Here is a 195,678-nt window from a genome sequence, read left to right on the forward strand (position 1 = left end):
GACATGGTAGGCGATCCGACAATAGCCGATGCCATTCTTGACCGCATCATCCATACGGCGCGTACCATAGAATTATACGGTGAAAGCATGCGTAAGTTAAAGGCAAAGAAAAACCAAAGTATCTAAAGGGGTAAAATAAAATTGACCCCTGCACAAGGACTTTACAAGGGTCAAATATACGGTACCCAAGATGGGCAAATTTTGTTTGGCCAAAAGGGTCAAAGTTGAGTGGCTTTTCCAGTAGGGCACTTCCCCTAAAAATCCGTGAAAAGAAAAACCTTAAAATTATCAAACAGAAAGTATTATGACACAAATGACATCCGTACACATCAAGCCCTGCAATATCGGACAAAGTGAAGCACATAACCAAAGAACAAAAGTGTATCTCGACCATATCAATGCGGAGAAACTTTATATCAGAAAGGATCTGATGCCACAGAACCAATCGTGGACATCTGACTTGCAGGGACAAATGACCTTGCAGCAGTATTACGATGCCATCGGCAGACTGGTCAAGGAAAAGACGGGCAGAGCCATGCAGACCAAGGAACGGGAACGGGTAAACAAGAAAACAGGCAAGGTGACGAAAATTGCCGGATGCACGCCTTTGCGCGAGGGCGTAGTGATCTGCAAGGAAGATACCACGATGGAACAACTGAAACTTTTTGCCAACCTTTGCCAGAAGCGTTTTGGTATTACAGCCATACAAATACATATTCATCGAGACGAGGGGCATTGCACGGATCCAAGCGATGCTTCTACATGGAAATCCAATTATCATGCCCATATCATTTGGGATTGGATGAACCATGATACGGGTAAGTCCTACAAACTGGACAATGAGGACATCAGTCTCATTCAGGATTTGGCAGCGGAAGCATTGGAAATGGAGCGTGGCGTTTCTAAACTGGAAACAGGCAAGCAGCATCTGGAAAGAAACGATTACATCGTTGCCAAACAGAAGCGAGAGCTGGAAGATGCGAAGAAGCAAACGGAGAAGTTAGCAAAGGAACACGAACAGAAATCCCTTGATTGTGAAAGATTGAACAAGGAAATCCACGACAAGCAGGAGAAAGCCAATCGGGAGAATGGAAGTGCTATTCTGTCGGGGCTGACTCATATTGCAGGGAAGGGCAAGTATGCACTGCTTGAAGCAGAAAATATAGAGATGAAGAAGAAATTGGCAGCAATCCCTCAAGTCATTGCTCAGCAGGTGGAGAACTTGACTGTTCCCTATAAAAAGGAGATAATGAAAGAGCGGGAACGTGCTGATTTTTGGCTTGCTGAATATAATAAGTAAGAGTGCATTTACAAAGGTTTGCTTACAAAAGCAAAGAACCGGGAAGAAAGTTTCAAGAAAGAATTGCAGCAACGTGATAACATTATCGCTGCAATGAGGGGTGGGCTAACAGATTTCCTAAAAGGTTTCACGGTTATTTGTCAAAATGCCATCAATGCTGTCATAGAGTTTGCCCATGACACCAAATCACAGCGTTTTACCTTTACTCAGGCTACAGCCATCAACGAATATCTTACTAAAGAATCAAGCGATAGGCATAATGGTGCCACCATTCTGGCTCTCCTCACCCGTCCCTTTCTCAACTTATTTGAGCATCAGAAAGGAAAGGCGGAAATCAAGAATGTGGTTGATAACTTTGACTGGTATACGGAAAGTCAAAAACAGAAGCAGCATGAGAAGATAATAAATGGACAGAGGTTCAGGAGATAGGTAATAGAAATTTGATACTCTGCATCAAAATTGGCCTTATGCAGAGTACCATCATTTAATCTGTACTTCTGTTTAACTTATTTTTGCTGTTTTAGCCACTCATTCATTTCTATATTAATAATATTTGCTTGATAAATATCTCTACCATAGTCTTTGGAACAGAGTTTCTTATTGTCCTCGTTTAAATTATTATATATGACGTTTGACAGGAAAATCCTTTTGTCATTGAAGCTACTATTTGACTTTTCACATAAATGGCATGCTTGGTTTACGACATCACCCATCCAAACAACATCATTGATCGTAGAACCTAAGTGACCAGCTTTAATCATTAGGGCTCTTCCATAATCTATACCTACCCCAACCTGATATGTTTGGTATCCTTTTTTGTCTAATTTATAATTCAGGATATCAACTAAGCTATATACTTGGGCTGCGAGTGAGAATACGCCATCTATATTGTCTTTGTATGGTGTATCGCAAACACACCATACACAATCACCATTAATATTTACCTCCCTACATGAGTCATGCCCATTCATAAGGGCAACCATCTCTGAGATAAAGCTTCTATAGATTTTTGCAAGAACAGGTCTTTTTTGTTTTGTTGTAAGTAAACTACTATCAATAATATCGACAAAAAGTGCCGTACAATTGACATAGAATCCATTTGTAAATGTCAAATCTGACCGACTGGGAATAGAATCTTTTTCTTCAAAATGAGAATCATTTTCTGATAAGATTGCATCAATACGTTCTATTGAACGCTGAAAATTATATTGTTTATTCGTGGCTTCCATATTATATTCAATTACATAATCATTATAGAAATAAATAGCATTACTGTAGGTATTAGTAGAACTTTAAGCCAAAACATGCCTCGTTTGTAATTCTCAAATTTGTTCGTCGCTATCTTAGAATTTACATAGATCTGTGCCTTTAGATCCTCTTTGATATCAATGTTGTCATCTTGAAACTGTCTGTAGCTCATTCGGGAGATAGTGTTGAAGAAAAGGTGTGACTGTTCTGGTAATTGAGGATTTGTATTATACATCGCTGCATAATCAATATTGGCACCAATCGTCTTAAAGAGATAGTAGCAAGATTTTATAAGAAAAGAAACAGCTAACAGAAGTAAAATAAACACACAAAAATTTCCAAAAGAGAATTCCATATTAGTCTCCTTTCCTGTCCAATATTGAATGAAAGGCGCAAATATTATTTGCCTTAGCTTTATGACAAAGTAACTAGACAACAAGATTGTGATAGCCATTCCCATTATTGAAAGGAGAATGTTGGTTTTTTGATCACAATTGTTTACCCAAGAGTTTACCGTCTCTAAGGTATATTTTAAGTCTTCTTTGTCACGCATATTATCTTCTTTCCCACTATTTAGATGAGATGATTCACAAGAAGGTTCTTGGCTGGTATCTCCTTCTTTAATGTTATCTTGTTCTTTTACTTGGACGGAAGGATTCTTTTTAATCTTTATATAGAGAATACAGCAACATACTGCTAAATAGACGATTCTAATTATATCCATAGTATAATGTTTGTTGTATGAATTATTTTTTGCCATATACCTTGAATTCCACATCGCAGAAATTGGACTTGGAAGTAGGAGTGAAATCCTTTATCAATGATTTCTTTGCCCTTTTAAAGATCGCTTCAGATATTAAAATATGGGGAATAGAATCCTTCCCTGCTTTATCTGTTAATCGTGAAGCAAGATTCGCAGGCTCACCCATCCATACCATATTTTGATATTCCTTATTTTCTTCACCTTGAAGAGTGAGTCCAACTTTAATAATATTCATTGTTCCGTAATGGATGCCAATACCACAATCAAAGTCTTCATCGGGTGATCTTTTTTGCATAATATCACAGATAAAATGCATAATTAGATTAGCACAGTTCAGAGCGTGATTACAACAGTCTTTCTTGTCAAAAACAACCATAACTCTATCTCCAATGATATTTCTTACATGGCCATGACAAGTCATAGCACACTTCAATACACCATAAATAAAAGAAGAATAAATATTTGCTAAGGCTTGAATGCAAAATTCCTGATTCTTTTTTACGGAATCTCTAATATCAATAAACAAAGCACATGATTTAAGCTCCTTAGCCTTTCGATCTTTGCTTCTTATAAATGTTAGATCATTAAGACTTGGGACAACCTTTATTGGTTCAAATGTTGTTTTATGGCTGTTTATGTCATGAATTTCTTCCTGAATCTCTTTCAGTAGTTTTTCATTTTCAGCGTCTATTCTTGATAGACTATTATTATCGTCTATTAGAATATTTGCATGGATTTTTTCCTTTATGAAGTCAGGAAGTTGCTTTATTGGATTACCTTTCAAATTAATAGTTTTTATTGACTGTAGCTTCGTAACACCATTATGCAGTTCTTGAATTTTATTGTTTTCAAGATTGAGATACCTTAATTTCTTCAGCACCCCAATATTTGCTGGTATTTCTTGAATATTATTATCAGACAAGTTTATGCTGACAATATTCTTATCATCAAATACAAAAGATGGGAATCTATTAAGCTTCTTGCAGGATAAATCCACTTTTCTTGACTTTTTCCTTTTTAATTTCATTGTTATTTTTTATATTTGCACTGCTGTAGGGAACAGTTAGTTATACATGCCAATGTGGAGGGTGAAGAAAGCAAACTCCAAGCTATAAGTTAAAAGTGTACCGATAGTAGAAAAACTGTGACAAACGGAAACGGAAAAACCGGGTACGGATCGGGACAATTTTATCAATCATTGGAATCCCTGTTTCAGGTCATCTTCAGGGATGACCTTTTTCTTATGATTCTCATCCCTTCCCGATTTTACATTTTAATATTTCACGGCTTAACTTAAAGATATTCTACTTTTTTTATACTTCAGTCCTTAAAGACTTGATCCAAAAATTCCTCCATCGTTCCGTTCTTTGCAGCCCGAAGGCTATCTGCCTGTCGCAGGTGATGCTCCGAAGCAGGGATATGAATGGTATCATCAAATCCAAGGATATAGCGTAGGGCAATACGGTAGATGCACTCGGTTGGTGCCAAACCGTAGATTTGATGCTTGAAGATGTGGCGAAGTCGTGCTTCTGAGTCGGGGTAGGCACGGCGAAGTCCCTCACTGTTATAAAGGCGTTTCACAATCTCCGTGATATATTGTCCCGACTTCATATAGAGGTCGGCAAAAGTCTTGTCGGGATCATCGAAACAGCCGGGGTTCTCCTGTTCCAATAAGTCAACCATCTGCTTCACAGTCTTTTTCGGTGTAAAGATCTGATTGGTCTTCTGGGGCGGAATATAGTTGAAGATATCTTCCTGAATCTTTGGATCAAAATAGTTGGCAAGGCGTTTGCGCAATGCCATAAACTCTCGCACAGAGTCATTGAACACCACTTCGTCGAAGAAATGCCCCGGACTGTGTTCCGTCTTGCCCGTCTCTTCGTTGATATAGTCACCCCCATCGCGCAACAGGTGAAACTGCTCTTTGGTCACGCTTGTCACCTCTAAGAATACCTCGTCGGGAACATTGCTGTCGAAGTTCTGCAATGTTGTTTCTTCGTCGCCATAACCCATAAGGAATGAGGGGATGGTACGCGAGAAACCGCGCAAGTGGTCGCGAATGAGTTCGTCCGTGTAGCCTTTCTTTTTGTCGATGCGTTGTTGCTCGTAAGTGTCGGCGATAATCTCTGAACCTTTATCCAATAAGTCCTTTGTCTTTTCTTGAATGGTCTTAGTAAGGTTATTGTCAATCGCCCGCTTCTGCTCTTCTGCCCCTTGCTTGATGTCTTTTTGCTGTTGGGTAGTCTTGCCTTGACAATCCAATTCACACTGATGGTCAATCTTTTTCTTTTCAATAGAAGCCTGATAGCAATGAGAACCCAACTGTTCATTTATCGCTTTCTTGATACGGATAGACGCCACACCTTGATTACGTTTCGTGAGTTTGTCCTCCTGTGCCTCTTCTGCTCCTTTCTCGGCAGCAGAGAATAGAACGGTTGTAAGATGACTGCTCACCTTGTCAATCATTTGTTCCTCGGCACTCTTCCCCTGATGCTCTTTAGCCTGACTGTATTTTTGTATGCTTTCAGCGATAAAATTATCCAGTTCCTCTTTGGGTTCACCATAGATTTTATTGCCGAACAGATTTTCTTTCAGTGCTGTTACCTTTTCAGAGTTGGGTTGTGCGTTGCCCTCCTCGTCCATATTGTGTGCAAGTTCCTCTACCTCGTCAGCATTCACCTCGTTGTTCTTGGGTGCTTTTACAGAGTCAAATTGATTGATAATGTTGATGATGCCCGACGAACAAGCGTAAATACTGGTAATGTTGGCAAAGAGGAAATTGCTCATGAAGCCGTTGCGTACCACTTCCTTGGAGCGAATCTTGCGCGGAATGAGCATCACTTGCTCGGCATCGAGCGGCATCATTTCACCGTCTTCGTCTTCACCAATCACGGGGAAGAAGTTCAGCAGTTCACGGATATGTTGCTTTCGTGTGTCGCTGTCGCCGTTGCCCGAAGCCGTGTCAGCAGAAAGTCCGTTTGCCATCTCTTCATAGTTGGTCAATGTTCTTGCCGGGTCGAAGTCGAAGATATACGCGTTCTCCTTGCGATGGTAGACCCCGTTAGCATCCATATACAGGTAGGGTGTCTGCGCACGGAATGCCGCCTGCATGTACTGGGCTGGACTTTTCATGTTGCTCAGTATCAACACTGCAGTCCATTCAGGAATGGTTACGCCCGTAGTGAGCTGCCCCACAGAGAGGGTTATCGTTCCTTGTGGGTGTTCCGCAATCGCTTTACGCACACGGTTGAGCGAACTCTCGTCCTCTATGATTTCATCATTGTCGGTTTTTCCGTCGCCTGCGGCAACAACGATCTCTATATCGACAAACTCCGGGTGCCGTTGTGTGTCTCTCAGCTTCTCTGCCAGTTTCTTTGCAGCGTCCACGCGGTTGAGCAACCAGAAAGTATGGCGCAGCTCTTTGCGCAATTCGGGTGTTGAGAAGGGGTAGCATTGCTGACGACTCAAAGCATCGATCCACTTGTCTACTGCATCATCGTGTACGAACCGCCCGCGTTCTACTCTGAAAAACTCGTTCAGGTCGAAAGCATAGGCTTCTGTGTCGCCATCAATCTCCACACCCTCACGCACCTTTTCCGTGACGATGTCGCTCATGCGGTAGGTGTACATGTTGAGGCGGGGCATCTCGTCGTAAGGATTATTGCCACGGCTTTCGTCCCATTCGGCTTTAGCCTTACACTCATCAGCGTAGGTCCAGTTGAAGATAGCGTCCTGCGGGAACTTCTCGTTTGCCAACGCTTTGAAGGGCGTACCACTGAGGTGAAGGGTGTGCTTGCGCTTAATTTGGTCGAAGGCTACATCGGTCTTATACGTATCTACTCCCTCGTGAGCCTCGTCGATAACCAGCAAGTCCCATTCCAATCGTGCAACTTCTTCCAGTTTATCGTGGCTACCGCCAAAATAAAGCGAGCCTTTCAAGTCTTGCAAGCTGATAAACTCTATACAATTCTTTACCCTGTCGGGCTGTTTGATGTATTCCAGATATTGCTTGCGGGTGAGGCAAGGCATATCTTTCCGCTCAAGGAGTGCAGACACACGGCTGACAAAGAGATAGCGTTCTTGCCCCACAAACCGCAGATAGTCATTATACCATGAGTCGGCAATGGCAGGACGGTTGGTAACCACCAGCACATTCTTGAACTTCATGCGCAGGCAAAGGTCGTAGACAGCCAGTGTCTTGCCAAAGCGGGGCTTGGCATTCCAAAGGAATTCGGTCTGCGGACGATGAGTGAAGCTCTCAACCGTGTTGCTTACAGCCTGCTCCTGACTGTCGCGGAGTTGATATTGTTGTATGGGTTTACCCTCAATAATGCCACGGTTGGCACGGAAATCATAAAAGTGGTTTCGAGACTCATTGGTACCAATGCGAAACCATTCGGTATCCGGCTGCTGTTCATAGCCCAGCTTACCCAAGTAGGCATGGAACGTTTTGTCGTGAAAGGCCTCATGAGACCCTTCGTAGACCGCATTGCCATGCCATTCCAATATCCATGCAATGTTTGCCGTGTGGCATTGCTGCTTAATGCGATCTTCTACATGTTTCTGTTCAGTATAGCCTATCTTCACCCAACCATTGTGACGGGCTATCTCTGGCGTGGTGTAGGCATAAATCTGTGGTATAGCCACACGGGTGGTTTGTATATGCGGTGTTTTCATTAGTCCATCTCCTTTACATGGGTCTCAATAAAGTTGCGTTCCTCGGCTGTCAGTCCGTATTTGTCGTAGAGTTGCAGGTCTATCTCGTGTACGCTCCTGCTCCAATCAATATCAGAAGAAGAAGTGAAGTCTTGGAGAGGAACATACTTCCATTTCTCTGGCGGATTGTCTTGTGTTATCTTTAATATACCCAACATTGTTCGAGCAAACTTACTTGTAACATATTTATATGCAGCTTTTGCTTCGTCCTCATTTTCAAATGCGCCAATTCCAAGGAACGTTTGTGTATAGCCGATTAACGGCTCGCCGATTAACGGCGTAGATAATACCTCTCCTAATGCTCCAGAGCCGTTAGACTTTGGTACAAGTACTTTCCATTTTCTTAAGTTTGTTTTACTTAAGTCTAAGAATTTTATGTCAATATACCGACGGACTCGTTTGTTGTTGATGACTCCTATAATTGCTACGCATTTGTCATTGTCCTTGGTCTCCTTGAATAAATCTAATTGATAAAGGATGGAAGCCGTTAATCTTCTTTCTTTTCCATCGCTTCCTATTATATTTTTATATTGGGGGTAATCCTTATAAAGTATGTCTAATTTAAATTTGTTTTGAGTATAGAATAAATCACACAGTGATTGTTCCTTTACAGCAGGTGCAACTTTATGGTATATGGAGTTTAGTTCCGGATAATTTGTAAAGACATCAATAGATCCAAAATCTTTTGCTTCATCATGGTAAGTAATAGCTACACCACCTTTGATATCGGTGTTACTGAACACCTCACTACTCACTTGATAGTAATCGGAAACCGTAAGGTGTTTGTCAGCAAGCATCTTTTTATTCCAACTTGAGGGAGTCTTACCTGCATTGAAAAGAAATCGTGCAGGCGTAATGAGTAGAACTTTAGGAGAAACTTGGTATGCGCTATCCATAAAATAGTTATAGACAGGCTTATCTGATGTTCCCACGGTTTCTTCTTGATACGGTGGATTTCCAATTACAAAATCGAATTTCATAAGCCATTTGATTTTATGATGAATTTTATATTTCTTGGTTATAAAGTCGAGGTATAGGCAATCAAAGTGGTCGGGCATGTCGGCATCGGACGGAATCCAGCGGCGAAGATGGCAGCGCAAGCCATTATGTAGCAAGATGTCGTTCTTGCTGCAGCCCGGGCAAGGGGTGGTAGTAGTGGTGGTATTGCCGAAGAGGTCTTCCTCGGTTTGGTGTTCATCATGGCAGGAGTCGGGTACAATACCTTTCAGTCCGTCCATCTGCCAGATGTTCCATGAGATAATCTCTGCAGCTTTGAATATCGTTGCTTTATCAGCTTGTGTGCCAAAACGCTGTTCGTGATAATCATTGAAGGTGGCAAGCAGGGATTCGCGCGCAAGGAGCAGATTGTCACCTTGCCACTCATAGCCATACACACTACCCAAAGCTAAGAGTGCCCAGTGCGTCCATTCGCTCTCTGCACAGTTCTCATTGACCATACGTAGCTTGCGGTCGAGCATGCCTGCCCGCTCGGCAATGGGAATAGGATCGCCCGTAACCGTGTCGTAGCGCGAAGTAAGGAACGGCGCTTCCCCGCAGGTAATCTCCAGTCGGGTGGTAAGCACGTAGTCCTGCCATGCTTCTATGCCTTCGTTTTGCCCCTGTCGGTGGCTATCCCATTCCTCGTCAGCGACATGATTCATTTTTCTGACGAGCCACAACGGCGTAAACACCTCAGCCATTTGGCGGGAACGGCGCAACTGCTCATCGCGGCTCTTCATGGTACGTGGCATGATGACATTGCCATGGCTCCCGGTTATTGCTTCTATTGTAATCGGGGCATGCCATTCATAGCCCTTGCCATAGTCGGCATAGCTGTCTGTTGCCCAAAAGATATTCTTCCGGGTGGTATGGTCGAACAGGAGCACTTCGAGTAGCCCCGGCTCATCTTGCAGTAATTTGTTTTCGAGTATATCTATAGGCTCAGACATATTTTAAACGATTGTCCCTCGCAAATTTACAAAAAAATATTGGATATGTTGAGCTACTACCTTGAGAAATACCTTTCTTTACGTAAGTTTTCTTCAAATGGCTTTTGGAGAACTGAATATTTTCATTGTATTGTTAGATTGTTGTTCCATATGATTTAATGTAATTCAGTAATATTGCAGGTACAGAGCCGTTTTCTTCAAAAAGGTCACTTGAAGGTCACCAGCAAAAGAAAAAGCACCTACAAAAACTTTGTAAGTGCTTGATTGTCAATCGTGGACCAGCCTGGGCTTGAACCAGGGACCTCCAGATTATGAGTCTGTTGCTCTAACCAACTGAGCTACAAGTCCGTTTTTACTGACAATACATGTTAGCGGATGCAAAGGTAACGTCTTTCGTGGAAATAACCAAATATTTTCTAAAAAAGTTATTATGTTTGCCGTATTGTCCAAACACAAAAAGTAGTAATTATAATGAAAATACGTGGAATCAATAACTATCTATAGTTCCACGTATATAAATTAAAAAGTTGCAAGAAGCAAAAAACTAATCATCGCTATTTGGCATTCTGCCTTTTATTCCTCATACCATTTATCCCAAGAAGAAATATGATACGGTTTAGCAAAACTTTTATCATCGATCGGATTATCAGGATTTTCATCAACAACAGGAGTTCTGCCTTGTCCTCCTTCACCTTTTACTTCCCACGACATAACAAGTAGTTGCTGCTCAATCTGTATATGTTCACTACTCGGCAACGCCCATTCATATATTCTTTTCATAATTATCTCTCCCCTTTTTATTTCAGCACATATTTCTTTCCATTCACAATATATAAACCGCGAGGTAACCGATCTATCTGGTCATAAGTGCCTATACATTGGCCTGAAAGATTGTAAACCTTATCTGTATTACGATGGTTTTTCATATCAGCTATATGGTTAATAGACGTTACTCCTCCATCATTAATATTAATGAGTTCCATAAAACTTTTAGCACTACCAGATGAAGTAGAAGAGTTATCAACAATCCAGCAACGGAAACCATAGATGGGATGAGATGTATGAAGACGAGTTAAATTGCCATCAGAAGTAAACACATAGGAGCTTTCTGCTGCCCAACCGTTATTACCATTATTCTGCTTTACAAGCGTTCCATAGAAACTTACTCCGTCTCCTTTCTGCGTACCATAGGTTGATGTCGATAGCTTGCTCGCATTAACACTTCCTATTTGAGAAGCACTAAGTGGCATGTCGTCTATAACATAATTAAGGAGCTGCAACATTAACCGTCTCTCCTTTAGCGGTAACATAGCTTGTGGGAGTAGTATATTCTTTTGCCATCTTACTTGTTGAACTTATGTTACATCTCTAAATGAAGTGTCGGGTTTATTGTTCAATATCATAAGGCAGGTTTCAAATTTCTATGTCATATTCTTTGTACAAAGCTATATAATTTCAGCATTTGTATGTCCGAATAATCATTGTGAATTACGTTAATCTTCCAAATTTCTGCAATTTTTACATTGATTTTCGATAACTTTGCATCAAAATTTTATGAGAATGATGGATGAGAACCGTACCTCAAGCATTGACGAAACAAAAGGACTGACTGCCAAACAGATAGTGGAAAGTAGGCTACAGCATGGGGAAAACGTTCTTACACCGCCCAAGAAGGTTTCCATTTGGAAACTTTATTTAGAAAAATACCGTGATCCTATCATTCGAATACTGCTTGTTGCAGCCCTTGTTTCGTTGGTTTTAGCATTCATAGAAAATGAGTTCGTCGAAACCATCGGTATCTTCCTCGCCATTTTCTTTGCCACAACAGTAGGATTTTATTTCGAAAGAGACGCCGCCAAAAAGTTCGAAGTACTCAATACTTTGGATGAAGAACAGCCGGTAAAGGTACGGCGTGACGGCAACATCATCGAAATCCCGCGCCGACAGGTGGTCGTGGGAGACATCGTACTCATAGAGGTTGGCGATGAAATACCGGCCGACGGCACGCTTATCAGTGCCACCGACCTGCAGATCAATGAGTCTTCACTCACGGGAGAACCCATCTGCAACAAGGCCGTTGCGGTCGACAAGCATTCTCAACAGAACGATAACGAAGTCACATACCCCGCTGACATGTTGCTCAGATCGTCGATGGTGATGAACGGAAGAGGCATTTTCCGCGTAACAGCCGTGGGGGATAAGACCGAAATAGGCAAGGTGGCACGCAAATCTACCGAACAGACAGACGTAAAAACTCCGCTCGACATGCAGCTCGACCGCTTGGCCAAGGTCATATCGAAGGTAGGAACAACGGTGGCGGTTGTGGCTTTTATCGTCTTTCTCGGGCACGATATACTTACCAACAGCGCAGTTTGGCAGAGCGACAACTATCTGAAGATGGCGGAAACGGTGCTCAATTATTTCATGATGTCGGTAACATTGATCGTCATGGTGGTACCCGAAGGCTTGCCGATGGCCGTCACTCTCTCTCTTGCACTTAACATGCGACGCATGTTGAAGAGCAATAATCTCGTGCGAAAGCTACATGCTTGCGAAACTATGGGGGCCGTTACGGTGATTTGTACGGACAAAACGGGCACACTGACGCAAAATAAAATGCAGGTAAACGAAATGTTCGTAACCGACGAGGAGAACACCGACTTACTGTACAATGCGCTTGCACTCAACACTACCGCCGAGCTCAACGGCGACGAGAGTATCGGGAACCCCACAGAGGCTGCCCTCTTGTTGTGGTTACAACGTAAGGGTAAAGACTATAAAGCGCTGCGCAGTGCCGCCGAGATAACAGAACAATTGCCTTTCTCTACCGAACTCAAGTTCATGGCTACGGCAACAAAAGATTATATTTTCGTCAAAGGGGCTCCCGAAATCGTACTCTCGTTTTGCGAAATTCCTACAGACAGGCAACGTATGATACAGGAAAAGCTGCGTTCTTATCAGCAGAAAGCCATGCGAACACTGGCATTTGCCTACGTTAGACGCAACGGACAAGCTGCCGAGATGCCGCTACGCTCGCTTTTCATCGACCGTACATCACCGCTACCCCGTTTTACTTTACAGGCCATTACGTCCATCAACGATCCCATTCGCGAGGATGTGCCGGCGGCGGTAAGGCAATGTAAGGAAGCCGGAATAGAGATAAAGATCGTTACAGGCGATACCTTAGCCACAGCATTAGAGATAGCCAAGCAGATAGGAAGTATCGACGAGCAGGAACAGGTAGCACAAACAAGTTCGGCAGGCCATACATCTACCGCCGATACATCTGCTGTCTGTCGGGATTATAGCCATGCCCTAATCACGGGACCGGAATGGGCTGCCCTCTCCGACAATGAGGCCTATGAGCGGGCAAAGGCCATTAAAGTGATGGCGCGTGCGCGCCCTACCGACAAACAACGGCTCGTAGAGATGCTGCAGAAGCGCGGCGAAGTGGTGGCAGTTACGGGTGACGGTACCAACGATGCCCCCGCCTTGCACTATGCACACGTAGGTCTGTCGCTCGGATCGGGTACAAGTGTGGCAAAAGAAGCCTCCGATATGACCTTGACCGACGACTCTTTCAGCTCGATAGCCAAGGCTGTTATGTGGGGCCGATCGCTGTATAAGAACATTCAGCGTTTCCTTTATTTCCAACTGGTTATCAACCTATCGGCGTTGTTGCTCGTTTTGGGCGGCTCGCTCATAGGTACCGAGATGCCTCTTACCGTGCCCCAAATACTTTGGGTGAACCTTATTATGGATACATTTGCTGCAATGGCTTTGGCTTCACTGCCTCCCTCGCGCGAGGTAATGCACGATAAACCGCGCAAACAGTCCGATTTTATCATCAACAAATCTATAGCCACAGCCATCATTACCACAGGTCTGCTGTTCTTCCTGCTGCTTCTCGGCCTGCTCATCTGCGGCGAACGGCAAGCCGCAGGCATGCAGATACACGAACTTACCATATTTTTTACTGCATTTGTCATGCTGCAATTCTGGAACTTGTTCAACGCCAAAACGCTGGAATCTCATCATTCCGCTTTCCATCGGTTGTATGCCGACCGCGGCTTGTTGCTCGTTCTGGCAATTATATTGTGCGGACAATGGCTCATCGTTACGTTCGGCGGAAAGATGTTCCGCACGTCTCCGTTGTCGTTGTCCGAATGGTTGCAAATCATTGCGGCCACATCTTTGGTGCTGTGGGCGGGCGAACTGTGGCGATTTTTCAAAAGAATAAGAGATAACAAAGCAAAATAATAAAACCGACAATGGAGTATAATAACAAGCATATCGAGAACATTATCTTCGATCTGGGCGGCGTTCTGACGGGATTAGACAGCCAAAGGTGTATCGATGCTTTTAAGAAAATTGGTGCGCACGACATAGCTTTTTATGTTGAAGAGCACCGCACGGAAGACCTTTTCCTCGGCACCGAATTGGGTTATATGACGCAGGCGGAGTTCTGCAACGAGGCACGCAAGCTCGCCAAATGCACAGCCTCCGATGACGAAGTAATATGGGCGTGGAACGAACTGCTCACAGGTATCGCCGACGAGAAGAAACAACGATTGCTCGAACTGCGTAAAAATCACCGACTGTTCCTATTGAGCAACACCAATATCATGCACTGGGAGAAGTGCAAGAACGATTTTTTCCCATACCGAGGATATGGCACCGACGACTATTTCGAACACACATTTCTCTCTTATGAGATGCATTTGGTCAAACCGTCTGCCGAAATCTTCGCCGAAGTATTGCGCTTATCGGGTATCAAGGCAGAGGAAACGCTCTTTGTAGACGATACGAAAGAGAACTGCGTAGCAGCCGAACAGCAGAGCATCAGTACGCTTCTTGAAACATCGGGCCATGATTGGCTCGCCATTTTGAAGTAAGAACAAATATGAAAACAATTAGGTTCAGTCTCGACAACCAGCCGCTGCAGACACCCCGCGTGGCTACGATAGGCTTTTTCGATGGTGTGCATCGCGGTCATCAATATTTGATAGAACGCGTAAAGGCGGAAGCCGCAACTGCACAAATGGTATCTGCCGTCATCACTTTCTCGTGCCATCCGCGCCAGATTTTGCATAGCGAATATGTGCCGGAACTGCTGACCACGCTCGACGGGAAACTCATTCAATTGGCTAAAACGAAGGTAGACGAGACGATAGTGCTGAACTTCGACAAGGATATGGCGGCTTTGTCGGCACGCGATTTTATGGAGAAAATACTGCGAGACCGGCTCGATGTGCGGAAACTTGTCATCGGTTACGACAATCGTTTCGGGCACAATCGCTCGGAAGGTTTCGAGGATTACGCGAGATATGGTAACGAACTCGGCATAGAAGTCATACGTCATCCGGCTTTCATGTTGCATGGTGTCAACGTCAGTTCGTCGGTTATCCGCACATTTCTGCACCAAGGAGAGGTTGAAATGGCTGCACTTTGCTTGGGATATCCCTACACCATCAGCGGAAAGGTGGTTCCCGGAGTGCAGGAAGGGCGTAAAATCGGTTTCCCCACAGCCAACCTCGATACTTCGCATTACGGTCAACTAATACCGGCAAACGGCGTGTATGCCGTAAAGGCTCGCTTGGAACAATCTATCGCAACGCTGCCTGCAATGATGAATATCGGCATGCGTCCCACGTTCAACGGTACCGACATCACCTTGGAAACACATATCCTGAACTTTAGCGACGACCTGTATGGCAAGACTCTTTCGGTATCGTTCATGCACCGTATACGCGAAGAACAGAAGTTCGACAGTCCGCAAGACCTCATGAAACAGTTACAACACGACCGAAAGATGGTTGTAGAACAATTTGAAAAAGATCAAGGCAGAGATGAATAAAAGAACGCTTAGTATTATCGACATTGTTATTTTCCTCATGGTTTTCTTCCTCATACAGTTGGTAACCACGTATCTCGTAGTTTTTGTTTCTATGTTTTCGGGCGGTTTCGATGTGCATTTGATTTTGCAAAAGTTGCAATCCGGCGACATCGGAATGGGCAGCAAACAGCTCGTTGTGGTATCAGCATTGGGCAGTATCGTTACGATCGGTTTGTTCGCATGGCGTAAATGGTCGCCCTTTTCTCGGGCTTATATCAAGTCGAAACCGTGGGTAACGCTCATTTGGGTGGTGCTTCTGTCGATCGGGACCATACTGCCTTCCGAATGGATACAGGAGCAGATGGACCTGCAGATGCCCCGAAGTATGGAACAAATGTTCTCGGCTATTCTGAAAGAACCGTGGGGCTATGCCGCCATAGGCATATTGGCGCCTATTGCAGAAGAGATGGTTTTCCGCGGTGCAGTGCTGCGCAAACTGCTCGACATGTTTAGTCCACGGCAGCATTGGATGCCGATCGTGATTTCTGCTCTTGTCTTCGGAGCCTTTCACGGCAATGTGGCGCAGCTTCCGCATGCCGTGTTCATCGGTCTTATTCTCGGGTGGATGTATTACCGCACGGGTAGTATCGTACCGGGAGTGGTGCTGCATTGGGTGAACAATACGGTAGCCTATCTGCTTTTCCACTTAATGCCACAGCTGAACGACGGCAAACTGATAGACTTATTCCACGGCAGTGAGCGCATGATGGTTATGGGGTTGCTATGCAGTCTGTGCATTCTGCTGCCTTCGCTCCTGCAACTTTCCCAGCGTCTGAAGCGTCCGTAACAGCTGCAGATATCCTGCCTGCCGGTCTCAAATCATAAAGATATCCGTCTTAAACAAAACATACCGGTAAGTTATAAGCAATAACTTACCGGTATGTTTCATTGTATGAAGCGCCTACTTGACACGGCTCAAAACATCTTTGCACAATATACGCCCCACATAATTCCAGTAAGGTATCTTCTTGAGCGTGCTGCGCACCGGCTGTAACATCGCAAAGCAGCAACAACAGAAAGAACACACAACCGTCTAAACATACGTAGCCGAACATCTGTTTTACGCTGACCATCATGCTCTGCATAGGCGTGTACGACAGATGACGCATCATATTATCGGCCATATGGTAGCGCATTCCGTAGCCGAACAGACCGCTGCCAAGGTAATAAAAGGGTAGTGGCAGAGATTGTGGAATACATGTTTCTACGAGGTATCTTGGACAAATTGTAAAGTTAAAAACCGGACATACCCCTAAGACTGTTATCAATCATTACGTGATTATGCAACTGAAATTACTGCTGCGTACCGGAAAAGACCGTATTAAAGAAATTGCTTGGCAGTATCATTTCAATGATGATTCTTTCTTTTGCCGTTATTTTAAATTTCCTACAGGCGTCAGTCCGCAACAATTCAGAAATCGTATTACATAAATAAACGATTATGTCATCAAAAAAAGAAAGGCTATCCATCATAACGATGAACAGCCTTTTTCTTACGTTAGTATGTTATGAAAAATTTGAGAGAATGTGAAACTTCACAGTTTCATTGTTGTTTTACTAAACATGATTTATAGAGAAAGCATAGAAATATATCTACTTTAAAATGGCTGTCGATGTAGCCTCCGATGCCTCGATACTGCTGTGATGCAGGGTATCTATCACCGCCGAATCGCTCATAGCTACTGATGCGCCGTGTTGTGTCTTGCCGTATTCGGAGACATTCCCCGACGCTGTTGGCGCTGAATTGAACGGAACCTGCATGGCATTGCCTAATGTAAGGATGATGGCCACAACGGCTGCAGCCTTGAAAAGTGGCATCAAGCGTTGTGCCATGGTAATTGTACGGGCTTTTACTGGTGCCGGTTCTTCGATCACTGCCAATATCTTTTCATCGAAATCATCACCCAAGCAATCATCGTTCTTATGCTCTTGCTGAGCAAAGACGAACAAATCGCGATATTCCAACATATCTGAAGGAATATCCTTTTGGCTAAAGAATGTACGAAGAATTTCCTCTTCTTCGAGAGAGGTTTCGCACTTCCAATAGCGTTCCAATAGTTGTTTGATGTATTTATAGTCCATAATTGTCGAGTTTTTGAAACTTTTCTTTGACCGATTGCCGTGCTCTGAAGATGTTTACTTTTACCTGTTCTTCCGAAATATCCAGTATCTCGGCGATTTCCTTATAGGACTTTCCTTCGAAATCTCGCAGTTGCATGCAACTTCTTTGCTTCTCCGGAAGCCCGTTTACGAGCTTTCGTACCAATTCCATCCTATCTTTATGAATGGTATCTTCGTAAGGATCCGATGAAAAATCGACTTTTTCAAGATTTGTTTCGTCCAAAGAATCATTTTGATTACCCATTCTTTTGATACGATCCAATGCAAGATTGCGACATATCGTCAGGCTGAAAGCTTCTATAGACTCTATTTCGTTCCACCCATCTCGCTTGTTCCAAACCTTTATCAGTGTATCTTGTACGATGTCTTCCGCCTCTGCGCTGTTGAGAGTTATGCGTAGAGCGAGCCGATAAAGGATATTCTTCAGCGGCAACACATCGTTACGGAAACTGATATTTTTCATCTTCTCTCTAAGTAAATGACGATTGTACGATATGAAAGTTACAGATTATAATACGATCTTCCTAAATTTAAACCTTATTAACGTATTGTTGTGCCGTGCATACCATCTATACTCGTTGAATGCGTAATAATAACTTCAGTCACACCGGCAGCAATGGCAGCAAATGCATTTTCAAGTTTCGGTATCATTCCACCGGCTATCACGCCGCTGTTTACATAATGAATAAAGTCGTCGTGCGTGATAACTGGAATGACATCATCATCGTTATTACTTGCCAAAACGCCCTTTTTCTCAAAACAGTAAATAAGTCTAACATCGAAAAAAGGTGCCAATGCCTTGGCTGTTTCTGCTGCAATGGTGTCTGCATTGGTATTTAGAATGTTGCCGTTTCCATCGTGTGTGAGCGGTAAAAGTACAGGAACGATGCCTTCTTCGATAATCTTTCGCAGCGAATTGCCGTTTACAAAGTCTATATCCCCTACGTATCCGAAATCTATTCCGTCCTTTAAAGGACGCTTGTGCGACAGAATTACATTCATATCCGCACCCGACAGTCCCAATGCATTGACACCTTGCGCTTGTAAACCGGCGACAATTTTCTTGTTGATCAATCCTCCGTAAACCATAGTCGCCACATCGAGCATCGCTTTATCGGTAATGCGTCGCCCGTTCACCATACGACTTTCGATACCCAGCATTGCGGCTATCTTCGTTGCACTGCGTCCTCCGCCATGGACAAGAACCTTTTTCCCAACGATGGCAGCAAAATCTTTCAGCAACGGTGCCAATTGCTGTTCATCTTCTACAACTGCACCGCCGACCTTAACAATCGTAATTTTTTGTTTCATACTGTCACTATGGAGAAAATAGGAGAACAAAATTTCTCACTCCAGATACGTGTATCCGTAAAGTCCGGAACGGTAATTAGAAAGAAATTCCTTACCTTCTTCGAGTGAAATCTTACCTTGTTTCACACTCTTGGTTACCCAAATCTCGAGTTGGCGCACTAATTTTTTAGGATTATACTGTACGTAATCGAGCACTTCTTCTACAGTTTCGCCGTCGAATATCTGGTCTACATGATACTTACCGTCTTTCACCGAGATATGAACAGCATTGGTATCTCCGAAGAGATTGTGCATATCACCGAGGATTTCCTGATATGCTCCTACCAAAAAAACACCCAAATAGTAAGGTTCGTTGCGCCGTAAAGTATGCAAAGGCAATACATGTGACACATTTCGATTGGTCACGAAGTTACTTATCTTGCCGTCGCTGTCGCACGTAATATCCTGTAAAGTGGCGTTACGTGTAGGACGTTCATCGAGTCGCTGTACCGGTACGATGGGGAAAAGCTGATCTATTGCCCAACTGTCAGGCAGGGATTGGAAGAGCGAGAAGTTACAGAAATACTTGTCGGCAAGCAGTTTGTCGAGGTTTTTCAGTTCATCCGGCACATGTTTCATCGACTTCGCGAGGCTGTTGATCTCATGACAAACGCTCCAATACATACTCTCTATCTCTGCTCTTGTCTTCAAATCCACCAGTCCATGGCTAAAAAGATCAAGCGCTTCTTCACGTATTTGCTCTGCATCATGCCAGTCTTCCATCATCGAGCGCGGGTTCAAGTTGTCCCATATCTCATACAAATCTTTCACCAATTGATGGTCTGTCTCTTTTGCTTCGAACTCTTCCGGCATTTCCGGCAACGAAGCGGTCTCCAACACATCGATTACAAGCACGCTATGATGGGCAGCCAACGACCTTCCACTTTCGGTAATGATGTTAGGATGGCTTATTCCGTTCTTATCGGCAGCATCTACAAAGGTGTATATACAGTCGTTTACATACTCCTGAATGGAGTAGTTGACAGAACTTTCGCTATGCGACGAGCGGGTTCCGTCATAGTCTACACCCAATCCTCCGCCACAATCAACGAAGTCGACATCGTATCCCATCTTATGTAAATTGGTATAGAATTGGGCCGCTTCGCGCAGTGCGGTCTGGATACGGCGTATCTTTGTAATCTGACTTCCTATGTGGAAATGGATCAATTTCAGTGAGTCGTGCAGTCCTTTCTCATCAAGTATGTGCAATGCCTCGAGCAATTCCGAACTCGTCAAGCCGAATTTAGAGGCATCGCCTCCGCTGTCTTCCCATTTTCCCGAACCGCTCGATGCCAGTTTAATACGTATGCCGAGATTGGGTTTTACATTGAGTTTCTTCGACGCTTTGGCAATGATATCCAGTTCGTTGAGCTTTTCAACCACGATAAAAATCCGTTTACCCATCTTCTGTGCCAACAGTGCTAATTCTATGTAGCTCTGATCCTTGTATCCGTTGCAGATAATAAGCGAATCGCTTTGGCACTGTACGGCAATTACAGCGTGCAATTCGGGCTTCGAACCGGCTTCAAGGCCGAGATTGAACTTGCGTCCGTGAGAGATAATCTCCTCTACCACAGGTTGCATTTGGTTTACCTTAATGGGGTAGATGATAAAGTTTTCGCCCTTAAAACCATATTCTTCTTTAGCTCTTTGGAAACAGCTTGATGTTTTCTCGATACGATTATCGAGGATATCAGGAAAACGAAGCAACACCGGAGGAGTAACATCGCGCAGCGAAAGCTCGTCCATAACCTCGCGTAAATCTATTTGTACATCGTTTTTACAGGGAGAAACGTAGACATCGCCTTTATCGTTGATGCCGAAATACGAGGTTCCCCAACCGTTTATATTGTAGAGTTCCTTTGAATCTTCGATAGTCCATTTTTTCATAATGGTGATAAAAGAAATAAAAAATTACAAGTTCTATTATTATAATCTGAGTAACTCTTTAACCCCACTTACCGAAAGTTTGATCTTTTCGTAGTTATCCATGAGGTTAACATCGAGCGTATGTTTTGCCTTAGCATAATGGTTTTCGCGCCTTGCGAGCTGTTCTTTTATGAACTCCTGCACTTCTTCGCCTGTCTTGTCGAGCAAAAGAGGGCGCACCGTCTTGCCCATCTTCAGATGACCATACAGCACTTCAGGCGTAGCCTTAAGGTAAACCGTCTCGCCTTGACGATTCATGTAGTCCATATTATCGAAGAAACAAGGTGTACCGCCTCCGCAACTTATTACCGTGTCTTCGAACTCCGCGACTTCATGGAGCATATTATGTTCTATCTTTCTGAAGCCCTCTTCGCCCATTTCATCGAAAAGTTGTTTCACCGTTTTGCGCATTCTGCTCTCGATATACCAATCAAGATCATAGAACGTTAGGTTTAACTCCTTGGCCAATGCCCTGCCTACAGTCGTCTTACCCGAGCCCATATAGCCAATGATGATTATTCTCTTCATTTGCGTTTCGGTGCCTTTACCAATGTTGTGTCTACGATTTCTTTACATTGTTCGTAAGTAAGTTCGTCCGCTTTGGCATGCAATGCTTTCGGCAAACGATAATTCTGTCCGTTGTAGGCGATATATGGGCCATAGCGACCATTGAGCACTTCCATCTTCGTATCCTCGTTGAAAGTCTTGATGTGACGTGCCTTTTCCTGCTTACGTTTTTCCTCTATCAGCGCTACTGCCGTTTCATAGCCCACGCTTAAGGGATCTTCGTGTTTCGGAAGCGATACATATTTCTTATTATGGAGTATATAAGGGCCGAACCGACCGGCACCGATAACAACAGGAGTTCCCTCAAATTCGCCTATGGTACGGGGCAGTTTAAACAATTCCAACGCCTCTTCGAGCGTTATGGATTCCATACTTTTATCAGATGGGAGTTGCGAGAAGCGTGGCTTATCATTATCATCAGCCGAGCCAATCTGTACCACCGGCCCGAATCTGCCTATCTTCACGAACACGGGTTTGCCGCTTGCGGGATCGGTGCCAAGCAGACGTTCGCCCGCTTTATGCTCGCTACGCGAGTTCATCACCTTATCTACAACAGGCTCGAAATCTTTATCGAAGCTCTTCATCATGGCCTTCCATTCGGTTTTGCCTTCGGCTATACGGTCGAATTTTTCCTCTACATTCGCCGTAAAATTATAGTCCATAATCTCCGGAAAGTTCTTTATAAGAAAGTCGTTCACCACGGTTCCTATATCCGTAGGCAAGAGTTTTCCCTTTTCATTGCCCGCCATTTCCTTTTTGTTGCGCGTGGTTATCTTTGTTCCTTTGAGCGAATCAATAGTATAAGCACGCTCCTCGCCTTTCTTGTCGCCTTTCTGTACATATTCTCTTTGTTGGATAGTGCTGATCGTAGGAGCATATGTAGACGGACGGCCTATACCGAGTTCTTCCAATTTATGTACCAAACTGGCTTCGGTATAGCGTATAGGACCTTGTGAAAAGCGTTGGGTTGAAATGATTTCACGGCGGTTGAGGCAATCGCCTTTTGTCAGTTTAGGCAACATATGACTAAAGTCGTCTTGCGGATTATTATCATCTTCGTCGGTCGATTCGCGGTATACTTTCAAGAAACCGTCGAACACCGTCACCTCTCCATTGGCAATAAACTTCTCGTCGGCGCCGCTCACATCGATGGTAACCGTAGTCTTCTCGATCTCTGCATCGGTCATCTGCGAGGCTGCCGTACGCTTCCAAATAAGTTCATAGAGGCGACGTTCCTGTGCTGTTCCTTCTATCGAAGTCTCGCTCATATAGGTAGGACGGATAGCTTCGTGTGCCTCTTGCGCCCCTTTTGCGCGGGTATGATAGTTACGGGGATGGCTATATTCGGCGCCATAAAGCCGTGTAATCTCTTCCTTGCTTGTGTTCAATGCTAACGAAGACAGGTTTACGCTGTCGGTACGCATATAAGTAATACGACCGTTCTCGTAAAGATGCTGTGCTACCATCATGGTCTGCGAAACCGTGAAGCCAAGTTTGCGGGCGGCTTCTTGTTGGAGTGTAGACGTTGTAAAGGGCGGTGCCGGCATACGTTTTAGCGGTTTTTTAGCGATAGATGCTATAGTAAACTGCGCATCTTTGCACTTTTCGAGGAATGCAACGGCCTCCTCGTGGCTACGAAAGCGCTTATCGAGCTCGGCTTTTACCTCTGAAGCGGAACCATCTGCATTGGTTATCGCAAATATACCATTCACCCGATAGTACGATTCGGTCTTGAAAGCCTGTATCTCTCTCTCTCTTTCCACGATAAGTCTTACGGCTACGCTTTGTACACGTCCGGCCGAGAGTGCCGGCTTTACCTTTCGCCAAAGCACCGGCGACAGTTTAAAGCCCACAATGCGGTCGAGTACACGGCGTGCCTGCTGTGCATTCACGAGATTCATGTTAAGATGGCGGGGCTTTTGTATGGCTTCGAGGATGGCCGGCTTGGTAATTTCGTGGAATACGATGCGGCTTGTTTTCTCCTCATCCAATCCGAGTACCTCGCACAGGTGCCACGAAATAGCTTCACCCTCGCGGTCTTCATCGGAGGCAAGCCATATCTTTCGGGCGCTTTTGGCATTCTTTTTAAGCTCATTTACAAGTTTCTTTTTCTCCTCAGGTATCTCGTAATCCGGTTCAAGCGTCTTGGTGTCGATGCTTAGTTCTTTCTTTTTAAGATCACGGATGTGCCCGTACGAGGACATCACTTTGTAGTCTTTACCCAAGAATTTTTCTATGGTTTTAGCCTTGGCGGGACTCTCTACAATTACTAAATTCTCTTGCATAGCTTCGTAATGTACATTTATTTAGGGCGCAAAAATAAACAAAACTTTCGCTTTCACCTTATTATATAGTAAAAATTTCAACTTTTTTAAGGAATAAGAGGCGATAAGCAAATAATACATACAAAGAAAACAATTTCGATAATCAGGCGTATAAAGAATAAAAAAATAAGAATATACAGTTTTAATGTTATCTGTTATCTGCCATATAAAATGCTATATATCAATAAAGTACAACCGATTTCAGCATAATGGTATGATAGTAATATGATGAAAAAAGCGATGCGAAAAACTGCCGTATGTAAATCGTATATAGCACAAGGCGATAGATGATGAAGATTATTTGCACTATTTAATTATGATAGGAGTTTCGTTTAATTGCGATACATGAGCGGTGTAATACACAAAAACCTACAAGGAATGAATATTTTTATGCATCTCTTTGCATAACGAATAAAAAGTTTTACTTTTGCAGAACAATGGTACTCAATTACATTTGGATAGCTTTTTTCATTATAGCCTTCGTGATTGCTTTGGTGAAACTGACCGTTATGGGCGACACAACGGTGTTTCCGGCCATGATGAATTCTGTATTTGAGTCTTCTAAAACGGCATTCGAAATCTCTTTGGGGCTTACCGGAGTGCTGGCATTCTGGCTCGGTGTTATGAAAATAGGCGAGAAAGGCGGCATTGTGAATGCTATGGCACGCCTGTTGAGCCCTGTGTTTTCGAGGCTTTTTCCCGACATTCCGAAAGGACATCCCGTAACCGGAAGCATCTTTATGAACATTGCAGCCAACATGCTCGGGCTGGATAATGCCGCTACACCGTTGGGGTTAAAGGCTATGGAGCAGCTCCAAGAGCTGAATCCCAAGAAAGATACGGCCACCAACCCTATGATTATGTTTCTTGTGTTGAATACTTCGGGGCTGACACTCATCCCTATCAGCATCATGGTATATAGGGCCCAACTGCATGCGGCGCAGCCTACAGATGTGTTTATCCCTATACTTCTCGCTACTTTTTTCTCAACCTTGGCCGGTATTATCATTACTTCGATTTATCAGAAAATCAATCTATTGAACCGAGTGATGCTCTCTACACTCGGTGGAATGCTCGCCGTGGTGGCGTTGATTATCTATGGGTTCGGACAGTTGGATAAAGATACGATGAACGTGGTGAGTACCAGTGTGGCCAACATCTTGCTCATGACGATTATAACGGCTTTTATTCTTGCCGGCGTAAGGAAGAAGATTAATGTGTACGAGGCGTTTATAGAAGGTGCGAAAGACGGCTTTACTACTGCCGTGCGCATCATTCCCTACCTTGTGGCCATACTTGTAGGCATCGCAGTTTTTCGTGCTTCGGGCGCTATGGAAATGCTTGTCGACGGCGTGGCATGGGTTGTAAATGCCTGCGGCGGCAATACAGACTTCGTAGGGGCACTGCCTACTGCTCTTATGAAACCTCTTTCGGGTTCGGGTTCACGTGGTATGATGATCGATGCTATGACGACTTACGGCGCCGATTCGTTTGTCGGTCGGCTGAGTTGTATCTTCCAAGGCTCTACAGATACTACATTTTATATCCTTGCCGTGTACTTCGGCAGCGTAAGTATCAAGTACACACGCCACGCAGTTGCGTGCGGTTTGCTTGCTGATCTTGCGGGTACGGTCGCTGCAATAGCCATTGCATACATGTTCTTTTAGGAAAGGTAAAGAGGTAGGAAGGTAGAAAAAATAAAAAGTATGGGGAATTTAAAGTCATTGGCAAAAGATACTGCCATTTATGGATTGAGCAGTATCGCGGGAAAGTTCGTAAACTATCTGCTTGTTCCGATACAAACGTTCAAGTTTGCTGCCGAGGGCGGACAGTATGGAATTATTACCAATATTTATAGTTATATAGCCATATTGCTCATCATTCTGACGTATGGCATGGAAACAACATTCTTCCGTTTTGCCAACAAGCCCGGTATGGATGCACAGAAAGTGTATTCCACCACGCTCAGGATGGTGGGATTTGTGGCTTTGGTGTTTGCCGTATCTGTATTGATATTCCTTCATCCCATTTCCACAGTGATGGGGTATGGAGACCATCCCGAATTTGTGGGTACGATGGGCGTGTGCATTGCTGTCGACGCATGGACGGCTATCATGTTCGATTACCTTAGATATGAGCATCGCCCCGTTAAGTTTGCAATGCTCAAGATAATCAATATCGGCATGAACATTGTGCTTAATATTCTCTATCTGATTGTTCTTCCGGCACTGAAGATAAATCTTTTCGGAATTTACGACAGCGAATTTCATTTGAATGTGGCGTTCGTGTTTTATATAAATTTGATATGTTCGCTGGCTACCTTGCTCATGCTTTGGAAAGAAATGAGTGGTATAAGGTTCGGGTTCAGTAAGGATATTTGCAAAAAAATGCTTGGCTATACATGGCCGATGCTCATTCTGGGCTTGGCAGGACAGCTTAATCAGAGCGCTTCGCCCATCCTTTTTCCGTACTTCTTCAGCGGATCGAGTCACGAAGGCAATATACAACTCGGTATTTATGGCAGCTGCATCAAGATCGCGATGATAATGGTAATGATCACACAGGCATTCCGTTACGCTTACGAACCGTTTGTCTTCGGCAAGACGAAGGACAAAAACAACAAGGAGGCCTATGCTAAAGTGATGAAATATTACCTGATTTTCACGTTTTTGGCATTCCTCTTGGTCATGGCATACATGGATATATTGCGGTTTGTCGTAGCTCCCGACTATTGGGAAGGGCTGAAAGTAGTGCCCATTGTGATGGGGGCAGAGATTATGTTCGGCGTGTATTTCAATCTTTCTTTTTGGTACAAACTTACCGATAGGACCATTTGGGGGGCTTATTTCTCGGGGTTAGGCTGCATAGTGCTTATTCTTACCGATGTTTTGCTTATTCCCCGTTTCAGCTACATGGCATGTGCATGGGCGGGATTTGCCGCTTACGGGGTTTCCATGCTTACATCCTATTTCGTCGGACAGCGCTATTATCCCATTAAATATCCATTGAAAGAGATTGGTATTTACCTGCTTTTGACATTGATATTGTTCGCCGGTATTATCGTTTCCAATGCAGTTCTCCCCACATGGGCATCGCTGCCGGTCAACACATTGCTGGTGCTTATCTTCCTCGCATACATGGTCAAAAAAGACTTCCCGCTGAAAACTCTGCCCGTAGTGGGTAAGTATTTCGGGAAATAAAATGCTAATACCGATAATTATATGACAAAGAAAGAGGCGATGAAACTGATTGATGACAAGAAAGTCCGTGTAGTTTAGGACGATGAGACAGTTTTGTTGAATAATAAATAACAATTAAATAAAAGTATGAAGAAAATTCTTTTACCGTTGTTGATGACATTTTTTCTGCTTGTACCTTCATCGTTAAAAGCCGACGAAGGTATGTGGACGCTCTACAATCTGCCACAGGCCGTGTATGAACAGATGCGGGCCGAAGGCTTTCAGCTGCCTTACAACGATCTTTATTATGGGCAGAATGCCATAAAAAATGCAGTGGTTAACTTCTCTGGATATTGCTCCGGAGTGGTCGTTTCGCCCGACGGACTGGTGTTCACCAACCATCATTGCGGGTTTGAAGCTATCAGAAGTCATTCCACAGTGGAACATGATTACATGCTGAACGGCTTCTGTGCCAAGAGTTATGAGGAAGAATTGCCCAATAAGAATATGTTCGTGTCGTTCATGATCGATCAAAAAGACGTCACTCCACGCTTGCAACGAATGGGTTTCGACTATAAAACGAAAGCTCAAAAGGAGGTGCTTATCGATTCTCTGCAGCGCCTGTTGACCGATTCGGTGAAGCGTATAGACTCGACACTTCATGTGGATATCGGCGCTTTTTACGAAGGTAACAAGTATTATGCCACCACCTATCAGGACTTTACCGACCTCAGACTGGTTTTTGCCGTACCAAAATCGATGGGTAAGTTTGGCGGAGAGACCGATAACTGGATGTGGCCGCGCCAGACATGCGACTTCTCTGTGTTCCGTATTTACGCAAATCCCAAGACTAACGGGCCTGCCTCGTACAGCAAGGACAACGTTCCGTATCATCCGAAGCATTGGGCTAAGGTGAGTATGCAGGGTTACAAAGACGGCGATTTCGCCATGACGATGGGTTATCCGGGCTCTACGAGCCGCTATCTTTCATCGTATGGCATCCGTGAAATGCGAGATGCCGAGAACACACCGCGTGCCCAAGTGCGCGGAGTGAAGCAGGCAGTGATGCAAAAGCATATGCGTGCCGATGAAGCAGTGCGTATCAAGTACGACTCGAAGTATGCTCAAAGCGCCAATTACTGGAAGAATTCCATCGGTATGAACAAATGTATCGACTCTATAGGCATCATCAACCAAAAACAGGAGTACGAACGGCGTATACGGGAATGGCAGGATAAGACCGGTTTTTTGAGAGGTAAGCTCGATTTCAATAAGATGCAGCGGCTTTACAACAAGCGTTTCGACGCATTGCGCACCTATATGTACTGGCGTGAAACGTTCATTCGTACCAACGAGTTTACCACCCGTGCCATGAAGTTGTTGCAGGTACCGGTGGAAGGTCCGAAAGATAAGCCTAAAAAACAGTACATCGTTTTCAAAGACAATAGCGATGAATGGGATGCATCTCTTGACAAAGAGGTACTTGCAACCTTGCTCAAGAACTACAAGGAGCATGTTGCGGCAAAGGATTTACCGGCATTCTACAAGGACATCGAAATTAAATTCGGCGACGATTATGCCAAGTTCGTGGACTTTCTTTATGAAAATTCTTTCCTCATGAAGAGCGGTGAGCGCATTTACATCAACAAGAAAAGCTACAAAAAAGATCCGGGCGTGCAGTATAGTCTCGACCTGCTCGACTTCATGAGCGAGCATGCAGAGGTGCTTAACAGTGTGTCCGACAGCATTAATGAGCAGGAAAAATATCTTTGTGCAGCCAAACTGCGCATGGAAGAAGACTTTCCGCATTACTCGGATGCCAACTTTACCATGCGTTTGAGTTACGGACAAGTGGGCGGTTTCAGCCTCGGAGGTAAACCGTCCGGCTATTATACTACCGCTGAAAGTATTGTCGAAAAGATGAATAGGGGCAATGAAATCTATGAATATCAAGCTGAACCGATCATGAAAAAGCTGTTATCGGCTAAAGATTTCGGTCCTTATCAGGACAAGACGAGTGGTAAGATGCAGCTATGTTTTCTTACCAACAACGACATTACGGGCGGAAACAGCGGTTCTCCCATGTTCGATGGATACGGAAACCTAATAGGTTTGGCCTTTGATGGTAACTGGGACAGCCTTTCGAGCGATATTAATTTCGACAAACGTCTTGCACGTTGCATCGGCGTAGATATTCGCTATGTGCTCTTCATGATGGATAAATGGGGGCATGCCGACAGGCTTTTGAAAGAAATCGACGCGAAATAAGATACACATTCGCACGCAATAAAACAGCAAAGGCAAGTTTGCAATCCGCTTGGAGACGCAAACTTGCCTTTGCTGTTATGCCGTTTATCGGGCATCGTAGTCTTGGGGAGGTATATCGGAAGCCATGCCTTCTTGAAAATCCGTGCCATGTTCGTAGAGATATTCCGGTGCGATATCGGCGCCGTTGTACCAAAATATAGTATGATCTAACCCGAACTGTTCGAATTTCTTTTTGTCTTTAAGCTCTTCAAACATCGGAAAACGCAACAAAGGTTCCAAGTCTACTTTCTTTGTTTCCCCGTTATTGAATGAGCAGAGGAGCGTATAGCCTCCCAAATATTCTACTTCTGTTACTTTCAGCATATTCTATCTCTTTATTTTTTCTATTCGTTCACCACGTTGAGCTTTATCTCATATTCTCATAATTTCGTCCATGTTTCGGTCGATAAAGTCATTGACGATCTTAACAGCCCTTGGCTTTGCATCGCCTTCTATGGCTCTATCCGAGAGGGTTATGGTAAATTCGCCGTCACCGCTTCTTACATGTAGGTGCGGCGGATTATGATAGAAAGCATAGATATAGATTAATATACCCCTTATAACGAATACTGCTCCCATTACAAAACACTGCTTCTGCAAATATAAACGATTTATTTTAAAAGCCAAAATAATTAGGGTGAAAACGCGCAGATTGGTACAGAACGAACGATTTCTTATTCATATATATGAGGCAAGACATTATAATGTCAGGCATGTTATGTATGAATATACCCATTGAAATTACAAGAAGGTATTGCCCGACATACAATGTCAGACAAATGTCGGCATTTATTTGCAGATAATAGCATATTATTTCGCTAACTTTGCAAATAAATTTTTTATTAGTAAACGTTATGCGTCGACTTCTCATTCTGTTTGTTTTCTTTATTCTGGCAGCGTTTTTTGTAGATACGCTTTGCCCGTGTATAGACGACAGACCTCCCGAAGTGAGGTTTGAAGAGCGCCTTAAGAGAGCATATTTGCTTACTTATGACAACGATGATTTCGACTTCAGTGTACAATATCCGAGTTTCTTTACCGTTCAACCCGACTCGCTGATCGACTGCGCAGGCTGTGTGCAGTTCTGTTATCGGGCCGATTGGGCGAACATAGTGCTCGAATATCATGTAGCCAAACCCGTCGAAGGAGTGAGTGCGAGAACCTATGCAAAACGTGTGGCCCAACGGAAAAAGGCCGATAAATTACGCCTGCACGGCGGTTCTTTCATTATTTCCGGCCGCCTGTACGAGGGGTACAGATACCACGAAAAGCATATATTGAAAGATACACTGTGGCATGTATATGCTCTCTATTACCCGGAAAGTTATCAAACCCACATTGCGCGTTTGTTTCGCATGATAGACCGGTGGCAAATAGAAACACCTGAGAAAACTCCGATAAAATCGCTTTGTTGTAAAAAAATGCATGACTGAATGTCACAAAACAATCTTTCGGGTGTTTATATAGTAGTACCCTGTAAAAACCGAGTACATTTACTAAGGGCCGTATGTCGACTTCATGAAAATAATGTTTCTTCTTTTTTGAAATAATATCGGTTCCATCTATGTCTCATATAGTAAACAAGAATTTAATGAAAAAACTCTTTTTGCTTTCCATGATGTTGCTCCTTGTAACGTGTATATGGGCTCAAAACATCACCGGAACGGTGGTAAATGAGAAGTTATCCCCCGTGTCTTTTGCCAACGTATCGCTGCTTCGTGCCGATTCTTCGTTCGTTTTAGGCGCAAAGACCGATGTGCGAGGAGCGTTTCGCATATCGAAAACCGCCGGTGCAAAGTTCCTCAAAATCTCGTGTGTGGGCTATCAAACTAAAGTAGTGGCGTGCGACAGCACCGTTATGGGCAACATCATCTTGAAGAGCGAAGTAAAAACATTGGGCGAAGTCGAAGTGATTTCTCAACAACAACTCATTAAACAAGAGGCCGACAAGTTGTCTTATGCTGTAGAAAAGGATCCCGATGCCGCAACCGTAACCGTGATGGAAATGCTGCGCAAGGTGCCTTTGGTGTCGGTAGACGGGCAAGACAACATCACCGTAAAGGGAAGCAGCACCTTTAAAATCTATAAGAACGGTCATCCGGATGCCAGTCTGTCTACCAACCCCAAGGAGGTTTTGAAAGCTATACCTGCCAACATGATCAAACGCATAGAGGTAATTACCGAGCCGGGTGCCAAATACGATGCCGAAGGAGCTACAGTCATACTCAACATTGTGATGAAAGAAAACAGTCAAGTCAAAGGTGTTACCGCTACTGTTACGGCAAGAAGTTCCTCACGGAAAGGCGCTATGGCAAGCACATATCTTGCTGCCCAGATCGGCAAACTCGTGGTGTCGGTGGATTACACTTTCTCCCGACAGAGTAAAGAACAGACACGAAGCGAGTCCGAAAACACGCAACAATTCAAGAATACGGGCAATACGCTTGCCGTAAACTCGCAAGGAACGAACGCAGGCAATGTACATTTTGCAAGCATTATGGCCAGCTACGACATCGATTCGCTCAACCTGATGACGCTGTCTACCGACGGTTACGGTTACACTTTCGATCTGAACCGCACTTCAAACACATCGATGACCGGCGCAGACGGCCGTCTGCTTTATAGATATGCAAGCGATTACCGTTCTCCGGGTTACAGCTTTGCCAATTGGAACGGCCGCTTCGACTACGAACACCGTACACATCTTAAAGACGAAGTGTTCACTTTCTCTTACATGCTCTCCACCACGAAGCAAACAACAAACTCGAATACCGCCTACAGCGATATGATCAACATGCCGGTGAGTTATAGCGGATATGCACAAAACAGTAGGGAAAGATTCTACGAACACACGTTGCAGACCGACTACGTGCGACCTATCTCTAAGTTTCATAAGATAGAGATGGGGACTAAGTACATATGCCGACTGAACAAGAGCCATACGATGCTTGCCTACAACGGCACTGCCAATAACGTCGACCGGCGTTTCGACCACAACACGCAGGTAGCTGCAGCCTATCTGTCGTATATGTTTACTAAAGACAAATGGTCGGCTCGTGCAGGCTTGCGCTACGAATACAGTTATTTAGATGCCCGTTATCCCGATGGCACGGGTACGGATTTTCACCGTCATTTGAACGACTGGGTGCCTTCGGCCAGCATTACGTACCGCATAAGTGCGGCTAACAGTCTGAAAGTAAGCTATGCCACGAGCATCAACCGCCCGGGTATATCTTATCTTAATCCGGCGGTTATCAGCACTCCCACCTATGTATCGTATGGCAACAGCGACCTTTCAAGTTCGCGAAACACCTCTTTCGGCGTCACTTTTATGCATATCGGCCCAAAGATAACGTGGCACCTGAACCCCTTTTACGAGTTTGCCGACAACCGTATCTCCTCCATGAGGTTCGCCAAAGACGATGTTGTGTATTACACATACGGCAACATTTTGCGTTACCGGAGGGCCGCTCTTTCGTTCTACACCCGCTGGCAAGCAACGAAAACCACCACGCTGATGCTCAACAGTTCGCTGAACTATCTGTATAACAATAACCCGAACGAGGGCCTTACCATGCATAAATGGTACGATGAAATGTATGCCAATCTTTCACAGAAATTGCCATTGGGGCTACAGCTTGGCGTGTATGCGGGTGGAATATTGGGACATCAAGTTAGCGGGGTGTATGGTTATAACGACGGATACCGCTATCATGGCGTCAGTTTGCAGCGCTCTTTCCTCAAAGAGGATCGCCTTACGGTAAGGTTGATTGCATCGGATGTGCTTGATGGCAACCGCATTCGTTACCGAACGTTTACCACGCAGGGCGACTATACAGGGTTGAACTGTTCGTATCTCCCGGGAGCAACAGTATCTCTCAGCGTATCGTATCGCATCGGTAAACTGAAAGGACAGGTGAAGAAAACCGAGAAAACGATCGACAATAACGATGTGGTGGGCGGTCTGTCTCGCAATGCCGATAAATAAAAGGATTTGTACATAGAACAGACAGATGTTGCATCTGTGTCCGGCAGATGCTCCCTCTAAGCCCCTTATATTGCCCATCTGTCTGCCTTAGATGGTATACCTGTCATCGACAGACCGTATATCTGTAGAGAGCAGGCGGTATATACGAAAAACACATGGACGGGCAATGCGCAATCCATGTGTTTCGGTTGTTTTAATAAAACGTGCTTCTTGTTACTTCTTCTTGGGATGCCTGCGTGCCCAACCTTCTTCGGAAAAGTCGGGTTCCTCGCCTTTCAATTCCGTGTTGTCATGGCGGAAGAACTGCTTCCAATCGTCCTTTTTGCCACTTTCTTGGAACTCCTCTCTGCGACGGCTGCGCGAACTGTTGCGCTTAGACGGCTTTTCGAACTTTTCGAAACCGCCCTTGTCATCATTGCGTTTGCGCCCTCTGCCCGCAGCAGCACCGCGCCCTTTCTCGTCTGCATCGTTGCACCGCACTTCACGGCCCTTGTAAGTGGTGCCGCTGAGTGCCCGCATCACCTTGTTTGCATCGGCTTCGGGAACCTCGATATACGAGAATTTGCTGAGCAGGTCTATATGCCCTATCTCTTGTCGGCCGCGCATATTCTTGTTGACGAATTGCATAATTTCGCCCGGATAAAAGCCGTCTGCCTTGCCAAGGTTGATGAACAACCGGCGGTATCCTGCCTCTGCTTTGTGCGAACGCGAACCGCGTGTGCCCCGTCTTTCGCCTTTTGTCGCCCTTTCACCGCCTTTCTTGGTCGAGGGTTTCTTTATTTCAGGGGCATCGGCATAATAGGCTAAGAACTTTCCGAACTCCAAACTCACGATCTTTTTGATGATATCTTCCTTATCGATATATTCGAAATGTCGGTTTATGTCTGCCATGAACGGTGCTATTTCCTCCTCGTTAACGTCGATTTTCAGTATCTCGTCCATCGTTTTATAGAGCTGCTTGGTGCATATCTCCTTAGCTGTAGGCATAACGCCCTCTACGAATTGCTTGCCTATCACTTTCTCTATAGCACGCATTTTAGAACGTTCACGCGTATGAATGATAGAGATCGACGTTCCTTTTTTGCCCGCCCGTCCGGTACGTCCGCTGCGGTGTGTATAGCTTTCTATATCGTCCGGCAGTCCGTAATTGATAACATGTGTCAGGTCTTCTACGTCGAGACCGCGCGCAGCCACATCGGTTGCCACGAGAAACTGCGTCATGTGTTGGCGGAATTTCTGCATCGTGAGGTCGCGTTGTTGCTGGCTAAGGTCGCCATGCAGTGCTTCTGCGTTGTATCCGTCGTGTATCAATTTGTCGGCGATCTCCTGTGTTTCGCGCTTGGTACGGCAGAATATAATGGCGAAAATATGCGGATAATAGTCTACAATGCGCTTCAAAGCAAGGTATTTGTCCTTGGCATTCACCATATAATATATATGGTTCACGCTCTCTGCACCCTCGTTACGGCTACCGACCACTATCTCTTTTGCATCGTGAAGGTAGTTCTGTGCAATCTTTTCGATCTCTTTACTCATGGTAGCCGAGAAGAGTAGCGTGTTCCGATCTTGCGGTATGCCCTCGAATATCTCGTTGATGCTTTCGGAAAAGCCCATGTTCAGCATCTCGTCAGCCTCGTCCAATACTACATTGGCTACCGAGTCGAGTTTGGCGACTCCACGGTGCATCAGGTCTATCAGGCGCCCCGGAGTGGCCACGATGATTTGTACACCGCGCTTAATCGTGCGGATTTGCGCCTCGATAGATGTGCCTCCGTACACCGCAACCACATGCAGACCATTGACATACTTGCTGAAATCGTTCAGATCATCGGCAATCTGTAAACAGAGCTCGCGCGTAGGGCTTAATACAAGTGCCTGTGTTTCTTTCTTTGATGTGTCTATCTTCTGCAGAATGGGAATGCCATAAGCGGCGGTCTTCCCTGTTCCCGTCTGTGCGAGAGCTACTACATCGTTACCGTTACCCAATAAATAAGGAATTACTTCTTGCTGAACCGGCATCGGAGTTTCGAACCCCAATTCGGTGATGGCGCGGCGAATCTCTTCGCTAACGCCCAATTCTTCAAATGTTTTCAAACTAAAATTAATAAATTAAAACCTGTTCAAACCTCCATTGCCCCCACCAAATAACGGCAACATTTGTGTTTGAACGGGTGCAAAGATAGTGAAAATAAATGGATTGCATTGTTGTTTTTTAGTTATAATTACTTAATGGTTGGAAAAAAAGAAGGCATCTCTATGGTATGAAAGAAAAGTTTTTATACCTTCGCTCCGGCAGTTGTTCTGCTGTTTGACGTGGCAACTGTTTATGGAGAATTGAAGAAATAATGACGATAGCTATATTCTGTTCGGCAAATAACAATATCGATGCCGAATATTTCAAGTTGACGGAAGAGCTGGGGAAACGGCTGGCCAAAGAGGGGCACAGTATAGTTTTCGGCGGATGCAACATGGGACTGATGGAATGTGTTACCAAGGCTATGCATGATGCAGGTGGCAGAACTATCGGTGTAATACCGTCGATGATTGAGAAATATGGGCGACTTTCCGACTATGTAGACGTGGATATTCTTTGCGATAACTTGAGTGATCGGAAGGAAATCATGCTGTCTAAGTGCGATGTGGCAATAGCTCTCCCGGGCGGCATCGGCACTTTGGATGAGATATTTACCGTGGTGGCTTCGCATACTATCGGGTATCATCATAAAAAGGTGATACTTTATAATATGAAAGGCTTTTGGGGCGGTCTGATTCTTTTGCTGGAAGACTTGCGACAACGCGGCATGATACGCGGGAATTATACGGATTATATTCGTGTTGCAAGCTCGGTGGACGAGATTATGAGCATGCTCTGAACAGCATCGGTCGTAACTTGTTATAGGGGTATCTCTCGTACTTTCCGCGAGTTACGTCGGTAAATAAAAAAACTAAATTATTCGATTTTTATTCTTTTATTAATTTGAAATTAGGTATCTTTGCGCAACTTATTATTTTAAGATGTTAGTCAAAACAATAAAGTTTTAATTTTTTAGATGAACGTAATTACGAAAACAGTTCAATTGCCTGATGGCAGAACCATCAGCATTGAGACCGGGAAAGTTGCAAAACAGGCTGATGGTGCTGCGGTACTCCGCATGGGCAACACAGTGTTATTGGCAACTGTTTGTGCAGCAAAGGATGCAGTTCCCGGAACAGATTTTATGCCTTTGCAAGTTGATTATCGCGAACAGTATAGCGCAGCAGGGCGTTTTCCGGGCGGATTTACCAAGCGTGAGGGGAAAGCAAGCGATAGTGAAATCCTTACTTCGCGTCTTGTAGACCGCGCACTTCGTCCGCTTTTTCCTTCAAACTTCCATGCCGAAGTCTACGTACAGGTAATGCTACTTTCGGCAGACGGCGTAGATCAGCCCGATGCCTTGGCCGGATTTGCCGCTTCGGCGGCTATGGCGTGCTCCGATATCCCATTTGATGGTCCGATATCCGAGGTACGTATCGCTCGTATCAATGGCGAATATGTAGTCGATCCGACTTTCCAACAAATGAAAGAAGCCGATATGGACATTATGGTTGGTGCAACCAAGGATAATATCATGATGGTGGAAGGCGAGATGAATGAAGTTTCAGAGCAGGATCTTATTGATGCTTTGAAAGTCGCAGCCGATGCCATCAAGCCGATGTGCGACCTTCAAACGGAACTTTCTAAAGAACTTGGCACCGACGTAAAGCGCGAGTATTGCCACGAGGTGAACGATGAAGAACTGCGCGAGCAAATCAATAAGGAGCTTTACCAGCCCGCATACGATATTACTAAGCAGGCTCTTGATAAGCATGCTCGTCAGGATGCTTTCGATAAACTCATTACCGATTTCCTCGAGAAATACGATGCGGCATATGCAGAGAACCTCTCTGCCGATGAATTGGAGGAGAAACATGCCGAAGCAACACGCTATTATGAAGATGTAATGCGTGATGCTATGCGCCGTTGTGTGCTTGATGAGGGCAAACGTCTCGATGGTCGAAAGACCGATGAGATACGTCCTATCTGGTGCGAAGTGAGCGCTTTGCCGATGCCTCACGGCAGTGCAATCTTCCAACGTGGCGAAACAATGTCGCTTTCTACATGTACACTCGGCACGAAAATGGACGAGAAACTTGTGGATGATGTACTGGAGAAAGGTTATCAACGTTTCTTGTTGCATTACAACTTCCCGCCGTTTTCAACGGGAGAAGCTAAGGCTCAGCGCGGTGTCGGCCGTAGAGAAATCGGACATGGGCATTTGGCATGGCGCGGACTTAAGGGACAAATCCCTGCTGATTTCCCCTATACGGTGCGTTTGGTAAGTCAGATATTAGAGAGCAACGGTTCTTCTTCTATGGCTACAGTATGCGCCGGCACTCTCGCTTTGATGGATGCAGGCGTGCCGATGGCGAAGCCTGTCAGCGGTATTGCTATGGGATTGATTAAGAATCCGGGCGAAGAGAAGTACGCAGTGCTTAGCGATATCCTCGGTGATGAGGATCACTTGGGCGATATGGACTTCAAAACAACGGGCACAAAAGACGGTTTGACAGCCACACAGATGGATATCAAGTGCGATGGATTGAGTTTCGAAATCCTCGAAAAAGCACTGATGCAGGCGAAAGCCGGCCGTGAACACATCCTCGGAAAGATGATAGAAACCATTTCGGAACCGCGTGCAGAGTTGAAACCTCAGGTACCTCGCATCGTTGCATTCGAGATCCCGAAAGAATTTATCGGTGCTGTAATAGGCCCGGGTGGCAAAATTATCCAGCAAATGCAGGAAGATACCGGCGCTACTATTACTATCGACGAGGTCGATGGGGTAGGAAAAGTACAGGTAAGTGCTCCCGATAAAGACGCTATCGATGCCGCTTTGGCCAAAATAAAGTCTATTGTAGCTGTGCCAGAAGTAGGCGAAGTGTACGAAGGAACGGTGCGTTCGGTGATGCCTTATGGCTGTTTTGTCGAAATTATGCCGGGTAAAGACGGACTTCTCCACATTAGTGAAATTGACTGGAAGCGCCTTGAAACTGTTGAAGAAGCGGGCATCAAAGAGGGCGATAAGATACAGGTTAAACTGATGGAGATCGATCCTAAGACCGGTAAGTATAAGCTCTCGCACCGTGTGCTTATGCCGAAACCCGAAGGATATGTAGAGCGTGAGCGCCGTCCGCGCCGTGAGAATGGCAATGAAAGGCGCCCCCGACGCGACGGAAACGGTGACTATCGCGACAATGATCGTCGTGGAGGAGACCGTCAGCCGCGCCGTTTCGAGCATCGAAACAATAGCTTCGGGCAGCGTGATGATGAATATCGTGATCCGTCGATGAACGATGAACCGAAAGATTTCAATGATTCTTTGGACCACGGAAACGATATCGATTAACCACGAAACTAACGAATATTAATCATATCCCCGTTCCGAAACATTATCGGAACGGGGATTTTTTGTTAGCATACATTAAAAGAATAGAACGATATCGATACTTTTTACTATCTTTGCCGAAAATAGAAAGCGCCTCAGCAATATCAAACAATTTTGATAACTTTCTGCTTTTGCAGCCTTTACCCATATGTATACAACCTTTTAAAAATCAGAATAAACAGAAAATCTTTAATGAGTATGAAGCCGATACGTTTAATTTTGACGGCGTTCTTGTCGCTGTTGTCCGTAACAAGCGTGGTACAAGCCCAGACGAAAGAGCCCGTAGACTATGTGAATCCCTACATCGGAAACATCAGCCACCTACTGGTTCCGACGTTTGCAACCGTGCAACTTCCCAACAGTATGTTGCGTATTTACCCTGCACGTGCCGACTATACTACCGAATATGTCAACGGATTGCCTGTGATTGTTACCAACCATCGCGAGCGATCAGCGTTCAGTATCAGTCCTTATCAGGGCAATAAGCTCGTTCCGGTGGTAACAATGAATTACGATCATGAGCGCATTACGCCTTATTCTTTCGACATCGAATTGGACGATAATACGATGAGAGCCCGCTTTGCAGTGGCACATCAGAGTGCTGCCTATGAGCTTTATTTCCAGAAGAGCAAGCCTGTATATGTGATAATCAACTCACAAAAGGGCGCTATCAAGGTGGATAAGAACATCGTGAGCGGTTATCAGGAGATATATGGCAATACGAAAGTTTATATATATGCCGAAACTGAGGAAACTCCTCTTGCCTTCGGTATTCTCGATAACGGCGCTCTGAAAACGTCGCAGACTTCAGCCAGCGGCAATAACTCGTGCGCCGTGCTGCGATTTACCGACGGGACAGAGCGTGTACACCTGCGTTACGGCGTGTCTTTCATCAGTACCGAGCAGGCCAAGAAAAACCTTTACCGCGAACAGAACGGTTACGATATAGACGCACTTGCCGCAAAAGGGCGTGCTGAATGGAATAAAACGCTCTCGGAAATTACCGTGGAAGGCGGAACAGAAGACGAGAAAACCGTTCTTTATACCTCATATTACCGCACTTTCGAACGCCCTGTATGTCTGAGTGAAGACGGGCGTTATTACAGTGCTTATGATGGAAAAGTGCACGAGGATGGTGGAATACCGTTCTATACCGATGACTGGATTTGGGATACCTACCGTGCAGCGCATCCTTTGCGGGCATTAATTCAACCGAAAAAAGAGGAAGATATCATCGAATCATACCTGCGCATGGCCGAACAGATGGGTACGAAATGGATGCCGACTTTCCCTGAAATCACCGGCGACTCGCGCAGAATGAACGCCAATCACGGCGTGGCAATGGTGGCAGATGCCCTTTATAAGGGACTTAAAGTAGATGCCAAGCGGGCTTATGAATATTGCCGAAAGGGCATAGAAGAAAAAACACTCGCCCCGTGGTCGGGTAATAAGGCCGGATGGATAGACGAATTCTACAAGAAACACGGCTATATACCCGCTTTGCGTGAGGGAGAGAAGGAGACCGATCCCAATGTTTCGGGCTTCGAGAAACGCCAACCGATCGCCGTATCTTTAGGAACTGCGTACGATGAATGGTGCCTTTCGCGCATTGCATCGTACATGGGAAAGAAGAAAGAGGCCGATCTATATGCACAACTTGGCCGTAATTACCGCCATGTATTTAATTCCAAGACCGGTTTCTTCCATCCCAAAGACAAGGAGGGCAACTTCTTAGAGCCGTTCGATTACCGCTTTTCCGGCGGTGTAGGGGTAAGAGACACCTACGATGAGAACAACGGATGGACGTACCGATGGGATGTACAGCACAATGTTGCCGACCTTATCAACCTTATGGGCGGCAGAGAACAGTTCTTGAAGAACCTCGATCAGACCTTTGCAGAGCCGATGGGGCGCGGTAAACGCGAGTTCTATACCCAGCTGCCCGACCAGACGGGTAACATCGGGCAGTTCACTATGGCCAACGAACCGGCATTGCATATTCCTTATTTATACAACTATGCCGGCGCACCTTGGAAGACTCAAAAGCGTATTCGGCAGCTCTTGAAGACATGGTTCCGCAATGATGTGATGGGAATACCCGGAGATGAAGACGGTGGAGGGCTTACCTCGTTCGTCGTGTTCTCGTCGATAGGCTTCTATCCCGTAACCCCCGGCTTTCCTGCATATAATATCGGCAGCCCGCTTTTCAAGCATGTAAAGGTGACGCTCGGCAATGGTAAGGTGTTCGAAATTATAGCCAACGACTGCTCCGACGAGAATAAATACGTTCAAAGTGCTGTGCTCAATGGACAAACATGGAATAAACCGTGGTTCAGCCATGACGATATAAAGAACGGAGGAGTACTTGTTTTGCAGATGGGCAGGCATCCCAATAAAGCGTGGGGAGCCGATAAGTCGGCCGCACCTCCATCGGCCGATGCCGAGAAATAGGCTTCTCTCAACACACTGTTAGCACAAATTCAACGAATAACAAATAAGTTCTATGTGGGTAGGCAGATGTCTTTCCCTGCATAGAACTTATTTGTTATTCTGTTTTCTTACCATTCTATCGTAGACAGATGTGCCGTTTTGTCTCGTTTACACCGTTCGTCTATCGTCGATAGCCTACCCGCCTAATCGGCTTATATAGCCTGTCTATCGGTGTTACAGAGCCTGTCTGTTTTTGCCGGATTATTGCTTGAAGCGCGATGTATCCACCTCTTCGCGCCTCTTCTCGCGGTATCCGCCGAAGCGATAGGTAAGCGATATGCCGAATGTGCGGTAACAGGAGAAGTCCATTCTCATATGTTGATGGGCGTAATCGATACGGGGATCGATTGATGAAGTCTCGAACAAATCGTTACAGAATAATTTAACGATGGCGCGTTTCCGTGCAAATTTGTACACCAGAGAGGCATCCAAGTTACCCGAAGCAGGCAGGTCGTAAGTGGCCTGTATGGCTTTTGTGCGTATCATCCCGTCGAGTGTGAGCGTTAGGTCGGGCTGTTTGGCAATCATGAAAGTATTGTTCATGCGCGCCATGCAGAACGCAATGTGGCGGTTGAAAGGTATGTCGTAGAAGTCGGATGCTTTCTGTTGCATCAACACGCCGATAAGATTTATGCGCGTGTTGTACCACGAACCGAGCGCAAACGGTACCGACAGCTGCACTCCTGCCTGCCTGTTGAAGTCGAAGTTCAGATATTTGTATTGTACAGCGAGCCGGTCTTGTCGCTGATAAGGCGTCTGTACAAAGTAGTCTTTGTGGTAGTTGTACCACGTAACCAGCTGGTATTTGCCCTTCAGGATATACACCAATTGCAGCTGATAGTCGTTCGAAGGCTTTAAAAGCGGGTTGCCTGTCACCTCGTTATAGCCCCCATGACCGTAGGTAATGAAGTTGCTGATCGTCCAATAAGGCGGGAATTTCTTGTCGCTACTCATGCTCAACTGCAGCAAATGGGCCTCTGTAGGCTTATAAGAAAGGTTGAACGTGGGGTACAGGTTCCATTGGTGCCATGCCGAGGAATGGTAATATTCGGTGGCAAGCGATACCTCTGCCGACAGTTTCTCTGCGAACTGTTTGCTCGTTCCCACGTATATATTCACGTTATCTTCGCGTTGTTTCACCGTTTCATCGGCAGGTGTCGCACCCGAAGTGGTTGCTGTATTCGTGTAATATTGCGTGCTATGGTCGCTACTCGCGGTGTATATGGCACCGTAGTTGATGTTCCATCCGCCATGCAGCCGGTGTTCTTGTGCGACAAACACCTTCCATCGGCTTATTTTCTGTGTATTTTCCACACGGTAGTCGAGGCTTCCCGTGGGCATAGTGCTGTGGAGTAGCTGTGTTTCGGGCGTCTTGTAATAGGTGTATTCGGTGCCTGCGTTCAAGCCGAACGGCGTTTTGTAGTCCATACACAGGTTGTGCAACCGGTGCGTAAAGTCGATGTTGAAGTCGGAGGTGATATCTCCGTTTACGTTCTGTCGGGCATGATTCGTCTCGTAGTTGCCCGTGTAAACGAAACTCACGCTATGTTTATCGCCGATATTGCAGTCTATACCGAGCCTGTAGTCGTGCCCTCGTTCCCTATGAAGGGCCGTTTCGCGCGAACGTATGTTATAAACGTTTCCGCCGTTTTGCGAGTGTTGAGCCGTTTCTTCGGTGGTGTAGTACTGCGATCCGTGGTTGTATCGGTACATGAAATCCATGGATAACCGCTTCGAAGCGTAGGTTAAGCTCAAACGTTCGGCGAAACGAGCGTGGTGTTCTTGGTTCCATGCAAGGTTTGTTTCTCCCTGTAAACGTGGCGTTTCGCCTTTTTCGTGGTGCAGGTTGATATTGATAACCGCCCCGCGCAGCTGGTATCGTGCCGGTGCATTGTACATCACTTCGGCATTGGCGATACGGCTTGTGGGCATACTCCGTAGCAGTGCGCCCAGTTGTTCGGCCGTCAGAGTGGTTACTTTGCCGTCGATAACGATGCTGACCGGCATGCCCGACAGTGTGATGCTGCCGTTCTGTTCGCTCACACCGGGCAGTTCTTTCAGGGCATCGTAGGCGTTATCCACTTGTTTGCTGCCTATAAGTCGCTGCAAGTCGTACATCAGAGCGGCTCCGTTTACCTTGACTACGGGGCGTTCACCCTTCACCATCACGTCGGGCAGCGTATGTATAATGCTGTCGATCCGTGCAGAATCGCTTTGCGCACGGACATTCAACGATGCGAACAACATACAGATAATTGTGACGAATGCTTTCATTGTTTCCGGTATTTATTGGGCAAAGATAAGTTCTTACGGCTTTTTGTGCAAGCAAAAGTGCTTACCAAGTCTTAACAGAAGTGTTATTTAGTCTTATCGTTTTATCCGTTCTCCGCCTGAAAAAACTATCTTTGCAGCATGAAGATACCTCTTAAATACATGTCGGTCTTGGTGGTTGTATCGCTTACGGCTATCTTTCTGTACCAGACTTACTGGCTTGTAAACCTCTATAATACCATGTACAGCTCTATGAAACGCAGCATCAACGAGGCTATTCATATGAGTGATTACGAGGAAATGATGCATCGTGTGAAGGCTCTTCGGGCCGATAACAACGGACAGCATGGCACTATAGAGTTCTCGGCCGGCAGTTCCGCCAACAGCAGCATGGTATTCGGGGCTACATATATCAAGGGCCAAAAGCCGAAAGAGTATATGAATGTGGTGAAGAAAATGTCGGAAAAAGGCAACAAAGTGATTGTTATAGACGACGGGAACGAGCACACCACCGTGAATAGTCCCGACTCCCAAGTGTCTGCACTGAACGTTAATCAAGACTTTTCCACCATGCTTAAAGACCGTAACAATATGGAGGAATTGCTCAACTACCTACAACGGGGGCTGCATTCGGGCTTGGATGTGATGAGCGATCCCGATGCAAAGTACTTCGACAGTCAGCTTACAAAGCACCTGAATGATTTGGGCATAACCGCTGCCCACAGGTTGTTGTATCTCGAAAGCGGCAGCACGCCCGACTCGTCTTATACTTATACCGATACTGTAGCGGCCATCGGAACGGGTATTAAAGGTAAGATGGAGACCTATCGCTATGCAACCGACCTGAACAGCCATCGCACATATCTGTTGCAACTGCCCCCAATACAGCGGGTAGTGCTCCGGCAGATGGCGGGTATTCTTGCTACTTCGCTCTTCATTATGCTTATTCTCGGCTTCTCGTTCTACTACCTTATGCGTACTATTCTGCGCCAACGTACGCTCGATGAAATGAAGACAGACTTCACAAACAATATGACACACGAGCTCAAGACGCCCATCTCTGTGGCTTATGCAGCCAATGATGCCCTGCTGAATTTCGGGGCTGCGACCGATCCTCGCCGCATGCAAGAGTATCTGAAGGTGTGTAAAGAACAGTTAGAACGACTAACTAATTTGGTTGAACAGATACTCTCGATGAGTATGGAGCGCCGTAGAACGATGAAACTCGATGTGACTGACGTGCCTGTAAAGCCGCTTGTCGATGCCGTAGTGCGCCAACAGCAGCTGAAGGCAGACCGCGAAGCGGAGATAACCGTCGTAGTGGAGCCTCCCGATATGACGGTACGTGCCGACCGGCAGCATCTTTTTCATGTGATAAGCAATCTGGTCGACAACGCCGTTAAGTATTCACGCGGCAAAGCTATGGTGGAGATACGGTGCACGGGAAGTACGATTTCCGTTGCCGATCATGGCATCGGCATACCGCAGGATAAGCAGAAATATGTTTTCGACAGGTTCTATAGAGTGCCCGATGGTAACCTGCATAACGTGAAGGGCTACGGTCTCGGACTGTATTACGTAAAAAGTATGATGGATAAGTTCGGCGGACGTGTCGACGTGGAGAGTAAGGTAGGGCAGGGAACCGTATTTAATTTACATTTCAATGGATAGGATCAGCGTACTTTTAGTAGAGGATGAGCAGACGTTGGCGATGATCATAAGAGACACGCTCAATGCGCAAGGCTTCGATATTGCCGTAGCCTGCGACGGACAAGAGGGGCTTCGGCGGTTCGCAGAGGTGCATCCCGACGTGGTTGTGGCCGATGTAATGATGCCGCGTATGGATGGTTTCGAGATGGTACACCGTCTGCGGCGTATCGATAAACATACGCCGGTGCTCTTCCTTACAGCCCGTTCGGCGGTCAATGATGTTGTGCATGGCTTCGAATTAGGGGCCAACGATTACTTGAAGAAGCCCTTCGGAATGCAGGAACTTATAGTGCGTATCAGGGCTTTATTGGGAAGAGCCGCCGTTAGCGATGGCATGCAACGGCATAAGAGCGGGTGGGTGGAGATCGGAAAATATGCATTCAACCCTGTTTCGCAGTGTCTGCAATATGAAGATACGGTAGAGGAATTATCGCATCGCGAGGCGGAAATCCTGCGTAGGCTTATCGAAAAGTGCAACGAGATGGTACTTACACGCGACATATTGCTCGATCTGTGGGGTGATGACAGCTTTTTCAACACCCGCAGTCTGCAGGTATTCATCACCAAGCTACGCCATAAATTGGCCAAGGATAATAGTCTTCGCATCGTTAATGTGCGCGGTTTCGGTTATAAACTCATCCAATCATAGCTCGTTAAGGCAGGGAGTAGGCAAAATAATAAGAGAAAACAGAACAGATATACCCTTTCTAACTTATCCCTGTAGAAGGAGGATAAAAAGAAAATAAGTAGCCTCTTGATTTGACGTCTATAATTCTTTGGTGATAGACATATTGCAAATGAATTCCCGTGAGTGCCTATCTAAGGCGGACAGACGGGCAATGTAAAGTGCTCAGATATGCCATCTAAGCATTTTAGATGGGACAACTGTCTTTGCCGTATGATATGCCTTGCAAAATAAGGGAGGTTTTATAACCATAGAACGAGATAAACATTGCGCTCTTTATTTGCCTTTCAAGCTGTGCAAAGCCTGCCGGGCAGAGGTGGCAATGTCTGCGTTTTTACTGTTTGCAAGGGCTTGGTAATTCGCGATGGCATTCTTCTTATCGCCCGTCTTTTCGTAGCATATCGCAAGATTAAAGGCAACGATATCGTCTTCGGGAGCGTCTTTATGGATGGAAGCAAACAGGGGCAACGCTTCCGCATAATTGCCCTTCATGGCTAAAAGAGAGGCTTTGTTAGATCTGAGACGGATGTCTTCAGGGTATGCAGCCAACACTATTTCGTTCAATTCGTATGCCGGTTTGTTGTCGTTTATATCGAGTAACTGGTTAAAATAGTCTTGCATCGTGTCTATAAGGAACTCTTTACCGTCGGCAAAGGGTTTGTTCAGCGTCCATAACCATTGGTTACGATTCGTTTTCGAGTGCTCTATAACTTTGCTAAGTTGACTTAGAGCGTCGTCATACAGCCCTTGTTTCAGCAACATGTGTACCTTTCCGAAAGGCAAGTCTATGCGGTCGGGATACTTCCTTATGCCCTCATCTATTTTTGCATAGGCTATTTGCATGAGTTTGTCGTTATATTCGGTTTGCCCAGACAGGTAGCCGACAACATTTTTCGTGGTATCATTCTGCAATTCCAGATATTGTTCCCCGTCGGCAGGCTTAACGGTCGACAGACTTAGAACTTCTTCCATTGCGCGTTTCACATAATAGTTGTACCACGCGGCAATAACGTCCGGCGAATTCGGTTCGGCCTTCTCCCACTGGTAGATGCAGTCTTTCAGCGCGATAGTATCGCCGTCGTTCAGCAGTTTCTTGTACTTGTCGAACCATTCCTGCTGCGCATTGAGCGTGCCGGTTGCTAAGGCAACGAATGTTATTGCAAGAAATAATCGTTTCATATACGGATGTTTGTTGGTTATACAAGGCGAAGATAATATAATATTTCCATACATGGAGCATTTGAAGAGCGGAAATATAAAAAGAACAGAATAATTTTCTTTCTTGTAAAAACGTTATTTTTAATTCTTTGTTTCCGTGGTTCTGTTTCCCGAACCGATACACTCTGTTTGCAGAAACTCGTTGAAACGACTGTGATATCCGTTGAATACGCTGATATCGACTTCGCCGTGTATGCCGCTCACTCGTCCGTCGGGGCACAGCTGCCAGTACACCAGATGCACGTTGGGCTTATATTCTCCGTAGCGTGCAATCCATATATTGTAGTCGCGGATGATATCGGGAGCTTCGGGAAGATGCTTGTTTACGAAACTTTGACTGATATAAAGAACGGGACGAACGCCCGTATGACGCCTTACGATACGCAACCAAGTGCGCACAGAAGTAAAGAGTACCGCCGTTCCACCCATCTTTCGAATTTGTCGGGGCGACGGTTCAACGTCTAAAACCGGTGGGAGATCGCCTGCAAGAAACCGCGAATTTTTCAGGAAGAAACGGGCTTGAGCAGCGGCATCCGATGTGGTTGAGAAGAAATGATAAGCCCCGCAACGAATGTTTTTGTGCCGTGCAGCGGCGTAATCCGCATGGTAATATCGGTTTTTAACGGTAATACCTTCGGTCGATTTGATATAACAAAAGCTGACAGGATAGTCGACAGTGCCATTTACGCGTTTGTTACTGATGGTTCCTAAGTGGGTTATACGGATATTATCCCAACGGATTGTGAAACGTTTACGGCCTTTTTCGTGCTGAAAACGCGATATGTCGATGCCATAGATGCGCTCTGTAGTGTACTCCAACCGTTCACCTTTATATATATTATGGTACCACTCGCCCAAACGCAGGTAGGCTCCGGGGGCAACAGAAAAGCCGAAACCCGTGCGCATGTTGTCTTTCCAATGACCTTCGTAGTACTCTCCATCGAATGCAGTGTAGGTTCCTGTGCCCGATGCCGTGCAGTTTCGTTCGAAATCTCCGCGGTAGATACCTGCGCTGTCTGTCCTTATACCGCCGATAAGCGTATCGGCTTGCCATGTTCCCACAATGCGATGTCCTTCACGGTCGGTACATATACCGTGCCCGTATCGCAATCCGTCTTTCCATTCTCCCTCGTATATCACGCTGTCTTTGTACTTCAATCGGCCGTAGCCGTTGTATTTACCGTTGGAATACCCGCCCTGATAGCAGTATGCGCCGGCTTTAACGATGGTCTGTTGGGGATGTTCTATTTCGTTGCAGGCACAGAAGAACAATGCTACAGGCAGTAGACGAAGAAAATAAAACGTTCTTTTCATGGTCGTTTTTGGTTGTTGAAAAGATCGGAAAGGGTGGTTCTGTCAACGACATTTCCGCCGAGCAGGCAGCCCATGAACCATCCGTGTGCGGTGAAAACAGGCGATCCGTCGCCGGCAAGTATGGGGGATATGTCGCATGCATTCCCCGTTTTATCGGCCGGAATAATGGTTGCATGAGTAGAATAGGTGGCAAATAACGGCTCTTGAAGGCCGCCGAAGCCTGTTACAAGTACCTTCCCGTCGTCGTTGGCATGCCATGGAAGCCATCTGAGAGGACTCACTCCCGCGGGTGTTTCTTTGTCCTGTGTTTGCAAAAGATATAGTTTTCCATCGGCAGATATACTCTTTTCTTTGCATATTTGTTGCTGAATACGACCATTGTCATTACGGTAGAAGACCTTGAAAAGGCGCTTGTGGTGCAACGAGAGGGTACATTTTGCGGTATCGATGCTATCGATCAAAGTCGCAAGGCGACGGGTATCGCGCAGCTTGGAGGCAATCCCGACTTCGAAATTTGCTACCATTGCGTAGCCTTCATCCTGTACCCCGTGGGCACGCAGGAAGTATCTAAGCTCGGCATCCTGCAGGCGTAAGCCTTTTAGAAGTCGTTTTAGCCTTGTTTTTTCATGGCTCAATTGCCGACGGATATCGGTTATCACCTTTTTCTCTGCACCGGCGAATGTTGTTATGACTCTTCCCTTGCACGACGGAAAGAGCCACCAACGGTCTATCCAGAAACCTGTCGATCGCCATAGTGTAACCGAAGAGTCGCGATGAACCGATAGCCTGTCGAGCACGGAATCGCCTTTTTCGTCGCTGAAATAGAGCATTGGGCGGCCGTTGACGGCAATTTCGTACCACAAAGACCGTTCGACAATTACTGTCGACTGCACCATCTGCCGGCCCGAAAACCGCCAACTTCTCCATGCACCCAGTAAGGCTGCGGCAATTGCAAGTACGATTATGGGCGGACACAGACTCTTTCTTGCGCAAATACAAGATAACAATCGTTTCATCACAACGCAAAGTTACGATAATTTTTATTGATTGCCAAGGCTTCCGTTTATTTAGACTATCATTATTTTTCGGGGATTGAAATGTGGATTTAATGCCGTTTTAACATCTTTTTATGGTTAAAAAAGCGATGCTTTTATATATAATAAGTACCTTTGTCAACACTTAATACCGTTGCTATTTTACTAAACTGTGGATTATTAAACTAAACAATATTATTGTATGAATAGAATTAAAGTGTTGTTATTTGCCCTGCTTGTCTGTGGTACAACGTATGCTGCAACAACGAAGTACAACAATCCGGTGATTAAAAGAAGTGTTCCTGATCCTACTGTTATAAGGGGCCAAGACGGTTATTTCTATCTTTATGGTACAGAAGATATACGCAATACGCCGATTTTCAAGTCGAGGAACTTGGTTCGTTGGTTATATGTAGGCACGGCATTTACCGATGCAACGCGCCCATCTATGGTTCCCGGCGGCGGTATATGGGCACCCGACATCAATTACATTAATGGGAAATACGTAATGTATTACTCTATGTCTGTCTGGGGAGGGCTTGAAACCTGCGGTATAGGTGTGGCTTATGCCGACAAGCCCGAAGGCCCGTTTACGGATCATGGTAAACTTTTCATCAGTAAAGATATTGGAGTGCTGAACAGTATCGATCCTTTTTATATAGAAGATGGCGGGCATAAGTATCTTTTCTGGGGGAGTTTCCGCGGCATTTACGGCATTGAACTTTCCGAAGACGGCCTCTCTGTAAAAGACGGAGCGGTAAAGAAACAGATCGCGGGATGGTCTATAGAGGCGACATACATTATCAAACACGGCGATTATTATTATCTCTTCGGCTCTCGCGGTACGTGTTGTAATGGTGCAGAAAGTACTTATGAGGTGGTTATGACGCGCTCGAAAGACCTTTTCGGGCCCTATCTGGATAAAGATGGCGATAACATTTTGAACGGTTATAACTTCAGTTGGTTCCTGAATGGCAATGATGTAGTGGCGGGACCCGGGCATAATTCCGAGTTTATACAGGATGACAATGGCCAGTATTGGGTTTTGTACCACGGTTATACCAAGGAAAATCCGGGGCTGGGCAGGCAGGTTTTCCTCGATAAAGTGTACTGGGGAGACGACGGATGGCCATATATAAAGAACAATCAGCCTTCGGCCGAGGAAGACAAACCGGTATTTTCGACTACTGCTATCGATGAGATAGAAGGCGAAAGTGCACTGAACGGAGACATTACAATTTCGCCGCGAATGGTGAAAAACGACTTTACGATCGGCGAAAACGGTACAAAAGGCTTCGCTTGGAGTATCACCGGTCTTAGCGGGGAGATAGTTAAAACGGGAAAAGGCAAGGGCCGTATCGTTGTTGACTGCTATGATGTGCCCGAAGGAATGTATGTGGTAACAGTGAAAAACCACGCAGGCAAAAGTACTGCCAAGATCATTAAATATTGATAGGGCCGACGCCTCTTAAATACGGATGCCTTTCAGACGGATTGCAGGCCTGAAAGGCATTCTTGTTTTATGTCCGTTCCGATGGCGCCGACCGAAGCTCTCGTCGCATTTATTTGCGGTTGTAAGTAATGCCGGGCCAATCGTCTGTGCGGAACGGAGATGCCGGCAATCCTGCTTTGTTCTGCAGGTTACACACGGGATTATCGGCCCATGCGTAGCGTACAGCCACGGGAAATGCTACATCGGGACATGTTACAACTACGTTATTACCGTCGATTACGGCTGTTGCCCAGTGGAACACTCGGTCTACACCGGCTATGCTGAAACCTTTGAGCGCACCGTCTGCTGCTTTCAGACCGCCGTCTGCATGGTCGAAGAAAATACGAATTTTATTTCCCTCCATACGGTATGAGCGGTATATGGGGCCCGAGTAAGCAATTTGCTCGCCATATATAAGCGCCCTTGCCGGCAATGCAAGACGCCTGCCTGCCTCTTGTTTGTTCTTCGGATGTATGTCTTTCGCATCGCCTATATCGATAAGAACTGCCATACCCGTATTCTCCACGTTCAATGCACGCAGCTGAGCCTCGCGCAATTCGGCCCATTCGGAGGGCGCAGGCTCGGCTTTCGTATCCATATAATTGGCCAGCTGTGCAATGTAGAACGGGAAACTATAGCCCCATCTCGTGCGCCAATCGTTGATCATCAGTGGCAACAACGATCGGTATTGGTAAGCCCTACCGGCATTATATTCCCCTTGATACCAAATAACTCCTTTAATCGTAAAAGGTACAAGCGGGTTGATCATGGCGTTGAAGAGTGCCGTAGGTTCATTACCCTTAACGGGCGTTGCTGCCGAAGTCTCGGTGGAATGGGCGAAAACGTCGGTCATTCGCTCCTTATAGTCGGGGTGTGTGGCAAGTGCTCTGCCGCTCGTCCATGCTTCGATAGGCGTTCCGCCCCAGCAACTCTGTATAAGTCCGATGGGTACATGGCAATATTTCTCCAGTTCTCTGCCGAAGAAATAAGCCGTAGACGAAAATTCTTTAATGCTGTTCGCATTGCATACCTGCCATCCGCGGGCCACTGCCGAGAAGTGTTCGGCGGGCTTAGCGGCGGTAACTTTATCGAGTTGCAGCAGTCGGATATTGGGATGTTGCTGCGCTTCCTGCTCTTCGTCTTTGTAATTCATAACCTTTCCCCATCCTTCAATGGGCATCTCCATGTTCGATTGCCCCGAACAAAGCCACACTTCGCCTATCAATACGTTTTTTAGGTCTATGGGTTTTCCGTCTGTAATACGTATGTCGTAGGGGCCGCCTGCCGCGGGTGTTTCTATTATTACCTGCCATTTGCCCTGCTTGTCGGCCTTGGTAACGTAGGTTTTACGGTTCCACGAGGGAGTTACTTTAACGATTTTTCCAGACTTTGTTTCGCCCCAAACGGGCACCGATGCCTGCTGTTGCAGCACCATGTTGTCGGTGAACAGCGGTTGTAACCTTACTTGTGCCCGCACAGACAGCACGCAGACAAGTAATAGGAATGCAATTTTGTTTCTCATGCGTTTATGTTTTATAATGTTTTAAATGGCGGTTTACGGTTACAAAGATACGACGTTTTTCCGATATTCGTAGCAAATGTTTCGGATAAATGGCACTTTTATGCGAGACAGATATATCCCATAAGGTGCATAGACGGTGTGTCTGTAGGACATATATGTATCATCTATCCGAGACAGAAATATGCACTGTTTCGTTTTTTTTACTATCTTTGCAACGTGATGGTGCCCAAAAGCATACTTTATGTGGCATTTGGAGGAGCCTTAGGTGCGGTGTTGCGCTTCGTTGTATCGCGGTTCTTGCAAGAACATGCAGCCACGATATTTCCCGTAGGCACCATGATTGTGAACCTTGTGGGGTGCCTGTTGATAGGTGTTGTCTGCGGTTTTGCCGATGAAAAGGCTTTGTATGTGAAATCTAAATATATTATTTACATCATGAAAAAAACATTATTTATCGCATTATTGCTCATGGCTTCGGTCGGCACATGGGCACAACAGTTGTCGTTCAGCCGGCTGAAAATCCACGAAGGCGATAACCCTGAATGGAAAAATCCCGATTTCAACGACAGTAATTGGAACGAGGTGGATGTACAAGGTTCGGCAAACAGGAATATTATCGATAAGCCCGACAGCTACAGTTGGTACCGAGTAAAGTTTGTTTTGCCGTCGGCCATGCTCGAAAAATCGACGCTTAAAAAGGTGTTGCAGTTGTATCTCGGTAAGATAGACGATGCGGACGAGGCTTATCTGAACGGGCATTTCATAGGCTCTACCGGCCGTATGCCGGAGCAAACGGGAGGATATGTTGGCGCTTGGGAAGAGGAACGCCGTTACGAGGTAGGCGCACAAAGTCCGTTTGTACATTGGGGTAAGGAAAACGTGTTGGCCGTAAGAGTGTACAATGGCGGCGGACAAGGCGGCATGTATGGCGGTCCGATAATATTGAAAGTACCGGATTTGATCGATGGAATGGGCATAAATTTCTCTGAGACCAAGGCTAAAAGAGGCATGATGTGCCAGTGCCGTTTGGACAATGCTTTCAAACAGCAGCAAAAGGGAGTGCTCACATTGACGCTGTTCGATCCGGAAAGCGGTGCTATCTTGGCTACAGTTACTCATAAGGTAGCCTTGAAAGGAAATACGAATAAAACGTATGTCATGGCTTATGATACTGACCGTTTGCTGCGTATGAAAGCTGTGTATCGTGATGACGCTACGGGTAAGGAGGCTGTACGCAGTTATACGCCGAAATATATCCTTACTCCGAAAGCGCCGGCTGCACCGCGTATAAACAGTGCAGAGCGCTTCGGAGTACGACCGGAGTCGCCTGTAATCTACCGTATTCCTGCATCCGGCGAGCGTCCTATGGTATTCTCGGTGCGCAATCTGCCCGAAGGACTTGCGCTCGATGCCGAACATGGCATTATCAGCGGTACGCTGAAAGCCGGCGGGGAGTACGAAATGACGCTCGTGGCCGAGAACAGCAAAGGTGCCGATGAGCGCAAATTCACCATTTGTGTGGGCGACAAAATAGCGCTGACTCCACCGATGGGGTGGAATAGTTGGAACTGCTGGGGCCTTAGTGTGTCGCAGGAAAAGGTGATGTCTTCCGCTCAAGCGATGATAGACAAGGGACTTACCGATTACGGATATGCCTATATCAATGTAGATGATGCATGGGAAGCGCCGCAACGCAATACGGATGGCACCATTGCAGTGAACGAGAAATTCCCCGATATGGCCGGATTGGGCAGATGGTTGCATGGTAACGGGCTGAAGTTCGGTATATATTCTTCTCCCGGAGACCGTACCTGCGGCGGCTATTTGGGCTCTTTAGACCACGAAGAACTCGATGCACGAACGTATAACAGTTGGGGTGTGGATTATCTTAAGTACGACTGGTGCGGCTATTCCCGCGTGTTCGATGCGGAAAAGGATCATAGCACGGCTGCTTATGTACGCCCCTACCTGAAGATGGAGCGCTATCTACGCCTCATGCCTCGCGATATATTCTACAGTCTTTGCCAATATGGCATGGCTAAAGTATGGGAATGGGGCCACGCAGTGGATGCTAATTCGTGGCGAACAACGGGAGATATCACCGATACATGGGAGTCGTTGTACGACATTGGGTTCGTACAACAGGCGGAACTTTATCCATATGCCGGCCCCGGACATTGGAACGATCCCGATATGTTGATAGTTGGAAAGGTGGGATGGAGTGCGAATTTGCGCGATACACGCCTTACTCCCGACGAACAGTACACACACATAAGCCTGTGGACTCTACTGTCTGCCAACATGTTAATAGGCTGCGACATCAGTCAGATAGACAATTTTACGCTAAATCTTCTTTGCAATAACGAGGTTAATGCCATAAACCAAGACGTTTTGGGCAAGCAGGCAAGGCGCGTAGTCGTAGATGGCGACATTCAAATATGGGCAAAACCTTTAAACGATGGCAGCCATGCAGTAGGCATATTCAATGTGGGAACCGACGACAGGAGAGTGGATTTCGCGAAATACTTCGATGAAATGGGCATAAAACAACAGAAAACCGTGAGAGATTTATGGCGGCAGAAAGATCTGAATCCGGCACAAACAACCTACTTCATACCTACACATGGGGTGAAATATATTAAGGTAACGTATTGATACTCGTACCGAGCTGTACAGGAACAACTATCGGGAGCGGAGCGTAGAACGTGCGGTTTATGCTCCGCTTCGTACTGTGCGGTTCTGCAACACAATGCATGTATGCAACAAAAACACGGTTTTATTTTGTCTTCTCAGCTATTTACAGTATTTTTGCACATATAACTCGAAAATGCAACAAGCATGAAAATTTCCAATTTCTTTTCTATTGTAGCCATCGTACTGGCCGCAATAACTGTAAGTTCTTGCAACAGCCGTAAGTTTCAGGTGGGCGGTACGATTGCAGATGCCAAGGATTCTACGCTCTATTTTGAGAACATGAGTCTGAATGGTCCGGTAGTTGTAGACTCGGTAAAACTCGATGCAGACGGCACATTCCTATTTAAGAGCGATGCCGGGGAGGCGCCGGAATTCTATCGTTTGCGCATTGCAGACCAGATAATCAATATATCTGTCGACTCTACAGAGACAATTACCGTAAAAGCAGCTTATCCTTCGATGGCTTACCAGTATGAGATAAGCGGATCGGAAGACTGCTCCAAAATCAAAGAACTGGCACTGTTGCAAATGCGGTTGCAAGGACAAATCAACGCAATAGCGCAAAATCCCGACCTTGGAGTAGATGCCATGAACGATAGTATAGACAGGATAATGCAGGCATATAAGGCGAACGTGAAGATGAATTATATCTATAAAGAGCCGATGAAAGCCTATGCATACTTCGCATTGTTCCAGACTGTGAGGCTTGGAAATACCGTTTCGCTGATATTCAACCCGCGTAGTAGTGCGGAAGACATTAAGGCTTTTGCTGCCGTTGCTACCAGTTGGGACACGTATTATCCCGATGCAGAGCGCGGAAAGAACCTGCACAACATTGCCATAGAGGGCATGAAAGATGTACGCATTATACGTAATAAGATGGCACAGACGCTGGATGCTTCTAAAATAAATACCAGCGGCGTGCTCGATATCGTACTGCAAGACAATAAAGGAGTTACTCGCAAGCTCACCGACCTGAAGGGGAAAGTGGTGTTCCTCGACTTTCATCTGTTTTCGGGCGAGGGCTCTACCAAGCGTATTATGATGTTGCGCGACCTATACAACAAATATCATGCGGCCGGATTTGAGATATATCAGGTGTCTATAGATCCCGATGAACACTTCTGGAAGACACAGACAGCGGCGCTGCCATGGGTGAGCGTGCGCGATGAAAACGGTGTTAACAGCCGGTATCTTATAAGTTATAACGTACAACAGCTACCTACTTTCTATCTTCTTGGGCGCGATGGCGTGGTATATAAGCGCGATGTGCAGATCAAAGACATAGATGCCGATATCAAGGCATTGCTCTCGCGAGGCGGCTAAAATAAGGATCTTTTTATGGCAAACGCAGTGCATGAACGAAACAGTCTGTACGTTGCGTTTTCGTTTTTCGATAAAATATAGAAGATAGAGTACCGGTTTATTGTCTTTATTTCGTATATTTGTCGATGATGTTCTATACATGTAAGCTCGATAAACGGATGGTTTAATTTGGGAAAAACCATGTACCGCAAACGGTTACTGTCATTCATACCTCTTATTCTTATGGGAAGTACCTGCCATGCACAGCAGTTCTGTCTTGAGAAAAAGACCGACAGTTTGTACATACTTGTATTGACCACCGATTCTACCCCTGATGAATGGCGCCTTCCATACCCCGTCTATCGGTTTTGTACGGGCGATGTAAACGGCGATGGCAGTATAGATGCTATAGTTGGAGTTGTCAAACGTACGCGTTTTTATAAAGATATGGGGCACCGATTGTTTATTTTTAAGAACAAACGAGGCTATGTCCGTCCGCTTTGGATGGGTTCTAAATTGGGCGGAATACTACAGGATTTTCGTTTTACGGATGGCAAAGTGCGCAGTTTGGAGACCACTGTAGACGGCAAATATGTGGTGGCCGAGTACAGTTGGTTATCGTTTGGTCTGTCGTTCGAACGTTTCTTGTGTAAAGAAGTCGGACGTAACAAAGCAGTTAAAATATTTAATCGTTAAAAACTACGAGGAAATTAATTACTATTATCTTATTGCTCTTCGCGGCATACAGCGTTTGGGCACAAAAGAAAAGTATTATCATTTCCGGTAACGGACATATCGATGTAGAGAAACTTAACAAGCCTATTGATCTTAATATGGACTTGTCTAAGCTCACTATGAGCGAGCTCCGTGTGCTACGTAATTCCTTTGCTACGCGGCAAGGTTATGTGTTTATGGAAGCCGACCTGCGCAGTTTGTTCTCACAAACATCGTGGTACGAGTCGTTGATGTGGAAACGTTTCGAACCTAAAGACCGTGAAGTTTGGGGCTTTTTTGATAAAGAAGGAATTTATAACGAGGCTCTTATTCATTGTACAAAGGAAGAGTTGCAGTTTATTAATCGCATTCAAGAACGCGAAGATGAACTCGTTAGAAATGATGGAAATATAAGAGAAGACGGTTCTGTGAATATGAGAAACCTGATAAACCCATATCAGGTGGAGCGTTTCGATCCCAAATTAAAGGCCGCTTTGGGCGAAAAAGGCTTCGCAATCGTACCGTCTAACGGGCTTCAGCTGTTCCATGTGTACGAAAAGAACGACTATAGTAACTTCCCAAGTTTTGTAACTACCGATCTTTATTTACAGCTTTTCCATCTTTATTTCGACTCAGTGTTACGCGAGATCGAGGAAAACAAATTCCATGCTATGCTCATGCAATTGAGTCAGGATATGTATCGGCACTTTTCGATTATGGCAAACGACAGGTCTACTCCGTCTGTTTTAGCTGATAATACGGCATGGTGTCAGGCGTATTTCGGTGTAGCTGTCGGTCTTCACTTCTCCCGCTTTACAGCAAAAGATAGATGCCCGACGCATCATAGATGCCGGTGCCGACTGCATGATATGCCACCATACACACACCTTACAGACTATAGAAATCTATAAGAACCATACGATTTATTACAGCATAGGTAACTTCATATTAGACCAAAACAAACCGCTGAACACCGCTGCATGTATGGTGAAACTGGAAATAAGCAAGCACTCGGCACAGTTGGAAACCATTCCCATCAAGTCGGGGTTATGCGTAAAACTGGCTAAGGAATAACAACTTTCTTGATTGCTCCGGCAGCACGTATGATATAGATGCCCTTGCGATCGATCTTAACCGTATTTATTCCGCTTGCAACAGTGGTGCCATCGGTAGCGTAGACAACAATTTTGCCTTGCGCAGAGACCAAACCTTCCGATGAAACCGTGATATTTTGATTGGGATATACCAATTCTTCGATCCCGTTTATTACGGCTTCCATCATCTTAAAACGGAAATTATTTTCAATTAAGGTATTGATAACATTTAGTCCAGACACTTTGTATTTGCCCGATACATCGACGCCTGCGTAGTCCATCATTACCATTCCGGCGGGCCCGGTGTGGTTTCTATTGGCGAAATAATCAATCACTGTTTTGTTTGTAACCGATGCATTATGGCGATATCCATCGGATAAAGAGACGGTATTTCCAAATATATTCTGCATAAGCGAATAGCCTGATGTATGATTGATTACCCATGGAGCCTGCTTTCCGTTATCTGTATTGCGAGCAGTAGAGAAGTCGAGCATCGTTATAATGGCTTGCACCTTGGTTTCCAACGCACCGTTTGCAGAGGTGTCATAAAAGTCTTGCACATAAAGAGAGCCCGAAGACGACGCCCCTGAGATACTTGCTCTGCCCTGACTTGGGAAGTCTGCTGCATGACTCCAGCCCGTAACGTAGCCTCCGATGGGCACCGAATTATACGTATCGCGGCTCAATACGAGGATTTTTCCGCGCAGATTGCCCACGGTGAGGTCAGGTTTATAGTCGGCAAACAGCCCTTTATAGGCATCGGAAGTAAGAATTTCTCTCATCATATTGCCCCATTGGGGATGGTTTTTGTCGGCATCGTTTTCGTGACGCATAATGACAATAGCAAATTCCGTAGGGTTCTTTGCAAGTTTCTCGCGCAAAATATCGATGGCATCGGTAAATTTTATTTTCGTTTGCATGATGCCATGAAAGATATGCAAACCCTTAATTTTGCCAAAACGTGTATGTACTGCCGGTCGAAGATCGAATGCCCGAACGCCGCAGTCCCATTGTTCGGCGAGCGTTTTATCCTGTGTTAGGGCATATAGGTTGCCCAGAAGTGCAACGAGGGGGGTAAACCCTTCGCCGGTAGAAGCATCATGTGTGCCCGGTATAGATAACTGCGACACGTATGTATTGTCGCTAATGCGTGCCAACCAATTATCTGCAAGCAGATTGTGAGAACTTATCAGGCACGCGATAAGAACGGTACAGATTTTTCGAGTCATAGAATTTATTACTTTTGTTTATGTTTTGATAGATTATAGTTTTTACGTCTTTGTCAGAAACTTTGCAGCCATGATTTCAGTTCAAGTAGCATTTCGATGTGATACTTGAACGAACTATTCATGCCATATCCATGTCCACCGGAGGGATACACATGCAGCGATGCCGGTACATCGTGCTTGTAAAGCTCCATATAATAGTTTACGCCGTTGGCAGGTTGCACTACATGATCGTCATCAGATAGAACTATGAAAGCTCTCGGAGTGCTACGTGTCACCTGCATGTCGTTGCTATAGTTGCGTTCATCCTTCTTTTGAGCCTCTTTCCCGAGTAAATTGTCGTGCGATCCCTGATGTGTAAAGCCCGGTTGCATGGTAATTACCGGATAAAAAAGTATCTGAAAATTGGGCTTTGCATCGCCTGTACTGTGGGTAGCTATGGTAGATGCGAGGTGTCCGCCGGCAGAAAATCCCATGATACCGATATTGTTTGCATCGATATGCCATGCGGCTGCGTTTTTTCTTACTAATTTAATGGCTTGTTCGGCATCGCTGACAGGAGCCATAGGTATGCCATGCGGCAGCCGATACTTGAGCACTATTGCGGCTATTCCCATATTATTAAAGAAGGAAGACCAATCGGTTCCTTCGTGTATCATGGCAAGACCTTCGTATCCTCCGCCCGGGCAAATGACCACAGCACGCCCTGTTGACTTCTTTACATCGGGCAAGAACACTTTCACTTTAGCCGTATCGGCACCGAAACCTGTATCGTATGGGGCTTTTCCGCTCCATAAATTCAGCTCGAAAGTATTCTGTGCACCAGTGGTAAGCGCCAGCATCAATAAGCTAAGAATAGTAAATGGTCTTGATAATTTCATGTCGATATTTTGATTGTTTATTGGTTATTTTAATAACAAAGACAGTGCAAACCGAACACAAAGAAGCCTGCTTCTATTTGTTGAGGTGCGGTTTATTTTATGCAAAGATACATTATTTTTTGTATATTCGAATAAAAAGTTGTTTTTCTTTGTGCAAAATGTTGGGAGAAGACCGGCTTGTTTAATAAATTAAAGCGAGTTTTCCGTTCCTTTCTTGTTGTGAGATATATTTAATGGAGTTTTGGCGCAACCAAAATACACCGTATGTGTATCTTCGATAAACTGCACTCCTGTCTTGTTTACATATACCTCCTGATTTGCTTAAAATAACAGTCTGTTGTTTCATTTTATTCGGCTTTTGTTTCTTATACTTTTATTTAAATTCAGCTTAATTGTATGATTATTTCAAATTATTGTACTTTTTTACGATAATTTGCATTATCTTTGTCATCATAAAAGTGAATACTTGTTATGCATTTATTGGAGAAATTTAAGTATTGTCCGGCATGTGGAAGTCATCATTTCAATGCCTCTACCGAGAAAAGCAAGAAGTGTGATAACTGCGGTTTTGAGTTCTTTCTTAATCCAAGTGCTGCATGTGCGGCCTTTATATTGAACGATAAGGGGGAACTTCTTGTAGAACTACGGAAGAATGAGCCTGCAAAAGGCACGTATGATCTGCCCGGTGGTTTTGCCGATGTGGGCGAAACAAGCGAGGAAGGCATAAGAAGAGAGGTGGAAGAAGAGACTGGTCTTGAGGTTACAAGTACGAAGTATCTGTTCAGTTTGCCCAATAAATACCGCTATAGCGAGATAGATATTCCTACACTCGATATGTTTTATCTCTGCGAGGTGGCTGATACGTCGAAACTAAAGGCTGCCGATGATGCCGCCGAATGTATGTGGATGAAGCTCGAAGATGTCCATACAGAGCAATTCGGACTGCGCTCTGTGCGCCAAGGACTGTATCAGTTTTTGGAATACATGAAGAAATAAATTCTGCCGCTCTACAGAGAAAAATGCCATAAAAATACTGTCTGCCGAAATTCAGTGTCGTTTGTAAACCCCGAATTTCGATAGAATACTTGTCAATATCAACGGACCGAAAAGCAAGCATACTTGTAAAGGTATGAAATATAAGGCAACGGTATGACACTGACAATATCTTTTTCGTCATGCTGTCACGGTATTATGCGCTGAATAACTCTTTTAATACATGGAACGATTTGAGTTCGGGAAAGTTTGGAATGTGGAGACTGTAATAAGAGAGAATAATTTCGGCACAGCGGTTTCTCTGTTCTCGCGTCATTTTGAACAAGTGCATGGATTCATAATTCATACGAGTAAGAGTGTGGATGCGTGCAGCCTCTTCAGGGTGAAGAAAGTCGGGGTGAAGCGGTGCTGAAGCGGTAAAACATGCATTCCTCAGATCGAAATAGATATTATGGTTGTGATTGTCGAGATTTGGAAAGAAGCCGATAAACTTCGAAAGTCTCATCATGAAGACAAGGTGGAAGTTGGCAATGTTGCCTTGTGAGGCATCGAGCCACTTAATACTTGCCTCGATATATCGGAATAAAGGCTCGTTCTGTTGCTCGCTTCGAGTACTGTAATTCAGAAAATCAGCAAGAAAAAGCAATATCGTTAGCTTATAAGGATCGACTGGGATGTTGGAAAAGGGAGTCTCTATTCTTGCATTTTTAAGTCGCTGAAGTTTGGCGTTCTGTCTGAAGTCGAATTCTATATCGAGTATCGTCAATGGTTGGAAGAATTGTTTTTTTATTTTTGCTTTCGGATTTTTGGATATCTGTTGAATGAAAGATACGCGACCACAAGCTTCTGTAAATAGGTCTACGATCAGTTGGGCGTCGCCGAATTTCAGCAAATGGAATACTATAGCTTTGGTTTTTATAAGCATGAAGAATAATTTTAAAGCGAAAATATAAAAAAACGGCGATATAATAAAGATTTATTTGATAAAATTTGGCAGGTAAAGAAAAAACATCTAACTTTGCACCCGCAAATAAAATCGCATGGTCCCTTCGTCTATCGGTTAGGACGAGAGATTTTCATTCTCTAAAGAGCAGTTCGACTCTGCTAGGGACTACATAAAATATAAGAAGAATTTAAAGATGGCAAATCACAAATCATCACTTAAAAGAATCCGTCAGGATAAAGTTAAGACTTTGCACAATAAATATTATGCAAAGACTATGCGTAATGCTGTTCGTAAATTGCGCGCGATGACTAATAAGGAAGAAGCAGTAAAGTTTTATCCCGAAGTTCAGAAAATGTTGGACAAATTGGCTAAGACCAATATTATTCATAAGAACAAAGCCGCTAACTTAAAGTCGAGTTTAGCTCTGCATATTAATAAGTTGGTATAATTTCCAACTTGGTATAATTAGTACGAAGGTCGTACTCCAGTAGGAGTGCGACCTTTTGTCATTTGTGCAGAATTATTGTAGTGTTTTTTTCTTCTTCGATATTTATGAAAACTGCTATTGCAGAATGGTAGACAAGTGTGATGAGGAACTGAACGGAAATACGAAATGCGAATAATTTTCCGAGTGCGTATAAAGATGACAGGAAGTGATAGGGTTTCATTTTGTTTTACGCATTTTTAGTAACAAATTATTTCGTTATATGTTCTTTTTTTATTATCTTTGCAAGAAATATATAGTAAAGAAAATGGCAGATATTCAAAACAACGAGAATAATTATTCGGCCTCCAATATCCAAGTACTTGAAGGACTTGAGGCGGTGCGTAAACGCCCTGCAATGTATATTGGCGATATCAGTGAGAAAGGCCTTCATCATTTGGTGAACGAAACCGTAGATAACTCTATTGATGAAGCCATGGCCGGATATTGTACCGACATTGAGGTAACGATCAACGAAGATGAGTCGATAACGGTTCAGGACAATGGTCGTGGTATTCCCGTTGATGAGCATAAGAAATTGCACAAGTCGGCACTCGAAGTTGTTATGACGGTTCTTCACGCCGGTGGTAAGTTCGATAAAGGCTCTTACAAGGTCAGTGGTGGTCTTCATGGTGTAGGTGTGAGTTGTGTGAATGCACTTTCATCGCATATGCTTTCGCAAGTGTTTCGCGATGGCAAAATATATCAGCAGGAGTACGAAAAGGGGAAAGCGCTGTATCCCGTTAAAGTAATGGGCACGACAGACGAGCGCGGTACGCGTCAACAGTTTTGGCCAGATAAGACAATCTTTACAACAACCCATTATCAGTGGGATATCATTGCCCGCCGTATGCGTGAGCTTGCTTATTTGAATGCAGGTATTAAGATTACGCTGACCGACTTGCGTGCCAATGAAGAGGGAAAACCACGCGTGGAAGTCTTCCATGCTAAGGATGGATTGAAAGAGTTCGTGCGTTACGTAGACCGGCACCGTACCCATCTTTTCGACGATGTTATTTATCTGAAAACCGAGAAGCAAGGAATTCCAATCGAAGTCGCTATTATGTATAATACGGATTACTCCGAGAATATACATTCATATGTAAACAATATAAATACCATAGAGGGAGGAACTCATCTTTCGGGTTTCCGTACAGCACTTACTCGTGTGTTGAAAGCATATGCCGATAACGATCCCGTTATTTCGAAACAAATCGAGAAAGCCAAGATAGAGATTGCTGGCGAAGACTTCCGTGAAGGACTTACGGCTGTAATCTCCATCAAAGTTGCCGAGCCCCAGTTCGAGGGACAGACGAAGACTAAGTTAGGCAATAGCGAGGTGTCCGGAGCGGTGCAACAGGCGGTGGGAGAGGCCTTGACCAATTATCTTGAAGAGCACCCTGCTGAGGCAAAAAAGATTTGTGAAAAGGTAGTTCTTGCAGCAACAGCACGTATTGCCGCCCGAAAGGCTCGTGAAAGTGTGCAGCGTAAGAACTTCATGTCGGGAGGAGGACTGCCCGGCAAGTTGGCTGACTGTTCCAACAAAGATCCTAAAGACTGTGAGATATTCCTCGTTGAGGGCGACTCTGCCGGTGGTTCTGCCAAGCAAGGACGCGACAGATATACACAGGCAATTTTGCCGTTGCGCGGAAAGATTTTGAACGTAGAGAAGGTGCAGTGGCATAGAGTGTTCGAAGCGGAGTCGGTAATGAATATCATTCAGAGCATCGGAGTGCGTTTCGGCGTAGAAGGAGAAGACGATCGTGAGGCGAATATCGACAAACTACGCTACGATAAGATTATCATCATGACCGATGCCGACGTCGATGGTTCGCATATCGATACACTGATCATGACATTGTTCTATCGTTTCATGCCGAAAGTTATCGAAGATGGGCATCTTTATATTGCCAATCCGCCGCTCTACAAGTGCTCTTATAAGAATAAGGTAAGCGAATATTGTTATACCGAACAGCAGCGTCAAGCATTTTTTGATAAGTATGCAAACGGGGATGAGGATGCAAAGAGCATCCATACACAGCGCTATAAAGGTCTTGGTGAGATGAACCCCGACCAGTTATGGGAGACTACAATGGACCCGAAGTCGCGTTTGTTGAAGCAAGTAAATATCGAAAATGCCGCTGAGGCAGACGAGATATTCTCCATGCTTATGGGTGACGATGTTGAACCACGCCGCGAATTTATCGAGCAGAATGCTACTTATGCAAATATTGATGCTTAATTCGGTATCTTTATATTAAAGGAAATATCAGAAAATATCCAACCGCTTTCGAAAGTATTTAAAACAACTTTCGAAAGCGGTTGTTTCTTGTAAGCAAATTGCATGTTTTGCAAAGTCGACAATGGCATTGTGTATAAAATCTGTTTCTCTCTCTTCTCTTATCCATAATTATTCCATCATTGCTTTCTTCCATTTTCTTATCTTCATTTTAAATATACAGAAAGGAGCGACAGTATCAATGTGGATAAACTTGTAAACCTTCCATACAGTCATTTGGATAGCTCCATCTGCCTATATTCTTTGGTGTGGACGAAAGAGTTTATTCTCTGATATAGTATCAATAAGTTTGCAAATAGCTTGAACATTTTGAAGCCATTGGTAGGCGTATACATGGCCAATCAACTTGTTCGTCAGCTGAGAAAATGGATCGTACAGGCAGTTTGTAAGGACGTTATTTCTCTACGGTAGTTATTTTAATTGGTGTCCTTATTTTTTCATCATCACTTCTACGGCGCGCTTTAGCTGTTCATCGTTACCGTTAAGATAGTCTTCCGGTGTGTTATAAACTTCAATGTCAGGATCGAGTTGGTTATTTTCGCCGAAATTGCCACGCATATCCCGACAGCCTACCTGCGGTATGCCGAATACCATGCTGTTATCCATAAGCGTCTCCCACCATACAGCTGTCATCGTTCCGGCAACGGGGGTGCCTATCAATTTGCCGATACCGAGCTCCTTATATATAAAGGGGAAACCGTGCCCGTTGCTGTAATCGTCTTCGCAGATCATAACACAAGAAGGTTTCACCCATTTGTTCCATGGATCATAACCTATATATTTACCGTTCGGAACGAAGCTCTGATATTGCTTACCGCTTAAGAGCGTGCACAAATCATCGTGTAACCAGCCACCTCCGTTATGGCGTTCATCCACGATAACAGCATCTTTCCGGCGGTTCTTATCGCTTAGCAGTTCGCTGAATACAGTACGATAACTTTCACTGTTCATCGCTTTAACATGCACATAAGCCAGCTTTCCGTGCGACAGACTATCCACAATCCGGCGGTTGCGGTCTACCCATCTTTTGTACAACAGTTCTTGTTGAGCGCTTTTGCTAATGGCCTTCACCGTTACATCGAAGCGTTTTTTCGTTGAGGGGTTGAAAACAGTAATACGGAGCGGTTTGCCTGCTTTACCGTCGAGTATGTAGTTATAATCCTTTCCGGCAAGTATTTTCTCACCATCTATCTTTTCTATTACGCATCCGGCATCTACTCCGGTGTTCTTAACGGCAAAAGGTCCGCGCTTGATAACTTCTTCCACTTTCAGTCCGTCGCCCATGTATGCAGGATCGAAGAACAATCCCAACGCGGCAGTATTCAGGTTCGTCCCATTCGGATAATAGCGGGCACCGGTGTGAGAGGCATTCAATTCGCCGAGCATCTCGCTAAGCATGTCTCGAAAGTCGTAATTATTGTTGATATAAGGCAGGAACTTGGCGTAAGTCTTCTTGCAACTTTCCCAATCTATACCGTGCAAATCGGGTTTGTAGAATTTATCCTTTACCTGTTGCCAAATATGGCCGAAGAGATATTCGCGTTCCTGATACGGCCGATAGTTGAAACGTGCTTCGAAGTCGATGTTTTTGGATGAACCTTTCGAAATGTCTATCTGTTTTATGGAATTGCCTGTACAAAGATAGATATTCTTAAAGTTTTTATCGGCAAGAAGGTCGCCCCTTCCCACATTCTTCATCACAATTTCGGTTTTGTTTTCCTTTAGATCGTGCTTCCAAAGGTCGTATCCCCCTTCGAAAGCGGCCTGATAATACAACGTATCGCCCCCCGGACTGAGCAAAGCATCACCGAGTCTCGACGAATTTACCGTCAGTCGGAGCACTCGGTCGCGGCAGTTATCAAGGTCGAACTTCAATATTTCTTCTTTCTTCGGTTTCTTTTTCACCGTTACGTCTACAGTCTTTTGCTCCTTGGCGGCAGCCTCTTCTTTCTTAGTTTCATCGTAAAGAGTCTTTTCTTCTTTCGACATCTTGAAGCGTTCGTAAGCATCGAGGTCGAAGAACATAATATACATGTCGCTTTCCGATCCCCAACTGCCATGACTTCTGTACCCTGCACGGTCGCTTTCGAATATCATTGCCTTGCCTCCGAGCACCCATTTGCCGTTTCCATCGTTGTATCCGCTCTCGGTAAGGTTGTGTATTTCGCCGTTACCCGAAGCACTTACCAGCGCAATATCCTTATTGTTCCATCCGCCGTAGCCGATATAGCTTGCCAAGAGCCACCTGCTGTCCGGGCTCCATGTGCACCATACGTCGCCATCGGAATAGGAGTAGTTGTATTTGCCGTCCATTAAAGTACGTACGTTTTTGCTTTTCAAGTCGACTGCACGCAGGGTGTTGCGGTTTTCAAGGAAAGCTATACTCTTGCCATCCGGACTGTATAACGGCTGAAAAGAGGTAGAGTCCGACTTTACGAGCTGTGTCTCTTCCAAATCGGTGGCATAGGTAAACTGTTTTTCGCCTTTGTTCTTAATCGTTGTTTGATAAATCTGCCACAATCCGTTGCGTTCCGAAGCATACGCGATACTACGCCCGTCGGGAGCAAAATCAATGCTACGTTCCTGTTCGGGAGTATCGGTAATCTGCTTGGTTGTGCGGTAGTCTATTGACGTAACATACACATCGCCGTGCAAAACAAAAGCTATTTCTTTACCAGAGGGCGATACTTTGATTTCGGTAGCTCCGTTGGTCTTTATCTGACGTATCAGGTCGGCATCGTTCTTATCGGCGGTAATGTTGATATTTACCTTTGTTGGCTCGCCTCCTTCGCGAAGCGTGTATATTTCACCATCGTAACAGAAACACAATGTACCATTTTCAGCGGCGGTAAGGTAGCGTACCGGATTGTCTTTAAAGCGAGTCAGCTGCGTTTTATTGGCACTTTCCACATTTCTGCGATACACGTTGAATGTGCCGTCTTCCTCGCTTAGGTAATAAAAAGACTGCCCATCGGCCGCCCAAACGGGATTTCTATCTTCGCCGTTGAATGCGGTCAGCTTGGTAAACTTGCCATTCTTGTTCAGCCATATATCACGTGTAATGGGCGAACGATGATGTTTGCGGAGCTCATCTTCATAGCCTTTCTTATCATGATAGAGTATGTCGCCATTTTTGTTGATGCTCATGCTCTCCATTGTCACGGCAGATACCAAGCGTGGGCGGCTTCCTTTCACATCCGTTTCGTACACCTGTGGGAACTGGCTCGAAGCAAAATAGATAGATTTTGCCGTAGGCATGCCGGTTGTTTCGAATAAAATGTGTTCGTTATCGCGCCATGTCATCGGTATTTCATTACCGCTGTCGGTAGTTAGTCGTTTGGGTTCGCCGCCATTTTTGCTCATTACGTAGATATCGTAACTGCCTTCTCGGGTAGATACGAATGCGATGCGTTCCCCGTCGGGATTCCATATCGGGTAAGATTCATAGGCAGCATTCGATGTAAGTTGTCGTGCATTACCGCCCTGAACGGGTATCGTAAAAATATCACCTTTATAGGAGAAAGCAATCGTAGTGCCGTCCGGAGAGATAGAACTGTAGCGCATCCATAACGGATGTTGCTGAGCTGTTACCGATAAGGCGAACATTATGGATACGAACAATAAACATATTTTTCTCATGTCGACATGGTTTGTGCTAAATACAAAATATTGGCTGCAAATATAAGTAAAATATTCTATATAATAAGGTGTATTGGTTAAAAAATGAACATAGAACAAGTAATGATACCAATTCGCAGGTTTTTCATACGAATAAGACCGGGATATACCGATTTTTGTAATTATCTTTGCATGGTTTTAAAAGCATGTAGGGATGAAGAAAATTGTTTGTATCTTGTTACTGCTATGCTCCTTGGGTATACGGGCGCAAGAGCCATTGCATCCGAATGGCGAAAATATTTACGATCATTGGGTAGGCACGTGGGCTTGTGCACCGCAGCCGGTGGTAAAATCGTATATGCCTTTCAACAACGAAATGACCAATCGTTCGGTTCGTCAGGTTGTTAAAATTTCGATAGGAGGCGATGTTGTGCGCTTGCACCTGTCGAACGAATATAGCACCGAGCCTGTAGAAATACGTTCGGTATATATCTCCGCATCTGCAGACTCGTTTGCCATAGAGCCTAAAACTACGGAATATCTGCGTTTCGGTGGGCATCAACGCGTAACGATAGAACCGCGGAAAACAGTTGTCTCCGATCCATTGCGCTTTCATCTGAAGCCTTTGCAGCGCATAGCCGTTACCATTAACTACAAAATAGCGCCGAAAGAGCCCACTGTACACATGGGATCGCGTACCACTTCCTATATTCTGAAAGGCAATTCCGGTCCACGCACCGATTTTGAGAAGGCCTTCCGTGAAGACCACTGGTTCAATATTTCGGCGATAGACGTATATAATGTGAATGCCGATGCCGTGGCTATTATCGGCAATTCTATTACCGATGGCAAGAACAGTACTACGAACCGGCAGGACAGATGGCCCGATGTAATGTCGGAAGAGTTGTATCGCAAAGGGCATGGCAGGGGAGTGTTGAACCTCGGCATAGGCGATAATCGTGTGCTGACCGTGGGGCTCGGTGCTCCTGCTATGGAGCGATTCGACCGAGATATATTGCAGCAATGTGGGATAAAAGAGGTGATTGTTTTCGAAGGCATCAACGATTTGGGCACGAGTAAGGACGCCAAAAACACGGCACGTCGCCTGATCGAACAGTATGCCATTATGATACGAAAGGCGCATGAGCACCATCTGAAAATATACGGCGGTACGATTATGCCGATGAAAGGCAGTGCATATTTTACGGAAGACCATGAAGAAGGGCGGCAGATAGTAAACGAATGGATACGTAACTCGAAGGAATTCGACGGAATACTCGACTTTGATGAGCTGATGAGAAGCACAGAAGACCGCCGTTCGTTGCGCAAAGAATGGCAGAGCGATTGGCTTCATCCCAATGCAGAGGGGTATGCCGTGATGGGCAGATATGCTGCAGAGTTCTTGTTAAGCGCAAAGTAGTCGGCGGAACATCGTGTACCTGTGAATGTCTGATTGCCGGTTTATTCTTTCAGATTATGAAGTTTTGTGCAGGCAGGCCTTAAGAATAATGTGCTTAGAGTGCACATGTAACAATAATATATACACCCTTTAAGTGCATTGTTCGTTATGTATATTTATAATGTGTGATGGGGATGTTCTTGCCGCTGGCTGCACATGGGGGTGGCAGGCATTACAGAAGACTTAAATCGAGCTTCTTCCCGAGCCGGCTCTTGGTAGAACGTATGGCTTGTTCAGAGCAGCAGAACGACTGCGCTTTGTGCCGATCGTCTTTGCCGTTTCGCTCCATAATACAGAAAAACGTTTCTTTTGGTGTAAGTGCATAGGCCGGATTGGCAATGATTTCGGCCAAACGGGTGTCGATAACACGCATGATGTTTGTAACAGCCACCTGTTCTTTCTTTCCGAACTGGCTGATGTTCTCATCGTGGAGTATACTGTAAAGCACATCGATGCCGAGCTTCGTTTGCGATATAGAGTCGTAGTCGGTGCCCGTGGTCAGCTGTGCAGGCAGCCTCTTCTTCAGCTTTTCTATCTCCATGAGTTTGGTGTCTGCGGCCTGCTTCATCTCTTCGATGGTGATATTTCGGGCTGTCAGTTGGGCTGTCATTTCGTCCTTTATAGCAGAAATGCGGTCGTGATAACGCTTGTACAGTTGTTGCGTGCGGCGAAAATACCAGTAAGTGAGCCCGAAGATGATAAGCAGAAGCCCGATGATGGCTACCGAGAACCCGAATTTTTGTTCGGCCTTTTCGCGCTGCATCACCTCTTTATCGTATTGATTTTGTATTTTCACAATGTCGAGATGCTTCTGTTCGGCGTTCAAAGAGTCGTTGAGAGCTTTGAGTTTCTTCATGTCTTCCAGTGCTAAACGGTAGTTGCCGGTGCGTTCGGCAAGCCCGCTGCGAATAAGAAGTCGGTTGTATTCGAGTGTTGCACTGCCGTTTTGGGGCATGATACTCATAAGCATTTGCGCCTTTTCATCTTTGTTTTGCCTGAGATATATTTGGCACAAGAGCGACATGGCATTGCCTATAGCCGACGAGTCTTGCGCTAACATTACGGCTCGATAAGCATGCTGTTCGGCTTGGCCGAGCGAGTCGTGCAGCATGTCGTAATAGGCTATGTTTTTCTGAATAACCGACTGTTGGCTTTTGTCGGACTGTTTATAAAACTTGGCGGCCTCGTTGTTTGCCTTCAGAGCGCTGTCCGGCAGGTTCATATCGAAGAAAGTGTTGGCCTGATTGATAAGAACATCCACCACATATTCGGGCTTTCCGTATGCTCGGGCATACTTCAAGGCCAGCCGCTGGTAGTGCAGAGCAAGCTCGCCGGCACCGTTATTCTCGTTTATCCAACCTATATATTGGCAAATGCGGTAGCATGTTTTTGTGTCGTTCAGCTGTGGAAGCAGCTTTTCGGCCTCTTTTAATTGCAACATGGCGGGGTGATAATCCTTACGGTCTATGTAGATAACGGCGCTGTCGAGGTATTTTCGGGCCATCGTTTCGGCATCTTCGGCCGATGAACGGTTACCGAAAAGCGTACAACCGCTGCATAGCAATAGAATTGAAAGGGCGAAGTAAAAGGTTTTTCTCATTCGTTCGTTTAAGTGCAACCTCGTGTTATGCAAAGATAGTGCAAGCCGAATACAAACAAGTTTGCTTGAAATTGTTGAGGCGAGACCTATCTTATGCAAAGATACATCAAAATCTTAAAAATGCAAATAAAAGTCTCTGTTTTCATCAGATATTCGGCCTGTTGGTCTTAAATAGACTTCTTTCGGGGGTAGATATACGGTCTGTATGGTATAGATGCCGTATCTGTTGAGGATAGATGACAGGTATGTTTGTGGTAGGAAATATGTCAGGTGGACCTGCCTTTTGTTTGTTAATATTTTGATAATTAATTATTTAGGTGTTGTGTGTTGTGTCAATCGTAAATAGGGTGTTGACAAGGATGCCTTTTTCCTTTATCTTTGCTCCCGAAACCAATACTCAAATCTGCAAAGTGCAATGCGTATGTGGTTCGTTTTCGTCGTACGAACACATGCCATTGCACTTTCGTTTTACGAATGTTCCTTTAGAATGTAAATAATAATATGAAGAGATTGTGGGCAGTATTATTGATGATGGCAGTCGTAGGGGGTGTTGACGGGCAGTCTGTGCGTGACCGGTCTGTTTGTTTTAGCCCCGTTGAACAAATGCCGGAGTTTGTGGGTGGTTCTCAAGCATTGCTGCAATATTTGAGAGAGAACGTGGATTATCCTGAGAAATGTATAGAAGACGGCATTCAGGGAAAGGTGATTATTTCGTTTGTGATAGATAAGAAAGGATGGGTAACGAAACCATGTGTCGCCCGATCCGTGCATCCTTTGTTGAACAAAGAGGCTCTCCGTGCGGTGAAAAATATGCCCCGATGGAACCCCGGAATACTATCCGGTAAACCTGTCAAGGTAAAGTACTGTGTTCCGATTGTATTTAAATTGCCGATACCTATATGTTGCGAATAGGACAAAATGTCTTCGCGTTGTGACAATTTGGCATGATTATTCCTTTGGTATGCTTGTTGTAATGTTATCAGTGGATTCGAAAAGAGTCCGAGAACATTAAATAAAAGGATTTTAAATAAAACTGGAGGAATGATTATGTTACCGATTATGCACAGAAATTCATGGTTGCCGAGTGTATTCGACGATTTCTTTAACACAGATTTTATGCCACGTGCAAATGCTACTGCGCCTGCTATTAACGTGATAGAACACGATAAAAGCTACGTTGTAGAGTTGGCCGCACCCGGATTGAAGAAAGATGATTTTACCGTAAACATCAATGATGAAGGCAATCTTACCATAAAGATGGAACAGAAGCAGGAAAATAAAGATGAGAATAAAAAGGCTCATTATCTGCGTAGGGAGTTCAGCTATTCTAAGTATGAGCAAACTCTGCTGCTGCCCGACGATGTAGATAAAGATAAAATCTCTGCCAAAGTAAACGACGGCGTACTTACTGTAGAGTTGCCGAAGTTGGAACAATCCGTTCAAAATGTAGGCAGACAAATCTCTGTCGAATAATACTCAGAGAAGAAAAAGATAGGGTAGTTTGTTGATAACGATACCTATCTGCGTTTATAAACCATAGGGAGATGAACAGATTATGGTCTGTTTATCTCCTTTTTTCGTGTTGTTTACCGCATGTTCGAACACTTATATCGCTCATCATTCATCCCTTATCTTTTATCTATCTAAATCGATAGCAGATCACAGGTATAACTTACAGTTCGGAAGCAATATCTCGAAAATACTCCTATATTTATCAATCGGGCTTTGTGCATCGCATATTTATAGCACTTCGTTAATAAATGTTTAATTCTTCGTCTGTTTAATAATTTTATTTGTTGATATAACAAAATTATACTATTTTTGCAAATATCCATATTTGTGATGGAAATAGTTTCGTCTCGTTTGGAGAAACGGGTAAAATAGTAATAGATTGTAAGTAAGAATAATGAAACTTCCAATGATATTAGAGAAAATTTGTTGAAACAGTATGAAAATGATATAAAACAGTATTTCGAAAGATAGATAATTTACAAATATATTAATTTTTAAGAGAGAGATTTTTATGGAAAAAAGACTAACAATGATTCTTGCGTGCCTCTTCTTAAGTGTAGGAGTGGCATTGGCGCAGATGCGTGTTACCGGAACCGTAGTTTCTTCGGAGGACGGGGAACCGGTTATCGGTGCATCTGTTAAGGTTGTTGGCACGAATACTGGAGCGGCCACCAATCTGAATGGTGAGTTTACGCTGACTGTCGCTGCCGGTGCCAAGATTTCGGTTTCTTATATTGGCATGCAAACACAAACGCTTACGGTCAAGCCAACGATGAAAATCGTACTCGAACCGGACGACAGAACTCTCGACGAGGTGATGGTTGTGGCTTACGGTACACAAAAGAAGTCGGCTTTTACCGGTTCTGCTGCTGTTGTAAAGTCTGATGATATCAGCAAAGTACAGGTTACCAGTCCTGTAGAGGCGTTGAAGGGTAAGGTGTCGGGTATCCAGATGTCGCAGGCTTCAGGCCAGCCCGGAGGTACCTCCAATCTCTATATTCGTGGTATAAGTTCTATTAATAGTGGTAGAACCCCGTTGTATGTAGTCGACGGTTCTCCCTTCGATGGCGATTTGAACACTATTAATCCGCAGGATATCGAGAATATCACGGTGTTGAAAGATGCGGCTTCGGCAGCACTCTACGGTGCTCGCGGTGCTAATGGTGTTATAATGATAACAACGAAGAACGGGCGTACCGACCATTCGTATATAACGGTCGATGCTAAATGGGGTGTCAATTCGCGCGCTATTCCCGACTATGAATATATCAATGATCCCGCGGGTTACTACGAAACATGGTACAGAGGTTTGTATAACTATGCCAAAGGTACTCGTAAGTATTCAGATACTCAGGCAATGGAATTTGCTAATCAGCACCTTACAGCAAACGATGGTTTCGGCTTGGGATATAATGTATATAATGTTCCGCAGGGCGAATATATGATCGGCTCTAATGGGAAACTCAACCCGAAAGCTACATTGGGTAATGTAATTTCTTATAATGGAAACCAGTATATGCTCTATCCGGATGATTGGACCAAGGCTACTTACAAGCATAGTCTGCGTCAGGAGTACTCTGTAACGGCTAATGGTAGCACGGAGAAGTCTACTTTTTACGCTTCTGCCAATTATCTGGACCTCGAAGGTATTACCAAGAATTCGGATTATAAGCGCTTTACAGCTCGTCTGAAAGGTGATTATCAGATTAAACCTTGGCTGAAAGTGGGTGCCAACATGAACTATGCGCACTATACGCAAAACTCTATTGCCAATGACGGCTCAGCCGGTAGCTCTGCTAATATGTTCTCTTTAACGAAAGTGGCGCCGATCTATCCGCTGTATATTCGCGACGGGCAAGGTAATATTATGTGGCATCAGGAGTCAGGCATCCGCCTTTATGATTATGGAGACGGCAAGATCAACGGTGCTCAACGCCCTTATTTGTCGCAGGCAAATCCGTTGTCGGACGCGCAAGTAAACCTGCGTTACAATGAAGGGAATACTTTCAATGGCGTCGGAACCATGGAGATACGTTTCCTGAAAGACTTCAGGTTCTCTTCTACCAATAGTGTATATTTGGATGAGTACCGTAAGAACCATACGACGAATCCTTGGTTCGGGCAGTATGCAAGTTCTAAGGGGATTGCCGTAGTGGGCCATGGACGCAGATGGTCTTATAACTATCAGCAGTTGCTCAATTGGCATCATGTGTTCGGACAGCACGATGTAGAGGCGATGGTTGGTCATGAATATTACCGTACAAGGGTGTATTCTCTGTCTGGCAATAAGAGTAATATGTTCTCTAATGATTATCCGGAGCTCGATGGCGCGGCTATTACGCAAGGTGCTTCGTCGGGAAAGACGGATTACAATACGGAAGGTTGGTTCGGTAGAGCACACTATAGCTATGGCGATAAGTATTTCGGTGAGTTTTCTTTCCGCCGTGATGCTTCCTCGTATTTTGATCCTTCATGCCGTTGGGGAAACTTCTGGTCGCTCGGAGGAGCATGGATTATCTCTAAAGAAAAGTGGTTCAACGCACCATGGGTAGACGAGTTGAAGTTCAAAGCCTCTTACGGTGAGCAAGGTAACGATGCTATCGGTGCTTTCAATTATATCAATACTTATACGATTACTCCTTCTGCCGGAAATATTTCTCTGCTGCCTCGAAGAAAAGGAAATACTAAAATTTCTTGGGAAAAACAGGGTATGTTTAATACCGGTTTTGAATTCTCGTTCTTCCGTCAGCGCCTAACGGGTAGCATTGTTTTCTTTAGTCGTCAGACCAATGATATGCTTGCTTGGTTCACACTTCCACCTTCTTTCGGTTGGACAGGTTACTATGCTAACATCGGAGATATGCGGAATACAGGTGTAGAAGTTGAACTTAACGGCGATATACTCCGTACGAAAGATCTTGTGTGGTCTGCTCGTATGAACCTAACTTCATATAGAAACAGGATTACACGGCTTGCAGATCAGAATAAGACGCTTACTATAGAAGGTAAACGCGGATATACTAATGGCAATTACTTCTATGGAGAGAAACTTCCTATCTATACATATTATATGTACAAGTATGCCGGTGTAGACCAAAATACTGGCGAGGCGCTTTATTATAAAGATGTGTATAAGACAGATGCCAATGGTAATCGAACCCTATCCGGTCGGGAAACAACCAATACAACCTCGGATGCGACCATGTATCTGTGCGGTACGGCTCTTCCCGATGCTTATGGCGGTTTCGGTACATCATTAGCGTGGAAAGGACTCGACTTTTCTGTAGACTTTACCTACCAGCTAGGTGGACAGGTTTACGACGGTGACTATGCCAGCTCGATGAACCTCGAACGCGGTCATGCATTGCATGCAGATATATTGAATGCATGGAGCGCAGATAATAAGGGTTCTAATATACCCCGTTTACAATTCAATGACAAGTTCATGACGGCACGCAGTGACCGTTTCTTGACAAGCGCTTCTTACTTGAATTTGCAGAACGTAACGATCGGATATACACTGCCTAAGAGATGGATACGAACGCTGGGTATCGCAAAGGTGCGTGTGTATGCTGTGGGAGATAACCTATGGCTGTGGTCGAAACGTCAGGGACTCGATCCCCGCCAGAGTATTTCAGGATCCGTATCCAATGAATATTACTCTCCTATTCGTACGGTATCAGGCGGTATAACAGTTACATTCTAAGGTGTTTTTAAAAAAAGATGATGTTTATGAAAAAGATAAATCAATCGATATTAGGTGTGGCATTTCTCGGTTTGGGGATACTGTCTCTTGTGAGTTGTATCGATGAGACCGAGCCTATGAACGGTACTGCTACGACGAAGCAGATAGAACGTTCGCCTTCTGCTACGAGGGCTTTGGCGAATGCATTGCCCGCATATTTCAATCATATATGGGATCGGGACGTGCATTATTCATTCGGATATGGTGCTATAATGCATATACGTGATGTGATGACTGCCGACATGGCCATTGTTGAAAGTAATTATGACCAGTTCGATCAGTATGAGAAGAACACTTATTTGGGCACGGAGTATCGAAGTGTACAGTTTATTTGGAACTATTATTATGGTTTTGTACTTGCCGCAAACAACTTGATTGGCGGCGTAAATCCGGAAAGTGCAACCTCCGAACAGTTGGGCTATCTCGGTGCCGGTTATGCGTTTAGGGCGTTGTGTTATTTGGATTTGGCGCGTATGTACGAGTTCTTGCCGAACGATAAGTTTACTGATGGCAAGAATGAAGTGGGTAATACGGTAACCAACCTTACCGTTCCTATCGTAACGGACCAAACTTCCGAGCAAGATGCCCGTAACACCCCGCGTGCTACACGCGACCAGATGAAAGAGTTTATCCTTAGCGATTTGAATAAAGCCGAGCAATATATCGGTAAATTAACCGATACTTCGGGAAAGATCCTGCCCGACTCGGCATGTGTATTGGGGTTGAAAGCACGCTTCTATATGTGGATAGAAGACTATCCTCATGCCCAAGAATATGCGCGTAAGGCTATCGATGCAAGCAAATTGTCGCCCATGACGCAGGAGCAGGCATTGAATACTACAACGGGTTTCAATGTAAACGATCCTTGGATGTGGGGTGCTAAGCAAACTTCCGATGATATAAGCGTAAGAACGGGAATCATCAATTGGACTTCATTTGCCTCTAATGAAACGAGCTTCGGCTATGCCGGTGGTGGAGGAGTTTATAGTATGATAGGCAGAGCCGTATACGATCGTATCAGTGATACCGATTGGCGTAAGCTCGAATGGAAAGCTCCTACCGGTTCTACATTGGCCGATAAGGTTTCTTTCTTGAGTTCAACTTACAAGCAACAACTTCCTACTTATGCTTCTGTGAAGTTCCGTCCGGGTAGTGGAAACGACAGAGAATCATCAGTTGCTGCAGCCACTTGCTATCCGATTATGCGTGTGGAGGAGATGTATTTCATAGAAGCCGAAGCTGCCGCACACCAAAATGCAGCAACCGGCAAGCAATTGCTCGAGACGTTCATGAAGACTTATCGCGATCCGAGTTATACCACATCGGCAAGTACACAGGATGAGGTTATCGAAGAAGTTGTATTCCAGAAACGTGTAGAGCTATGGGGCGAAGGTCAGTCGTTCTACGATATCAAACGTCTGAACTACTCGGTTACCCGTTCATATCAAGGAAATAACTTCTATGAGTTGTGCCGTTTCAATACGAACGGTCGCCCTGCATGGATGAATATTGTTCTTGTGCGTAACGAAACGAATAATAATCAGGCTGTTGTAGGTTATAACAATCCGAACCCTTCTGATAAATATCAGCCCATTCCATAGTATGAAGTAACTTTTAAAAAAGCCAAAATGAAAAAGATTTCTAAATATATTTATATGGCATTGGCCGGTGCTTTCATTTCGATAGGTGCAGCATCTTGCACCGATGAATACGAATACGCTCCGGCTGCAGCGTCTAAAGGTAACGCATACATCAATGCAGAGGGTTCTACGGTCTTAGGTTTTTTGCCTACTGCAGACCAGACTTTCAATGTCAAAGTGGTTCGTTCCGACTCTGCACAGGCCGGTACCGTGCATCTTACTTCGTCGAATACGAAGTTTCAAGTACCTGCGGAAGTAACTTTCAATGCAGGAGAAAAAACGAAAACAGTATCTGTTAGTTTCAATATAGCAGAGGCTTCTACAGATACTGTCGTTATCTCTGTAGCAAGCGATGACGCCTATGAATACGGACCGACCGGTCTTACATACGTGGTTACACGTTATCAGAAGTATGAGGGAACGTATGTTTCGACATTGTTGGGAACCCAGTTCGATACTCCGATCTATAAAACCGGTGAATATACTTATCTTATTCCCGCTTCTAAAGATGGTTGGGATTATGACATCACGTTTACAATTAACAAAGATAATTCGGTGGTTATTAGCGGACAGCGAGCATTCAACCATCCCAGATACGGAACGGTTTACATGATCGGGAATGCCAAGGGTGACGCTAAAGTTACGGCAGAAGGCGTCGAAGGTTCGGGTGTTGCAGGTACTTATGATACCGCCTCGAAAACCGCTACACTGAAAGTAGCGTTTATGGTTCCCGGGGTTGGTTCTTTTGGAACAAAAAACGAAACAATCGTGTTTACCGATTAATCAACGACAATTATATTATATAAGCCGGATCGGAACATCCTGATCCGGTTTTTTCTTACATCAACAATCGGCGGTTTTGCAGGGCATTGTTACGGAAAGATAAGTAAGTAATTGACTTGCAGAGTGCTTCTTAAAATTGTAAATGTTATGAAGAAAATTTTTATTTCTTTGGTATTAATTGGGCTCGCGGCAGTTGTACAGGCAACAGAACGCACCCGTTCGGCGAAACTTTCGGCAGCAGTGGCCGTTATTCAACATCCTGCAAGTGCGAAAGGAACATGGGGCACCGATGACGGAATACAGGAACTACATGCCGAAAAGATGCTCTCGGTCTTCGGATATGCAGGTGGCGGTTTCGCCATCATTGCCAACGACGATGCTTTTCCGGCCGTTATAGGCTATTCGGACAGCAAATTCGACTTGCAAGGCAATGGAGGTTTGGCTTGGTTTGTACGCACCGCAGCCAAATCGATGGCTGCCATGATAGCCGAAGGTAATGCCCGCAAGGCACCCGTCATTCCGCAAGGGAACTTCAAACAGACCGTTGCACCGCTGTTGAAGAGCACATGGAACCAAGATGCTCCTTATAACTCGCAGTGCCCTACCACGGCAAGCGGTGCGGCATATCCTACAGGTTGCGTGGCTACGGCCTTGTCGCAGATAATGTATTATCACCGTTATCCTGTGCATGGAAAAGGTTCTCATCAGTATAGTTTCACCCCCACAACGGGCGATGGACGCATATTAAGTGCCGATTTCGGGGCTGCCACTTATGATTGGGACAATATGTTGGACAATTACGTAAGGGGAAATTATACGCAGACGCAGGCAACCGCCGTTTCAACATTGATGCTCCACTGCGGTGTTGCCGTAGACATGCAATACACACCCAACGGTAGCGGCGCCTATTCATCGGAGGCACGAACGGGTATGATCAACTATTTTACTTATAATGAGAACATCGATTTGTTGAATAGGGCTTTCTATTCTGTTTCGGAATGGATGAAACTGATTTATACGGAACTGAACAATGATCGCCCCATTTACTATGCCGGTGCCGATGCAACGCAAGGAGGACATGCCTTTGTGCTCGACGGTTACGATGCAAACGGACTGATACATGTGAACTGGGGATGGGGTGCCGATGGTGGAAACGATTACTACGATATTGCTTTATTGAACCCTACAGGCTTTCAATTCAGCGAAGGACAAGACATGCTGATTTACATTTCGCCCGAAAAGACGGGAGAGTATCAATCGCATATAATAGCAGAAGAAGCGTTCGATGCAAGGCATCTCACCAAAAAGATGGTGTCCGTATTCACCAAGAACTTATACAATCTTTGCGGAGAGCCTTTTTCCGGCACTGTTGCCATTATCTTAGACGGCAATGGCAAGAAGCAGGTTTTGAAAGAAGCTGCCGTAAACAACATTGCCAACGGGCATTTGATAAATGTTCAACTTGCCGGCGTAGTAACCTTACCGGAGTCGTTGAGCGATGGCGACTACCGTGTCTATCCTGCTTCGAAGACTGCCCGTGACAGCGATTGGCGCTTGGTTCGCCGCCCTGAAGGCATGGTCAATAGCGCTGTTTTGCATGTAAAGAACGGCGATTATACCGTAACGCTCGACAAAGATGATGCATGGACAACTACCACGGCGATAAAGCATATCGAGTCTGTTGCCGGAAAAAAGAACCAAAAAATTTATACTGTCGACGGTCGTTTTGCAGGTTATGATATGAATTCCCTTCCTCGAGGCATCTATGTCGTAAATGGCAAGAAGGTGAGCAAGTAACGATATCAGGCGTTTTACATATTGTCAAAACTCTTTGCAGGCTATCCTATTCGGGATAGCCTGCTTTGCTATCCATGCTTCCCGTACTGTTTTCTGTCTTTATGCTTTGCCAATCGGCGATAATATCGTATCTTTGCAACGATAGCATTTGGAACGAAAATATCCGTATTTATATGAATGTTAAAATAGAAGAAAGTTGGAAACAGCATATTGGTACCGAGTTCGATAAGCAGTATTTCATCGACCTAACACGCTTCGTTCGCGAAGAATACATGCAATATCAATGTTTTCCGCCCGGAAAATTCATCTTCAACGCCTTTAATCTTTGTCCGTTCGACAAGGTAAAGGTGGTCATTATCGGTCAAGATCCCTACCACGAACTCGGACAGGCGCACGGTCTGAGCTTCTCGGTAAACGATGGTATCCCCTTTCCGCCATCGCTTGTCAATATTTTTACGGAGATCAAGCAAGACCTCGGTACGCCTATACCTGCCACAGGCAACCTTACCCGCTGGGCCGAACAGGGCGTGTTGTTGCTCAATGCCACGCTTACGGTGCGGGCACATATGGCAGGCAGCCATCAGCGAAAGGGTTGGGAAGAGTTCACCGATGCGGCTATAAAGGCGCTGAATGCCGATCGCGAACATCTTGTTTTCATACTTTGGGGCGGTTATGCCCGCAGCAAAGCATCGCTTATCGATGCCTCCAAGCACCTTATTCTACAGTCTGTGCACCCTTCTCCTCTGTCGGCCAATCGTGGCGGATGGTTTGGCAATCACCATTTTTCGCGCTGTAATGCCTATCTGCAACAGCAGGGTATCGAGCCTATCAAATGGTAAAGCCTCATGCAGGAACGCGAACTTCATATTCTACAGGTGGGAAACGTGCTGGTTTCGCCTGATATTCTTACCCAGAAATTCTGCTGCGATCTTGATGTATGCAAGGGAGCTTGCTGCATTGAAGGCGATGCCGGTGCGCCTGTTACCCTCGATGAAATCGGAGAAATTGAAGCCTCTTTAGATCATGTGTGGAGCGAACTGTCGGCTTCGGCGCAGTCGGTAATCGACATGCAGGGCGTGGCTTATGCCGATAGGGACGGCGACCTTGTTACCAGCATCGTAAATGGAAAAGACTGTGTTTTTACTTGTTACGAAGGCGGAATGTGCCTCTGTGCCTTGGAACGTGCCCATAGAGCCGGTAAAACCAAATTCTGTAAACCCATTTCCTGTGCGTTGTACCCCATTCGCGAGAAGCGTTTTTCGAACGATCTTATAGGCATCAACTATCATAGGTGGGAGATCTGTAGCAGTGCAGTACGGAAAGGAAACGAATTGAACCTGCCTGTCTACAAGTTTCTGAAAGCCCCTTTAATTCGTCGTTTCGGCAAAGAATGGTATCAAGAGCTATGCCAAGCGGCGAGAGAATTGGGTATTGAAACCTCTCCCTCCCCCTCCGAAGAAGGAGAGAATAGGGGAAATGATGAGGGAAGAGTGAGGAGTGAAGAGCGATGAACTGTGATAAAATCTCTTTTTAAAACTAGCCATTTGCCATTTTATTTTTTACCCTTCTCACGTTAAAACGTTGCAATAAGTGTGGTCCATCTTTTTATAAGAGGGCGACTGAGGGCACTCTTTTTCCATTTAGCTCCTCCTGTACTCCGATGGAGAAGTCCCCACATGTTCCTTAAAATATTTACCTAAAAAACTTTGGTTCGGGAAATTCATGTCTTGGGCAATTTCTTTGATATTTTTTGTTGAATTCTTTAGTTGTACTCTTATCTCTAAGGTAACGTAATTATCTATCCATTCGTTGGGCGTACGACGACTAATCTGCTTGATTGTTTCCGATAGGTATTTGGGCGTAATACCTAATTGAAGGCCGTACCATCCCACACGTCGTTCCCGTCGGAAGTTCTGTTCAACCAGTTTGATAAAGTCTCTAAAGATGGTTTCCGCACGTGTTTGCTTCTTATCTTTTATATTCTGTATACGGTAGATGGCGTTGCTGATGTCATAGATCATCGTAGTAAACAACGATTGTACCGTTTCTTTCCTGAAATGATGGTCGGTATCGTTCACCCGTTCCTTAATCATGTTGAAGTAGGTGATAAGTGTTTCGGTCTCATCTGCATGAAGTGTGCATACCGGATGGCTTCTTGAGAACAGAAAAAGCGACGACAATTCGTGGATGCCCTTGATGATTTCGTTGAAAAATTTATAAGAAATGAGATATCCTATACCGTTGCAGTCGCCACTGAGCATATAGTTATCGACCACTTGCCCCTCACTTATAATGATTATATCGTTGGGTTTCACGGTTTGTTCTTCGGTATCCACGGTGTACCGCGCACTTCCGTTCCGACAGAGCGCCAAGAGTAAACAATTCATACGTCGCGGTTCGTTGGGTAAGGGTATCTCGGCAAAGTTGTCGAATATTACCAAATCGTTGTCTATACAGCTGGCATGGGTGATCCTTTTTACCGTTTCGATAGTTATTTCGTTGATAGGTTTTCTGTTCATTTCTTGTGTATTTTGGTTACAAAAATACGAAAAATCTTTGAAATAGTTTGTAATTCATGGAAAAAGAGTGATAATCTATGTCGCGTAAACGATATGTCTGACAAACTTGCTTAGCAGGGGTAATGCCGGTAGAGGGTATGTCTGTGGTAACTGCCTGTGCAAGGTGGGGGAAAGAGATAAGAGAATGAGCGGTGATAAGAGGATTTAAAAAGAAAAGGCATCGTGGGTATAAGGCACTATTTCGATGGCTTCTATCTCCTGTATCTGTTCTCTGCTGAAGCGGTTATCGCCATATACGATGATACGGCGGCATTCGGGCAATGTGAATTTGCGATAGGCCTGTTCGTCCATTTTGCCGTTACAGACGTATTTCATGCCTCCTATATCGATGTTCTCGCCTACTTTTGCATTGCGCAAAGTTACTCTTATCCAGCCGCGGAAGGCTGTTCCGAATTCGTAAAGTGTGCTGTCTCCTTCGGTATCGAAGTAGTTCTGATGGCGTATGCGGTTCACTTTGTATGCCGGATAGCAGCCTTTGTAAACCTTTGTTTCTTCTTGATGAGTGTTGGGAATGCTTATGGCACTGAGCCAGCATGCTGCATCTATGTCTTCCGAATTCCACTTCAGCGGGTAGCAAGTGTTGTCTAAAAGTTCTCCGCCTGCAGGCAGTAGCCGGCGATTGGCTTTGTGGCATAACCAACTTTCGTCGGACACGTGGGCGAAGCGTCTGCCATCTTTCGTCTTTCCGCTGTATGTTACGGATAGCTGTCTGGGGTTGATATGCGGGTAAGAGGGCGAATACCACACGGCTATGGTATTGTTGCCGGAGCAGAGAAAGCGCGTGATATCGTACTCGGTAGTTATGCTGTTGTCTGACATTTCTTCACGGTAAGGCGTAAGAACATCGGTACTTATATTGCGTTCGTTCACGAATAATTCGAACCTTCCGGTAGTCTTGATGCTGATTGTGGCTTGTACGGGGCGTTCACGGGTAGTATATGTGCGGCGAAACCATATCTGCGATGTGCTGTCTACCGTGGGGTAAGCAATCCAATGCGTATCGAATTCTTGCGCTACAGTGTGGCTGCCTGCCAGTAAAAACAGACAGGCAAGTATGAAATATCGTAGTTTTGTTACGTCCATAACCGATACAAAAATACTGTTTTTAGTGCGTATTCTTATACAATTTTTGCAAAAAATGCGGTAAACCGCTGTGCAGTATTCGCTTTTTAAGCCAACTCTGCTATCGGTATTTGCAATCCTTTGATTTAAAAGGATAATAAAAATGGAGACACGAATGGTGTCTCCATCTTGCCGGTATGGCTGTATATCGATTTAAGACAGTAATTTTTTGACGATTTCAGATATCATCCGACCGTCGGCTTTGCCTGCCATTTGTTTGGAAGCCATACCCATTACCTTGCCCATATCCTTCATGCTTTGTGCACCGGTATCGGCAATGATGGCTTTCACTGCCTGCTCTATCTCTTCCGCAGAAAGTGCTTTGGGCAAGTATTCCTCTAATATGTTTACCTGAGCCAGTTCTTCTGTTGCAAGATCTTCGCGGTTGTTATTCTTATAGGTCTGTGCGGTTTCCCTACCTTGTTTGGCGAGTTTCTGAATTATCTTCAGCGCATCGGCGTCTTCCAATGTGTCGTTAGCGCCCGGAGCTGTCTTGGCTTCGAGGAATACTTTCTTGATGTTTCGGAGCGTTTCTAACCGAACTTTGTCGTGAGCCTTCATGGCTGACTTGATGTCTTCGCTTATTTGATCGAATAATGCCATTTTCTTTTTGTTTTTAGAATGTATCGGCAGGATGTTTATCGATTTTTGCCGTTGTAAATGTTTTATTGTTTTTATGCAAAAGAGATGACTCCCTGTATAGGTTCTCCGCTGTCTTTATTTTCGGAATTCCCGTTTCTTGCAGCTTGATTGCGTATCTCTTCGAGCATCTGTCGGGTACGCTTGTAGGTGGGAGTATTCTCTACTGCGAGGATTATATCTTCATTGTCGAGGTCTTCGGGACGGAACAAAAAGATGTGGGGGCGCCGTTTATACTGCGTATTGTTACTGTCTTTGCCGTAATAACGATTGCGACGATCCTGCCGTTCGGCCGCTTTTTCCTCTTCTTCTGCTATACGGTTTGCCTCTTCTTGGGTATGCTTTCGACCAAGATGCGAGTTCATACCGTCTACATTCTCAATTCCGAAACCTGTTGCAAGAATAGTTACCTTGACGCGTTTGCCCAATTCGGGATCGATGGCAATACCCCATTTGATTTCAAAATCGCTGCCGAATTTGGCCATGAAGTCGTTAACATCGTTCATTTCTTCCATCATCAGGCCCGATTTATCGTTCTTCTCGTTGCAGAAATTGATGCTTAGAAGAATTTTTTTCGAATTGAATATGTCGTTATCATTGAGAAGCGGCGAGTTTAAAGCATCGTCTATAGCTTTTCTTACACGCCCTTCACCTTCGCCATACCCCGTACTCATGATAGCTACTCCGCCATCTTTGAGCACTGTTTTTACATCATTGAAGTCGAGATTGATAAGTCCGTGGTTAGTAATAATCTCGGCTATGCTCTTTGCGGCTATGCTCAGTGTGTCGTCGGCTTTGCCGAAAGCATCGAGAACCGTAAGCTCCGGATAGATTTCCCGTAAGCGTTCGTTGTTGATTACCAATAAAGCATCGACATGCTTCGACATCTCTTCCACACCATCGAGTGCCTGATCGATTTTACGATCGCCCTCGAAACGGAAGGGAATTGTTACAATTCCTACGGTTAGGATGCCGAGTTCTTTGCTGACTTTTGCAATGACAGGGGCTGCACCTGTGCCGGTGCCGCCGCCCATGCCGGCTGTAATGAATGCCATTTTGGTGCCGTCGCTCAGCATTTTGCGTACATCTTCGATGCTTTCTTCGGCTGCCTCGCGGGCTTTAGCAGGTTTGTTACCGGCGCCGAGTCCCTCTTTTCCCAATTGTAAATGCACGGGTACGGGGGAATCGTTGAGGGCTTGATTATCGGTATTGCATAATACAAAACTTACATCATGAATGCCTTCGCGGTACATGTGGTTCACTGCATTGCCACCACCACCACCGACACCGATTACTTTAATGATGCTGTTTTCCTTTTCCGGTTCTCCGAAATCCAGAATGGAGGGTTTGTTATTATCTTTGTCAGGCATAATGTATTTGGTCTAAAATGGTTCGTTAATAATATTCTGTTGAGTAGTATGGAGTATTTCGAACTATGTTTGTTTCGATTGAGGCGGTTGCTCGATAGGCGGAGGAAGTTATTCTTCCTCTTCTGTAATCTTCCTCATAAAGTTCTTTACGCTCTTCATAAGTTTGTGCATGCTACTGTTTTCTTTTTTTATTTGGGCTTCTCGGCGTGCCTCTTCTTCTGCTATACGGCGTTGCTCTTCTTCCTCTTCTTCCTTTTTACGGCGTGCCTCTTCCTCTGCCTTCATCTTTTCAGCTTCGGTTTGTACTACACCCGTGCCGAGCGTTGCCGTCATCGGGCGCGGCTCTTTGTGCAGGTCGGCGGTGGTGGAAACAGGCTTTTGTTCGCCTGTACGGAATAAGTCGTTGGTGATTTCGTCGCCTGCACAATTCATATCTCCTTTGGCTAAAAGACCGAGGATGGTATTCATGGTGCCGTCTTGAGCCGTTATTTCAGGATTTGATGAATTGATGGTCTGCGTTACAAACTTCGCCGTTCTGATTTTTTCGATATGTGTATGGTTGCGGAATGCCCTTTCTATTTCTTTCAGATTGGAGCCGCCACCAGTGAGAACGATACCTCCGAGCAGCTTGTCTGCAAACTCATTGGGCACTTGGAACCATACATTTTCAATGATTTCTTCCAATCTTCCTTCCACTATCTCTATGAATTTGCGGCTTTCTATGCTGCGGTCTTGATCGATAGGCAATTGCAATGTGTTGTCTATATCGTTATTATCGGTGTATGCGCAGCCATAATCGAGTTTCATCTTTTCAGCATCTTGCTCGTCTATTTGCAGTGTGGCGATGTCTTTGGTGATATTGTTTCCGCCCAATGGGATAACGGCAAGGTGACGAAGGATATTCTTATGATATACCGAAACGGTGGTAGTGTCGGCGCCGAGGTCTACCAATACGCACCCCGAACGTTTCTCCGCTTCAGTCAATACGCTGTCGGCAAGTGCCAATGGCGCTAAATACATTTCGGCAATAGCTATGCCCGCCTGATCGAAGCACTTATTAAGATTGCGGTAAAATGCCCTACGCCACAGGATATTAAGGAAGTTCCCCTCCAAACGGGTGCACTGTATACCAACAGGATCTATTTGATATTGCGCATCTACCTTGTATTCTTGTGTGGCTGCATCGAGTATTTCTTGTTCAGGATAAGTCATGCTTCGATTCGCATCCATGAGCTCATTAATCATCTCTTGGGTAACGATTGTCTCTGTTGCCAAGTCTTTTACAATTACATTCTTGATACTTCGTATGCTCTGTCCTCCTACACCTACGTAGACATGAGCTATCTTTGTTTTGAGCGCAGTCTCCAGTTTATTGATGATATTACCCAGACATTGTACCGTTTTGTCTATGTTGTACACTACACCTTTGCGTATGCATGAGGTGGAATCTTCCTTGACAACAGCAAGTACAGATATACTGCCGTCTAAGTTTTTCTTTCCTGCAATACCGGTAATCTTTGATGATCCCAGTTCAATAGCTACTATAAATTCCATTGCCATACGTTATTCTTTATCTATCTAATGTTCGTTTTTTGCAAATAATCTGATTGTCAAATTCCAGATTGATGTATGAGTATTTATTCCAGCCGGCTTGAGAAAGCCCGTATTTATAGAAGTTTTCCAGCCTTTCCAACTTCTTGTTTATGAAATTGGTGATACTTTTCTCTCTTTCGTTTTTATTCTTGGTTTCCGGCAACTGTCCTATATAGATGATATGATCGCCTACGCGAGGGATCAATTCTATACCTTGATCGGGCAATACATTGATTTGTTCGATTTGATTTCTCCAAAGGTCATCATTCATAAGTGCCTTGCCAAGCCATGATATATATTGGGTTGCGAACCATCGCGAAATCATTCCGGTAGCGATGATCATATCGCTCGTGTAGTGGGAATTGGGCATAATACAGTTCTTATCGTCTATATAATAGTCATCTCCATTCCATGCCTTAATTCTGATTGTGGGCATACGTTGGGTGACACTGATATTGACATGCCCGTCTACAGTCTTAAAACATTCCGCCGTTTTTACAAAAGGACTTCTCTTCAAGGTTTCTTCTATCTTCCTTGCATCTACATATCGCATAGGTTTTTCCAACGGATAAAGTCGATTAGCTTTTAATCGATTTTTGATTTCTTGGGTGTTGATGAACCCGTTGGTGGCCTCATCAGCGATATTAATGCTTACTTCTGTACATACTTTAGCCGTTTCATCGGGTTTGTTAAACGCCGTGAAAGCCAACACAAGATAGATGCCAATAACGAAATCAAGTGTAATAATAAAAGTCTTTTTCCAGTTTATTCTCACTTACTTTCAAGTATCTTGGTTATTTGCGGTACATAGTTATCGAGGTCGCCTGCCCCCAATATCACAAGAACATCGAAGTTGCGTTGTTTTATCAGCGGGATGACGTCTTCTTTATGTATCATGCTCTTTTCTACTCCTTCTTTCAGATTGTCGTAGATGAGCTTACTTGTAACGCCGGAAATCGGCTGTTCGCGAGCGGGATAAATATCGCATAGGATTACTTCATCTAATTGACTGAGTGCTTCGGCGAACTCTTTATAGAAGTCACGTGTCCTTGTGAAGAGGTGCGGTTGGAAGATTGCCGTGATTTTTCGGTCCTTGTACAGTTCACGGATGCTCTTTGCACTCTGATAAATCTCTTTGGGATGATGGGCATAATCTGATAAGAAGACCAACTTGTCGGTCTTGATTTTAAAGTCGAAGCGCCGTTCCACGCCATGATAAGTCTTCATTCCATACCTCAATTCCTCTGATGTACAGCCGTTGAGTTGTGCCATTGCCATGGCTGCAATGCCGTTTTCGATATTGATAGGGATAGGTTGCCCCAGCCGTATGTCTTTGATATTTTCGATCGGAGAGATAAAGTCGAATGTGATTTCACCATTCTCTATCACAATATTTTCGGCATGGAAATCACCTTCGTGCAGGCTATAGTCGTACACCTTTACGCCCTCTTGCACGTTTTGTTTCATCTCCAAATCACGATGGATAATCAGTGCACCGCCCTTTTGTATCAGGGTTGTATAGTGTCGGAAACTCTCCAAATAGGCTTCTTTGGTACCGTAAATATCAAGATGGTCGGGATCTGTCGAGGTAATAACACTCATCCAAGGACGCAACCAATGGAAACTACGATCGAATTCGTCTGCCTCTATCACTACGAAGTCGCTGGTATCCGACAAAATATAATTGGTTCCGTAGTTCTTGGAAATACCGCCCAAGAATGCATTGCAGTCTAAATGACTCTGGTGCATGATATGGGCACACATCGTAGAAGTGGTGGTTTTGCCGTGAGTACCTGCAAAGCAAAGTCCTTTGTGGGTACGTGTAAGTCTGCCGAGTACTTGTGCACGTTTCTCTATTTCGAAGCCATTGTCTTTGAAATACTGCAATTCTTGATGTTCGGAAGGTATGGCTGGCGTATAAATTACGAGGCAACTCTTCTTATCGCGGCATGCATGAGGAATTTCGTCCACACTCTCTTCGTAATGTAGGAGCATGCCCTCTTTTTCCAATTGACGGGTTAAATTGGAGGAAGTCTTATCATATCCGGCCACTACAATGCCCTTATGAATGAAATAACGTGCGATAGCGCTCATGCCGATGCCGCCGGCACCGATGAAATATACTGCTTTTATCTCTTTTAGTTCCATTATCTATTTGCGATATTCATTACTTCTGTTGCGATTACATCGGCAGAATTATTCAATCCTAATTTAAGGATGTGTTTGTTGAGGTCTTCGAGTTTGGCATCGTCTTTTACCGTCTTTATGGCCAATGGCAATAAAGTTTGTTCGGCCTCTGCGTCTTTTACGTAAATTGCAGCATCTTTATTAACCAATGCCATGGCATTCTTAGTTTGATGATCTTCTGCGACATTCGGGCTTGGAACAAGTATCGCCGGCTTTCCGATGAGGCAAAATTCGCTGATAGAGCTTGCTCCTGCGCGGCTTATTACCAAGTCTGCCGCTTTGTAGGCTGCTCCCATATCGCTGATAAAGTCGGTTACTTTCAGTTGTGGAATTTCCGGTTGATGCTTTAATTGTTCGCAGATGGCGGTGTAATAATATTTTCCGGTTTGCCAAATAAATTGTACATCGCTGTCTCTAACAAGGTCGAGATGTTGCGAAATGCTTTCGTTTATAGTTCTTGCCCCTAAACTTCCGCCAAGGAACAGAATGGTTTTCTTGTCGGGATCGAGTCCGAATGAGCGTCTTGCTTCTTCTTTTGTTACCGATATATCGAGCACATTCTGCCTTACGGGGTTACCTGTCATGATGATTTTCTCTGCAGGGAAGAAGCGTTCCATGCCTTCATAGGCAACGCATATCTTTGTAGCTTTTTTAGCAAGCAGCCTGTTCGTTATGCCCGCATACGAATTTTGTTCCTGAATGAGGCAAGGAATACCTTTCTCGGCACATACGTTTAGCGTAGGTCCGCTGGCATAGCCGCCTACACCGACGGCAACCATAGGTTTGAAATTCCTGACGATTTTCTTGGCCATACGTTGGCTTTTCCATATTTTGAACAGTACAATGATGTTTTTAAACAAATGTTTTCTGTCAAATCCGCATATAGGAAGTCCTTTGATTTCGTATCCGGCTTTGGGCACGCGCTCCATCTCCATGCGTCCTAAAGCGCCTACAAAGAGTATTTTCGCGTCGGGGTGTTTTGCCCTGATGGCATTGGCTATTGATATTGCAGGAAAGATGTGTCCTCCCGTTCCGCCGCCGCTGATGATAACTCTTAACTCTTTATTCATAAATAGATGCAATATTTAATGGCAAAATTAATCAAAAATTTCCTTATTCGGTAACTTTTATCCTTTAATTATTCTATATCTTTATCTTCAGACAGTTGCCAATGTTTGGGCGGTTGTTTTTTCGTTTTCCGCCTCTGTTTTTTTCTTGGCAGTACGACTGACGCTAAGTATTGCTCCGACATATATGCAATTAATGATGGTAGATGTTCCGCCTTTGCTTACTAAAGGCAACGGCTGGCCGGTTACGGGGGCCAATCCTACGGCTACGCACATGTTGAACAGTGCCTGCGTTACGAGCAGCAAAGCGAGTCCCATTGCAAGAAATGCGGGGAAATTATTCTCGCATCTGTTGGCTATCCTCCCTGTACGAAAGAGCAGGATGATGTAAAGCAGTGCCACGAAGAATGCGCCTAAGATACCCATTTCTTCTATGATGATGGCATATATAAAATCGGAAAAAGCTTGAGACAGGAAATCGCGTTCCACTGAATTGCCCGGTCCTTTGCCGATAACGCTCGACGAAGCAATGGCAATATTGGCGTGTGCCACCTGTGCATCTTTATCGAGGTCTATTTCATTGGGCGATATTTCCTTGCCATTCACGAATTTATTGATGCGCGATTTCCATGTGTCGGCACGATGGAACACCTTTTCCCAAGCACCGGTATCCTCTTTTGTTTTCGGTACTACCTGCTCGGTCATAACTTTATTGGTGTCTTCTTGCGACTTGTCGGTTCCGAATGTCATGATAAGTGTGAAGATGAGGACGATACACAGCATCACTATACCGAGAAGTTTTCCTAATTGTCTTGCCGGTACTCTTCCGATTAACATCATGAAAAAGATAACGACACAGAGGAGTATTGCCGTAGATAAATTCTCAAGCATAATCAATGGAACGGTGAACAAGCATACGATAAGTATGTATTTGAAGGCATTTTTGTCGGCTCCTTTTTCTGTCTGCATGGCACTGAGTATCTGGGCAGTGGCGAGAACCACGGTGCCTTTGGCAATTTCTGATGGCTGAAACTGCAGTCCCAATATACTTATCCATCGCTGTGCCCCGTTGGTTGATTGTCCTGCAAGGATTACCCAAATGAGTGTGACTATTGAGAAAATAATCAGAAAAAGTGTGGTAATCTTGAAGTATTTGCACTCGATATTCAGTGTAACCACCATGAAGAAAATGCCTATGAATAGTATGCTGATATGCTTGATTACCGGTGCCCAGTAATTGCCTCCTTTATATGTCAGCGATGAAGATGCGGAAAAAACCTCTACGATGCTGATGATACATAGGAAGAAGAATATCATCCATACCACTTTGTCGCCTTTAAAAATGTTGCCAAGCGTTTTGTTCATCATAGGTTCCTGACTAAGTTTTTAAACTGATTTCCTCGATCTTCCATGTTTTTAAATAAGTCGAAACTTGCACAACAAGGACTTAATAGTACGGTATCGCCGGGCTTTGCCATGTCGTAACAGGCCTTTACGCAGTCTTCCATCGAGTGTGTATCGCGTACAGGTATGCCTAAACTATCAAAATTTTGGTGCAGTTTCGTATTGTCGGCCCCAAGATATACCAGTCCTACACATTTCTTTCTGACAAGTTCTTTAATAGAGCTGTAGTCGTTCCCTTTATCCTTTCCGCCGAGAATGAGAATGGTTGGAGTCTTCATGCTCTCCAATGCGTACCAACAGGCATCTACGTTTGTTGCTTTTGAATCGTTGATGTACTGCACACCACCGACTTTACAAACCTTCTCCAAACGATGTTCCACTCCGGGGAAATCGCTCAAACTCTTGCGGATGATATCCTTTTTGATACCGGATATATTCGAAGCTATGCCGGCTGCCAGCGAATTGTATATGTTATGTTTGCCCGTAAGCGAGAGCTCTTCTTGCTCCATATTGAAAGGTGTCGGCTTCTCTATCTTGTATTGTCCTTCCTCAATATATCCGATAGAGCCCTTTTCTTTCAGTTCTGAAAACGGGCATTTCACAGCGTGGATATCATATTTTTCGAGTTCATGCTTGATGATGGGATCATCATTCCAATAGATGAAACTGTCTTGTTTTGTTTGATTTTGAATGATACGCATCTTGGCATCTACGTAATGTTGCATGCAATATTCGTATCTGTCGAGATGATCGGGTGTGATGTTCAGTAAAATTGCGATATTAGCATGGAATTTGTACATGTTATCGAGCTGAAAACTGCTTAGCTCGATAATGTAATACTCGTGTGGTTCTTCGGCTACCTGCAAAGCGAGACTTCTGCCTATGTTTCCGGCAAGTCCGACATCATATCCTGCCGTCTTGAAAATATGATAGATTAATGATGTTGTTGTGGTTTTCCCGTTGCTTCCCGTTATACATATCATTTTGGCATGAGTGTACCTTCCGGCAAACTCAATTTCGCTGATGATATGGGTGCCTTGCGCCATCAGTTTCTGGACTATCGGTGCCTCTTTGGGTATGCCCGGGCTCTTTATGACCTCATCTGCATCCAGTATCTTGTATTCTGTATGCCTGCCTTCTTCCCATTCTATGGCGTGTTCATCGAGCTGTTTCTTGTATTTGTCCTTGATGATAGACGTGTCGGAAACGAAAACTTCGAATCCTTTTTTCTTTGCTAATACGGCTGCACCGGCACCACTTTCGCCGGCTCCCAATATAACTATTTTCTTCATATTATCTTTTACCTGATCTTTAAAGTAATGATTGTGAGCGCTGCAAGAATGATGGTGATGATCCAGAAGCGTATGGTGATCTTTGCTTCGTGCTTAGCTGAGTGGGGTATTCTGATAAGATAACTGCAATCGGGATCGAGCTGACTGTCTTGAGTGCGGAAGTTATCGTGGATCGGAGTACGCTTGAAGATGCGTTGTTTGATGCCTTTACGCTTACCGATTTTATAAAACCACACTTGCAGAATAACACTTAAACTTTCTACAAAGAATATTCCACAGAGTATAGGCAATAGCAATTCTTTATGAATGATAATTGCCGAAACGCCGATAATGCCGCCTATGGTCAGCGAACCGGTATCGCCCATGAATACTTGAGCGGGGTAGGCGTTGTACCAGAGGAAACCGATAAGGGCTCCGATAAAGGCACACATGAAGACCACAAGCTCTTCTGAGCCCGGAATATACATAATATTGAGATAAGCGGCATACTGTATGTGTGAACTTACATAAGCAAGTATGCCTATTGCAACCCCTATGATGGCCGAGTTACCGGCACACATACCGTCCATACCGTCATTTAGATTGGCTCCGTTCGATACGGCTGTCACCACTAATATGGTCATGATAACGAACAAAAACCATCCTGCAGCAGTCTTATATTTACCGCAAAACGACATTACCCGTGAGTAATCGAGGTTATGCCCCTTTACAAAAGGGATGGTAGTCTTTAGTGATTTCCGCGCTTCTGTGCGATGTTTCACCACTGTTTCTTGCCCCTGTCGTTCAATAGCAAGGTTCTCATTTACCTTTACATCGGGTGATGCCCACAGTACAAGGCCTACAATAAGCCCGATACTAAGCTGTCCTATGATTTTATATTTTCCTTTTAAGCCTTCTTTGTTTCTGCGGAAAATCTTGATAAAATCGTCCATACCGCCGAGAAATCCCAGCCATATGGTTGTAATAATCATCAATATCAGGTAGATATTGCGTAGTCTTCCGAGCAATAGCACCGGTATGAGAATTGCAACAATGATGATGATACCTCCCATTGAAGGTACACCTATTTTATTTACACCGAACGGATCGATGCTTGCATCGCGTTGTGTTTCGGTTATCTGTTTACTCTTCAGATATTTTATAAAGTGCTCTCCGAACCACGCAGATATGGTAAGAGCCAAGATCAGTGCCAGTAATGCGCGGAAAGAAATGTACCCCCATAGGTGAGAACCGCTGATACCATACTGTTCCAAGAACCTGAAAAGATAGTATAACATGTCTGTATATTTTTAATTGCCGAAAATGTTGTTTAATATTTCCTTATCATCAAAGTGGTGTTTTACCCCTTTGATTTCCTGATAGGTTTCGTGCCCTTTTCCGGCAACGAGTATTACATCGCCTTTTTGAGCCATCATACATGCCGTGCGGATGGCCTCTTTACGGTCTACGATACTGATAACTTTCTTGAGTTGTTGTGCGTTTAAGCCATCGAGCATATCGTTGATTATGTCTTGTGGTTCTTCAAAACGAGGGTTATCGCTGGTTATAATGACCTTATCACTTTGTTTAACTGCTTCCTGTGCCATCAGCGGGCGTTTGCCTTTATCCCTATTTCCACCGGCCCCACATACAGTAATTAACTTCCCTTTACCATTCAATACTTCGTGGATAGCTTTAAGTACATTCTCAAGTGCATCCGGCGTATGAGCATAATCAACGATTGCTGTATAGCCTTCAGGACTATGTATTGGTTCAAGTCTACCGCTTACACTGTGCAGCATACTCATTACAAGAAGGATATCTTCAGGCTGTTTTCCGAGCATTCGGGCGGCACCATATACGGCGAGCAAGTTACTTACATTGAACTTACCTATAAACTGTACTCCTACTTCATGGCCATCTATGTCCAAATACATACCTTCGAAATGGCATTCCAATATACGTGCTTTGAAGTCGGCAGCACTTCTTGTGGAATATGTTTTAATGGTGGCCTTGGTATTCTGTACCATTATCATGCCGTTTTTATCATCGGCATTCGTGATTGCAAAGGCCCCTTTAGGCAATTCATCGAAGAATGCTTTCTTGGCATTACGATAGTTTTCGAACGTTTTGTGGTAGTCCAAGTGGTCACGGGTGAGGTTGGTAAATACGCCACCCGTAAATTTCAAGCCGCTAATACGTTTCTGTGCAATGGCATGTGAAGAGCATTCCATGAATGCATACTCGCAACCTGTGTCGACCATCCTGCCGAGCAGTTCGTTCAATTCTATGGGATCAGGGGTGGTATGATCGGCAGGTATGGCTTCATCTTCTATATAATTACATACTGTAGATAGCAATCCGCACCTATATCCCATCTTCCGAAACATATTATATAATAAGGTGGCGACTGTCGTTTTACCGTTAGTTCCCGTTACCCCTACGAGTTTAAGTTTCTTAGAAGGATCACCGTAAAAGAGAGTTGCCACCTTACCGGCGGTATCTTCTGTAGATTCTACTTTGACATATGTTACGCCTTCAACCTTCATTTCGGGCATATCTTCGCATAATATGGCTCCTGCGCCCTGTTCGATAGCTTTCGGTATGAACCGATGGCCGTCTACCTGCGTTCCTTTCATGGCAATGAAAAGATGCCCTTCTGCTATTTTTCGGGAATCGATATTCACTCCTTTTATGTCAATACTCTGTTCGCCGATAACGGCAACAGGTTTGATATTTTTCAACAACTCATTTAGTTTCATATTATTTGTTGTGTTATTATTCCAATGTAATTTGACACTTTTCGCCTTTTATTATCCTATGGCCGGGCTCGAGACTTTGCTTTACAACCTTGCCTCTTCCTGTGATTCTCACTTTCAGTTTATGACTCTCAAGCATAAAAACGGCATCTCTTGCTCCCATACCGATAACATTCGGCACATATCTGCTGCCATAGTTCTTGCTGCGTTTTAGTAATAATGTCTTGTTGTTACACCTCTCTACCCGTCCCCAAACAGGATTACCGTCGGCATACGAACCGTTCCAGCCGGCATTGGAGTTAATGCCTAAGTGGTTCAGAACATAGTCAGCTGCAAGTATATTGCCGTTCTTTACTTCCGGAACGAGTATCGATAATGAGTCGCGAGCATCTTTCACATCGAGTTTCAAGTCTTGTGCCATAATACCTTCAGCAATATGATGAAATACTACACCGCTCATTCCACCTCCCGAAGCAGGGAGTCCTGATTTCTGTATACATACGATGCAACTGTAACGGGGAGCGTTTGCAGGGAAGAAGCCGGCAAAGCTGAGAAGGTAGTTCGTTTGTCCTATTTTATATCCGCCAACCCCCTGTGATATTTGTGCCGTACCTGTTTTTCCGGCTACCTTAAATGATGGCGAGCCTGCTTTTTTGCCCAATCCCTGACTAACCACATGTTCCAAAATGGTTTGCATTTCGTGTACGGTTTTATCTTTACAGATGTGAGCACGCATTACCTGCGGAGGAAAATTCATAATCACTTCTCCGTTTTTTATTACTTCTTTTACAAAGCGCGGGCGCATCATTCGTCCGTTATTGGCAATGGCATTGTAGAAAGTAAGTGTAGATAGCGGCGGAACCTGTGTTTCATACCCTATACTCATCCAAGGTAGGGCGGTTTTGCTCCAATTTACGTATTGTCCTCGTGCATTCTTCTTAGGCATACGTATGTGAGCAGGGGAAGATCCTACCAACGGAATGCGCAGGTTGTCGGCAATACCGGTACGGTAAATGCCACGAACGAACCTTTCCGGATCGTTTCGATAGTGGTCGTCTATGATGCGACTTATACCTACATTCGAACTATACATCAGTGTTTGTGGCAGCGTAAGCAGTCCGTATCCGCCACGTCTCCAATTATGATCTTTCATATCTCTGCCGTACATCGGCCATACTCCGCTGCCTGTCTCCACACGATAGGTGGTATCGACTACACCATCATCTAAAGCCACCATGATTGAAGCAGTTTTAAAAACCGATCCGGGTTCAAGCAAATCGCTGATAGCATGGTTCTTTATTTCGCGATATTCGCCATCTACGCACTTTTCCATGTTAACGATAGCCTTTACGTCGCCTGTGGATACTTCCATTACAATGGCCACGCCGACATTTCCGTTGATCTCTCTAAGTTCGTTAAGAAGTGAACGTTCCGCAAGATCTTGCATGCTCACGTCGATGGTTGTTACTATATCAGCACCGTCGATAGGTGGTGTGTCCATGATGTTAAGATACTTGTTGAGCGTTTTGCGACGGTGTACGATGCCATTCTTTCCGCGTAGTATGGAATCGTATGATAGTTCAAGACCGCAACGTGCCGTATCTTTTGCACCGAACATCTCGCCTACCGTGCGCCCTGCCAGTGAGCCATAGGGGCGTTGGCGAGCATTATATTCTTCCACATGGAAGCCGCTTTTATAAGGTGCCAAGTTAAAAACGGGCAGTTTTTTAACCTCCGTATAAGTGTTATAATCCACGCGCTTATCCCATATAGCCCAATGACGGCTCATCTTGCGGTGCCCTTCTTCGAGTTTAGACTTGAAAGCCGATACCGATCTATCAGGGAAAATCTGGTGCAAGCATAGGCATATAGAGTCTATTTTTGTACTCCATAGCGAATCGTTCTCGGCGTTATGTAAGGCTTGAAAGTCCATAAACATCTTGAATTCAGGTAAAGAACTTGCCATTAGTTGCCCGTCGCAGCTCAGAATATTGCCTCGTGTAGGTTTCACGCTCACACTGTCTTTTTTCACGCGATTGGCCACCTGTAGCCAGTAAGAGCGCTTGGCAGTCATCACATAAGCGGCTTTTACTACCACGGCAGCGGCAATCAGCGTCATCATAATGGCGATGGCACTGTAGCGAGGCATTATTTTTTTATGGTCGAACTTACTCATTTATCAGGTACGTTTATGATGTATGGCGGCTGATTGGCTATTTTAAGTACACTGTCTTTGTTGCTTTTGAGCAATTCAAGTACATGGCTTTCGCGGCTTTTTTCCGTCAGTTGGCTATTACTCGACAAAGCTCTATATTTGGCATCTTGCAGTTCTTTCTGCAGATTGTCTATCTCTATCAGGTCTTGCTGACAGCTGTAACGGTTCGAAATATAGACAATCATAAAGAATGTAATCAGCATGAACACCCATATTTGGCGGCGCATGGTAGAGGTAGTCAGTATATCTCCGCCCAATATCTTGCGCAAAGTGAAGTTCTTCGACAGCGGAAGTTCGTCTTCAGTGGCTTGTTCTCTGATGATTTCTTTTAGTGTCGGCGCCTCTTCTTCGGGCCTTCTTTGTTCCGTAGTTTCTGCCTCTTGCTCGGTTCTTTCGGTATCCGGAGCGTTCTCGATGGTTAGTTTGGACCGGCTGTTTTCTATATCTTTATCTTTACTCATTTCTTTTCGGCAATTCTAAGTTTGGCACTTCGGCTTCGTGGATTTTGTTCCTGCTCCTCGTGAGAAGGTGTGATAACCTTGCTGTTAATAAGAGCGAACGGTGTTTCTATGTGCCCATAGAAGTCTTGATGCAGTTTTCCTTCGACGTTACCTGTCTTCATCATGTTCTTTACCATGCGGTCTTCGAGCGAATGATAAGTAATGATAGACAGCCTGCCACCCGTTCCGAGACATTCGGATGCGCCTTCCAGCATTTCTTCCAGTGCCCTCATCTCGTGATTTACCTCTATTCTGAGTGCCTGAAACAGCTTTGCCATGTCTTTTTTTTCGCGTTCTCGTTTGAATAGAGGTTCTATGGCATCGATAAATTCGCGGGTGGTACCTATTTCGTGCGTGGCTCTTGCTTTTACGATAGCGGCTGCAATGCGACGCGAGTTTTTCAGTTCACCGTAGAGATAGAATACGTTTGCTAGCGTTTCTTCGTCGTATTTGTTCACGATATCGGCAGCTGTGGTGCCGGCACGTTTATTCATTCGCATGTCTAAAGGGGCATTGAAACGGAACGAGAACCCGCGGCTTTCGTCGTCGAAGTGATGACTTGATACTCCTAAATCGGCAAGTAGCCCGTCTATATGGTCTATTTTGTAATAACGCATCCAGTTTTTCAAGTAACGGAAGTTGCTTCTTACGAACGTAAAGCGACTGTCGGCCACTATATTTTGTTCTGCATCGGCATCTTGATCGAAGCTATATAGCCGTCCGTTTTTACCTAATCTGCGTAATATCTCGCGCGAATGTCCGCCTCCACCGAATGTTACGTCTACGTAAACGCCTTCGGATTGTATGTTCAGACCGTCGATACTCTCTTTTAAAAGTACGGGTATGTGGTAGGTATCTATAACTTTTATCATCGGCATTCGGTCTTGTTTGGGATATCGTTGCTCGGTGTGTTCATGATATCCTGTAGAGCTTTGCCGAACACATCGGGTTCCATAAAGGGTTCGTCGCCATTGTCGTTACTCCATATTTCGATGGTATCGCCCATACCTATCAGTTTGATTGCTTGCGAGATGTGCGCCATCTTCATATAACGCTTGGGTATAAGAAAGCGCCCGTTACCGTCTAAAGTGAGTAATTCTACATCTGAAACGAATTGGCGGAATATTTGCTGGTGGTCGGCGTTCCATCTTGAAAGGCGAGAGCGCAGGTTATCCATCTGTACATTCCATACATTTTCGGGATAGATGACCAAACAGGGCTGGAATACATCCTTTCTCATGACAAGACTTTCTTCGCCCGATGCTTGTAGAACCTTGCGGAAAGCCGCCGGAAGGAATACCCTTCCTTTCGTATCTGCCTTGGCTTCTATGTGTCCGAGAAATCTCATACGTACATCTTTAATAATGTTATTGTTGCCAAAATTACATAATTTTCTCCACATTCCCCCACTTTTCTCCACAAAAATGTACTATGTATCTCTTTTTTGTTATTTTTAACCAATAAACAGGTGTTCCGAACAGAGGAGACGTAAGTACTTTCCGGAGGTGCAAAGAGCAGTGTAGAGGTGGTGCAAAGTATAGCAGAGATGGCCAAAGAAAGTTGCCCTATGGCAGTTGGAAATATTGTAAAATTACCGATGAAATGGACTCTTTTTAAACTATATATGCCATCTTAGCATTATATTTGTACCGTCTGTTGGCAATAGATGCCATGTCTATCGCTGTTATATGTTGCGCCTGTTTCCGATGAAGAGTGCAGTTTGCGTAATAAAACTATTCTGTAAAAGGCATTGTCGGCATTGCCTATCGGTAGCCAAATCGTTACCTATGGTCTGGAAAATATGCCAAATGCATCTTTATTTTATTCATTTTTGAACATTTTTTTATAAAAACGTAGCCGTTTCCAAAAAGTTATGTTATTTTTGCATACTGTTAGTATTATATCAACCATGATTGGTAGAGAAGAGAAAACAATCGATATAGATAAAATATTGCATAGCAAGATGGGGAATAAGGCGCGTTTCGTGCCCCGTTTTCTTATATCTTGGCTAAAGAAAATCATACATGAAGACGAGGTTAACCTGTATCTTTGGGAGTCTCGTAATAAGACCGGAACGGAATGGCTTGAGGAATGTGTGCGCTATTTGGATATGACCTTACAGGTGGAGGGCATGGAAAATCTTCCCGCAAAGGATGATGGCAAGCTCTATACTTTTGTTTCCAACCATCCTTTGGGAGGTGCAGACGGGGTGGCGCTCGGCTCGATTATCGGGCGTCGTTATGATGGCCGGTTTCGCTATTTGGTCAATGATCTGCTGATGAACCTGCCGGGTTTGGCTCCTGTTTGTATCCCCATTAATAAAACGGGCAAGCAAGGACGCGACTTCCCCGCTATGGTTGAGGCCGGTTTTCGGAGCAATAATCACATGTTGATGTTCCCTGCAGGCTTGTGTAGCCGTAAAATCAATGGCAAAATACACGATATACCTTGGAAGAAAACCTTTATAACGAAAAGCGTAGAGTTTCGGCGTGATGTGGTTCCCATCCATTTCGGAGGGCAGAATTCCGATAGGTTTTACCGTATTGCCAACATGTGCAAGGCGCTTAACCTAAAGTTCAATTTGGCGATGATCTTCCTTGTAGACGAGATGTATCGAAATGTACACAAGACATTCCGTGTGTCTATCGGTAAACCAATACCGTGGCAAACGTTCGACAAGAGTAAAACGCCGATGGAATGGGCGAAATTTGTCGAAGACGAGGTGTATAAACTGTAGTTTCCGAAGGTGTTTCGATGAAAAGTAAAGTAAACAAATAATTGAGAGAATATACGGTTTCAGTGAAATTCAGTCCCGTAATCAGTCGAATTTCATCTGATAAATTTTCAGATTAAGAATGGAACAAGAGATTATTCAACCGATAAACAAGGAGTTGCTTAAGAGTGAGCTGACTCCGGAAAAGCAATTGCGTATGACGAACAAAAGTCATAACGAGATTTATATTATTACGGGTAATGACTCTCCAAACGTAATGAAAGAGATCGGTAGATTGCGCGAAATTGCTTTCCGGAATGCCGGCGGAGGAACAGGAAAGGCCATGGATATCGACGAATTCGATGCAGGCGATAATTGCTATAAGCAGCTTATCGTGTGGAATCCCGAGGCAAAAGAGATTATCGGAGGGTATCGCTATATGCTCGGAAGCGACTGGAAACTCGACGAGAAAGGGCAGCCTATGCTCGCTACGAGCCACATGTTTCATTTTTCTAACAAGTTCTTAAAGGAGTATATGCCCTATACAGCGGAGTTAGGCCGTTCGTTTGTTTCGCTCGAATACCAGAACGTGCGCAAGAACAGTAAAAGCATATTTGCTTTGGATAACCTTTGGGACGGCTTAGGAGCACTGACTGTGATCAATCCCGATATCAAATATTTCTTCGGAAAGGTAACTATGTATCCGTCGTATATCCGTCGGGGGCGCGATATGATACTTTATTTTCTCAAGAAACACTTCGATGATAAGGACAATCTGATAGTTCCGATGAAACCGTTAGTAATAGATGCCGATCCTAAAGAGTTGGAAGAGCTTTTTTGTAAGGACGATTTTAAGGACGATTACCGTATATTGAATGCCGAAATAAGGAAGTTGGGCTACAATATACCGCCCCTTGTAAACGCTTATATGGGCCTTAGTCCGACCATGAAACTCTTCGGTACCGCCATCAATTATGGTTTCGGAGATGTAGAAGAGACGGGTATATTGATAGCAGTAGATGAAATTCTCGAAGAAAAACGGGTGCGGCATATAGACAGTTTTATAGATGAACACCCCGAAGCACTGCATATCACCAGCGGTGTAAATAATGTAATCTACAAGGAAAAGTAAGCACTTGCGGTGCTGCAGATTGCAAATGGGGGGAACGGAACGCCGCTTTCCGCTTGAAACATATAGACTATTAAACTAATAACCAACATAAGAATTATATGGAAAAAGTAAAATTATCTTTGTTATCTGTGTGTTTATCATTGGCTTTTGCCCAGTATTTAAATGCACAGACACCGCGTGAAGAGTATCCGCGTCCGCAGTTTGAGCGTGCTGAATGGGTAAACTTGAACGGAAAGTGGTCGTATTCGTTCGATTTCGGGCGTACCGGAAAGGAGAAAGGATGGCCGAACGCGGCCGGTTTCGATGGCAGCATAACAGTGCCATTCTGTCCGGAGAGCTCCCTTTCGGGGGTGAAATATACCGATTTCATCAATACGATATGGTATCAACGCAAGCTGGATATCCCTGCCGGATGGAGAAATAAGAGCATTATGCTTAACTTCGGTGCCGTTGATTATGAGGCTCATATTTACATAGACGGTAAAGACGTGGGGACTCATTATGGTAGCGGTTCGTCGTTCAGTTGCGATATAACCAAGTTCGTAGTACCGGGTAAGTCGCATAACCTTGTGGTTTGTGTGAACGATAACTTGAGAGACGGCAAACAGACAGGCGGTAAACAAGCCAAAGAACTTAACTCTAACGGCTGTATGTACACCCGTGTGACGGGTATTTGGCAGACTGTATGGATGGAAGCCGTAACTCCTGAGGGCCTTAAATCGGTTTATGCCGTGCCTGACATAGATCAGAAGCAGCTCGTTATCCATCCTCTGTTTTATCGAGAAAATGCAGGTAACAAGCTCGTCGTAACACTCTACGACGGAAAGAAAGCCGTTGCAAGTGCTTCGGTTCCCTGCAGCAATAACGGTGTGGTGGTGCTTCCGGTGAAGAATATGAAGCTTTGGAGTCCGGAATCTCCATTCCTTTACGATATTACATATAAGGTAATGAAGGGCGGGAAGGCCATCGACGAGGTGAAATCTTATGCCGGAATGCGCAAAGTTCATGTTGCCAACGGTTATTTTTATCTGAACAATAAGCCTTATTACCAGCGTCTTGTTCTCGATCAGGGCTATTATCCCGACGGTATTTGGACTGCCCCGACCGACGAGGCATTAAGAAAAGACATAGAACTTGCTAAGGCTGTCGGCTTTAATGGGGCACGTTTGCACCAGAAGGTGTTCGAAGAGCGCTATTACTATTGGGCTGATAAGCTGGGATACCTAACATGGGGCGAGTCTGCAAGCTGGGGATTGAATGTGAATAACGAGGAGGCAGTGCGCAATTTCATATCGGAATGGGCCGATATAGTGGTGCGCGATCGCAATCATCCATCACTTGTAACTTGGACGCCTGTCAATGAAACGTGGGACGCAAACGCTTCTGGCGTATATGTACGTATGATGAACGATGTGTACAATATTACTAAAGCGATAGACGGCACACGACCTGTGAACGACGCAAGCGGCGATTCGCACGTGAAAACCGATATATGGAGCGTGCATAACTATGAGCGCGATCCGCATAAACTGATGGAACAGCTCACATTCGAGCATGGTAAAGAGCCTTATCGCAATATACGCGACAGGCATTTCCTTGCGAACTATGAGGGACAGCCCTATATGGTAGATGAGTTCGGCGGGCTTCCTTGGATCAAAGAATCGGAGCGCAACAGCTCGTGGGGATATGGTGGCAATATCGATAACATGGAGGAATTTTACAAGATATTGCAGGATGAAGTGGACGCATTGAAAGCAAGCAAGCACGTTACAGGTTTCTGCTATACACAGCTTACAGACGTGGAACAGGAGAAGAACGGCATCTATTATTATGACAGAACGCCGAAGTTCGATACGAAGCGTATCAAGGCAATCTTCGAACGTATCCCTTCTTATATAAAAAAGACGGAAGATTTAAGCTATTGAAAAAATAGTTTGTTCCATCAATAAAAGGCGTGTCTTTAAGATACGCCTTTTTGTATGTTTGCTTTCAGGATATATCCTTTCCCGATAACCGTTTCGATGATGACCGACGTATCGCTTTTCAGGGCCCTGCGAAGGTAGGTAATCTGCACGTTGAGTGCCAAGGAATTTGAATAAGAGTCGTCTCCCCAGACCTCTTCCAATATACTCTTTCGAGCCACCATGTTGTTGGCATTATCGACAAGCATGCGCAGTATTTCCGCTTGTCGGCTGGTGATGATCACCGTTTCATGCCCATGAAGCAGCTCGTTTTGCGAATAAAAGAAAGTTATGTTACCGATGTATACCGCGTTGTTCGTTCTCTCATCTTCCGGTAACGGTTGTTTCATTTCGAATATCATATTTTTCATGAACTGACGACGTATCTTGTCGATGCGCTGTTGTATCATGATCGTCTTGATTTGATATACCAAACAGAAAGCGAGAATGAATATGAAAAGAATGCTCAGTGCCAGTTGTGAGGCCATACTTTTGATAATGGAATTGATTGGAACGGTAACTCTGAACTCAATATTTTCATACTTTATAGGGTTAGAGGAATAGCTTACAAGGACTGTTTTTTGCTGGCCTCCCGCAACCAAATAATATGGATTTTTGTAAAAGTGCTTACTTTTAATTACCTTAAAATCATTGATTCCATCATATCCTTTTATTTTAAACAACGAATCTATGATATGTGCTTGGAACGATTTATATTTGCTTATGTTATATAGGTTGGCAATTGTAACTCCGTCTTCGGGCCGTAATCCGGGGATATCGATAATACGCGGTTTTCTCATACCGGTTTCCACAAACTTGAAAGTACATCGTGCAGTTCCTTTCATTGTATTGGAGTCGGTGCTTATTTTTATCGTATTCGAAATGCGTATCAGGCTATCAACCCTTTTCCCGTATTTTTTTGTAAGCTTTCTAACGTCCGTTTTCGCCGGCTTTTGATGATGTTTGTAGCTTCCATCCTGCCGTATTTTTTGTTCTTGTTCTATAATGTCTTCGCAGTCTTTGTACAGACTGTTCAGTTTGTCAGCATAGCTTAATTGATATTGACTGTAAAGCCAATATGCTTGTCCGCATGTGATAAACAGCATGGTGAGTATGCTTAGCGCCCATACTGTTTTAATTCGTTTATCCATGATGATGTATCTTTTTTGTACAGATGTAGCATATTTAAACGCAAAGGTAATTATTTTTCGATGTCCCGGCAGGTTAATAATAAAATAGTAATATAGAATTATGGCTGTTAGAATATTTGTGTAATAGCTTTATAAGTACCGCATAATGCCGATAGGCTATCTTTGTAACAATAATAAACATATAAACTAATTCGATATGAAGAAATCTTTTCTCATTGTGTTGTTAATGTGTATGGCGCTTACTATGCGCGCTCAGTTTACTTTCCGTTCCATAAAAGAACCCGAACAGGGTATGAATTGCGGTAAAATAGCGTTCATGTTCACTTACAATTACCGCTATGTAGAGGATGTGAACCACCGTCCTTATTTCTTTAAAGACGACAAAATGTTGCTCGAAGTGGGCGATCAAAGGTCGCGTTTTTGGAGTTTATCGCAGTTCCAGACCGACTCTATCAATGCCGAACGCAAGAAACAAGGCGAGAACAATTTCCTCGGAAACGGGAAAGTGGTATGGCAATTGTACCGTAACTGCCCTGAGCAAGGCGAATATGTGTATCTCGATGAGCTAGGAATGGATAAGTTTTCGTATGCCGAAAAGGTGGTTTTCCCGCATTGGAATATTGAAGAAGACAGCGTTATCGTATTGCTTGGCTATACTTGTCGTAAGGCAACAACAGATTACTGTGGGCGAAGATGGAGAGCATGGTATACAGACGATATTCCTTTAGATGAGGGGCCGTGGAAATTGAAAGGCCTTCCGGGAATGATATTGAAAGCTTCTGATAGCGAAGGACAGTTCGTTTTTGAGGCAATCGGCATGCAACAAAACGTAACGAAGCGTAATCTTGTTTACATAGGTAACGGATATGAGCGTATCGGAAGGGCCGATTTCTTGAAGACTTGCAGACGTTATTATGCCGATCCCATCGGGTATATTACTACAAAACCTAATGTGAAGGTAACCATAACCGACGGGAATGGCAATCCATTGCCTAATCCTAAGGATCAACCTTATAATCTGTTGGAAAGATGAAACGACTGCTTGTTTTATTTTTTACCTTTATGCAAGTAGGCTCTATGTATGGGCAAGCGGAAATTTACGGTACGGTTGAAGACTCTCTTAGGTACGAACCGCTGGTAGGTGTAACGATTGTATTGTATCGAAATCGTAGGCCTGTTTCTTTTACCTGTTCCGGTGAAATGGGGAATTTTAGATTGCCGGTGCAGATATTGCTGCCTGATGATACGCTTCAGGCATCGTTCCTCGGCTATAAGAAAAAGCGAATGGCGATTGCAGGGACTAAGGATGGGATAAAAATAAAGTTGGCACAAGAGACTTTCTCATTGAAAGAAGTGCAGGTGAATGCCGGGCGTATAACTGGTCTTCAGGATACGATTACATACGACTTGACGCGCTTTGCCGATGCACGTGATAACTCTTTGAAAGACGTTTTGAAGAAATTGCCCGGTGTAGAGGTAAATAAAGAGGGACAGATCAGCTATAATGGAAAGACAATCAGTAGGTTTACCGTTGAAGGACTGGACCTTTCGGGCGGACGATATAATCAGATAAGCGATGCATTACGAGGAAAAGATGTAGAAAAAGCCCAATTCATCGAGCATGATCAGCCCATTAAAGCATTGCAGGGAAAGGTTCTTACAAACGATATTGCCCTGAATATCGGACTTAGAGAGTCTGCTCGAAACAAATTTTTGCCTACCTTGAAGCCTTATCTTTGTATAGGAGAACCCACCGGAATGGGCGGCGAAGCTAATATTTTGCAGATCGGAAAGAAAAAACAGATGATGTATAACCTTGTTTACGACCGTACCGGAGCTGATATTTTTGCACCTGCACGACTGTTGGCTGCATCGAATATCGAAGTTGCGTCTGCCGATTTGCCACGGTGGTTGGCCGTTCCAACGCTCATGGCCCCGATAGATGCGGGGCGTGTTCGGTTCAACACTTCACAGAAATACCAAATAAATAGAACTTCGAAAGTAAGGAATGGGACTGAATGGCGTATCTCTTCAGGATATTATCGCGAAGTTGTAAGGCAGACAACAACGGACTTTTCCAACTATTATTTAGAAGGTGCATCTCCGGTAAAAACCGATGAAATGGAGGATTTATTGCTAAAAACAGACCGTTTGAATGTAGAGTTGGAATATAAAGTGAATACGGATAAGGTTTATGGGAACGATATTTTTCAGGCGAATATGAATAAGTCGGATGCGTTATCATGGCTGCAAAGTACCGTAAACGGTATGTTGCAGCAGCACATGAAAGTACCGTCGATCAACGTATCTAATCGGCTTTACCGCATGATTGTTGGCGAAAAAAGCTCTCTTTCCATACAATCGGTTTTGGATTATCATCATTCTGTTTCGCGTCTTTTTATTGATGATTTCTCACAGAAATTTAATACGAACTTGTGGCATACGGATAATAATGTCGCTTGGTTATTCAGGCATCGCTTTATTACCCACCGATATATGGCGGGATTTGCGGCAGAGAACCTTTCCGTAGTGGCCGATTATCCCCGATATGCTGTTTATTTTACGCCCTCGTGGCAGTATCGTAGGGAAAACGTTACAGTGTCTTTGCAGTCGCGTATGGCGTATGAAAGGTTGACATGGCAGCGCTATTCCGCCTTTCTATTCCGTCCCCACCTTTCTTTGAATGTTAAGAAAGGGTATCATGGTGAGTGGTTTATTTCTGCATATTATAATGAAAATATCGATGAAACGGGCAATTTTGCCTTATCGGAATACCGGTCCGACTATCGTACAACATACGGAAACGAGGGTTTTGTTCCTCAAATGCGCCAATTAGGTTCTTATGTTGCCTACTATTACAAGCGTCCTGTGCATGAACTTTTTGGTAATGTAAGTGTGTCGGCATCACGCTCTTGGTGCAATACCTTGACCGATTTGCAGATACGGAACGGCTTCTATCGGTATAATATGTACCGATTGAACAACCGGTTTTCTACATTTAGCGCAAAAGGCGTTATATCCAAAGGGTTCTTCAGATTACATGCGAAAATGAAATTAGGTGTGTCTTACGATTATAGCAGTGGGAACCAATCGTCTTCGAGGGCTTTATTGCGTTATTATTCCCATGTTGTAAGCCTGCAACCCGATATGGAGTTTTCACCAAAATGGTGTGCATTGAGTTATTCGGGTAGCTTTACATGGAGCCGTTCTCAAATAGATAATGCCGATATATCTGCACTTTTAAATTGTCGTCAAAGCATTGTACTTACGAAAACTTTGTCGAATATCGATATTAGTTTGTCGGCAGTTCATTATTATAACGAGCTGCAAGAGAGTAATAATATAAACACTATGTTGGCCGATGTGTCGGTTGTATGGAGATTGAAGAAAGTAAGATTGTCGATGGAATGGCGGAATATCTTCAATAAAACCCATTATGCAGTTACCTATTACAATGCCGTAAGTTCATCGACGAGCCGGTATGTACTTCGTCCGAGGGAGTTCTTGACGTCTTGCCAAATTACACTATAGGCAACGAAATGCCGTTGATTTTTTGATAGATGTCGAGTGCGTAGATGTCTGTCATGCCGCTTATGTAGTCTATAACCGCCATTATGCGGGTTTCCAAGTCATTGCTTTTGATGTCGTATTGACTGCTAAAGCGGTTTATCAACTGTTTGGAGTGAAACCTTTCCGGCATTACAGCTGCTTCGACAAGAGCATCCATCAGTGTTTCCATAATCTTGTAACCGCTTAATTCCACATCAAGAACCGGTTTGCTTTGGTAAATTTTTTGTTTTGAGACCTCGATGCAGTGCTTGTAGGCATCGTGCTGTAACGGCGATATATGCTTGATTAGACTGTCTTCGAAGGTGCCGTTAAGAATTTCATCCTCGTGGTTTACGAATACTTTTACGCATTCATTTTCGAGCTTTCCGATAACACAGGCACGCATGTATACCACCTTTTCATTTTCATCACTTACGCCCTCTTCCTTTATTCTCTTAAGGATACCTTCCTTGGTTTGGTCGTCGAAGAAAGCAAGAAGCAAGTCCTCCGTTTCTTGGAACGACAGAATTTTCAGCTTATGCGAGTCTTCTATATCCATGATTTCGTAGCATATATCGTCGGCAGCTTCTACCAAAAAGACCAGCGGGTGGCGGGCATAGCGCAAAGGTTCGTTAGGTTTGGACTTGCAAATTATGCCCAATTCATCGGCTATTTTGCGATATGTGTCTCTTTCTGTGGCAAAGAAGCCGAACTTTCCATGGCTTCCGGCAAGTATGGATTCAAAGGGATATTTGACTATACTGGCAAGAGTGGCGTACGTCATGACAAATCCACCGGTTCTTCTGCCTATGAATTGATGCGTAAGAAGACGGAAAGCGTTGGCATTTCCTTCAAAATGAGTGATGTCGTTCCAAAGGTCTTCGCTCACTTTCTCTTTGAGATAAGCGCCGCGTCTCTCGCTAAAGTAGGTTTGGATGGCCTTTTCACCGCTGTGACCGAATGGGGGATTTCCCATGTCGTGTGCCAAACATGCTGCGCTGACGATAGTTCCGATCTCCTCGAACCGTGTGTTTTTTAACTCCGGATATTTCGTTTTTATCAGTTTTTGGGCCACATCATTGCCTAAAGACATGCCCACAGAGGCCACCTCAAGGCTATGGGTGAGGCGGTTGTGTACAAAGACTGAGCCCGGAAGAGGGAACACCTGCGTCTTGTTTTGCATTCGTCTGAAAGGCGCAGAGAAGATTAATCGGTCGTAATCCCGTTTGAATTCGGAGCGATCATCGTGCCTTTCAGCGTGACGTATTTCCTGTCCAAGGCGCTTATTCGATATAAGTAACTGCCAATTCATATCGCAAAAGTAATGTAATTTTAGATAAATAGTTTCATTTCTATAGTAAAAATTGAGTTATATGCCGATAATTCGTTATTTTTGCACCATATTTATTTTATTATGGTGAGAATAAAATTGATCAACAAGGGGCACCATCCGCTGCCGGAGTATGCCACCTCTCTGAGTGCCGGAATGGACCTGCGTGCCAATATCGAAGCACCGATAATTCTCCGGCCCATGGAGCGCAGGCTCATTCCGACAGGCCTTTACATGGCTCTTCCCGCAGGTTTCGAGGCTCAAGTGCGGCCTCGTAGCGGTCTTGCTCTTAAGTATGGTATCACCGTTTTGAATACTCCGGGAACGATAGATGCCGATTATCGTGGTGAAATCATGGTATTGCTTATCAATTTTTCGCAGGATGATTTTGTGATAAACGATGGCGAACGTATCGCTCAAATGATTATTTCTCGCCATGAGCAAGCAGACTTAGAAGTAGTAAAAGAACTTGATGAGACAGAACGAGGTGCCGGCGGTTACGGCCATACAGGAGTGAAATAGAAATAAAACCCGATTATAACGTTGAACATTTTTTCCAAATATACTGCATTCTTTACGGTCGCATTTGTGTTAACAATGGCGATTGTTCCTTCTTTTGCTTTTGAGAACGGCAGATATGCCGATAAAAAATCGGATGTAAATCGTCTTTCTCCGAATGACAGGAAACGTTACGATTACTTGTTTCTTGAGGCTATGCGTCAACAAAATGCCGGTCATTTCGATGCCGCATACGATCTTCTCAACCATTGTCTTGAGATTGATTCTACTGCAGCCGAGGCATATTATATGCTTGCCATGTATCTTACCGAACTGAAGAAAGATACTCTTGCCCTGCAGAATATAGAGAGAGCCGCCGCTTTAGACTCGACTAACGAGACTTATCAGGAGCGTGTAGCTCAATATTATATCAGTATGGGCGATTACGACCGTGCCATTTTATCTTATGAGAGGCTTTATGCAGCGAACCATGAACGTACCGATGTGCTCAATATCCTTGTACAATTGTATCAACAAAAGAAATCTTATTCGGATATGTTGAATACAATCAATCGGATCGAACAGGCCGAAGGAACCAGCGAGGAGATTACCCTGTCGAAGATGAGAGTGTACGAAATGATGGGTGACAGCAAGGCGGCGTACAAGACTTTGAAGAACTTATCGGACACACATCCTAATGATTTGAACTATAGGATTATGCTTGGTAATTGGCTCATGCAGAATAAAAGGCAGAAAGAGGCTTATAAGATATTTATAAGTGCTTTGAAGGAAGAGCCCGATAACTCGTATGCACAGACATCGCTTTACGATTATTACAACACTGTAGGTACTAAAGAACAAGCACAGACGTTGCGTGATGCCATACTGTTGAGCAAGAAAACTCCTTCTCAAACTAAGATGTTGCTTTTACAGGAGGTTATTAAAAATAACGAGGATCAGACCGTTAGCGATAGTACACAGATACTGAAACTTTTCGATAGGGTAATGGCAGCCGACGTTCACAATGCGGATATCGCAACTTTAAAGGCAGCTTATATGACGTTGAAGAAGATGCCGCAGGCAATGGTCGACAGCGCTTTGCAGCATGTTCTTGATATCTCTCCCGACAATGCCGGTGCCCGAATGCAACTTATCCGTTCGTATTTGGATAAAAAAGATTGGGATAAGATCATCTATCTGTGCAAACCGGGCATGCAATACAATCCGGAAGAGATGGCTTTCTATTACTTCATGGGGTGGTCTTACTTCCAGAAAGGCGACTCAGATGCCGCACTCGATGCATTCAGGCGGGGGGTAAGTGAGATCAATTCGCAGAGTGATCCCGATATAGCCAGTGATTTTTATGCAATGATGGGCGATATCTTGCACCAGAAGGGTAATCGTGTAGAGGCCTTTGCTGCATATGATAGTTGCCTCCAATGGAAATCTGACAACATTTATTGCTTGAACAACTACGCATATTACCTCAGTGAAGAAGGCGAAAACCTACAGAAAGCCGAACAAATGAGTTATAAAACGATTAAGTCGGAGCCTAAGAATTCGACGTTCCTCGATACGTATGCATGGATTCTTTTTATGGAGCAGCGCTACGCCGAAGCCAAAATATACATCGATCAAGCCATACAAAACGATACCGATTCGGTAAAGAACGCGGTTGTGATAGAGCATGCGGGCGACATATATGCTATGAACGGAGATACCCGACAGGCACTACAGTATTGGCAGGAGGCCGTGAAAGCAGGAGGAGACAGTGCTCTTTTGCAGCGTAAAATCAAACTGAAAAAGTATATTCCCGTAGAGAATAAGAAGAAATAGACTAAAAATAATTGAATTATGAGGATGAAGATAACGAAAATATTATTCTTTTCAGTAATTGCATTGCTGATGGTTTCATGCGTTTCAAAGAGAGTGTTGGTCGATCAGACACCTAAGAGCAGCACGCAAAAAAGTATGCCTTCTGCACAGTCTGCTGCTGTTCAACAGCTCACTTTTGTGCAGAAAGTGTCCGATAATCAGATATATGTCAAGAATATCGTAGGCAATATGTCGTTTAATTTGCAGGCTGCAGGCAAAGATATTACCGTGCCCGGTTCTGTTCACATGCGTAAAGACGAGGTAATTCGTTTGCAGTTATTCATACCATTGCTTGGAAGCGAGATCGGAAGATTGGAGTTTACGCCCGATTATGTACTCGTTATCGATCGTTTGCACAAGGAGTATATCAAGGCAGATTATAATCAATTGGACTTTTTGCGCAATAACGGACTTACCTTCTACAGTCTGCAAGCCCTTTTTTGGAACCAGCTGTTATTGCCCGGAAAGCAAAAGGTATCGGAGTCGGACTTAAAGAGTTTCAGTGCTCAATTGGCCTCCTCGGGGGATAATATACCTGTTACATTGCAGAATGGCAATATGAAATATCAATGGAATGCCGATAGGAATACCGGTCGAATTAATGAGACAACGGTAACATACACCAGTGCCGAGCACGGAAATTCTACGCTCAACTGGGCTTATTCCGACTTCCGAAGCGTGGGAGTAAAGCTCTTTCCCGCAAAACAAGTGTTCCAATTCTCTACCGATGCTACTAAAACAACGCAGAAAGCCCGTATAAGTATCTCTATGAGTGATGTGAGTACGGATGCCAAATGGGATGCTCATTCTGCCGTTTCATATAAATATAAAAGGGTTGAGGCAAAGGATGTGCTTGGTAAAATATTGAACATGTAAATGAGAAGAAGTGTAGTTATAGGGACAATATTGTTGTTTACCTTTACTTTGTCTGCCCAGAAAAGGCATACGACAAAGAGAACCGTTGTGCGTAAAACAGCTGTTGTCCGAAAGAAAACAACGCCTAAAAAAACAAAGTCTGCCGCAGTTTACAGCAATGCATCTATCAGAGGATTGCAAAACCAGCGCTTACAAATACAGAAAAAGATAAGACAACAGGAACAAGCATTGCGTGCCAATCAGGCCGATGTGAAGAAAAGACTGCAAAATCTCATGCTGCTTAATACCGAAATCAGTGAGCGACAGAAGAGTATTGAGGGCATTGAAGAAGAAATACACCATATAAACGGTAATATCAACATACTTAAAACTCAACTTAAAACACTCGAACAACAGCTTGAAGAGCGCAAGGCCAATTACGTGAAATCCATGCGCTACATGGCACGTCATCAGCAGGTACAGGATAAACTGATGTTTGTTTTCTCTGCTAAAGACCTTGCCCAAATGTATCGGAGGTTACGTTTTGTGAAAGAATATGCGGCTTATCAGAAGGTACAGGGCGAGATCGTGAAGAATAAACAGGCGCAAATTACCGACAAACACCGACAATTGCAGGCCGTAAAGGGGCAGAAGAATAATCTGCTTTACCAAGGACGAAAAGAACGGACTGCGCTTCAAGGACAGCAAACCGAACAACAAAACGTGGTAAATACGTTGCAGAAGCAGCAGAAGACGATACAGAAAGTTATTGCAGAGCAACGGAAAAAAGATGCTGCCCTTAATGCTCAAATCGATCGGCTGGTGGCTATAGAAGTGGAAAAAGCCCGTGTCCGTGCCATTGCGGAGGCCAAACGTAAGGCCGAAGCTGCCGCCGCTGCCAAGCGTAAAGCCGAAGAATTGGCCCGCCGTAAGGCTGCTGCAGAGGCCGAAGCCCGTGAAAATGCACGGAAAATAGCTGAGGCCAAAGCACGTGAGGCACGGTTGAAAGAGGAAGCACGTGCGGCAAATGAAGCCAATGATAAGGCTCGTCGTGAGCGTACTGCACAAGCTGCAAGAGAAGCGGAGGCCGCACGTATAGCTGTAGAACGTAAGGCCGCGGCAGAAGATAGCCGTAACAAAAAGGAGATAGCTGCGGCCCGTAAAAACGTAGAAGATGCCCGACGGATGAGTTCGGCAGACCGTATGATGAGCGGAGGTTTTGAGGCTAACCGAGGCAGACTGCCCATGCCGATCACCGGAAGCTACCGTATAGTGAGCCATTATGGGCAATATAACGTAGAAGGATTGAAAAACGTAACGCTTGACAATAAGGGAATTAACATCTTGGGAGGCGCCGGATGCCAAGCACGTTCTATATACGATGGCGAAGTTAGTGCCGTTTTCGGCTACAGCGGATCAATGGTAGTCATGGTACGTCATGGTGCTTACATCTCTGTATACTGCAACTTGCGCTCCGTGAGCGTCAGTCGTGGGCAAAAGGTGTCCACCCGACAGGTGCTTGGTGCCGTGGGTGCCGATAACATCTTGCAGTTTCAGTTGCGCAGAGAAACCGCTAAACTGAATCCTGAAGTATGGCTCGGGCGATGAAGAGCTACTTACTTCTTCTGCCGCTCTTATCCTTTAAGGTAATGGAATAGGGGGGCAACAGGCGGAAGCAGTTTCCTTTTCTTTATTTTTTCTTATGCAATATTCGGGCAATAAAGTTTCTTTTGCACTCTTTTTTGTAAGGGGAATAATATTTAAACAGAGAAAACAAAAAGAGAGGTGATAATTTCCGAGATATGAACTATAAGAATTTGGTTTATTTAAATCCTCCTTATAAAATATTTGTTTGGTTTAAAATACTTCGATAGACCTATGGCTTATGCTACGTAGGCCTATAGCTTGTTGGCGTTAGGTGTACTGTTTATCGAAGCCACTCCTTATAAACGCTATGAACGAGTGGACAAAAAGTGAAAGACAGAAGCGGCAGATAGCTTTACAATTCGGCACCGTCGAGTAGTTTTATATACGTGTCTATCGCCGTCGAAATCTCGCTTATTTTGATATATTCGTCAGCTGAATGTGACCTCGACGACTCGCCCGGACCAAGTTTAAACGATGGGAAGGGCATTAAGGCCTGATCACTGAGGGTGGGAGAGCCGAAAGGTTGCATGCCCATAGATACTGCCTTGCGGATAAGCGGATGATGTGTGTCGATGCAAGACGGACTTAAACGGAGCGAACGTGCACTGACTTCGCTCTTCAGATGGCTCTTTATAATCTCGTACACCTCTCGATTGGTATAACATTCGTTGGTTCTAACGTCTACAACCATAGTGCATGTATCGGGTACTACGTTGTGTTGTGTGCCCGCATTGATCATGGTAACGTTCATCTGCGTGAGCCCTAAGAAGTCGCTAACCTTGCTGAAGCGATAACTGTGCAGCCATTCAAGGTCTTCGAGCGCCTCATAGATGGCATTCACTCCTTCGCCCCGTGCTGCATGGCCGCTCTTGCCGCGGGCGATAATATCGAGCACCATCAGTCCTTTTTCGGCAACTGCCGGTTGCATGCCTGTGGGTTCGCCCACCAAGGCAGTACTTATAAGCGGCACGAAAGGCAATACACGGCTGATACCATTAATTCCTGATACTTCTTCTTCGGCCGAAGCAAGGTAAATAACGTTATATCTTTGGGGCTTGGATGTCAAAAATCTGAACGTCTGAAGTAAAGATACCAGCCCTCCCCCGCAGTCGTTGCTGCCCAAACCATACAGCCTGTCGCCTTCGATCGTGGGGACAAACGGCTCTCGAGTCCACGAATTTACCGGTTTCACCGTATCTATATGTGCATTGAGCAGCAGCGTTGGGCGCATTGTATCGAAGTTCGGATCGGTTATCCATACGTTGTTGCCCTCGCGTTTGTGGCTGAAACCGTAACTACGGATAGCTTCCGCCAGCACTTCTGCCGCCTTTTCTTCCTGCCGGCTGACGGACGGAGTGGCTATAAGAGCCTTGAGCAGTGCCACTGCATCGTCTGTATATTCCTGATATTTCATCATGTTACAAAGATAAGTATATAATCCAATTAAAAGAATACAATTCGTTCTATTTTTATAATTTGGGCTTAAAATAGAACAAAAAGATACTTTTATTGCTGTTTTCCCGTTAAATCGGTATGTGCAGGGCCCCCGTCCGTTCTTCTTTATAAATACGTTTATAAACGCAAGAATAGCGAAAAAAAGAAAGCAGTAATTTTGTGTTTCTGCCAAATTAGCTTATCTTTGCATCAATAAAAGGATAAACTTATGCAGACAAAATGTCATCTTTCGGTGCTCATTCATGAACAGGCAAAGAAATATGGTATGCGTGATGCCATCACGTTCAGGAACTTCGGAAGCCTTAAGTGGAAGACTGTGTCGTGGAATCAGTTCTCTCTTCGGGTGAAACAAGTGTCGAATGCCATGCTCAACCTTGGCGTCAAGCCGCAGGAGAATATTGCCGTGTTTTCGCAAAACTGCATACAGTATCTTTATACAGACTTCGGTGCCTACGGTATAAGGGCCGCCTCGGTGCCTTTCTATGCCACAAGTAGCGAGCAACAAATACAATATGTCTTGAATGATGCTAATGTTCGTTTCCTTTTTGTGGGCGAACAAGAACAGTATGATAAGGCACATCGCATATTTGCACTATGCTCCTCGTTGGAACGTATTATTATTTTCGATCCGAGTGTACGTATCAGTACTCACGATCCCAACGCATTGTATTTCGAAGATTTCATTGCTTTAGGCGAGAATTTTCCACGGCAGGCCGAGGTTGAAAACCTCTATCGTCAGGCTAACGATAAAGATATTTGCAACATACTTTATACGAGTGGCACCACCGGAGAGAGCAAAGGAGTGGTTCTCACCTATGGGCAATACCGCGCAGGGCTCGATGCAAACGATAAATGTGTGCCGGTTAGCGAGAAAGATCGGGTAATCAATTTCTTGCCTTTTACCCATATATTCGAACGGGCTTGGTCGTATCTTGCTCTTTCAGAGGGTGCACAGCTCATCGTGAATACCTATCCAAAGGAGATACAACAGTCTATGCGGGAAACACACCCTACAAGTATGTCGAGTGTACCGCGCTTCTGGGAGAAGGTTTATATTGCTGTAAAAGACCGAATGGACCGTTCCGGCAGCGTTCAACAGAAACTTTTCTACCATGCTTTGGCCGTTGGAAAGCGGCATAATATAGACTATTTGAGTAAAGGAAAGCGTCCTCCGTTGCCTTTGATGCTTGAATATAAGGTGTTGAACAGGTCTATTTTGAGCATTGTCCGTAAACAGCTCGGACTCGAAAAGCCCAATATATTCCCGACCGCCGGTGCTACCGTGTCGCCCGAAATCGAAGAATTCGTGCATTCCATCGGGCTGAATATGATCGTAGGCTATGGCCTTACCGAGAGTTTGGCCACAGTGTCGTGCGATCATGCAGGCAAACCGTTTACGGTAGGCTCTGTGGGTAGGATTATTGAAGGTGTTGAAGTGAAGATATCGGATAACGGAGAAATCTTGCTGAAAGGCCCAACCATCACCCCCGGGTATTATCATCGTGATGCCGTTAACCTAAAAGTATTCGATAAAGACGGCTATTTTCATACGGGAGATGCGGGGTATATCAAGAACGGAGAGTTGTTCTTGAAAGATCGTATTAAAGATTTGTTCAAGACGAGTAACGGAAAATACATCGCTCCGCAGCAGGTGGAAGCCATGCTCTTGGTAGATAAGTTTATTGATCAGGTTGCGGTCGTGGCAGATAGACGTAAGTTCGTGTCGGCATTGGTGGTACCTGAATTTCCGTTACTCGAGGAGTTTGCGCGCGAACATCGTATCCCCTTCGAGACACGTGAAGACCTTTGTGCGAACCAACAAGTTTATGATATGATCAAAACCCGTATCGATACGTTGCAACAGCCGTTGGCTTCTTACGAGCAAATCAAACGCTTTACGCTTCTTGCACACCACTTTTCGATGGAATCGGGGGAGCTTACAAATACGCTAAAGCTCAAACGAACGGTCATATATAAAAATTTTAATAAGGAAATAGAGAAAATGTATGAAGAGTAGGCTGCCGCTCTCTCAGGAAAACAGATAAGGAATGATAACAGCAGATCAGCTGAAAGACGTGTTAGAACGTGCAGATGCCCTGCACAGATATCTCGATATAGACCGAAAGATGGTAGAGTTCGAAGAGGAACAGTTGCGAACTCAGGCTCCTGATTTTTGGGAAGATCCGCAACGTGCGCAAGAACAAATGAAACTGGTCAAGGGTATTGAGAAGTGGATCAAGGGCTATAAAGAGGTACGTCAGTATGCTGATGAGCTGCAACTTGCCTTTGATTTCTATCATGATGATATGGTCAGTGAGGAAGAGGTGGATGCTGATTATGCGAAAGCTATTAAAGCTATCGAAGATTTAGAGCTGAAGAACATGCTCCGTCAGCAGGAAGATCCGATGGAATGCGTACTGAAAATCAACAGTGGAGCAGGCGGGACGGAGAGTCAGGACTGGGCTCAAATGCTTATGCGTATGTATATGCGTTGGGCTGAAGCTCACGGCTATAAGGTTTCCATCAGCAATCTGCAGGAGGGAGATGAGGCAGGTATCAAGAGCGTTACTATGGAAATAGAGGGTGGAGAGTATGCCTATGGCTTCCTTAAAAGCGAGAATGGCGTGCATCGTTTGGTACGTGTGTCGCCATTCAATGCGCAAGGTAAGCGCATGACAAGCTTTGCCAGTGTGTTCGTTTCGCCGCTTGTAGACGATTCGATAGAGGTTTTCGTTGATCCGGCCCGTGTGTCTTGGGACACTTTCAGGTCGGGTGGAGCTGGCGGACAGAACGTTAATAAGGTGGAATCCGGTGTGCGTTTGCGCTATATGTATCAGGACCCGGACACGGGGGAGGAAGAAGAAATACTGATAGAGAATACCGAAACCCGCGATCAACCCAAGAACCGTGCCAAGGCAATGTTACTTCTAAAGTCGCAACTTTACGATCGTGCCATGAAAAAACGCTTGGAAGAGCAGGCTAAAATAGAGGCCGGAAAGAAAAAGATAGAATGGGGAAGCCAGATAAGGAGTTACGTTTTTGATGACAGGCGCGTGAAAGATCATCGCACGAATTACCAGACATCGGACGTAGATGGTGTGATGAACGGTAAAATAGACGATTTTATCAAGGCTTATCTTATGGAGTTTCCCGTTAATGACGAGCAATAAATCAATAAAACCTTTATAATTTTAAAATCATAGAGCTATGAGTGAAAAGAGCAAAATCAATCGTGCAGCCCGTCAAGCCAAGCAAGAACGGCAGGCCAAGAAAGTGATTCATTGGATTTTTGGCGTATTGGTAATTCTTGCAGTTGTATTTATGATCTGTTTTATGCTGACGTAAATGAGCGGATGGGAGATAGAGCGAAAGTTCTTGGTGCGTAAGGGCGATGCATATAAACATGCTGCCTTTTCGAGCAGTCATATCCGTCAGGGCTATATAGCTGCCGATGGTGCCACGGTTAGAGTGCGCACGCGTGACGATAAGGCCTATCTGACGATTAAGGGAAAATCCGTAAACGGCGGTATAACGCGTTACGAATTCGAAAAAGAAATTACGCCCGAAGAAGCCTTACACTTATTGGAATTATGTAAAGGAGGCGTCATCGACAAGCGACGTTATTTGGTGAAAAGCGGCGAACATGTATTCGAAGTCGATGAGTTTTACGGCGACAACGAGGGACTTGTCATAGCGGAAGTAGAATTAGAGCGTGAGGATGAGTCTTACGAAAAGCCCGATTTCATCGGTAGAGAAGTCACCGGCGACCGACGTTTTTATAATTCTCACCTGCTTTGTTATCCTTTCAATCTTTGGAAAGGTACCTTACCGGAAGAATATCGGTAAGGAAAAACTGCGATTTCGATATCATTTGGTTCTTGTTTAGTACTATAACTGCGTATTTAGTTGTGGTATGTATATAAAATAGAATTATTTTTTATATTTTTGCACCCGATATTCTATTGATATATTATCATGCAAACAGAAAGAGGAAGCTTCGGTACTAAGCTCGGTATCATACTTGCCACGGCGGGTTCGGCAGTAGGTTTAGGCAACGTATGGCGCTTTCCTTACATGACAGGACAGAATGGCGGCGCCGTTTTCATACTCTTATATATAGGCTGCGTGTTGCTTTTGGGCATTCCGTGCATGGTGTCCGAGTTTATTATCGGGCGCCACGGAGCCTCGAACACGGCACGTGCTTACGCTAAATTAGCCAATGGTACGCCGTGGAAATGGGTGGGCTACATGGGTGTGCTTACCGGTTTTCTCATTACAGGCTATTATGCCGTGGTTGCCGGTTGGTGTCTGCAATATATTTATGCTTCGGTAATGGGCGAGCTGAAAGGCAATCCTGATTTCATTACACATTATTTCCAAAGTTTTTCAGAGAACCCTTTACGTCCGATATTTTGGACTGTAGCGATGTTGCTGCTTACTCATTATGTTATTATTCATGGTGTGCGCGGCGGCATAGAGCGGGCTTCGAAGCTGCTGATGCCTACGCTTTTCGTACTTTTATTGGTCATTGTAGTTGCTTCGTGCCTGCTCCCGGAGGCAGAAAAAGGTATCTCTTTCTTGTTTAAACCGCAGTTTTCCAAGGTCGACAGTAATGTGTTCCTCGGTGCACTGGGGCAATCGTTCTATTCGCTCAGCATTGGCATGGGCTGTATATGTACTTATGCTTCTTATTACAGCCGGCAGACGAATTTGCTGAAGTCGGCTGTTCAGGTTGCTGTCATCGATACCTTGGTGGCCATTCTTGCCGGTCTGATGATATTCCCTGCTGCGTTTTCCGTGGGTATAAATCCGGATAGCGGGCCTTCTCTTATCTTTATCACACTGCCCAACGTATTCAATCAGGCGTTTGCAGGTATGCCTGCCGTTGGTTGGGTGGTTGCCTTGATGTTTTACTCCTTGCTTTCGTTGGCGGCGCTTACCTCTTTGATATCGCTACACGAGGTAAGTACGGCGTTTTTTTATGAGGAATTCCACATCACAAGGAAGAAAGGAGCCCTCTTGGTTACTGTGTTTACCTGCATTATAGGTATTTTTTGTTCCCTTTCTCTCGGCAAACTGAACTGCTTGCAGATAGGAGGAAAACCGCTGTTCGAACTGTTCGATTTTGTTACGGGGCAGATATTCCTTCCCGTCGGCGGACTGCTGACTTGCATATTCCTTGGGTGGTTCGTGCCTAAACAGGTGGTAAAAGACGAGTTCACCAATTGGCAAACGCTTCGAAGCACACTGTTCGGCGTTTATTTGTTTGCCGTGCGCTTTATCTGCCCCATTGCCATTTCGGCGATATTCCTGCATCAGTTCGGGGTTATCTGAGCAGTGTTGCAGGAACAGATGTGTTTGCCATACCGGTTAGATGCTGTCTGCTATCTTCTTATACCTTAATTATATATAGCCATGTTCCTAAAAGAATTTTTCTATTTTACCAAGTCCGACCGTAAAGTTATTCTATTCTTATTGGTATCGGTAACAGTAGTTTCCGGCTTATTCTTTTATGTCGGAGGCGATAAGCGTACCACCGAACTCACTCGTGAAGACAGTCTGACGGTGGCACATCTCCCTCTGTCTTCGGGAGAATATGAGCATGATCACATTACCTATCGTATCGATGGCGGACAGAAGGCAGAACTGTTCTCTTTCGATCCCAATACAGCCGACAGTACGGCACTGCTCAAGCTGGGATTAAGACCGTGGCAGGTACGCAATATTTATAAATATCGTGCGGCAGGTGGGGTGTATCGTCGCCCTACAGACTTTGCCCGTCTTTACGGTCTTACGCAAAAACAGTACAAAGCCATGGAGCCTTATATCCATATCGGTGCCGATTATCTGCCTGCTGCATTGCTTGCAGCCAAAGAACGGATACCGGAACGCGATACCATACAGTATCCCGTAAAGCTGAAAGCCAATGAAAAATTGCCGTTGAACACGGCAGATACCGCTGCTCTTCGCAAGGTTCCGGGCATAGGAAGATACTATGCACGCGAGATAGCATGGTATCGCGACCGGCTCGGAGGCTTCTATCGTGTGGATCAACTGAAAGAGATAGAGGGCTTTCCCGAAGAGGCGTTGGCTTATTTTACAGTGTCTGGCGGTGCTATCCGTAAGCTGAATGTGAACAAACTTACGCTTAATCAATTGAAACGTCACCCGTATATCAGTTTTTATCAGGCCAAAGCAATCGCCGATTACCGCCGTTTGAAGGGCCCGCTTACGAGTCTTAACGATCTTAAACTGCTCAAAGATTTCACACAGACAGACATCGAACGCCTATCGCACTATGTGGAGTATTGAGGAAAAGCGTAATTTTACAGTCTTTCTGTGCGGGGAGAAAATGGTTTGTCGATAAACGGTAATTTTGTAAGTAGGGTGATATAGGATAGACAGGTGTGCCATTTAACCGTGTTAGATAAATCATTTACAGCGGTTAAACAGACGGTTTAAGAAAAATACTTGTAATATGCTTGTGGCCGATAGGTTATAAATATCGTGCCGTCGACGTACTCCTATCTTCTTCGAGGCGGGGTTATGAATAGAGTTGTTTGTTTAAATTCTCCTTTTGCCCGATGCTTACAGCAGTTCCGGAAGCTGCGAAAGATGAAGACCGTTGCTGCCTTTAATCAGTATGTAGCAGCCTTTAGGCTTGTTGGTTTGTAGGGCTGTTTTCACTTCTTCTATGTTGTGGAACTTTCGGAAGCCAGACTTCGTGTTGTAAAACTCTTCGCCTACGAGCCATACATTGTCGAAATCGGCAGTTTTCAGCTCGTCTGCAATGCGCTGATGTTCCTCTTTACTTGCGTTACCCAGTTCGCGCATGTCGCCCAAAATGGCTACCTTCGGCGAAACATGCATGGCTTTGAAGTTCTCGATGGCGGCATGCATGCTTGTCGGATTGGCATTGTAGGCGTCTACAATCAGTTTGTTGTCGTTTGTAACGGTCAGTTGCGAACGGTTGTTGCTCGGGGTGTATTTGCTTAAAGCCTCATCTATGTCTGCTTCTGATATTCCGAAATGCAGTCCTATACAGGCCGCTGCGAGCATGTTGTCGATATTGTAAGCGCCGATCATACGGGTATGCACCTCGTTCCAATGGCCGGCCTGTGTGTTGTACCAACGGAAGTCGAGGAACGGGGAACAGCCGGTTACCTCGCCTTTTACTGACAGTTCGCAGTCGTCTCTCTTACCATATTTAATTAAAGTAAGCCCTTGCGAGATGTTCATCAGGTAAGGATTGTCGGCATTGATGAAGACCTTATTACTGCCTTGTTTGGCACGTAAATAGTCGTAAAGTTCTCCTTTAGTACGGATAACTCCCTCGAATGAGCCGAATCCCTGCAAGTGTGCCTTGCCCACATTGGTAATGATACCGTAATCAGGTTCTACGATTTCTACCAATGTCTTGATATCCCCCCTGTGACTGGCACCCATTTCAATGACGGCAATCTGATGTTTTTCTGACAGTCGGAACAACGTCTTTGGCACGCCCACATCGTTGTTAAAGTTGCCATCTGTATGGAGTACGTTGTATTTTTTGCCAAGTACGGCCGATACAAGTTCCTTTGTCGTGGTCTTCCCGTTGGTTCCGGTGATGCCGATAATGGGGATGTGGAAGCGTCGCCTGTGTTCTCGTGCAAGTTGCTGATATGTTTTTAGGCAGTTATCTACTAAAATATAGCGGCTGTCATCGGGCTTTTGGTACTTCTGCTCATCCACAATAGCATATGCACACCCCTTTTCTAATGCCGTTTCGGCAAATTTGTTGCCGTCGAAATTCTCACCTCTCAGTGCGATAAATATGGAGTCTTTGGGACATATACGCGAGTCTGTTGTTATTTGGGGATGCTTCAGATAGAGTTCGTACAACTTGGAAATTTCCATCATTCAGTCTTTTTGTTTTGGTTAAAATATTGACTTATGTGTGCAAAAGTAATCATTTTCCGGATAAATGAATTGAATTTATTTTCTTTTTATACTATAAATTAAATAATGTTGCATCTTTTTTAAAGAAACCAAAATATATGTCTTGAGAAGAAAGAATTTAAGTCTTGATAACATAAGCGTAAATCTTATTTTTATTGCATATTTTTATCAAAAATGATACTTATTGCGGAAAAATAATATTAAATTAGAAGATTTTTATACTATTTCTTGCATTTTTGATAAATAATACTTATCTTTGAACCCGTTAAATTTTATGATTTTAAGTGAAAATATTAAGAGAGAGATTTTATGGTAAGGAAATTAACAATGCTTTTTGTCTGCCTCTTTACGTATTTCGGAGCGGTAATGGCGCAAACACAAGTTACAGGTACCGTTGTATCTCAAGAGGATGGAGCGCCCGTTGTAGGGGCTTCAGTTCAAATTGTCGGTACGAAGACCGGTACGGCAACGAATGTCGACGGACGTTTTTCACTCCTTGTTCCGCAAGGAGCCACTAAACTTCGCATTTCTTATTTGGGCATGGTGCCCAAAGAGGTGGCCGTGGCACCAAATCTGAAAGTTGTTCTTAAGCCGGATAATCAGTCGCTGAATGAAGTCGTTGTTACGGCTTTAGGCATCAAACGTTCCGAGAAAGCCATCGGTTATTCGGCCACAACGGTGTCGAGTGATAAGCTTACAGCGGTGCGATCTGCAGATGTTGTCAGCAGTATATCCGGTCAGGTAGCCGGCGTACAGGTAAATGCAGCGGCGGGAGATCCGGGTGCTTCTCAGTCTATAGTAGTGCGTGGTTTCACATCTTTATCGGGTTCTAACCAGCCATTGTTCGTGGTTGATGGCGTTCCTATGGACAACCGATCCGTTACAAGTACGGATGGACTTAACACAGGATACGATTTCGGTAATGGTGCCAGTGCCGTCAATCCCGACGATGTGGCAAGTATGACTATTTTGAAAGGTGCTGCCGCGACAGCTCTTTATGGTAGTCGTGCCGCCAATGGAGTTGTTATGATTACGACTAAGAGCGGACGAGGACACGAAAAGGGGCTTGGTATTGAGTATAACGGTGGTGTACAATGGTCTGTGGTCGGTCGTCTTCCGGAGATGCAGAATGATTTCGGTATGGGTTGGAATGCGGAAAAGACCGAGATAGAGAACGGTTCATGGGGCCCAGCTTTCGATGGATCGCAGCAATTGTATGGACAAATCTATAATAATTCGCAGAAGTTAAAGTCGTATAGGGCTATTAAAAATAATGTACGCGATTTCTTTGATACCGGTGTGCGTTATAACAACAGCCTTTCGCTCAATAATGCAAATGAGATGGGCGAGTATTTTCTCTCTTTATCTCAGACGAGTGAAGACGGCATTCTCCCTACGAATGCAGACATTTATGATAAGTACACGTTTTCTTTCCGTGGTACTCGTAAGGTGAAGGATCTTACTTTCGGAGCTTCGGTCAACTATTCTTCGCAGAATAACAAGTTCTCTACCACCGGTCAGGGATTGAGTATGATTAACGATATTTACCAGTTGCCGCGCGATATCAGTATTGTGGAATTGGCCGATCTGGACGATCCGTTTAATCAACCCGGGTATTATTTCACTCCTTATGGCGTGACTAATCCTTATTATGTATTGAAGAATTATCAGTCTACTTATAAAGCTGAGAAGATTTTCGGTAAGTTCCAATTAGATTACGAATTCCTGAAATACTTCAAAGCTACCTATCGTATCGGTCTTGATGCTACCAACAGCGAGCGTCATTATGCCACCCCGAATATGAAAGTTCTATTCTCTGGAACTCCTAATGATGTGTTGGGAGTGTTCAATAAGGCTACAGGCGAGGTGAATGAAACGATTGCCCGTCGCCGCGAGATTAACCAAGATTTTATGGTAAACTATAATCAGAACATTACAAAAGATATCAATCTCACGGCTTTGATAGGTCTTAATTATTCGGAACGCAAGTATCATCACCTCTATTCACAGGTAACTAATCTCACGATACCTACTTGGTATAACCTCAGTAATTCGGCAGATACGCCGACTACAAATACCTATTCAACCCGTCAGCGTAGCTATGGACTTTACGGAGAAGTCGATTTTGCGTGGAAAGATATGGTATTTATTACCGGTATGGCGCGTAACGATTGGTCTTCTACATTACCTAAAGCCAACCGATCTTTCTTCTATCCGGGCGTTACAGGCAGCTGGTTATTCTCTCAACTGTTCGATGAAAGTACGAAATCTTGGTTCAGTTTCGGAAAAGTTCGTTTGGCATGGGGCCAGACAGGTAATGATGCAGACGTCTATATGGTAGATCCTTATTACTCTTTAGCAACGGCCAATGCCACCGGATGGGGCGAAGTAAAGTTCCCGTTGAATGGAGTTAATGCGTATTCTGTAGGCAATGTCTTGGGAAGTAACACCTTGCAACCGGAGATAACCACCGAGTTCGAAGTCGGTTTAAATATCGCCTTCTTGAATAATCGTATTAATCTTGATGTGGATTACTATAATCGTAATTCCGATAAACAGATATTCCAATTGGCTTCCGATCCCGCAACAGGGTACACATATCAGAATATGAACTTAGGTAAGATACGTAACCAAGGCATCGAGGCACTGCTGACTGTTAAGCCTATTGTTACGAAAGATTTCGATTGGACGACAAGTTTTAACTTTACAAAAAACAAAAGTAAGGTAATCAGTCTGCCCGAAAGCCTTGGCGGTAAGTCCTCTATAGAAGGAATTAGTGGTGGAGCCAGTTTGTATGCAATTACCGGAATGGAGCTTGGGCAGTTCCTTGCACAGGTGTCAGAACGCGATCCAGAAGGGCATATCGTGGTGGATGCGAATACCGGATTGCCTGTTGCGAAGTCGTCGCAGGAGGTTATAGGTTCTATGAATAATAAGTACACCTTAGGTATTTCTACGAATCTTCGTTATAAGAATGTATCGTTCGGTTTCGTGTTCGATATCCGTCAGGGCGGTTTGATGTACTCTCGTACGAAGAGTATCAACTACTTCGTGGGCAATGCGATACAGACTACGTACAATCAACGCCACACTTTCATCGTGCCGAACTCGGTAAATGCGTCGACAGATGCCAGCGGGAATGTGACCTATGTGGAGAATACGACGCCGATATCACAAGCTGATATGGATGATTATTGGAATGCCGGTGGCGATCAGATGAACAGTGCATGGCTGATCAGCAAATCATTTGTCAAACTTCGCAATGTGTCTTTGTCATGGGATATTCCCAAAAGTTGGCTTGCAAACACATTCCTTACCAGTGTAAGGTTGTCGCTGTTCGGTTCAAATCTCCTTTGCTGGACACCATCGGATAATACGTTTATCGATCCTGAAACCAGTTCTTTCGGTAACGATATTAAGGGTAATTTCGGCGAATTCTCTGCAAATCCGTCTTCAAGGAAATTCGGTTTCAATGTTCAGGTTAAATTTTAATTAACGTTATTTCGGATATATGAAAAAGATATTATTATATGCGATGGCTGTCGTAATGACGGTATTCACCAGTTGTAGTTTGGATATAAATGATGATCCGAACCATCCTTTGTCGGCAACACCTGCGTTAGTCATGCCATCGGCACAGAATGCGATTGCAACTGTTATCGGTGATGGCATGTATAATCCTGCCGGTTTCTTTGTACAATATTATGACCAAATGCCGGAATCCGAGCAATATAAAGATTTAGTTCGTTATATGTTCACGCAGTCTTCGGCTGTTCTTGACCGCAGTTATGCCATGTTATATGCCGTAGCATTAGAGGATTTGGAAGATATATTGAAGTCGAATGCCACTACAGGTGCCGATAAATTTATGGCAACCACGTTGCGTGCTTTGTGTTTTCAGCTTGCTGTAGATAATTGGGACCAGACTCCGTACACGGAAGCCCTAAAGGGTAATGGAAATACAGCGCCAAAATGGGATGGCGGACAAGGCGTTTATGAGGGTATACTCAATGAGATGGATTCGGTAGAAAGCCTGATAACCGACGAAACCATTACATGTACCGACATGATTGCGGCCAAGAACCTTGCCCAGTGGAAGGGTTTTGCCAACGCATTGCGCCTTCGGATGTACTTACGTTTTATAGATGCCGGTATTAATGCTTCCGAATATACTGCCAAGGCTAAGGCTTTAGTAGCGCAGAATGAGTTTTTTACGGGTGATTTCAAGTTCGATAACTATAAAGATGAGGCCGACCGTCGCAATCCTTGGTACTCTACAAACAAGGTAAATCTCAATACAACCAACCATTGTGCCGGCTATGCCATCGTTAGCTATCTTACTAAGACCGGCGATACCCAGCGTTTGGCTTACGGATTTGCCAAGGCTACCGCTTCCGGATCGTATGCCGGTGCGCTTCCTGCTACCAAATATGCGTTCAATGACATTAAAAATAAGGATGTCAGTGAGTTGAACTATTATGCCACGAAGCCCGTTTATTTCTTTACGCAAGCCGAACTTCAGTTTCTTATTGCCGAGGTGCAGCTACGTTTCAACAGCAATGATGCGGCGGCAAAGCAGGCTTATGAGGACGCTATAAAGGCCGATTTCGAGGCCAGAGGGTTAACAGGAGCCTCCGATTTGTATAATGGAACAGTGGCATGGTCTACTGCCAGTACCGTTACCGACAAGCTCAATCTGATATATATGCAGAAATGGGCGGCATTGTTCTACATGGATCACATGGAAGCATGGAGCGAACAGCGCCGTACGGACGTACCGAAAGTTTCTACAGCTACGGCAGCCGAGATTAAAACAGATCCCTCTGTTTATACCGCAGGCGAACTTATTTCGCCCGCAGTCAATGCCCTTGGCGCAGGTGTTTTGGTAAAACGTATGTATTTCCCCTACAATGCATCGCAGTACAATCCCAATACTCCGGCAGCAATATCGGCCGATAAGCCAGTATGGTGGGATGTGAAGTAACGAACATAATAACAAGATAGCAATATGAAAAAGATATTATATAGCGTGCTTGCAGCCTTGGTGCTGCTTTCTGTAGGTGCGTGTGGCGACGATGAATATACCGACTCCCGTATCACCAACTATGTAACGATAAACCTGAAAGGAGGAAGTGTCTATACCGTATCTGTGGGAAGCAGCTACACTGATCCCGGTTTTACGGCTTTAGAAGGTACGACGGATGTTACTGATAAAGTGAAAGTGGAGGGCGAGGTAGATGCTACGAAGGTCGGAGTTTATCCGGTTACCTATTCTGCAGCAAATACAGACGGCTTCAGCAAGTCGGTAACACGTACGGTAATTGTGTATAATTCCGCCATTACTACCGATCTTTCGGGCACTTATGTGTTACAAGAAGGCTCATATCGTCTGCGTAGGGGCACACAAACTCCATATAGCGGTTACAAGATAGAGATAAGTAAAGCCGCCGATGGTGTATTCCATATCAGCGATTTCCTTGGCGGATACTACGATCAGCGATCGGGATATGGTGCGGCATACGCCCTTACCGGCTATTTCAGTCTGAATGCCGATAACTCGCTTACGGCGCTTTCGAGTTTCTTAAGCGGCTGGGGCGACTCGCTCGACGACGGCTTCAGTGGAACCTATACTCCGCAAACAGGCGTTATATCTTACATGGCTCCTTATGCCGGAATGGAATTTCATGTAATACTTAAAAAATAGATAAATCATGAACAAGAAATATTTAATGACGTTTTTCGCAGCTTTTGTATTCTCTCTTTGTATTGTTAGTTGCGATAATTCCGATACTGATCCGGGAGCAACTCAACTTGTCGACATGGCCGGACAGTGGGATGTGGCGGCCTATTCCATAGATGCAAGCGGAACAGTGTTGACAAAAGAGGCCGATACCTTTACTTTAATTACCTATAATACGGCTGCCAATAATACCACGGAGATGTGGATAAACGACAAAGGGAACTTTTGGAACTTTAAAATGAAGGTCAATGTAGACCTGCAGAACATGGCTTTTTCCTGCGTAGACACTGATTATAACGCCTCTGATAATTCGGATGCTACTGCCGTTATTACGAACGGAAAGGTCTTAAAAGGAGCTGCGACCAATCTGCATGGAGCTCCCAACGACAGCATCGTGTTCGAAGTGAAGTTCAGCGACGATACTTCAAACAAGACATACCGCATAGCCGGACAGCGTTATACGGGCTTCTTGCGCTGATAAACGTTGTGAACACAGGTGGATAAAACTCTGATAATCCTGCATTTTGTAAATATATAAAATCAAGACATCAGTTATTTATTTTAAATCTCTCTCGTCTGAAGGGTGTTTGCGTGTGAATGCCGTCACCCTTTTTTGGCGAGAGGATTTCTTTTTATAGTCCTGATTGCTTTGCCGATATGCCGCCTTTTTGTGTGGTATGTCGGCATTTTTTCATTACAGAACATTTCTTTTTCTTGGCATAGGTATAATGTCTATGCACGATATCTTGTGTGTGTAACACCGACAGATGTACCATGTATGAGTATCGGATAGACGACCTGTTGCTGACCGGTGCAGCGGGTATCTTTTACGTAAGATAAACCTCGCGCAGGCGAGTGCAACCTGTTTTTAGGTTATTTAATCCGAAAGACCGGCATATACTGTTTTTTTTTCGTATCTTTGCCTATCGAAGAAACGCGGAAAAGTGATATGACGAACTACACGATTAATGTGCGCGGCCGGCTTATAAGTTTTGAAAAGCCGTTGGTGATGGGTATTCTGAACGTAACGCCCGACTCGTTTTATGCGGGTAGTCGCAAGCAGACGGAGCGGGAGATTGCCGACAGAGCGAACCAAATTATTGCCGATGGCGGTGCTATGATCGATGTGGGAGCCTTTTCCACACGCCCGGGAGCGGTCGAAGTTTCCGAGACCGAGGAAAGCGAAAGGTTGTGCGAGGCGCTTCGTATCGTACGTAGGGAGCAACCCGATGCCGTAATTTCCGTAGACACTTACCGCCCATGTGTGGCACGCCGGTGCGTAGAAGAGTGGGGAGCCGATATCATCAACGATGTTTCGGAGGGTGGCTTGACGGGTATTGTGAATACTCCGATCCACGAAGATGGTAATATGTTCGAAACTGTAGCCCGCTTGCAGGTGCCTTATATCTTGATGTCGGTGAAGCCAACACTCGAAACAATGATGATATCCTTTGCGGATGAAGTTCAAAGATTACGCGATTTAGGTGTTAAGGATATCATTCTTGATCCCGGATTCGGTTTCGGCAAAACGCTCGAACAGAATTACCGATTGCTTCGGCAGATAGACCGACTGCAGATATTCGGGTTGCCCGTGCTTGTTGGGATATCGCGCAAAAGCATGATTTATAAACTTCTTGGCGGCGATCCTGCAACGTCTCTTAACGGTACATCCGTGCTTAATGCCATATCTTTGATGAAAGGGGCCGGCATTTTGCGCGTACACGATGTGAAAGAAGCTGTAGAATCGGTGAATTTGTATTATAAAATGTCGACGGCAGATATGTAGGCCGGCAGCACTGCCTCTAAAACTTTACAACGATTAAAAATAGAACGATATGCCTTTTGATTTTGGAATAAAAGATGTTATCGATATTTTTCTTGTAGCTTTAATGCTCTATTACATCTATCGTCTGATGAAAGAGAGCCGCTCGCTCAACGTCTTTATCGGTATTATGGTATTCGTATTGGTGTGGCTCTTCGTAAGTCAGATACTCGAAATGCGCCTTTTAGGATCGATAATGGATAAACTTGTGAGCGTTGGAGTAATCGGACTCATCATTCTCTTCCAAGAAGAAATACGGAAGTTTCTCTATCAACTGGGCGCACATCAACGTTTTAAGGCGTTAACTCGGTTCTTTTCTTCCGAAACAAAGGAGGAATTAGAGGACAAGGAGACCATTATGCCCATCGTAATGGCCTGTATGAGCATGGCAAAGAATAAGGTTGGGGCGCTTATAGTGATAGAACGTGGCGCTCCGCTCGAGGATATTGTCGACACAGGCGACCTGATTGACGCCAAAATAAACCAGCGCCTCATCGAGAATATATTCTTTAAAAACTCACCGCTTCACGATGGTGCCATAATTATAGCCAAAAAACGTATCGAGGCGGCGGGATGTATTCTGCCCGTATCTCATAATCTCGATATTCCTAAAGAACTCGGTTTGCGGCATCGTGCAGCCATGGGAATATCGCAAAGTTCTGATGCTATCGCTATCGTGGTGTCTGAAGAGACCGGACGCATCAGCGTTGCAATTAAGGGAGAGTTCCGTTTACGCCTGTCGGCCGAGGAACTTGAGAGCATTCTTACTAAGGAGATGTATGCTTAGTTGAGCATCAGGTTCATTTCGGCATGCTCGTCTTTGAAGATGAAAGATGCCAATTGGCGGATATCCATCTTCGTGGCAAGTTCGTCGGGCTCATCGGTTTTCGTTACTTTACCTTCTGCCAATCGGTAATAGGCATTGTTCATCGGGATGTCGTCATCATCTTGTATGCGGATAGAACATGCCGCCTGCGGGTGCTGCAGAGCATAAAGAGCCAATGCTTTCTCGGCATTTATCACTCTGATCATGGCTTCTATGGACATTGTGGCGGGCTTGTAATCGGCACCGGCGATGCGGATATCTTCTTGAACCGTCTGCCATTGCTCTTCTGTATGGAGAAGTATGCAGTCTTTTTGGCGTTGCCATCGGTCGTATTGGGCAAACGGCATGCCTTTAACGTCGTCGATAGGCGGCGTACATGTAATCTCTTGCGCATATCCGCACTTGCCGTACCAGTCGTAGAGCCATTTCTCAGCAGGGATGAGCGAGGCAAATACCACGCCTTTATGGAAAATGTCGAAGTGCATTTGGTGCATCAGACTGTTACCGACATCCTGTTTTCTGTGTGCTGGTTCTACACTTACGCCGCTTATATAGGCTGTCTTTACCTCGTGCCCGTGGTAAAGCAGCGTGTAAGGCAGTGTTTGCAGGGCCGCCACCACACGGCCTTCTATCTGACAAGTGGTGTTGTATTCGCTTTTGAATACCCGTTCGAAGTACATATCCATAAACTCTTCCGAGTCGTTGAATACCGTCTTCCACAGTTGTTTTGTCTCTTTCTTTATCCTTTGCTGGTCTTCGAACTGTGCCAAAGGATATTTCTCGGTGACGTTGTTCTTCTCTAAAAGAATGTCGGGTTTGTAGGATAGCTTGGCATAACGCAATCCCTCTTCGCCCATATCCTCCTCTCTGTTGATGTAAAAATACTGCTCCGGCAGGTGTTTAACAAACTCTTGATTGATGATGGCAAAGGCTCCTTCGTAGGTTGTGTCGGCCTTTTCTACGCATACATCGAAAGTTGATTGGTTAATGGGGCACCCGAAAGTGAAAGCAATCAATTGTCCTTCCACCCATATTGTGCCTCCCGTCAGGTCTAATCTGTCCCATCTGTGGAAAGCGCGTGTCATCGATCGCAGCTCCGAGTCTATGCTCTGATCGAAACTCCTGTTGTCTTGAGCCTTGTTGCGCCATTGCTGTTCGAGCCTTATACATTCCGGAATCATCTCTTGAGTAAGGGCTCTATATTCGTAATTAGGGTATAATGTCTTGAATTTATTGATATGGTTGCGCTTACTTTGCAGCTTCTTACCCGATAAATTCGTCAGTTTATCGCGGGTATATATATAGTCTGCATAATCTCTGTCGGGCTTTATCTCGAAGGTATCGGGGAATGCATCTTCGATAAGGTCTGTCATATAGTTGCATACACCCATCATCAGGAACGGATGCCCCATGGCAATAGAGTCGTTGCGTATGGCTTTGATAACGTTTACAGAGCATTCGTCGCAGGGCACAACCCTAAGTGTGCCGTCTTCGGCCCGTGTGGGTTTCGGTATTGGCATCATGTAGGCAAGATGATGACCGGTATAAAAGCGGAAGACAAGATAATTGTCTACGATGGCAAACTGGGTACTGTAGAGGAATTTCCAGCTGATGAGATTTGCGAAAGAAAGGTCGCAATTTTGCCTTTCGCCGTACAAAGTATAACTTTGTATGGTATCTTTATCCGCCGTAGATAGGTCTTTAAACTTTATCATATAGTATGTATAACCTTGATAGATGGGCAAAATTATAAATTTTTATCGGATAAACAATTACGATGTCGATTTAATTTGTTACTTTTGCAAGGTACGAATTACAATTGTCTTCTTTATAGATAATTATACAATAATATAACAAACGATGGATTTATTACAGCAAATAGTTGCACGGGCCAAAGCAGATAAGCAACGCATTATACTCCCCGAAGCAACAGAAGAACGCACTTTGAAGGCTGCCGACCGTGCATTGGCCGACGATATAGCAGACATTATTCTTATCGGGAACCCCAATGAAATTCATAAACTTGCCGAGGCTTGGGACCTTAAAAATATCGGTAAGGCGACTATTATCGATCCTTTGAACAATCCCAAGAGCGAGGATTACGCCGCTCTGTTGGCTGAGTTGCGCAAGAAGAAGGGCATGACGATCGAACAAGCTCGTGAACTTGTGAAAAATCCTTTGTACCTCGGGTGCATGATTATCAAGACTGAAGGGGCTGATGGACAGATATCCGGTGCGCTTAGTACTACGGGCGAGACGCTGCGCCCTGCCCTTCAGATCATCAAATGCGCACCGGGTATCACCTGTGTAAGCGGTGCTATGTTGCTGATAACCGAGGCAAAACAGTACGGTGAAGACGGCATCATTGTTATGGGAGACGTAGCTGTAACACCGATGCCCGATGCGGATCAGCTTTCTCAGATAGCTATCTGCACGGCACATACGGCACAGTGCGTGGCGGGATTTGCCGAGCCTCGCGTGGCTATGTTGAGTTTCTCGACCAAAGGGAGTGCCAGTCATGAGGTGGTAGATAAGGTGGTTGAGGCTACCAGACTGACCAAGCAACGGGCGCCGGAACTGAAAATAGACGGTGAATTGCAGGCCGATGCCGCTCTTGTTCCGTCGGTAGGGCAGAAGAAGGCCCCGGGAAGTGCCATCGCAGGCAATGCCAATGTGCTGGTTGTTCCTAACCTCGAGGTGGGCAATATCGGCTATAAATTGGTGCAACGCCTTGGTAATGCCGTTGCCATCGGGCCAATTCTTCAGGGAATAGCGCGCCCTGTAAACGATTTGAGTCGCGGGTGTTGTGTCGACGATATATATTATATGGTGGCAATTACAGCCTGTCAAGCGCAAGAAGCAAAGAAGTAATCATTCCTTATTTCAAAGAAACAGATATGAAGATATTAGTATTGAACTGTGGTAGCTCTTCCATCAAATACAAATTGTATGATATGGAAGACGAATCAGTGTTGGCACAAGGCGGCGTTGAACGCATCGGACTCGACGAGGCTTTTATCAAAATAACGTTGCCGAGCGGTGAGAAAAAGATCATTATGCACGACATGCCCGACCATAAGGAGGGCGTAAATTTCGTGTTCAAATGCCTGCTCGATCCTGAAATAGGTGCCATTAAAGACCTTGAAGAGATCGATGCAGTGGGCCATCGTGTAGTGCAAGGCGGCGATTTATATGAGAAGAGTGTCATCGTGGATAAGCAAGTAGAGGCGGGAATAGAAAGCCTTTGCGACCTTGCTCCCGTACACAATGCGGGACATCTGCGCGGTATTCGTGCGGTAGATGCCCTGATGCCCGGCACTCCACAAGTGTGCGTGTTCGACAATGCGTTCCATGCAACCATGCCAGACTATGCATATCTCTATGCTGTACCCTATGAATTATACGAGAATTTCCACGTTCGTCGTTACGGTTTCCATGGTACAAGTCACCGATATGTATCGCATCGTGTATGTGAAATGCTTGGTCGAGACATAAAGACACAACGCATAATTACCTGTCATATCGGTAACGGCGCTTCTGTTTCTGCCGTTAAGTTCGGCAAGTGCGTAGATACGTCGATGGGACTTACCCCGCTTGCCGGTCTTATGATGGGCTCTCGTTCGGGCGACATCGATCCTTCAGCGGTGACATACCTGATGGAAAAACTCGGCAAACAGCCGCAAGAGATGGCTGAGTTCCTAAATAAAGAGAGCGGAGTTCTGGGAATTACCCATATTTCTTCGGATATGCGTGAGATCGAAGATGCCGCTAAAGAGGGTAATGAGCGTGCAATTTTGGCGCTTAATATGTATAACTATCGCATCAAGAAATACATCGGAGCTTATGCGGCTGCCATGGGTGGCGTCGATATAATAGTATGGACGGCCGGCGTAGGAGAAAACCAAATCGGCACACGTCTTGCAGCTTGCTCCGATTTAGAGTTCATCGGAGTGAAGATGGATGCCCATGCAAACGAAGTACGTGGCAAAGAAGCGATTATATCCGCGCCTGATTCCAAGGTTACAGTATGCGTGGTGCCTACCGACGAGGAGATTGTAATTGCCCGAGATACCATGGCTTTGGTTAAGAAATAGTCCACCTTATTCAAAAAAAGAGGCGGTCCGTGTTCCGGATCGCCTCTTTTTATTCTCTTTGTTCAGAGGATATTTTTAATTTATTTTCCCTCTTTTCTTGCTCGATACACTGCTTCTTCCGCTTTCGTTAAGGAGTAGAAAGTAGATTAGGGCTTGCTTTCACCCTCGATATATTGTTCTAAGAACATGTGTTCTCCGTCGAATACCGCGTATGTGAACTGCCAAATCCAGTCGCCGAGTATCAGTATACGGCTCTTACGGCTTAGCATCAAGTCGAGTTCTATGTGGCGGTGTCCGTAGATAAAGAAGTCTATATCGCGATGAGTCTTCATGTATTCCTTCGTATAACGCACCAGATATTCCCTATTTTCGCCCAAATACGGTACTTCTTTGCCGTCGGCACGCTTCAATCTGCTGTGCTTTGCCCAATTCAGACCGAGCCACATGCCCCAACGGGGATGTATGGCATTGAACATACGTTGGCAGATTCGGTTATGAAAAACCTTACGCAAGAACTTGAATTTATTATCCGGATCGCCCAAACCGTCACCATGTGCAAGATAGAAAACCTTATCATAAATCTCCACTGTGACGGGTTTACGGTGGAGTATCACCCCGCATTCTTCCTCCAGATAGCCGTAAGTCCACAGATCATGATTACCTGTAAAGAAATGAACCTCTACGCCCATATCGGTTATTTCGCTAATCTTGCCCAAAAACCGCGTAAATCCTTTCGGCACAACATACCTGTATTCGTTCCAAAAGTCGAACATATCGCCGAGCAGATAGATAGCTGCAGCCTTCCCCTTTATACTGTCCAAGAAGCGTACCAAGCGTCTTTCCTGCGTGCGCCTGTGCTCTACGGCCCAAGAACCTAAGTGGGCATCCGAAAGAAAATAAATATTCTTCATAATTTTGAGTTAGGAGTTAGGAGAATTAGGGATTAAGAGTTATGAATATTGAAAAGTAGCTTTGCGATCGTTGAATTATGAACTATGAATTGTGAATTACGAATTAATCTGTCGCGAGGCGATAACTTATGGCCCCTAAGTCGACATTCAAAATTGGCAATGCCTATGCGAAACCGAGTTCCACCCGCGCTTCTTCGCTCATCATGCTCTGGTCCCATTCCGGTTCGAACACAAGATTAACGTTGGCAGACGTAACGCCTTCCACGCTTTCTACTTTCGAACGCACGTCTTCGAGTATGAAGTCAGCCGCAGGACAACTCGGGGATGTGAACGTCATATCCAAGTCCACGTTGCCGTTTTCCTGCACGTCAATCTTGTAAATCATGCCGAGATCGTAGATATTTACCGGTATCTCGGGATCATAAACCGTATGCAGAACGTCTGCGATACGCTCTTCTATTGCTGTTTTTTCTTCTTGTGTCATTTGAATTTGGCTTATATTTATGGGATAACTCCTTTCCACAAAGATAACATATTTATGCTGTTCTCCAAAGAAAACGGCGTTTTATTTTAGCTCAACACCACATCGAGCACCATCATCACTACGAAGCCGATGGCAAAACCGATGGTGCTGAGGTTGCTATGCTTGCCTTCCGACGCTTCAGGAATGAGTTCTTCCACCACTACATAGAACATCGCACCGGCTGCGAACGATAGCATATAAGGCAGAGTGGGCGTCATTATGGCCGCAAGAGCAATCACCAAGCCACCGCCGATAGGCTCTACGGCACCGCTCAACGAACCGATGATGAACGATTTCAGCCTGCTGTTGCCCGCCGCCCTCATAGGCATAGAGATGATAGCCCCCTCCGGTACGTTCTGTATGGCTATGCCCAACGACATCGCCATGGCCGCTGCAGCAGAGATACCCAGTCCGCTTTGCATGGCTCCGGCTATCACCACGCCCACCGCCATACCCTCCGGAATGTTGTGAATTGTTACGGCAAGCATCAACATAGTGGTACGCGAGAGGTGCGTCTTTGGCCCTTCAGGGGTGGCATTCCCAAGGTGTAAGTGCGGTGTAACGAAGTCTATGAGCAGCAAGAAGCCTATGCCGAGCATGAAACCCAGTGTGGCCGGCAGCACTCGAGCCCTGCCCATGGGTGAACACATATCCATGCTTGGTATGAGAAGCGACCATACCGAGGCTGCTACCATGATGCCCGAAGCAAATCCGAGCAAGGTTTTTTGAAGCCTGTCTGGCATCTGTTTCTTCATAAAGAATACGAATGCCGAGCCCAATGTGGTGCCGATAAAAGGAATAAGCAGTGCGAGTATTACTCCATCCATTTATTTATTGTATTTTTATTATTGCGACAAAGATACGAAATTAATCTTGTGCAAAGTCTACAGAGGTGGATAATTTTACCGAAGTATATAGGAAAGAAACAGTTTCTTCGGTGCTTTACTTCATTCTAATTCTCCCCTGTAGAGCGAGAATAGGTATTGGAAAGGAGGTTTGTTTGGATGGAGGAATAATAATTAGTGGTGAGTGATTAATAACTATAGCGTAGGTATTCGGCCTGTCTGAATCCTCATTGTCGGAGGCGGAACGGCGAAGTAGTAAAAAAACTGAACAGGTGTTTCAATGTTCCTTTAAGGGGTTATCTGAAATAGAGGTATTGACTGTTTCTGGCAGAAATGAGATTTATATTCGTTAGGGTGCCCGTTTAAACCTCTTAAACATATCGTCTAAGGCTGTTAAGTGTGTAGTCTGGGGGAAATGGCCGTAGTGCGTTTATAGGCAATAGGTTGCAAGCAGCACTCCGAACTGTGCTTCTGTTTTCAATAGTTTGAGGCGGATATGCTTTTACAACCGTTGGTATTGTGCCGGTGTCATGCCCGTCAAGCGCTTGAAATACTTACAGAAAAAGCTGTCGTTCGCAAACCTCATACGGTCTGCAATCTGTTTTATCGACAGATTACTATGCTTTAACAGCACCTTGATGTTGGCTATAGCGGCGCGGTCTATCCATTCTTTTGCCGTTACATCGCTCACTTTATTGATAATAGTGCCCAGATAACGCTGCGAAAGGTACAGTTTATCGGCGTAATATGCCAGTTTTCGCTCCTCTCCGGCGGTAATGTTGACGAGCGAAATGAACCGGTCGAATACCTCGCGCTCGCGCGATTTCTCTGTTGCCCCGTAGTGCTGGCAACTCTTGTATATGTGTTCGTACAGATGAAACAGGGCGCTTAGCAAGTCTAATGCTATAGCCGACTCTTCTTGATAGCTGTTGCTGATGTCGGAGGCAAGGTGCAACAGCCGGTCGAAGTGGCGCAGCTGTTGTTCATCGGGGCGGAAAGTATATGCCTGAATGCGTTGGTCTAATGGTGCCGGAATGCTGCCGTGCATGATTACTTTCAGCAGATCGTCGGTGATGGCAATGCCTTCGAGATTGAAATCATCTGTCTTCCGCTTCACTTGGAGGATGGTTTCGCTGCCGATAAACACGAGTGTCCCCACCGATACATGGTGCGGTATCAGGTTCAAAATAACGTCGGCCTCTCCGCTTGTAATAATACCTATGCGCATGTCGTCTATCCTCATCGGCTCTCCGTTTTGGGAGATATTGGCCACGGCACGTACCATGTCGAGCGCAATGGCGTAGTCTTTACCGAAATACAGTCGCGAGGGTGTCTTATCGGTTGCTTGGTGTACAATCTCTCGAAATAGCTCGAAAGTCATTCGTTTGGGGGCTGTTTTATCCATAAAATACTTGGTTTTAGGTTGTAAAGATAATGAAAACTTTCATATTTCGGTGTATTTTTCGCATTTACCGTACAAAAAGAACATAAACGGCTACTTAAAGATAATGCTTTGTTTGGTATTTCGGTCTATCTTTGCAGCATGATAAAATGGAGACAAATGTATATGAAAAGATCGATGATGATTGCGGTTTTCGTGGCTACAGCCGCCGGATTACAGGCGCAGACCTCGCTCGACAACTGTCAGAAGGCAGCTATAGCCAACTATCCGCTAATAAAGAAGTACGATATGATTGCCCGCTCTGTAGACTATTCGGTGAGCAATCTTGGCAAAGGGTGGCTGCCTCAGGTGTCTGCCACGGCACAGGTAACGCTGCAGAACCGTGTTGCAGCCCTGCCGGATGCCCTTGCCGGCATGATGAGACAGAACGGTTACACCGTTGAGGGGCTGAAGAAAGATCAATATAAGATAGGTGTAGACGTAAATCAGATGCTGTTCGACGGTGGTACCATACGCAACCAAAAGAGTGTGGCGCGCCTCCAAGGCGAAGTACAAGGCGCCCAGACAGACGTAGATATGTATGCTGTGCGCGGTAGGGTGAACGAACTCTACTTCGGGGTGTTGCTTTTAGATGAACAACTTAGGCTGAACGCCGACCTTCAAACGGTGCTCTCGTCGTCTGAAAAGAAACTTTCGGCCATGTATAACCGCGGTGTAGCGGCCGAAAGCGACCTGAACAACGTGCGTGCCGAGCAGCTCAATGCCCGTCAGCAGCAAACCTCGTTGCAGTCGTTGCGCCGCAGTTATCTGCTCATGTTGTCTTCGTTTTGCGGGAAAGATATCGACGGAGTGGTGAAACCTGCCAGCACCGTGATGCCCGAAGGCAACGATCGCCCCGAATTGAAGTTGGTGGAAACGCAGTTGCGCCTTGCTTCTTCGCAGGAAAAACTGCTTGTTTCGAACCTTTTGCCCAAGCTGAGTGTGTTCGCATCCGGCTATTACGGTTATCCCGGGTACGACATGTTTCACGACATGATGAGCCGTGAATTTACGCTGAATGGACTTATAGGGGCGCGTCTTACATGGAATATCGGTAGTCTTTATACACATCGTAACGATAAGGCGAAGGTTCGGTTGCAGCGAGAGCAGGCAGAAAACAACCGCGACATATTTCTCTTCAACAATCGTCTGGAGCAGATACGCGGACAGGAGACCATTTCCCGATACCGTAAACTCATGACCGACGACGAGCAGATTATCTCTTTGCGTTCGCAGATACGTAAGTCTGCCGAGGCTAAACTGGCTCACGGTATCATCGATGTGAACGACCTTGTGAAAGAAATCAATGCGGAGAATGCGGCTAAGATACAATGCTCGTCGCACGAGATAGAGATGCTGAAGGCCTTGTACGATCTGAAATATACAGTCAACAAATAATTATAAGATATGAAACTGAAAAGTATAGCATGGCTCGCAGCTACGTTTGTGCTCGGTGCATGCGGAAATAATGAGAATAAGTATGATGCCACGGGCACCTTTGAGGCCACTGAAACGACAGTATATGCAGAACAGAGCGGTCGTCTGTTGCGCTTCGATGTGACCGAGGGTGCCGATCTTGTTGCGGGAAATGAGGTGGGCGTGATAGATACAGTGCCGATTGCGCTGCGTATCAGGCAGCTCGGAGCCGCTAAGGAGGTATATGCAAGTCAGAAACCCGATATGCGTAAACAGGTCGCAGCTACGCGCCAACAGTTGGAAAAGGCACGACTCGAGCAGCGTAGATATACCGAATTGGTGCGCGATGGAGCCGCTCCGCGCAAGACACTCGATGATGCCGTGAGCAGCGTAAATGTGTTGGAACGGCAGCTGGAGGCACAAATATCGACCTTGCAGACCACCGATAAGAGCCTCGACCGGCAGATGCATGCCACCGATACGCAGGTGAGCGAGCTGGCAGACCAACTTCGTAAGTGTCATATCTCGTCGCCCGTTACGGGTTGTGTGCTCGAGAAATACGTGGAAGATGGCGAATTTGTAACAATAGGTAAACCGCTTTTTAAGGTTGCAGATACCAAACAGATGTTCCTCCGCGCCTATGTTACGTCGGAACAGTTGCAGAACGTGAAGATCGGACAGCACGTAAAGGTGATGAGCGACTATGGTAAAGGTCGGACGAAGACCTACGACGGCACCGTTACATGGATATCCTCGCAGTCGGAATTTACCCCGAAAACCATCCTTACAGATGATGAACGTGCCGACTTGGTGTATGCTGTAAAAATATCGATTCGCAATGATGGTTATCTGAAGATAGGCATGTATGGCGAAGTAAAGCTATGATCGATATGGACGGGAACGCTATAGAAGTAAATCATGTATCGAAACATTACGGTTCGCTTGCCGCACTCGACGATGTTTCTTTCGGCGTAAAGCGGGGCGAGGTATTCGGTCTGATCGGCCCCGACGGTGCCGGTAAGACTACTATGTTTCGCATTCTGACTACTTTGTTGTTGCCCGAAGTTGGCACGGCAAGTGTAGACGGTTTCGATACCGTGACCGGAATGGAGGGTATCCGCCAACGTGTAGGTTACATGCCCGGCCACTTTTCGCTCTATCAAGACCTCTCCGTGCAGGAGAATTTGGTATTCTTCGCCACGCTGTTCGGTACTACGGTGGAAGAAGGTTATGACTCTATCAAGGCTATTTACTCGCAGATAGAGCCTTTCAAAGACCGTAAAGCGGGAGCGCTTTCGGGAGGTATGAAGCAGAAACTCGCCCTTTCGTGCGCTTTGGTACACCGTCCGAGCGTGCTGTTTCTCGATGAACCGACGACAGGTGTCGATCCTGTGTCGCGTAAAGAGTTTTGGGAAATGCTCTCCATGCTGAAAGAACGCGGCATAACCATCATGGCTTCCACGCCTTACCTTGATGAAATACGCCGATGCGAGCGCGTTGCGTACCTCGATCATGGCCATATACGGGGCATAGACACGGCAGATAACGTGCTCGACCGCTTTGCCGACGTATTTAATCCGCCGCCTTTGGCGCACGAAGAACATCGGAATAAGTCCGGAAACGTTATAGAAGTGGAGCATTTGGTGAAGGCTTTCGGCACGTTCCATGCCGTGGATGACATCTCTTTCTCGGTAAAACAAGGCGAGATTTTCGGCTTCCTCGGGGCGAATGGTGCCGGTAAAACCACCGCAATGCATATGCTTACAGGCCTTAACCAGCCCACAGAAGGGCGCGGAACCGTAGCGGGGTTCGACATTGCAACGCAATATGAGCAGATTAAAAGGCATATCGGTTACATGAGTCAGCGCTTCTCGTTGTACGAAGACCTTACGGTGAGCGAAAACATACGCCTTTTCGGCGGCATTTACGGCATGAAGGAAAAGGTGATAAAACGCCGTACGGAAGAGCTATTGGCACGACTTGACTTCGCTGAACATAAGGACACGGTGGTAAAGAGCCTGCCTTTGGGCTGGAAACAGAAGCTGGCTTTCTCGGTCAGCATATTCCATCGTCCCGATGTGGTGTTCCTCGATGAGCCGACAGGCGGTGTGGATCCCGCCACGAGACGGCAGTTCTGGGAGTTGATTTACGATGCCGCAAGGCAGGGAATTACGGTGTTTGTGACTACGCATTATATGGATGAAGCCGAATATTGCGACCGCATATCGATTATGGTCGACGGAAAAATCCGGGCTATGGGCACGCCCCAAGAGCTGAAAACGGAGTTCCGCCAGCCCGATATGGATCATGTGTTTACCTTTCTGGCACGACAATCCACCCGAAAAAGCGATTAACGATGAAAACATTTATAGCATTTATCATTAAAGAATCGAGACATATCCTGCGCGACAGGCGCACGATGTTGATACTGTTCGGCATGCCTGTCGTGATGATGTTGCTCTTCGGTTTCGCTATCAGCACCGATGTAAGGAACGTAAGAACGGTGATTGTAACGGCTACGATGGACCACTTTACGCAACGTGTGGCGGATGAGCTGGGGGCAGCCGAATACTTCAACATCGTTGCAACGGCAGGCACGGCGGCACAGGCAGAGCAGATGATACGCAATCAGCATGCGGATATGGCGATTGTATTTAGAAACGGTTTCGCTGACAACCGCTTTCGTGGCGGTTCGGGCGTGCAGATAATCGTCGATGCTGCCGATCCTAACATGGCTCAACAGTATGCCAACTACGCACGGATGATTGTCATGCAGGCGATGGGAGGCGGTTCTGCGGCGGCTTCCGTTAGCACGAAAATGCTTTATAACCCGCAGATGAAGAGCGCATACAACTTTGTTCCCGGCATTATGGGCATGCTTTTGATGCTCATTTGTGCCATGATGACGTCGATAAGCATTGTGCGCGAAAAAGAAAGAGGCACAATGGAGGTGCTGCTGGTGAGCCCTGTAAGACCGTTCATGATTGTGGTTGCTAAGACCGTACCCTATCTGTTGCTGGCGATCGTGGTGCTCATATCGATACTGCTGCTGTCGTTTTTCGTTCTCGGCGTGCCGCTCGAAGGCAGTTTGTTCTACATATTTCTCGTCTCGTTCATTTATATTATGCTGGCTTTATCGTTGGGATTGCTCATCAGTTCCATTGCTTCTACGCAATTGGTTGCACTGCTCATGTCGGCTATGGGGTTGCTGTTGCCCATCGTTTTGTTATCAGGAATGCTCTTTCCCATAGAGAGTATGCCCGAAATATTGCAATACGTCTCGCTCATCATTCCCGCCCGATGGTATATTTCAGCCTTGCGAAAACTGATGATTATGGGAGTCGGCGTGAACGAATTGTGGAAAGAACTGTGCGTGTTGACGGGTATGGCGGTGATACTTCTTACCGTTTCGGTTGTTAAATTCAAAAAACGTTTGGAATAGATGATACTGAAATATCTCATACAGAAAGAGTTTATACAGTTCAGGCGCAATGCCTTTCTGCCGAAACTCGTACTCATATATCCGATAGTAATCATGTGTGTGATGCCTTGGGTGATGAATATGGAGGTGAAGAATATCCGCGTAACGGTGGTAGACAATGATCATTCCACCTTTTCGAGGCGCCTTTTGCACGATATAGAATACAGCAATTACTTCCTTTTCAACGGGCAGAAAGGGACGTACGACGAAGGTTTGGAAGACATAGAAAGCGGCGATGCCGACATCGTTACCGTGATACCGAAAGATTATGAGCGCAATATTGTTGCCAAGCGTAGTGCACCTGTGCTCATTGCAGCTAACGCCGTGAACGGAACCAAGGGCGCCATAGGTGCTTCGTACATGACGAGTATCGTAAGTACAACGCAAAATACGAACATCGGAGCGTTGGAAAAGAAGATTTCGACACTAAATCTATATAATAAGAAATTAGACTATAAAGTGTTTATGATACCTGCCTTGATGGGTATTGTACTGATGTTAATGTGCGGATTTCTGCCGGCTTTGAATATTGTAGGCGAGAAAGAAGCGGGCACTATCGAGCAGATAAACGTGACGCCCGTGAGCAAATGGACGTTTATACTGTCGAAACTCATACCTTATTGGATCATCGGAGTGTTTGTAATGACGGCATGTATCGTGCTTTCATGGGCTGTTTACGGCATTACATGCGAGGGGCATCTGTTCTGGATATACCTCCTGTCGATCTTATTTGCACTTATATTCAGTGCAATCGGGCTCGTTATCTCTAATTACAGTAACAACATGCAACAGGCAATGTTCGTTATGTGGTTCATAGTTGTCTGCCTTATGCTGCTTAGCGGGCTGTATACACCTGTAAGGAGCATGCCCGACTGGGCTCAGACCATCACGATTGTGAACCCGATGCATTATTTTATCGACGGCATGCGTACTGTCTTCGTGCGCGGAGGCGGCTTTTCGAGCATTGTATATCAGCTGTCCGTGCTGTTTGTTTTCGCATTGGCGACGGGTGGTTGGGCAGTGTGGAGTTATCGCAAGAACAGTTGATCAGAGGCGGCCGCGCTCTCTGTAAGAATAAAAACTGCCATCTGTGATGATCAGATGGTCGAGAAAGTAGATACGCATGATGTCGCAAGCCTTTTTGACACGCTGTGTCAGCCGGTCGTCTTCGGCACTCGAAAGGGCATTGTTGCTCGGATGATTGTGGCAAAGTGCAAGAACCGTAGCATTTGCAAGGACGGCTTCGCGAATGATGACACGCACATCGACGACCGTTTCGCTGATGCCTCCGTGCGACAGTTTCATACTTTTGATGAGTTTGAAGTTCTGGTTCATGAGCAAAATCCATGATTCTTCCACATCAAGGTCTTGCATGAACGGGTGCATATAATCGTAGATGGCCTTGGCAGAGCCAAGGTCTTGTCGCTCTTCAGCTTTCTCGCGTGCCCGTCGCTTGCCCAGTTCGCAGGCGGCAAGTACAGTAATTGCCTTGGCCGGTCCCATACCCTTGTAGCGTTGCAGTTCGGCAACGGTCATCTTACCCAGCGTGTTCAGGTTGTTTTTACAATCATTCAGAATACGCTTCATCAGGTCTACGGCACTCTCGTTCGTAGAACCAGAGCCTATCAGTATGGCAAGGAGTTCGGCGTTTGTGAGGTTGGCAGCACCGATATGTTCGAGCTTTTCGCGCGGTCTATCCTCTTCCGCCCACTGATTGATAGATAGTTTCATGGTTTTGTTTCGTATTTGTGTCGGTTCGAAATGTTCGATATGCAACTACTTATAGAATGTTTTATCGAACGCATGAAACTCGTCTTGCTTTCTCACGCAGCGTTTCCACCATGCATAGAGGAAGCCGCAACCGTATCCAGTCAGTTGGATGAAGGCCGATACGGTGCTGAGCAGGCCCACCTTGATACTTTTGTTTTGCCACGTAGAATCTATACATATCACCAGCATATAAAGAAGTATCGGCAGAAGAGCCAGCAAAGAAAGGGTGAAGTTTCCGCAAAGAATGCCGATGGGAATGCCCCACAGGAACAGCAGACCGAGCACCGTAACGCCCAAAGTGAATGCCATAGGCAGCAAATGAACGAGTTTTAAACTTTCCGGATACTTCTTGTAAAGGTTGATGCGGGCTATTCCGCTGTTGTAAACCTGCCGCCAGAATTTATGAAAATCGGTACGACGTTTGTGCCAAACCCATGCTTTAGGGAACAAACGGCATGCACATTGTGCTTTGAAAATGCGAATGGAGAAGTCTATGTCTTCGCCGAAGCGCATCTTGGAGAACCCTCCGAGGCGCATATACACATCGCGCCGGATGCCCATATTGAACGAACGCGGATAGAATTTGTCGAGTTTTTTCTTGCCGCCCCGTATGCCTCCTGTGGTAAAAAATGATGTCATGGAGTAGGAGATGGCCTTTTGAGTATCGGTAAACGAGGCATGTGCACGGTCTGGACCGCCGAATGCGTCTGCCGGTTGCCGTGTCAGTTCGTCGTCTATCGCCTGCATGTAACCCTCGGGCAGCACTACATCGCTGTCTAAAACTATCAAGTATTCGCCTTGGGCATGCTCTGCACCGTAATTACGGCTCTGTCCGGGGCCGCTATTGGGCTTGGAGAAATACTTCAGATTGAGCTTGTCGGCGTATTTATTGCATACTTCGAGGCTGGTAACCGATGAACCATCTTCAACGATAATGACTTCGAAATTACGATAAGTTTGCACGGTGAGGCTCTCGAGCAGTTCGTCTACTTCGTTCGGACGGTTGAATACGGGAATGATGAGGCTGTACTTCATGATGACAGGTTGTGTATATGGTATAAATAGGTTGCGCGTCTATATCGGACAGGCGGTGCATCTGTCGGGCGCAGACCAATGGTTCGATTGCGATAGACAGTACATGTAATGTCGGCAGGGGTAAAATATAAGGATGAAAAGTCGGCGTGTTGCCGTCTTTCCATCCTGTGTTTGGCAGGGTTATTACTCCTTGACGCGCTGCAAATACGAGCCGTCGCGCGTGTCTACCTGTATGAGGTCGCCCTCGTTGATGAACAACGGAACGCGTACTTCTACGCCTGTTTCGAGCGTAGCAGGCTTGGTTGTGTTGGTTGCAGTGTCGCCCTTAATGCCCGGTTCGCTATGTGTAACGCGCAAAACCGTCTTTACCGGCATCTCTGCAGATAGTATCGTGCCGTCGCTGGTATCGGTAACAACCTCGACAACATCGCCTTCTTTCATGAAATCAACGCCCTCTATGCCCTCTTTGGCGATAGGTATTTGCTCGAAAGTTTCCTGATTCATGAAGATATAACCCGTAGGATCTTGATACAAATACTGGTATGGACGACGCTCAACACGTACATCTTCCAATTTGAAACCTATCTGAAAGGTACGCTCCAATACGCGTCCGTCGGCAACGTTTTTCAATTTAGTGCGCATAACGGTATTACCTTTGCCCGGTTTAACGTGCTGAAAGTCGATACAAGTCCAAATCTTACCGTCCAAACGGATACAAGTTCCGATTTTAATTTCTTGTGAATTAATCATTTTGTTTGCTTATCTTGAGTTATTATAATCATCTGATGCAACAGGTAATTTGCGGGTGCAAAGTTACGCTTTTTATAGAAAAAAACCTAAATAATAGGGCTAAAAGTGGCTTAATTCTTTGTTATTTCGAAAAATATAAGTACTTTTGCAACCCAAAAGTGCGAATAATAACAATAAAAAAGATAGAAAACGATGAAAAGAACATTTCAGCCTCACAACAGAAGAAGAGTGAACAAGCACGGCTTCCGCGAGAGAATGGCAACGAAGAATGGTCGACGCGTGTTGGCTTCCCGCCGTGCCCGTGGCCGTAAGAAATTAACTGTTTCCGACGAAAACCACGGAAAATAATTTCATAGAGGTTCGTTGTCAACCGGTTTGGCAACGGAAAAGCAGCAAAGAAATCGAGGTTTCTTTGCTGCTTTTTGTATGGTAAGGTTGAGATGGCCCGTACAATCGTTTATGCAGATACGATGGAAGAGGAATATTTTTGATAGTATGTACCGTTGTTGGGCCGGTAAAAATAAATGCGATTTTTTTTGCCTTGTCTGTGAATTGCACTATCTTTGCAGAAGATAGGCTGCACCTCGGCAAATTGAAGCGGGCTTCTTTGTACTCGGTCGGCACTATCTTTATGTCAAATATAAACAGAAATGAAGTCTTCGGAGTTTGTGGGTAAATTCAAGAGTAAGTACCTTTGGGGCAATCTTGCAGCCATGGCTTTGGTTGTAATATTGTTGTGCATGGGGTTGAAATATGGCTTGAAACTGTACACGCATCACGGAGAATCCATCGCAATACCTGATATCAGGAATAAGCAATTGAGCGATGCGGAACGAATACTCGATAATCTCGGACTTCAAGTTGTAGTAACAGATACGGGGTATGTGAAAACGTTACCGCCGAAAACCGTACTTGCACAGACGCCCGGAGCAGGCGAACACGTGAAGTCGGGACACATTGTTTATCTGACGATCAACGCCTCTCATTCGCCTACCATTGCACTCCCTGACGTGATAGACAACAGCTCGTTGCGCGAAGCCATGGCAAAACTTACGGCTATGGGGTTTAAATTGGGAGAACCGAAATATATTCCGGGCGAAAGAGATTGGGTATATGGAATTCTTGTTCATGGTAAGAATGTGGCTACGGGCGATAGAATATCGATTGAAGATTTGTTGGTTATTCTTGCCGGCAATGGCGAACGAGATTCGTCTGAGGATGTGGATTATGTGGGACCTGCATACTCTAATTTCGAAGAAGATAATGGCGATGTAGATGAGTTCCAAGAAATAACGGGAACGGAAGAGCAACCTACAACGGTTCCATCGGAGAGTAAGAAAGGGGAAAAGGAGCAGGAACAGAAAACAGATAAGAAATCGAACCAGAAATAAAACGACAGATGGTGATCGATGGCTGAGTATATAGACGATATAGAAGAGTTAGAAGACGACGAGGAGCAACAGCTCTACGAGCACTTCCGGTTGGTGGTAGATAAGGGACAGGAGCCCTTGCGCATCGATAAATATATGTCGGAGAAACTTCAGCATTCGAGTAGAAACCGTATTCAAAGGGCGGCTGATGCCGGTTTTGTGCACGTGAATGACCGACCGGTGAAGAGTAATTACAAAGTACGCCCGCTGGATGTGATCACGCTAATGCTCGATCGTCCGCGACACGACAGTACGATAGAAGCGGAAGATATTCCTTTAGACATCGTATTCGAGGACTCTGAGCTGATGGTTATCAATAAACCGGCGGGATTGGTGGTACACCCGGGAGTGGGAAACTTTCATGGTACGCTCGTAAATGCTATAGCGTGGCACTTGAAGGACTTGAAATCGTTTGATCCGAACGATCCGGAAGTGGGGCTCGTGCACCGCATCGATAAGGACACGAGCGGGCTGTTGGTTATTGCGAAGACACCGATGGCCAAGACCAAATTAGGCTTGCAGTTCTTCAACAAAACCACCCATCGCAGTTACAATGCCTTGGTGTGGGGTAACTTTACGGAAGACGAGGGGCGTATCGAGGGAAACATTGCCCGTGATCCGAAAGACCGTCTGCGCATGACAGTATTTGCACCCGACTCGGAGATCGGAAAATCGGCCGTTACCCATTATCGGGTGATCGAACGCTTCGGGTATGTAACCCTTGTGGAGTGTATTCTTGAGACAGGTCGAACACATCAGATACGTGCTCACATGAAGCATATAGGGCATCCGCTTTTCGGTGACGAGCGCTACGGAGGTACGGAGATATTGCGCGGGCAGCGCAGTTCAACCTACAGAGCTTTCATACAGAATTGCTTTAAGCTGTGCAGTCGGCAGGCGCTTCATGCCCGGACACTGGGCTTTGCACATCCGGTTACGGGTAAGCAGATGGATTTCACGTCGGAACTTCCGGCAGACATGTCGATGCTGGTTGATAAGTGGCGCGGTTATATAAGCGGAACTACCAAAGATACATTTGAGGAATAAATAAATATAACGGTAAGTATGGAAAAATTAAAGAGAAACATAGCGATTGTTTGCGGCGGTGATTCGTCTGAACACGACGTGTCGTTGCGTTCGGCACAGGGACTTTATTCCTTCTTCGACAAGGAACGCTACAATGTGTATATCGTAGACGTGAAAGGAGTAGACTGGCACGTGAACTTCGAGAACGGTGAGGTGGCGTCGATAGACAGGAATGATTTTTCGTTTGTAAAAGACGGGAAAGCCGTTATCTTCGATTATGCTTATATCACCATACATGGCACTCCGGGCGAGAATGGTATTATGCAGGGTTACTTTGAACTCATACATTTGCCATACTCAACGAGCGGCGTGTTGGTGGAAGCCATGACTTTCGACAAATACGTGCTCAATAACTATCTGCGCAGTTTCGGCATCAATGTGGCGCCGAGTCTGCTGCTTCGCCGTGGCGAAGAGGACAAATATTCGGAAGAGTATATAGAAAAGACGATCGGCATGCCATGCTTTGTAAAGCCTGCAGCCGACGGATCGAGCTTCGGGGTATCGAAGGTAAAGAACGCAGATCAGCTTGCTCCTGCGCTCAGAGTGGCATTCATGGAGAGTGACGATGTGATGATAGAAGCATTTATGGAGGGAACAGAGATTTCCGTAGGCTGCTATAAGACCAAGAAAAAGTCGGTTGTATTCCCTGCCACCGAAGTGGTTACGACCAACGAATTTTTTGATTACGATGCCAAGTATAACGGACAAGTACAAGAGATTACGCCTGCACGCATCTCGACCGAAACGGCTAAGAAAGTTGCAGAGGAAACAAGCAAGATATACGACATACTCCATTGCAACGGAATTATCCGGATTGATTATATTATTACGAAAGACGATGCCGGCAACGACAAGATAAATATGCTTGAAATCAATACCACTCCGGGCATGACACACACCAGCTTCATTCCGCAACAGGTGCATGCAGCCGGTTTGGATATTAAAGATGTGCTGACCGATATTGTAGAAAATCAGTTTTAGAGTATTGATATCCGATGATATTTATTTGCTTCTTGCATGTGTATATAAATAATAATGAGGCTTTGTTTTCTCGGAACTGTTAGAAAATATATGAAGTCGTGCTATCAAAATAGCACGACTTCATTTTAGTTTAATGGTTAGTTATTGTTAGAAGATATACTGGATACGTGCCTGAATTACATTCACATTTTTTGCCTCTAAAGCATTGTTGCGGACGTGGATGTAGTGATAATTCACACGGAAAGTAACGTATTTGTTCCAAAAGAGTGAGAGACCTGCAGTGAAGTCTGACATTCTACCTGCATTCTGCATGCCGGCAATATAGGAATTTGTAATGGCTTTTGCATCATGTAGGTCGAGATAACCGTAACCGAGTGCAAGTTCTAAGTTCTTATTGTAAGGATTGTCGACACCCGATCCGCCGAAATTATAGGAGTAATCGGCAGGATTAATGATGATACCACGTGCCGAAACATAGAATCCGTCTATGTTGTACGTGTTACCGGCATCACGCGCGATATGTGACCAGTAGTATTGACTGCTTAGTTGGAAATTGTGGTAAATTCCTTGGAACTCGGCCGTGAACTTATTTTCCCAACGTGCATCTGTAATATCAATAGCTGTCGCTGTAGTTTTATCGACGGCAGTGAGGTAGCGTTTCGTATAGGCAATGTGCGAATGTGCACCGTTGTTCGACTCTGCTTTTACATGCATACCGCTAAAGCCTACATGGAAACCGTATCCATCTTTCATGATTGGGCGCCAAACAAAACGGCCGGCTAAAGAATATCCTTGCGGACCACTTTTGTTTGTACTTTTGGTAAGAGCCGAGTTATCGGCAAATAGCCCGTACTGGAACCATAACGGATTATTGTATATTGTATGCATCAAACCGATACGACGACCAGGCTGGAAGATATTTGCTTCTGGTTCGTCCATATATTCTTTCTTTGCTGAACTGTAAGATGAAGATAGTCCGAATGGTACAGTATAATGACCTGCACGCAGGAAATTATTTTTTTGGAAATTGTATTGAAGATACGTGTCTTTAAGAGAAACTTCGTTGTTCGTGTAGCTTACGTCTCCTCGGAAAGACCATTTGCCATAAGTGCCTTTTACACCTATGCGAATATCGCGTACGGAAATGCCTTCGTTCATTTCTCCGTCTTGTGTCTTGGCGGCATCATTTTGTGTATAAGTGGCAGCATCGAATAATGCTCTGCCGGTAACATTGACTTTTAGCTGTTCTTGGGCCCATGTACCCGTTGCAATAAGGGTAGTAAAGGCTGTCATTAAAATATAACGTTTCATAATTACTTTATTTTTATTTTTTATTCATCTTTGATGTTGTCGTAAGCACGGATAGCTTTCATGAAGCAGGTGTTTACATCTTCGAGAGTATATAGCCCATCGGCATTTTTTGTATAACCTTTCAGAGTAATCGGGAATATTTGGGGCGGATTGCTAAGGTCAAGCATACGAATACCCCGTAATTGATCGGTAGACTGATAAGCGAGATTGACGTCGCAGTAGACTTTACCATCTTTTCCAACGAATTTTTCGATAACGACTTTGCTACCAATAGGTGTCTTCTTTTCTATTGAGTTGGGTAACTCGTATGTCTCTACTCCCAAGGCGGCTAGTACTGATGCAATGTTAGAGTCGTGTCCACAAAGGAATGTGAATTTACGATTTTCTGAATTTAGCTCATCATACATATAAGTAAGTAATGGATGTGCTACATTTACGGCTACAATAGGTGCACTGAACAACACATCGCCATAAACATCTTTGATCTTTGCAATCTGTATCCAATCGTCTAAAGTGATGTTGTGTCCGAAAGCTGCTTTCATTGCATCTGGCTCTTCATAATACTGGAGTATCAGAGCATCGGAACATGTATTCGCATCTTTCAATGATCCCTTCATTCGGGGCTCATCGCCTCTTTTGAGAATAATTTCTGTATTATAGTTGTCGAATGCACATATCTTTCCGCTTTTGCAGGCTGGAGATGTTTTTAAATCAAGAACATTTGCTGTTATGGCATAAGCTTTCTTTAATCCCTCATTGATACCTATAATACCTTTTTTACCTCCCATAGCTGCAATTTGCTTCATGGCTTCGGCTTTGAAAGATTCACTTTCTTTTGTAAGTCTCGGAAAGAACACTGGATCCATTTTGCTGGGTAAATAACGGTGGTTTATTGTAACGTTGGCAACAGGAAAGAAAGCGGTAGTGAAATAGTGAGCGGTAGCTATGCAACGCTGCATACTGTTGGCATAGATATTTACTTCATCGCTGTTGGGTACATAGTTTTCTGGAAAAAGTCCTGCGTCTACTGCCCACTTCCGAAAATAGATACCATTTATTGTTTCAAGTACACCTCCGCGTGATGTGAGCTGGCTTGCACCCGCCGACCAGTGATTCCACTCATGAGATGTTATAGTTTCAAGTAGACTGCCTTTGGTTGATAATGGGGCACGAATGTTATGGCGGCTAAGGATAACTACTCCTTTTAGTGTGTAATTATCTTTAAACTGTTGTGAACGTTGCTTTTGTGCAAATAATGTAAGCGGAAATAATATTATCGCTAACAAAATGTAAGAAAAGAAATTCTTTTTCATTGTAATGAGAATTTAAAAAGTAAGAATTGGGTGATAATTAAATTAGCGTCATGTTACAAAAGATAGACATGACGCTATATCGATTAGTAAACTACTACAGCTGCATCTGTAATGTCGGTGGCTGCATTAGTTTTTACACCATCTTCATCACAAACATACTTATGATTTCCTTCGGGAACATCGCGTACGTATTCGATGATACAATTAGGATCAGATTCCCAATAAGCTTTTGCAGTTTTTCCACCCATAACTTTTTCAGCTTTCTTGTTATCTGGATTGAGCATTAGTTTCAATCCGACAGATGTATTCATCATTTCCATATCACCTCGACTATTGCCTGCTGCAAAAAGTGGACGAGCTTTGATAAACGTATTGATAACCTCAGCCTTACCTTCATCCTGAGGAACTGGGAATACCATTTTATCGGTGGTTACACCATCAACTGTAACCAATGAACGTACACCAAGAATACGATCTGGCATAAAACCTAATTGCTGTTCACAGAATCGTTGGTAAAGCAGTTCGGGGGATGCAGATACAATCCAGAGCTCAAAATCATAATTTTTCAGATTTGCAAGTAGTGCTTTCATCTGCGGATAGAATTTATTTTGGTATTTCTGATGGAACATATCATCACCGAGGCGTTGAATTTCTTCTGTTGTCATACCACTTAGGAATTTGATGCGATTTTGTACGTATTCTACCCCTACATTATCTCCATGAAGAAGCTGGTTCACAATTTCCATCTTTTCTTTGGATTTTTTGTCATTCTTTCCGGCATACATACGTTTCGCATAATCATAAAGTGCTTCATCTGCCAAATAATGAGGACATTGTCCGAATAACGTTCCGTCACAGTCAAACACCGCAACTTTACGTGTATTCATAGGAACGGTAGATTCCAAGAATGCTTTTAATTTAGCGTTAGTAGCATCACTCCATCCTGCAATTTTTTGATATTGAAAAGTTTGTGCAGATACTTGCATCAAACTTACAAGCAGGAATACGAATGTCAAAGACATCCATTTTTTTAATGTTAAGTTACTCATAACAGATTTTTTAAGTTAAACATTAGTTGAATATTATTTTCGTTTAGAAAACGATTGAACTCATAAGAAAGAGCAAAGATTGAAAATGAATCCGATAAATGCAGCCAATGAAGCACCTACAATAGGCCCTACTACAGGTATCCAACTGTAGTTCCAACCACTGCTACCTTTTTCTTTAATGGGCAAAAAAGCATGTGCAATGCGCGGGCCTAAGTCGCGTGCCGGATTTATAGCATATCCTGTTGTTCCCCCAAGACTCATACCGATTGCGATGATAACGTAAGATACGGGAAAGGCACCGATACCACCAAGGTTCATTGAAGCATTACCTGTTGAGACGGGATAATTATTTTGAGCTATAGCAATAATGAGCAACAGAAGAACAAAAGTTCCCACAATCTCGGAAAAGAGATTTCTCTTCTGATGACCTGCGATTGCAGGCATGGTACAAAAGATAGTTAGTTTTGTCATCTTATCTTCCGTTATATCAAAGTGATCTTTATAGAATAGGTAGACCGTGATCGCAGCTAAAAAGGCTCCAACCAGTTGTGCGATTATATACGGGATAACATATCCCCATTTAAACATGCCTGCAAGAGCCAATCCTACAGAGACTGCAGGGTTAAGATGAGCACCTGAATTATGTGCAATAAATACTCCGCACATAACAGCAAGGCCCCAAGCTATGGTAATGGTTATCCATCCTGCTCCTTGTCCTTTAGATTTATTTAAAGATACACAAGCTACTACTCCATCGCCAATCAGGATCATTATAAACGTACCGAGGAGTTCCAAAGCACAGTTGTGAAAAAGAATCGTATCCATAATATTATTATTAATGTTGATTGTCTTCAGTTAATGTTCTCCGTACAGCATCTGCCCAATTTATTTTTGCTTTCATAATAGCTTCTGTATTATTTGTGTTCGATGAGAATTTCCGTTCCACTTTCCATTGCCGGTGAATCTCATCAATATCTTTCCAGTAGTTTACTGAGAGTCCTGCCAAGTATGCAGCACCGAGCGCGGTAGTCTCTGTAATCTTCGGACGGATAACTTCCGTGTTTAGTAAGTCTGCTTGGAATTGCATCATTAAATTGTTACGCGACGCACCGCCATCTACCTTTAGTTCTTTGATTGCTGTACCCGTGTCCCGCATCATAGCTTCTACAATATCGTATGTTTGGAAAGCAATCCCGTCCAAAGCAGCCCTTGCTATATGTGCAGCAGTAGTTCCACGGCTAATTCCACAAATAAGTCCTCTTGCGTATTGATCCCAATAAGGTGCAGCCAAACCAGTTAATGCAGGTACAAAGTAGACTCCGTTGGAATCTGTGACAGTAGACGCAAGGGCCTCTATTTCATCAGACGATTTGATAATGCCTAATCCGTCTCGCAACCATTGTACAACAGAACCACCGACAAAAATAGAACCTTCAAGAGCATATGTAACTTTATTTCCAATTTTCCATGCTATAGTGGTAAGAAGATTATTCTTCGATTCTACAGGTTCTTCTCCTGTATTCATAACCAAGAAACAGCCAGTTCCGTAAGTGTTTTTTACGCTCCCGGGTTCTACACACATCTGACCGAATAAGGCAGCCTGCTGGTCGCCTGCAATTCCTGAAATAGGAACTTTATGAGCAAATAGCGTTGTTTTTGTATGTCCGTAAACTTCACTGCAAGATTTTACTTCCGGCATCATCGAGCGAGGTATGTTGAATAATTGCAACAACTCGTCATCCCAGTCCAAAGTATGTATATTGAAGAGCATCGTACGACTCGCATTCGTTACATCGGTTACGTGTATTTCGCCACGAGTAAGCCGCCAAATTAACCAGCTATCTACAGTGCCGAACATTAATTTTCCCTGTTCAGCACGGGTACGTGCTCCGGGAACATTGTCCAGTATCCATTTAATTTTCGTTGCACTAAAATATGCATCGACGATCAATCCGGTTTTTTTGCGGATAAAATCGATCTTGCCCTCGGCTTTCAATTGATCACAATATTCAGATGTACGGCGATCTTGCCAAACAATAGCATTGTAAACAGGCTCTTCTGTTTCGGAATCCCAGACAATAGTTGTTTCTCGTTGATTGGTAATACCTATGCCGGCAATGTTCAAACCGTTGATGTCGATTTTGGAAATAGCCTCAGCTATAACAGATGCTTGGGATGCCCAAATCTCGTGAGGGTTATGTTCTACCCAACCGGAATGAGGGAAATATTGTGTAAATTCTCTTTGTGCAGATGAGCAGATTTCGCCTTCATGATTAAAAACAATAGCTCTTGAGCTGCTTGTTCCTTGATCTAATGATAGAATGTATTGTTCCATATCGTTTTTAGTTAATAGAGTGCCGTATATGTTGGTTTGGTAGATCGTGCCTAACACGCATACTGCACAAATTCGTAAGGTATATTTATTTTCGTTCTTTTGATAATAAAGTTTGGTTAGTGTTAAGATTTTCCGTTTTGATCTGCATCATATTTGATTAAGGCAAATATAAACATTAGGTCAATGTCTTCAAAATATTTTTATTTAATTTTTCCTCCTTTCTGCGAATTTATTTCTTTTGTCTTTTCTACATCTATGGCTTGTGCCAAGAGTGAAATAGGGTTTTCTACTTTTACTCCTGCAGACATTTCTATTTGCCATTTACACGTTTCGCAATCGGTTGAAACAACATCTACATTTTCTTCCTTTATTTGTTTGAAGAGAGAAGAGCCTATTTCTTGCGAACGCTGGTAATTTTCTTTCTTAAATCCGTAGGTTCCGGCAATACCGCAACATTGAGAATCCAGCATAAAAAAGTCAATTCCCGGAATCATTCTTAACAGCTGTGTGCTATACGGTATCCATCCTAACTTTTCCATGTGGCAGGCTGAATGATATGCTACACGTTTCTTAAAATCCGATCTGAAGGCAAGTTTTACTTCTCCGCTTGCTATAAGTTTATAAATGAAACGGGTGGCAAGTGTGATACCTTCACGCACATCAGCGGTTTCGAGACCGAGAACGTGTTCATATTCATCGCGCATGGTAAAAGCGCAGGTAGAACTTGTCGTAAGTACGATACGGCCTTGATCTTTGATAGATTTGCGTATCGATGCAATATTTATTTTGCCTTGTCGCTTTGCCTGTTTAGATAAACCATTCGCAATAAGAGCAACACCACAGCATTTCTCTTTCTCTAAAAGGTGTACTCCGTAGCCTATAGCATTCATGATCTTAACTAAATCTTTTCCCAATTGCGGGTAATTATAGTTTACATAGCAGCCGTGAAAATAACTTACATGCTTCGTAAACTTGTTTTGCTGTGGGGTTGCTTCCTTTTTAAACCATGTTTCAAACTTTTGAGAGGCATACGCAGGAAATGTCCTGTGTTTGTCTACGGCAATTGTAGAGTCCATGATAACCTTGACAGGCGACAGTCTTAAAGTCGTATTTATAATAGGTGCAAAGACTGTGGCCATACTACCGACAAAATCTGTATTAGCCAATACTCTGTCGCGCAAACTCGGTATGTGTGTACTGTATTTGCCTCGTGCAGATTGAATGATATCCGCAATTCTCACATCCGATGGGCATGCTACTTCACATCTTTTACAGTTGAGGCACAATTTCAGAGCCTCATCAAAGAATTTAGGGTTCTTTAGTCGATAACGTTCCTGATCCGGACCGGAATGCTTCGGGCCGGGATATTCCGGCGTAATGGCCGATACGGGACAGTAGGCCGTACAGATAGAACACTTGAGGCATTGCTCAAGGTTGTTCTCACTGATATTTTTCAATTGTATTCCATTTCCCATATCTGCTATTTTAATATATTTTCAGCGACTTTCAGTGCCGTTAGAAGCGATACGCCCGTACCGTCGGCCAATTTTAGATTATTGTGCCCACTCAACACGGAACCGGTTGCGTATAAGTTATCTATAGTTTTCCCTCCTTTCATTGCGTGGAATTGTGCGTCTGTCTTCACTCCGAATTCCATGTAAGGTTGTGAGTCGAAGATGTATTCTTTCGACCAATCGGCTCTGTAAAGGGCTGCATCAACATCAAGATTGAATACAGGTTCGTATATTCTGCGGTAATTGCTCGATAGACCATGACTAAGGAAAGAGCCTGAGCTCAATATGAAATATTCTGCTTCAAAGTCTTCGTCTTGCATTTTTTCGGTCTGTATACTGACAATTTTATCATTCTCTATGTTTCCGCTTACTACGGTGTTGCCAAGGAGATAGGTTCCTCCGTATCGGGTAAATAATTTCTTCAGCAAGATTGTGGCTCGCACCCCTGAAACCGAGGGGGGCAATGTTGCAACCATTTTGAGTGGTTTCTTTGTCGATAAATGCAGTTTCTCAATGGCTTCTCTGTTATTGAATCCCAATACTGCGGGCAGAATAAACAGTTCGGAGTCGGTTTCGATAAGGTTTAATTGTTGGGCGATTGTCTCAATATCTTCATCATTGGAGACGAGTTTTGCAATATTCGTTGCACGCATCTCTGTAGGACTTCGGCGTGCATTATCGGTAACCTTGGTGGAGATAGTCTTGATTTCACACTCCGTTGCATATTTGTTCAGGCCGGCTGCCAAGAATGCCGTGGGGAAATCCAAGAACCCCTTAATATTGACAATGTCTACCTTTTTCCACGGTAGTCGGTTATAAGTCTCCGATATTACTAACTCTTCAGCTGTGAGCCATGTGGGCTTCATTACTCCTACTGGTGTCAGCCGGTAATGATTTTGTTCTGTGTTTCCTATAACTTTAACGCCTGCTTCCGTCAACAATTCTTGTGCCTTATCTGCCAATAGAGGAATGTTGTCTATTCCAATCTTGACATACGGGTGATTTACACCCAATGTCTGCATCCCGTCTAATGGCTTATCAACGATTTCACCATTCGGTGTATAGCCCAATAAATCGAAAGAACCCGAGTGAAAATGCAGGCTGTTCTGCCCCGCAGAAATAATAACGACCTTCTTGCCGGCTTTAGATAAAGCAATTCCGGCAGTCAGACCGCTCAGTCCTCCTCCTATGATGATTACGTCAAATCTCATTTTGATATCTCTTTTCTATTTGCAAAAGCGTCAATTCCGCATAATCCCTCGTATATCGTTGCCATAAGTTGGGCCTCGTCTAATGATCTTCCCCATGCAACAGGTCGCATGCCTTTCCATCTTTCGTTGACAAAGCTGCCCAAGTCTGCCAACGTTTCATCCGGATTGTTACTTACGGAGCACATTACTCCGGCGGCTCTACATGCGCATAATTCGCTTTGGCATGTTCCCATACCTGTTCGGGTTCTACGGCGTAAATTTATAAGGTTGTGTACATGAAGTTTATCCATTGCATACTTTACTTCTCCCACGCTCACCTCTTCGCATTCGCATACAAGAGCTTTGTCTTCATCACTCGAGGCGCTTATCTCTTGAGCAAGATGCCCTTGGCGACCGCTTGCAGCGTTATGAGCCGTGGTGTATTTTTTGCTACTTTCGCGTGAAGACAATCCTTGGGAACCGGGTAACGGCGTGGTAGCAGTTTCACATATTTTCGTTACGCCCAATTTTTTGCAGGCAAGGTCGGTAGCTTTTTCTGCCATCAGCCGGTAAGTCATCATCTTACCGCCGGTAATTGTAATGAGACCGGCAAGGCCGTCTCGTATTTCATGATCCAAGCATACGATACCCCGACTGATACTTCTTCCCGACGGATCGTTATCTGCTGCTACCAATGGTCTTACCCCTGCATAGGCTCTGAGTATTCGAGTTGTGGCGAGATTTGGGGCAAGTTTTTCGCCTTCTTTTATCAGTGTGTCTACTTCTTCTGGCGTTATTTGCAGATTATCAATGGTCTCTATGGGTACCCGATCGCTTGTCGTACCTATTACGCATACGGTGTCGTCGGGTACCAATATATCTGCATTAGCAGGTTTGCGGCATCGATTAATAACCATGTTGTTAACTCTATGGCCGAATATCAGCAATGTACCTTTAGCAGGAAACATATTTACCTGTATCCCTGCCATGTTGGTAATAAGATTTCCCCAGATACCGGCAGCGTTGATGATTACTTCTGCATGTTTTTCAGATACTTCTCCCGTTCTGTTGTTACGGAGTTTTACACCAACGGCTCTGCCGTTTTCGATGATTAAAGCCGTAACCTCGTGATACGTCAGGGCTTCTGCACCGTGCTGACGTGCATCAAGAATGTTGGCTGTTGTAAGAAAAAAAGGATCTACAGAGGCATCGGGAACCCTTACTGCGCCAATTAAATCGGGATTTACAGCGGGCTCTATTCTTCTTGCTTCCTCGGGAGAAATAGTGATGGCTTTGATGCCGGCTTCGGTACATGCTTTGACAAAAGTCGCTTGGTAGCTGATGTCGTCTTCCGGTAAGGTTATGAAAAGACCGTCCGTTTCTTCTATGCAATGTCGCGCGATCTTGCGTAATATCATGTTTTCCCGAATACATTCCGTTGCCGATTCTTTGTCTGTCACGGCATATCGTGCACCGCTGTGCAACAAACCATGGTTGCGTCCTGTGGCTCCATTGGTGAAGTCGAGCTTTTCTACCAATAGAACACGTAAGCCCCTTAGGGCACAATCACGTGCTGTACCGGCACCTGTAATGCCACCACCTATAATGATAACGTCATAATGTTTATTAATATCCTTGTTCATTTGATCTTGTCGATAGTCGTATAAGGTTAGAAGCAAATTCTCTATTATGGAATGAAAGATGTTTATATTATTTTACTTTGTTTTCGAAACATATTTTGTTTTGATTGCAACAAAGATAAGTATTAATTCGAAAATATAGTTCTGTTATTAATATAGTTTAACTATATTTCTTCAATCTTGTTACTTTTCTCTTTCGTTTGTAGGCTACTGTTCTTTTTATACCATTTGCTAAGAAGATTTGAATGGTGAATGTTGTAGCCTGTTTTCCATAGGTTATGAGAGAAAGAGGAGCTTCCTCGCAACGTAAATGTAGTGGGCTTACACTCTTGTGGTTTCTGTATTTTACGTTGATTTACTATTCAAAAACAGAGAAAATTAAAAGGATGCATATATTCTGCCATTTGTCTGTGTTTTTTTAATTTATTGATGATCATTGAGATATGGTTGCTTTTAGTATGATGATATGATAGTAATGTAGTGGAAAATGTGTGCCGGATATCCTGAAAAGGATATTTATTTTTCGTATCGTATTGAGATATGCCTCGTGCAAATATATTGTATGGCCGGTGTAAAATAGGCGAAGTCTGTCAACTTATTGCAATGCCTATCGATATAGATAGGGTGTTTAGTGGAGGCATATATACTGTCTGTTGCTGATATGCATATCGATTGATTAGTATATAGGATACGTGTAGATTTGCTTTTTCCATTTTCTGTTTACGATAGTGTTAATATATTGTTAAATAGTTTTGTTTTGTAATTTCTCGTTTGTAAAACTCTTATCTTTGCATAAAATAGGTGGTGCCTCTGCAATTTCAAGTATGTTTGATTGCAATCGGTTTGCACTATCTTTGCAAAAAAATAAGACCGGCCATTTTATACGAGAGATATTTTCGATACGTTCGGTCTGTTTTTAGTCGACAATGATTTGTGAATTTTAATGTTCGTATTCCGCATGACGAAAGAAGATAGACAGTCGTTAATTCTCGAACAGCTCTTGAAGCAGGGCTCGGTTTTGGTTTCCGATTTAGCGGAAATTCTTGATGTTTCATCCGTTACTATTAGAAAAGACCTTACGGAGTTAGAAAAAGAGGGTAAACTTTACCGTAGTCATGGTAAAGCCATCGTTATCAATCCCTTTGCAAGCAACCGGTCTGTGAACGAAAAAGAAAAGCTATTCCCCGAAGAGAAGCAGGGAATAGGCAGAGAGGCTGCTAAACTTATCACACGTGACGATTCTATTATCATCGGTTCGGGTACTACTATGCATGCCTTAGCCGGACAAATACGGCCTATTCATAGGCTTACGGTGGTGGCTGCATCTCTACAAGTATCGGAAATATTGGCCCAGAACGATAGCATTGATATAATACAACTCGGGGGTATGGTGCGCCATAGCAGTCTGTCGGTAGTAGGACAGTATTGCGATGCCATACTGCAGGATTGCTCGTTTACGAAGCTTTTTCTGGGTGTAGACGGCATAGACTTCGATTTCGGTTTTACTACTACCGATATTCGTGAGGCCGAATTGAACCGGAAGATGATGCATGTAGCGCAGAAAACGATTATTCTTGCCGACTCGAGTAAGTTCGGAAGACGGGGGTTTGCCAAGATAGGAAATATAGAAGATATCGACGTTATTATCACTGATACCAAGATACCTTCTCCCATAGTTAGAGAGATAGAGGAACTTGGTATCGAACTTATCGTTGCCGGAGCGAAATTATTATAAAAGAATTACAATTTTTCGCATATTACATAAGCAAGGTTAAATAAAGACTAAGAATGCGTTCTTTTTAGTCAAAATGCTTGCGGATGTAAATGTTTTTAGCTAATTTTGTCCTTAAATATAATGTGTTAATATCCTTTAATGACTAAAACGGTAATATGTGCTTCTGTACATGTTTCAGATACTGAAACTTGACAGGCGGGGTGTGGATGCCCGATATGAAAAACAAAGGGCCGAACGGTATGTTAAAAATGTTCTTCCCATTTCTTAAAGGCAGGCGCACACTATTTAACAACTATGATTGCATTATCGGGTTATAATAGGTTTTCTGTGTCATTCGACCGATGATTGTCTGTTATACTCTCAATAAAATAATGAGTCGAACATTGGCTTAAAATACTTTATTATATGAATATCCCTTCAGAGTTTGATGAAATTCGCCCGTATGAACCGGAAGAATTACCAGCGGTGTACGAACGCTTGTTAAGCAATCCCCAGTTCAAGATGGTTATAACATATATCATGCCCGAAGTATCTTTTGAAGCTATTGCGGCAAAGATGCGTTCGTGTAAGACCAATCTCGAATTCCAAAAAGCTTTTTGTTATCCATTCCTTGAGAACTTGTTGGCAAAGGCAAGCAGAGGCTGCGATATGGATGCTTCTGCAGTAGACAATACATCAAGATATACTTTTATCAGTAATCATCGGGATATTGTTCTCGATTCGGCTTTGCTGGCCAAGCTGCTGATCGATGTCGGTTTTACCACTACATGCGAGATTGCAATAGGAGATAACCTGCTTTTTATTCCTTGGGTGAGCGATTTGGTACGTATCAATAAATCTTTTAAGGTAGAGCGAGGCTTACTGACAAGTGAGAAACTCAGGTCGAGTAAGCGTCTTGCAGACTACATGCACTTTGCTATTACGGAGAAAAAAGAGAATTTGTGGATTGCCCAGCGCGAAGGGCGATGCAAAGATTCTAATGACCGTACGCAAGATGCCATATTGAAAATGATGGTATTGGGTGGTAATGGAAATGTTATAGAAAGATTGAAAGAACTTCATCTTGTGCCGTTGTCTATTTCCTATGAGTTCGATCCATGCGATTTCCTGAAAGCACGTGAGGCTCAATGTAAGCGTGATATGCCGGATTGGAAGAAAGGGCCGGAGGATGATTTGGAAAGCATGAAGGTTGGCATATTTGGCTATAAAGGGCAGATACACTATCATTGTACACCATGTATCGATGATTTTATCGGGCGTTTGGAGCCTACACAACCGAAAGCGGATATCTTCAGAACAGTAGCAGAACATATTGATCATGCCATACATAAGAATTATCGTTTGTATCCTTGTAACTATATTGCACTCGATATGTTACACGGAACAGCGGAATATATGTCCCATTATACTGCCGAAGACAAGACTTCCTTTGAACAATATCTTGCCGGACAACTTGCTAAGATTGATATTCCGAATCGTGACGAGGCTTACTTGAAACAGTATATGTTGACAATGTATGCTAATCCTGCCATCAATTATTTGGCTGCACAATGAGGAGCGGAACGCTGTTAACCGTAATACTGTTGTTTATCTCATGCCATTCCGAGCATTATAAGACAGGAGATGGAAAGTATTCTTATCTGCGTTCCGATTTCGTAGAAGCTCACACTTCTGCTGCCGGAGTTTTCGATTATGTGGTTACAGACGATGGTGATACGCTTTCGATGCAACCGTATATGAAGGTTTCATGGGCACAAACGCCCGATTCTCTCTATCGTTGTTTGCTATATTACAATCATGTAAATGGGCGTGCAGAGCCGGTGTCGGTACGGAGTGTACCTGTAGTTGCATGTAAAAAAGCGTCGGATATCGACACTGTTTTTATGGATAAGCTCACGTTCGAGAGCGCATGGATCAGTCGAAACCGTAAATATTTGAACGTCGGTTTTTCGGTAAAAACCGGAAAAGATGGTACGACAGATCGCACACAGCGCATCGGACTGGTCTGCGATTCTATTGTCAATCGTACCAATGGCCGTAAAGAAATGTATCTTCGTATATTCCATGAGCAGAATGGAGTACCCGAATATTACAGCAGCAAGGGGTATATGAGTCTTCCGCTACAGGGGACTTCTGAAGGTACAACGTTCCACTTGTCCGCTAATACCTATAATGGGAAAGTGGAAAAAACTGTAAGTTATTAGCTTTTTGTTACGTTATTGTGTGACTTTTTGTATTTGTTCTCTGATCTCATCCATCAGTCTGTAGGTGTTTTTCAAACTGTCGAAATCGGAAATGTGCATGTCCTTTATCTTGTGTTCCACGGTGTTGGCAAAGGTTTCTATCTCGGAATAGAAACCTTGCGAGTAGATTTGGTTGTTCTCTGTGGTAGGAATGAAACCGTTTCTTCCGTAAAGGTTGATAGTCAGAATGTTGTTTTTGAAGACTTTTTCCAAAGGAATACCTGCAACGGACGAATGCTTCGGAGTAAAGTTTACGGCCTCCATTCGGTTCAATGAATACACTCCTTTCGATGTGTTGATATCCAATAAATCCTGTGCTGTCTGCCAAGAATAATCGGTAGAGAGCTCTAACGTTCCTAATAGGTGCCGGTGTTGTAAGATAAGGAATAAGGTTATTCCGCCTTTAAGAGGACTCTTTACTGTTTCTATAGCTTTTATCTGCGCTGCTCCAAAAAGGAATGTAACATAATCGAGCGGATGTATGAACAGGTCAAGTAAGGCATCTCCTTCGGGATAGAGCCCTGTCAGATAGCGGTAATGATAACTGTGTACGGTATCTTTTCGTAGTCGGTTCTGCAATATACAGGTACATGGAGAGAAGCGTCTTTGCAAACCTACGACGATATGTTCCGCGCCATAGAGCTTTATCTTGTCTGTCAATGTATTTAATTGGTATAAACTTTCGCATGGAGGTTTCTCTATAAACAGCGATTTACCACTTTTGAGTACTTCGCTTGCGATACTGAAATGTGCACGGGGAGTGGCAGATACGAACACTCCCTTGATGTTTTCGTCTGCCAATATCTCACTCAAAGAGTTCGTTCCTTTTATGCCTCTGTATTTTCTTTGTATCGTTTTCGCCTTTTCTGCAGATGTGCAACAGATATATTTTAGCGGAAGTTGAAGATGCTGGATGATGGGAAGCAGGTTGTTGAGACTATGTTTTCCGATGCCTACGAGTGCATATTGTTGTTCGTAGATATTCTCTAAAAATCTTTTACTACGCATTTGTTTGTATCTGTCGATGATAGTTTGTATTGCGCTCATTGTTACTTGTTTTATGTTTAATGTTTTTGATATGTTGTCTATAGGTTATGTTTCTTTCTCCTGTCCATTGGTATTTGCCGTAGAAGAGTTCGATTATTCGCTTAGGTAGCAGCCGTTCCAAGTTTCGAAGAAGGATAATGTCGTATTTACGATGATAGTTTATCCAACAGTTGTTGCATTCTTTCGAGTGCCGACATTGGATATTACGACCGGTTTTAGAATTGAAAATCTCGTCTAAACTGCTTGTGTGTATGTTCCCCAATGTTACATCCAAGTTTTGGCACAAGGGCACATCGCCGTTCGAATGTATGACCAGCTCGCTGAATATGCTGTGGCATCTCAGCTGCAGTCTTTTATTTCTCCATTCGTCGTACAGTGCTACGAAATCGTAGTTTTCTTCTGTCCGATGGATAGACAACGGTATTTTGTTGAGCCAATCGCTGTTGTCTGTATCGAGTAGGCCGGTAGTCGTGTCGAAAAATGACATCGTGCTGTAAATGCCGATCCTTACATCTACGCCGTATTCCTCGGCAATACTAATAACATGTTCCATATCTTTGAATGTGTTCCAAGGCGAAAGACAGAACATAAGCGATATGGGTACAAGGCTTTTACATTGCTCTACAACTTCGCGTACCTTGTTATATCCGTCGATACCTCTCATATATAAGTAGGTAGACCTATCTCCATCGAGCGATACATACAAATGTTTAGGCCGATGTCGTCTTAACGCTTCGATCACTTTTCGGGGAGCGAGACAGTTCGACAGCAATGTATAATTAGGATGATGTGTATCGAACCATTCTAATATCTCGTCTGCCTCGGGATGAAGAATGAACTCTCCGCCTTCTAAGCCTACCACTGTGTGTCGGGTTACACATTTGCTGTTCATAATTCGTTTGATATCGTTCAGACTCAAATGTTCTACAGGTTTCTTCCAAATGGAGCAGTGCTTGCAACGCGATTGGCAGCGAGTAGTAGAATATATCATTAAAGATGTAAGTTTTTTGTGTCTCTTTCGTATTACGTTATTGATAAAAAACAATCCGTTATGGATATAGTCGTAAATGGTATACATTGCTTTCCGTTAGTTCTCTTTCTTTATTTTAAAAGAGTGAGAACTAACAGAAAGACTGCACGACCTAATATTTTCTTTTCCTCACATTATAGACTTTTATCTGTTGTTACCACGTTAGTCTCAGACCGAACGGTACTGTTATCGTGAATGGGTGTTCTGTGCGGTAGGTCTGAATATCGCTTCCGTTTCTGAAATAATAGAACATGTTGGGTTCTATATAGAAGCTGAACGGCTTGAAAATGCGATACTGAATACCTATACCAAGATTGGCAGACCATTGACACGGTGGTTGTATATCACCTTTTATATTATATGATGAGTCGGCTGTTACAATGTATTCTTTATTGAGCGAGCTATGAACAGGCATCTCAAATGTAACGCCTCCGGTCGTATAAGCATTTAATTTCCCTTTCCCCCAGATGCGATAAGTCAGCCGGAGCGGTAGGCCTATGTAGTCTATCTTCTGCGTCTTTTTGGTGGAGGCTTTATGGAATTCGCCTTCGAATACCGATTTCAGCCTTGTATAGTTTACTCCCGTACCGAAGAACCAATGCGGACTTAATTGCTTATTGAGTGAGAGTCCGAAAGTCATCGGACGGTAATGATGTGCACGTTCGCCTAATCCTCCTTCCGTACTTTGGTCATTATTGGCGAGAATATGATTGATATTGGCCCGTTCTGTGGAGTCCATCAGTAAACTGTTCCTATTGTAATAGTCTCGATATTCGTCCCAAGAATGAATTTTAGCGGTAGCTCCTCCGTTGGCATAGTCTACAACCGACAGATAATTAAGGTTAGACAGTGCGTCGCCCATCGTAGGATTAGAGGAATATCCGAAGTTTATCGTCCACGGAAATCTCTTCTTTTGTGTGCCGTGCATATTATTCACAGCTACGTTATTTATGGGCAAAACATTCCTTTGTAGGAATACGGAATCGTCTATGCCGGCAGTCTTTGTCGTGGTTTTTCTTATGGAATCGATATTGAATGCTAAATTCTGTTTGGTGCTGTCGTCATGACTGTAAGCAATGATACGATTTATTGTACTGTCTTTCTGCTCAATAATGTAGGTAGGTGTAGTGCTTTTAATCCATTTGTTTTCTTCTTGTTTACCAGTTATTTCCCGATGATTTTCAACGAAAGAAGGTTCCTTTCTCTTAATATTTTCCGTTTTATTTTTCGAAGTATAATAAATGTATAGCGGAATAAATACTGGTAACAAAAGAATTATCCAATACTTTACCAATATATTTCGCAGTATTTTCTTTGCTCTGAACAGCTGGGAAGAAGAACTATGTGGAGCAATACCGAGCAATTCACCTATCTCCTTGTGCGATAAGCCGTCCAATACAGACAACTTGAAAACCTCTCGATGCCCTTTTGGAAGGGCTTCTATCGCCATGAGCAAAGTATCTAAAGGAATAGTTTCTTTATCGTTTGTCGTTCCTGTTGTTAGGCAGTCTGTATCGATGTCGGATAAAGGAATTTTCTTATCTTTTGTATTTCGGAGATATTTCAGGGAGAGATTACGCACAATGGTTATCATCCATCCCTCCAATTTCGAATAATCTTTCAGTGATGTTATAGAGGTGAAAATGATGATAAAGGCATCATGAAGAATATCTTGGGCTATAATTTCATCTTTTACGTAATGGCGGCATATTTTCAATAATTTGTGAGAATATGCCTTATACAGATATCCCAGAGCATCTTTGTCGCCCTGTTTGCAAGCCTCTGTCAGTTCCTTATTTTCCATAAGAAGATCATTCCTTTTATATAAAAGGAGTATCATTCTATTTAAAGACTGCACGGAACTTGAGATTTTTTATTTTGTTACGTTCAAATAAAGTCATCGCCGTTACGATAATAAAGTAACAGTGATGATTTTATTTGATAAGGTAGATAGAAAAATAATTATTTATCTAATTTGATTTTTAAATGTTCCAGCATATCTGTCGTCATACTCTGCAGATCGTAGGAGGGCTTCCAAGCCCATTCTTCACGTGCACATATATCGTCTAACCGGTCGGGCCAACTTTCGGCAATGCATTGTTTGAGCGGATCTACTTCGTATTCCATTTCAAAATCCGGTTTATGTTTTCTGATCTCGGCACAGATGTTTTCCGGTGCAAAACTCATCGAAGCGATGTTGAACCCGTTGCGGTGAACGAGCTTGGTGGGATCGGCTTCCATAAGCATGATACACGCTTTCAGAGCATCGGGCATGTAAATCATATCCATATACGTACCTTTTTGGATGGGACAAATGAACTTTCGGTTTTCAGCTGCAGCATAATAAATATCTACAGCATAGTCGGTCGTTCCGCCTCCGGGGGGTGTTACATAAGAGATTACCCCGGGAAATCTTACCGAACGTGTATCTACTCCGTATTTTAGAAAGTAGTAGTCGCTCAGCAGTTCGGTCGTTACTTTGGTAACGCCATACATTGTCCGCGGCCGTTGAATGGTATCTTGCGGTGTCATTACTTTAGGTGTGTCGGGGCCAAATGAACCGATAGAGCTCGGCGTAAATACGGCACATCTGTTTTCTCGGGCAGCTTCCAAGATGTTCCAAAGACCGTCTATCCCGATTTTCCATGCCAAATGCGGTTTCGATTCGGCTACAACAGAAAGCAACGCTGCGAGGTTATAAATCGTATCGATATCGTATTTCTTAATTACATCGGCTATCATGGCGGCGTCGGTTACGTCGGCTGGTGCCGACGGCCCGCCGTCTTTTAGTTCGCCTTTGGGCTCTGCGCCTCGGATATATCCGGCAATTACATGTTCGCTTCCATAAGTTTTTCTTAATTCTCTTGTCAGTTCAGAACCGATTTGTCCTGTAGAACCTATGATCAAGATATTTTTCATGTAGTTATTAATTAGTTTGATGTTACATTTATAGCCTGCAAATTAAGCGATTTTTTTTCATATTTATTTATTTTTGTACGATAAAATCATGCTCTATTCCCGCTATTTTATAAAAAATAACACTAATAAAAAACGATTATCGGAAATATTGATTTACTTTGTGACAATAATTTTTAAATCTCAGTATCATGTATGGTAAAATGAAAGAACACCTCAGTAAGAACCTTTCGGAACTGAGGAAAGCTGGGCTTTATAAGGAAGAACGTTTGATTGAAAGCCCGCAAAATTCGTCTATCACCGTAAAAGGAAAAGAAGTACTTAACTTTTGTGCCAATAATTATCTTGGCCTTTCTAACCATCCGAGACTCATAGAAGGGGCTAAAAAGATGATGGATCGTCGTGGTTTCGGTATGTCTTCGGTGCGCTTTATCTGCGGTACGCAGGATATACACAAAGAACTTGAGGCAGCTATCTCTGATTATTTCAAGACAGAGGATACTATTCTTTATGCAGCATGCTTCGATGCTAACGGCGGTGTTTTCGGTCCGTTGTTCGGCGAGGAGGATGCTATTATCTCGGATGCCCTTAATCATGCTTCTATTATAGATGGTGTGCGTCTGTGCAAGGCCAAGCGTTATCGCTATGCCAATGCCGATATGGCCGAGCTCGAACATTGCTTGAAGGAGGCGCAGGCGCAGCGATATCGCATCATTTGTACCGATGGAGTGTTCTCGATGGATGGTAATGTGGCGCCTGTCGATAAGATATGCGATCTCGCGGAGCGGTATGATGCACTCGTAATGGTAGACGAATCTCACTCTGCAGGGGTGGTCGGAGCCACCGGTCATGGCGTAAGTGAGCTGAAAGGCACGTACGATAGGGTAGATATTTATACCGGCACGTTGGGCAAGGCGTTCGGTGGAGCGCTCGGAGGCTTTACTACCGGTCGCAAAGAAATTATCGAAATGCTCAGGCAGAGCAGTCGTCCGTATCTGTTTTCCAATTCGCTTGCTCCTTGTATCATTGGTGCCAGTCTCGAGGTGTTCAAGATGCTAAAGGAGGATAACAGCCTGCACGACCGGCTTGTAGAGAATGTAAACTACTTCCGCGATAGGATGATGTCGGCAGGATTTGATATAAAACCCACGCAAAGTGCTATCTGTGCGGTGATGCTTTACGATGCTCCGTTGTCGCAAGAGTATGCTGCTCGTTTGCTTGACGAGGGCATCTACGTTACCGGTTTCTACTATCCGGTGGTGCCAAAGGGCGAAGCACGCATCCGTGTACAACTGTCTGCTGCCCATACACGCGAGCAGTTGAACAAATGTATCAATGCTTTCGTGAAGATAGGCAGGGAACTCGGCGTTCTCAAATAGAGATGCGAGAATACTTTCCGGCCTTTCGGGCAGGAGAGAAGTTATAATCTTATACATGCAGGATATATCTTTTCTTTTCTAATCTGTTGGAAAAGCGATTGATAGATGTATGGTCTGTGCGGAATAGCTGTGCCGTTTGTGCTTGATAGGTGTATGAATTGTGTTTGAAAGACGTATCGTCTATTTCGAATGTATATAAGAAACAGGCGCCTCGGAATAAGAATGTTCGAGGCGCCTGTTATGTTTTTATTCGTGCTGTAAGTTATACTTTACAGCGTTTCCAATATTTTTTTCAACACTACTTCGGCACTGATTTCGCGATTGGCCGCTTCGGGTATCACAAGCGAATGGTCGCCTTCGATCACGTCGTCCGTTACGATAAGGCCGCGACGCACGGGCAGACAGTGCATAAAATAACCGTTGTTCGTCCAACTCATGTGCTCCGTGTCGATTGTCCAGCTCATATCTTCGCTCAATATTTTACCGTAGTCGGCCGCGTTTCTTACCCCCGGACAGCTCCAGTTCTTGGCATATACGAAGTCTGCCCCCTGCAAAGCCTTCTTTTGATCGTACTCGATACGGGCGTTACCCGTAAAGCTCGGTTCCAATTCATAGCCTTCGGGATGCGTGATAACGAAGTCTGCATCGGCGGCATTCATCCATTGAGCGAAAGAATTCGGTACAGCTTGCGGCAATGCACGGCAGTGGGGCGCCCATGTGAGTACCACTTTAGGACGGGCAGACTGCCGGTATTCCGCTATTGTAATCAGGTCGGCAAAGGCTTGCAAGGGGTGAACGGTAGCCGTCTCCATGGCCACTACCGGCCGGCCGCTGTACTTTACGAACTGATTAACGACCGTTTCGGCGTAGTCGTATGTACGGTCTGTGAGTCCTGCAAACGAGCGCACGGCGATAATATCGCAATAACTTGCCATCACAGGTATGGCTTCAAGCAGATGTTCACTGCGGTCTCCGTTCATTATAACGCCGCGTTCGGTCTCTAATTTCCATGCTCCGGCGTTCACATCCAGTACGATGACGTTCATTCCCAAGTTCATCGCGGCCTTTTGGGTACTCAGTCTGGTACGCAGACTGTTATTGAAGAAGATCATCAGAAGCGTTTTGTTTTTGCCGAGTTGTTGGAACCCGAAGCGGTTATTCTTAATCGCTTGTGCCTCTTCGAGCGCCTTGTTGAGGTCGCCGATGTCGTGAACGTTGAAGAAATGTCTCATAAAAAAGTCTCCCTTGTCCATTCTCAATGTGGGGTATATGAATGAATGAATTTAAATATGTTTTATAAAAAGTCGATACACATTGATGTATTCAACGCGCGTCAGCACATTGTTGTCTATCTTTAATTGCAAAGATTTTATCGATATCAACAACGTTCGTAAATGCCGGCTCTTTCGTTTTATTGGTTATTATTATCCTTTTCCCTGATTTCCACACGACGAATTTTACCACTGATGGTTTTGGGCAGTTCTTCCACGAACTCTATCACGCGCGGATATTTATAGGGCGCAGTTACACGCTTTACGTGGTTTTGCAGCTCTTTTATTAATTCATCGCGCGCTTTGGTCTTCCATTCTTGTGCCAGAACTACGGTGGCTTTCACCACCATACCGCGTATTTCATCGGGTACTCCGGTAATGGCACATTCCACAACTGCGGGGTGTGTCATCAACGCACTCTCTACCTCGAACGGTCCGATACGGTATCCGGAACTCTTGATCACGTCGTCTGCCCGTCCTACAAACCAGTAGTAACCGTCTTCATCGCGCCATGCTATGTCGCCCGTATGGTACATGCCGTCGTGCCAGACCTTCTCCGTAAGAGCTTCGTCGCGGTAGTATCCCTTGAACAGACCGATGGGTTTCCGGCCACGTATGCGAATGCAAATTTCGCCTTTTTCACCATCTTCGCACTCTACACCGTCGCTCTTCATCAGACGTATGTCGTATTGCGGGTTAGGTTTGCCCATTGAACCGGGCTTAGGTTTAGTCCATGGGAATGTTCCAAGCGTCATTGTAGTCTCCGTTTGCCCAAATCCTTCCATCAAACGGATGCCGGTTAGGCGGTAAAAATGGTCGAATACCGACGGATTGAGCGCCTCTCCGGCGGTGGTGCAGTATTGTAATGACGATAGATCATACTTACTGAAGTCTTCGCGAATCATGAACCTGTAAACGGTAGGTGGTGCGCAGAACGATGTTATATGGTACTTCTCGATCTGTCGCATGAGCTTCTCGGCCGTGAATTTCTCGTGGTCGAACACGAAAACCGTGGCACCTGCGAACCATTGACCGTAGAGCTTACCCCACACGGCCTTACCCCAACCTGTGTCGGCCACGGTAAGATGAATGCTTTCTTCCGACAGATTGTGCCAGAATACGCCCGTGGTTAGATGACCGAGAGCATAAAGAAAGTCGTGTGCAACCATCTTCGGTTCGCCGCTCGTGCCGCTTGTAAAGTACATAAGCATGGTATCTTCATTGGTATTCACATGTTCCGGACGCACGAATTTCGGGGCCTTGTTCCATTCATCCTCCCAATGATGGAAGCCTGTATGCGCCGTCTTGCCTATGCTGACCAGTATCTTAACCGTTGGACTTTCGGGCATTGCCTCTAATATTTGGTTCAATATGTATTCGTCGTCAGCACAGATAATCGCCTTAATGCCTGCTCTTTGATTACGATAAACTATATCGTGTTTGGTCAACATGTGGGTGGCAGGGATGGCAACAGCACCGAGTTTGTGCAATGCAAGCATAGACAACCACCACTGATAGTGCCGTTTAAGGATCAACATTACCTTGTCATCGTGCCCGATACCGAGAGATTGGAAGTAACTTGCTACCTGATCGGTCTGCTCTTTAATATCTTTAAAGGTGAAATGTAGCTCCTCTCCTTGTTCGTTTGCCCACAACAAAGCCAGCTTGTCGGGCTTTTCGTTTGCCCAAGCATCCATAACATCGTATGCAAAATTGAACTTCTCGGGCACGATGAAGTGCATGTTACGCTTGTAATCCGTCTCGGATGTGAAATGCGTTTGCGTTAAAAATCTTTCTATCATCTTGTTTCTTCCTTTATATTACAATGCATAAAAACTTCACAGGCTCGCCGTTGAGCGCACGCATGCAGTGCATATTGGTGGAGTTGAAGTAAATGCTGTCGCCCGGGTTCAGTACGAGTATCTTGTCTCCAATGGTTATTTCGAGTACTCCTTCGAGTATAAGATCGAACTCCTGTCCGTCGTGTGCGTTCTTATTATGGTTGGTATCGCCGGGCAAGGGCGACACTGTAACAAGGAAAGGCTCTATCTTTCGCCCTCGAAAACCGGCTGCCAAACTCTGGTATTGGTAGTCTTTACTGCGATCAATACTAAAGCCTTGACCCTTTCGGGTGAGGAAGTATGCGTTCATACGCGGCTCCTCACCGAAGAGAAGCACATCAAGATCGATGCCATATCGTTTGGATATCTTGGTTAATCTGTACACGGAAGGATCGGCTTCTCCTGCTTCTATCTTCAGATAATGCTCCAAAGAGATGCCGCAAAGCTCGGCAACTTCTTCGGCAGGAATATCCAATACGTCGCGAAGACCTTTCAGGCGTTGTCCTATTTGTTTGATTGCTTCTTCCATAAAAATACGTTTTAAGTTCGCCCAAAAGTACGAAAACTTTTCTTAAATGTAAGAATGAGCCGGTCTTTTTATTTAGGATAGTCTAAATAAACGCAAAAAACTTGCACAGTATATGTTGGGAGTGTGCAGAATAGAGGGTAGATGCAGCGTTGTTATTTTTACAGTGTCGCAGCGGCGCGTTTGCAGGCTGTAGGATTTATACCTATGGTCTATGTTCCTTGGAATGCCTGTTTAAGCTCCTTAGATATGTCTGCTGGCGGACATAGACCATAGGTCTGTCGGAATTGCTTGGCAAACGGTGCTTATCTATAGGTTTGTGCTGGTGCTGTTTGGGCGGATGTATGTGAGCCCCAACTTTACGTTGTCAGATGGTTGCAAGTGCTTTTTTGAGTCGCCACACGAAGTCTTCGGCCTCGCCTTTCGATAGGCATAGCGGCGGTAGCAGACGCAGAATATTGGTTGAGGCGCAACCTGTAAAGCAGTGTTCCTTATAGACCAGCCTCGATCTAACCTCTTTGTATGGCACGTCTAAGTCGATACCGATCATCAATCCGCGCCCTCTAACATCGGTAATATGCCGCTCTGTCTTTTGCAGGGCCTTCAGCTGGTCTATTAAGTACTCGCCTATATTGTGGGCGTTCTGCACTAAATGCTCGCTTTCCATTACATCGAGCACGGATAGAGCGGCCGTGCATGCAAGATGATTGCCACCGAAAGTGGTGCCGAGTTGCCCATATACCGGTTCAAAAGCGGGCGAAATGAGCACGCCTCCCATAGGGAAACCGTTGCCGATACCCTTGGCTACGCTAATTAGATCGGGCTTTATGCCGAGCCATTGATGGGCAAAAAACTTGCCGCTACGGCCATATCCGCATTGTATTTCGTCACATATCAGCACTGTTCCGTACTTCTTGCAGGCTTGAGTCAAGCCTTTAGCGAACTCAGGAGTGGCCGATCGGATGCCTCCGACGCCCTGAATGCACTCGATAATGCAGGCTGCAACGTTGCTTTTGGCAAGCTCTTGTTCCCATACATCGAGATTGTTGAGAGGAAGGAAGGTCACATGATCGTTGTTGTTTACGGGGGCAGCGATCTTAGGATTATCGGTTACCTCTACTGCGAGCGATGTACGGCCGTGGAAAGACTTCTCTGCGGCGAGGATACGCCGCCTGCCTGTCTTGAACGAAGCGAGCTTCAGACAGTTTTCGTTGGCCTCCGCACCACTGTTGATGAGGAAAAGACGGTAGTCATCATAGCTGCTTATCTTGCCTAAACGTTCGGCCAACTGTTGTTGTAATGTGTTGACAACCGAATTACTGTAAAAGCCGAGTTTGCCTATTTGGCCGGTTATCGCCTTTACATAGTGCGGATGACTGTGCCCGATGCTGATAACAGCGTGCCCGCCGTACAGGTCTAAATACTCTTGACCGTGCGAGTCCCACACTTTGCAGCCCTTGCCTCTAACGATGTTTATATCGAACAGCGGATATACGTCGAATAGTTTCATAAGATACCTCCCTCATCCCCTCCGAAAGAGGGGTGTGCCTATGTGAATTATTTCTTCGGCACGTTTCTTTTGGTTATTGTGTATATTATATAATAATGATAGGAATTGGTCTTGATTCGGTGGCTTCTTCCCATCGTCTGAGGGGTGGATAGAAGTTAAAAAGCGCTCGCCTTCAATCTCAATCCGGCGGCTTCGTCGATGCCGAACATAATGTTCATGTTCTGTACAGCTTGACCTACCGCCCCTTTAAGTAGGTTGTCGATGCACGAGGTGACTAAAAGTCTGTCGCCATACTTATCGCAATGCACCAATGCTTTGTTGGTGTTTACCACCTGTTTCAGGTCGATAGCCCTGTCGGTGTAGTGGGTGAACGCCGCATTTTTATAGAACTCCTTGTAACCTTTCGTAATCGTATCGATGTCGGCATGTGTGTGCAGCACCGACGTAGCGAATATCCCGCGGGCGAAATCGCCGCGATAAGGAATGAAATCTATACTTGCTTCCAGAAATCCCTGTACCTGCCGAAGGCTTTGCACGATCTCCGGAACGTGCTGATGCGTAAAGGGTTTGTAAATACTTAGGTTGTTGTTTCGCCACGAGAAGTGGGTGGTAGCACTCGTACTTTGTCCGGCTCCCGTCGATCCGGTAATGGCATTCACCGCCACATCGCTGCGGATAAGCTGCATCTTCGCGGCGGGCAGCAGCGCTAACTGTATGCAGGTAGCGAAACATCCCGGGTTGGCAACATGCACGGATCGAGCTATACGGGCGTTGTTTATTTCGGGCAATCCGTATACATAGTCGTTCTCGGGAGCTTCCAAGCGGAAGTCTTGTGCCAAATCGATGATCTTTACATGTGCCGGAATGGTATGCTCTTTGAGAAAGGTTGCGCTCTTACCGTGGCCGAAGCAGAAGAACAGCACATCTACAGCGTCGAAAGGTGTCTCCGAGGTGAACCGCATGTCGGTTTCACCCAGCAGTCCTTCGTGTACTTCGGCAATAAGATTGCCGGCATTGCTCTCGCTGTTGACGAACACGATTTCGGCTTCCGGATGGTTTATCAGCAGGCGGAAAAGCTCTCCGCCCGTATAACCGGCACCGCCAAGTATTCCTATTTTTATCATAAGATGAGGCCCCTACCGAACCTCCTTCGGCAGAGGAGAGTTGCTGTTGGGGGCGTTTGTTATTGTTGTTCTTATTGTTTTTCTCTTTCCGAAGCCTCCTATACAGGGGGAAGTCGGTAAGAGTAATCTCATTCTTCGGGCATGACAAACCAGCAGATCAGGTAGATAATGATGCCGCTGAAGGCCGTGCAAACTGTGAGTATTGCATAGATAATGCGGAAAAGCGTTACGTCTACGTCCAAATAATTGGCCCATCCGCTGCATACACCCGCTATCATACGATTGTTGGAACGAACTATTTTTTTACCATTTGCCATAATATGTTATCTTTAAATGTTTTGTCTATTAGACGCGATGCATAAGGAGGAAGTTGCAAAATGTACTGTTTTTCCGGATGAGATGCCGTGAAATAAACCTTTGCAGGATGCCTCTCTCCTTGGAAAGGGTAGGGAAAAGCAACAGTATTACCTCTCTTCGTCGGGGTGAATACCATAATATACGCGCAATGGAGTACTCGACACCTTGATAAATCCCTTGGCTTCTTCGGCCGTCCACCCGTGTTGCATCTCACCGTATTCACCGAGTTTCGACTTCAAGAGGTCGTCTGCAGACTCGACACCCACGGTCTCAAAGCCCAACGGACGGAGCTTTAGGATCGCCGTACCGTTCACATGTCGCTGCGAAGAGGTCAGCATAGCCTCGATATCTGGCATCACCGGTTCCAGATATTGGCTCTCATGCAAGAACATTCCGTACCAGTTAGCTACCTGATCTTTCCAGTATTGCTGCCATTTACTTAATGTGTATTTCTCTAAGAGGCGGTGTGCTTCGATAATAAGAAGCGGTGCAGCAGCCTCAAAGCCTACACGTCCCTTTATTCCGATGATGGTGTCGCCCACGTTGCAGTTACGCCCGATGGCGTAAGAGGCGCCGATTTCTTCTATTTTTTGTATGGCCTGTATCTTGTCTTCGTACGGTTTACCGTTCACAGAACTAATTTCGCCTTTGGTAAACGTTATTTTCAGAAGCGATTCTTCGTGCCTGTTCACGTGTTTCAGATAGGCTTCTTCGGGCAAACCTTGTGCAGATACCAGCAGTTCACCACCACAAATGCTCGTTCCCCAGATACCTACGTTGTAGCTATATCGCAGTTTGGCGAAGTCAGCTTTAAAGCCATGCGCATTCAGATAGTCCACCTCCTCCTGACGACTGAGTGCATGGTCGCGCGTAAGAGTTATGATTTCGATGCCCGGAGCCATCACCAAGAAAGTCATATCGAAGCGTATTTGATCGTTACCTGCACCGGTGGAGCCATGTGCAATGGCATCTGCGCCGATCTCTTTGGCATACCTTGCGATGGCTATTGCTTGGAATATGCGCTCCGAAGATACCGAAATGGGATAACAGTTGTTACGCATAACGTTGCCAAATATCATGTATTTCAGCGATTTTTCGTAATATTCCTGCGTTACATCGAGTGTAACGTACTCCTTGGCGCCTAATTTATAAGCGTTAGCCTCGTTGTTTTTCAGCTGTTCAGCACCGAAACCGCCCGTATTGGCGCATGCTGCGTAAACGTCATACCCATCTTGTGCGAGCTTCATCACCGTATAAGAGGTGTCTAATCCGCCCGAAAAAGCGACAACAACTTTCTTTTTTTCCATATTTGTTTATTCTGTTTTTCCGTCTATTTTCTTAATTCTATCGATGACATCTGCAGGAATTCGTGCCGGCAGATGTTCGTCGGGATCGTATAACATAGCCGTGCAAATGCAGTAACGCCTATCGGTTCGGTGCAACACATCTACGTTCACACAGCCTTCGCAGCCCCGCCAAAACGCCTCGTCATCGGTCAAATCCGAGAACGTTACGGGGTGGTATCCCAGTTGCGTATTCATTTTCATTACGGCAGAGCCGCTCGTCAGCGAGAATATCTTGGCTTTCGGCCAGCGGATACGTGCCAGTGTGAAAGTCATATTCTTGATACGTTTGGAAAGTCCTCTGCCGCGGAAGTCGGGATGAACGATGAGTCCGGAGGTGGTAACGTAATGCTTATTGCCCCATGTTTCTATGTAACTGAACCCCGCGAATGTATCTCCGTGCAGCGCAATTACCGCTTTTGCTTCCCTCATCTTGATGGTCAGATATTCGTGGGTGCGCTTGGCGATGCCCGTACCACGTACTTTCGCCGCTTCTGCAATGGTCTGAAGAATGGTGTCGACGTACTTCTCGTGAGAGGTATCGGCTACCATCACTTTAATCTCTTCCATTCTTTTACGTTTCTATCAGATATTCGAGATAATGCTGTTCAGCGTGTCTGTCAGCGTATCTTGGTGCGAACCTTCCTTCATAACGATGAATATAGTGTCGTCGCCCGCTATGGTTCCCAGTATTTCGGGTATGCTGCTGTTGTCTATGTTGTAGGCGATACTGCTGGCATATCCCGGGCGCGTTTTGATTACACCGATGTTTCCGGAGTAGTTGATGGATATGAAACCCGGCGTGCGCGTCATCTCTATTGCCGACAGAGGTTTGTGTACGCGCTTATACATGGTCTCGTTGGGCAGCACATAAACATATTTACCGTTCATACTGGCAGCCTTTGCCACCTTCAGTTGCTTCAGGTCGCGGCTCAGGGTGGCTTGGGTAATCTTGAAGCCCTCGCGCTTTAACGCCTGCAGAACCTCTTCCTGACTGCCCAATTCTTTACTCGAAATGAGCATCTTCAGGGCTTCCATCCTACTATTCTTTATCTTCATGAGATGTATTTTTATACGTTTAATCGTTGCAAATATACGATTTGTGGCTTAAATATCCAAATAATCTCGCATAAATATTTATATTTTAAGGCAAATTTAGTAACTTTTCGTATCAAATAGAGCATATTTATACAAAAGTAGGACGAAGGGCGTGTTTTGTTTTGTGCTTATTTTCATTAGCGCTATATGTGCCGTGTAAAGCGGATAAACGACACTTTTAAGATTGTTAGATGTATGGTTTATCGGCGACAGGAGGCAGATGTAAGGTGTATTGTTTGGCGGTCTGTCGGGATTGTTTTATCTTTGTAGTCGTGAAAGATCGATTGAAAATAACAGGAATTAATAACAGAAAGCGATGTTGAAAGAAGGATTGACGCATACAAGCAGGCTCATTGTAAACAGCAAGAATACGGCTCTGTCGATGGGATCGGGTGACCTTGAAGTGCTTGCCACACCTGCCATGATGGCATTGATGGAGAATGCAGCCATGCTGGCTGTGGCAGATGAGTTGCCTGAAGGCTCGTCTACCGTGGGCGGACATATAGAGTGTTCGCACTTGAAGCCCACCGGAATGGGCGAGGAAGTGGAGGCTACGGCTATATTAAATAAGGTGGAAGGGAGGAAGCTCTACTTTCATGTTACGGCAAAACAAGGCGATACGGTGATCGGGGAGGGCGAACATCTGCGCTTTATCATAGACCGTGAGCGCTTCTTGGCTAAGTTATGAGTCGAAATCTTGCAGGTTTCGACTTGTTGTAGTTAAGGAGTTAGGTAGTTAAGTTCTTAAGCCGTTGGTTTTATGCCGTGGAAATTTTGGCGGAAATAGATAGTAAACCCCACGGTTTAGCTACTTAACGACGGGTTTGTTTAAAATCTGTATTTGCTTTTTTCGTTCGTTCGATAGCTGCTTCAGCGTATCTCTTATTGTACTAAGAGGCACAGAGTTCTATTTTGTTTAATCGGTCTGTGGTAACGATAGGACGAGTGTATAAAAAATCCACAAGGCAGACGTGTGTCATACCTTGTGGAAATGTTTCTTTTATCTCGCGCCTGCGGAGCCTGCGGAATGCCTATGCTCCGGCGAAACGATATTCTTTTTGCGTGTCTATAGCAAGGAGTGTGAACAGTTCTTCCGTGAGTCTGTCGGCCACGTCGAGTGCATCGAGCAGCATTTTGTCGGAGAACTGTTGTATTAATTCCTGCGCCCTGATGGGCTGAGACCGATAGATTTGCAGGTATTGTTCTTCCATTTCTTTCTGCCGTTGCGCCGTTTCCTTCTCGAATTTGGTATATGTATCTTGAATAATCGGTGCAAATCGGTTGAAATTAACCATGCCCAAAGTCTGCACTTTGCGGAACTTCCAATAGGCAGAGTCGTTGCTTGAACGGTTCGTACCTTTAGTGTAGGCCTCGGGATACGATGTTATGCCTTGGTAAAGCGGCAGGAATACGCCCAATGCAGCCATGCCCATGGCCATGTAGTTTACCCTTCCGATGGCCTGAGGCAGTTCGGGACGTACCTGCAGAATGTGTGTCTGCGTGGTACGGAAGATAGAAACAGGGCGATATTTCTCCTTGGGATTGCTGTGCAGATAGGGATCGTGTTCGGTTCCGTTGTAATGAAATCTGAACGCCTTCCGCATGTCTTCCAGCGATAGTTTATGGTCGGCATCGGCAAAAACGGGGAATGTATTGCGGGTAACATCGTTTTGTATCTGCGGACTCAGCATGGCCTGCAATCCCCATACGCGCGGATAATTGTACGTAGTGTCTAACTGTTCGTCTCTTGCATACGCCTTGTGGAAGTCGAATGCGCCGTCTTTAGGATCGTAAAGACCGTTGGCTATGGCAAATTCAATGAGGTCTTCGGAGGCCATGTAGTTATCTTTATCCTGCGGATCGTATGCACGGAAGCGGCTTTGATTGCCTGTTACGAAGTATTTGTCGTCGGGTATTCGGCAAGCTAACCAACGGTGTCCGCCCGCATTCTCTATGTACCAAACCTCTTGGGCGTCTACAAAACCGATGGCAAAGCCTTCGGCCGAGCCGTGTTGTTCTATGAGCTTGCCCACACGGGCTACGCCCTCGCGAGCTGTACTTATATAGGGCAGCACGATGTTATAGATGCTGTTTTCGGCAACACCGGTATCTACAAGCGGATCGGCCTGTAGGGCTTTCGCGTTGCTGAATATGGTTTCAGTGGCACTCATGCCCACTCCGGCGGTGTTAAAGCCGGCACTTCCCCAATGACTATGCAGGTGATGAGGAGACAAGGCGGAATATCCGAACGCCTTACGTGGTAGTTCGCAACGGAACGGACTGTCTTTGGCTTCGAATTTTTCGGGCCCCTCGTTGGTATCGGCGAATATTTCTAAGTTCTTTGCATGCATGGCATCCCAGTCTTCCGAGCGTGCCACGATCATCGAACCGTCGTCGGTCATCTTCCTTCCCACCAATATTGAGGTGCATTCAGAGGGCATTTCGGCCACGCCGTTCCGATATTTTTTCTTTTGCATAAGAGTATTTTTTAGGTTTAAAATATACGGTCTGTTTTGCACAGATGTCCGCTTAATTGTTGCTTCTGCCAAAGATTCGCAACAGATAAAGGAACAAGTTGATGAAATCCAAGTACAGGCTAAGGGCGCCAAGAAGCGCTATTTTCATCGCATTCTCGTCCATTGATGTCTGCATAGCAAGCATTCGTTTGATTTTCTGGCTATCCCAAGCGGTTAAACCCACAAAGACTAACACGCCTATATAGCTCAATATCAGGTCGAAAGCAGCACTCTTCAGGAACAAGTTAACCACTGTGGCGATGATAAGTCCTATCAACGCCATGAACAGGAGCCGTCCTATCGACGTCAGGTCGCGCTTGGTAAAGTAGCCGTATGCCGCCATTGCGCCGAATGTTCCGGCCGTAATGAAGAACACTTTGGTAATAATGACCGGCGAATATACAACGAATATTGCAGACAGGGTAACGCCATTGAACGCCGAATATAGTATGAAAAGCAACGTAGCCATAGTAAGCGACAGGCGATTGATGGCTGCCGAAATGGCGAATACCATTGCTAATTCAGCGATAATCAGTCCGAACAGGAAGACTTGATGCGACCAAATGGCCATCATCAACTGCGTATTACTTGCCACGCCGTATGCCGTTAGGCCCGTTATGACCAGAGCCATCGTCATCCATACATATACTTTACGCATCAAGGCAGGGAATGCCAATGACATTGAACCTTCTTTCTCGCGTATTACTTTCTCTAATTCTTCTGCATTCATTTTATTTTCTGTTTTTAGTGAATATTTTGTTTTGCGCAGACAGAACACGCAGCGAACGATGGAATCTGCTCCGTATCGCTGCGATGCCGCCTATCTTATGCAAAGATATATCTTTCTTTTGTTTTGAATGCAAAACTGATGCCAAATTTATAATATTATAAGTTTTCGGTTTTAAAATAGGGGGATGGGCGTCTTTGTATGTATATCTCCGCTTGCCATGCCTATAATTTTGTCATGGCAGACGGTACATCTATCGGGCTTACACTATGGGAATAACGGCGATAGATGCTATCCTTGTTTTCGATACATGGGCAGCGTAATGGGGGAGAACTGAAAAAGTGGCAGTGCCGTATGGCAGATGTTTCCCGAATAGCAAACTGCGAACGACGATACGTCTGGGATTTACGATGTGTAGAAAAAGGTACTGTAGCGATTACGAACGCGACATAAGTTGAGATCGAACATCGGGTGGAAACTTTTCGATGGCATAGCGTAACATCGTTCGGGGCATTTCTTTACGGTGTTGCATGATATAATTATAGAGCCTTTGTTCATCGCGTTTGCCGGCTTCTCGCAGCATCCAACCAATGGCTTTATGCATTAAATCGTGTGTATGCGCCATCATTTTATCGGCTAATGCAAAGGTGTCGTCGAGTTGGTTATGCCGGATAAAGGCAAAAGTGGATACGATGGCGATACGATTATCCCACAACAACGGACTTTCGGCAAGCCGGTAAAGAATGTCGCGCGGTTTGTCTAAGAGATATTCGCCGACGACGAAACGGCAGGAGAGGTCTACCAAATCCCAATTGTTGATATGTTCGGTGAGCGACAAATAGAGATCGAAGAGCGTTTTACGGGCGGTATCGTCGGCTCGTTTGCACTGCTCGACCATGATGAGCAGTGCACATAGGCGTACTTCGTGCCATGCCGAGGTCATGAGTTCGTGTATCTCGTCGAGGTTTGCCGACTTGTGTTTTCGTGCTACACCCCTGACATCTGGCACTACAACGCCCAAGAAAGCGTCGCCTTCACCATATTCTCCCTTGCCTGTTTTGAAGAAACGAGGCAACACTTTACGCTTTTCGTCTTGCGAAAGAGCCTGCAATTCGGCGGTAATAGTATCTGTAATAAGCGTCGAAGTCATAAATATATCAAATTATATAATTGGCAAATAATCAATATCTTGTATTGTTTGATAATGGTTATTGGTAACAGTAAAGAAATTAGCGAACTTCAATGTTATGCTTTGTTTTGCATTTTCAAAGAATTGTTTTCCGGTTACAAAGATAATGATATATAGGGAAAGGAGGAATATTCTTCGAGTTAATTTCATGAAACCGTCCGTTTGAATGGCTTTTTCTGTTCCCTTTCATTACGATATGCTCAACAAGGTTTTTGCGTGGTTCGATAACCATGCTGCCTTTATCCTTCACTCTGAACGGGATTAACAATGCCAGCATTTCGGCTACTGCCAACGTCTTATCAAACATCATATCATATAAAGCATGTTGTGTAAGGGCAACTGTCTTGATAATGCAATGGATGAAAACTTCTTTGGTATTATGAAGTCTGGAGTTCTGTATGCTTAAAATCCTGATTTGCCGGAAGTCTTTAGACAATTATATCGAGTATTGCAACAATACAAAGAAGTAAGTTACGGTGAAAAGGAAGGATTTCTATGCAATATCGAACTCTTTCTAAAATCGGATAATGTTTAATTCATCTAACTCTTCGGGAACATTTCATTTCCTTTCTCCGATCTCTGTTCTTCCCTTATAGGGAGTTGTAAGAAGAGGAAAATAATAATGGTAAACTTCGCATTCCTAATAAATATGCACGTCGGAAATGATGAGTCCACCGCCTACAGCTTCGTTCAGTCGCTTTACAAGCTGTGTTTTCATCATCGAGAGGTCCTGTCTAAGCGCAGGACTGGTAATTTTTACGAAAAGCGTTTGGTTCTTGATGAATTTCTCGCCCGTATATCTTGTGATGGTAGGTCCCATGATGGTGTCCCACGCATCAATGAGACGTTTTTGGTTGAGCGGCGTTTCGAGTCCGCCTTGTCGCAGCACCTTCTGCAACACATCGGCCAGCGACTGCACCTCTTTCTTAAACATGGCTCACCTCTCTTTCGGATATATCGCCATTGGTTACCGAGAATAACTTGTAAGCATGGCGATTATTCTGCAATATACGGTCAAGATGATCGCGATTGGTATCGGTAATAAATATCTGACCATAGCTATCTCCCGATACTAAATGTACAATCTGTTCCACACGGGCGGCATCTAATTTGTCGAAAATATCATCCAACAGCAGCAATGGAGTGGTATTGGAAGCGGTTCGTTTAAGGAAATCGAATTGCGCAAGTTTAAGGGCCAGCACAAACGTCTTGGTCTGTCCTTGACTTCCTTCGCGCTTCATAAGATAACCATCCAGTAGCATTTCCAAATCATCACGGTGCACCCCGTGGAGCGAATAGCCCACTGCACGATCTTTAGACCTATCGCGCCGGATCACTTCGAGTAACGAACCGCGCTGACAATGCGACCGATAACCGAGTTCAACCTGCTCTTTATCGCCCGATATGCTACTGTAAATACGCTGGAATACAGGGATAAACTCTTTCACAAAAGCATCGCGTTTCCGGTACAGGAGTTCACCATTGCGTGCCATTTCCTCCTCCCAAATCTCCATGAGCGCCATGTCTGGCTCCGCTTCTTGGCGCAACAATACGTTTCGTTGCTGCAAAGCTTTGTTATAATTGCTCAATGCATCGATGTAAGAATGGTCGTATTGCGAGATTACGACATCCATCAGGCGGCGGCGCTCTTCACTTCCGTTATCTATGAGAGAGGCATCGGCCGGCGATACAAATACCAATGGTATCAGTCCGATATGCTCCGAGAGCCGCTTATATTCCTTGCCATTGCGTTTAAAATGCTTCTTGGTGCCGCGCTTCATACCACAGTAAATATCCTCGATCTCCTCGTCTGTATCGTTCACATAACTGCCCTGAAGCATGAAAAAGTCTTCGTCGTGCATAATAACCTGCGAATCTATGGGATTAAAAGCGCTTCTGCAAAACGAAAGATAATATACTGCATCGAGAAAATTCGTTTTACCTACGCCGTTATGACCAATCAAACAATTGATCTTGGGCGATAAGGTAAGCGAAACATCGCGGATATTGCGGTAATTAAGAATGGATATCTTTCTTAAAATCATCGTAGGGCTACGTCTTCTTTCCTGCAAAGTTAACCCTTTTATCAGTGAAAAACGAAAAAAACAAGCAATATATTTCAATATGTGAGATAAATTAAGTATTTTTGCAACGCATATGCCCTACAGGACGAAAGCCCTGCAAATAAAGGCATTAAAGACAAAGAAAACAAAAAGAAAAACAAAATAATAACAATGGTAAACAAAAACTCAAAGGGCGTTCTTGATATGAACGAGGGCCCCAACAAGTCGGAGGCATTCTTTATAAAATATAAGAAAGCCATCATCATTGCAATAGCAATACTGATATTGATCATTGCCGGAATATCGCTATACAAGGCATATATCTCCGGTCCACGGGAAAACAAAGCCAGTACAGAGCTTGCCAAAGCGCAGGAATACTTCAATATGGAGCAATTCGACAAGGCACTTAATGGCGATGGAGCGGGCTCTAACGGCTTTATCAATATCATCAACAACTACGGAAGCACCGATGCAGGCAACCTCGCCAACCTATATGCAGGGCTTTGCTATGCCAATTTGAATAAATGGAACGAGGCTGTAAAATATCTCGATGCCTATTCTTCCGCCGATGATGCGATGGTGAGTCCGGCCGCAGAAGCCGCTTTAGGCAACGCATATGCCCATGTAAACCAATTAGACAAAGCTGTAAGCTGCCTTAAAAAGGCTGCCAAGATGGCCGACAGTGAACTCAAAGAAGGCGTAAACAACAGTCTATCGCCTACATTCCTGCTTCAGGCCGGTCAAATACTCGAGAGTCAAGGCAAATATGCCGATGCTCTGAAACTCTATCAAGATATAAAGAAGACCTATGTAGGGGCTGCCCTCGTACAAAGCGGCGACATTGAAAAATACATAGAACGTGCATCTTTGAAGTAATGGCAACAGCTCTTCATAACTTATCCGACTACGATTTCTCCAAAGTTCCCGATGCCAGTAACATGTGTTTCGGCATTGTAGTGGCGGAATGGAATTCGGAGATTACCGGTGCATTATTGGACGGAGCCGTAAAGACACTTAAGAAACACGGAGCACTGCCGGAGAATATCCATGTTAAAACAGTGCCCGGAAGTTTCGAACTGATATATGGAGCGCACCAAATGGTACTAAATGGCGGCTACGATGCACTGATTATCCTCGGTTGCGTGGTACGTGGAGACACGCCACATTTCGATTTTATATGCCAAGGAGTAACGTATGGCATCGCTAAATTGAATACTACCAGCGAAATACCTATTATCTACGGCCTCTTAACCACCAATAATCTGCAGCAAGCCAAGGACAGAGCGGGCGGCAGATTGGGAAATAAAGGCGATGAGTGCGCTGTTGATGCAATCAAGATGGCCAAATTCTAAGCGCAGAAGTACGCGAATATCAACGATTGAATAACTTCGCAGCAATAGATTTCGAAACTGCTAACGCAGCAAGGACAAGCGTTTGCAGTGTTGGTATGGTGATAGTAGAGGACGGAGAGATAACCGATTCCTATTATCACCTTATTTGTCCTCTACCCAATTATTATACTCTGTGGACGACAGCCATGCATGGTCTTACCTTTGAAGACACTGCCGGCGCCCCGACTTTTCCCGATGTATGGGCGGAAATTGCACCGAAAATTCGTTATTTACCCCTCGTTGCCCACAATAAGGCGTTCGATGAAAGCTGCTTAAAAGCTGTGTTTAAGGCCTACGGAATGCAATATCCCGACTATAAGTTCTATTGCACGCTCCTCGGAGCACGCCGTACATTCCGCAAAGGTATGCTTCCCAATTATCAATTGCAGACCGTTGCGCAGTACTGCGGCTATAGTCTGTCGCACCATCATCACGCGCTCGCCGACGCAGAGGCTTGTGCACACATTGCCTTGAAGATACTTTGACGACCGACACACATAGAAGTCGTTCTCCACAAAATTAGCATAAAATAAACATAGAACGAAACAATATGAAACTGATACATTTATTACAAGCTTACGATTTCGATGAACTAATGCCGATAATCAATGAAATGTTCCCCGGTGCAACGAAATATGGCAAAGCTTTAAGAGAGGCCTATGACACGTTGTTAGAACTTAAGCCGGTGGCATCTAAAAAGCCTATCCGTTATAAATTGATGCAAGATGATAACAGCAGCAACTCTTTCATGGGGGCAGAAGATGCTTGTTTCGACACCACATGGGAGGTTTGTCTCGGCAAGGAGGTGATAAGAGAAAGGGGAGTAGACTTGAGCGACATCGAATTAGCTGCCAACTGTTTGGTGAATTTATGTCTTATCGCCCGTTATCCCAAGTCGTTCGAGGAGGCCCACCGACAACTCATGAGAGGATAAAGAAAGAGAGTATGTATGAAAGACGAGGAATTAGCGATAGGTATTTGATGGTTATAATGTAAGAACTTGGCTCGTTTAAATCCTCTCAAACTACATTCTTTTCGTGATATATACATAAAAAAATAAACAAATCAAGTTTCTGCAATTCAATCATGCCGTCTGTTTATTTGAAATAGATGGTATGCCTGTCAGATATAAATCATACACCTAATGCGGATATATTACAGATATTATCCGCTTTCACTATCAGCTCTTAATTAATGTCAATAGTATGTAAATGGTTTCAGTAGGAAAAACTCTGCCTTTGGGTTCTGTCGTTATATTCGGCAATCTGCCTTCTGAAATATCTCTGAAGCAGGAATATCGTAAGTCGTGTAAAGAGGTAACGTTCGGTATGCATATCTTATCCAATTTGAAATTGTACACAAAAGCAGCCAATTCAAATATCAGATATGCTTTTCGAAACATAAGGTGTTGTGCATAGACATAATATAAACGGGGGTATGTTATTTCAGAAACACTCGTTACAAAAAGTATCTGTCAAGTTAAAGATGTTTCAGTAATTAAGACAATTTTAAATTACATTTCATATTTATAATATAATAATTTGATGTTTTAATAATATTCTTTACCTTTGCGCCATAATATAACGAAAGACAACACTTTATTAAACTAAGTATCATGATAAAAAATAATTTTATCAAATTATCCGTTTTATCTTTCTATCTTTGGGGAGTATCTAACGCAATATTTGCAAAAGATGTCGTTTTCGATGCAAGTAAAGATCACAAATACTTATTTATTACAAAAGACGAAGTAACGATAAATATATGTGAAGGTAACGGAGATTTCGGTAATAAGGACTATCCGTTCTATACCTTTAAGAAAGATAGTAAAATCAAAATTACATCCTGTGGAGGACACATTTCTAAAATCATATTCACATGGAAGGACAAGAAGAGCGGACCGGGGCATGTAAATCTTATTTCTACAGGCATATATAATGACAATGAAACCGAAGGTGTATGGACTGAAGATACAGAAACGGGAGCTACAGATACCGTTAATTTCGAGATGTACTCCATAGTGCATGCCGCTTCCATTACGGTTACGATCGAACCGGACACCATCAATATAAAAAATACCATCGATGAAGATAAACCTTTTAACCCCATCACAGCAGGCATATCAGACGTTAGCCTTCGTCGTACATTCAATGCCAATGTGTGGAATACTCTCGTATTACCATTCGATTTATCAGCCGAACAAGTCTTGAAAACATTCGGTACAAATACGAAAATAGCTGATTACATAGGAGCTAAAAGACAGCAGGACGGTTCATACACACTTTGTTTTGAAGTTTCAACTACAGGCATTAAAGCTAACACTCCCGTATTCATCCGTGACACAGAAGCTAAAGAAAGTTACGAAATCCACAAAGTTACCGTTACGAACCAGCCTCCTACCTGCCTTAAATCAGGATTCGATTTCATAGGCACTTACAACGAAACGAAACTGAATGTCAACGATTACTTTATCAGTTCCGATAACAAATTCTACCAAGCTAACGGAACGGAACCCCTGAAAGCCACACACGCCGCATTCCGTTCATCCATCCAAAACGGTTCCAATCATAAGGTTCGCCTATCGGTCAGTGAACAAACAACAGCTATCAAGAATGTATTCCGCCCGCAGGCATCTGCAGATCACATTATGTATAACCTTTCCGGACAACGAGTAAATACCACCTTCAAAGGAATTATCATTTGTGAAGGGAAGAAAATCGTACAGAAACCATGAAAAAGTCGTACATCATACCCAACATTCACATATTTATCATTAGCACAACAAATACTTTCTTACAAAGTTCCCTCTCGAAGTCGAGACCTTCTTCCGGCCTTCCGACAGGTACAGAGCCCTCGAATGGGGGAACTAATGATGGCACCCATCCCGTTGGTTCGAAGTATTTTGACGAATGGAATGAGGAAGATAAATGATATAATTAGTAGGCGAAGCTGAAATGAAAATCTCATTTTCTTTTGCTGTGATTGTTGGATTTCCGAATTACTTTATCAAGTTTGTGATGCTTATATCTATATATAATAATGTATTTAGTTTTATTTATTTTGATTTACATCAATATTCTTTAAAAATATCTTTTTTATTGTATCTTTTTTGTTGTTTTATTTGGCGGTTCGGTTTAATCTGTTTACTTTTGCGTTCGCTTTCCCCTGCTAGGGGTTGTGCATATTAGAAAGAGTTCTTTGACTAATTTACATAGGAGACAGAAGAAGTAGTACGAAAAAGCTATCCGTTATCATGTCTTTTTATTTATTATTTTGATGTGTTTTATGGATAGGGTAGGAAAATCATTCGACTTTGTCATTTATATCCTTGATTCAGGTTATATTTTGTCATTTGCATATCGTTTGTGATCCAATTTGAGCTAACTTATGAGCGTTTTAATACAGACATTTTAGGTATTTCGTGATATCCT

161 protein-coding genes and 1 tRNA gene are annotated in these 195,678 nt (G+C 44.7%); 80 read left to right on the forward strand and 82 right to left on the reverse strand.

Translation table 11 applies throughout. The features are described from left to right. The 3 genes from BN3912_RS11840 to BN3912_RS12370 form a co-directional block, all read left to right on the forward strand. The coding region (locus BN3912_RS11840) for an ATP-binding protein (RefSeq protein WP_230204617.1) at positions 1–126 on the forward strand (126 nt) is incomplete at its 5' end. 178 nt (positions 127–304) lie between these two features. Further along, positions 305–1,300, forward strand: a complete 996-nt coding sequence (locus BN3912_RS01605) for a plasmid recombination protein (RefSeq protein WP_023984255.1) — start codon at positions 305–307, stop codon at positions 1,298–1,300. A gap of 18 nt (positions 1,301–1,318) precedes the next feature. Beyond that, complete coding sequence (locus BN3912_RS12370) at positions 1,319–1,729, forward strand: hypothetical protein (protein ID WP_230204614.1); 411 nt, start codon at positions 1,319–1,321, stop codon at positions 1,727–1,729. Positions 1,730–1,806: 77 nt separating this feature from the next. Here BN3912_RS12370 and BN3912_RS01610 read toward each other — a convergent pair whose 3' ends face one another. The 8 genes from BN3912_RS01610 to BN3912_RS12375 all read right to left on the reverse strand — a co-directional run bounded on the left by BN3912_RS01610 (position 1,807) and on the right by BN3912_RS12375 (position 11,259). Next, positions 1,807–2,529: an adenylate/guanylate cyclase domain-containing protein gene (locus BN3912_RS01610; RefSeq protein WP_023984257.1), complete on the reverse strand. Its 723-nt coding sequence runs from the start codon at positions 2,527–2,529 to the stop codon at positions 1,807–1,809. An 11-nt stretch (positions 2,530–2,540) separates the two neighbouring features. Continuing rightward, complete coding sequence (locus tag BN3912_RS01615) at positions 2,541–3,308, reverse strand: Pycsar system effector family protein (protein ID WP_036859402.1); 768 nt, start codon at positions 3,306–3,308, stop codon at positions 2,541–2,543. Then, positions 3,295–4,338: an adenylate/guanylate cyclase domain-containing protein gene (locus tag BN3912_RS01620; RefSeq protein WP_023984259.1), complete on the reverse strand. Its 1,044-nt coding sequence runs from the start codon at positions 4,336–4,338 to the stop codon at positions 3,295–3,297. Before BN3912_RS01620 ends, BN3912_RS01615 begins: the two co-directional genes overlap by 14 nt. Positions 4,339–4,631: 293 nt before the next feature. After that, positions 4,632–7,988 (reverse strand): DEAD/DEAH box helicase family protein, encoded by a 3,357-nt coding sequence (locus tag BN3912_RS01625; protein ID WP_023984260.1) that lies wholly within the window; start codon positions 7,986–7,988, stop codon positions 4,632–4,634. After that, positions 7,988–9,976, reverse strand: coding sequence for an Eco57I restriction-modification methylase domain-containing protein (locus BN3912_RS01630; RefSeq protein WP_023984261.1), 1,989 nt, complete (start codon positions 9,974–9,976; stop codon positions 7,988–7,990). The genes BN3912_RS01625 and BN3912_RS01630 overlap by 1 nt, the downstream gene beginning before the upstream one ends. A gap of 274 nt (positions 9,977–10,250) precedes the next feature. After that, positions 10,251–10,324, reverse strand: a tRNA-Ile gene (locus BN3912_RS01635). Positions 10,325–10,549: 225 nt separating this feature from the next. After that, positions 10,550–10,756, reverse strand: coding sequence for a hypothetical protein (locus tag BN3912_RS01640; RefSeq protein WP_023984262.1), 207 nt, complete (start codon positions 10,754–10,756; stop codon positions 10,550–10,552). 17 nt (positions 10,757–10,773) lie between these two features. Then, positions 10,774–11,259 carry a hypothetical protein gene (locus tag BN3912_RS12375; protein ID WP_023984263.1) on the reverse strand — a complete coding sequence of 162 codons (486 nt, stop codon included), beginning with the start codon at positions 11,257–11,259 and terminating at the stop codon, positions 10,774–10,776. A 277-nt stretch (positions 11,260–11,536) separates the two neighbouring features. Between BN3912_RS12375 and BN3912_RS01655 the strand changes: the two genes are divergently transcribed. The 4 genes from BN3912_RS01655 to BN3912_RS01670 are packed head-to-tail and all read left to right on the forward strand — an operon-like array spanning position 11,537 to position 16,659. Continuing rightward, a complete protein-coding gene (locus tag BN3912_RS01655) occupies positions 11,537–14,236 on the forward strand; it encodes a cation-translocating P-type ATPase (RefSeq protein ID WP_230204618.1) in 2,700 nt (899 codons plus the stop codon). Positions 14,237–14,247: 11 nt separating this feature from the next. After that, entirely contained in the window at positions 14,248–14,871 is a 624-nt protein-coding gene (locus BN3912_RS01660; RefSeq protein ID WP_023984265.1) for an HAD family hydrolase, read from the forward strand. An 8-nt stretch (positions 14,872–14,879) separates the two neighbouring features. Then, positions 14,880–15,833 (forward strand): bifunctional riboflavin kinase/FAD synthetase, encoded by a 954-nt coding sequence (locus BN3912_RS01665; RefSeq protein WP_023984266.1) that lies wholly within the window; start codon positions 14,880–14,882, stop codon positions 15,831–15,833. Further along, positions 15,826–16,659, forward strand: coding sequence for a CPBP family intramembrane glutamic endopeptidase (locus BN3912_RS01670; RefSeq protein ID WP_023984267.1), 834 nt, complete (start codon positions 15,826–15,828; stop codon positions 16,657–16,659). Before BN3912_RS01665 ends, BN3912_RS01670 begins: the two co-directional genes overlap by 8 nt. An 85-nt stretch (positions 16,660–16,744) precedes the next feature. On the opposite strand, the gene BN3912_RS01675 is transcribed toward BN3912_RS01670, so the two are convergent. Then, on the reverse strand, positions 16,745–17,008 hold the full coding sequence (locus BN3912_RS01675) for a hypothetical protein (protein ID WP_036859407.1): 264 nt from the start codon (positions 17,006–17,008) through the stop codon (positions 16,745–16,747). A gap of 88 nt (positions 17,009–17,096) precedes the next feature. Here BN3912_RS01675 and BN3912_RS11845 point away from each other — a divergent pair, with 88 nt between their 5' ends. Further along, the gene (locus BN3912_RS11845; protein ID WP_230204620.1) at positions 17,097–17,303 is read left to right on the forward strand and encodes a helix-turn-helix domain-containing protein; all 207 of its coding nucleotides are present in this window, start codon (positions 17,097–17,099) and stop codon (positions 17,301–17,303) included. Positions 17,304–17,465: 162 nt separating this feature from the next. Here BN3912_RS11845 and BN3912_RS01680 read toward each other — a convergent pair whose 3' ends face one another. The 6 genes from BN3912_RS01680 to topA form a co-directional block, all read right to left on the reverse strand. Next, positions 17,466–17,954 carry a hypothetical protein gene (locus BN3912_RS01680; RefSeq protein WP_023984269.1) on the reverse strand — a complete coding sequence of 163 codons (489 nt, stop codon included), beginning with the start codon at positions 17,952–17,954 and terminating at the stop codon, positions 17,466–17,468. Continuing rightward, complete coding sequence (locus BN3912_RS01685) at positions 17,944–18,456, reverse strand: RNA polymerase sigma factor (protein WP_023984270.1); 513 nt, start codon at positions 18,454–18,456, stop codon at positions 17,944–17,946. The genes BN3912_RS01680 and BN3912_RS01685 overlap by 11 nt, the downstream gene beginning before the upstream one ends. Before the next feature lie 77 nt (positions 18,457–18,533). Further along, on the reverse strand, positions 18,534–19,304 hold the full coding sequence (argB, locus tag BN3912_RS01690) for an acetylglutamate kinase (protein ID WP_023984271.1): 771 nt from the start codon (positions 19,302–19,304) through the stop codon (positions 18,534–18,536). Positions 19,305–19,340: 36 nt separating this feature from the next. Further along, the gene (speA, locus tag BN3912_RS01695) at positions 19,341–21,233 is read right to left on the reverse strand and encodes a biosynthetic arginine decarboxylase (protein WP_004369287.1); all 1,893 of its coding nucleotides are present in this window, start codon (positions 21,231–21,233) and stop codon (positions 19,341–19,343) included. 39 nt (positions 21,234–21,272) lie between these two features. After that, a complete protein-coding gene (locus BN3912_RS01700; RefSeq protein ID WP_036859409.1) occupies positions 21,273–21,800 on the reverse strand; it encodes a shikimate kinase in 528 nt (175 codons plus the stop codon). Continuing rightward, on the reverse strand, positions 21,797–24,124 hold the full coding sequence (topA, locus tag BN3912_RS01705) for a type I DNA topoisomerase (RefSeq protein ID WP_023984273.1): 2,328 nt from the start codon (positions 24,122–24,124) through the stop codon (positions 21,797–21,799). The genes BN3912_RS01700 and topA overlap by 4 nt, the downstream gene beginning before the upstream one ends. Before the next feature lie 476 nt (positions 24,125–24,600). Between topA and BN3912_RS01710 the strand changes: the two genes are divergently transcribed. From BN3912_RS01710 to BN3912_RS01720, 3 genes are all read left to right on the forward strand, one after another. Beyond that, positions 24,601–25,830 carry a nucleoside recognition domain-containing protein gene (locus BN3912_RS01710; protein ID WP_004369290.1) on the forward strand — a complete coding sequence of 410 codons (1,230 nt, stop codon included), beginning with the start codon at positions 24,601–24,603 and terminating at the stop codon, positions 25,828–25,830. 39 nt (positions 25,831–25,869) lie between these two features. Beyond that, entirely contained in the window at positions 25,870–27,363 is a 1,494-nt protein-coding gene (locus BN3912_RS01715; RefSeq protein WP_023984274.1) for a polysaccharide biosynthesis C-terminal domain-containing protein, read from the forward strand. 126 nt (positions 27,364–27,489) lie between these two features. Next, complete coding sequence (locus BN3912_RS01720) at positions 27,490–29,610, forward strand: S46 family peptidase (RefSeq protein WP_023984275.1); 2,121 nt, start codon at positions 27,490–27,492, stop codon at positions 29,608–29,610. Between the two features lie 84 nt (positions 29,611–29,694). Here the strand turns inward: BN3912_RS01720 and BN3912_RS01725 are convergent, their stop codons facing one another. Continuing rightward, positions 29,695–29,973, reverse strand: coding sequence for a DUF2442 domain-containing protein (locus BN3912_RS01725; RefSeq protein WP_023984276.1), 279 nt, complete (start codon positions 29,971–29,973; stop codon positions 29,695–29,697). Positions 29,974–30,021: 48 nt separating this feature from the next. Beyond that, on the reverse strand, positions 30,022–30,228 hold the full coding sequence (locus tag BN3912_RS01730) for a DUF4160 domain-containing protein (protein WP_051403437.1): 207 nt from the start codon (positions 30,226–30,228) through the stop codon (positions 30,022–30,024). 275 nt (positions 30,229–30,503) lie between these two features. Between BN3912_RS01730 and BN3912_RS01735 the strand changes: the two genes are divergently transcribed. Both BN3912_RS01735 and BN3912_RS01740 read left to right on the forward strand, forming a co-directional pair. Then, positions 30,504–31,082 carry a hypothetical protein gene (locus BN3912_RS01735; RefSeq protein WP_023984278.1) on the forward strand — a complete coding sequence of 193 codons (579 nt, stop codon included), beginning with the start codon at positions 30,504–30,506 and terminating at the stop codon, positions 31,080–31,082. Between the two features lie 158 nt (positions 31,083–31,240). Then, complete coding sequence (locus BN3912_RS01740) at positions 31,241–33,637, forward strand: TonB-dependent receptor domain-containing protein (RefSeq protein ID WP_230204616.1); 2,397 nt, start codon at positions 31,241–31,243, stop codon at positions 33,635–33,637. A 213-nt stretch (positions 33,638–33,850) separates the two neighbouring features. Here the strand turns inward: BN3912_RS01740 and BN3912_RS01745 are convergent, their stop codons facing one another. Further along, complete coding sequence (locus BN3912_RS01745) at positions 33,851–35,731, reverse strand: DEAD/DEAH box helicase (RefSeq protein WP_036859413.1); 1,881 nt, start codon at positions 35,729–35,731, stop codon at positions 33,851–33,853. Between the two features lie 251 nt (positions 35,732–35,982). Between BN3912_RS01745 and BN3912_RS01750 the strand changes: the two genes are divergently transcribed. The 3 genes from BN3912_RS01750 (at position 35,983) to BN3912_RS01760 (ending at position 41,553) form a co-directional block, all read left to right on the forward strand. After that, positions 35,983–36,510, forward strand: coding sequence for an LOG family protein (locus BN3912_RS01750; RefSeq protein ID WP_023984281.1), 528 nt, complete (start codon positions 35,983–35,985; stop codon positions 36,508–36,510). Between the two features lie 177 nt (positions 36,511–36,687). Continuing rightward, the gene (pnp, locus tag BN3912_RS01755) at positions 36,688–39,063 is read left to right on the forward strand and encodes a polyribonucleotide nucleotidyltransferase (protein WP_023984282.1); all 2,376 of its coding nucleotides are present in this window, start codon (positions 36,688–36,690) and stop codon (positions 39,061–39,063) included. 231 nt (positions 39,064–39,294) lie between these two features. Beyond that, a complete protein-coding gene (locus BN3912_RS01760; protein WP_023984283.1) occupies positions 39,295–41,553 on the forward strand; it encodes a GH92 family glycosyl hydrolase in 2,259 nt (752 codons plus the stop codon). Positions 41,554–41,793: 240 nt separating this feature from the next. Here BN3912_RS01760 and BN3912_RS01765 read toward each other — a convergent pair whose 3' ends face one another. Continuing rightward, the gene (locus BN3912_RS01765; protein WP_023984284.1) at positions 41,794–43,866 is read right to left on the reverse strand and encodes an outer membrane beta-barrel family protein; all 2,073 of its coding nucleotides are present in this window, start codon (positions 43,864–43,866) and stop codon (positions 41,794–41,796) included. Between the two features lie 138 nt (positions 43,867–44,004). On the opposite strand from BN3912_RS01765, the gene BN3912_RS01770 reads away from it, so the two are divergent. Together BN3912_RS01770 and BN3912_RS01775 are read left to right on the forward strand one after the other, a co-directional pair. Next, positions 44,005–45,534 (forward strand): sensor histidine kinase, encoded by a 1,530-nt coding sequence (locus BN3912_RS01770; RefSeq protein ID WP_023984285.1) that lies wholly within the window; start codon positions 44,005–44,007, stop codon positions 45,532–45,534. Continuing rightward, positions 45,527–46,222, forward strand: coding sequence for a response regulator transcription factor (locus BN3912_RS01775; protein ID WP_023984286.1), 696 nt, complete (start codon positions 45,527–45,529; stop codon positions 46,220–46,222). Before BN3912_RS01770 ends, BN3912_RS01775 begins: the two co-directional genes overlap by 8 nt. Before the next feature lie 312 nt (positions 46,223–46,534). Here BN3912_RS01775 and BN3912_RS01780 read toward each other — a convergent pair whose 3' ends face one another. The 3 genes from BN3912_RS01780 to BN3912_RS01790 all read right to left on the reverse strand — a co-directional run bounded on the left by BN3912_RS01780 (position 46,535) and on the right by BN3912_RS01790 (position 49,806). Further along, positions 46,535–47,437, reverse strand: coding sequence for a tetratricopeptide repeat protein (locus BN3912_RS01780; protein ID WP_023984287.1), 903 nt, complete (start codon positions 47,435–47,437; stop codon positions 46,535–46,537). A 120-nt stretch (positions 47,438–47,557) separates the two neighbouring features. Beyond that, a complete protein-coding gene (locus BN3912_RS01785) occupies positions 47,558–48,790 on the reverse strand; it encodes a GH25 family lysozyme (protein ID WP_023984288.1) in 1,233 nt (410 codons plus the stop codon). Further along, on the reverse strand, positions 48,787–49,806 hold the full coding sequence (locus BN3912_RS01790) for a hypothetical protein (protein WP_023984289.1): 1,020 nt from the start codon (positions 49,804–49,806) through the stop codon (positions 48,787–48,789). The genes BN3912_RS01785 and BN3912_RS01790 overlap by 4 nt, the downstream gene beginning before the upstream one ends. Before the next feature lie 220 nt (positions 49,807–50,026). Between BN3912_RS01790 and BN3912_RS01795 the strand changes: the two genes are divergently transcribed. Continuing rightward, entirely contained in the window at positions 50,027–51,277 is a 1,251-nt protein-coding gene (locus BN3912_RS01795; protein WP_023984290.1) for a family 43 glycosylhydrolase, read from the forward strand. Positions 51,278–51,386: 109 nt separating this feature from the next. Here BN3912_RS01795 and BN3912_RS01800 read toward each other — a convergent pair whose 3' ends face one another. Continuing rightward, positions 51,387–52,838: a sialate O-acetylesterase gene (locus BN3912_RS01800; protein ID WP_023984291.1), complete on the reverse strand. Its 1,452-nt coding sequence runs from the start codon at positions 52,836–52,838 to the stop codon at positions 51,387–51,389. 243 nt (positions 52,839–53,081) lie between these two features. Between BN3912_RS01800 and BN3912_RS01805 the strand changes: the two genes are divergently transcribed. From BN3912_RS01805 to BN3912_RS11850, 5 genes are all read left to right on the forward strand, one after another. Further along, positions 53,082–55,493 (forward strand): CrcB family protein, encoded by a 2,412-nt coding sequence (locus BN3912_RS01805; RefSeq protein ID WP_195906761.1) that lies wholly within the window; start codon positions 53,082–53,084, stop codon positions 55,491–55,493. Positions 55,494–55,676: 183 nt separating this feature from the next. Then, positions 55,677–56,858 (forward strand): redoxin domain-containing protein, encoded by a 1,182-nt coding sequence (locus tag BN3912_RS01810; protein ID WP_023984293.1) that lies wholly within the window; start codon positions 55,677–55,679, stop codon positions 56,856–56,858. Between the two features lie 180 nt (positions 56,859–57,038). Continuing rightward, positions 57,039–57,533: a hypothetical protein gene (locus tag BN3912_RS01815; RefSeq protein WP_023984294.1), complete on the forward strand. Its 495-nt coding sequence runs from the start codon at positions 57,039–57,041 to the stop codon at positions 57,531–57,533. 32 nt (positions 57,534–57,565) lie between these two features. Further along, a complete protein-coding gene (locus tag BN3912_RS01820; RefSeq protein WP_023984295.1) occupies positions 57,566–58,462 on the forward strand; it encodes a DUF3160 domain-containing protein in 897 nt (298 codons plus the stop codon). After that, positions 58,416–58,625 carry a CapA family protein gene (locus BN3912_RS11850; RefSeq protein WP_023984296.1) on the forward strand — a complete coding sequence of 70 codons (210 nt, stop codon included), beginning with the start codon at positions 58,416–58,418 and terminating at the stop codon, positions 58,623–58,625. The genes BN3912_RS01820 and BN3912_RS11850 overlap by 47 nt, the downstream gene beginning before the upstream one ends. Here BN3912_RS11850 and BN3912_RS01825 read toward each other — a convergent pair. After that, on the reverse strand, positions 58,615–59,874 hold the full coding sequence (locus BN3912_RS01825) for a phosphatidylinositol-specific phospholipase C domain-containing protein (protein ID WP_023984297.1): 1,260 nt from the start codon (positions 59,872–59,874) through the stop codon (positions 58,615–58,617). The genes BN3912_RS11850 and BN3912_RS01825 overlap by 11 nt on opposite strands. 53 nt (positions 59,875–59,927) lie before the next feature. Beyond that, on the reverse strand, positions 59,928–60,752 hold the full coding sequence (locus BN3912_RS01830) for an alpha/beta hydrolase (protein ID WP_023984298.1): 825 nt from the start codon (positions 60,750–60,752) through the stop codon (positions 59,928–59,930). Positions 60,753–61,223: 471 nt separating this feature from the next. Between BN3912_RS01830 and BN3912_RS01835 the strand changes: the two genes are divergently transcribed. Next, positions 61,224–61,748, forward strand: coding sequence for an NUDIX hydrolase (locus BN3912_RS01835; protein ID WP_023984299.1), 525 nt, complete (start codon positions 61,224–61,226; stop codon positions 61,746–61,748). Between the two features lie 193 nt (positions 61,749–61,941). On the opposite strand, the gene recO is transcribed toward BN3912_RS01835, so the two are convergent. Continuing rightward, positions 61,942–62,670 (reverse strand): DNA repair protein RecO, encoded by a 729-nt coding sequence (gene recO, locus BN3912_RS01840; protein ID WP_023984300.1) that lies wholly within the window; start codon positions 62,668–62,670, stop codon positions 61,942–61,944. Positions 62,671–62,884: 214 nt separating this feature from the next. On the opposite strand from recO, the gene rpsT reads away from it, so the two are divergent. Next, positions 62,885–63,139 (forward strand): 30S ribosomal protein S20, encoded by a 255-nt coding sequence (gene rpsT, locus BN3912_RS01845; RefSeq protein WP_023984301.1) that lies wholly within the window; start codon positions 62,885–62,887, stop codon positions 63,137–63,139. 304 nt (positions 63,140–63,443) lie between these two features. Then, a complete protein-coding gene (gyrB, locus tag BN3912_RS01850; protein WP_036859570.1) occupies positions 63,444–65,417 on the forward strand; it encodes a DNA topoisomerase (ATP-hydrolyzing) subunit B in 1,974 nt (657 codons plus the stop codon). 486 nt (positions 65,418–65,903) lie between these two features. Here gyrB and BN3912_RS01855 read toward each other — a convergent pair whose 3' ends face one another. Then, positions 65,904–69,113, reverse strand: a complete 3,210-nt coding sequence (locus BN3912_RS01855) for a S41 family peptidase (protein ID WP_036859417.1) — start codon at positions 69,111–69,113, stop codon at positions 65,904–65,906. Between the two features lie 193 nt (positions 69,114–69,306). Here BN3912_RS01855 and BN3912_RS01860 point away from each other — a divergent pair, with 193 nt between their 5' ends. Continuing rightward, entirely contained in the window at positions 69,307–70,512 is a 1,206-nt protein-coding gene (locus tag BN3912_RS01860) for an SGNH/GDSL hydrolase family protein (protein WP_023984305.1), read from the forward strand. Positions 70,513–70,723: 211 nt separating this feature from the next. Here the strand turns inward: BN3912_RS01860 and BN3912_RS01865 are convergent, their stop codons facing one another. Continuing rightward, the gene (locus BN3912_RS01865) at positions 70,724–72,151 is read right to left on the reverse strand and encodes a hypothetical protein (protein ID WP_023984306.1); all 1,428 of its coding nucleotides are present in this window, start codon (positions 72,149–72,151) and stop codon (positions 70,724–70,726) included. Positions 72,152–72,652: 501 nt separating this feature from the next. Between BN3912_RS01865 and BN3912_RS01870 the strand changes: the two genes are divergently transcribed. The 8 genes from BN3912_RS01870 (at position 72,653) to BN3912_RS01905 (ending at position 83,139) form a co-directional block, all read left to right on the forward strand. Further along, complete coding sequence (locus BN3912_RS01870; RefSeq protein WP_023984307.1) at positions 72,653–73,063, forward strand: energy transducer TonB; 411 nt, start codon at positions 72,653–72,655, stop codon at positions 73,061–73,063. Between the two features lie 147 nt (positions 73,064–73,210). Further along, positions 73,211–73,624, forward strand: coding sequence for an Hsp20/alpha crystallin family protein (locus BN3912_RS01875; RefSeq protein WP_064972253.1), 414 nt, complete (start codon positions 73,211–73,213; stop codon positions 73,622–73,624). A 550-nt stretch (positions 73,625–74,174) separates the two neighbouring features. Beyond that, entirely contained in the window at positions 74,175–77,369 is a 3,195-nt protein-coding gene (locus BN3912_RS01880; RefSeq protein WP_023984308.1) for a SusC/RagA family TonB-linked outer membrane protein, read from the forward strand. 26 nt (positions 77,370–77,395) lie between these two features. Next, complete coding sequence (locus BN3912_RS01885) at positions 77,396–79,009, forward strand: RagB/SusD family nutrient uptake outer membrane protein (RefSeq protein ID WP_023984309.1); 1,614 nt, start codon at positions 77,396–77,398, stop codon at positions 79,007–79,009. Positions 79,010–79,036: 27 nt separating this feature from the next. After that, complete coding sequence (locus tag BN3912_RS01890) at positions 79,037–79,831, forward strand: hypothetical protein (protein ID WP_023984310.1); 795 nt, start codon at positions 79,037–79,039, stop codon at positions 79,829–79,831. A 147-nt stretch (positions 79,832–79,978) separates the two neighbouring features. Next, on the forward strand, positions 79,979–81,628 hold the full coding sequence (locus tag BN3912_RS01895; protein WP_023984311.1) for a C10 family peptidase: 1,650 nt from the start codon (positions 79,979–79,981) through the stop codon (positions 81,626–81,628). A gap of 173 nt (positions 81,629–81,801) precedes the next feature. Further along, positions 81,802–82,467 (forward strand): uracil-DNA glycosylase, encoded by a 666-nt coding sequence (locus BN3912_RS01900; RefSeq protein ID WP_016665477.1) that lies wholly within the window; start codon positions 81,802–81,804, stop codon positions 82,465–82,467. Positions 82,468–82,473: 6 nt separating this feature from the next. Continuing rightward, positions 82,474–83,139 (forward strand): DUF3109 family protein, encoded by a 666-nt coding sequence (locus tag BN3912_RS01905; RefSeq protein WP_023984312.1) that lies wholly within the window; start codon positions 82,474–82,476, stop codon positions 83,137–83,139. Between the two features lie 129 nt (positions 83,140–83,268). On the opposite strand, the gene BN3912_RS01910 is transcribed toward BN3912_RS01905, so the two are convergent. From BN3912_RS01910 to mraZ, 16 genes are all read right to left on the reverse strand, one after another. Further along, positions 83,269–84,147, reverse strand: coding sequence for an AraC family transcriptional regulator (locus BN3912_RS01910; RefSeq protein WP_004369335.1), 879 nt, complete (start codon positions 84,145–84,147; stop codon positions 83,269–83,271). Positions 84,148–84,351: 204 nt separating this feature from the next. Next, the gene (locus BN3912_RS01915) at positions 84,352–85,290 is read right to left on the reverse strand and encodes an alpha-L-rhamnosidase N-terminal domain-containing protein (protein ID WP_023984313.1); all 939 of its coding nucleotides are present in this window, start codon (positions 85,288–85,290) and stop codon (positions 84,352–84,354) included. 192 nt (positions 85,291–85,482) lie between these two features. Next, complete coding sequence (locus tag BN3912_RS01920; protein WP_004369337.1) at positions 85,483–85,932, reverse strand: GatB/YqeY domain-containing protein; 450 nt, start codon at positions 85,930–85,932, stop codon at positions 85,483–85,485. Positions 85,933–86,003: 71 nt separating this feature from the next. Next, complete coding sequence (gene ftsZ, locus BN3912_RS01925) at positions 86,004–87,338, reverse strand: cell division protein FtsZ (RefSeq protein WP_023984314.1); 1,335 nt, start codon at positions 87,336–87,338, stop codon at positions 86,004–86,006. Positions 87,339–87,446: 108 nt separating this feature from the next. Then, the gene (gene ftsA, locus BN3912_RS01930) at positions 87,447–88,898 is read right to left on the reverse strand and encodes a cell division protein FtsA (RefSeq protein ID WP_004369339.1); all 1,452 of its coding nucleotides are present in this window, start codon (positions 88,896–88,898) and stop codon (positions 87,447–87,449) included. Between the two features lie 10 nt (positions 88,899–88,908). Continuing rightward, positions 88,909–89,706, reverse strand: coding sequence for a cell division protein FtsQ/DivIB (locus BN3912_RS01935; RefSeq protein WP_004369340.1), 798 nt, complete (start codon positions 89,704–89,706; stop codon positions 88,909–88,911). After that, positions 89,703–91,079: a UDP-N-acetylmuramate--L-alanine ligase gene (murC, locus tag BN3912_RS01940; protein ID WP_023984315.1), complete on the reverse strand. Its 1,377-nt coding sequence runs from the start codon at positions 91,077–91,079 to the stop codon at positions 89,703–89,705. The genes BN3912_RS01935 and murC overlap by 4 nt, the downstream gene beginning before the upstream one ends. Continuing rightward, positions 91,079–92,188 (reverse strand): undecaprenyldiphospho-muramoylpentapeptide beta-N-acetylglucosaminyltransferase, encoded by a 1,110-nt coding sequence (gene murG / locus BN3912_RS01945; RefSeq protein WP_023984316.1) that lies wholly within the window; start codon positions 92,186–92,188, stop codon positions 91,079–91,081. The genes murC and murG overlap by 1 nt, the downstream gene beginning before the upstream one ends. An 87-nt stretch (positions 92,189–92,275) precedes the next feature. Beyond that, complete coding sequence (locus BN3912_RS01950) at positions 92,276–93,553, reverse strand: FtsW/RodA/SpoVE family cell cycle protein (RefSeq protein ID WP_004369343.1); 1,278 nt, start codon at positions 93,551–93,553, stop codon at positions 92,276–92,278. After that, positions 93,550–94,881, reverse strand: a complete 1,332-nt coding sequence (murD, locus tag BN3912_RS01955) for a UDP-N-acetylmuramoyl-L-alanine--D-glutamate ligase (RefSeq protein WP_023984317.1) — start codon at positions 94,879–94,881, stop codon at positions 93,550–93,552. Before murD ends, BN3912_RS01950 begins: the two co-directional genes overlap by 4 nt. Before the next feature lie 8 nt (positions 94,882–94,889). Further along, positions 94,890–96,158 carry a phospho-N-acetylmuramoyl-pentapeptide-transferase gene (locus BN3912_RS01960; protein WP_004369345.1) on the reverse strand — a complete coding sequence of 423 codons (1,269 nt, stop codon included), beginning with the start codon at positions 96,156–96,158 and terminating at the stop codon, positions 94,890–94,892. Positions 96,159–96,170: 12 nt separating this feature from the next. Further along, entirely contained in the window at positions 96,171–97,622 is a 1,452-nt protein-coding gene (locus BN3912_RS01965) for a UDP-N-acetylmuramoyl-L-alanyl-D-glutamate--2,6-diaminopimelate ligase (protein WP_023984318.1), read from the reverse strand. Positions 97,623–97,638: 16 nt separating this feature from the next. Next, complete coding sequence (locus BN3912_RS01970; protein WP_023984319.1) at positions 97,639–99,795, reverse strand: penicillin-binding protein; 2,157 nt, start codon at positions 99,793–99,795, stop codon at positions 97,639–97,641. Further along, positions 99,792–100,295 carry an FtsL-like putative cell division protein gene (locus BN3912_RS01975; protein WP_023984320.1) on the reverse strand — a complete coding sequence of 168 codons (504 nt, stop codon included), beginning with the start codon at positions 100,293–100,295 and terminating at the stop codon, positions 99,792–99,794. The genes BN3912_RS01970 and BN3912_RS01975 overlap by 4 nt, the downstream gene beginning before the upstream one ends. Then, entirely contained in the window at positions 100,292–101,206 is a 915-nt protein-coding gene (gene rsmH, locus BN3912_RS01980; protein WP_036859425.1) for a 16S rRNA (cytosine(1402)-N(4))-methyltransferase RsmH, read from the reverse strand. Before rsmH ends, BN3912_RS01975 begins: the two co-directional genes overlap by 4 nt. Then, positions 101,203–101,682, reverse strand: coding sequence for a division/cell wall cluster transcriptional repressor MraZ (gene mraZ / locus BN3912_RS01985; protein ID WP_064972256.1), 480 nt, complete (start codon positions 101,680–101,682; stop codon positions 101,203–101,205). Before mraZ ends, rsmH begins: the two co-directional genes overlap by 4 nt. Positions 101,683–102,243: 561 nt before the next feature. Here mraZ and BN3912_RS01990 point away from each other — a divergent pair. The 3 genes from BN3912_RS01990 (at position 102,244) to BN3912_RS02000 (ending at position 106,104) form a co-directional block, all read left to right on the forward strand. Further along, positions 102,244–103,071 carry a lyso-glycine lipid O-acyltransferase GlsA gene (locus BN3912_RS01990; RefSeq protein WP_036859427.1) on the forward strand — a complete coding sequence of 276 codons (828 nt, stop codon included), beginning with the start codon at positions 102,244–102,246 and terminating at the stop codon, positions 103,069–103,071. A 118-nt stretch (positions 103,072–103,189) separates the two neighbouring features. Beyond that, on the forward strand, positions 103,190–104,179 hold the full coding sequence (locus tag BN3912_RS01995; RefSeq protein WP_023984324.1) for a glycine N(alpha)-acyltransferase GlsB: 990 nt from the start codon (positions 103,190–103,192) through the stop codon (positions 104,177–104,179). Between the two features lie 98 nt (positions 104,180–104,277). Further along, entirely contained in the window at positions 104,278–106,104 is a 1,827-nt protein-coding gene (locus BN3912_RS02000; RefSeq protein WP_023984325.1) for a glycoside hydrolase family 2 protein, read from the forward strand. Between the two features lie 35 nt (positions 106,105–106,139). Here the strand turns inward: BN3912_RS02000 and BN3912_RS02005 are convergent, their stop codons facing one another. Continuing rightward, entirely contained in the window at positions 106,140–107,291 is a 1,152-nt protein-coding gene (locus BN3912_RS02005) for a winged helix-turn-helix domain-containing protein (RefSeq protein WP_004369355.1), read from the reverse strand. Between the two features lie 196 nt (positions 107,292–107,487). Between BN3912_RS02005 and BN3912_RS02010 the strand changes: the two genes are divergently transcribed. Both BN3912_RS02010 and BN3912_RS02015 read left to right on the forward strand, forming a co-directional pair. Beyond that, positions 107,488–108,324 (forward strand): GLPGLI family protein, encoded by an 837-nt coding sequence (locus BN3912_RS02010; protein ID WP_004369356.1) that lies wholly within the window; start codon positions 107,488–107,490, stop codon positions 108,322–108,324. Continuing rightward, the gene (locus tag BN3912_RS02015; protein WP_023984326.1) at positions 108,321–110,822 is read left to right on the forward strand and encodes a peptidase associated/transthyretin-like domain-containing protein; all 2,502 of its coding nucleotides are present in this window, start codon (positions 108,321–108,323) and stop codon (positions 110,820–110,822) included. Before BN3912_RS02010 ends, BN3912_RS02015 begins: the two co-directional genes overlap by 4 nt. Here BN3912_RS02015 and dgt read toward each other — a convergent pair. Next, entirely contained in the window at positions 110,812–112,152 is a 1,341-nt protein-coding gene (gene dgt / locus BN3912_RS02020) for a dGTP triphosphohydrolase (protein WP_023984327.1), read from the reverse strand. The genes BN3912_RS02015 and dgt overlap by 11 nt on opposite strands. Before the next feature lie 102 nt (positions 112,153–112,254). On the opposite strand from dgt, the gene dut reads away from it, so the two are divergent. The 4 genes from dut to BN3912_RS02040 all read left to right on the forward strand — a co-directional run bounded on the left by dut (position 112,255) and on the right by BN3912_RS02040 (position 117,006). Next, complete coding sequence (dut, locus tag BN3912_RS02025) at positions 112,255–112,692, forward strand: dUTP diphosphatase (protein ID WP_036859430.1); 438 nt, start codon at positions 112,255–112,257, stop codon at positions 112,690–112,692. A gap of 75 nt (positions 112,693–112,767) precedes the next feature. After that, a complete protein-coding gene (locus BN3912_RS02030; RefSeq protein ID WP_036859433.1) occupies positions 112,768–114,504 on the forward strand; it encodes a tetratricopeptide repeat protein in 1,737 nt (578 codons plus the stop codon). An 18-nt stretch (positions 114,505–114,522) separates the two neighbouring features. Further along, the gene (locus tag BN3912_RS02035) at positions 114,523–115,419 is read left to right on the forward strand and encodes a lipoprotein insertase outer membrane protein LolB1 (RefSeq protein WP_004369372.1); all 897 of its coding nucleotides are present in this window, start codon (positions 114,523–114,525) and stop codon (positions 115,417–115,419) included. Next, positions 115,420–117,006: a peptidoglycan DD-metalloendopeptidase family protein gene (locus BN3912_RS02040; RefSeq protein ID WP_004369374.1), complete on the forward strand. Its 1,587-nt coding sequence runs from the start codon at positions 115,420–115,422 to the stop codon at positions 117,004–117,006. Positions 117,007–117,397: 391 nt separating this feature from the next. Here BN3912_RS02040 and BN3912_RS02045 read toward each other — a convergent pair whose 3' ends face one another. Continuing rightward, a complete protein-coding gene (locus BN3912_RS02045; protein ID WP_004369375.1) occupies positions 117,398–118,462 on the reverse strand; it encodes a M20 family metallo-hydrolase in 1,065 nt (354 codons plus the stop codon). 246 nt (positions 118,463–118,708) lie between these two features. Here BN3912_RS02045 and BN3912_RS02050 point away from each other — a divergent pair, with 246 nt between their 5' ends. From BN3912_RS02050 to BN3912_RS02070, 6 genes are all read left to right on the forward strand, one after another. Then, positions 118,709–120,517, forward strand: a complete 1,809-nt coding sequence (locus BN3912_RS02050; protein WP_004369376.1) for an AMP-dependent synthetase/ligase — start codon at positions 118,709–118,711, stop codon at positions 120,515–120,517. Positions 120,518–120,548: 31 nt separating this feature from the next. Then, a complete protein-coding gene (prfB, locus tag BN3912_RS02055) occupies positions 120,549–121,670 on the forward strand; it encodes a peptide chain release factor 2 (protein WP_023984331.1) in 1,122 nt (373 codons plus the stop codon). 37 nt (positions 121,671–121,707) lie between these two features. After that, positions 121,708–121,845, forward strand: coding sequence for a hypothetical protein (locus BN3912_RS12285; RefSeq protein WP_004369378.1), 138 nt, complete (start codon positions 121,708–121,710; stop codon positions 121,843–121,845). Next, positions 121,846–122,346, forward strand: a complete 501-nt coding sequence (locus BN3912_RS02060) for a CYTH domain-containing protein (RefSeq protein WP_023984332.1) — start codon at positions 121,846–121,848, stop codon at positions 122,344–122,346. It begins immediately after the preceding gene. A gap of 129 nt (positions 122,347–122,475) precedes the next feature. Continuing rightward, positions 122,476–123,834 carry a sodium-dependent transporter gene (locus BN3912_RS02065; protein WP_023984333.1) on the forward strand — a complete coding sequence of 453 codons (1,359 nt, stop codon included), beginning with the start codon at positions 122,476–122,478 and terminating at the stop codon, positions 123,832–123,834. A gap of 81 nt (positions 123,835–123,915) precedes the next feature. Beyond that, complete coding sequence (locus BN3912_RS02070) at positions 123,916–124,812, forward strand: ComEA family DNA-binding protein (protein ID WP_023984334.1); 897 nt, start codon at positions 123,916–123,918, stop codon at positions 124,810–124,812. 276 nt (positions 124,813–125,088) lie between these two features. On the opposite strand, the gene BN3912_RS02075 is transcribed toward BN3912_RS02070, so the two are convergent. Beyond that, positions 125,089–126,396 (reverse strand): UDP-N-acetylmuramoyl-tripeptide--D-alanyl-D-alanine ligase, encoded by a 1,308-nt coding sequence (locus tag BN3912_RS02075; protein WP_036859436.1) that lies wholly within the window; start codon positions 126,394–126,396, stop codon positions 125,089–125,091. 351 nt (positions 126,397–126,747) lie between these two features. Here BN3912_RS02075 and BN3912_RS02080 point away from each other — a divergent pair, with 351 nt between their 5' ends. The 6 genes from BN3912_RS02080 to cdaA all read left to right on the forward strand — a co-directional run bounded on the left by BN3912_RS02080 (position 126,748) and on the right by cdaA (position 134,787). Further along, entirely contained in the window at positions 126,748–129,930 is a 3,183-nt protein-coding gene (locus BN3912_RS02080) for a SusC/RagA family TonB-linked outer membrane protein (RefSeq protein ID WP_023984336.1), read from the forward strand. A gap of 19 nt (positions 129,931–129,949) precedes the next feature. Beyond that, positions 129,950–131,422, forward strand: a complete 1,473-nt coding sequence (locus tag BN3912_RS02085) for a SusD/RagB family nutrient-binding outer membrane lipoprotein (protein ID WP_023984337.1) — start codon at positions 129,950–129,952, stop codon at positions 131,420–131,422. Positions 131,423–131,446: 24 nt separating this feature from the next. Next, the gene (locus BN3912_RS02090; protein ID WP_023984338.1) at positions 131,447–132,142 is read left to right on the forward strand and encodes a BT_2262 family domain-containing protein; all 696 of its coding nucleotides are present in this window, start codon (positions 131,447–131,449) and stop codon (positions 132,140–132,142) included. Between the two features lie 7 nt (positions 132,143–132,149). Beyond that, entirely contained in the window at positions 132,150–132,656 is a 507-nt protein-coding gene (locus tag BN3912_RS02095) for a lipid-binding protein (protein WP_023984339.1), read from the forward strand. Between the two features lie 471 nt (positions 132,657–133,127). Beyond that, positions 133,128–133,964: a dihydropteroate synthase gene (gene folP / locus BN3912_RS02100; protein WP_023984340.1), complete on the forward strand. Its 837-nt coding sequence runs from the start codon at positions 133,128–133,130 to the stop codon at positions 133,962–133,964. A 49-nt stretch (positions 133,965–134,013) separates the two neighbouring features. Beyond that, complete coding sequence (gene cdaA / locus BN3912_RS02105; protein ID WP_004369389.1) at positions 134,014–134,787, forward strand: diadenylate cyclase CdaA; 774 nt, start codon at positions 134,014–134,016, stop codon at positions 134,785–134,787. On the opposite strand, the gene BN3912_RS02110 is transcribed toward cdaA, so the two are convergent. Continuing rightward, positions 134,784–136,541 (reverse strand): GNAT family N-acetyltransferase, encoded by a 1,758-nt coding sequence (locus BN3912_RS02110; RefSeq protein ID WP_036859443.1) that lies wholly within the window; start codon positions 136,539–136,541, stop codon positions 134,784–134,786. The genes cdaA and BN3912_RS02110 overlap by 4 nt on opposite strands. A 145-nt stretch (positions 136,542–136,686) precedes the next feature. On the opposite strand from BN3912_RS02110, the gene pta reads away from it, so the two are divergent. Next, positions 136,687–137,697 carry a phosphate acetyltransferase gene (pta, locus tag BN3912_RS02115; protein ID WP_023984342.1) on the forward strand — a complete coding sequence of 337 codons (1,011 nt, stop codon included), beginning with the start codon at positions 136,687–136,689 and terminating at the stop codon, positions 137,695–137,697. 26 nt (positions 137,698–137,723) lie between these two features. Beyond that, on the forward strand, positions 137,724–138,920 hold the full coding sequence (locus BN3912_RS02120) for an acetate kinase (RefSeq protein ID WP_023984343.1): 1,197 nt from the start codon (positions 137,724–137,726) through the stop codon (positions 138,918–138,920). Positions 138,921–139,066: 146 nt separating this feature from the next. Here the strand turns inward: BN3912_RS02120 and BN3912_RS02125 are convergent, their stop codons facing one another. The 4 genes from BN3912_RS02125 to BN3912_RS02140 form a co-directional block, all read right to left on the reverse strand. Beyond that, positions 139,067–139,831 (reverse strand): UDP-2,3-diacylglucosamine diphosphatase, encoded by a 765-nt coding sequence (locus BN3912_RS02125; RefSeq protein ID WP_023984344.1) that lies wholly within the window; start codon positions 139,829–139,831, stop codon positions 139,067–139,069. Between the two features lie 163 nt (positions 139,832–139,994). After that, positions 139,995–140,315 (reverse strand): metal-sulfur cluster assembly factor, encoded by a 321-nt coding sequence (locus BN3912_RS02130; RefSeq protein WP_023984345.1) that lies wholly within the window; start codon positions 140,313–140,315, stop codon positions 139,995–139,997. A gap of 86 nt (positions 140,316–140,401) precedes the next feature. After that, entirely contained in the window at positions 140,402–141,181 is a 780-nt protein-coding gene (locus BN3912_RS02135) for a ZIP family metal transporter (RefSeq protein WP_023984346.1), read from the reverse strand. A 520-nt stretch (positions 141,182–141,701) separates the two neighbouring features. After that, positions 141,702–142,604 (reverse strand): helix-turn-helix domain-containing protein, encoded by a 903-nt coding sequence (locus BN3912_RS02140; RefSeq protein WP_004369396.1) that lies wholly within the window; start codon positions 142,602–142,604, stop codon positions 141,702–141,704. Positions 142,605–142,766: 162 nt separating this feature from the next. On the opposite strand from BN3912_RS02140, the gene BN3912_RS02145 reads away from it, so the two are divergent. Genes BN3912_RS02145 through BN3912_RS02165 form a run of 5 tightly spaced genes read left to right on the forward strand, consistent with a single transcriptional unit; the run spans position 142,767 to position 148,584 of the window. Next, complete coding sequence (locus BN3912_RS02145) at positions 142,767–144,038, forward strand: TolC family protein (protein WP_036859575.1); 1,272 nt, start codon at positions 142,767–142,769, stop codon at positions 144,036–144,038. A gap of 9 nt (positions 144,039–144,047) precedes the next feature. After that, positions 144,048–144,941, forward strand: a complete 894-nt coding sequence (locus tag BN3912_RS02150; RefSeq protein WP_023984348.1) for an HlyD family secretion protein — start codon at positions 144,048–144,050, stop codon at positions 144,939–144,941. Between the two features lie 5 nt (positions 144,942–144,946). Beyond that, on the forward strand, positions 144,947–146,410 hold the full coding sequence (locus BN3912_RS02155; RefSeq protein WP_023984349.1) for an ATP-binding cassette domain-containing protein: 1,464 nt from the start codon (positions 144,947–144,949) through the stop codon (positions 146,408–146,410). 2 nt (positions 146,411–146,412) lie between these two features. After that, positions 146,413–147,498, forward strand: coding sequence for an ABC transporter permease (locus tag BN3912_RS02160; RefSeq protein WP_004369400.1), 1,086 nt, complete (start codon positions 146,413–146,415; stop codon positions 147,496–147,498). After that, positions 147,499–148,584: an ABC transporter permease gene (locus BN3912_RS02165; RefSeq protein WP_004369401.1), complete on the forward strand. Its 1,086-nt coding sequence runs from the start codon at positions 147,499–147,501 to the stop codon at positions 148,582–148,584. On the opposite strand, the gene radC is transcribed toward BN3912_RS02165, so the two are convergent. Together radC and BN3912_RS02175 are read right to left on the reverse strand one after the other, a co-directional pair. Beyond that, positions 148,585–149,268: a RadC family protein gene (gene radC / locus BN3912_RS02170; protein ID WP_187115897.1), complete on the reverse strand. Its 684-nt coding sequence runs from the start codon at positions 149,266–149,268 to the stop codon at positions 148,585–148,587. A 45-nt stretch (positions 149,269–149,313) separates the two neighbouring features. Next, on the reverse strand, positions 149,314–150,342 hold the full coding sequence (locus BN3912_RS02175; protein ID WP_004369403.1) for a glycosyltransferase: 1,029 nt from the start codon (positions 150,340–150,342) through the stop codon (positions 149,314–149,316). Here BN3912_RS02175 and BN3912_RS12570 point away from each other — a divergent pair. Further along, a complete protein-coding gene (locus tag BN3912_RS12570; RefSeq protein ID WP_262503270.1) occupies positions 150,323–150,451 on the forward strand; it encodes a hypothetical protein in 129 nt (42 codons plus the stop codon). The genes BN3912_RS02175 and BN3912_RS12570 overlap by 20 nt on opposite strands. A 74-nt stretch (positions 150,452–150,525) precedes the next feature. On the opposite strand, the gene efp is transcribed toward BN3912_RS12570, so the two are convergent. Continuing rightward, entirely contained in the window at positions 150,526–151,092 is a 567-nt protein-coding gene (efp, locus tag BN3912_RS02180) for an elongation factor P (protein ID WP_004369405.1), read from the reverse strand. A gap of 192 nt (positions 151,093–151,284) precedes the next feature. On the opposite strand from efp, the gene rpmH reads away from it, so the two are divergent. From rpmH to BN3912_RS02205, 4 genes are all read left to right on the forward strand, one after another. Beyond that, complete coding sequence (gene rpmH / locus BN3912_RS11860; RefSeq protein ID WP_016665496.1) at positions 151,285–151,440, forward strand: 50S ribosomal protein L34; 156 nt, start codon at positions 151,285–151,287, stop codon at positions 151,438–151,440. A 302-nt stretch (positions 151,441–151,742) separates the two neighbouring features. Then, complete coding sequence (locus BN3912_RS02195) at positions 151,743–152,483, forward strand: PASTA domain-containing protein (protein WP_004369407.1); 741 nt, start codon at positions 151,743–151,745, stop codon at positions 152,481–152,483. 18 nt (positions 152,484–152,501) lie between these two features. Continuing rightward, positions 152,502–153,569, forward strand: coding sequence for an RluA family pseudouridine synthase (locus BN3912_RS02200; protein ID WP_004369408.1), 1,068 nt, complete (start codon positions 152,502–152,504; stop codon positions 153,567–153,569). 18 nt (positions 153,570–153,587) lie between these two features. After that, the gene (locus BN3912_RS02205; RefSeq protein WP_004369409.1) at positions 153,588–154,589 is read left to right on the forward strand and encodes a D-alanine--D-alanine ligase; all 1,002 of its coding nucleotides are present in this window, start codon (positions 153,588–153,590) and stop codon (positions 154,587–154,589) included. 147 nt (positions 154,590–154,736) lie between these two features. On the opposite strand, the gene BN3912_RS02210 is transcribed toward BN3912_RS02205, so the two are convergent. The 8 genes from BN3912_RS02210 to glpA all read right to left on the reverse strand — a co-directional run bounded on the left by BN3912_RS02210 (position 154,737) and on the right by glpA (position 164,944). Next, positions 154,737–155,900, reverse strand: coding sequence for a porin (locus BN3912_RS02210; protein WP_023984350.1), 1,164 nt, complete (start codon positions 155,898–155,900; stop codon positions 154,737–154,739). Positions 155,901–155,920: 20 nt separating this feature from the next. Next, a complete protein-coding gene (locus tag BN3912_RS02215; RefSeq protein ID WP_023984351.1) occupies positions 155,921–157,213 on the reverse strand; it encodes a histidine-type phosphatase in 1,293 nt (430 codons plus the stop codon). 83 nt (positions 157,214–157,296) lie between these two features. Continuing rightward, complete coding sequence (locus BN3912_RS02220) at positions 157,297–158,262, reverse strand: HAD family hydrolase (protein WP_023984352.1); 966 nt, start codon at positions 158,260–158,262, stop codon at positions 157,297–157,299. Between the two features lie 60 nt (positions 158,263–158,322). Then, positions 158,323–159,087, reverse strand: coding sequence for an MIP/aquaporin family protein (locus tag BN3912_RS02225; protein ID WP_023984353.1), 765 nt, complete (start codon positions 159,085–159,087; stop codon positions 158,323–158,325). A 10-nt stretch (positions 159,088–159,097) separates the two neighbouring features. After that, positions 159,098–160,597 (reverse strand): glycerol kinase GlpK, encoded by a 1,500-nt coding sequence (gene glpK / locus BN3912_RS02230; RefSeq protein WP_023984354.1) that lies wholly within the window; start codon positions 160,595–160,597, stop codon positions 159,098–159,100. Positions 160,598–160,797: 200 nt separating this feature from the next. Further along, entirely contained in the window at positions 160,798–162,072 is a 1,275-nt protein-coding gene (gene glpC, locus BN3912_RS02235) for an anaerobic glycerol-3-phosphate dehydrogenase subunit GlpC (RefSeq protein ID WP_023984355.1), read from the reverse strand. Between the two features lie 5 nt (positions 162,073–162,077). Beyond that, positions 162,078–163,322, reverse strand: a complete 1,245-nt coding sequence (gene glpB / locus BN3912_RS02240) for an anaerobic glycerol-3-phosphate dehydrogenase subunit GlpB (RefSeq protein ID WP_023984356.1) — start codon at positions 163,320–163,322, stop codon at positions 162,078–162,080. Further along, positions 163,319–164,944: an anaerobic glycerol-3-phosphate dehydrogenase subunit A gene (gene glpA / locus BN3912_RS02245; protein ID WP_036859454.1), complete on the reverse strand. Its 1,626-nt coding sequence runs from the start codon at positions 164,942–164,944 to the stop codon at positions 163,319–163,321. Before glpA ends, glpB begins: the two co-directional genes overlap by 4 nt. 955 nt (positions 164,945–165,899) lie before the next feature. Here glpA and BN3912_RS02250 point away from each other — a divergent pair. The 3 genes from BN3912_RS02250 to BN3912_RS02260 all read left to right on the forward strand — a co-directional run bounded on the left by BN3912_RS02250 (position 165,900) and on the right by BN3912_RS02260 (position 168,880). Then, positions 165,900–166,676 carry a DeoR/GlpR family DNA-binding transcription regulator gene (locus BN3912_RS02250; RefSeq protein ID WP_023984359.1) on the forward strand — a complete coding sequence of 259 codons (777 nt, stop codon included), beginning with the start codon at positions 165,900–165,902 and terminating at the stop codon, positions 166,674–166,676. Between the two features lie 405 nt (positions 166,677–167,081). Further along, positions 167,082–168,230: a 1-acyl-sn-glycerol-3-phosphate acyltransferase gene (locus BN3912_RS02255; protein WP_023984360.1), complete on the forward strand. Its 1,149-nt coding sequence runs from the start codon at positions 167,082–167,084 to the stop codon at positions 168,228–168,230. Next, entirely contained in the window at positions 168,227–168,880 is a 654-nt protein-coding gene (locus BN3912_RS02260) for a NigD1/NigD2 family lipoprotein (RefSeq protein WP_023984361.1), read from the forward strand. The genes BN3912_RS02255 and BN3912_RS02260 overlap by 4 nt, the downstream gene beginning before the upstream one ends. 12 nt (positions 168,881–168,892) lie before the next feature. Here BN3912_RS02260 and BN3912_RS02265 read toward each other — a convergent pair whose 3' ends face one another. The 4 genes from BN3912_RS02265 to BN3912_RS02280 all read right to left on the reverse strand — a co-directional run bounded on the left by BN3912_RS02265 (position 168,893) and on the right by BN3912_RS02280 (position 173,915). Next, complete coding sequence (locus BN3912_RS02265; RefSeq protein WP_023984362.1) at positions 168,893–169,966, reverse strand: Gfo/Idh/MocA family protein; 1,074 nt, start codon at positions 169,964–169,966, stop codon at positions 168,893–168,895. Next, positions 169,920–171,044, reverse strand: coding sequence for a radical SAM/SPASM domain-containing protein (locus BN3912_RS02270; protein ID WP_023984363.1), 1,125 nt, complete (start codon positions 171,042–171,044; stop codon positions 169,920–169,922). Before BN3912_RS02270 ends, BN3912_RS02265 begins: the two co-directional genes overlap by 47 nt. Before the next feature lie 106 nt (positions 171,045–171,150). After that, positions 171,151–172,800 (reverse strand): sigma-70 family RNA polymerase sigma factor, encoded by a 1,650-nt coding sequence (locus BN3912_RS02275; protein WP_016665506.1) that lies wholly within the window; start codon positions 172,798–172,800, stop codon positions 171,151–171,153. Between the two features lie 158 nt (positions 172,801–172,958). Further along, the gene (locus tag BN3912_RS02280; RefSeq protein ID WP_004369426.1) at positions 172,959–173,915 is read right to left on the reverse strand and encodes an NAD-dependent epimerase/dehydratase family protein; all 957 of its coding nucleotides are present in this window, start codon (positions 173,913–173,915) and stop codon (positions 172,959–172,961) included. Positions 173,916–174,103: 188 nt separating this feature from the next. Here BN3912_RS02280 and kbl point away from each other — a divergent pair, with 188 nt between their 5' ends. Further along, a complete protein-coding gene (gene kbl, locus BN3912_RS02285; RefSeq protein WP_004369427.1) occupies positions 174,104–175,291 on the forward strand; it encodes a glycine C-acetyltransferase in 1,188 nt (395 codons plus the stop codon). 269 nt (positions 175,292–175,560) lie between these two features. Here kbl and BN3912_RS02290 read toward each other — a convergent pair whose 3' ends face one another. The 9 genes from BN3912_RS02290 to argR all read right to left on the reverse strand — a co-directional run bounded on the left by BN3912_RS02290 (position 175,561) and on the right by argR (position 184,322). After that, a complete protein-coding gene (locus BN3912_RS02290) occupies positions 175,561–176,523 on the reverse strand; it encodes a Rossmann-fold NAD(P)-binding domain-containing protein (protein WP_036859576.1) in 963 nt (320 codons plus the stop codon). A gap of 179 nt (positions 176,524–176,702) precedes the next feature. Continuing rightward, positions 176,703–178,364, reverse strand: a complete 1,662-nt coding sequence (locus tag BN3912_RS02295; RefSeq protein WP_004369430.1) for an AMP-binding protein — start codon at positions 178,362–178,364, stop codon at positions 176,703–176,705. A gap of 13 nt (positions 178,365–178,377) precedes the next feature. Then, on the reverse strand, positions 178,378–178,932 hold the full coding sequence (locus BN3912_RS02300) for a helix-turn-helix domain-containing protein (RefSeq protein WP_004369431.1): 555 nt from the start codon (positions 178,930–178,932) through the stop codon (positions 178,378–178,380). A 364-nt stretch (positions 178,933–179,296) separates the two neighbouring features. Continuing rightward, the gene (locus tag BN3912_RS02305) at positions 179,297–180,439 is read right to left on the reverse strand and encodes an aspartate aminotransferase family protein (RefSeq protein ID WP_004369432.1); all 1,143 of its coding nucleotides are present in this window, start codon (positions 180,437–180,439) and stop codon (positions 179,297–179,299) included. A 155-nt stretch (positions 180,440–180,594) separates the two neighbouring features. After that, the gene (argC, locus tag BN3912_RS02310) at positions 180,595–181,563 is read right to left on the reverse strand and encodes an N-acetyl-gamma-glutamyl-phosphate reductase (RefSeq protein WP_004369433.1); all 969 of its coding nucleotides are present in this window, start codon (positions 181,561–181,563) and stop codon (positions 180,595–180,597) included. Between the two features lie 128 nt (positions 181,564–181,691). After that, positions 181,692–181,880: a PspC domain-containing protein gene (locus BN3912_RS02315; protein ID WP_016665507.1), complete on the reverse strand. Its 189-nt coding sequence runs from the start codon at positions 181,878–181,880 to the stop codon at positions 181,692–181,694. A gap of 147 nt (positions 181,881–182,027) precedes the next feature. Beyond that, the gene (locus tag BN3912_RS02325) at positions 182,028–183,227 is read right to left on the reverse strand and encodes an argininosuccinate synthase (protein ID WP_023984364.1); all 1,200 of its coding nucleotides are present in this window, start codon (positions 183,225–183,227) and stop codon (positions 182,028–182,030) included. A 6-nt stretch (positions 183,228–183,233) separates the two neighbouring features. Further along, complete coding sequence (locus BN3912_RS02330) at positions 183,234–183,833, reverse strand: GNAT family N-acetyltransferase (RefSeq protein ID WP_004369437.1); 600 nt, start codon at positions 183,831–183,833, stop codon at positions 183,234–183,236. A gap of 15 nt (positions 183,834–183,848) precedes the next feature. Then, positions 183,849–184,322 carry an arginine repressor gene (gene argR / locus BN3912_RS02335; RefSeq protein ID WP_023984365.1) on the reverse strand — a complete coding sequence of 158 codons (474 nt, stop codon included), beginning with the start codon at positions 184,320–184,322 and terminating at the stop codon, positions 183,849–183,851. A 355-nt stretch (positions 184,323–184,677) separates the two neighbouring features. Between argR and BN3912_RS02340 the strand changes: the two genes are divergently transcribed. Beyond that, on the forward strand, positions 184,678–185,049 hold the full coding sequence (locus BN3912_RS02340; protein WP_023984366.1) for a thioesterase family protein: 372 nt from the start codon (positions 184,678–184,680) through the stop codon (positions 185,047–185,049). A 343-nt stretch (positions 185,050–185,392) separates the two neighbouring features. Here BN3912_RS02340 and BN3912_RS02345 read toward each other — a convergent pair whose 3' ends face one another. From BN3912_RS02345 to recF, 5 genes are all read right to left on the reverse strand, one after another. Continuing rightward, the gene (locus BN3912_RS02345; RefSeq protein WP_023984367.1) at positions 185,393–186,838 is read right to left on the reverse strand and encodes a C69 family dipeptidase; all 1,446 of its coding nucleotides are present in this window, start codon (positions 186,836–186,838) and stop codon (positions 185,393–185,395) included. Positions 186,839–186,890: 52 nt separating this feature from the next. Continuing rightward, positions 186,891–187,607 carry a Bax inhibitor-1/YccA family protein gene (locus BN3912_RS02350; protein ID WP_004369441.1) on the reverse strand — a complete coding sequence of 239 codons (717 nt, stop codon included), beginning with the start codon at positions 187,605–187,607 and terminating at the stop codon, positions 186,891–186,893. 433 nt (positions 187,608–188,040) lie between these two features. Continuing rightward, positions 188,041–188,754 (reverse strand): DNA alkylation repair protein, encoded by a 714-nt coding sequence (locus BN3912_RS02355; protein ID WP_023984368.1) that lies wholly within the window; start codon positions 188,752–188,754, stop codon positions 188,041–188,043. 679 nt (positions 188,755–189,433) lie between these two features. Then, positions 189,434–189,727: a DciA family protein gene (locus tag BN3912_RS02365; protein WP_004369445.1), complete on the reverse strand. Its 294-nt coding sequence runs from the start codon at positions 189,725–189,727 to the stop codon at positions 189,434–189,436. Beyond that, positions 189,720–190,838 (reverse strand): DNA replication/repair protein RecF, encoded by a 1,119-nt coding sequence (gene recF, locus BN3912_RS02370; protein ID WP_023984369.1) that lies wholly within the window; start codon positions 190,836–190,838, stop codon positions 189,720–189,722. The genes BN3912_RS02365 and recF overlap by 8 nt, the downstream gene beginning before the upstream one ends. Positions 190,839–191,027: 189 nt before the next feature. Here recF and BN3912_RS02375 point away from each other — a divergent pair, with 189 nt between their 5' ends. The 6 genes from BN3912_RS02375 (at position 191,028) to BN3912_RS02400 (ending at position 195,178) form a co-directional block, all read left to right on the forward strand. After that, complete coding sequence (locus BN3912_RS02375) at positions 191,028–191,732, forward strand: tetratricopeptide repeat protein (protein WP_023984370.1); 705 nt, start codon at positions 191,028–191,030, stop codon at positions 191,730–191,732. Next, entirely contained in the window at positions 191,732–192,208 is a 477-nt protein-coding gene (ribH, locus tag BN3912_RS02380) for a 6,7-dimethyl-8-ribityllumazine synthase (protein ID WP_004369451.1), read from the forward strand. The genes BN3912_RS02375 and ribH overlap by 1 nt, the downstream gene beginning before the upstream one ends. Positions 192,209–192,234: 26 nt before the next feature. Continuing rightward, positions 192,235–192,732: a 3'-5' exonuclease gene (locus BN3912_RS02385; RefSeq protein ID WP_036859461.1), complete on the forward strand. Its 498-nt coding sequence runs from the start codon at positions 192,235–192,237 to the stop codon at positions 192,730–192,732. Between the two features lie 65 nt (positions 192,733–192,797). Next, positions 192,798–193,181 (forward strand): hypothetical protein, encoded by a 384-nt coding sequence (locus BN3912_RS02390; protein ID WP_023984372.1) that lies wholly within the window; start codon positions 192,798–192,800, stop codon positions 193,179–193,181. 681 nt (positions 193,182–193,862) lie between these two features. Further along, complete coding sequence (locus BN3912_RS02395; protein ID WP_023984373.1) at positions 193,863–194,981, forward strand: hypothetical protein; 1,119 nt, start codon at positions 193,863–193,865, stop codon at positions 194,979–194,981. Then, positions 194,978–195,178 carry a hypothetical protein gene (locus BN3912_RS02400; RefSeq protein WP_023984374.1) on the forward strand — a complete coding sequence of 67 codons (201 nt, stop codon included), beginning with the start codon at positions 194,978–194,980 and terminating at the stop codon, positions 195,176–195,178. Before BN3912_RS02395 ends, BN3912_RS02400 begins: the two co-directional genes overlap by 4 nt. The last annotated feature ends 500 nt before the right edge of the window (positions 195,179–195,678 follow it).

Source organism: Prevotella phocaeensis (assembly GCF_900065875.1).
Classification (GTDB): domain Bacteria; phylum Bacteroidota; class Bacteroidia; order Bacteroidales; family Bacteroidaceae; genus Prevotella; species Prevotella phocaeensis.

Coding starts and splice junctions, on each gene's coding strand:
- BN3912_RS01605 (WP_023984255.1), top strand. CDS start 305: ATGACACAAATGACATCCGTACACATCAAGCCCTGCAATATCGGACAA.
- BN3912_RS01610 (WP_023984257.1), bottom strand. CDS start 2,529: ATGGAAGCCACGAATAAACAATATAATTTTCAGCGTTCAATAGAACGT.
- BN3912_RS01615 (WP_036859402.1), bottom strand. CDS start 3,308: ATGGCAAAAAATAATTCATACAACAAACATTATACTATGGATATAATT.
- BN3912_RS01620 (WP_023984259.1), bottom strand. CDS start 4,338: ATGAAATTAAAAAGGAAAAAGTCAAGAAAAGTGGATTTATCCTGCAAG.
- BN3912_RS01625 (WP_023984260.1), bottom strand. CDS start 7,988: ATGAAAACACCGCATATACAAACCACCCGTGTGGCTATACCACAGATT.
- BN3912_RS01630 (WP_023984261.1), bottom strand. CDS start 9,976: ATGTCTGAGCCTATAGATATACTCGAAAACAAATTACTGCAAGATGAG.
- BN3912_RS01640 (WP_023984262.1), bottom strand. CDS start 10,756: ATGAAAAGAATATATGAATGGGCGTTGCCGAGTAGTGAACATATACAG.
- BN3912_RS12375 (WP_023984263.1), bottom strand. CDS start 11,259: ATGTTGCAGCTCCTTAATTATGTTATAGACGACATGCCACTTAGTGCT.
- BN3912_RS01655 (WP_230204618.1), top strand. CDS start 11,537: ATGATGGATGAGAACCGTACCTCAAGCATTGACGAAACAAAAGGACTG.
- BN3912_RS01660 (WP_023984265.1), top strand. CDS start 14,248: ATGGAGTATAATAACAAGCATATCGAGAACATTATCTTCGATCTGGGC.
- BN3912_RS01665 (WP_023984266.1), top strand. CDS start 14,880: ATGAAAACAATTAGGTTCAGTCTCGACAACCAGCCGCTGCAGACACCC.
- BN3912_RS01670 (WP_023984267.1), top strand. CDS start 15,826: ATGAATAAAAGAACGCTTAGTATTATCGACATTGTTATTTTCCTCATG.
- BN3912_RS01675 (WP_036859407.1), bottom strand. CDS start 17,008: ATGCGCTACCATATGGCCGATAATATGATGCGTCATCTGTCGTACACG.
- BN3912_RS01680 (WP_023984269.1), bottom strand. CDS start 17,954: ATGGACTATAAATACATCAAACAACTATTGGAACGCTATTGGAAGTGC.
- BN3912_RS01685 (WP_023984270.1), bottom strand. CDS start 18,456: ATGAAAAATATCAGTTTCCGTAACGATGTGTTGCCGCTGAAGAATATC.
- argB (WP_023984271.1), bottom strand. CDS start 19,304: ATGAAACAAAAAATTACGATTGTTAAGGTCGGCGGTGCAGTTGTAGAA.
- speA (WP_004369287.1), bottom strand. CDS start 21,233: ATGAAAAAATGGACTATCGAAGATTCAAAGGAACTCTACAATATAAAC.
- BN3912_RS01700 (WP_036859409.1), bottom strand. CDS start 21,800: ATGAAGAGAATAATCATCATTGGCTATATGGGCTCGGGTAAGACGACT.
- topA (WP_023984273.1), bottom strand. CDS start 24,124: ATGCAAGAGAATTTAGTAATTGTAGAGAGTCCCGCCAAGGCTAAAACC.
- BN3912_RS01710 (WP_004369290.1), top strand. CDS start 24,601: ATGGTACTCAATTACATTTGGATAGCTTTTTTCATTATAGCCTTCGTG.
- BN3912_RS01715 (WP_023984274.1), top strand. CDS start 25,870: ATGGGGAATTTAAAGTCATTGGCAAAAGATACTGCCATTTATGGATTG.
- BN3912_RS01720 (WP_023984275.1), top strand. CDS start 27,490: ATGAAGAAAATTCTTTTACCGTTGTTGATGACATTTTTTCTGCTTGTA.
- BN3912_RS01725 (WP_023984276.1), bottom strand. CDS start 29,973: ATGCTGAAAGTAACAGAAGTAGAATATTTGGGAGGCTATACGCTCCTC.
- BN3912_RS01730 (WP_051403437.1), bottom strand. CDS start 30,228: ATGGGAGCAGTATTCGTTATAAGGGGTATATTAATCTATATCTATGCT.
- BN3912_RS01735 (WP_023984278.1), top strand. CDS start 30,504: ATGCGTCGACTTCTCATTCTGTTTGTTTTCTTTATTCTGGCAGCGTTT.
- BN3912_RS01740 (WP_230204616.1), top strand. CDS start 31,241: ATGAAAAAACTCTTTTTGCTTTCCATGATGTTGCTCCTTGTAACGTGT.
- BN3912_RS01750 (WP_023984281.1), top strand. CDS start 35,983: ATGACGATAGCTATATTCTGTTCGGCAAATAACAATATCGATGCCGAA.
- pnp (WP_023984282.1), top strand. CDS start 36,688: ATGAACGTAATTACGAAAACAGTTCAATTGCCTGATGGCAGAACCATC.
- BN3912_RS01760 (WP_023984283.1), top strand. CDS start 39,295: ATGAGTATGAAGCCGATACGTTTAATTTTGACGGCGTTCTTGTCGCTG.
- BN3912_RS01765 (WP_023984284.1), bottom strand. CDS start 43,866: ATGAAAGCATTCGTCACAATTATCTGTATGTTGTTCGCATCGTTGAAT.
- BN3912_RS01770 (WP_023984285.1), top strand. CDS start 44,005: ATGAAGATACCTCTTAAATACATGTCGGTCTTGGTGGTTGTATCGCTT.
- BN3912_RS01775 (WP_023984286.1), top strand. CDS start 45,527: ATGGATAGGATCAGCGTACTTTTAGTAGAGGATGAGCAGACGTTGGCG.
- BN3912_RS01780 (WP_023984287.1), bottom strand. CDS start 47,437: ATGAAACGATTATTTCTTGCAATAACATTCGTTGCCTTAGCAACCGGC.
- BN3912_RS01785 (WP_023984288.1), bottom strand. CDS start 48,790: ATGAAAAGAACGTTTTATTTTCTTCGTCTACTGCCTGTAGCATTGTTC.
- BN3912_RS01790 (WP_023984289.1), bottom strand. CDS start 49,806: ATGAAACGATTGTTATCTTGTATTTGCGCAAGAAAGAGTCTGTGTCCG.
- BN3912_RS01795 (WP_023984290.1), top strand. CDS start 50,027: ATGAATAGAATTAAAGTGTTGTTATTTGCCCTGCTTGTCTGTGGTACA.
- BN3912_RS01800 (WP_023984291.1), bottom strand. CDS start 52,838: ATGAGAAACAAAATTGCATTCCTATTACTTGTCTGCGTGCTGTCTGTG.
- BN3912_RS01810 (WP_023984293.1), top strand. CDS start 55,677: ATGAAAATTTCCAATTTCTTTTCTATTGTAGCCATCGTACTGGCCGCA.
- BN3912_RS01815 (WP_023984294.1), top strand. CDS start 57,039: ATGTACCGCAAACGGTTACTGTCATTCATACCTCTTATTCTTATGGGA.
- BN3912_RS11850 (WP_023984296.1), top strand. CDS start 58,416: ATGATATGCCACCATACACACACCTTACAGACTATAGAAATCTATAAG.
- BN3912_RS01825 (WP_023984297.1), bottom strand. CDS start 59,874: ATGACTCGAAAAATCTGTACCGTTCTTATCGCGTGCCTGATAAGTTCT.
- BN3912_RS01830 (WP_023984298.1), bottom strand. CDS start 60,752: ATGAAATTATCAAGACCATTTACTATTCTTAGCTTATTGATGCTGGCG.
- BN3912_RS01835 (WP_023984299.1), top strand. CDS start 61,224: ATGCATTTATTGGAGAAATTTAAGTATTGTCCGGCATGTGGAAGTCAT.
- recO (WP_023984300.1), bottom strand. CDS start 62,670: ATGCTTATAAAAACCAAAGCTATAGTATTCCATTTGCTGAAATTCGGC.
- rpsT (WP_023984301.1), top strand. CDS start 62,885: ATGGCAAATCACAAATCATCACTTAAAAGAATCCGTCAGGATAAAGTT.
- gyrB (WP_036859570.1), top strand. CDS start 63,444: ATGGCAGATATTCAAAACAACGAGAATAATTATTCGGCCTCCAATATC.
- BN3912_RS01855 (WP_036859417.1), bottom strand. CDS start 69,113: ATGAGAAAAATATGTTTATTGTTCGTATCCATAATGTTCGCCTTATCG.
- BN3912_RS01860 (WP_023984305.1), top strand. CDS start 69,307: ATGAAGAAAATTGTTTGTATCTTGTTACTGCTATGCTCCTTGGGTATA.
- BN3912_RS01865 (WP_023984306.1), bottom strand. CDS start 72,151: ATGAGAAAAACCTTTTACTTCGCCCTTTCAATTCTATTGCTATGCAGC.
- BN3912_RS01870 (WP_023984307.1), top strand. CDS start 72,653: ATGAAGAGATTGTGGGCAGTATTATTGATGATGGCAGTCGTAGGGGGT.
- BN3912_RS01875 (WP_064972253.1), top strand. CDS start 73,211: ATGCACAGAAATTCATGGTTGCCGAGTGTATTCGACGATTTCTTTAAC.
- BN3912_RS01880 (WP_023984308.1), top strand. CDS start 74,175: ATGGAAAAAAGACTAACAATGATTCTTGCGTGCCTCTTCTTAAGTGTA.
- BN3912_RS01885 (WP_023984309.1), top strand. CDS start 77,396: ATGAAAAAGATAAATCAATCGATATTAGGTGTGGCATTTCTCGGTTTG.
- BN3912_RS01890 (WP_023984310.1), top strand. CDS start 79,037: ATGAAAAAGATTTCTAAATATATTTATATGGCATTGGCCGGTGCTTTC.
- BN3912_RS01895 (WP_023984311.1), top strand. CDS start 79,979: ATGAAGAAAATTTTTATTTCTTTGGTATTAATTGGGCTCGCGGCAGTT.
- BN3912_RS01900 (WP_016665477.1), top strand. CDS start 81,802: ATGAATGTTAAAATAGAAGAAAGTTGGAAACAGCATATTGGTACCGAG.
- BN3912_RS01905 (WP_023984312.1), top strand. CDS start 82,474: ATGCAGGAACGCGAACTTCATATTCTACAGGTGGGAAACGTGCTGGTT.
- BN3912_RS01910 (WP_004369335.1), bottom strand. CDS start 84,147: ATGAACAGAAAACCTATCAACGAAATAACTATCGAAACGGTAAAAAGG.
- BN3912_RS01915 (WP_023984313.1), bottom strand. CDS start 85,290: ATGGACGTAACAAAACTACGATATTTCATACTTGCCTGTCTGTTTTTA.
- BN3912_RS01920 (WP_004369337.1), bottom strand. CDS start 85,932: ATGGCATTATTCGATCAAATAAGCGAAGACATCAAGTCAGCCATGAAG.
- ftsZ (WP_023984314.1), bottom strand. CDS start 87,338: ATGCCTGACAAAGATAATAACAAACCCTCCATTCTGGATTTCGGAGAA.
- ftsA (WP_004369339.1), bottom strand. CDS start 88,898: ATGGCAATGGAATTTATAGTAGCTATTGAACTGGGATCATCAAAGATT.
- murC (WP_023984315.1), bottom strand. CDS start 91,079: ATGGAACTAAAAGAGATAAAAGCAGTATATTTCATCGGTGCCGGCGGC.
- murG (WP_023984316.1), bottom strand. CDS start 92,188: ATGAATAAAGAGTTAAGAGTTATCATCAGCGGCGGCGGAACGGGAGGA.
- BN3912_RS01950 (WP_004369343.1), bottom strand. CDS start 93,553: ATGATGAACAAAACGCTTGGCAACATTTTTAAAGGCGACAAAGTGGTA.
- murD (WP_023984317.1), bottom strand. CDS start 94,881: ATGAAGAAAATAGTTATATTGGGAGCCGGCGAAAGTGGTGCCGGTGCA.
- BN3912_RS01960 (WP_004369345.1), bottom strand. CDS start 96,158: ATGTTATACTATCTTTTCAGGTTCTTGGAACAGTATGGTATCAGCGGT.
- BN3912_RS01965 (WP_023984318.1), bottom strand. CDS start 97,622: ATGAAACTAAATGAGTTGTTGAAAAATATCAAACCTGTTGCCGTTATC.
- BN3912_RS01970 (WP_023984319.1), bottom strand. CDS start 99,795: ATGAGTAAGTTCGACCATAAAAAAATAATGCCTCGCTACAGTGCCATC.
- BN3912_RS01975 (WP_023984320.1), bottom strand. CDS start 100,295: ATGAGTAAAGATAAAGATATAGAAAACAGCCGGTCCAAACTAACCATC.
- rsmH (WP_036859425.1), bottom strand. CDS start 101,206: ATGATAAAAGTTATAGATACCTACCACATACCCGTACTTTTAAAAGAG.
- mraZ (WP_064972256.1), bottom strand. CDS start 101,682: ATGAGATTTCTCGGACACATAGAAGCCAAGGCAGATACGAAAGGAAGG.
- BN3912_RS01990 (WP_036859427.1), top strand. CDS start 102,244: ATGATTGGTAGAGAAGAGAAAACAATCGATATAGATAAAATATTGCAT.
- BN3912_RS01995 (WP_023984324.1), top strand. CDS start 103,190: ATGGAACAAGAGATTATTCAACCGATAAACAAGGAGTTGCTTAAGAGT.
- BN3912_RS02000 (WP_023984325.1), top strand. CDS start 104,278: ATGGAAAAAGTAAAATTATCTTTGTTATCTGTGTGTTTATCATTGGCT.
- BN3912_RS02005 (WP_004369355.1), bottom strand. CDS start 107,291: ATGGATAAACGAATTAAAACAGTATGGGCGCTAAGCATACTCACCATG.
- BN3912_RS02010 (WP_004369356.1), top strand. CDS start 107,488: ATGAAGAAATCTTTTCTCATTGTGTTGTTAATGTGTATGGCGCTTACT.
- BN3912_RS02015 (WP_023984326.1), top strand. CDS start 108,321: ATGAAACGACTGCTTGTTTTATTTTTTACCTTTATGCAAGTAGGCTCT.
- dgt (WP_023984327.1), bottom strand. CDS start 112,152: ATGAATTGGCAGTTACTTATATCGAATAAGCGCCTTGGACAGGAAATA.
- dut (WP_036859430.1), top strand. CDS start 112,255: ATGGTGAGAATAAAATTGATCAACAAGGGGCACCATCCGCTGCCGGAG.
- BN3912_RS02030 (WP_036859433.1), top strand. CDS start 112,768: ATGGCGATTGTTCCTTCTTTTGCTTTTGAGAACGGCAGATATGCCGAT.
- BN3912_RS02035 (WP_004369372.1), top strand. CDS start 114,523: ATGAGGATGAAGATAACGAAAATATTATTCTTTTCAGTAATTGCATTG.
- BN3912_RS02040 (WP_004369374.1), top strand. CDS start 115,420: ATGAGAAGAAGTGTAGTTATAGGGACAATATTGTTGTTTACCTTTACT.
- BN3912_RS02045 (WP_004369375.1), bottom strand. CDS start 118,462: ATGATGAAATATCAGGAATATACAGACGATGCAGTGGCACTGCTCAAG.
- BN3912_RS02050 (WP_004369376.1), top strand. CDS start 118,709: ATGCAGACAAAATGTCATCTTTCGGTGCTCATTCATGAACAGGCAAAG.
- prfB (WP_023984331.1), top strand. CDS start 120,549: ATGATAACAGCAGATCAGCTGAAAGACGTGTTAGAACGTGCAGATGCC.
- BN3912_RS12285 (WP_004369378.1), top strand. CDS start 121,708: ATGAGTGAAAAGAGCAAAATCAATCGTGCAGCCCGTCAAGCCAAGCAA.
- BN3912_RS02060 (WP_023984332.1), top strand. CDS start 121,846: ATGAGCGGATGGGAGATAGAGCGAAAGTTCTTGGTGCGTAAGGGCGAT.
- BN3912_RS02065 (WP_023984333.1), top strand. CDS start 122,476: ATGCAAACAGAAAGAGGAAGCTTCGGTACTAAGCTCGGTATCATACTT.
- BN3912_RS02070 (WP_023984334.1), top strand. CDS start 123,916: ATGTTCCTAAAAGAATTTTTCTATTTTACCAAGTCCGACCGTAAAGTT.
- BN3912_RS02075 (WP_036859436.1), bottom strand. CDS start 126,396: ATGGAAATTTCCAAGTTGTACGAACTCTATCTGAAGCATCCCCAAATA.
- BN3912_RS02080 (WP_023984336.1), top strand. CDS start 126,748: ATGGTAAGGAAATTAACAATGCTTTTTGTCTGCCTCTTTACGTATTTC.
- BN3912_RS02085 (WP_023984337.1), top strand. CDS start 129,950: ATGAAAAAGATATTATTATATGCGATGGCTGTCGTAATGACGGTATTC.
- BN3912_RS02090 (WP_023984338.1), top strand. CDS start 131,447: ATGAAAAAGATATTATATAGCGTGCTTGCAGCCTTGGTGCTGCTTTCT.
- BN3912_RS02095 (WP_023984339.1), top strand. CDS start 132,150: ATGAACAAGAAATATTTAATGACGTTTTTCGCAGCTTTTGTATTCTCT.
- folP (WP_023984340.1), top strand. CDS start 133,128: ATGACGAACTACACGATTAATGTGCGCGGCCGGCTTATAAGTTTTGAA.
- cdaA (WP_004369389.1), top strand. CDS start 134,014: ATGCCTTTTGATTTTGGAATAAAAGATGTTATCGATATTTTTCTTGTA.
- BN3912_RS02110 (WP_036859443.1), bottom strand. CDS start 136,541: ATGATAAAGTTTAAAGACCTATCTACGGCGGATAAAGATACCATACAA.
- pta (WP_023984342.1), top strand. CDS start 136,687: ATGGATTTATTACAGCAAATAGTTGCACGGGCCAAAGCAGATAAGCAA.
- BN3912_RS02120 (WP_023984343.1), top strand. CDS start 137,724: ATGAAGATATTAGTATTGAACTGTGGTAGCTCTTCCATCAAATACAAA.
- BN3912_RS02125 (WP_023984344.1), bottom strand. CDS start 139,831: ATGAAGAATATTTATTTTCTTTCGGATGCCCACTTAGGTTCTTGGGCC.
- BN3912_RS02130 (WP_023984345.1), bottom strand. CDS start 140,315: ATGACACAAGAAGAAAAAACAGCAATAGAAGAGCGTATCGCAGACGTT.
- BN3912_RS02135 (WP_023984346.1), bottom strand. CDS start 141,181: ATGGATGGAGTAATACTCGCACTGCTTATTCCTTTTATCGGCACCACA.
- BN3912_RS02140 (WP_004369396.1), bottom strand. CDS start 142,604: ATGGATAAAACAGCCCCCAAACGAATGACTTTCGAGCTATTTCGAGAG.
- BN3912_RS02145 (WP_036859575.1), top strand. CDS start 142,767: ATGAAAAGATCGATGATGATTGCGGTTTTCGTGGCTACAGCCGCCGGA.
- BN3912_RS02150 (WP_023984348.1), top strand. CDS start 144,048: ATGAAACTGAAAAGTATAGCATGGCTCGCAGCTACGTTTGTGCTCGGT.
- BN3912_RS02155 (WP_023984349.1), top strand. CDS start 144,947: ATGGACGGGAACGCTATAGAAGTAAATCATGTATCGAAACATTACGGT.
- BN3912_RS02160 (WP_004369400.1), top strand. CDS start 146,413: ATGAAAACATTTATAGCATTTATCATTAAAGAATCGAGACATATCCTG.
- BN3912_RS02165 (WP_004369401.1), top strand. CDS start 147,499: ATGATACTGAAATATCTCATACAGAAAGAGTTTATACAGTTCAGGCGC.
- radC (WP_187115897.1), bottom strand. CDS start 149,268: ATGAAACTATCTATCAATCAGTGGGCGGAAGAGGATAGACCGCGCGAA.
- BN3912_RS12570 (WP_262503270.1), top strand. CDS start 150,323: ATGATGAGGCTGTACTTCATGATGACAGGTTGTGTATATGGTATAAAT.
- BN3912_RS02175 (WP_004369403.1), bottom strand. CDS start 150,342: ATGAAGTACAGCCTCATCATTCCCGTATTCAACCGTCCGAACGAAGTA.
- efp (WP_004369405.1), bottom strand. CDS start 151,092: ATGATTAATTCACAAGAAATTAAAATCGGAACTTGTATCCGTTTGGAC.
- rpmH (WP_016665496.1), top strand. CDS start 151,285: ATGAAAAGAACATTTCAGCCTCACAACAGAAGAAGAGTGAACAAGCAC.
- BN3912_RS02195 (WP_004369407.1), top strand. CDS start 151,743: ATGAAGTCTTCGGAGTTTGTGGGTAAATTCAAGAGTAAGTACCTTTGG.
- BN3912_RS02200 (WP_004369408.1), top strand. CDS start 152,502: ATGGCTGAGTATATAGACGATATAGAAGAGTTAGAAGACGACGAGGAG.
- BN3912_RS02205 (WP_004369409.1), top strand. CDS start 153,588: ATGGAAAAATTAAAGAGAAACATAGCGATTGTTTGCGGCGGTGATTCG.
- BN3912_RS02210 (WP_023984350.1), bottom strand. CDS start 155,900: ATGAAACGTTATATTTTAATGACAGCCTTTACTACCCTTATTGCAACG.
- BN3912_RS02215 (WP_023984351.1), bottom strand. CDS start 157,213: ATGAAAAAGAATTTCTTTTCTTACATTTTGTTAGCGATAATATTATTT.
- BN3912_RS02220 (WP_023984352.1), bottom strand. CDS start 158,262: ATGAGTAACTTAACATTAAAAAAATGGATGTCTTTGACATTCGTATTC.
- BN3912_RS02225 (WP_023984353.1), bottom strand. CDS start 159,087: ATGGATACGATTCTTTTTCACAACTGTGCTTTGGAACTCCTCGGTACG.
- glpK (WP_023984354.1), bottom strand. CDS start 160,597: ATGGAACAATACATTCTATCATTAGATCAAGGAACAAGCAGCTCAAGA.
- glpC (WP_023984355.1), bottom strand. CDS start 162,072: ATGGGAAATGGAATACAATTGAAAAATATCAGTGAGAACAACCTTGAG.
- glpB (WP_023984356.1), bottom strand. CDS start 163,322: ATGAGATTTGACGTAATCATCATAGGAGGAGGACTGAGCGGTCTGACT.
- glpA (WP_036859454.1), bottom strand. CDS start 164,944: ATGAACAAGGATATTAATAAACATTATGACGTTATCATTATAGGTGGT.
- BN3912_RS02250 (WP_023984359.1), top strand. CDS start 165,900: ATGACGAAAGAAGATAGACAGTCGTTAATTCTCGAACAGCTCTTGAAG.
- BN3912_RS02255 (WP_023984360.1), top strand. CDS start 167,082: ATGAATATCCCTTCAGAGTTTGATGAAATTCGCCCGTATGAACCGGAA.
- BN3912_RS02260 (WP_023984361.1), top strand. CDS start 168,227: ATGAGGAGCGGAACGCTGTTAACCGTAATACTGTTGTTTATCTCATGC.
- BN3912_RS02265 (WP_023984362.1), bottom strand. CDS start 169,966: ATGAGCGCAATACAAACTATCATCGACAGATACAAACAAATGCGTAGT.
- BN3912_RS02270 (WP_023984363.1), bottom strand. CDS start 171,044: ATGTATACCATTTACGACTATATCCATAACGGATTGTTTTTTATCAAT.
- BN3912_RS02275 (WP_016665506.1), bottom strand. CDS start 172,800: ATGGAAAATAAGGAACTGACAGAGGCTTGCAAACAGGGCGACAAAGAT.
- BN3912_RS02280 (WP_004369426.1), bottom strand. CDS start 173,915: ATGAAAAATATCTTGATCATAGGTTCTACAGGACAAATCGGTTCTGAA.
- kbl (WP_004369427.1), top strand. CDS start 174,104: ATGTATGGTAAAATGAAAGAACACCTCAGTAAGAACCTTTCGGAACTG.
- BN3912_RS02290 (WP_036859576.1), bottom strand. CDS start 176,523: ATGAGACATTTCTTCAACGTTCACGACATCGGCGACCTCAACAAGGCG.
- BN3912_RS02295 (WP_004369430.1), bottom strand. CDS start 178,364: ATGATAGAAAGATTTTTAACGCAAACGCATTTCACATCCGAGACGGAT.
- BN3912_RS02300 (WP_004369431.1), bottom strand. CDS start 178,932: ATGGAAGAAGCAATCAAACAAATAGGACAACGCCTGAAAGGTCTTCGC.
- BN3912_RS02305 (WP_004369432.1), bottom strand. CDS start 180,439: ATGAAACTATTCGACGTATATCCGCTGTTCGATATAAACATCGTTAGA.
- argC (WP_004369433.1), bottom strand. CDS start 181,563: ATGATAAAAATAGGAATACTTGGCGGTGCCGGTTATACGGGCGGAGAG.
- BN3912_RS02315 (WP_016665507.1), bottom strand. CDS start 181,880: ATGGCAAATGGTAAAAAAATAGTTCGTTCCAACAATCGTATGATAGCG.
- BN3912_RS02325 (WP_023984364.1), bottom strand. CDS start 183,227: ATGGAAAAAAAGAAAGTTGTTGTCGCTTTTTCGGGCGGATTAGACACC.
- BN3912_RS02330 (WP_004369437.1), bottom strand. CDS start 183,833: ATGGAAGAGATTAAAGTGATGGTAGCCGATACCTCTCACGAGAAGTAC.
- argR (WP_023984365.1), bottom strand. CDS start 184,322: ATGAAGATAAAGAATAGTAGGATGGAAGCCCTGAAGATGCTCATTTCG.
- BN3912_RS02340 (WP_023984366.1), top strand. CDS start 184,678: ATGTTGAAAGAAGGATTGACGCATACAAGCAGGCTCATTGTAAACAGC.
- BN3912_RS02345 (WP_023984367.1), bottom strand. CDS start 186,838: ATGCAAAAGAAAAAATATCGGAACGGCGTGGCCGAAATGCCCTCTGAA.
- BN3912_RS02350 (WP_004369441.1), bottom strand. CDS start 187,607: ATGAATGCAGAAGAATTAGAGAAAGTAATACGCGAGAAAGAAGGTTCA.
- BN3912_RS02355 (WP_023984368.1), bottom strand. CDS start 188,754: ATGACTTCGACGCTTATTACAGATACTATTACCGCCGAATTGCAGGCT.
- BN3912_RS02365 (WP_004369445.1), bottom strand. CDS start 189,727: ATGTTTAAGAAAGAGGTGCAGTCGCTGGCCGATGTGTTGCAGAAGGTG.
- recF (WP_023984369.1), bottom strand. CDS start 190,838: ATGATTTTAAGAAAGATATCCATTCTTAATTACCGCAATATCCGCGAT.
- BN3912_RS02375 (WP_023984370.1), top strand. CDS start 191,028: ATGGTAAACAAAAACTCAAAGGGCGTTCTTGATATGAACGAGGGCCCC.
- ribH (WP_004369451.1), top strand. CDS start 191,732: ATGGCAACAGCTCTTCATAACTTATCCGACTACGATTTCTCCAAAGTT.
- BN3912_RS02390 (WP_023984372.1), top strand. CDS start 192,798: ATGAAACTGATACATTTATTACAAGCTTACGATTTCGATGAACTAATG.
- BN3912_RS02395 (WP_023984373.1), top strand. CDS start 193,863: ATGATAAAAAATAATTTTATCAAATTATCCGTTTTATCTTTCTATCTT.
- BN3912_RS02400 (WP_023984374.1), top strand. CDS start 194,978: ATGAAAAAGTCGTACATCATACCCAACATTCACATATTTATCATTAGC.